Annotated in this window: 212 protein-coding genes, 5 tRNA genes and 1 riboswitch (2 of these 218 running past the window's edge); of the genes, 99 read left to right on the top strand and 118 right to left on the bottom strand. The window is 66.0% G+C overall.

The genetic code is table 11. The features are described from left to right. The 7 genes from ACMAUO_RS11970 to hpnA all read right to left on the bottom strand — a co-directional run. Positions 1–466, bottom strand: partial view of a nucleoside phosphorylase-I family protein gene (locus tag ACMAUO_RS11970; protein ID WP_420357283.1) — the 5' portion only. It extends 161 nt beyond the left edge of the window; 466 of the gene's 627 nt are visible here — the first part of the coding sequence; the start codon lies at positions 464–466; its stop codon lies off the left edge, out of view. A 53-nt stretch (positions 467–519) separates the two neighbouring features. Further along, positions 520–2,505 carry a squalene--hopene cyclase gene (gene shc / locus ACMAUO_RS11965; RefSeq protein ID WP_420357089.1) on the bottom strand — a complete coding sequence of 662 codons (1,986 nt, stop codon included), beginning with the start codon at positions 2,503–2,505 and terminating at the stop codon, positions 520–522. A gap of 69 nt (positions 2,506–2,574) precedes the next feature. Continuing rightward, a complete protein-coding gene (hpnE, locus tag ACMAUO_RS11960) occupies positions 2,575–3,873 on the bottom strand; it encodes a hydroxysqualene dehydroxylase HpnE (protein ID WP_420357088.1) in 1,299 nt (432 codons plus the stop codon). A gap of 4 nt (positions 3,874–3,877) precedes the next feature. Further along, the gene (gene hpnD / locus ACMAUO_RS11955; RefSeq protein WP_420357087.1) at positions 3,878–4,759 is read right to left on the bottom strand and encodes a presqualene diphosphate synthase HpnD; all 882 of its coding nucleotides are present in this window, start codon (positions 4,757–4,759) and stop codon (positions 3,878–3,880) included. An 82-nt stretch (positions 4,760–4,841) separates the two neighbouring features. Next, the gene (hpnC, locus tag ACMAUO_RS11950) at positions 4,842–5,750 is read right to left on the bottom strand and encodes a squalene synthase HpnC (protein ID WP_420357086.1); all 909 of its coding nucleotides are present in this window, start codon (positions 5,748–5,750) and stop codon (positions 4,842–4,844) included. After that, positions 5,747–6,913: a glycosyltransferase gene (locus ACMAUO_RS11945; RefSeq protein ID WP_420357085.1), complete on the bottom strand. Its 1,167-nt coding sequence runs from the start codon at positions 6,911–6,913 to the stop codon at positions 5,747–5,749. Before ACMAUO_RS11945 ends, hpnC begins: the two co-directional genes overlap by 4 nt. Positions 6,914–6,929: 16 nt before the next feature. Beyond that, positions 6,930–7,925 (bottom strand): hopanoid-associated sugar epimerase, encoded by a 996-nt coding sequence (gene hpnA, locus ACMAUO_RS11940; RefSeq protein WP_420357084.1) that lies wholly within the window; start codon positions 7,923–7,925, stop codon positions 6,930–6,932. A gap of 198 nt (positions 7,926–8,123) precedes the next feature. Here hpnA and ACMAUO_RS11935 point away from each other — a divergent pair, with 198 nt between their 5' ends. The 3 genes from ACMAUO_RS11935 (at position 8,124) to ACMAUO_RS11925 (ending at position 10,718) form a co-directional block, all read left to right on the top strand. Then, the gene (locus tag ACMAUO_RS11935) at positions 8,124–9,170 is read left to right on the top strand and encodes a lysylphosphatidylglycerol synthase domain-containing protein (protein WP_420357083.1); all 1,047 of its coding nucleotides are present in this window, start codon (positions 8,124–8,126) and stop codon (positions 9,168–9,170) included. 12 nt (positions 9,171–9,182) lie between these two features. Next, complete coding sequence (locus ACMAUO_RS11930) at positions 9,183–10,100, top strand: prephenate/arogenate dehydrogenase family protein (RefSeq protein ID WP_420357082.1); 918 nt, start codon at positions 9,183–9,185, stop codon at positions 10,098–10,100. An 84-nt stretch (positions 10,101–10,184) separates the two neighbouring features. Continuing rightward, positions 10,185–10,718 (top strand): OsmC family protein, encoded by a 534-nt coding sequence (locus tag ACMAUO_RS11925; RefSeq protein ID WP_420357081.1) that lies wholly within the window; start codon positions 10,185–10,187, stop codon positions 10,716–10,718. On the opposite strand, the gene ACMAUO_RS11920 is transcribed toward ACMAUO_RS11925, so the two are convergent. After that, positions 10,645–11,007, bottom strand: coding sequence for a DUF488 domain-containing protein (locus ACMAUO_RS11920; protein WP_420357080.1), 363 nt, complete (start codon positions 11,005–11,007; stop codon positions 10,645–10,647). The two genes, ACMAUO_RS11925 and ACMAUO_RS11920, sit on opposite strands and share 74 nt — an antisense overlap. A gap of 29 nt (positions 11,008–11,036) precedes the next feature. After that, the gene (hmpA, locus tag ACMAUO_RS11915) at positions 11,037–12,248 is read right to left on the bottom strand and encodes an NO-inducible flavohemoprotein (RefSeq protein WP_420357079.1); all 1,212 of its coding nucleotides are present in this window, start codon (positions 12,246–12,248) and stop codon (positions 11,037–11,039) included. 82 nt (positions 12,249–12,330) lie between these two features. Between hmpA and ACMAUO_RS11910 the strand changes: the two genes are divergently transcribed. Next, positions 12,331–12,819, top strand: coding sequence for an Rrf2 family transcriptional regulator (locus ACMAUO_RS11910; protein ID WP_420357078.1), 489 nt, complete (start codon positions 12,331–12,333; stop codon positions 12,817–12,819). Between the two features lie 19 nt (positions 12,820–12,838). Here ACMAUO_RS11910 and ACMAUO_RS11905 read toward each other — a convergent pair whose 3' ends face one another. Together ACMAUO_RS11905 and ACMAUO_RS11900 are read right to left on the bottom strand one after the other, a co-directional pair. Beyond that, a complete protein-coding gene (locus ACMAUO_RS11905; protein WP_420357077.1) occupies positions 12,839–13,882 on the bottom strand; it encodes a substrate-binding domain-containing protein in 1,044 nt (347 codons plus the stop codon). Between the two features lie 134 nt (positions 13,883–14,016). Beyond that, positions 14,017–14,916, bottom strand: coding sequence for a LysR family transcriptional regulator (locus tag ACMAUO_RS11900; protein ID WP_420357076.1), 900 nt, complete (start codon positions 14,914–14,916; stop codon positions 14,017–14,019). 122 nt (positions 14,917–15,038) lie between these two features. Here ACMAUO_RS11900 and ACMAUO_RS11895 point away from each other — a divergent pair, with 122 nt between their 5' ends. Together ACMAUO_RS11895 and ACMAUO_RS11890 are read left to right on the top strand one after the other, a co-directional pair. Beyond that, complete coding sequence (locus ACMAUO_RS11895) at positions 15,039–16,715, top strand: alpha-keto acid decarboxylase family protein (RefSeq protein ID WP_420357075.1); 1,677 nt, start codon at positions 15,039–15,041, stop codon at positions 16,713–16,715. Between the two features lie 284 nt (positions 16,716–16,999). Continuing rightward, complete coding sequence (locus ACMAUO_RS11890; protein ID WP_420357074.1) at positions 17,000–18,763, top strand: AIPR family protein; 1,764 nt, start codon at positions 17,000–17,002, stop codon at positions 18,761–18,763. Positions 18,764–19,167: 404 nt separating this feature from the next. On the opposite strand, the gene ACMAUO_RS11885 is transcribed toward ACMAUO_RS11890, so the two are convergent. From ACMAUO_RS11885 to ACMAUO_RS11875, 3 genes are all read right to left on the bottom strand, one after another. Continuing rightward, entirely contained in the window at positions 19,168–20,817 is a 1,650-nt protein-coding gene (locus ACMAUO_RS11885) for an NAD-dependent malic enzyme (protein WP_420357073.1), read from the bottom strand. 243 nt (positions 20,818–21,060) lie between these two features. Next, positions 21,061–21,726 (bottom strand): histidine phosphatase family protein, encoded by a 666-nt coding sequence (locus ACMAUO_RS11880; protein WP_420357072.1) that lies wholly within the window; start codon positions 21,724–21,726, stop codon positions 21,061–21,063. Between the two features lie 14 nt (positions 21,727–21,740). Then, the gene (locus tag ACMAUO_RS11875; RefSeq protein ID WP_420357282.1) at positions 21,741–23,858 is read right to left on the bottom strand and encodes a hypothetical protein; all 2,118 of its coding nucleotides are present in this window, start codon (positions 23,856–23,858) and stop codon (positions 21,741–21,743) included. 209 nt (positions 23,859–24,067) lie between these two features. Between ACMAUO_RS11875 and rfbA the strand changes: the two genes are divergently transcribed. Together rfbA and ACMAUO_RS11865 are read left to right on the top strand one after the other, a co-directional pair. Further along, positions 24,068–24,967, top strand: coding sequence for a glucose-1-phosphate thymidylyltransferase RfbA (gene rfbA / locus ACMAUO_RS11870; protein WP_420357281.1), 900 nt, complete (start codon positions 24,068–24,070; stop codon positions 24,965–24,967). A gap of 11 nt (positions 24,968–24,978) precedes the next feature. After that, complete coding sequence (locus ACMAUO_RS11865; RefSeq protein WP_420357071.1) at positions 24,979–25,962, top strand: glycosyltransferase; 984 nt, start codon at positions 24,979–24,981, stop codon at positions 25,960–25,962. Positions 25,963–26,083: 121 nt separating this feature from the next. Here the strand turns inward: ACMAUO_RS11865 and ACMAUO_RS11860 are convergent, their stop codons facing one another. The 4 genes from ACMAUO_RS11860 to ACMAUO_RS11845 all read right to left on the bottom strand — a co-directional run bounded on the left by ACMAUO_RS11860 (position 26,084) and on the right by ACMAUO_RS11845 (position 32,415). Beyond that, positions 26,084–26,752, bottom strand: coding sequence for an IS1595 family transposase (locus ACMAUO_RS11860; protein ID WP_420356546.1), 669 nt, complete (start codon positions 26,750–26,752; stop codon positions 26,084–26,086). Between the two features lie 82 nt (positions 26,753–26,834). After that, on the bottom strand, positions 26,835–30,137 hold the full coding sequence (locus ACMAUO_RS11855; RefSeq protein WP_420357070.1) for an efflux RND transporter permease subunit: 3,303 nt from the start codon (positions 30,135–30,137) through the stop codon (positions 26,835–26,837). A 37-nt stretch (positions 30,138–30,174) separates the two neighbouring features. Then, positions 30,175–31,518, bottom strand: coding sequence for a purine-cytosine permease family protein (locus tag ACMAUO_RS11850; RefSeq protein WP_420357069.1), 1,344 nt, complete (start codon positions 31,516–31,518; stop codon positions 30,175–30,177). Between the two features lie 78 nt (positions 31,519–31,596). Beyond that, positions 31,597–32,415: an SDR family NAD(P)-dependent oxidoreductase gene (locus tag ACMAUO_RS11845; RefSeq protein WP_420357068.1), complete on the bottom strand. Its 819-nt coding sequence runs from the start codon at positions 32,413–32,415 to the stop codon at positions 31,597–31,599. Positions 32,416–32,518: 103 nt separating this feature from the next. Here ACMAUO_RS11845 and gmk point away from each other — a divergent pair, with 103 nt between their 5' ends. The 3 genes from gmk (at position 32,519) to ACMAUO_RS11830 (ending at position 35,510) form a co-directional block, all read left to right on the top strand. Next, entirely contained in the window at positions 32,519–33,181 is a 663-nt protein-coding gene (gmk, locus tag ACMAUO_RS11840; RefSeq protein ID WP_420357067.1) for a guanylate kinase, read from the top strand. Positions 33,182–33,292: 111 nt separating this feature from the next. Then, the gene (locus tag ACMAUO_RS11835) at positions 33,293–34,816 is read left to right on the top strand and encodes a replicative DNA helicase (protein WP_420357280.1); all 1,524 of its coding nucleotides are present in this window, start codon (positions 33,293–33,295) and stop codon (positions 34,814–34,816) included. Positions 34,817–34,874: 58 nt separating this feature from the next. Then, entirely contained in the window at positions 34,875–35,510 is a 636-nt protein-coding gene (locus ACMAUO_RS11830) for a LysE family translocator (RefSeq protein WP_420357066.1), read from the top strand. Positions 35,511–35,590: 80 nt separating this feature from the next. Here ACMAUO_RS11830 and ACMAUO_RS11825 read toward each other — a convergent pair whose 3' ends face one another. The 4 genes from ACMAUO_RS11825 to ACMAUO_RS11810 all read right to left on the bottom strand — a co-directional run bounded on the left by ACMAUO_RS11825 (position 35,591) and on the right by ACMAUO_RS11810 (position 38,929). Further along, positions 35,591–35,731 carry a hypothetical protein gene (locus ACMAUO_RS11825; protein ID WP_420357065.1) on the bottom strand — a complete coding sequence of 47 codons (141 nt, stop codon included), beginning with the start codon at positions 35,729–35,731 and terminating at the stop codon, positions 35,591–35,593. A 117-nt stretch (positions 35,732–35,848) separates the two neighbouring features. Then, positions 35,849–38,338, bottom strand: coding sequence for an HWE histidine kinase domain-containing protein (locus ACMAUO_RS11820; RefSeq protein WP_420357064.1), 2,490 nt, complete (start codon positions 38,336–38,338; stop codon positions 35,849–35,851). A 32-nt stretch (positions 38,339–38,370) separates the two neighbouring features. Beyond that, the gene (locus ACMAUO_RS11815) at positions 38,371–38,658 is read right to left on the bottom strand and encodes a hypothetical protein (protein ID WP_420357063.1); all 288 of its coding nucleotides are present in this window, start codon (positions 38,656–38,658) and stop codon (positions 38,371–38,373) included. Positions 38,659–38,779: 121 nt separating this feature from the next. After that, the gene (locus ACMAUO_RS11810) at positions 38,780–38,929 is read right to left on the bottom strand and encodes a hypothetical protein (protein WP_420357062.1); all 150 of its coding nucleotides are present in this window, start codon (positions 38,927–38,929) and stop codon (positions 38,780–38,782) included. Positions 38,930–39,545: 616 nt separating this feature from the next. On the opposite strand from ACMAUO_RS11810, the gene ACMAUO_RS11805 reads away from it, so the two are divergent. The 4 genes from ACMAUO_RS11805 (at position 39,546) to ACMAUO_RS11790 (ending at position 42,414) form a co-directional block, all read left to right on the top strand. After that, positions 39,546–40,868: a tyrosine-type recombinase/integrase gene (locus ACMAUO_RS11805; protein ID WP_420357061.1), complete on the top strand. Its 1,323-nt coding sequence runs from the start codon at positions 39,546–39,548 to the stop codon at positions 40,866–40,868. A 117-nt stretch (positions 40,869–40,985) separates the two neighbouring features. Continuing rightward, entirely contained in the window at positions 40,986–41,675 is a 690-nt protein-coding gene (locus ACMAUO_RS11800; RefSeq protein ID WP_420357060.1) for a hypothetical protein, read from the top strand. Then, positions 41,672–42,085, top strand: a complete 414-nt coding sequence (locus ACMAUO_RS11795; RefSeq protein WP_420357059.1) for a PIN-like domain-containing protein — start codon at positions 41,672–41,674, stop codon at positions 42,083–42,085. Before ACMAUO_RS11800 ends, ACMAUO_RS11795 begins: the two co-directional genes overlap by 4 nt. Before the next feature lie 74 nt (positions 42,086–42,159). Then, complete coding sequence (locus ACMAUO_RS11790; protein ID WP_420357058.1) at positions 42,160–42,414, top strand: type II toxin-antitoxin system HicB family antitoxin; 255 nt, start codon at positions 42,160–42,162, stop codon at positions 42,412–42,414. Positions 42,415–42,515: 101 nt separating this feature from the next. Here ACMAUO_RS11790 and ACMAUO_RS11785 read toward each other — a convergent pair whose 3' ends face one another. Both ACMAUO_RS11785 and ACMAUO_RS11780 read right to left on the bottom strand, forming a co-directional pair. Then, positions 42,516–43,238, bottom strand: coding sequence for a GIY-YIG nuclease family protein (locus ACMAUO_RS11785; protein ID WP_420357057.1), 723 nt, complete (start codon positions 43,236–43,238; stop codon positions 42,516–42,518). Beyond that, positions 43,231–43,488, bottom strand: a complete 258-nt coding sequence (locus ACMAUO_RS11780) for a helix-turn-helix domain-containing protein (RefSeq protein WP_420357056.1) — start codon at positions 43,486–43,488, stop codon at positions 43,231–43,233. The genes ACMAUO_RS11785 and ACMAUO_RS11780 overlap by 8 nt, the downstream gene beginning before the upstream one ends. A gap of 132 nt (positions 43,489–43,620) precedes the next feature. On the opposite strand from ACMAUO_RS11780, the gene ACMAUO_RS11775 reads away from it, so the two are divergent. Genes ACMAUO_RS11775 through ACMAUO_RS11730 form a run of 10 tightly spaced genes read left to right on the top strand, consistent with a single transcriptional unit; the run spans position 43,621 to position 49,974 of the window. Next, positions 43,621–43,791 (top strand): hypothetical protein, encoded by a 171-nt coding sequence (locus ACMAUO_RS11775; protein ID WP_420357055.1) that lies wholly within the window; start codon positions 43,621–43,623, stop codon positions 43,789–43,791. After that, positions 43,788–44,072, top strand: coding sequence for a hypothetical protein (locus tag ACMAUO_RS11770; RefSeq protein ID WP_420357054.1), 285 nt, complete (start codon positions 43,788–43,790; stop codon positions 44,070–44,072). The genes ACMAUO_RS11775 and ACMAUO_RS11770 overlap by 4 nt, the downstream gene beginning before the upstream one ends. Further along, complete coding sequence (locus ACMAUO_RS11765) at positions 44,069–44,314, top strand: hypothetical protein (protein ID WP_420357053.1); 246 nt, start codon at positions 44,069–44,071, stop codon at positions 44,312–44,314. Before ACMAUO_RS11770 ends, ACMAUO_RS11765 begins: the two co-directional genes overlap by 4 nt. After that, entirely contained in the window at positions 44,311–44,727 is a 417-nt protein-coding gene (locus tag ACMAUO_RS11760; protein ID WP_420357052.1) for a hypothetical protein, read from the top strand. The genes ACMAUO_RS11765 and ACMAUO_RS11760 overlap by 4 nt, the downstream gene beginning before the upstream one ends. A gap of 21 nt (positions 44,728–44,748) precedes the next feature. Next, positions 44,749–45,426, top strand: coding sequence for a hypothetical protein (locus tag ACMAUO_RS11755; RefSeq protein WP_420357051.1), 678 nt, complete (start codon positions 44,749–44,751; stop codon positions 45,424–45,426). A gap of 15 nt (positions 45,427–45,441) precedes the next feature. Further along, positions 45,442–45,726 carry a helix-turn-helix transcriptional regulator gene (locus tag ACMAUO_RS11750; RefSeq protein ID WP_420357050.1) on the top strand — a complete coding sequence of 95 codons (285 nt, stop codon included), beginning with the start codon at positions 45,442–45,444 and terminating at the stop codon, positions 45,724–45,726. Beyond that, entirely contained in the window at positions 45,723–46,466 is a 744-nt protein-coding gene (locus ACMAUO_RS11745) for a phage antirepressor (protein ID WP_420357049.1), read from the top strand. Before ACMAUO_RS11750 ends, ACMAUO_RS11745 begins: the two co-directional genes overlap by 4 nt. Then, on the top strand, positions 46,460–47,035 hold the full coding sequence (locus ACMAUO_RS11740; protein ID WP_420357048.1) for a hypothetical protein: 576 nt from the start codon (positions 46,460–46,462) through the stop codon (positions 47,033–47,035). Before ACMAUO_RS11745 ends, ACMAUO_RS11740 begins: the two co-directional genes overlap by 7 nt. After that, positions 47,022–48,089, top strand: coding sequence for a DUF7146 domain-containing protein (locus ACMAUO_RS11735; protein WP_420357047.1), 1,068 nt, complete (start codon positions 47,022–47,024; stop codon positions 48,087–48,089). The genes ACMAUO_RS11740 and ACMAUO_RS11735 overlap by 14 nt, the downstream gene beginning before the upstream one ends. Beyond that, a complete protein-coding gene (locus ACMAUO_RS11730) occupies positions 48,058–49,974 on the top strand; it encodes a DUF927 domain-containing protein (protein WP_420357046.1) in 1,917 nt (638 codons plus the stop codon). The genes ACMAUO_RS11735 and ACMAUO_RS11730 overlap by 32 nt, the downstream gene beginning before the upstream one ends. 41 nt (positions 49,975–50,015) lie before the next feature. On the opposite strand, the gene ACMAUO_RS11725 is transcribed toward ACMAUO_RS11730, so the two are convergent. After that, positions 50,016–50,336: a BrnA antitoxin family protein gene (locus ACMAUO_RS11725; RefSeq protein WP_420357045.1), complete on the bottom strand. Its 321-nt coding sequence runs from the start codon at positions 50,334–50,336 to the stop codon at positions 50,016–50,018. Between the two features lie 317 nt (positions 50,337–50,653). Here ACMAUO_RS11725 and ACMAUO_RS11720 point away from each other — a divergent pair, with 317 nt between their 5' ends. Continuing rightward, complete coding sequence (locus ACMAUO_RS11720; protein WP_420357044.1) at positions 50,654–51,229, top strand: recombinase family protein; 576 nt, start codon at positions 50,654–50,656, stop codon at positions 51,227–51,229. 747 nt (positions 51,230–51,976) lie between these two features. On the opposite strand, the gene ACMAUO_RS11715 is transcribed toward ACMAUO_RS11720, so the two are convergent. Then, positions 51,977–52,053 (bottom strand) — tRNA-Arg (locus ACMAUO_RS11715). 175 nt (positions 52,054–52,228) lie between these two features. Here ACMAUO_RS11715 and ACMAUO_RS11710 point away from each other — a divergent pair. Beyond that, the gene (locus ACMAUO_RS11710; protein ID WP_420357043.1) at positions 52,229–53,155 is read left to right on the top strand and encodes a S1/P1 nuclease; all 927 of its coding nucleotides are present in this window, start codon (positions 52,229–52,231) and stop codon (positions 53,153–53,155) included. A 19-nt stretch (positions 53,156–53,174) separates the two neighbouring features. On the opposite strand, the gene ACMAUO_RS11705 is transcribed toward ACMAUO_RS11710, so the two are convergent. Both ACMAUO_RS11705 and ACMAUO_RS11700 read right to left on the bottom strand, forming a co-directional pair. Then, positions 53,175–53,669, bottom strand: a complete 495-nt coding sequence (locus ACMAUO_RS11705) for a PaaI family thioesterase (protein ID WP_420357042.1) — start codon at positions 53,667–53,669, stop codon at positions 53,175–53,177. Positions 53,670–53,785: 116 nt separating this feature from the next. After that, positions 53,786–54,940 (bottom strand): serine hydrolase domain-containing protein, encoded by a 1,155-nt coding sequence (locus ACMAUO_RS11700; protein ID WP_420357041.1) that lies wholly within the window; start codon positions 54,938–54,940, stop codon positions 53,786–53,788. A 111-nt stretch (positions 54,941–55,051) separates the two neighbouring features. Here ACMAUO_RS11700 and ACMAUO_RS11695 point away from each other — a divergent pair, with 111 nt between their 5' ends. The 7 genes from ACMAUO_RS11695 (at position 55,052) to ACMAUO_RS11665 (ending at position 62,958) form a co-directional block, all read left to right on the top strand. Then, a complete protein-coding gene (locus ACMAUO_RS11695; protein WP_420357040.1) occupies positions 55,052–55,258 on the top strand; it encodes an entericidin A/B family lipoprotein in 207 nt (68 codons plus the stop codon). 95 nt (positions 55,259–55,353) lie between these two features. Next, positions 55,354–55,524, top strand: a riboswitch (FMN riboswitch). A gap of 152 nt (positions 55,525–55,676) precedes the next feature. Next, positions 55,677–56,705, top strand: coding sequence for a bifunctional diaminohydroxyphosphoribosylaminopyrimidine deaminase/5-amino-6-(5-phosphoribosylamino)uracil reductase RibD (ribD, locus tag ACMAUO_RS11690; protein ID WP_420357039.1), 1,029 nt, complete (start codon positions 55,677–55,679; stop codon positions 56,703–56,705). After that, positions 56,687–57,304 (top strand): riboflavin synthase, encoded by a 618-nt coding sequence (locus ACMAUO_RS11685; protein ID WP_420357038.1) that lies wholly within the window; start codon positions 56,687–56,689, stop codon positions 57,302–57,304. The genes ribD and ACMAUO_RS11685 overlap by 19 nt, the downstream gene beginning before the upstream one ends. After that, the gene (gene ribB, locus ACMAUO_RS11680) at positions 57,304–58,554 is read left to right on the top strand and encodes a 3,4-dihydroxy-2-butanone-4-phosphate synthase (RefSeq protein WP_420357279.1); all 1,251 of its coding nucleotides are present in this window, start codon (positions 57,304–57,306) and stop codon (positions 58,552–58,554) included. The genes ACMAUO_RS11685 and ribB overlap by 1 nt, the downstream gene beginning before the upstream one ends. A 10-nt stretch (positions 58,555–58,564) precedes the next feature. Beyond that, on the top strand, positions 58,565–59,047 hold the full coding sequence (gene ribH, locus ACMAUO_RS11675; protein WP_420357037.1) for a 6,7-dimethyl-8-ribityllumazine synthase: 483 nt from the start codon (positions 58,565–58,567) through the stop codon (positions 59,045–59,047). A gap of 68 nt (positions 59,048–59,115) precedes the next feature. Next, positions 59,116–60,120, top strand: a complete 1,005-nt coding sequence (locus ACMAUO_RS11670) for a lysylphosphatidylglycerol synthase domain-containing protein (RefSeq protein ID WP_420357036.1) — start codon at positions 59,116–59,118, stop codon at positions 60,118–60,120. Positions 60,121–60,366: 246 nt separating this feature from the next. After that, positions 60,367–62,958 carry an MMPL family transporter gene (locus ACMAUO_RS11665; RefSeq protein WP_420357035.1) on the top strand — a complete coding sequence of 864 codons (2,592 nt, stop codon included), beginning with the start codon at positions 60,367–60,369 and terminating at the stop codon, positions 62,956–62,958. Between the two features lie 177 nt (positions 62,959–63,135). On the opposite strand, the gene ACMAUO_RS11660 is transcribed toward ACMAUO_RS11665, so the two are convergent. Next, complete coding sequence (locus ACMAUO_RS11660; RefSeq protein WP_420357034.1) at positions 63,136–64,392, bottom strand: NAD(P)/FAD-dependent oxidoreductase; 1,257 nt, start codon at positions 64,390–64,392, stop codon at positions 63,136–63,138. 97 nt (positions 64,393–64,489) lie between these two features. After that, on the bottom strand, positions 64,490–64,732 hold the full coding sequence (locus tag ACMAUO_RS11655) for a DUF3297 family protein (protein ID WP_114725014.1): 243 nt from the start codon (positions 64,730–64,732) through the stop codon (positions 64,490–64,492). A 190-nt stretch (positions 64,733–64,922) separates the two neighbouring features. Between ACMAUO_RS11655 and ACMAUO_RS11650 the strand changes: the two genes are divergently transcribed. The 5 genes from ACMAUO_RS11650 to ACMAUO_RS11630 all read left to right on the top strand — a co-directional run bounded on the left by ACMAUO_RS11650 (position 64,923) and on the right by ACMAUO_RS11630 (position 70,193). Then, on the top strand, positions 64,923–66,191 hold the full coding sequence (locus tag ACMAUO_RS11650) for a multidrug effflux MFS transporter (protein WP_420357033.1): 1,269 nt from the start codon (positions 64,923–64,925) through the stop codon (positions 66,189–66,191). Between the two features lie 303 nt (positions 66,192–66,494). Beyond that, the gene (locus ACMAUO_RS11645; protein WP_420357032.1) at positions 66,495–67,280 is read left to right on the top strand and encodes an MlaE family ABC transporter permease; all 786 of its coding nucleotides are present in this window, start codon (positions 66,495–66,497) and stop codon (positions 67,278–67,280) included. Beyond that, a complete protein-coding gene (locus ACMAUO_RS11640) occupies positions 67,277–68,068 on the top strand; it encodes an ABC transporter ATP-binding protein (RefSeq protein WP_420357031.1) in 792 nt (263 codons plus the stop codon). Before ACMAUO_RS11645 ends, ACMAUO_RS11640 begins: the two co-directional genes overlap by 4 nt. Before the next feature lie 125 nt (positions 68,069–68,193). Then, positions 68,194–69,597: a DNA repair protein RadA gene (gene radA, locus ACMAUO_RS11635; protein WP_420357030.1), complete on the top strand. Its 1,404-nt coding sequence runs from the start codon at positions 68,194–68,196 to the stop codon at positions 69,595–69,597. Continuing rightward, positions 69,594–70,193, top strand: coding sequence for an IMPACT family protein (locus ACMAUO_RS11630; protein WP_420357029.1), 600 nt, complete (start codon positions 69,594–69,596; stop codon positions 70,191–70,193). The genes radA and ACMAUO_RS11630 overlap by 4 nt, the downstream gene beginning before the upstream one ends. Positions 70,194–70,283: 90 nt before the next feature. On the opposite strand, the gene ACMAUO_RS11625 is transcribed toward ACMAUO_RS11630, so the two are convergent. The 4 genes from ACMAUO_RS11625 to ACMAUO_RS11610 all read right to left on the bottom strand — a co-directional run bounded on the left by ACMAUO_RS11625 (position 70,284) and on the right by ACMAUO_RS11610 (position 74,736). Further along, on the bottom strand, positions 70,284–71,180 hold the full coding sequence (locus ACMAUO_RS11625) for a DMT family transporter (RefSeq protein WP_420357028.1): 897 nt from the start codon (positions 71,178–71,180) through the stop codon (positions 70,284–70,286). A gap of 182 nt (positions 71,181–71,362) precedes the next feature. Continuing rightward, positions 71,363–73,315, bottom strand: coding sequence for a putative bifunctional diguanylate cyclase/phosphodiesterase (locus tag ACMAUO_RS11620; protein WP_420357027.1), 1,953 nt, complete (start codon positions 73,313–73,315; stop codon positions 71,363–71,365). 206 nt (positions 73,316–73,521) lie between these two features. Beyond that, positions 73,522–74,403 (bottom strand): formyltetrahydrofolate deformylase, encoded by an 882-nt coding sequence (gene purU, locus ACMAUO_RS11615; protein WP_420357026.1) that lies wholly within the window; start codon positions 74,401–74,403, stop codon positions 73,522–73,524. Between the two features lie 69 nt (positions 74,404–74,472). Beyond that, the gene (locus tag ACMAUO_RS11610) at positions 74,473–74,736 is read right to left on the bottom strand and encodes a hypothetical protein (protein ID WP_420357025.1); all 264 of its coding nucleotides are present in this window, start codon (positions 74,734–74,736) and stop codon (positions 74,473–74,475) included. Positions 74,737–74,890: 154 nt separating this feature from the next. Between ACMAUO_RS11610 and ACMAUO_RS11605 the strand changes: the two genes are divergently transcribed. Then, positions 74,891–75,379, top strand: coding sequence for a DUF2721 domain-containing protein (locus tag ACMAUO_RS11605; RefSeq protein ID WP_420357024.1), 489 nt, complete (start codon positions 74,891–74,893; stop codon positions 75,377–75,379). Positions 75,380–75,699: 320 nt separating this feature from the next. Continuing rightward, the gene (locus ACMAUO_RS11600; protein ID WP_255318197.1) at positions 75,700–75,831 is read left to right on the top strand and encodes a hypothetical protein; all 132 of its coding nucleotides are present in this window, start codon (positions 75,700–75,702) and stop codon (positions 75,829–75,831) included. Between the two features lie 245 nt (positions 75,832–76,076). On the opposite strand, the gene ACMAUO_RS11595 is transcribed toward ACMAUO_RS11600, so the two are convergent. The 17 genes from ACMAUO_RS11595 to ACMAUO_RS11515 form a co-directional block, all read right to left on the bottom strand. Then, positions 76,077–77,033: an ABC transporter substrate-binding protein gene (locus ACMAUO_RS11595; RefSeq protein WP_420357023.1), complete on the bottom strand. Its 957-nt coding sequence runs from the start codon at positions 77,031–77,033 to the stop codon at positions 76,077–76,079. A gap of 143 nt (positions 77,034–77,176) precedes the next feature. Then, positions 77,177–78,835, bottom strand: a complete 1,659-nt coding sequence (locus ACMAUO_RS11590) for an ArnT family glycosyltransferase (protein WP_420357022.1) — start codon at positions 78,833–78,835, stop codon at positions 77,177–77,179. A 103-nt stretch (positions 78,836–78,938) separates the two neighbouring features. Then, positions 78,939–79,712, bottom strand: coding sequence for a glycosyltransferase family 2 protein (locus ACMAUO_RS11585; protein ID WP_420357278.1), 774 nt, complete (start codon positions 79,710–79,712; stop codon positions 78,939–78,941). Next, positions 79,709–80,203, bottom strand: coding sequence for a F0F1 ATP synthase subunit B (locus tag ACMAUO_RS11580; RefSeq protein WP_420357021.1), 495 nt, complete (start codon positions 80,201–80,203; stop codon positions 79,709–79,711). Before ACMAUO_RS11580 ends, ACMAUO_RS11585 begins: the two co-directional genes overlap by 4 nt. A 31-nt stretch (positions 80,204–80,234) precedes the next feature. Continuing rightward, the gene (locus tag ACMAUO_RS11575; RefSeq protein ID WP_420357020.1) at positions 80,235–80,846 is read right to left on the bottom strand and encodes a F0F1 ATP synthase subunit B; all 612 of its coding nucleotides are present in this window, start codon (positions 80,844–80,846) and stop codon (positions 80,235–80,237) included. Between the two features lie 14 nt (positions 80,847–80,860). Then, positions 80,861–81,085 (bottom strand): ATP synthase subunit C family protein, encoded by a 225-nt coding sequence (locus ACMAUO_RS11570; RefSeq protein WP_012224283.1) that lies wholly within the window; start codon positions 81,083–81,085, stop codon positions 80,861–80,863. A 56-nt stretch (positions 81,086–81,141) separates the two neighbouring features. Next, positions 81,142–81,891 (bottom strand): F0F1 ATP synthase subunit A, encoded by a 750-nt coding sequence (locus ACMAUO_RS11565; RefSeq protein ID WP_420357019.1) that lies wholly within the window; start codon positions 81,889–81,891, stop codon positions 81,142–81,144. Positions 81,892–81,904: 13 nt separating this feature from the next. After that, the gene (locus ACMAUO_RS11560; protein WP_183008054.1) at positions 81,905–82,246 is read right to left on the bottom strand and encodes an AtpZ/AtpI family protein; all 342 of its coding nucleotides are present in this window, start codon (positions 82,244–82,246) and stop codon (positions 81,905–81,907) included. Between the two features lie 266 nt (positions 82,247–82,512). Beyond that, the gene (locus tag ACMAUO_RS11555) at positions 82,513–83,229 is read right to left on the bottom strand and encodes a hypothetical protein (protein WP_420357018.1); all 717 of its coding nucleotides are present in this window, start codon (positions 83,227–83,229) and stop codon (positions 82,513–82,515) included. A 112-nt stretch (positions 83,230–83,341) separates the two neighbouring features. Then, complete coding sequence (gene purH, locus ACMAUO_RS11550; protein WP_420357017.1) at positions 83,342–84,919, bottom strand: bifunctional phosphoribosylaminoimidazolecarboxamide formyltransferase/IMP cyclohydrolase; 1,578 nt, start codon at positions 84,917–84,919, stop codon at positions 83,342–83,344. Between the two features lie 224 nt (positions 84,920–85,143). After that, positions 85,144–85,941 carry an aminotransferase class IV gene (locus ACMAUO_RS11545; protein ID WP_420357016.1) on the bottom strand — a complete coding sequence of 266 codons (798 nt, stop codon included), beginning with the start codon at positions 85,939–85,941 and terminating at the stop codon, positions 85,144–85,146. Next, the gene (locus ACMAUO_RS11540) at positions 85,938–87,332 is read right to left on the bottom strand and encodes an anthranilate synthase component I family protein (RefSeq protein ID WP_420357015.1); all 1,395 of its coding nucleotides are present in this window, start codon (positions 87,330–87,332) and stop codon (positions 85,938–85,940) included. Before ACMAUO_RS11540 ends, ACMAUO_RS11545 begins: the two co-directional genes overlap by 4 nt. A gap of 5 nt (positions 87,333–87,337) precedes the next feature. Continuing rightward, complete coding sequence (ptsP, locus tag ACMAUO_RS11535; RefSeq protein WP_420357014.1) at positions 87,338–89,185, bottom strand: phosphoenolpyruvate--protein phosphotransferase; 1,848 nt, start codon at positions 89,183–89,185, stop codon at positions 87,338–87,340. Continuing rightward, positions 89,172–89,492 (bottom strand): HPr family phosphocarrier protein, encoded by a 321-nt coding sequence (locus tag ACMAUO_RS11530; RefSeq protein ID WP_114725058.1) that lies wholly within the window; start codon positions 89,490–89,492, stop codon positions 89,172–89,174. The genes ptsP and ACMAUO_RS11530 overlap by 14 nt, the downstream gene beginning before the upstream one ends. 6 nt (positions 89,493–89,498) lie before the next feature. Continuing rightward, positions 89,499–89,954, bottom strand: a complete 456-nt coding sequence (locus tag ACMAUO_RS11525; RefSeq protein WP_420357013.1) for a PTS sugar transporter subunit IIA — start codon at positions 89,952–89,954, stop codon at positions 89,499–89,501. Next, positions 89,951–91,006 carry an RNase adapter RapZ gene (gene rapZ / locus ACMAUO_RS11520; RefSeq protein ID WP_420357012.1) on the bottom strand — a complete coding sequence of 352 codons (1,056 nt, stop codon included), beginning with the start codon at positions 91,004–91,006 and terminating at the stop codon, positions 89,951–89,953. Before rapZ ends, ACMAUO_RS11525 begins: the two co-directional genes overlap by 4 nt. Before the next feature lie 130 nt (positions 91,007–91,136). Next, positions 91,137–91,589, bottom strand: a complete 453-nt coding sequence (locus ACMAUO_RS11515) for an HPr kinase/phosphorylase (RefSeq protein ID WP_420357011.1) — start codon at positions 91,587–91,589, stop codon at positions 91,137–91,139. A gap of 94 nt (positions 91,590–91,683) precedes the next feature. Here ACMAUO_RS11515 and ACMAUO_RS11510 point away from each other — a divergent pair, with 94 nt between their 5' ends. Next, positions 91,684–92,007 carry a RidA family protein gene (locus ACMAUO_RS11510; RefSeq protein ID WP_420357010.1) on the top strand — a complete coding sequence of 108 codons (324 nt, stop codon included), beginning with the start codon at positions 91,684–91,686 and terminating at the stop codon, positions 92,005–92,007. Between the two features lie 75 nt (positions 92,008–92,082). Here the strand turns inward: ACMAUO_RS11510 and ACMAUO_RS11505 are convergent, their stop codons facing one another. The 4 genes from ACMAUO_RS11505 to ACMAUO_RS11490 form a co-directional block, all read right to left on the bottom strand. Then, positions 92,083–92,595: a UPF0262 family protein gene (locus ACMAUO_RS11505; protein WP_420357008.1), complete on the bottom strand. Its 513-nt coding sequence runs from the start codon at positions 92,593–92,595 to the stop codon at positions 92,083–92,085. A 154-nt stretch (positions 92,596–92,749) separates the two neighbouring features. Beyond that, complete coding sequence (locus ACMAUO_RS11500; RefSeq protein ID WP_420357007.1) at positions 92,750–93,505, bottom strand: 2-keto-4-pentenoate hydratase; 756 nt, start codon at positions 93,503–93,505, stop codon at positions 92,750–92,752. Between the two features lie 55 nt (positions 93,506–93,560). Continuing rightward, entirely contained in the window at positions 93,561–93,992 is a 432-nt protein-coding gene (locus tag ACMAUO_RS11495) for a YjjA family protein (protein WP_420357006.1), read from the bottom strand. A gap of 101 nt (positions 93,993–94,093) precedes the next feature. Continuing rightward, positions 94,094–94,402 (bottom strand): YggT family protein, encoded by a 309-nt coding sequence (locus tag ACMAUO_RS11490; RefSeq protein WP_420357005.1) that lies wholly within the window; start codon positions 94,400–94,402, stop codon positions 94,094–94,096. A gap of 126 nt (positions 94,403–94,528) precedes the next feature. Here ACMAUO_RS11490 and ACMAUO_RS11485 point away from each other — a divergent pair. Together ACMAUO_RS11485 and ACMAUO_RS11480 are read left to right on the top strand one after the other, a co-directional pair. After that, positions 94,529–94,604 (top strand) — tRNA-Ala (locus ACMAUO_RS11485). Positions 94,605–94,807: 203 nt separating this feature from the next. Beyond that, entirely contained in the window at positions 94,808–95,152 is a 345-nt protein-coding gene (locus ACMAUO_RS11480) for a hypothetical protein (RefSeq protein ID WP_420357004.1), read from the top strand. Between the two features lie 92 nt (positions 95,153–95,244). Here ACMAUO_RS11480 and ACMAUO_RS11475 read toward each other — a convergent pair whose 3' ends face one another. The 5 genes from ACMAUO_RS11475 to hemE are packed head-to-tail and all read right to left on the bottom strand — an operon-like array spanning position 95,245 to position 99,082. Further along, positions 95,245–95,925: an SOS response-associated peptidase gene (locus tag ACMAUO_RS11475; RefSeq protein WP_420357003.1), complete on the bottom strand. Its 681-nt coding sequence runs from the start codon at positions 95,923–95,925 to the stop codon at positions 95,245–95,247. A gap of 3 nt (positions 95,926–95,928) precedes the next feature. Then, entirely contained in the window at positions 95,929–96,813 is an 885-nt protein-coding gene (locus ACMAUO_RS11470) for an aldose 1-epimerase family protein (RefSeq protein WP_420357002.1), read from the bottom strand. A gap of 36 nt (positions 96,814–96,849) precedes the next feature. Beyond that, on the bottom strand, positions 96,850–97,299 hold the full coding sequence (gene hemJ, locus ACMAUO_RS11465) for a protoporphyrinogen oxidase HemJ (protein ID WP_420357001.1): 450 nt from the start codon (positions 97,297–97,299) through the stop codon (positions 96,850–96,852). Then, positions 97,296–98,018, bottom strand: a complete 723-nt coding sequence (locus ACMAUO_RS11460) for an HAD family hydrolase (RefSeq protein WP_420357000.1) — start codon at positions 98,016–98,018, stop codon at positions 97,296–97,298. The genes hemJ and ACMAUO_RS11460 overlap by 4 nt, the downstream gene beginning before the upstream one ends. Next, the gene (gene hemE / locus ACMAUO_RS11455) at positions 98,015–99,082 is read right to left on the bottom strand and encodes a uroporphyrinogen decarboxylase (protein WP_420356999.1); all 1,068 of its coding nucleotides are present in this window, start codon (positions 99,080–99,082) and stop codon (positions 98,015–98,017) included. The genes ACMAUO_RS11460 and hemE overlap by 4 nt, the downstream gene beginning before the upstream one ends. A 431-nt stretch (positions 99,083–99,513) precedes the next feature. Here hemE and ACMAUO_RS11450 point away from each other — a divergent pair, with 431 nt between their 5' ends. Further along, positions 99,514–100,152: a Maf family protein gene (locus ACMAUO_RS11450; protein ID WP_420356998.1), complete on the top strand. Its 639-nt coding sequence runs from the start codon at positions 99,514–99,516 to the stop codon at positions 100,150–100,152. A 237-nt stretch (positions 100,153–100,389) separates the two neighbouring features. Beyond that, positions 100,390–100,465 (top strand) — tRNA-Ala (locus ACMAUO_RS11445). A 46-nt stretch (positions 100,466–100,511) separates the two neighbouring features. Here ACMAUO_RS11445 and ACMAUO_RS11440 read toward each other — a convergent pair. Next, on the bottom strand, positions 100,512–103,067 hold the full coding sequence (locus ACMAUO_RS11440; RefSeq protein WP_420356997.1) for an ABC transporter permease: 2,556 nt from the start codon (positions 103,065–103,067) through the stop codon (positions 100,512–100,514). Further along, positions 103,064–103,825, bottom strand: a complete 762-nt coding sequence (locus ACMAUO_RS11435; protein WP_420356996.1) for an ABC transporter ATP-binding protein — start codon at positions 103,823–103,825, stop codon at positions 103,064–103,066. The genes ACMAUO_RS11440 and ACMAUO_RS11435 overlap by 4 nt, the downstream gene beginning before the upstream one ends. On the opposite strand from ACMAUO_RS11435, the gene ACMAUO_RS11430 reads away from it, so the two are divergent. Then, positions 103,824–104,510, top strand: a complete 687-nt coding sequence (locus ACMAUO_RS11430) for an arylesterase (protein ID WP_420356995.1) — start codon at positions 103,824–103,826, stop codon at positions 104,508–104,510. The two genes, ACMAUO_RS11435 and ACMAUO_RS11430, sit on opposite strands and share 2 nt — an antisense overlap. Before the next feature lie 124 nt (positions 104,511–104,634). Here the strand turns inward: ACMAUO_RS11430 and ACMAUO_RS11425 are convergent, their stop codons facing one another. The 7 genes from ACMAUO_RS11425 to mnmE form a co-directional block, all read right to left on the bottom strand. Then, positions 104,635–105,303 carry an IS1595 family transposase gene (locus ACMAUO_RS11425; RefSeq protein ID WP_420356546.1) on the bottom strand — a complete coding sequence of 223 codons (669 nt, stop codon included), beginning with the start codon at positions 105,301–105,303 and terminating at the stop codon, positions 104,635–104,637. A 116-nt stretch (positions 105,304–105,419) separates the two neighbouring features. Next, positions 105,420–105,495, bottom strand: a tRNA-Lys gene (locus tag ACMAUO_RS11420). Positions 105,496–105,580: 85 nt separating this feature from the next. Continuing rightward, positions 105,581–106,474, bottom strand: a complete 894-nt coding sequence (locus ACMAUO_RS11415) for a ParB/RepB/Spo0J family partition protein (protein WP_420356994.1) — start codon at positions 106,472–106,474, stop codon at positions 105,581–105,583. After that, positions 106,471–107,313: a ParA family protein gene (locus tag ACMAUO_RS11410; protein ID WP_420356993.1), complete on the bottom strand. Its 843-nt coding sequence runs from the start codon at positions 107,311–107,313 to the stop codon at positions 106,471–106,473. The genes ACMAUO_RS11415 and ACMAUO_RS11410 overlap by 4 nt, the downstream gene beginning before the upstream one ends. Then, on the bottom strand, positions 107,279–107,908 hold the full coding sequence (gene rsmG, locus ACMAUO_RS11405) for a 16S rRNA (guanine(527)-N(7))-methyltransferase RsmG (RefSeq protein ID WP_420357277.1): 630 nt from the start codon (positions 107,906–107,908) through the stop codon (positions 107,279–107,281). Before rsmG ends, ACMAUO_RS11410 begins: the two co-directional genes overlap by 35 nt. Next, entirely contained in the window at positions 107,908–109,770 is a 1,863-nt protein-coding gene (mnmG, locus tag ACMAUO_RS11400) for a tRNA uridine-5-carboxymethylaminomethyl(34) synthesis enzyme MnmG (protein WP_420356992.1), read from the bottom strand. The genes rsmG and mnmG overlap by 1 nt, the downstream gene beginning before the upstream one ends. A 14-nt stretch (positions 109,771–109,784) precedes the next feature. Then, positions 109,785–111,119: a tRNA uridine-5-carboxymethylaminomethyl(34) synthesis GTPase MnmE gene (mnmE, locus tag ACMAUO_RS11395; RefSeq protein WP_420357276.1), complete on the bottom strand. Its 1,335-nt coding sequence runs from the start codon at positions 111,117–111,119 to the stop codon at positions 109,785–109,787. A gap of 132 nt (positions 111,120–111,251) precedes the next feature. Here mnmE and ACMAUO_RS11390 point away from each other — a divergent pair, with 132 nt between their 5' ends. The 3 genes from ACMAUO_RS11390 (at position 111,252) to ACMAUO_RS11380 (ending at position 113,486) form a co-directional block, all read left to right on the top strand. Beyond that, positions 111,252–111,725, top strand: coding sequence for a methylated-DNA--[protein]-cysteine S-methyltransferase (locus ACMAUO_RS11390; RefSeq protein ID WP_420356991.1), 474 nt, complete (start codon positions 111,252–111,254; stop codon positions 111,723–111,725). Between the two features lie 34 nt (positions 111,726–111,759). Further along, a complete protein-coding gene (locus tag ACMAUO_RS11385) occupies positions 111,760–112,731 on the top strand; it encodes a quinone oxidoreductase family protein (RefSeq protein WP_420356990.1) in 972 nt (323 codons plus the stop codon). An 86-nt stretch (positions 112,732–112,817) separates the two neighbouring features. Beyond that, positions 112,818–113,486, top strand: a complete 669-nt coding sequence (locus ACMAUO_RS11380; protein ID WP_420356989.1) for an IS1595 family transposase — start codon at positions 112,818–112,820, stop codon at positions 113,484–113,486. A gap of 187 nt (positions 113,487–113,673) precedes the next feature. On the opposite strand, the gene rho is transcribed toward ACMAUO_RS11380, so the two are convergent. Continuing rightward, positions 113,674–114,984 carry a transcription termination factor Rho gene (gene rho / locus ACMAUO_RS11375; protein ID WP_420356988.1) on the bottom strand — a complete coding sequence of 437 codons (1,311 nt, stop codon included), beginning with the start codon at positions 114,982–114,984 and terminating at the stop codon, positions 113,674–113,676. A 227-nt stretch (positions 114,985–115,211) separates the two neighbouring features. Then, positions 115,212–116,186 carry a magnesium/cobalt transporter CorA gene (corA, locus tag ACMAUO_RS11370; RefSeq protein ID WP_420356987.1) on the bottom strand — a complete coding sequence of 325 codons (975 nt, stop codon included), beginning with the start codon at positions 116,184–116,186 and terminating at the stop codon, positions 115,212–115,214. 171 nt (positions 116,187–116,357) lie between these two features. On the opposite strand from corA, the gene trpB reads away from it, so the two are divergent. The 8 genes from trpB (at position 116,358) to ACMAUO_RS11330 (ending at position 124,282) form a co-directional block, all read left to right on the top strand. Continuing rightward, on the top strand, positions 116,358–117,611 hold the full coding sequence (gene trpB / locus ACMAUO_RS11365) for a tryptophan synthase subunit beta (protein WP_420356986.1): 1,254 nt from the start codon (positions 116,358–116,360) through the stop codon (positions 117,609–117,611). Then, positions 117,608–118,429: a tryptophan synthase subunit alpha gene (gene trpA, locus ACMAUO_RS11360; RefSeq protein WP_420356985.1), complete on the top strand. Its 822-nt coding sequence runs from the start codon at positions 117,608–117,610 to the stop codon at positions 118,427–118,429. Before trpB ends, trpA begins: the two co-directional genes overlap by 4 nt. A gap of 85 nt (positions 118,430–118,514) precedes the next feature. Beyond that, positions 118,515–119,270: a class I SAM-dependent methyltransferase gene (locus ACMAUO_RS11355; protein ID WP_420356984.1), complete on the top strand. Its 756-nt coding sequence runs from the start codon at positions 118,515–118,517 to the stop codon at positions 119,268–119,270. Positions 119,271–119,392: 122 nt separating this feature from the next. Further along, positions 119,393–120,268 (top strand): acetyl-CoA carboxylase, carboxyltransferase subunit beta, encoded by an 876-nt coding sequence (gene accD, locus ACMAUO_RS11350; RefSeq protein ID WP_420356983.1) that lies wholly within the window; start codon positions 119,393–119,395, stop codon positions 120,266–120,268. A gap of 9 nt (positions 120,269–120,277) precedes the next feature. After that, a complete protein-coding gene (locus ACMAUO_RS11345; RefSeq protein WP_420356982.1) occupies positions 120,278–121,591 on the top strand; it encodes a bifunctional folylpolyglutamate synthase/dihydrofolate synthase in 1,314 nt (437 codons plus the stop codon). A 147-nt stretch (positions 121,592–121,738) separates the two neighbouring features. Beyond that, positions 121,739–122,704, top strand: coding sequence for a nucleoside hydrolase (locus tag ACMAUO_RS11340; protein WP_420356981.1), 966 nt, complete (start codon positions 121,739–121,741; stop codon positions 122,702–122,704). Positions 122,705–122,949: 245 nt separating this feature from the next. Then, on the top strand, positions 122,950–123,408 hold the full coding sequence (locus ACMAUO_RS11335) for a carboxymuconolactone decarboxylase family protein (protein WP_420356980.1): 459 nt from the start codon (positions 122,950–122,952) through the stop codon (positions 123,406–123,408). Then, positions 123,401–124,282 carry a sigma-70 family RNA polymerase sigma factor gene (locus ACMAUO_RS11330; protein WP_420356979.1) on the top strand — a complete coding sequence of 294 codons (882 nt, stop codon included), beginning with the start codon at positions 123,401–123,403 and terminating at the stop codon, positions 124,280–124,282. The genes ACMAUO_RS11335 and ACMAUO_RS11330 overlap by 8 nt, the downstream gene beginning before the upstream one ends. 173 nt (positions 124,283–124,455) lie before the next feature. On the opposite strand, the gene ACMAUO_RS11325 is transcribed toward ACMAUO_RS11330, so the two are convergent. The 4 genes from ACMAUO_RS11325 to ACMAUO_RS11310 form a co-directional block, all read right to left on the bottom strand. Further along, the gene (locus ACMAUO_RS11325) at positions 124,456–124,962 is read right to left on the bottom strand and encodes a peptide deformylase (RefSeq protein ID WP_420356978.1); all 507 of its coding nucleotides are present in this window, start codon (positions 124,960–124,962) and stop codon (positions 124,456–124,458) included. 17 nt (positions 124,963–124,979) lie between these two features. Next, a complete protein-coding gene (locus ACMAUO_RS11320) occupies positions 124,980–125,978 on the bottom strand; it encodes an asparaginase (protein ID WP_420356977.1) in 999 nt (332 codons plus the stop codon). Between the two features lie 20 nt (positions 125,979–125,998). Beyond that, on the bottom strand, positions 125,999–126,712 hold the full coding sequence (locus ACMAUO_RS11315) for a hypothetical protein (protein ID WP_420356976.1): 714 nt from the start codon (positions 126,710–126,712) through the stop codon (positions 125,999–126,001). 110 nt (positions 126,713–126,822) lie between these two features. Further along, positions 126,823–127,314, bottom strand: a complete 492-nt coding sequence (locus ACMAUO_RS11310) for a transcriptional repressor (RefSeq protein WP_420356975.1) — start codon at positions 127,312–127,314, stop codon at positions 126,823–126,825. 152 nt (positions 127,315–127,466) lie between these two features. On the opposite strand from ACMAUO_RS11310, the gene ACMAUO_RS11305 reads away from it, so the two are divergent. The 3 genes from ACMAUO_RS11305 to ACMAUO_RS11295 are packed head-to-tail and all read left to right on the top strand — an operon-like array spanning position 127,467 to position 130,101. After that, positions 127,467–128,417, top strand: coding sequence for a metal ABC transporter solute-binding protein, Zn/Mn family (locus ACMAUO_RS11305; RefSeq protein ID WP_420356974.1), 951 nt, complete (start codon positions 127,467–127,469; stop codon positions 128,415–128,417). Then, entirely contained in the window at positions 128,414–129,262 is an 849-nt protein-coding gene (locus ACMAUO_RS11300) for a metal ABC transporter ATP-binding protein (protein ID WP_420356973.1), read from the top strand. The genes ACMAUO_RS11305 and ACMAUO_RS11300 overlap by 4 nt, the downstream gene beginning before the upstream one ends. Before the next feature lie 23 nt (positions 129,263–129,285). After that, a complete protein-coding gene (locus ACMAUO_RS11295; RefSeq protein ID WP_420356972.1) occupies positions 129,286–130,101 on the top strand; it encodes a metal ABC transporter permease in 816 nt (271 codons plus the stop codon). A gap of 9 nt (positions 130,102–130,110) precedes the next feature. Here the strand turns inward: ACMAUO_RS11295 and ACMAUO_RS11290 are convergent, their stop codons facing one another. Both ACMAUO_RS11290 and ACMAUO_RS11285 read right to left on the bottom strand, forming a co-directional pair. Further along, the gene (locus ACMAUO_RS11290) at positions 130,111–130,236 is read right to left on the bottom strand and encodes a hypothetical protein (protein ID WP_420356971.1); all 126 of its coding nucleotides are present in this window, start codon (positions 130,234–130,236) and stop codon (positions 130,111–130,113) included. Between the two features lie 140 nt (positions 130,237–130,376). Then, positions 130,377–130,871 carry a flavin reductase gene (locus ACMAUO_RS11285; protein ID WP_420356970.1) on the bottom strand — a complete coding sequence of 165 codons (495 nt, stop codon included), beginning with the start codon at positions 130,869–130,871 and terminating at the stop codon, positions 130,377–130,379. Between the two features lie 105 nt (positions 130,872–130,976). On the opposite strand from ACMAUO_RS11285, the gene ACMAUO_RS11280 reads away from it, so the two are divergent. From ACMAUO_RS11280 to ACMAUO_RS11270, 3 genes are all read left to right on the top strand, one after another. Beyond that, positions 130,977–132,032 carry an enoyl-CoA hydratase/isomerase family protein gene (locus ACMAUO_RS11280; RefSeq protein WP_420356969.1) on the top strand — a complete coding sequence of 352 codons (1,056 nt, stop codon included), beginning with the start codon at positions 130,977–130,979 and terminating at the stop codon, positions 132,030–132,032. A gap of 69 nt (positions 132,033–132,101) precedes the next feature. Further along, entirely contained in the window at positions 132,102–133,520 is a 1,419-nt protein-coding gene (locus tag ACMAUO_RS11275) for a protein adenylyltransferase SelO (protein WP_420356968.1), read from the top strand. Between the two features lie 161 nt (positions 133,521–133,681). Further along, positions 133,682–135,130, top strand: coding sequence for a sugar porter family MFS transporter (locus ACMAUO_RS11270; RefSeq protein WP_420356967.1), 1,449 nt, complete (start codon positions 133,682–133,684; stop codon positions 135,128–135,130). Between the two features lie 109 nt (positions 135,131–135,239). Here ACMAUO_RS11270 and ACMAUO_RS11265 read toward each other — a convergent pair whose 3' ends face one another. Both ACMAUO_RS11265 and ACMAUO_RS11260 read right to left on the bottom strand, forming a co-directional pair. After that, complete coding sequence (locus ACMAUO_RS11265; RefSeq protein WP_420356966.1) at positions 135,240–137,204, bottom strand: prolyl oligopeptidase family serine peptidase; 1,965 nt, start codon at positions 137,202–137,204, stop codon at positions 135,240–135,242. A gap of 34 nt (positions 137,205–137,238) precedes the next feature. After that, positions 137,239–138,333 (bottom strand): hypothetical protein, encoded by a 1,095-nt coding sequence (locus ACMAUO_RS11260; RefSeq protein WP_420356965.1) that lies wholly within the window; start codon positions 138,331–138,333, stop codon positions 137,239–137,241. 246 nt (positions 138,334–138,579) lie between these two features. Here ACMAUO_RS11260 and ACMAUO_RS11255 point away from each other — a divergent pair, with 246 nt between their 5' ends. Further along, a complete protein-coding gene (locus ACMAUO_RS11255) occupies positions 138,580–139,161 on the top strand; it encodes a DedA family protein (protein ID WP_420357275.1) in 582 nt (193 codons plus the stop codon). After that, a complete protein-coding gene (locus ACMAUO_RS11250; RefSeq protein ID WP_420356964.1) occupies positions 139,158–140,105 on the top strand; it encodes an SDR family oxidoreductase in 948 nt (315 codons plus the stop codon). Before ACMAUO_RS11255 ends, ACMAUO_RS11250 begins: the two co-directional genes overlap by 4 nt. 126 nt (positions 140,106–140,231) lie before the next feature. Here ACMAUO_RS11250 and trmB read toward each other — a convergent pair whose 3' ends face one another. The 6 genes from trmB to ACMAUO_RS11220 form a co-directional block, all read right to left on the bottom strand. Continuing rightward, positions 140,232–140,960, bottom strand: a complete 729-nt coding sequence (gene trmB / locus ACMAUO_RS11245; RefSeq protein WP_420357274.1) for a tRNA (guanine(46)-N(7))-methyltransferase TrmB — start codon at positions 140,958–140,960, stop codon at positions 140,232–140,234. Between the two features lie 37 nt (positions 140,961–140,997). Beyond that, on the bottom strand, positions 140,998–142,185 hold the full coding sequence (gene metK, locus ACMAUO_RS11240) for a methionine adenosyltransferase (protein ID WP_420356963.1): 1,188 nt from the start codon (positions 142,183–142,185) through the stop codon (positions 140,998–141,000). Positions 142,186–142,351: 166 nt separating this feature from the next. Next, on the bottom strand, positions 142,352–143,122 hold the full coding sequence (gene dapB / locus ACMAUO_RS11235; protein ID WP_420356962.1) for a 4-hydroxy-tetrahydrodipicolinate reductase: 771 nt from the start codon (positions 143,120–143,122) through the stop codon (positions 142,352–142,354). Positions 143,123–143,277: 155 nt separating this feature from the next. Further along, positions 143,278–144,405, bottom strand: coding sequence for a molecular chaperone DnaJ (gene dnaJ, locus ACMAUO_RS11230; RefSeq protein ID WP_420356961.1), 1,128 nt, complete (start codon positions 144,403–144,405; stop codon positions 143,278–143,280). Positions 144,406–144,596: 191 nt separating this feature from the next. Further along, positions 144,597–146,507, bottom strand: coding sequence for a molecular chaperone DnaK (dnaK, locus tag ACMAUO_RS11225; RefSeq protein WP_420356960.1), 1,911 nt, complete (start codon positions 146,505–146,507; stop codon positions 144,597–144,599). A 195-nt stretch (positions 146,508–146,702) separates the two neighbouring features. Then, positions 146,703–147,332: a nucleotide exchange factor GrpE gene (locus ACMAUO_RS11220; RefSeq protein ID WP_420356959.1), complete on the bottom strand. Its 630-nt coding sequence runs from the start codon at positions 147,330–147,332 to the stop codon at positions 146,703–146,705. Between the two features lie 204 nt (positions 147,333–147,536). Here ACMAUO_RS11220 and ACMAUO_RS11215 point away from each other — a divergent pair, with 204 nt between their 5' ends. The 3 genes from ACMAUO_RS11215 (at position 147,537) to ACMAUO_RS11205 (ending at position 151,636) form a co-directional block, all read left to right on the top strand. Then, the gene (locus tag ACMAUO_RS11215; RefSeq protein WP_420356958.1) at positions 147,537–148,247 is read left to right on the top strand and encodes a response regulator transcription factor; all 711 of its coding nucleotides are present in this window, start codon (positions 147,537–147,539) and stop codon (positions 148,245–148,247) included. 65 nt (positions 148,248–148,312) lie between these two features. Beyond that, positions 148,313–150,031 (top strand): stimulus-sensing domain-containing protein, encoded by a 1,719-nt coding sequence (locus ACMAUO_RS11210; protein ID WP_420357273.1) that lies wholly within the window; start codon positions 148,313–148,315, stop codon positions 150,029–150,031. Positions 150,032–150,202: 171 nt separating this feature from the next. Next, entirely contained in the window at positions 150,203–151,636 is a 1,434-nt protein-coding gene (locus tag ACMAUO_RS11205) for a sugar porter family MFS transporter (protein ID WP_420356957.1), read from the top strand. A 12-nt stretch (positions 151,637–151,648) separates the two neighbouring features. Here ACMAUO_RS11205 and ACMAUO_RS11200 read toward each other — a convergent pair whose 3' ends face one another. From ACMAUO_RS11200 to ACMAUO_RS11165, 8 genes are all read right to left on the bottom strand, one after another. Continuing rightward, positions 151,649–153,721 carry a S9 family peptidase gene (locus tag ACMAUO_RS11200; RefSeq protein ID WP_420356956.1) on the bottom strand — a complete coding sequence of 691 codons (2,073 nt, stop codon included), beginning with the start codon at positions 153,719–153,721 and terminating at the stop codon, positions 151,649–151,651. A 5-nt stretch (positions 153,722–153,726) separates the two neighbouring features. Next, a complete protein-coding gene (locus ACMAUO_RS11195) occupies positions 153,727–155,001 on the bottom strand; it encodes a serine hydrolase domain-containing protein (RefSeq protein ID WP_420356955.1) in 1,275 nt (424 codons plus the stop codon). Continuing rightward, a complete protein-coding gene (locus ACMAUO_RS11190; RefSeq protein ID WP_420356954.1) occupies positions 154,998–157,385 on the bottom strand; it encodes a penicillin acylase family protein in 2,388 nt (795 codons plus the stop codon). The genes ACMAUO_RS11195 and ACMAUO_RS11190 overlap by 4 nt, the downstream gene beginning before the upstream one ends. A gap of 17 nt (positions 157,386–157,402) precedes the next feature. Then, positions 157,403–158,611, bottom strand: a complete 1,209-nt coding sequence (locus ACMAUO_RS11185; protein WP_420356953.1) for an FAD-dependent oxidoreductase — start codon at positions 158,609–158,611, stop codon at positions 157,403–157,405. Between the two features lie 235 nt (positions 158,612–158,846). Further along, on the bottom strand, positions 158,847–160,466 hold the full coding sequence (locus tag ACMAUO_RS11180; RefSeq protein WP_420356952.1) for a serine hydrolase: 1,620 nt from the start codon (positions 160,464–160,466) through the stop codon (positions 158,847–158,849). Between the two features lie 107 nt (positions 160,467–160,573). Next, complete coding sequence (locus ACMAUO_RS11175; RefSeq protein WP_420356951.1) at positions 160,574–161,464, bottom strand: LysR family transcriptional regulator; 891 nt, start codon at positions 161,462–161,464, stop codon at positions 160,574–160,576. A 170-nt stretch (positions 161,465–161,634) separates the two neighbouring features. Continuing rightward, positions 161,635–162,030: a c-type cytochrome gene (locus ACMAUO_RS11170; RefSeq protein WP_420356950.1), complete on the bottom strand. Its 396-nt coding sequence runs from the start codon at positions 162,028–162,030 to the stop codon at positions 161,635–161,637. Position 162,031: 1 nt separating this feature from the next. Continuing rightward, a complete protein-coding gene (locus tag ACMAUO_RS11165) occupies positions 162,032–163,192 on the bottom strand; it encodes an FAD-dependent oxidoreductase (protein WP_420356949.1) in 1,161 nt (386 codons plus the stop codon). Positions 163,193–163,478: 286 nt separating this feature from the next. Here ACMAUO_RS11165 and ACMAUO_RS11160 point away from each other — a divergent pair, with 286 nt between their 5' ends. After that, the gene (locus tag ACMAUO_RS11160; protein WP_420356948.1) at positions 163,479–164,402 is read left to right on the top strand and encodes a serine hydrolase; all 924 of its coding nucleotides are present in this window, start codon (positions 163,479–163,481) and stop codon (positions 164,400–164,402) included. Between the two features lie 363 nt (positions 164,403–164,765). Beyond that, complete coding sequence (locus ACMAUO_RS11155; protein WP_420356947.1) at positions 164,766–165,242, top strand: TM2 domain-containing protein; 477 nt, start codon at positions 164,766–164,768, stop codon at positions 165,240–165,242. A 54-nt stretch (positions 165,243–165,296) separates the two neighbouring features. Here ACMAUO_RS11155 and pqqE read toward each other — a convergent pair whose 3' ends face one another. Genes pqqE through pqqA form a run of 5 tightly spaced genes read right to left on the bottom strand, consistent with a single transcriptional unit; the run spans position 165,297 to position 168,485 of the window. After that, positions 165,297–166,397 (bottom strand): pyrroloquinoline quinone biosynthesis protein PqqE, encoded by a 1,101-nt coding sequence (gene pqqE / locus ACMAUO_RS11150; RefSeq protein WP_420356946.1) that lies wholly within the window; start codon positions 166,395–166,397, stop codon positions 165,297–165,299. Continuing rightward, positions 166,394–166,690 carry a pyrroloquinoline quinone biosynthesis peptide chaperone PqqD gene (pqqD, locus tag ACMAUO_RS11145; protein WP_420356945.1) on the bottom strand — a complete coding sequence of 99 codons (297 nt, stop codon included), beginning with the start codon at positions 166,688–166,690 and terminating at the stop codon, positions 166,394–166,396. Before pqqD ends, pqqE begins: the two co-directional genes overlap by 4 nt. Next, positions 166,687–167,424, bottom strand: a complete 738-nt coding sequence (gene pqqC, locus ACMAUO_RS11140) for a pyrroloquinoline-quinone synthase PqqC (RefSeq protein WP_420356944.1) — start codon at positions 167,422–167,424, stop codon at positions 166,687–166,689. The genes pqqD and pqqC overlap by 4 nt, the downstream gene beginning before the upstream one ends. Continuing rightward, entirely contained in the window at positions 167,421–168,344 is a 924-nt protein-coding gene (gene pqqB, locus ACMAUO_RS11135) for a pyrroloquinoline quinone biosynthesis protein PqqB (protein ID WP_420356943.1), read from the bottom strand. The genes pqqC and pqqB overlap by 4 nt, the downstream gene beginning before the upstream one ends. Positions 168,345–168,404: 60 nt before the next feature. Continuing rightward, on the bottom strand, positions 168,405–168,485 hold the full coding sequence (gene pqqA, locus ACMAUO_RS11130; RefSeq protein WP_012224451.1) for a pyrroloquinoline quinone precursor peptide PqqA: 81 nt from the start codon (positions 168,483–168,485) through the stop codon (positions 168,405–168,407). A 295-nt stretch (positions 168,486–168,780) separates the two neighbouring features. Here pqqA and ACMAUO_RS11125 point away from each other — a divergent pair, with 295 nt between their 5' ends. Next, positions 168,781–170,007, top strand: a complete 1,227-nt coding sequence (locus ACMAUO_RS11125) for an AI-2E family transporter (protein ID WP_420356942.1) — start codon at positions 168,781–168,783, stop codon at positions 170,005–170,007. Positions 170,008–170,170: 163 nt separating this feature from the next. Here the strand turns inward: ACMAUO_RS11125 and ACMAUO_RS11120 are convergent, their stop codons facing one another. Further along, positions 170,171–170,926, bottom strand: coding sequence for a Crp/Fnr family transcriptional regulator (locus ACMAUO_RS11120; protein ID WP_420356941.1), 756 nt, complete (start codon positions 170,924–170,926; stop codon positions 170,171–170,173). A 184-nt stretch (positions 170,927–171,110) separates the two neighbouring features. On the opposite strand from ACMAUO_RS11120, the gene ACMAUO_RS11115 reads away from it, so the two are divergent. The 7 genes from ACMAUO_RS11115 (at position 171,111) to ACMAUO_RS11085 (ending at position 178,033) form a co-directional block, all read left to right on the top strand. Then, complete coding sequence (locus tag ACMAUO_RS11115) at positions 171,111–171,587, top strand: hypothetical protein (protein ID WP_420356940.1); 477 nt, start codon at positions 171,111–171,113, stop codon at positions 171,585–171,587. A gap of 85 nt (positions 171,588–171,672) precedes the next feature. Beyond that, positions 171,673–172,461, top strand: coding sequence for an OmpW/AlkL family protein (locus tag ACMAUO_RS11110; RefSeq protein WP_420356939.1), 789 nt, complete (start codon positions 171,673–171,675; stop codon positions 172,459–172,461). Between the two features lie 5 nt (positions 172,462–172,466). After that, the gene (hemN, locus tag ACMAUO_RS11105) at positions 172,467–173,840 is read left to right on the top strand and encodes an oxygen-independent coproporphyrinogen III oxidase (protein ID WP_420356938.1); all 1,374 of its coding nucleotides are present in this window, start codon (positions 172,467–172,469) and stop codon (positions 173,838–173,840) included. A 43-nt stretch (positions 173,841–173,883) separates the two neighbouring features. Further along, positions 173,884–174,516, top strand: coding sequence for a 2OG-Fe(II) oxygenase (locus tag ACMAUO_RS11100; RefSeq protein WP_420356937.1), 633 nt, complete (start codon positions 173,884–173,886; stop codon positions 174,514–174,516). A gap of 111 nt (positions 174,517–174,627) precedes the next feature. Further along, complete coding sequence (locus ACMAUO_RS11095; protein ID WP_420357272.1) at positions 174,628–176,265, top strand: electron transfer flavoprotein-ubiquinone oxidoreductase; 1,638 nt, start codon at positions 174,628–174,630, stop codon at positions 176,263–176,265. An 83-nt stretch (positions 176,266–176,348) separates the two neighbouring features. Further along, positions 176,349–177,098 (top strand): electron transfer flavoprotein subunit beta/FixA family protein, encoded by a 750-nt coding sequence (locus ACMAUO_RS11090; RefSeq protein ID WP_420356936.1) that lies wholly within the window; start codon positions 176,349–176,351, stop codon positions 177,096–177,098. Between the two features lie 2 nt (positions 177,099–177,100). Then, entirely contained in the window at positions 177,101–178,033 is a 933-nt protein-coding gene (locus ACMAUO_RS11085) for an electron transfer flavoprotein subunit alpha/FixB family protein (protein WP_420356935.1), read from the top strand. 227 nt (positions 178,034–178,260) lie between these two features. Here the strand turns inward: ACMAUO_RS11085 and ACMAUO_RS11080 are convergent, their stop codons facing one another. From ACMAUO_RS11080 to ACMAUO_RS11070, 3 genes are all read right to left on the bottom strand, one after another. Beyond that, positions 178,261–178,464 carry a hypothetical protein gene (locus tag ACMAUO_RS11080; protein WP_420356934.1) on the bottom strand — a complete coding sequence of 68 codons (204 nt, stop codon included), beginning with the start codon at positions 178,462–178,464 and terminating at the stop codon, positions 178,261–178,263. Between the two features lie 161 nt (positions 178,465–178,625). Next, positions 178,626–180,068, bottom strand: a complete 1,443-nt coding sequence (locus ACMAUO_RS11075) for an MATE family efflux transporter (RefSeq protein WP_420356933.1) — start codon at positions 180,066–180,068, stop codon at positions 178,626–178,628. Positions 180,069–180,268: 200 nt separating this feature from the next. Continuing rightward, positions 180,269–180,982: a TetR/AcrR family transcriptional regulator gene (locus ACMAUO_RS11070; protein ID WP_420356932.1), complete on the bottom strand. Its 714-nt coding sequence runs from the start codon at positions 180,980–180,982 to the stop codon at positions 180,269–180,271. A 248-nt stretch (positions 180,983–181,230) separates the two neighbouring features. On the opposite strand from ACMAUO_RS11070, the gene ACMAUO_RS11065 reads away from it, so the two are divergent. The 4 genes from ACMAUO_RS11065 to ACMAUO_RS11050 all read left to right on the top strand — a co-directional run bounded on the left by ACMAUO_RS11065 (position 181,231) and on the right by ACMAUO_RS11050 (position 188,169). After that, on the top strand, positions 181,231–182,394 hold the full coding sequence (locus tag ACMAUO_RS11065) for an efflux RND transporter periplasmic adaptor subunit (protein WP_420356931.1): 1,164 nt from the start codon (positions 181,231–181,233) through the stop codon (positions 182,392–182,394). Positions 182,395–182,400: 6 nt separating this feature from the next. Further along, on the top strand, positions 182,401–185,562 hold the full coding sequence (locus ACMAUO_RS11060) for an efflux RND transporter permease subunit (protein WP_420356930.1): 3,162 nt from the start codon (positions 182,401–182,403) through the stop codon (positions 185,560–185,562). 4 nt (positions 185,563–185,566) lie between these two features. Next, on the top strand, positions 185,567–187,081 hold the full coding sequence (locus ACMAUO_RS11055) for an efflux transporter outer membrane subunit (protein ID WP_420356929.1): 1,515 nt from the start codon (positions 185,567–185,569) through the stop codon (positions 187,079–187,081). Between the two features lie 407 nt (positions 187,082–187,488). Further along, positions 187,489–188,169 (top strand): YoaK family protein, encoded by a 681-nt coding sequence (locus tag ACMAUO_RS11050; RefSeq protein WP_420356928.1) that lies wholly within the window; start codon positions 187,489–187,491, stop codon positions 188,167–188,169. A 122-nt stretch (positions 188,170–188,291) separates the two neighbouring features. Here ACMAUO_RS11050 and pyk read toward each other — a convergent pair whose 3' ends face one another. The 4 genes from pyk to ACMAUO_RS11030 all read right to left on the bottom strand — a co-directional run bounded on the left by pyk (position 188,292) and on the right by ACMAUO_RS11030 (position 192,204). Continuing rightward, a complete protein-coding gene (pyk, locus tag ACMAUO_RS11045) occupies positions 188,292–189,731 on the bottom strand; it encodes a pyruvate kinase (RefSeq protein ID WP_420356927.1) in 1,440 nt (479 codons plus the stop codon). An 86-nt stretch (positions 189,732–189,817) separates the two neighbouring features. Beyond that, complete coding sequence (locus ACMAUO_RS11040; protein ID WP_420357271.1) at positions 189,818–190,837, bottom strand: SH3 domain-containing protein; 1,020 nt, start codon at positions 190,835–190,837, stop codon at positions 189,818–189,820. 151 nt (positions 190,838–190,988) lie between these two features. Beyond that, a complete protein-coding gene (locus ACMAUO_RS11035; RefSeq protein WP_420356926.1) occupies positions 190,989–191,381 on the bottom strand; it encodes a hypothetical protein in 393 nt (130 codons plus the stop codon). After that, on the bottom strand, positions 191,371–192,204 hold the full coding sequence (locus ACMAUO_RS11030) for a HesA/MoeB/ThiF family protein (protein ID WP_420356925.1): 834 nt from the start codon (positions 192,202–192,204) through the stop codon (positions 191,371–191,373). Before ACMAUO_RS11030 ends, ACMAUO_RS11035 begins: the two co-directional genes overlap by 11 nt. A gap of 175 nt (positions 192,205–192,379) precedes the next feature. On the opposite strand from ACMAUO_RS11030, the gene ACMAUO_RS11025 reads away from it, so the two are divergent. Beyond that, a complete protein-coding gene (locus tag ACMAUO_RS11025; protein WP_420356924.1) occupies positions 192,380–192,997 on the top strand; it encodes a DUF2939 domain-containing protein in 618 nt (205 codons plus the stop codon). A gap of 104 nt (positions 192,998–193,101) precedes the next feature. On the opposite strand, the gene ACMAUO_RS11020 is transcribed toward ACMAUO_RS11025, so the two are convergent. After that, positions 193,102–193,350 (bottom strand): DUF3126 family protein, encoded by a 249-nt coding sequence (locus tag ACMAUO_RS11020; protein ID WP_182947879.1) that lies wholly within the window; start codon positions 193,348–193,350, stop codon positions 193,102–193,104. Positions 193,351–193,548: 198 nt separating this feature from the next. Between ACMAUO_RS11020 and ACMAUO_RS11015 the strand changes: the two genes are divergently transcribed. After that, positions 193,549–194,097, top strand: a complete 549-nt coding sequence (locus tag ACMAUO_RS11015; protein WP_420356923.1) for a hypothetical protein — start codon at positions 193,549–193,551, stop codon at positions 194,095–194,097. A gap of 5 nt (positions 194,098–194,102) precedes the next feature. Here ACMAUO_RS11015 and ACMAUO_RS11010 read toward each other — a convergent pair whose 3' ends face one another. The 6 genes from ACMAUO_RS11010 to ACMAUO_RS10985 all read right to left on the bottom strand — a co-directional run bounded on the left by ACMAUO_RS11010 (position 194,103) and on the right by ACMAUO_RS10985 (position 200,169). Further along, on the bottom strand, positions 194,103–194,843 hold the full coding sequence (locus ACMAUO_RS11010) for an RluA family pseudouridine synthase (RefSeq protein WP_420356922.1): 741 nt from the start codon (positions 194,841–194,843) through the stop codon (positions 194,103–194,105). Further along, a complete protein-coding gene (locus ACMAUO_RS11005) occupies positions 194,840–197,458 on the bottom strand; it encodes an FtsK/SpoIIIE family DNA translocase (protein WP_420356921.1) in 2,619 nt (872 codons plus the stop codon). The genes ACMAUO_RS11010 and ACMAUO_RS11005 overlap by 4 nt, the downstream gene beginning before the upstream one ends. A gap of 259 nt (positions 197,459–197,717) precedes the next feature. Beyond that, a complete protein-coding gene (gene rsmD / locus ACMAUO_RS11000; protein WP_420356920.1) occupies positions 197,718–198,299 on the bottom strand; it encodes a 16S rRNA (guanine(966)-N(2))-methyltransferase RsmD in 582 nt (193 codons plus the stop codon). Between the two features lie 7 nt (positions 198,300–198,306). Then, the gene (locus ACMAUO_RS10995) at positions 198,307–199,083 is read right to left on the bottom strand and encodes a pseudouridine synthase (RefSeq protein ID WP_420356919.1); all 777 of its coding nucleotides are present in this window, start codon (positions 199,081–199,083) and stop codon (positions 198,307–198,309) included. Next, positions 199,080–199,811, bottom strand: a complete 732-nt coding sequence (locus tag ACMAUO_RS10990; protein ID WP_420356918.1) for a gamma-glutamyl-gamma-aminobutyrate hydrolase family protein — start codon at positions 199,809–199,811, stop codon at positions 199,080–199,082. Before ACMAUO_RS10990 ends, ACMAUO_RS10995 begins: the two co-directional genes overlap by 4 nt. A gap of 232 nt (positions 199,812–200,043) precedes the next feature. Then, positions 200,044–200,169: a hypothetical protein gene (locus tag ACMAUO_RS10985; RefSeq protein ID WP_255318178.1), complete on the bottom strand. Its 126-nt coding sequence runs from the start codon at positions 200,167–200,169 to the stop codon at positions 200,044–200,046. Positions 200,170–200,485: 316 nt separating this feature from the next. Between ACMAUO_RS10985 and ACMAUO_RS10980 the strand changes: the two genes are divergently transcribed. Together ACMAUO_RS10980 and ACMAUO_RS10975 are read left to right on the top strand one after the other, a co-directional pair. Continuing rightward, positions 200,486–200,950: a nucleoside deaminase gene (locus ACMAUO_RS10980; RefSeq protein ID WP_420356917.1), complete on the top strand. Its 465-nt coding sequence runs from the start codon at positions 200,486–200,488 to the stop codon at positions 200,948–200,950. A gap of 141 nt (positions 200,951–201,091) precedes the next feature. Then, positions 201,092–202,663 carry a Do family serine endopeptidase gene (locus ACMAUO_RS10975; RefSeq protein ID WP_420356916.1) on the top strand — a complete coding sequence of 524 codons (1,572 nt, stop codon included), beginning with the start codon at positions 201,092–201,094 and terminating at the stop codon, positions 202,661–202,663. 108 nt (positions 202,664–202,771) lie between these two features. On the opposite strand, the gene ACMAUO_RS10970 is transcribed toward ACMAUO_RS10975, so the two are convergent. Further along, on the bottom strand, positions 202,772–203,827 hold the full coding sequence (locus ACMAUO_RS10970) for a threonine aldolase family protein (protein WP_420356915.1): 1,056 nt from the start codon (positions 203,825–203,827) through the stop codon (positions 202,772–202,774). A 43-nt stretch (positions 203,828–203,870) separates the two neighbouring features. On the opposite strand from ACMAUO_RS10970, the gene folD reads away from it, so the two are divergent. From folD to ACMAUO_RS10955, 3 genes are all read left to right on the top strand, one after another. Further along, a complete protein-coding gene (gene folD / locus ACMAUO_RS10965; RefSeq protein WP_420356914.1) occupies positions 203,871–204,785 on the top strand; it encodes a bifunctional methylenetetrahydrofolate dehydrogenase/methenyltetrahydrofolate cyclohydrolase FolD in 915 nt (304 codons plus the stop codon). A 13-nt stretch (positions 204,786–204,798) separates the two neighbouring features. Further along, positions 204,799–205,545: a methylenetetrahydrofolate reductase gene (locus tag ACMAUO_RS10960; RefSeq protein ID WP_420356913.1), complete on the top strand. Its 747-nt coding sequence runs from the start codon at positions 204,799–204,801 to the stop codon at positions 205,543–205,545. Between the two features lie 189 nt (positions 205,546–205,734). Then, positions 205,735–207,750 carry a M1 family metallopeptidase gene (locus ACMAUO_RS10955; protein ID WP_420357270.1) on the top strand — a complete coding sequence of 672 codons (2,016 nt, stop codon included), beginning with the start codon at positions 205,735–205,737 and terminating at the stop codon, positions 207,748–207,750. Between the two features lie 68 nt (positions 207,751–207,818). Here ACMAUO_RS10955 and ACMAUO_RS10950 read toward each other — a convergent pair whose 3' ends face one another. Beyond that, positions 207,819–208,394 carry an NUDIX domain-containing protein gene (locus ACMAUO_RS10950; RefSeq protein WP_420356912.1) on the bottom strand — a complete coding sequence of 192 codons (576 nt, stop codon included), beginning with the start codon at positions 208,392–208,394 and terminating at the stop codon, positions 207,819–207,821. A gap of 111 nt (positions 208,395–208,505) precedes the next feature. Here ACMAUO_RS10950 and ACMAUO_RS10945 point away from each other — a divergent pair, with 111 nt between their 5' ends. The 3 genes from ACMAUO_RS10945 to ACMAUO_RS10935 all read left to right on the top strand — a co-directional run bounded on the left by ACMAUO_RS10945 (position 208,506) and on the right by ACMAUO_RS10935 (position 210,559). Then, positions 208,506–209,711 (top strand): MFS transporter, encoded by a 1,206-nt coding sequence (locus tag ACMAUO_RS10945; RefSeq protein ID WP_420356911.1) that lies wholly within the window; start codon positions 208,506–208,508, stop codon positions 209,709–209,711. Positions 209,712–209,782: 71 nt separating this feature from the next. Next, positions 209,783–210,364 carry an LOG family protein gene (locus tag ACMAUO_RS10940; RefSeq protein ID WP_420356910.1) on the top strand — a complete coding sequence of 194 codons (582 nt, stop codon included), beginning with the start codon at positions 209,783–209,785 and terminating at the stop codon, positions 210,362–210,364. Between the two features lie 118 nt (positions 210,365–210,482). Continuing rightward, positions 210,483–210,559: transfer RNA gene (locus ACMAUO_RS10935), tRNA-Pro, on the top strand. A gap of 190 nt (positions 210,560–210,749) precedes the next feature. On the opposite strand, the gene ACMAUO_RS10930 is transcribed toward ACMAUO_RS10935, so the two are convergent. Both ACMAUO_RS10930 and ACMAUO_RS10925 read right to left on the bottom strand, forming a co-directional pair. After that, positions 210,750–211,832 (bottom strand): D-alanine--D-alanine ligase family protein, encoded by a 1,083-nt coding sequence (locus tag ACMAUO_RS10930; protein WP_420356909.1) that lies wholly within the window; start codon positions 211,830–211,832, stop codon positions 210,750–210,752. 91 nt (positions 211,833–211,923) lie between these two features. Then, positions 211,924–215,349: a transglutaminase family protein gene (locus ACMAUO_RS10925; RefSeq protein WP_420356908.1), complete on the bottom strand. Its 3,426-nt coding sequence runs from the start codon at positions 215,347–215,349 to the stop codon at positions 211,924–211,926. A gap of 252 nt (positions 215,350–215,601) precedes the next feature. Between ACMAUO_RS10925 and ACMAUO_RS10920 the strand changes: the two genes are divergently transcribed. The 6 genes from ACMAUO_RS10920 to ACMAUO_RS10895 all read left to right on the top strand — a co-directional run bounded on the left by ACMAUO_RS10920 (position 215,602) and on the right by ACMAUO_RS10895 (position 223,578). Beyond that, positions 215,602–217,086 carry a circularly permuted type 2 ATP-grasp protein gene (locus ACMAUO_RS10920; RefSeq protein WP_420356907.1) on the top strand — a complete coding sequence of 495 codons (1,485 nt, stop codon included), beginning with the start codon at positions 215,602–215,604 and terminating at the stop codon, positions 217,084–217,086. Between the two features lie 8 nt (positions 217,087–217,094). Continuing rightward, positions 217,095–218,138, top strand: a complete 1,044-nt coding sequence (locus tag ACMAUO_RS10915; protein WP_420356906.1) for an alpha-E domain-containing protein — start codon at positions 217,095–217,097, stop codon at positions 218,136–218,138. After that, positions 218,135–219,595 (top strand): aldehyde dehydrogenase family protein, encoded by a 1,461-nt coding sequence (locus ACMAUO_RS10910; protein WP_420356905.1) that lies wholly within the window; start codon positions 218,135–218,137, stop codon positions 219,593–219,595. The genes ACMAUO_RS10915 and ACMAUO_RS10910 overlap by 4 nt, the downstream gene beginning before the upstream one ends. Next, positions 219,592–220,890, top strand: coding sequence for an NAD(P)/FAD-dependent oxidoreductase (locus ACMAUO_RS10905; protein WP_420356904.1), 1,299 nt, complete (start codon positions 219,592–219,594; stop codon positions 220,888–220,890). The genes ACMAUO_RS10910 and ACMAUO_RS10905 overlap by 4 nt, the downstream gene beginning before the upstream one ends. A gap of 88 nt (positions 220,891–220,978) precedes the next feature. Next, positions 220,979–222,328 (top strand): aspartate aminotransferase family protein, encoded by a 1,350-nt coding sequence (locus ACMAUO_RS10900; RefSeq protein ID WP_420356903.1) that lies wholly within the window; start codon positions 220,979–220,981, stop codon positions 222,326–222,328. 113 nt (positions 222,329–222,441) lie between these two features. Next, positions 222,442–223,578, top strand: coding sequence for a glycosyltransferase family 61 protein (locus ACMAUO_RS10895; protein ID WP_420356902.1), 1,137 nt, complete (start codon positions 222,442–222,444; stop codon positions 223,576–223,578). Positions 223,579–223,600: 22 nt separating this feature from the next. Here the strand turns inward: ACMAUO_RS10895 and ACMAUO_RS10890 are convergent, their stop codons facing one another. Beyond that, positions 223,601–224,793: the 3' portion of a sodium:solute symporter family protein gene (locus ACMAUO_RS10890; protein WP_420356901.1), read on the bottom strand. It continues 286 nt past the right edge of the window; 1,193 of the gene's 1,479 nt are visible here — the last part of the coding sequence; its start codon lies off the right edge, out of view; its stop codon occupies positions 223,601–223,603.

Raw genomic sequence — 224,793 nt, 5'->3', positions numbered from 1 at the left:
CCGGCGGCAGCGAACGCCCGGCCGGGTCGCACACCACCCGCAACACCGCGAACGGCAGGCCGGCCCGTTCCGCGCCTTCGGCGACGAAACCGCTTTCCATATCCAGCCCGGCGCAACCAGTACTACGGAACAACGCGCCCTTGCGCCCGGCCGTCGCCACGATGTCGTCGCTATGCAGCAGATCGGTACTCACCCGGTCAGGCCGTCCATCGCCCAGCCATGCAAGCAGAGCGGGCGCCGCCGCCAGAAGCCGCCCGTCGGGCAGTCGCACATGCCGGGGCACCAGCACCGCCCCGGGCCGCAGATCCGGGTCAAGACCAGCCGCCAGCCCGAAGGAGAGAAGCGCCTCCACCCCCTGCCGCACCAGATCATCGACGGCGGCGCGCGCACCCTCGGCCGTGGCGCCACTGATGCCGATCCGCACAGCGGGCAACGCCGCCCGGACCAAAGCAGCCTCAGCCTCCATCCCGACCACGACGCCCAAGTGCGCGGCCGGCAGCACGTCAGGTGCGGACACGCTCAGAAACCGAACGCGACGCGGCGGGTATTGCTGGATTCCAGGTTGCGGTAGCGCGCCAGCGCCATCAGCGGGAAAAACTGCCGATAGCCGTGGTAGCGCAGATAGAAAACCTTGGGGAACCCGACGGCGTTATACGGCTCTTCGTCCCATTCGCCGTCTTCCTTCTGGGTGCGGGCCAGATAGGCCATGCCCCGCGCCACGGCGGGGTCGTCGCGCAGGCCGGCGGCCATCAGGCCCAGCGTCGCCCATGCGGTCTGCGACGGCAGGCTTTCGGTATAGATGCCCGGCGTGGCGCCTTCGTAGCTGGCACAATCCTCGCCCCAGCCGCCATCCTCGCGCTGGACGGAGCGCAGCCAGTCCACCGCGCGCACCACGGCCGGATCGTCATGCGACACACCGGCGACGTTCAGCGCGCACAGCACCGACCATGTGCCGTAGATGTAATTGGTGCCCCAGCGGCCGAACCAGCAGCCCTCTGCCTCCTGATCGTTACGCAGATAGGCGATCGCCCGCTCGATCACCGGCTGATCCTCGGGGTGACCGAGTTGCGCGAGGAACGAAACGCAGCGCGCGGTCACGTCGGCGGTCGGCGGGTCCAGCAGCGCGCCGTGATCGGCGAACGGAATATGGTTCAGGAGGTCCTTGTTATTGTCGATGTCGAACGCGCCCCAACCGCCATTGGTGCTCTGCATGCCAATGATCCACTGGCGCGCGCGCTCGATCGCATCCCGATGAGCCGGGTCACCCTCGCGATGCAGCAACATGCCGACCACCGCCGTATCGTCCACGTCGGGGTAATAATCGTTGTTGTACTGGAAGGCCCAGCCACCGGGGGCCACATCGGGGCAGTTGATCGCCCAGTCACCCTTCACGTTCAGGATCTGGCGGTCCCGCAGCCACTGCGCGGCGTCGGCCAGCTTCTTCTTCGTCTCTTCCGGGCGGATGCCCTCGGGGCCGGACGCGGCCTCGATCATCGCATGGCCTGCCAGGCCGGTATCCCAGATCGGCGAGACGCAAGGCTGGCAATAGGCCTCGTCCCCATGTTCCACCAGCAGGCGCCGCACCGATTCCCACGCCGTCGCGGCGCGCGGGTCGCTGTCGGGCACGCCCAGCGCGCGATACATCATCACGGAATTGGCCATGGCGGGATAGATCGCACCCAGCCCATCCACCCCGTTCAAGCGCGGCTCGATGAAATCGACCGCCGCCTTGATCGCACGGCGGCGCGTCGCCTCGGGGATCAGCCGCTCACCGGGGCGGACGACCATGTCCACATATTTGAACACCCGCCCCAACGGCGAGCGATAAGGGCCACGGATCCAGTCCCGCACCCGGTCGGGCGGGGTCACGAACAGTTCGGGCACATGCACGCCGCGCGGATTGACCGCGCGCGGCCGCAGGGCCGCCAGCACCAGCAGCGGCGCGATCACCGTCCGCGACCAGTAGGACATGTTCCAGACCGAGAAAAAGGCCTTGCGGGGCAGCAACATCAGCTCGACCGGCATCGCCGGCGTGGCATGCCACGGCACCTCGCCGAACAGGGCCAACTGGAAACGGGTGAAGACGTTGCTGCGCTCCGCCCCGCCATGGTCCAGGATCGCCGCCCGCGCCCGCGCCATGTGCGGCGTGTTGATATCGTCGCCGATCGCCTTCAGCGCGAAATAGGCTTTCACCGTGGCCGAAAGATCGAACTTGCCGCCATGATAGAGCGGCCAGCCGCCATGATCGCCCTGGATGCGCCGCAGATAGACGCCGATCCGCGCTTCCAGATCCGGCTCGATCCGGTCCAGGTAATGTTCCAGCAGGACATATTCCGCCGGAATGGTGGCATCGGCCTCAAGCTCGAACACCCAGTGCCCGTCATCGTTCTGCCGGCGGTCCAGCGCCGCATGGGCGGAATCGACCGCCTGATCGATTTCGATCACCACCGGGTCCGCTGCATCGGCGGAAGGACGTTCAAGGGTATCGGTCGCGTTCACCATCATTCCATTGTCTCCCGCCCCATCGGCGGGACCTGTCCAAAATGCCAGCCATTCACAATTCCGGCGGCTGGCTCATCGCCGGAGAGGGGCGCGGGCGGCATGGGCCGCAGTCACCCCGGACCTGATCGCACCTTCGATTGTCGCGGGCAATCCCGTCGCCGTCCAGTCCCCCGCCAGAAACAGGTTGCCCAGATCGGTACGCACCGACGGCCGCAGCCGTTCCTGGGCCGGCGTTGCGGCAAAGGTCGCCCGCCGTTCACGCACCATGCGCATGGGGGGCATGTCCAGCGGGAGGGGGCGCGCCAGGGCCGGCCCCACCGCCGCGCGAACCTCGTTCCAGATCACGGCCGCCAGTTCGTCATTGTCGCGGTCGGCATAGCGGTTGGCGGCACTGACGGTCACCGACAGGATATCGTCCTTGACGAACACCCATTCGCTGATCCCGCCGACGACACCGATAAAGCGGGCACGGCCCAGCGCCCCAAGCGCCACGGGCGCCGGATCGAGGCGGAAATGCACGTTGACGATGCTCTCGAACGCATCGGGCACGCGCAGGCCGGGCAGCACACCACCCAGCAGATCGGCCGCCACCGGCGCCGTGACGGCCATGACGAGAATATCGTCTTCATCCAGCGTCACCTCGCCGTCCGGCAGGCGCAGGCCGGTAACACAGCCATCGGCGGCCATAATGCCCGACACGCGGCACCCGGTACGCACCTCCGCCTTCATCAGCGCCAGATGGTCCAGCGCCGGATCGACGAAGCTCTCCGACAGGCCGACGGCAGGGAAGCGCGGCAGGCAGGCCCGCCCGCCCTTGGCCAGGCTTTCGCGGATCACCGCCCCCAGCAGCGCGGCGCTGCCGGTCTCGCATAGCGTGTTCAGGGCCGAGATCGCAAACGGCTCCAGCAGCCGGGTCGACAACATGCCCGGCAGCAGGCACTCCGCCACCGTCTGCTCCGGCCCCGCCTGCATCAGGCGGGTGAGCGACCGGATCTCGCCCAGGCGCATGCCCGGCACCCGCCGGTGCTTCGACAGCAGCCAGAACGGGATCAGCCCCCGCGACAGATCCAGCGTCCAGCGCGAGCGGTCCCCCAGATCGACGAAGGGAAAGATCGGCCGATCCGGACCAACCAGCGTCTTCTCCGCGCCGATCAGTCCCAGATAGCGGAACACCGCATCATTGGCCGACAGCAGCAGATGGTTGCCATTATCGATCCGGCAGCCCAGATGCCGGTCGTGATAGGACCGCGCCCGCCCGCCACAGGCCGGCCCGGCCTCATAGACCGTCAGCCGCCCACCGCTGCCCGCCAGCTCGACCGAAGCCGACAGGCCGGCCAAGCCGCCGCCGACGATATGGACATGCCCCGCCATCGCCTTATCCGACCAGGGCGCGGGCGGCGATCAGCAGCTTGCGCGGCCGCGAGAGCGACACCCGCCGTTCCGGATGGCGCCAGCCCTGCCGCTCCTGCGCCGTCAGGATGGCGCCGTAGGTCGCCCCCATCAGCCGGGCTGGCCGCATCGCCAGCCGGTTGCATCGCGCCATCGCCCGATGCGCGGCGCGGAAATGGTCGCGCGCACGCCCCGCCAGCACCCGGCACACGCCTTCCAGCCCCTGGGCGCGCGGCGCCCGCGCCGGGTCGAGCGGCACATTGAAGCGGGTGAGCAGCTCGCGCGGCAAATACAGCCGGCCAAGCCGCGAATCCTCGGCCACGTCGCGCAGGATATTGGTGATCTGCAAGGCGCGGCCCAGATGATACGCCACGCGGTCGGCATCCTCCGACGCATCGCCGAACACCCGCACCGACAGCCGCCCCACCGCCGAGGCCACCCGGTCGCAATACAGGTCGAACGTCGCCTCGTCCGGAGCGACGACGGGGCCGCGCGCATCCATCATCATCCCGTCGATCACCGCGTCGAAATCCGCCTGACGCAGTGAAAACCGGGCAATCACCACCGCCAGAACCCGGTCCAGCGCATCATTGGTCCGGCCTTCGTACAGGCCGGCAATCCGCTGCCGCCAGGCTTCCAGCCGCGCTTCCTTGTCATCGACGGCGCCCTCGTCGTCCGCCACGTCATCCACCAGGCGGCAGAAGGCATAGACCGCATACATGCCGTAGCGCCGATCGGGCGGCAGAATGCGCATGCCCTTGCCGAACGACGTGCCCGACGCGCTCACCACCGCCTCGACCTGCGCCAGATCGGCCGGGTCGCATCCCAGCGGAGGCGCCTGAACCGTGCGTGCCCGCGTCAATTCCATTCCCGCCTTCCCGCTTCCATCATCCGTTCACACCGCAGCAGCGGTTTAGGGCGGATTGCCGCCCAAGACAAAATCCCGTTCATCAAGGCAGCACGCGCAGCGCGCCCATCAGCGCGCCGGCGGCATCACCCCGCGTCAGCTTCACCCGGCCGGCCAGCGGGTCCTGGCGCCGCAGCCGCGCGGCAAGGCGGCGTGCCAGACCGACGATCACGGCACATTCCAGCCGCATGCGCCGGTCGCGCACCAGGCCCGGCAAGCGCCCGGCCTCGTCATTCAGTGCATCCACGCGGTCCAGCAACGCATTCATCACCCGCCGCAACCCCGGCGAGGCATGGCCCGCCCGCAGATCGTCCACCGACGCACCCTCGCGCGCCAGCCAGGGCAGCGGCAGGTAGCAGCGATCCAGCGTGCGCAGATCGTCCGCGCAATCCTGCAGATGGTTCAGCACCTGCAAGGACGTACACAGCGCGTCCGACCGGCCGAAGGTGGCCGGGCTCTCGCCATGCAGCCCCAGCAGGAAACGACCGACCGGATTGGCGGAATACCGACAGTAATCGGCCAGCTCCTCCCACGTTTCATACCGGCTCTTCACCGCGTCCTGGCGGAAGGCCACGATCAGGTCGGTCGCGGTTTCCACCGGCACCCCGGTCACGGCCAGCGTCCGGCCGACGCGCACCGCCGTCTGGGCGTCGCGGCGCGGCGGGGCCTCGCGCCGACCCCGCACCACATCTTCCATCGCATCCAGCCGCGCGATCTTGGCCTCGGGCGTCAGCCGGTCATTATCGACGATATCGTCGATCACCCGCGCGAAATCATAATAGGCATGCACATGCGGGCGCAGCCGCCGGCTGATCAGCAGCGAGCCGACGGGAAAATTCTCGTCGGAAGCCCCCTTGCCGGACGACACGTCCTCGGTCCCCCAGACATCCTGGTCGGTTCGCGGGAGGGTATCCTGCTGGCTCTGGGTCGCGTTCACATGCTGTCCTGTCATTTTGGCGGGGCGTTCCCGTTCGGTTCGCGATAGGCGCGGCTTTTCCACACCACGCCGCGCCCCCGATGATGGTCGATGGCCGACCCGATGGTGGCGGCGGTATAGAACAGTGCGACCAGCGGCAACAGCAGGGCCCAGGCCGGCGAAAGGCGGAAGCGCCGCAGCGTCGGCACGAAAGACGCCATCGAGACGATCCAGGCCACCGCCCCCAGCAGGCGCGGCAATCCATGGCCGAACAGCGCCAGCAGCATCGGCGCGATCCAGACCAGCACCATGCCCAGCACGGTGCCCAGCAACAGCAGCGGCGAATAGCGCAACTGCACATAGGCGGTCCGCGCGACCATGCGCCAGACATCGGCCGGGTGCGGATAGGGCCGGATCGAGCGCGCCAGCCGGCTATGCCCCAGATACAGCCGCCCCCCGCTGCGCTTCACATGCGTGGCCAGGGTGCAATCGTCGATCAGGGCACCGCGCAGCGATTCGATGCCGCCGATGCGCGCCAGCGCCTCACGATGGATCAGGATCGACCCGCCCGCCGCCCCCGCGACGCGGCTGCCCGGATCATTGACCCGCGCGAACGGGTAGAGCAGCGCGAAGAAGAAGACGAAGGCCGGCACCAGCATCTGTTCGGCCACGCTGGCGCAGTTCAGCTCGACCATCTCCGACACCATGTCCAGGCTGTCGGTCCGCGCCTTGGCCACCAGGGTCGCGATATGGGCCGGATCATGCGTGATGTCGGCGTCGGTCAGGAACACATATCCCGCATCGGCGGGCAACTGGCGCCGCACCTCCGCCACGCCCTGCGCCACCGCCCACAGCTTGCCGCTCCATCCGGGGGGCCGTTCGCGACCGGTCACCACGGTCAGCCGGCACAACGGGTCGGGCACCGCCAGCGCCAGATGGCCAGTACCGTCAGTACTGTTATCGTCCACCAGAACCAGCGATAGCGGGCCGGGGTAGGACTGCCCCAGCAGCGACCCCACGCAGGCCTGAACCGACCCGGCCTCGTCGCGGGCCGGAACGACGATGCAGACCGGCGGCCAATCGTCCCCGGCAATGGGAACCGGGTCCAGGATCGGCCCCCCCTGCCAGAAACGGCCATGAAAACAGATCAAAACCAGCCAGACCAGGGCGCAGAGCCACGCCGTCAGCAACAGGACCATCGTCTTGGCGTCCGTCTTATTTCAGCATGCCATTCTGGCGGAACCACGCCACCGCATCCGTCACCGCGTCAGCCGCCGGACGCGGCGCATAGCCCAGTTCCCGCTTGGCCTTGTCGGAGGAGAAGAACATCTTCTTTCGCGACATGGCCAGCATTTCGCGCGTCACGCGCGGCGCGATGCCAAACCCGCGCGACAGCCACTCCGACACCACCGCCACCGGCCAGATCACCTCCTGCGGCAGGCTGACGCGCGGCGGCTTCACACCCGCGATCCGCGACGTCATGGCGAACAGGTCGTGCAGGGCCAGGTTCTCGCTGCCCAGGATGTATTTCTCGCCGATCCGGCCGCGTTCCAGCGCCAGGACATGGCCCTCTGCCACGTCATCGACATGGACGATATTCACGCCCGTATCGACATAGGCCGGCATGTTGCCCGCCGCGCAATCCAGGATCATCTGGCCGGTCGGGGTCGGCTTGATGTCGCGAGGCCCCACGGGCGTCGAGGGATTCACGATCACCGCCGGCAGGCCGCGCTCGCGCACCAGACGCAGCACTTCCTGCTCCGCCCGGTATTTCGACCGCTTGTAGATGCCGATCACCGCATGTTCATGCACCGGCGTGGCCTCATCCGACACCGTGCCGTCACCGATCAGCCCCAGCGCCGCCACCGACGAACAATAGACGATCCGCTCCACCCCCGCGTCCTGCGCCGCCAGCATCAGCCGCCGCGTGCCCTCCACGTTCGCCGTCATCATCGGCGCCGGGTCGGGCACCCACAGCCGGTAGTCGGCAGCGACGTGGAACACATAGCGGCAGCCGCGCACCGCTTCAGTGAAGGTCGCGGGGTTGGAGAGATCGCCCTCGACCATTTCGGCCGGCAGGTCGCGGATATTGCTCAGGTCGGCGCCTTTGCGGGCCATCAGCCGCAGGCTGTGTCCCCGCTGCAACAGCGTACGGGCAACGGCCGAACCGACGAATCCGGTCGCGCCGGTAACAAGCGTGGGGGCAGTCATGATCCGATCAAATGCTCCGGAAGGTCCCATCCGCACGGCCCCGAAGGGCCGCCCGGACGGCGGAAGGCGGGGCACCATTTATCCCGACACCACATGGTGGCGCCAGACCCTCCTCTGGTGTAAGTCAGGCGCAACCCATGCGTCGGCACCCTCCCCGGCGGAGTGGCCATGGCGCGGCAGACGAAGTGCGGTCAATCCTTGAAAAAACTCACGATCCTGCTGGCCTTCCTGGGACTGGCCCTGATTACCGGATGCACCGCATGGCTCGGCGCGGGGTCCGTGCTGAAGGCGGTCCTGTCCATCGGCATCGTCGGATTCGGCGCCACCATCCTTGCCCAGCTTGCAGTGGATGCAATCCTGGGTGTTGCCTGGCACGCAGCCTGCCGCGAGATCGGGCTGGCCCATCTGACGATGGCCCGCATGGTCCGCGACGCGGCGGCGACCTGCCTGCCCTTCTCGCAGCTCGGCGGCATCCTGATCGGTATCCGCGCCACCGGCAAGGACGCCTCGCCCGGTTCCAGCGACCGGTCGATCGACTGGCCGGAGGCCGCCAGCGCCAACATCGTCGATCTCACGACCGAAGTCATCGGCCAGATCGTCTTCGTACTGATCGCGGTGGTGTTCCTGGTCGCGCACCAGCAATCCAGCCCGTTCGCCAAGCCGGTCATCATTGGCACCCTGCTGCTGGCGCTGGGGATCGGCGGCTTCATCTGGACCCAGCAGCATGGCGGCACCATCCTCAAGCGCATGGCGCGCGGGCTGAGCCGCAACATCGCCTCGCAATGGCACAGCGCGATGCTCAGCAGCGCCGACACGCTGCAAGAGAAGCTGGATGAGGTCTGGTCCCATCCCGGCCGCATCGCCGAGGCCGCGGCGACCCATCTGGTCGCCTGGATCGGCAGCGCCGCCGCCATCTGGGTCGGCTATTATTTCCTCGGCGCGCATCTGAGCCTCAGCGGCGCCATCGCGATCGAGGGCGTGGCCTGCGGCATCATGTCCGCCTCGTTCCTGGTGCCCGCCGGCCTGGGCGTGCAGGAAGCCGCCTATATCGCGCTGGGCTCGGCCTTCGGGATCGACCCCTCCATCTCGCTGGGCCTGTCGCTGCTGCGCCGGGGCCGCGACCTAGTCATCGGCATTCCCGTCCTGCTGCTGTGGCAGGCCGCCGAGGTGCGCCGCCTGCGCGGCAACCGCGCGAACGCCGCCCGCGAGGACGGCGCCTACCCCGCCTCCGAACGCTCGCGCTGACCGCCCCCCGCCATGACCGACCAACCGACCGATCCCGCCCTGCCCGCCGCCCCTCTGTTCGACACGCTGGTCGTCATCGGCCCGGGCCTGATCGGCTCGTCCATCCTGCGCCGCGCCCGACGCGACGGCACGATCGCCCGCGAACTGGTGGCCTGCGACATCGACCCCGCCGTCCGCCAGCGCGTCGCGGAACTCGGCATCGCCGACCGGGTGGAAGCCGATCCCGTCCATGCCGCCGCCGACGCCGACTGCGTCATTCTCTGCGTGCCCGTGGGCGCGATCGCCACAGTCGGCGCCCAGATCCTGCCGGCCATGAAACCCGGTGCGATCCTCAGCGAGGTCGGATCGACCAAGCAGTCGATCATCAACGCTATCGCTCCCGCGCTGCGGCCCGACATCCCCTTCGTGCCCGCCCACCCGATGGCCGGCACCGAATATTCGGGCCCCGACGCCGGCTTCGCCACCCTGTTCGACGACCGCTGGTGCCTGCTGACACCGCTGGAAGACACCGACCCGGCGGCCACCGCGCTGATCGAGACCATGTGGCACCGCCTGGGTGCCCGCACCCGGATCATGGACCCGGCCCATCACGACCGCGTCTGCGCCATCGTCAGCCACCTGCCGCACCTGCTCGCCTTCACCATCTGCGGCACCGCCGACGACCTGGCGGACGAAACCCGTTCCGAAGTGCTGGATTTCGCGGCCTCCGGCTTCCGCGACTTCACCCGCATCGCGGCGTCCGACCCGGTGATGTGGCGCGATATCTTCCTCAACAACCGCGAGGCGCTGCTGGAAATGCTGGCCCGCTTCATGGAAGACGCCCAGGCCATGGCCCGCGCCATCCGCTGGGGTGACGAGGACTTCATCGTCGACCGTATCGAACGCGGTCGCCACATCCGCCGCAGCCTGCTTGAGAACCGGCAGGCCTGAGGCAACGGCGGGCCATGCCGCGGCTCTGCCCCGGCACCCCGGCAGGAGGCTCGCCTCCTGCACCTCCCTGACCTGGCAATGGACATGGCCGACAGGACGCACCGCTACGCCGTCAAGGTGATCTGGACCGGCAATACCGGCACCGGGACCGAAACCTGTCGCGGTTATGCCCGGTCCCACGATATCGCCGCCTCCGGTAAGCCGACGATCGCAGGCTCGTCCGACCCCGCCTTTCGTGGCGACCCCGCCCGCTGGAATCCCGAGGAACTGCTGGTCGCCTCGCTGTCGGCCTGTCACAAATTATGGTTTCTCGGCCTCTGCGCCCAGGCCAGCATCGTCGTCACCGCCTATGAAGACGCGGCCGAAGGCGAGATGACCGAAGAACCCGACGGCGCGGGACAATTCACCTCGGTCACCCTGCGGCCCCGCGTGACAATTTCCGCGACCTCGGACGAAACAAAAGCCATGGCCCTCCACCATCAGGCGCATGCCATGTGCTTCATCGCGCGATCGGTGAATTTTCCCGTGACCGCCATCCCCACGATCATCCGCGCAGAAAATCCCGCAGGACCAGCGCATGATTGTGCGCCTGATCATGGGCCGCATACAGCAGCGTGAGCGTCCCGTGCCGCGCCAGATCGACCAGCTTCGCGATATCCGCGTTTCCCGCCGCCAGTTCCTGCCGATACCGCTCCTGAAACGCCGCCCACCGGGCCGGATCATGCCCGAACCACCGCCGCAGGGCAGGACTGGGCGCCGCATCCTTCAACCACAGATCCATGGGCAGATCCGCCTTGCGCATTCCGCGCGGCCATAGCCGATCCACCAGCACGCGCACCCCATCCCCGGCCTCCGGCGCCTCATAGACGCGCCGTATCCGGACATCGGGCAAATGACTGCCTGTCACGATGCCCCCTTTCCCACCTCCCGGACGGATCAGATGACCAGTGCGGGATCAGCCGCCGATCCGAAGAATTCATAGCGGATCTGCGCGGCGGGAAGTTTCTCCTCCCGCAGAACACCGACCATGTCCTTCATGAACGAATCCGGACCACAGATATAATAAGTCGCGGCCCGATCGAGCGTTTCCCGCAGCCAGCCGGTGCCGATCCGCCCCGCATGGCGCGTAATGCCGGGCACGCCCTCCACCGCAACGCCGTTCTCGCGCGCATAGAAGAAATCCGCCGTCACCACACCACGCGCGGCCAATTCCACCACATCGGCGACAAACGCCGCGGAGTCCTCGGTCTCCGCCCCATGCACATAGCGGATCGCCCGCCCGCTCCCCGCTTGCGCGAGCTCGCCCAGCATCGCGATCGCAGGCGTCAGCCCCACACCGGCCGTCAGGAACGTGACGGGACCATTCCCCGACTCATCGAGGACGAAATCACCCGCGGGATTGGCCACCTGAAGCTCCGCCCCTTCCCGCACGCTGTCATGCAGCCACAACGACACCACGCCCCCCTCCGCGCGGCGGACGCTGATCCGGTAATGATCCGCACCGGGAACCGACGAGATGCTGTAATTCCGCCGCTGCGCCCCATGTCCCGGCACCTCCAGCCTGAAGCTGAGATACTGCCCGGCCTTGTGCCGCGCGATCGGCCCGCCATCGACCAGCACCAGCTCGAACGAGACGATCGACGGCGTCTCCCGATGCCGTGCCCGCACGCGGAACGCGCGCCACCCCGTCCAGCCGCCGGGCGCGGCCGCATGTTCGCCGTAAATCTGCGCCTCGCGACCGATCAGAATATCCGCCAGGAACGAGTAGGCCTTCCCCCACGCCTCCAGAATCGCGGGCGTCGCCGCATCCCCCAGAACATGGGCAATGGCCCCCAGCAGCGCCTCGGCCACATACGGATAATGCTCCGGCAGGATATTCAGGCCGACATGCTTGCCGGCGATCCGCTCGACCATGCCGCCCAGCGCGCCGAGAGTGTCGATATGCTCGGCATAGGCCAGCACCGCCAGGGCCAGCGCGCGCGGCTGCTCGCCGTCGCGCTGGTGCGAGAGATTGAAGAGATCCCGGATTTCCGGCCGGGCCAGCAGGCGCTGGTACATCTCGGTCGTGATCGCGACCCCATGCGCCTTCAGCGCCGGAACGGTCGCCCGAATGATCGCGCGGGTTGCCTCGTCGAGAGGTGCGGACATGAAGTGATCCTTAAAGATATATTGTTAATGCACCTTTTCGAGCCCGTTGGAAAACCTGTCAAGAGCGCGCATCTTCCGAACCATGAAACTGACGCTGCAAACCGACTATGCGCTCCGCGCATTAATCTATCTGGGGATCAGGACCGAGCGGCTGTCCTCGATCCGCGAGATCGCGGAGGCCTACGGAATTTCCGAAGCGCACATGGTCAAAATCATCCACCGGCTCGGCATAGGCGGTTTCATCGACACCATCCGGGGCCGCAATGGCGGCATCCGCCTCGCCCGCCCCGCTCCCGACATCACCATCGGCGCCGTGGTGCGCTACATGGAAGACGACATGGCGCTCCTGGCCTGCATGGCCGACAATCCGGAGGCCGACCCGCGCGGCCAGTGCACGCTGATGCCAGCCTGCCGCCTACGCGGCGTCTTGGGCGAAGCAACGCTGGCCATGACCAACGTGCTGGACCGCTACACGCTGGCCGACGTCATCACCCCGTTTGAAATCAGCAGGTTCCAGACGCCACATCCCGCCAAAGCCGTACCCGCCCCGACGAAGGCTCTCCCATCTTAGAAGAACCATCCACCGCACATCAGCGCGCGCTATCCGGCATCCACGCCGCCACCGAAACAGGGCTATGGGCAAAGGCGGGAACCGTCCGTTCCAGATCTTCCATGCTCCGGACCCCGGCCCCCTGCACAAACCCGGCGGTCAACAGCACAGGCGCAACAACCAACGGCGTTCCCACCGCCACACCCGTCAGCCGCAACGCCAGCGTACGAACACAGACCGCCCCCAAAACCGACGGATTGGTTCCCGCCGTCGCCACCCAGGGCGTCCCCTTGCGCCCCAGTTCACGAATGACCTGATCGGTTATATCGCTGCCATAAACAGCGCGTCGTTCGCCCGCACCCGGCGCCATATTCCGCAACGCCGCAACCGCCCCATAAGCAAGCTGATCCCACGGCGCATAAACGACATCCACCGCCGGGTCCCGCCGGATCGCCCGCGCAATTCCATCCTCCGCCTGCCGGCGCACGTCGCCCGTGGAAGGCGTCTCCAGCGTCCGCCCCCGCCATCCCGCACCGCCGACGATTTCCTGCCAGGCCGCATAGCGCCGGTCGGTTTCCGGAAAGCCCGTGACATGGGCAACCAGCACCTGCGCGGCCCCCTTGTGATCAACGAGCGCCTGACGCGCCACCAGCCGCGCCATCGCCGCATCATCCTGCCCCACCCGGACCACACGAGGGTCTGTCTCCGTGGAATCGAAGGAGACCACCGGCATCCCCACCCGAAACGCGGGCGCCAGAACGGCATCGACATCCGGCCCGACGACATCATTCAGAATAACGCCCCGCGCCTTCAGCCCAATGGCCCTTTCCACCGCCGCGCGCTGCGACCCTTCGGTCGTGCCTGCCGGAATCACCAGCAGCGTCATGCCCAGCGCCGCCGCCGTTCGCTCCGCCCCCATCCGATAGCTCGAAAAGAAATCGGACCCCGTCACGCGCGAGACCAGCGCCACCACCATCCCGGACGTCGGCAGGCCCCGCCCGCTCCCGGCCCATGCGCCCGTGGGCCAGAGCGACAGCAGCATGATCAGGCAGAACCTATGGCATTTCATGTCGATTGCACCCATGCGGGGCTCCGCCCCACACCCCGCCAAAGGCGGCGCCTTTGGAAACCATTCGTTCAGGAACATCGTATGTCGCCAGCACAACAGTCCTGAACGAACAAAAGTCTTTTTGCTTCTTTTTCTTCAGAAAAAGAAGATCACTTCGTCGCCCGCACCTGCTCACGCAACGTCTCCACAAACCGCCGCAGCAACGGCGTCGGCGGCTCGGGCCGCGTCGCAACGGCCAGCGTGGCGCGCGGCGCGGTGCCGGCAATAGGCCGGAACACCGCCCCACCGGCATGGATCTGGTCCAGACACGCCGGCACGATCGACACCCCAAGCCCCGCCGCCACCAGCGGCACGGCGGCCGTGATCTGCGGCGCCTCCTGCCCCAGTTGCGGCGTAAAGCCCGCATTCTGGCACGCCGCCAGAATCGCATCGAAGAAGCCCGGCCCCAGCACACGCGGAAACAGGATCAGCGGATCGCGCGCCACATCCTGCAACGCCACCGTCGCCTGACCGGCCGCCGGATGGCCCACCGGCACGGCCAGCAGGGTCGGTTCCTCGAACAATGTCTCGATCGTGAACACCCCACCCGGCGCGGGCGGGCGAATAATCGCCACGTCGATCGTCCGCTCCGTCAGCGCCGCACACAGCGCGGGCGTATTGCTTTCCTCCATCGTGATCACCGCATGCGGCAACGCCAGCCGCAACTGCCGGATCGCCGCCGGAATCAGCGGCAGCAGCGACACCGCCCCCGCCAGCCCCACCCGCAGGCTCCCCCGCTCGCCGCGCGCCAGCCCGGTCGCCACATCCACGAATTCCTGCCGCATCTGCAACAGGATCCCGGCGCGCTTCACCAGTTCGGCCCCCGCCTCGGTCGGCACCGCCCCCTGCCGCGAACGCACGAACAGCTTCAGCCCCAACGCCTGTTCCAGCGCGCGGATCTGCTGGCTCAGCGGCGGCTGTTCCATATGCAGCGCCCGTGCCGCATGCGTGAAGCTGCCATGCTCGGCGATCGCGGCAACGTAGCGCAGATGGCGGAATTCAATATTCATATCTCAGACATATGGATAACGATGCTCGCATATATTGGACAGAAGAATTTTCGGCTCCCAGTCTTCCCCCACGCAGCCGGGACGAACGGGTCGCCCCGGAAACCACCGGGGGAGTCATCACCATGACCACCACAGTCGGCCAATATCTTTCCGCCCGCCTCGGCCAGATCGGCCTGAAGCACCATTTCGCCGTCGCCGGCGATTTCAACCTGATCCTGCTCGACGAGCTGCTGACGGAAGGCTCGACCAAACAGATCTATAGCTGCAACGAGCTGAATTGCGGCTACAGCGCCGAGGGCTACGGCCGCGCCAACGGCGCCGCCGCCATGATCGTGACCTTCAGCGTCGGCGCCCTCTCCGCCATGAACGCCATCGGCAGCGCCTACGCCGAGAACGTCCCGGTCATCATCGTCTCCGGTGCCCCCAACACCAACGATCACGGCTCGGGCCACCTGCTGCACCACACGCTGGGCAACACCAATTACGGCTACCAGGCCGAAATGATGCGCCACATCACTTGCGCCACCGAAGTCATCTTCTCCGCCGAGAACGCCCCCCACCAGATCGACCACGCCATCCGCACCGCCCTGCGCGAGCGCAAGCCCGCCTATATCGAAATCCCCTGCAACCTCGCCAACGCCGCCTGCGCCGCCCCCGGCCCCGTCAGCAGCCTGCTGTCCGAACCCGCCGCCGACCCGGCCAGCCTGGAAGCCGCGCTGGAGGAAACCGGCCGCTTCCTCTACGCCCGCGACAAGGTGGTCCTGCTGGTCGGCAGCCGCATGCGCGCCTCCGGCATCATCGACCTGCTGCCCGCCCTCGCCGACCGCATGGGCTGCGCCGTCACCGTCATGGCCGCCGCCAAAGGCTTCTTCCCCGAAGACCATCCCGCCTATCGCGGCGTCTATTGGGGCGAAGTCAGTTCCCCCGGCGCGCAGGAGATCGTCGAAGGCGCCGACGGCATCCTCTGCCTCGGCCCGATCTTCAACGACTACGCCACCGTCGGCTGGCGCGCCACGCTCAACCCCGAAAATACGCTATTGGCCGACCTGCACGGCATCACCGTCAACGGCCGCGTCTTCGAAGGCTTCTCCATCCGCCAATATGTCGAAGCCCTCACCGCCCGCGCCCCCCGCCGCGCCGGCTCCGCCGAAACCCCGCGCCAGCCCCTGCCCACCATCGCCCCGGCGGCCCGCGACGCCCGCCTGACCAACGACGAAATGGCCCGCCAGATCAACGCCCTGGTCGACAGCAACACCACGCTCACCGCCGAAACCGGCGATAGCTGGTTCAACGCCGTCCGCATGAACCTGCCCGGCGGCGCCAAGGTCGAAAGTGAAATGCAGTGGGGCAGCATCGGCTGGTCCGTCCCCGCCGCCCTCGGCGGCGCGCTGGCCGCCCCCGACCGCCGCCACGTCCTGATGGTCGGCGACGGCTCATTCCAGCTCACCGCGCAGGAAGTCGCGCAAATGGTGCGCTACGAACTGCCGATCATCATCTTCCTCGTGAACAACCACGGCTACGTCATCGAAATCAAGATCCATGACGGCCCGTACAACTACATCAAGAACTGGGACTACGCCGGCCTGATCGCCGCCTTCAACGCCGAAGACGGCCACGGACTCGGCCTCCGCGCCACCACCGCCGGCGAACTGGCGGGTGCCATCGAACAGGCCAAAGCCAACACCAACGGCCCCACCCTGATCGAATGCGACCTGGACCGTTCAGACTGCACCGAAACCCTGGTCAAATGGGGCACCAAAGTCGCCGCCGCCAACAGCCGCCCGCCGAAGGTGAGTTGAAGAAAGACCCTTCTTTTTCTGAAGAAAAAGAAGCAAAAAGACTTTTATTCGTTGGCCTCTGGCGGATTGTTCCGTCAGAGACCTTAAGGAGAATTGGAACCCTGAATAGGATCATTTAATCACGAAAAATTTAACAATGATAACCAGTCAAATATCAGAAAATACCCTTTCCGATTTCCATATTATTTCTGACAATCCAATCTTTATCCAAATTAGTAAAAGCGCCTCTTGCATTCTCTATGTTAGTCGCGTCTTATTCTCCAAGCATAGTCTGGCGAGGAAATATGAGCAAAGCGACCATAAGCGGCTGGGAAAATGCCTTTGCCGTGATGCGTGATAATTATGCGCTGACAGATGATAGTATTGGCGTATTCGCTTTAAATTTACGATTCGGTTTAGATGATATTAGAACAATTGCGAGTGAAGCTATAACCGGCGGTGGCGACGATAAGAAATGTGACGTTCTATACGTTGATAAAGAACGCGAAATCGCGGTCATTGCTCAATGCTACGTTGCAAAAACTCAGAAGCAAGCAGCTCCGGCCAACAAAGCATCTGATCTGAACACAGCCCTAACCTGGCTCCTTACTCAACCAATAGATGCGTTGCCAGATAGCCTTAAGGGGCGAGCCGATGAACTTCGATCTGCGATCCGAGCTGGAGAAATCAAGCAGTTCTATATCTGGTATGTGCATAATTTACCGGGATCAAAAAATGTCACTACAGAACTACAAGCCGTTGAACAGACCGCCCGTTCCGCTTTAAGCTCTTATCAAACAGGATCCGAAATTAGCATATTCGCCCAAGAAATTTGTAGAGCAGAAATAGAAAAAATATACAATCAAGCGGAGAGAACCGTAATTGTTACAGATGTAATTGAAACAGACATCCCAGGATTTGTCGAAGTTTTAGGAACAGACTGGTCGTCACTAATGACAACAGTAAGGGGGCAGTGGCTAAACACACTATTCCACAAATATAAAACAGATTTATTTTCAGCAAATCTCCGAGGATACCTAGGATCACGAGAAAGCGACAGTAACATTAACAATGGCATAAAAAACACTGCGCGAGACGAGCCTAAGAATTTTTACGTTTACAATAATGGAATAACCGCTCTTGTACTCGATTACAAAACATACAAAAAAAGAGGAAAACAACATCTTTCGATAACGGGAATTTCCATTGTGAATGGTGCCCAAACGACAGGATCTCTCTCAAGCATATCTGGAAGCATATCAGAAGATCTTCAAGTATCAATACGATTTGTAAAAGCAAGCAGAGAAGAAATAGTCGAAAATGTTGTTCGATTCAACAATTCTCAGAACAAGTTGCAAGCTGCTGATTTCCGAAGTACCGATCTGATTCAGGATAGGCTACGCACAGAATTTGACGCTATCCCGGATGCTGATTACGAAGGCGGGCGGCGAGGTGGGGCCAGCGATGCCATTAAACGAAGCAAGTTCACCCTCCCCTCATATACAGTAGGGCAATCTCTGGCAGCTTTCCATGGAGATCCAGTAACTGCATACGACAAAAAATCAGAACTTTGGACCAACGAGAAAAATTATCGTCAAATATTTACTGACAGAACTACAGCACGCCATATTGTATTTTGCTATTCTCTTTTGGATTGTATAACAAAAAAGAAGATACAACTTTCTCAAAAAATAAAATCTGATGCAAACTCTGTTACTTCTGTAGAGTCGGCGGCTTTTGATTTTCTTTCAAAAAAAGGCTCTACATACCTAGTGTCTTACGTTATTTCACAATGCATGGAAACTATACTCGGACGCCCTATTGCAAACAAATCTGATCTTCACTTTTCAAAGAATTTAAGCCCCGATCAGGCCGAGCAAATTTGGTCCCCGATAGTTGACATAATTCTTTCATTAAGCTCCCATCTTGATAATGCCTTTTCTCGAAATCGAATATCAAACGAGACGGTGCAAAAATCTGTTCCAGGATTCGTCGGAATCATCAATTCGATAGCCAATCTTCAGAAAGAAAATTTTGAAAAATTTGCTAATAATGTAAAAATTGGATGATCTTGAGAAAATACCCCTCTTGAAATGACTACCCAGGAAGCCAATCCTTGGCTTTCTGGGCGTTACCCAACAGGCAGATAACGTACCCCGAATAGCTTCGATTTCATTACTAGATACACAGCTTTTTGTTTTTCACGTCGAATTCCCATTCGACATTACGAACCTAGACCGCCAGCACGGTCGTTGGTTGGAACTCCGTTGGTAAGACAATTAAGACGGATTACCCTTGTTTTTTCATCACTAGATATCAAATAATCAGTCTATCCCTTTCATTGTGAAAGGCCGGATTAAGAGCAATTCTGTAATGCTTCACTAATTACTTTATCATGGTCCCGTACACAAGAATATTCCCAATTTGTATATTTTATAAATACGTGGCCAGAAATACAAAAGAGGCTATATCCTCAGCCTCCCGCCACCTGCTCAATCGCCCCATATTCCGGGCTGTAGCACATCCCCTCGATCCAGGCCCGGATATCCTCCGGACGCGGCACCGTCGCCATCCCGTTCGCGAACAGATACTCCGCCAAGCGGCAAGCCGACGTCACCTCCACTTCCAGAATCTGCGACTGCGGCGGGTAAAGCATCCCCCGCGCCTGCGCCGAAGGCGAAACCTGATCGGCCAACGCATGCGCGGCCTCAATGATCAGCCCACCCGTAATCAAACGCGGCCGCGTCGCATAAACCGCCAGCCCCAGACCAGGGAAGATATAGAAATTATTGGCCTGCCCGGGCCGGAACACCATATCCCCACGCATCACCTGCGGAAACTGGATACCGGCCGCATACAGCGCCCGCCCGTCCGACCACCCATAGGCCTGCTCCGCCGTGCATTCCGGGCGCGGGATCGACAGCGGAAAGATGATCGGCCGCGCATTGATCTCGGCCATCAACTCCACCACCGGCTGAGTAAACGCCCCTCCGGCCGTCGAAACCCCGATCAGCACGCTGGGCCGCACGCGGCGGATCGTCTCCAGCAGATCGCGCGTGGGTGCTGCTGCATGGGCATAACGAAGCTGCGCCTCGCTCAGATCGGTGCGCGAAGGCTCCACCAGCCCCTTCACATCCATCATGACGATGCGCGCCCGCGCTTCCGCCGTCGTCAGCCCCTCGGCCTCCATCGCGGTCACCAGCAGGTCAGACGTCCCCAGCGCCGACGACCCGGCGCCGAGGAACAGGAAAGTCTGGTCCGAAAGCTGCTCGCCTTTGATCCGCAACGCGGTCACCAGTCCCGCCAGCGTCACCGATGCCGTGCCCTGAATATCGTCGTTATAGCACAGCACCTTTTCGCGATACCGCTCCAGGTACCGGATCGCGTCCGTGCCCTTCCAATCCTCGAAATGGATGCAGCAGGCCGGAAACACCGCCTGCACCGCCGTCACGAATTCCTCGACGAACGCATCCAGTTCCGCTTCCGGCGGCGGCTCGCGCCGCAGGCCCAGATACAGCGGATCGGCCCGCAACGCCGCATTGGTGGTGCCGATATCAAGCTGCACCGGCAGCGTGGTATGCGGCGGCACCGCGCCGCAGGCGGTATAAAGCTGCAACTTGCCGATCGGGATGCCCATGCCGTTGGCCCCGATATCCCCCAGCCCCAGAATGCGCCCGCCCGTCGTCACGCACAGGAAGCGCACATCGGGCACCGGCCAGTTGCGCAGCACCTCGGCAATGCGCCCCTTCATGTCCAGGCTGATATACATGCCCCGGGGCCGGCGATAGAGATGGCTGAACGACTTGCAGACCTCGCCCAGCGTCGGCGCGTAGACGATCGGCACGAAGCGCGCCGGGTCCGACATCAGCACCTTGTAAAACAGCGTCTCGTTCCGATCGACGAGCGCGGAGAGATAGATATACCGCTCCAGATCGGTCGGCTTGGCATCCAGATGCGCCAGCACCCGCTCGGCCTGCCGCTCCAGCGTCTCAACCTGCGGCGGCAGCAACCCCTCCAACCCCAGCGCCCGACGCTCGGCGGCGGAAAAGGCGGTCCCACGGTTCAGGAACGGATCGTTCAGCAAAGCCGTGCCGCGCAGGCTCTGGCGATCGGATGACGTCATGTTCGGGGTCCTCCATGCACTGTTCAGCGGCCGAACTAGCCAAAGCCGCCCTACCGGGTCATTTCAGCAATAATCCTCAAAAAACCTGCCCGGACATTCGGGCTGGCGAGCGAGAGCGCCGCAAGGCGGCGCGCCCGTCATGTGTCTCCGAGCATCGGAGCGGAGCGGCCTCAACGGCCATAAGCACCGAAGCACAGGAAACACGCGTCGGATCGCCGCCAGCGCGCATCTCCAGGCAGGTTTTCACACGCCCGGCAATTCGTTGACGGCCACGATGCGCCACGCTTCGGGAAAGCGCTCGATGATCGTCAGGGAAAGATTCTGGATCGAGAAATGCAGCGCCGTATCGGCATGCACGCGCAGCGCATGCGCCAGCGCCGCGCGGATCGCTCCGCCATGGCTCACCACGACCATGTTCCGGCCTTCCTGCGCCTCGGCCATGCGGTCCATCGTCTCGCCCACGCGGGCGCACACATCCAGCATGCTCTCGCCGCCGGGCGGCCGTTCCGAGGCCGAGACCGACCAGAACAGATGCGGCGCCAGCTTCAACTGGTCCAGCAACTCATGGTGGCGCAACCCGTGCCATTCACCCAGCGACTGTTCGAGAAACCCGGGCTCCACCGCCCAGTCCCGCTCGCCATATCCGGCCTCCTGGATGGTCCGCGCGGTATGCTGCGTCCGCCCCAGCGGCGAGGTGAACCACAGCGCATTCTGCGGCAGCCGCGCGGCCAGCGCCTCGTACATGCCCCGCTGGGCGACCAGACTGTCCGGGCACAGCGGCACATCCAGCGTGCCATACACCCGCATGCGGGCATTTTCCTCGACCACCGCATGGCGGATCAGCCAGAAGCGGGTGACACCATCCGTCAGCTTGGGGGTGTCGAGGAAATGACCGTGATTCTGGTTCATGCAAGCCGGTCCAATCAGGGCAGGATAACGGGTGGTCCGGTATCCATAGCCGGAAGCGGCGCGTAGGTCTGTACCGGGTCGGCCGCCGCCAGCATCTCCCAGTAGCGCAGGATCAGCCCGATCTTGGCCAGAACCCGCTGCGCATCGGCGATTTCCCGATCCATGCGCAGATCGGGCACCAGCCCGTCATGCGACGGCTCGCCCGAAACCAGCCGCGCCCCGGCCGACAGCCGCAACGCCCCCGCCACCCCGCCGGGCAGCATCGGGTGCGGCAGCGGCACCGGCTGGCCGACATGGCACAACTGCCCGGCCAGGGCCCGATCCGCCCCCGCCGGCACCACGCGCGACAGATCGGCATTCAGCCATCGATAGAGCGCGCGCGCCGGCTCCAGCCCCAGCGGCACGAAATCGTCCCCACAGGGGGACGAAGCCAGCGGATCACGCACGAAAAAGCTCAGGATGGTGCCGCGATCGTCCCACGCATCGGCCAGGGGCGGCCGCGCCGGATGCGGCACCGCCAGCCGCCGCAAGTCCGGGTCGGTGTCGATCGCCGCTTCCAGCGCGGTCAGAAACCGCGCCAGCCGCGCCCGCACCACCGGCCGGGGCACCTCCCGCAGCGCCGTCATCTCCGCCAGCGCGGCATACCAGCGCAGCATCAGCCCCACATTCTCGCCCGCTGGCAGCCCCCGCGCCGCCGGCATCGCCGGCCACGCGGCCCGATGGCAGTACTCCGCCAGCCCGGCCGGCAGCTCCCCATCCCGCAACCGCGCCGTCACGCCCTCAGGCAGCAGCAACGCCCCGCAGAAAGGCGGCCCGGTAAAGAATTTGGAGCCGGTGATCATCACCATCCAGCCCCGGTCCAGATAGTCCCGCACCCGCGCCGGGTCCAGCCGCGCCTGGCAGGCATCCACCACGATGTCGGGCGCCGGCGCGCCCTCGGCACGGGCGGCCTCGGCCAGCCCGTCCAGCATCTCCAGCCCCGGCGCCAGCAGCCCGGTCTTGGACAGGTCCAGCCGGTGCAGCAGCACATGCCGCCCCGCCTGCCAGGCCCGGCGGGCCAGTTCGATGCAATCCCGGTCGATCTCGGCCGGCGCGCGCGACGCCCCATCCGGCCGGCGCAACGGCACGGCCAGCAGCAGCGTATCCGCCGGAAATCCAGCGATCAGCTCGCCCTTGGCCACCTGCGCGCCCAGGGCGGTGTCATTCGCGAAATGGCAACCTTTTGCCGCTAACGGTACGCCACTCCCGGTTTCCTCGGGGGCGAGAAGGATGTTGCTGACCGGATGTCCATCAGAACCCAGCATCGCCAGGGCCAGGGCATACAATTCGCAATCGGTCCCCGACGGCGCCAGCACCACGCCCTGGGCCCCGGTCATCCCGTAATGCGCCGCGATCCGGCGGCGGACCTCCGCGACCATCTCCGCCCGGACCCGCGCCCCATCCCCCGTCAGCCCGCCCTGCACCAGCCGCACGCGCGCCGCCTCGGCCCCCGCGAAACCCCGTTCGGACACCGAGGACGCGGTCGAGGACGCATAGGTCACGGCCCAGGGGCGCGGCCGGTGCGACGATCCATAATGATTCAACCCGGTCGCCGGGTCGATCGCCAGCCGGGCATCGCCGCCTTCGGCCATCAATTGCTCCGCCGGCCCCAGCAGCGGCCACAGCGCCTCCAACCGGACAGCCAGCTGCGCGAATGCGCCCGCATCGACGCACTCCGGCGCAACCGGCGGCTGCAAGGCCGCCAGTTCGACCCAGATCTGCCGCAGCCGCTCGGCACCGGGCGGCGCGACGGCGGCCATGTCGGCATGCCACCACGGCCCCGGCGGCGCACCCGGCCCATCCAGTTCCGCGAACAGGGCGGCGGTGCGCGCCGCGCACAGCCCGGCCAGCACGCCGTCACCGGGCACGGCCTCGATCAGGCGCGCCAGTTCCAGTGCATGCCGCAGCACGACCGGCGCACAGGCCGGCACCCGCAGGCACGGCGCCCCCAGCACGACCATGCCATCGGCCCGCACCACGAACGGCCGGTCCAGCGCCGTATCCAGCCCGATGCGCCGCCCCCCCGCGATCACGCGCAGGTCGGGGCGTTCGAGGACGCAGGCCAGGTCATGGGTCAATCGTTCGGCGAGCACGCAAAAATCCCTGTTGCCATCATCACTATGCGCGCAGGCCCCCGGCGCGGCAATCGCCCCACCCCCCGACGGACCATCACGAACCATCAGGAAAGGCGCGCCCCATGACCACCCCAGGATCGGAACCGACCCCGATGACCAACCTGTCACACCTGCACCCCTATCGCGCGAACTCCCCGGCGGCAAACGACCCCACGACCGAAACCGCGATGAAAGGCATCCTGCTGGCCGGCGGATCAGGCACGCGGCTGCACCCCATGACGCTGGCCACCAGCAAGCAGTTGCTGCCGGTCTATGACAAACCGATGATCTATTACCCGCTGTCGACGCTGATGCTGGCCGGCATCCGCGACATCATGATCATCTCCACCCCCGACGACCTGCCGCAGTTCCAGCGCCTGCTGGGCGACGGCACACAATACGGCGTACGCTTCAGCTACCGCGCCCAGCCCAGTCCCGACGGCATCGCCCAGGCCTTCCTGATCGCCGAGGACTGGCTGGCCGGCGCCCCCTGCGCCCTGGCGCTGGGCGACAACCTGATCTTCGCCGATCATCTCGGCACCCTGCTGCAAGGGGCGGCCAGGCGCGACAGCGGGGCCACGGTGTTCGCCTACCAGGTGCGCGACCCCGAACGCTACGGCGTGGTGAGTTTCGATGCCGAAGGCCGCGCCAGCGCGCTGGTCGAGAAACCCACACACCCGGCCTCGCAATGGGCGGTCACCGGCCTGTATTTCTACGATGCCCGCGTCAGCAGCTTCGCCCGCCAGATCCACCCCTCCGCCCGGGGCGAGCTGGAAATCACCGATCTGAACCGGATCTATCTCGAGGAAGGCTCGCTCCAGGTCGAAAGACTCGGCCGGGGCTGCGCCTGGCTCGATGCCGGCGTGCCCGATGCCCTGCTCCAGGCCGGGATGTTCGTGCAGACCATCCAGTCCCGCCAGGGCATGCTGGTCGGTTCGCCCGCCGAGGTCGCCTTCCGCATGGGCTTCATCGACGCCGCGCAGCTACGCACGATCGCCGACAGCGTTTTCAAGACCGAACTCGGCCGGCAACTGCATGACATGGCCGAGACCGCCGCGCCATCCGCCCCCCTGCCGATCTCGGCATAAACCGGCGCGCGGTGGACATCCTGCCTTCCACTCCCGATGCCCCTCCGCCCTGGTCCACAAGCGGACCGGAGGCGGCACCCTCCTGGCAGTCCGTGGCACCCCAGCCACCCCGCCGCGCCCCCCGGGTCGCGATCCTGCTCTCGACATTCAATGGTGCCGCCTGGCTTCAGGCCCAGCTTGATTCGATCCTGGCGCAGAGCTGGATGCAATGGATGCTCCTGTGGCGCGACGACGGATCGGCCGACGGGTCGGTGGCCATCATGCAGGCATTCCAGAACGGGCCAGGGGCCGGACGCTGCCGGGAAATCGATCCGGGCGGCCGGCACCTGGGCATCGCCGGCTCCTACCAGACGCTCCTGCGCGCAGCTCCCACTGCCTCAACCATCGCCTTCGCCGACCAGGACGATGTCTGGCTGCCCGAGAAACTCGCACGCGGCCTGGCCAGCCTGGCCGACATGGCGACGGACGGCCCCGCGCTCTATTGCGGCCGGCAGATCCTGGTGGATTCCTCCCTGCGCCCCCTCGGCCTGTCCTCGCCCCACACCGAAAGGCCGGGCCTGCTCGCGGCGCTGGCGCAGAACGCGGCCACCGGATGCACCGTCATGATGAACGACGCAGCGCGCGCCCTGGCCACATCCAGCGCCCTGCCGGATACGCCCGTCGCCCATGATTGGTGGGCCTGCCTGCTGGTACTGGCCGCCGGCGGCACGGTGCGGGTCGATCCGCACCCCACGGTGCTGCACCGCCGGCATCGCGGGGGGCTACGGTACGGCCCCAATCGTTTCATGACGGCCTTCCGCCAGAATGTCCGCCAGTTGCTGACTCACGAAGGACTGCTCTCCGCAACGGCCCGCAGCGATCTGGGCCAGATCGAAGCCGTCCTGAACGGCCGCCGCCGCGACCGCCTGCGGCTGCTCAGGACCATGCCGGGGTTGCACCGGCACCAGCGTCTGGAAAATCTGATCTTCCGACTGCACTTTATCGCCGGGGCGTGAGTCTTCGTTCTTTTTTGCAAAAAAGAACCAAAAAACTCTGATTCGGTCAGGAGCCTTGTGCTGGGAACACGCGATGGTCCTGAACGGATAAAAGTCTTTGGGGCTGGCATAGGTAAGCGATTTATCTGGACCGCGGTGGTGGCAGGTTAACCCATTGGGTGAGGATTTTCACGAGCTTTGCGGGCGAGCGGTAGTTGAAGCGCCATTCGCATTCCGCGAGGAAGAGATGAAAGTCTTTCCGTGGTATTCCGTTGTATCGACGCAAGTGACGCTTGGCCTGGCTCCAGAAATTCTCGATGCCGTTGATATGGTTCGTGCCGTCAGCGAAGCGCGTGCCATGATGGATGCGATAATGATGGAACTCCGAGACATCGAGTTTGTCGTATGCGTGCCATGAATCGCTATAGACAATTGAATCAGCCTGAACTTTCTCCCTGATGATCGGCATGAGCGTCTTATGGCCGGCGTTGGGTATCATCACGGCGTGGACCCGACCGCGACGTTTGAGCAGGCCAAAGACTGCAACCTTTCCCGCAGCGCCTCGACCATGCTTGCCTTTGCGGTGTCCGCCGAAATAGCTTTCATCGACTTCGACCTCACCCTCGATGGGTGCCTCATGGGCGATCTGTTCTGCGATCGTCTCACGCAATTTGCGATAAAATAGTGTTGCCGTATTGCGATTGACGCCCACGAGTTCTGCAGCACTGCGCGCCGGCGTGCCAGCAACGAAGTGCTCCAGGAGCCGTTTTTGGGTGCCGACAGGTAGGCGGCTGCGGCGACGTAGTTTCATGCGACATATCAAGCCTCTGTCGGCTTACCTATGCCAGCCCCAAGTCTTTTTGCTTCTTTTTCGTAAGACAAAAGAAGATCTCCTACCCTGCCGGCCGAATATGCCCCCGCCAGCGGCGCGAAGCCTGCCGCGTCACCCACGCCCGGATGCGCTCCAGCAGCAGATAGACAACCGGCGTCGTGTAAAGCGTCAGCAACTGGCTCATCACCAGCCCGCCGACCACCGCGATGCCCAGCGGGCGACGCAGTTCGATCCCATAGCCGCTGCTGAGGATCAGCGGCACCGCCCCGAAGGCGGCGGCCAGCGTCGTCATCAGGATCGGGCGGAAGCGCTTGGCGCAGGCCTCGCGGATCGCCTCCTCGGGCGACATGCTGCCGTCACGCTCGGCATGCAGCGCGAAATCCACCATCAGGATCGCGTTCTTCTTCACGATGCCGACCAGCAGGATCACGCCGATCATCGCGATCAGCGAGAATTCCTCGCCCGTCATCCACAGCGCCAGCACCGCCCCCACCGCCGCCGACGGCAGGGTGGAGAGAATGGTCAGCGGATGCACATAGCTTTCGTAGAGAATGCCGAGCGTCACATACATCGTCGCCAGCGCGGCCAGGAACACCAGCAATTCGTTGATCAGCGCGGTCTGGAACTGCTCCGCCTGCCCGGTAAAGCCACCCTGGATCGACCCCGGCACATGCAGCCGCACCATCGCACTGCGGATTTCCGCCGTCGCCTCGTCCAGCGACCGCCCCGCAGCCAGGTTGAAGGAAATGGCACCCGAGACGAAGCCATCGCGATGCCCCACCGAAATCGAGGTCGGGCGATCGTTGATCGCGGCCACCACCGGCAGCGGCACCATCGTCTCGATGCTGGACGACACGGCCGACCCGCTCGAAGCCCCCGCCCCGCCCGCCAGCCGGTTGGCGATGGCATTGCGGAAGGATTGCTGGCTCAACGCGGTAGCCTGCGACGTATCGCCGCTGCTGGGCGTGGGCACGCGCACCGTGTTGGAAGCCGTGCCGCCCCCGGCAGTCCCGCCCGAGGTCGAAACCCGGAAAGCCTGCATGATGTCGGGCGACTGGCGATAGGCCGGCGCAACCTCCATCACCACATGATAGGTGGCCAGCGGAGTGGAAATGTTCGAGGCACTGCGCTGGCCATAGGCATCATACAGCGCCTGGCTGACCAGTTGCGGCGTCACCAGATAGCGCGCGGCGGTATCGCGGACGATATCGACATGCGTTGCCACCCCGTGACCGGTCAGGTTGGTGGTGATGTCGGTCATCACCTTGCTGCCCTTCAGGGCCTCGACGATGCGCGGCGTCCATTCATAGATCTGCTCGGCATTGTCGCTGCGCAGCACATAGCGATAGGCACCCTGCTGCTGGCGGCCGCCTCCGCCATTCACATCCCCCGCCGAAAACAGCGACAGCCGCACGCCCGTCAGCCCCTTCAGGCGCTCGTGGATGCGGGCGATCATCTCGTCCGGCCCGTCGCTGCGTTCGTGCTTGCCGACCATCTGCGCGAAGGCCTGGCCCTCCACCCGCGTATCGCCCGAGAACGCCGCCACCGATTCCGTATCCTTGTCTTCCATCATCGCGGCACTGACGGCCCGGATCTTCTCGTCCATTTTCTGGAACGATCCGGATTCGTCCCCCCGGAAATAGCCGACGATCAGCGCGACATCCTCCTTGGGGATGATGCTCTTGGGCATCAGGACGATAATGGCCACCGTCGCCACCAGGCTCAGCGGCAGGGTGGCCAGGACCAGCCACCGATGCCGCAGCGCACGGTCCAGCGAGCGGACATAGGCGTTCAGAATCGCCTCGAACACCGCCTCGATCCCGTCCGACAGGCGGCGCATCCCCCGCCGGAGCGCCGACGCGCCAGCGGGCAGGGGCGCTCCATGGGCCACATCCAGCAGCAGCCCGCACATCATCGGTGTCAGCGTCACCGACAGGAACAGCGAGACCGTGACGGCGGTCGCCAGCGTCATCGCGAATTCGAAGAAGATCTTGCCCGGCGTGCCCGGCATCAGCAGCAGCGGCAGGAACACCGCGACCAGGGCGATGGTGATCGACAGCACGGTAAAGGCGATCTCGCCCGAGCCCAGCAGCGCGGCCTCGCGGCGGGGCATCCCGTCTTCCATGTGGCGGGCGATGTTCTCCACCACCACGATCGCGTCATCGACCACAAACCCTGTGGCGATCGTCAGCGCCATCAGCGACAGCGTATCCAGCGAGAAGCCCAGCAGGTACATCACCGCCAGCGTGCCCGCCAGCGAGATCGGCACCGTCACCGCCGGAATCAGGGTCGAACGCGGCGCGCGCAGGAACACCAGAACCACCCCCACCACCAGCAGCACCGAGATCAGCAGCGTGAGCTGCGTATCGGCCAGCGAGGCCCGGATCGTGATCGAGCGGTCCATGCCCGGCGTCAGCGTGATGCCCTGCGGCAAGGCAGCCTGCATGCTCGGTATCCGGGCCTGGATCGCATCCATCACATGGATGACGTTGGCGCCCGGTTGCGGCCGAACGACCGCCATGACCGCGCGATGCCCGTTGAAATAGCCGGTCTGCCGCTCGTCCTCGACCCCGTCGGCGATCGAGGCGACATCGGCCAGCCGCACCGGCCGTCCGGAACGGTACCCGACCACCAGGTCGCGATATTCCGCCGCCTGCCGCGCCTGGTCGTTGGTCGCGATCGTGTAGCGCTGCGGCCCGACATCGATATAGCCCTTGGGCGTGTTGGCGTTGGCCGACGCCAGGGCCGAACGGATATCCTCGAAGCCGATACCGTATTTGAACAGCGGGTAAGGGTTCATCTCCACCCGCACCGCGGGCGCCGAACTGCCGACGATCTGGATCCAGCCCACACCCTTGATCTGCGACAGCATCGGCTGGAGATGCGTCTTCATGATATCATACAGTTCGGACATCGGCCGGCTGTCCGACGTCAGCGTCATGATCATGATCGGATTGTCGGACGGATTGGCCTTCCAGTATTGCGGCACCATCTGCAAGGTGGTGGGCATGTCCTGCGTCGCCGCCCGCAGCGCCGCCTGCACGTCATTGGCCGCGCCGTCGATGTTCCGGCTGTCGTCGAATGTCAGCAGGATGAAGGCGGTGCTGTCGGTCGAATCCGATTCGAGCGAACTGACACCGGCAATCTGGCCCAGCCGCCGTTCCAGCGGCGTGGTGACCGACGTCGCCATCTGCTGCGGCGAGGCCCCCGGCTGGGTCGCCACCACATAGATGACCGGAACCGAAATGTTCGGCAGGTCCCCCACCGGCAACGCGCGGTAGGCGAACAGGCCCGCAAGCACCAGCGCAACCGCAATGAGCGTTGTCGTGACCGGGCGCAGAATGAAAGGACGGCAGGGGTTCATACGGGAATGCGCATAGCGGATGACAGCAGCCTATGCATCAGCTTTCCATCGTCCGCGGCCGCCCCCCGCCCCGGCCGTACCACAGTGCCGCGACGAAGAAGCCCACATAATAGCCGATATCCGCCCCGCCCAGCCATCGGGCGACAGGACCGGTATAAATCTGGCTGGTCGAGAAAAGCAGAATAGTCACAACCGAAACGATCATGAAGATACTCGCCCCGCGCGTCCAGCCCGAAGGCACCGGATGCACCGTACGGTCGCCCAGATACCAGTCCGCCAGCACGATGCCGATCCAGGGCGCGATCCAGTACATCGTCACCACCAGGTAATCCGTATACAGCGCCGCATATCGCCCGGCACCGGCCACCGCCAGCCCATAGCCCAGCAGGGCGGTCACGATCGCCGCAAGAACGCGCGGAATATGCACGCCGGCCGAAATCAGGCTGTAGCTGGCGGTATTGTCGTTGAAGGCATTGCCCGTGATCGACGACAGGGTGATGACGGCCAGCACCATCGGCCCCAGCGGGCCCGCCGCGTGCTGCAGGCTGGCGATCACCGCCGTCGGCGACGGCTCGGCGATGCTCGCGGCCGTCAGCAGGCCGAGAATCTGGAACGGCACCGCCGACCCCAGCAGCCCGGCCAGCGCCAGCCACACCACCCGCCCGGGCGGGGTCTCCGCCGGCAGGTAACGCGTATAGTCCGAGGAATAGGAGGCCCAGGACAGGTTGAAGCTGGCCAGGATCGCCACCGCCAGCAGCATGGTCGCAACACCGGGCGCATGCGCCGCATGCGGCAGCGCCACCCCATGCCAGGCCGATTGCAGCCCGATGATGGCAAAGGCCGCCAGCAATGCTGCGCCGAGATATTTCTGCAACGCCTGCACCATGTCGTGGCCATAGATGCTGGCCGCCATCTGCACCATGGCCAGCACGCCCAGCGCCAGCCAGAAGGGCGGCGCGGCCCCGGCCACGATCGAGAGAAACGCGATCAGCGCGGTGGCGGCGGGCACGTTGTTCACCGCGTCCCAGCCGACGCAATAGACCCAGTTCAGGAAGGCAGGCGGCCGCACACCCAGCCGCCCCAGCGCGCGGCGCGAGGCTTCCATCTGCGTCAGCCCCGTCGGCGGCCCGATCGCGGCCGCCAGCGCCACCGGCAGCGCCCCCACCACATTGCCGATCACGATCGCCAGCAGCCCGAAGCGGAAATCCAGCCCCAGCGAGACCAGCAGCGCCCCGGTCACCCAGCCGCCGGGGCCGAGATTGGGCGAGAAATGGCTCCAGAACACCCGGTCGATGGGCATGGTCTTGCGCTCGGCCGCGACCGGGCGCGACACGGCGGCGGCGCCAAGCTCCTCCATGGCGGGGGGACGCAGAAAGGACATCGGCAACAGCCCGGACCCCCGATCATGATGACGTCGCGACAATCGTGACGTGAACCCTCACCGCTGGCAAGCCGTCCGTCAGGACGACATGCCACCCGTCTCGGGCATCGACCCGGCCTGACCGGCCGGCTGGCGGTTGTAATAGAGTTCCGCCACGCGCGGCGGCAACAGATCCATCAGCCGCGACCCGGCCACCAGCCACCACGGAAACACGATCCGCCGCCGCCCGGCCGCCACCCCGCGCAGGATCGCGGTGGCGGCGTCATCCACCTCGGTCAGGCCCGGCATCGGAAAATCGTTGGCCGCCACCATCGGCGTGCGGACAAAGCCACAGCAGACGCTGGACAGCAGAATACCGTCCCGCACCGTATTGCCCCCGGTCGCGACCATGAACCGGTCCACCGCCGCTTTCGACGCGCAATAGGACGGTGTGCCGGGAAACGCGACCAGCCCCGCCACCGAGGCAATGGCGCAGATCCGTCCCCGCACGCCGCGCCCATCCGGCGCCTGCCCGCCCATGACGTCCAGCGCCGGCAGCACGGTATTGATCACGCCCCCCACATTCACATCCAGCACGCGCCGCACCTGCCCCGAGGATTCGCGCGGTGCGCCAATGGCACGCGCCGCCGTGGACGCCGTAATGCCGGCACAGGCAAACACCAGGTCCAGCGGCCCGGCACCGCCGATCCATTCCGCCATGCCCTCCGCGTCGCGCACGTCCTGGCGCCGCGTCAGCACCCGCGCGCCGCGCGCGGCACAGTCCCGCGCCACCGCCTCCAGCCGGCCCCGATCGCGCCCGCCCAGATGCAGCAGCACCCCCGGGGCCGCCAGATGAAGCGCGATCGCGCGCCCGATGCCCGACGAAGCGCCGGTAATCAGAATCATGTCCTGTTTCATAATCGCCAGAATAGAGACTGCCTGATAAAAGACCGCAAATCCGTGCCGAGCCGGCGCGGAACGGTAACGGGAACGGACCAGGATCGAGGGGGATATGCCGACGATGACGCCCAGCAGGGAACGACATGGCCCATCCACCCGGCCGCACGTGGCGCGGCGCGGGGTCTGCCTGGTGATCTCGGCGCCCTCGGGTGCCGGAAAATCCACCATCGCCAATGCCCTGCGCGCCGCCGAGCCCCAGTTGCTGCACTCCGTCTCGGTCACCACCCGCCAGCCCCGCCCGGGCGAGAGCGAGGGCGTGCACTACCATTTCCGTACCATGGAACAGTTTGAGCGGATGGCCGCGACCGGCGACCTGCTGGAATGGGCGACCGTGTTCGGCCGGGGCTACGGCACGCCGCGCGGCCCGGTCGAAGCCGCCCTGGCCGAAGGGCGCGACATGGTCTTCGATATCGACTGGCAGGGCCATCGCCAGATCCGCGCGGCATTGCCCGACGACGTGATCAGCCTGTTCGTGCTGCCGCCCTCGCTGGCGGAACTGGAACGCCGCCTGCACGGCCGCGCCTCCGACCACCCGGAGGAAATCGCCAAGCGCATGACGGCGGCACGCGACGAAATCGCCCATTGGCGGGAATTCGACCACGTCATCGTGAACGCCGACCTGGACCAGGCGATCGCCGAAGCCCGCTCGATCCTGGTCGCGGCCCGGCTGCAGACGGCACGTCAAAAAGGTCTCCCCGCGTTCGTCGCCAGCTTCGACGGCTGAAAAGCGACACCTGCGAGGCAGCGCCATGCTGCCATGCATCCGTATCATCCCGCCGGGCGGCGGCCCCTGTGTCGTCGCCCGCCTGTCTGCTAGGAGGGAAGGGTGAACCAGATCGATACCTCCCAGACCGAGTCCCGCGCCGGAGAAGGCTCCCTGCTGGGCCTGACCCAACGCCAGCCCCCCGCCAACATGCAGGCGGAACAGGCCCTGCTGGGCGCGCTGCTGACCAATAACCGTGCCTATGAACGGGTATCGGACTTCCTGACCGGCGCGCATTTCGCCGATGCGGTCAATGGCCGGATCTTTGATGCCATCGCCCGGCGAATCGAGGCCGGGCAACTGGCCGATCCGGTCACCCTGCGCGGCGAGTTCGAACATTCCGGCGTGCTGGAGCCGGTGGGCGGCATGGCCTATCTGGCCCGCCTGCTTACGGCGATGGTCGGCATCATCAATGCCGGCGATTACGGCCGGGTCATCCACGACGCCTGGGTGCGCCGCCAGTTGATCGAAGTCGGCGAAGACGTGGTCAACAACGCTTTCGGCGCCCGCCCGGAGCTGTCTGGCGTCGACCAGATCGCGGCGGGCGAGGAGGCACTGTTCCGCCTGGCCACCGACAAGGGGCAGGATGGCGGCTTCACCAGCTTCGACCGCGCCCTGGCCGACGCGCTGGATGTGGCCGAGAAAGCCTTCCACCGCGTCGGCGACGTGGTGGGCCTGACGACCGGCCTGCGCGATCTCGACAAGAAGACCGGCGGCCTGCATCCCTCCGACCTGCTGATCCTGGCCGGGCGCCCGGCCATGGGCAAGACGGCACTCGCCACTAAGATCGCCTTCAGCGCTGCCCGCGCCCTGATGCGCGAGGCCCAGGAGGCCGCACCGGGCACCCAGCCCAAGGGCTCGGTCGCCATCTTCTCGCTGGAAATGTCGGCCGAGCAGTTGGCCACCCGTATCCTGTCTGAACAGGCCAGCGTGTCGGGCGAACGCATCCGCCGGGGCGAGATCGGGCAGAAGGAATTCGACCGCTTCGTCCACGTCACGCGCGAACTGGCGCAACTGCCGCTGCATATCGACGACACGCCCGCCATCTCGCTCTCGGCCATGCGCACGCGCTGCCGCCGCCTGGCCCGCACCAAGGGCCTCAGCCTGGTGGTGGTCGATTACCTGCAACTGATGCGCCCGTCGGTAGGCACGCGGCCGGAAAGCCGCGTGCTGGAAATCTCCATGATCACCCAGGGTCTGAAGGCGATCGCCAAGGAACTGAGCGTGCCGGTAATCGCGCTGTCCCAGCTTTCGCGTCAGGTCGAAAGCCGCGAGGACAAGCGGCCGATGCTGTCGGACCTGCGTGAATCGGGCTCGATCGAACAGGACGCCGACGCGGTGATGTTCGTCTATCGCGACCAGTATTACCTGCAACAGCGCCAGCCCAAGGAAACGGCCTACGATTCGACCGACAAATTCCAGACGGCGCTGGAAGACTGGCAACGCAAGATGGACCTGGCGCACAACCGCGCCGAACTGATCCTGGAAAAGCAGCGTCACGGCCCCACCGGCACCGTGCATCTGTTCTTCGAGGGCGAATTCACCCGCTTCGGCGATCTCGACCTAGTGCATGAAGGCGGATACCCGCCTTCGTAATCAGGACCCGCGCCTGCCCCGAAACAGCTCTCCCCCCTGCGATGCCGCCGAGACTGCCATGCAAACCATCACCATGTCTCTCGCCGCCTTTACGGCATCGGCGGCCATTTTCACCATGTCGCCCGGCCTGGACACGGCAACCGTCCTGCGCACCTCGACCACATCGGGAACGAGGAGCGGACTGGGCGCGTCGCTGGGCATCACGGGCGGCCTGCTGGTCTGGGGCATTGGCGCCGCGTTCGGGCTGACGGCGCTGCTGGCGGCATCGACGCTCGCCTTCAATATCGTGAAATGGGCCGGCGCTGCCTATCTGTTCTATCTCGGGGCCGGCATGCTGCTGCGCCCGCGCACGGGTTTTTCGGGCGAAACCACGTCGGCAGCCCGGAAACTGTCGCCCGCCGCCGGCTTCCGGCAAGGGTTCATGAGCAATATCCTCAACCCGAAGGTCGGCATTTTCTACATCACGTTCCTGCCGCAGTTCATTCCTCACGGCGTCAACGTCATTCTGTTTTCCCTGTTGCTGGCGGGTCTTCAGGCCGTCATGTCCATGTCCTGGCTGTCCCTGCTCGTCGCCCTGACGGTTCCGTTCAGCCACATTCTGTCACGTCCCGCCGTCGTCAGAAGGCTCGATCGCCTGACCGGCTGCATCTTCATGGGCTTCGGCCTCAAACTGGCCCTGACCGACAGGCACTGAAAAACGGCCAGGTCCGCGCACACGGGTCTGACCCCAGAGAGCCCCAGAGACAGAAAAACCCGGCCGAAGCCGGGTTCTCGTCATGCAGGCGTCTCAGTATCCGCCGCCGGGTCCGCCACGGCCACCATTCCCTCCGGAATTATAACCGCCGCCGCCCTGGTGGTATCCGCCACCGCCCCACCCGCCGCCACGCCCGTCATGATGCCCGTGCCGCCGGTCACCACGCGGCCCTTCGCAAGCCGAGAGCGAGATCGCCATAGTCGCTATGGCCAGAAGTGTAAGGATGCGCATCGAATACCCCTTTCGCACAGAAGGCCAGATGCCTCCCCGCACAAGATTCACGACCGTATCACGCTCCCCAGAGCCGTAACAACGCTCGACATCGTATAGGGTTTCGCAAGAACCGGAACCTCCGAGAACGCCTCCATCGCCGACGAAGCCGATCCGTACCCCGTGGCGAACAGGAACGGAATGCCCCGTTCGGACAGGGCCCGAGCGACGGGAAGTGAGCTTTCACCCGCAATATTGACATCTAGAATGGCCACATCGACCGGATATCTTTCCAGGATATCGAGCGCGGCCCGAGGCGTGGACGCGATATGGACGTGGGCCCCATGTTCCATGCCCAGCACGTCTTCCAGTTCCATCGCGATGATGAACTCGTCTTCCAGGACAAGGATGGTCCGGTCTTTCACGGTCGCAGGCTCCGCTGCCTCATTCTTCTTTTCAGCAGAAGAAAGATCATCGGCGGGCAGATGTTCCACGATGGCGGCGCACGGCAGGCAAATATCCAGACCGAACCCCTCCGGATCGAAATGACGGGTCGCCGTTCCCTGGAGATCATGGGTCACGGCCCGGTCGATCAGCAGGCTGCCGAAACCGGATCGCTCAGGCGGCCTGACAGGGGGCCCGCCCCGCTCCTGCCAGCGGATCGAACAGGTGTCGGAGAGCGGATCATGCCGCCATGTCACGGCCAGACTGCCCGCAGGGGCCGACAGGGCACCATATTTGACGGCATTGGTCGTCAATTCGTGAAACAGGAGCGCGAGAAAGGTCAAGGCACGCCCACTCAACCGGATATCGGGGCCAAGAAGCGAAATCTGATTTGTCGCGGTCCGGTAAGGAGAAAGTTCGATGGTCAGAAGATCATGCAACAGGATTCCGGCTCTCCCGCTGACGGCAAGATCATGTGCATTGGCAAAAGCCTCGATGCGCCTGCCGATTGTCTCGCGATACGTGAAGGCGGTGTCCTGTGCATCCGGCGGGCGGGAGACAAGGGAGCGGATAACGGCAAGAATATTTCTGACGCGATGGTTCAATTCATCGTTCAGTACGCGCTGCATGGCTTCCGCCTGGGTGCGCTCCTGCAATTCCCGCTGACTGACCAGCGCAACGACTTCCATCAGTGCTGCACGATACTGGGCCGCCAGTTCAAGATCGTCCGCGGTCCAACTGGCGGAGCGGCTGCGGACTTCCTCCGTCCAGGTTTCCAAACCGCTGCGCAGTGTCAGGCGCGGCCCGACGGTCTGGACGATCTCGCGACGAAAGAGAACCAGGCAATCATCATGCCCCGGCCAGACGGGAATGATCATGGCACCGCACAGATCGGGCACGGACGGAACGAAGCCCGCGCAATCACGCGTCATACTGTCGGTGTACCAGATCTGGTTGTTCGCAACCGTTCCGGCACACTCCAGCAGCCTGCGGATATCCGATTCCGGCAGCGCCAGTCCCGAGGCATGCCATCGCTGCTCCGTCCAGAGGCCGCCCCCGTCGCAGGGCAGCAGGGTCAGCAGTTCGGGCAGACGGGCGGGAACGTAATGCGCAAGCCCCGCCGTGCCCGAGGCATCGCGGATCAGCCGGGAGCAGAACAGATGGGCGTCATGCATCCGGCTGAGCCTGCGGGAACGATTGAGGCCCATGATCTGCAAGGCGATGAACTCGCCAAGCATTTTCGCCGCGATCCGCTCCGCCATGCACAGGACGCGCGGCGTGTGATGATGGAAGGCAATCAGCCCCCACAGCGTGCCATCGACGATCAGCGAAAGAAACATGGAGGCGCGTACCCCCATATTGGCCAGGTATTCGCAATGGGCGGCCGAAACCGCACGCAGATGCATGAACGCCATGTTCAGCGGCGCCAAACCGGGGGCCTCGATCAGCGGAACAGGGCGGGCGGAGGCATCCCCGATAACGCGGATCAGCAGGCGCCTGTAGAGATCCCGTGCCCGGACGGGCGTGTCGCTGGCAGGAAAATGCTGGCCAAGGAAGCTCTCCACGCCAACCTTCCGATCCTCGGCGACGACCTGACCCGACCAGTCCGGAGCGAAGCGGTAGATCACGACGCGGTCATGATCGAACGCCTGGCGGAGGGCTGCGGCGGTGGTCGCCAGCAGCGTTTCGATATCCGCCGGGTCGCGCACGCATTCCAGGACCATGCGTTGCCGGGCGGCAAGATGCGCATGAAGCCGCGCGGGCGTCGGCGCCTCGAATTCGACGACGATTTCCGCTCCCGTGCGGTGGACGGTCACGTCCCTGCGCAGCCCCCCGATCAGTTCGACATCGAAGCAGATCCCGGGGCGACCCGCCTGTTCACGAACAGGCAGGCCCAGGATCGTGGCCTCCGCCTCACCGACGCACTCCGTCATGGGCATGCCGATCCGGAGCGCGGGCAGACCGAGGCTGGCCGCCGCGTTTGCCGAGAAGCGGGTCAGACAATGTCCGGCTTCCGAGAACGCCAGGAGACACCCGTTGGGTTGAACGTGTGCCGGGGTATGACTGGGTTCGCGACCATCGGTCGACCACCGGGGGCCCCCATTGCCGCTCATGCGGAGCCCCACCTCCCCCCCCACTGGCACCCCTATCGTCCCCATGACGTTTCCCCGATACTGAGGCCAGGCAGCACGTTCGTGATATCGGCCGAGCTCATCGGCACGGCACCGCGCCCATGGCCGGGACTTGCCCCCACGCCCACCGTGACCTGCCCATGCATCTTGCCGTCGTCAGGCCTGTCGGCCTGCCCGTCCAGCGACGGATCGCCGCCGACATGACGAAAGAGCACGGCCCGCGGATCATCGTGCCGGGCAGCAGGATGGGCACAGCCGGACAAGGCGAATCCGACCATGGCAACGACCGCAGCACATTTCATTGGAGCAATGATTCCTCTTCATCACAGCCCATTCTACCACCATTTTCCGGCACACGCCGAGGGCGACGTCAGACGGAATCCCGTTTCAAAAAATCCCGAAATATTTTCGCATGTTTCGTCGCTACAGGACCACGCCCATTCGTCCACCGACCCACATGGTCGGCCCGTGGAGCGGCACGGCAACACCGCATCCGAGTGCCAGTGCGCCATAGAAATGGACACCGTGCCGCATCATCCACGGGATCAGCAGAAACATCGGCAATGACGGCATGGGCTTCCATCCGTGTCGGGTCCTGGGTCTCCTGCCAGAGCATACCCAGGATCGAAATCAGCGGGAGCGACGACATCGGGCCACCGAAGCCGGACAACACCGGCTCCGCCCTTCCCTCAACCTCACGCGCCGTACCCGTTCCCGGACACGAACCTGTCATGAGACCAACGAAGTCCGCAAGTTCCCGTCCCCTGAACAGGGAACGATGCGTCTCAATTTTAAGGAGAATGGCGCACCCGAAAGGACTCGAACCTCTAACCCCCAGATTCGTAGTCACAAGGGCACAAATGGCAGTAAGATGCAAGGAGCCGCAAAGACACGAAATAACAATATGTTAAACAGTGGATTGGATAAGCGGCTCACGCAACGGGGCGCAGCGAATCGCAGGGATTACGATTTCAGATGAGTCCGGAAAGAGTCCGGAGAATCGACCCGATAGCCCGCCAGACAGGGTGCCGGAGGGCTGGCGCATTCATTGGGAAACACTTTTGTAGGTGTAAAGGTGTAAGAGGTGTAACACACATATATTATATACTGTTTTTATTGACTTTTTCTCTTCCCAACCGGTTACACCTTTCGGTTTTCAAGGTGTAACAGGTGTAATCGAGACCGCCGGATGAAGCTCACAAAACGGGAAATAGACGCCCTGGCCTGCCCGCCGGGTAAGCGCGACGCCATGTTCATGGACGATTCGCTGCCGGGTTTCGCGATCCGCGTGACCGAGGCCGGGTCCAAGGTCTTCCTGTTCCAGTATCGCTTCGCCGGCCGCATCCGGCGCCTGGTCATTGGCCCTTATGGCGAGGTGACGCCTGCCCAGGCACGGAAGGAAGCCGAGGAGGCGCGCGGCCGGGTGCGGGCCGGTGGCGATCCGGCCGGGGAAAGAAAGGCCCTCGCCCTGGCCGCTCAGGCCGAAATAGTCCGCCAGAAGGCGGAGGCGGCTGCCGACGCCCTGACGCTGGATGCGTTGATAGACCGCTGGCGTGACGGGGCGCTGAGAGACCGGAGCGCGTCCTATCGCAAGGAAGCTCCGGACCGGCTTCGAACCGGCTTCCCTGCCCTCCTGGACCAGCCCGCACGGTCAATCACACCGGGCGAGGTCCAAGCCCGTCTGGACGAGGTGGCGGCGCAGCACCCGGTCACAGCCCGCCGGATTCATGCCTATGGCCGGGCCATGTTCGGCTGGGCCGAAAAGCGCCAGTTCGTGCCCGCCAACGTGTTTGCCGGCGTGATTGTGGAAGGCCGGGAGACCTCGCGCGACCGCGTGCTGACAGATACCGAGCTGGCCGAGCTGTGGAACGCCGCTGGCCGGCAGCCCTACCCGTTTGGCCCGTTCTTCCGGCTGCTGACCCTGACACTGCAACGGCGGGATGAGGTAGCGCACATGAAATGGACCGAGTTGGCCCCAGACCTGACCGCCTGGCTGATCCCGGCCGACCGGACCAAGAATGGCCGGGCGCACATCGTCCACCTGACCGAGCCTGCCCGCCACATCCTTGCCAGCCTGCCGCGCCAAGCCGACCCGAAGACTGGCGCACTGTCGCCCTACGTCTTCACCAGCAACGGGTGCACCCCGATTTCCGGCTTTTCCGACGCCAAGGAACGGCTTGAAGCCCTGATAGCCGACATGCGGACGGAACAGGCAGGAAAGAAGGTCAGAAAGCCAGCAGCCCCACCGCCAAGGGCAGACTGGCGGCTGCACGATCTACGGCGAACGGGCGTGACGATCATGGCGCGGCTGGGGATCGGCCCGCATGTCGCAGACCGGGTTCTGAACCATGTGCAAGGCACGATCCGGGGCGTGGCTGCGGTCTACCAGCGCCATGAATTCGAGGCCGAGCGGGCGGCGGCGCTCGATACCTGGGCGCGGCATGTCCTGACCGTGGCGAAAGGCTGCCCAGACCGCCAGCGGGCCGGCAATGTGGTGTCGCTTCGGCCGTAAGGGGGATTTGCATTTCGAGGGCACTATGTGCGTGATATAGGCGGCGCATCGCTGGATTGGGACGCGATACGGGCGATCTACCCCTCCTTGGTCCGTAGCCCGCCCACGGGAGAGTTCATGCCGGACGGAAGCAACATCATCGGACGGGGCATCTACCCGGTGCCCGTGGCTGCCAGGCTGCTTCATATGCCGGCGGCACGGGTGCGGGCATGGGTATATGGCAACGGGTCAGAGGCCGTTCTGACGCCCGAACTGGCGACCGAGGACGGACAGGAAGCCCTCAGCTTCATTAACCTGGTCGAAATCCTGTTCCTGGCCGAGCTGCGCGGGCAAGGGGTCAGCCTGCAATCCATTCGGGCCATGCTGGATAGGGCCAAACGGATGCTGGGCACGGAACATCCATTCGCGGCCCGCCGGTTCCATACGGACGGCAAAGCGATCTGGGTGGAGACGGCCGAAGCCACGGGGGATCGGCGGCTTGTGGATCTGACGGACGGCAATGGTGCCATGTTGCAGGTGCTCGAACGGAGCTTCCGCAAATCCGTGTCCTTCGACGATACCACCGCCGGCGTCGCCAACCTGTGGCGCCCCAGCGCCGATCAGCCCCGCGTCGTGCTGGACCCGGCGCGACGCTTCGGCCGGCCGATCGACAGCCAGACCGGCGTGCCCACCGAGATTCTGGCCAATGCCTTGCGCGCGGAAGGCGGCAACGTGGCGCGCGTGGCCGCCTTGTGGGAGGTTCCGCCTGAAGCCGTCGAACAGGCGGCGGAATTCGAGATGCGGATCAGCAAGCGACTGGCGGCTTGAAATTCATCTTCGATGAAAACCACCCGTCAATCTTGGCGCGGGTTCTGGCCCCGCTGGCCGAGATAGACGACCATACGGTAGCATCCGTCCGTCACCTCGGCCTCGCTGGCACGAAGGACGTGGACCTGTTTCATGCCTTGGCCGATCCGAACCACCCTACGGTCCTGATTACGGCCGACATGGCCATGTCACGCCGGCGACACGAAGTCGCAGCGATCCGGAAAACCGGGGCGGTGGTCGTGGTCGGCATGAAAGGCTGGAACCAGCAGAAAGACACGGTGGAGCGTGTCCGCATGATGGTCTGGTGGTGGCCAACCATCGTCCGATGCGCGGCCGTGGCCGATCGTGGGTCATTTCTGGAACTGCCTTGGTCAAGCGCGGTGGCGACACTCAAGCGGTGGCGGGCGTGAAAAGGGGTCTCCGTTACGGAGATACCCCTGCGCCTGTATAACGCAGGTGCAGGGGATGCGATCATGAGGACACGATGACAAGCTATATCGCCTTGATCCGAAAGGACCCCGGCACCGACTTCGGCGCCGATTTCCCCGACTTTCCCGGCTGCATCAGCGCCGGCCTCACGATGGAAAAGGCATGTGCCATGGCAGCGGAGGCACTGGCCGGGCATATCGTAAGCATGAAGGAGGATGGTGACACCATCCCCGATCCGGCGTCCCTGGATATAGTCATGGCCGATCGAGGCAACGCCGATGCCACGCCGGTTCTGATCCGCGCACCGTAGGCCCGTAGCCATCCCTCGTTGCCGGCGCTCAGGCAAGATTCGTGAGAAATCTTAAGGTATTACCATAAGGATTATACCTTGAGGCGCCGGCTATCTCAGATTCATGCGTCCTGAGCGTTTTCTCCGCTTTCAACGTCAATGCGAAGCTCGTCCAACGTTTTATCGCCAAATTTCCAGTAGGTAGGCCCAGAAAGTGAAGTGCTTTTCATACCAAAGCGTGGTCCGACTTTAAGTGCTGCGTCCGTAAGACTAACAATTTGACCTTCGAACTCGACATGTGAATTGTCTTTAACTACGCACGTAATGTTTGGATCTCGTGCCCAATGCAAAACGCTACCGGGTTTGATATCAACAATATCAAACCGGAAGCGACTACGACGCTTACGTTCTTTGTTCAATGCAACCTGATCAGAAACAGTTTCAATGGTTGCTTCATCTGACGGCGTAACATCTTCGCCATCAAGCAAGTCTAGAACTGCGATTACACGCTCGGAACCAACCCGAAAGAACTCGCGATTATCATTGATACGATGGTCGCCAAAAGCAATATGAATTTTGGCTTCAACTTTATGGTAATCTTTTATTCTTTTTGCATGTATACATTCAAATGGAACAGGAACCCCCGTTGAATATAGACTCTTCATACGAATGCTAACATCTGCAGAAGTTTTTCCAATTTTTAATATACCAGGCATTGCGGGATTGCTGAGAACATAAACTATTCCGTGATGCTCACCTGGAACAGGTAATGCCTGAGCGATCTTCTCAGCCTGTTTATTTGTTATTTCATCAACAGAAAGAGCGCTAGATACACAGTCAGACATTCGTATGGGTCCCTTCTCGACTGATTAACCGGACTCCAACCCCTCCGCCGTTTTCGGGGATGAATTCGACACCAGCCGCTTCAAGGGCCGTGCGGATGGCTTCGATAGTGGAGGCACGAGCCGTGACAGTCTCGCTTTCCACACGGACAAGCGTGCTCTTAGGCACGCCGCTTTTTTCCACGAGTTGATCCCGCGTCAACCCCAGCAGACCCCGAGCGGCTCTTATCTGGGCGGGAGTAATGGTATCCACAATATCATTTCCACTTGCAGGACATGGCCGACGATGACATTGTGAGCATCACTTCGCAAGTGCGAAGCGGCCGAACGGGAAGGTGGAAGCTCCCGCGTCCGGCCTGACCACAACCGAAGGATATTTTCGGCAATGGCTGAACACGCCCATAGCACACCCGTGCCAACGCGGGCAGCAGAGTCACGCGCCCACATTCTGGCGGCGCTGATCACCCCTTCTCTGATCGCCCTGGCCGTCTTCGGCCTCGGCACGCCCGATCCCATCACCTGCGGCCACGCCACCGCCATCGAGGCCGTGCGATGACCCAGAATCCCATTTGCGCGATGCAGGATCAGGATATCGACAAAATCGCGGTGGCCAGTGACGATCTGGCCAACCTGGCTACGCTGCTGCGCTGGGCCGGCAGGGCAGCGGAACAAACTGTGGTTCTTCCTGCCGGCGACGGCCTTCTCGAACTCGGCAGCGCCATGGTCTGGGCCGGTGCCGAGATCGAACGCCGCTGCGCCAGCATCTCCGAAAGCATCAGCGATGCCGTGCCCTACAGCCTTGCTACCGCTCCCCGTAAGACGGAGAGCGCAGCATGAGAGCCCCCAGAACGCCCGGCCATGATCGTATCATCGGCGCGACCAAAGGCGCCTTGCATGACGTAAATCTGGCCCTGTCGGGCCTGACGCTCCTACTCGGCCAGATGGTCGACACCGAGGGCGACGTGAGCGGCGATACAGTGATGGACTGGGCCCATGCGCTGCAATGGCTCCGGGATTCCATCAAAACGGCCATAGCCAGCCCTCAAAAGGAAATCGCAACGCGGGAGGCAGGCCAATGAGCGGTACCAGCCCCACCCTCTCTCGCCGCACGGCCCTTACCGGCTGCTTGGCCCTTGGCACCACCGCCACCGCTTCCTGTGCCCTTCATATGGCGGCAGATGACACCATCCTGCTACGCCGGGCAGAGGCCGCCCTGTCCGCCCATGCTGCCTTCGAGGCGCTGGCCAAGCGGTGGGGCAACACAGTCCTCATTCCAGAGGGCGTGGTAGCCGAGGAAACCCGCATGCTGGACCTAGTGAATGACCTGCGGTTAGCGGCTATGGAACTGCCCGCACGTACGGCGGCGGGGCTACGAGCCAAGGCAAGGCTGGTCTTGACCACGTTGGACCTGAACGCCGATGGCACGATCCGACCGGATCAAGACGATTTCGAAGCCTGGTCGCTGTGCCGCGATCTGATCGAACAGATTTGAGGCTCTATCGAAGTGTTCAATATGAATAACAAAATTGGTGGACATACGGCTTTCGCGCATTTATCCGGGAAGGAACGGAAGGAAACCGAAGCGGTGGCATACAAGAAAAGTCAATTCGTTCGGGCAGCGTGGAAAACGCTTAAAAACCGCGCGCAATTTTCCGAGGACCCCGACCCTTCTTTTACGCGCCGTTTCGACAAACTCCAGGCCGTTGGTGTCCCGCTGACACCCGAGGAGCGGGCCGGAGGTCCTGGACACGACCATGAACTGTCAGCCGATCAGGTCTTCCTGATAGCCGTTGCGTTGGTCTTGATGGATTCCGGGCTTGGTCTCGGGACGGTTGGTTTCTTCATACATCATGCCCGCGCCAGCCTGATTGATCAGTATACGCGGATCATGAACGAGATGAAGAAAGAGGACCGCACGGTGTGGCTGATGCTACAAAACCGTGACCTGCAAGAGCTTTATCCGACCAGAAAGCAGACAGGAATTGCCGGATGGGTCGGAAAAGGGCCCGCACCCCTCATTGTCAATCCCAAATATGCCTTTGGAAAAGAAGCGCGAAACAAACTCTTAGACGAGTATACCTCCGACAGCTCTCACAACCACGTTCTGATTATCGAGCTGGCACACCTTGCTTCAACACTCACGGAAAACCTTAAACACGCCCCAATCCTCCGACGCGGCCGCCCCAAATGACGGCCATTTATATAAATGAACACCAATTTTGGAGTTTATATGAGCCACTATCCAGAGCGGAATCTTCCCGCTCATAGCGACGACGTTAGGGTCTATTCGGAGCGGCAAGCCTCCGAATTTTTGGGCCTTTCCGGACGCACTTTGCAGAACTGGCGCCGGACTGGTGATGGCCCGCCTTATGTGCAGCTTTCCGAACGCCGGGTCGGCTACACTCATGCTGCCTTACGTGCGTGGGTCGCTTCCCGTTCGGTGCGCTCTACCTCCGACGCCACCGTGCGCCTGATCGGCGGTGCGGCATGAACGCCCTAGTCCAGCAATTTGCCTTCGAGGGGCAGGAGGTTCCTGTCATCCACCGCGACAATATGCCCTGGTGGCCTCTCACTGCCGTATGTTCGGTGCTCGGCATTACCAATGCCGGCAACGCAGCAGCCCGTCTCGATAGCGACGAAAAGGGTATCCATATTATGGATACCCTTGGCGGTCGGCAGGAAATGACGGTGATCAATGAGTCCGGCCTGTGGTCTCTCGTTCTGAGTAGTCGAAAGAAGGCCGCCAAACGGTTCAAGAAGTGGCTGACTTCCGAAGTCATTCCTTCAATCCGCCGAACCGGTGGCTATGTCATGTCCGCCCCCGGCGACAGTCAGGCCGATCTTGTCGCCCGCGCCTTGTCCGCCGCTGAGGAAGCCATCCGGCGACAGGGGGCGGCGATCGATACACTGGCGCCCAAGGCGGCGGCCTATGACCGTCTGGCACAGTCCACGGATCAGGTCAGCCTGACCGAAGGGGCAAAAGCCCTTGGGCGCCCTCGTGGCCAGTTCCTTGCGATGCTCCACAAACACCGATGGATTTATCGCCAGAAGCCCAGCAGACCGTGGCTAGCCCATGCCGATAAGGAGCGGGTAGGCCTTCTCGCCTACCGCGTCACCGACATTCCCGATCGCGACGGGCACCTTGTTTCGCGTCATCAGGTCCTATTGACCGCCAGGGGCCTGACTCACCTAGCGCAGCTTCTGCCGAAGTGGGAGGCCGCCTCATGCTGACCGCCGCAGAGATGGCCGCAATCGACGCGCGGCACACGGACACCCCCCCGACCTTCCTATGGAGTGACCAAGCTCCGGATGGAACAGGCCCCAATCTTCTGGCCCGATTCATGAATCTTTGCCGCGCATGCAATACTTATCTTCACGACGCACCTTGGCAGCCCGATCTGGGCACCATTCTGCGGCAACATGGCGGCAACGATTTCCACCCGGCACCCTCTCAGGGCGCTGTAATCGGCATTATGACGGCCTGGCCCGAACTGAATATCTTGCTGCGGGCGGAAGAATCCTTTTCCGACCTAACGTCTGACGAACCGCCGGAGCTAGCCGACAGGCTGTTTCTGCCTATGCGGTTCGGGCTGATCTGGTTCCGGCTGAGTTTGCGACGCAACCGGCGCACGGCCGAATTCTGGCGCTGGGCGGACACTATTGGATGGGACAGCCTGATTGACTTGGCTGCCACCCGTGACCGAGCCGTGGATGAATTGATCGCGGGGCGGGCTTTCGTAACGGCAGAAGCAAACATCGCTGCCGTTCCCGGCATCCGGCTGGTCCATGCGTCGGGCTGACGCGGCAACGCTCGCACAGCTCCTGGCCGAGCGGGTCCACCCTCTCGCGCTGGAGCTGCTGCCGCATGGCCACCGCGAGGGTGCGGAATGGCGGTGCGGTAGTTGCGCGGGCGAGAAAGGCCAAAGCCTTGCCGTGCGCCTGACCGGGCCACGGCGGGGCGTATGGGCTGATTTCAGTTCGGGCGAGCGCGGGGATGCACTTGATCTGGTGGCGGCGGTTCTGTTCGGCGGCAACCGGCGGGACGCCATGGCTTGGGCTCGCACCTGGCTGGGGCTGGATGACAGCCCAGTCCCGGCGATTGCCCGGCGGGCGGTGGCGACCAAAGCCACCAGCGCCGATCAGGACCAAGACGAACAGCGCCGGCGGGCCAAAGCCCGGCAGCTTTGGCATGCAGCCCCCGCCGGAATCGCCGGCACACCGGTCGAAGCCTACCTGCGCGGGCGGGGGATCGACCTGCGCGAGATGGGCCGCCAGCCGGGCAGTCTGCGCTTTCACCATGCTACCTGGTGCGGTGAGGTCAGCCGCCCGCTGCCAGCCATGCTGGCCGCGATCTGCGGACCGAATGGCAAGCTGGTGGCCGTGCATCGCACCTGGCTGGCACCGACGCCCGCCGGCGGATGGACCAAGGCAGATCTGCAAACCGGCAAGAAAGTGCTGGGCAGCTTCGCGGGCGGCTCCGTCCGCCTATGGCGCGGCGCCTCGGGCAAGAGCCTGAGCATGGCCGAACCGGGCGAAAGCGTCATCGTCGCGGAGGGGATCGAAACCGGCCTGTCCGTGGCGCTGGCGTGTCCGGAACGTCGCGTCCTGTGCGCGGTCAGCCTGTCGAACATGGGGCGGCTGGAACTGCCAGACGCGATCCGCGACGTGACGATCTGCGGCGACAATGATGGCGACAATCCAGCGGCAGCCAAGGCGCTGCAAGCCGCCTGCGCATGGTTCGGCCAGCGCGGCCATACCGTCCACCTCGCCAAACCTTCAATGCCTAACTCGGACTTTAATGATGTCCTGAGGATGAACGAGTATGAGCAAGAAACCGACCGGCACGGGCCGTAAGGGTGTCCGACAGGCCGTCGAGTCCGCCGAGGTCGTGGCCTTCCCCAGCGGTGGTACCAACGTCGAACAGGGCCGCCCACCGCCAGGCGTATCGCGCCGTTTCAGCCGCGACGACAGCGGCCTATGGCGCCGCCCGACCGATGACGGCGCGTCACCGCTCTTCATTGCCGGCCCCATCGACTTGCTGGCAGAGACGCGCGATGCCGAGGGCAATGGCTGGGGCCTCTTGCTGGGCTGGACCGACCGCGATGGTGTCCGCCACGAAGAAGCCTTTCCACGCGCCATGTTTTCAGGCGAGGCCGGCGAATTGCGCAGTCGTCTGGCCAATGGCGGCCTGACACTGGCCAGCAGCACAGCCGCGAAGAACGCCTTTACCGAATGGCTGGCCCTGATCGCCACTGAGGAACGGGCGCGTAGCGTCATGCGGATCGGCTGGCACGCCTTCCGCAACGGCAGCGTCTATGTGCTGCCCACCGCAACATTCGGCATGGCCGACGAACGGGTGGTCCTACAGCAGGAATCGCCGGAACCCGATCTGTTCGGTGTCAGCGGTACGGCAGAGGAATGGCGGGACCGGATCGGTGCGCTTTGTCGTGGCAATAGCCGCCTGACCTTGGCCGCCTCGGCCGCCTTCGCCGCGCCCCTGCTGACCCTGATGGGCGAGGATGGCGGCGGATTCTCGCTCGTGGGGGCCAGCCGCCTGGGCAAGTCCACCGCTCTGCGGGTGGCGGCATCTGTTTGCGGCGGCACGATGCAGGCCGGTGCCGAGGGCTATGTGCGAAGCTGGCGCGCCACCGGCAATGCCCTTGAAAGCGTGGCGCTGGCGGCCTGCGACGGTCTGCTGTGCCTGGATGAACTGGGCCAGCTTGATCCGCGCGAGGCTGGCGACACCGCCTATATGTTGAGCAACGGGGCCGGCAAGGCACGGGCCAGCCGAACCGGCGGCGCGCGGGCCGTGACCAGATGGAAGGTTCTGTTCCTCTCTACCGGCGAACGGACCCTGGCGGATATGAACGCGGAAGCCGGCCGGGCAACCAAGGCCGGGCAGGAAGTCCGCTTTGTCGATGTGCCGGCCGATGCTGGCGCCGGGCTGGGCCTGTTCGAGAGGCTGCATCATGCGGACGCACCGGGCGAACTGGCCGAGCATCTGCGTGCCGAGACGGGGCAGCTATACGGTGCGCCGTTCCGGGCGTTCCTCACCCGGCTGACACAAAGACTGGCCACGGAAAGCGAACAGGCCATGCGCGATGCCCTACGGGCTCGCGTGGTCGAACTGACGGACCATTACCTGCGGAACTGGCCCAAGGCGTCCGGGCAGGTGCGTTCCGTCGCCCGACGCTTCGCCATCGTCGCCCTGGGCGGTGAATTGGCCACCGGCTTTGGCCTGACAGGCTGGGACGATGACACGGCGCCTGAACTGGTGAGACTGTGCTTCGACACCTGGCTGAAAGCACGCGGAACCGCCGGCCGGCGTGAAGACGAACAGGCCGTCGAACAGCTACGCGATTTCCTGTCCCGCAACGGCGAAGGACGTTTTGAACGGTGGGTTGATCCTCAGATCACCGACGCCCCGCAAAGCGGCGATCCGTCCGAACCGCCGGGCGAACGCTTCCGGACCCAGAACCGCGCGGGCTGGAAGCGGTGGCAGAAACAGGATGACGGTCGGATGGGCTGGACCTTCTATCTCAGCAGCGCCGGCATGAATGAAGCCCTGTCTGGCCTGAACGGGCGCGAGGCGAAGCGGGTGCTGGTGGATCGCGGCTTTCTGGTGTCAGGCGCGGATGGCAAGATGGCCAAGGTTGTCAGCCCGCCGGGTTTCAAGGCCGTGCGCGCCTATGAGGTCCGGGCCGCCATCCTTGGATCTGACGCAGGCGATGCGGGCTGAAGGTCCACCGCACCTAATACGCCTGCCGGCGCCGTGCTGGATTACCCCTCCGCCTCATTCAGCACGGCCCGCCGAAGCATCTCGTTCGCTCTTTCTTGCCATCCGGGGCCACCAGCCTTGAGGCGCTCAACCACGTCGGCATCAAGACGGATGGAAACGGCCTTCTTGGCGGGGGCCTTTTGAGAGCCGTGCACACGCCGCCGATAATCCTCGACGATATCGGGCACCACCTCAGCGGCCTCCCGCATATGTGCGAAGTCCTGATCGGTCAATTCCGGATTGTCCGCGTCCAGCGCAATGCCGCGATTGATCGCGGCGTCTTCCTCGTCGGTCGGGTAAATCGGATCAATCTTACGTTTCATATCAACTGACCTCCTCCTATCGGCCTTGCGCACGCTTCCCCGTCTACCTGGGCCGTGCGGATACCGAAACCAGAACATGCGGGCCGCGTCGGTCGGGCCGATGGCGGCAAGGCATCATTCATTGCCTCCAATGTCCCTCCGACAGACCCATGCGCGCAGTACATGGCTTGGAACTGTTCCATTGGGGCAAGCTCTATTGGAACAATCGACCTCGAACAGTTTTGGAACAGAAAACTGTTCCAAAAGGGTTGTTTTCTGACTTCTGGAACGATAAGGGTTTAGGGCCTAGACCTTTTGGAACAGTTTGGAAGCCGGACATGAAGATCGGATACGCCCGTACCAGCACCGCCGAACAGACTGCCGGCCTTGATGCTCAGGCCCGTGACCTGCGCGCGGTCGGGTGCGAGCGGGTCTATGCCGAACAGGTCAGCGGGTCACTGACCGATCGCCCCCAGCTTTCTGCTGCACTGGATCAGCTTCGACCCGGCGATGTGCTGGTGGTGACGAAGCCGGACCGCCTGGCTCGGTCCACGGCCAACCTTCTGGCTCATGTCGAAACGGTGAAGGCCAGAGGCTGCGGCCTGATCGTGCTTTCCATGAACGGCATGGTGCTGGATACGACCAGCCCCACCAGCAAGCTGATGCTGACCATGCTGGCCGCCGTGGCCGAGTTCGAGCGCGATATCATGAAGGAACGGCAGGCCGAAGGGATCGCCAAGGCAAGGGCCGAGGGCAAGTATCTGGGCCGCAAACCGACAGCACGCGACCAGGCGGCCGAGGTCCGGGCACTGGCGGCGCAAGGAATCGGTGGCACCGAGATTGCCCGACGCCTCGGCATCGGCCGCACCTCAGTCTATCGCTGCCTGGCAGAAGCCGAGTCCGGACCGGCCTGACCTTCGCGAAGCTTGCCCGGTGCGCGCGGGCAGCGCGGTGGTTTTCTTCCCGTTTTTGTGACCGTCTCCGACCGATCATCGCCCAAAGCCATGACCTCAACGCATAACTTAAACGCGACGACATGACGCCGAAATCCTATGGATAACTGACGCTCGGATGAAGCCAAAAAGAGGAAATCGGCAGAAAACTGCCATTCGACCGGTCGCGGAGTTACACCTATCTACACCTTTCAGAATGCCAAAAAGCCAAAGGTGTAATCGAAATAACAATTCTATTTCAGTAACTTATAGACGAATTTACACCTTCTACACCTGTTACACCTTTTTTCTAAGAGGGTGGAAGAAAGGGAGGCAAAAAGATGAGGTGAGCACCCGCGATCATCATGCATAAAACGCATATCTAGCGCAGGCATGGATCTAAGGGGGGAGGTCAAATCTTGATCCGCCCTTCGGGGGGCCAACCGCACCAGGCTCACGCGCAGATTTTTTGGGCCGCGTTTGAAAACAATCAAAGCAATCAAACAGCAGGGCCGAAAGGATGAGCATGGCGGTGGGGGGTGTTCGATCTCTAGCCGCCCCTGGGGGCCGGACCGCGCCAAGGGCAAATTTCTGCACCCGCGAAATTGCAGGAAAAAGCTACGCCTGATCCTGCTGGCATGGTGTTTCGAATGAGTCCGGATTGAGTCCGGAGACGCGAACAGGCCCAGCGGCCAGAACCGTCAATTTCGAAAAATTGTAGATGGAGAATGGCGCACCCGAAAGGACTCGAACCTCTAACCCCCAGATTCGTAGTCTGGTGCTCTATCCAATTGAGCTACGGGTGCGTCGTGGGGCGCTGTTTAACCGAGAGATCGGAAAACGACAACCCCTTTCCAACGATTTTTTTCATCTCCATGACAACGATCCGGGAACGGTTCCAGAGGGCGGGCCGGCGTGGCAAAGTACGACAGACTTCCGGCTCCAGGGGACCGGATAGGTAAAACAACTAAGGGGGGAAGCATGGCCGATCAGGTGCGGAGAAACGGCAGACGCGCAGGCCTGGGCGTGATCGGGGCGGCATCGTTGCTGCTGGGGCTTCTGTCCGGGCCGCAGAAAGCCGGCGCATGGGGCGTTGAAGGTCACCAGGTGGTCGCCGCTCTGGCATGGGATTACCTGACGCCCACCAGCCGGCACACGGTCGACGCGATTCTGGCCAGCGACCACGACACGACCACGCGGCCGGACCTGATGTCGCGGGCGGTCTGGGCGGATGTCTGGCGCCGCACCCATCCCGAGACCGGCGAGTGGCATTTTGTCGATATCGAGATCGACCACCCCGACCTGGCATCCGCCTGCCATGGCTTTCCCGTCTCATCAGCGCCTGCCAGCGCCGGACCGGCACAAGATTGCGTCATCGACCGTCTGGATGCCTTCGATCATGAACTCGCCGATCCGGCAACCAGCCCGGATGAACGCGCGCTGGCGCTGAAATATGTCATCCATTTCGTGGCGGACATGCACCAGCCGCTGCACGCCGCCGACAATCATGACAAAGGCGGCAACTGCGTACGCTTGGCGCTGGGCGGCCCGCGCACCGTGAATCTGCACAGCTACTGGGACACCGTGGCGGTGTCCGAGGTCGACCCAAACGCACAGCATTTGGCCGAACGGCTGTTCCACGAAATCACGACGGGCCAGAAGCAGGAATGGGAACAGGGCGACCCGAAGGCATGGGTCCAGCAGAGCTTCGAACTTGCCCGCACGGATGCTTACAGCATCGGCTCCCCCCCTGGATGCCAGCAGGATGCAGCCCCCATGGCCTTGCCGCCCGGATATGACGCCATGGCGCGCGGCGTGGTCACGGAACAGTTGAAGAAAGCGGGGGTCCGTCTGGCCCTGCTGCTCAATCGAGCGCTCGACCCTGCAATGTTCGCTGCCACCCGCTAGAATGCGGGTCGCTATCCCATTACAGAAGGGCGCGTAGGGCAGCGCCCATGGAATGCGCACTGTCACGGGCAGGCGGGGTGCGATGATAGACGGCACTGGCCCGCGCGGCCGGAATACCGTCCACCACGACCAGCCCCTGCGCGAAGACCAGACTGCGGGTGATGCGCAACGTGTCCGCCTGCAATTCGGCCCAGGCGCCCCGGGCCACCGGCGCCATGAAATCCATCGTCAGCGATACGGTGGGCAGGAAATCGTCGCGCAGATCCTCCCGAAAGACGACCGCCAGCGCAAGGAAGACGTCACACACAGTCGCCAGCTTGCCACCGTGACAGAAGCCTGCCCGATTGCAGCATGCGGCAGTCACGCGAAAGCCGCCGATCAACGCGCCCGCTTCCTGCGCGACCAGAAAGCCGCCGCTGGCCAGGTTGAAACTGCTGGCCAAGGATTCCGGCAGGGGAACGAAGCCGGGCGGGGGCGGCAGGGCATCATCGGTCGCCTCGGGGGTGACAGTCATGCATGACCTGCCAGAACGAGCCGGATGATGAAGGCTGAATCCATCGGAAATTCTCCGTCAAAAACTCTGAATACCGCGACGTGCAGGACCGGAATATGGTGTTGAGCGATCCGCCGTCAGGGCGCTTGCAGGGCGCGGGCGGCCTCGGTCGCGACATCGTGACGGAGGCGCACGACGCTGTGACCGCCCGATGGATGCACCCGATTGGTCAAGATCAGCACGAAGCTGTCGCTGGCGGGATCCATCCATAGCGAAGTGCCGGTAAAGCCGGTGTGACCGAACGAACCCATGGGAAACACCTCGCCCCGGGGCGAGGAATAATGCGTGCGGATATCCCAGCCCAGGCCCCGCCAATCGTCCTTGCCTGCCGGTTGCTGGGGGGTGGTCATCAGGAGCAGGGTTTCGGGTTTCAGGGGGAAGGCGCTGGGGCGGCCTGCTCGGCGGTCGAGCAGGGCCTGCGCGTAGACCGTCATGTCGGCAGCGCCGGAAAACAGCCCGGCATGGCCTGCCACGCCGCCCATGCGCCGGGCCGTGGGGTCATGAACGATGCCGCGCAGCATCACGCCGTGCTCGTCGAACTGGGTGGGGGCAATGGTGGGGTACCAGGAGGGGGGCGGGAGGAAGCGTGAGTGTGTCATGCCCAGCGGAGAGAGGACCCTGGTGTGCGCATACTGGGCGAGGCTCTGATGCGAGAGGTGCTCGACCAGCAGCCCCAGCGTGATGAAATTGATGTCGCTGTAGACGAAACGCTCACCGACCGGATGATCGGGGCGGGTATCCATGACGCGGCGCACCGCTTCCGCCTTGCCCTGCCAGGGCGTGGACAGGTCCAGGTCGGGCGGCAGGCCGGAATAATGGGTCAGAAGGTGGCGGATGGTGATGGGCGCCTTGCCGTTGCGCGCGAAGTCCGGAAGATAGCGGCAGACGGGATCGTCCAGCCGGAAGGCGCCGGCCTCGAAAAACTGCATGACGGCCACGCTGGTCACCACCGGCTTGGTGAGCGACGCCATGTCGAAAACGGTCGTCTCGTCCAGCGGTTCGGCATGCGGTTGCAGCGCGCGGTGCCCGTAGGCCCGATGATGCACGACCATGCCGCCGTGGGCGACCACCACCACGGCGCCGGGGGTTTCGCCCGCCGCGATCGCGCGTGCCACCAGCCGGTCGACCGCGGCGAACCGCCTGGAGGGCGGAGTGGCGCAACCGGCGGCCAGCCCTGCCCCACCGGCTGCCAGCATCGTCCGCAGGATCGTCCGTCGTCCGGAATGTCTCATCGTCTCGGCATGCTCCCATCCGCCAACAGGTTACCGGGCCGGAGAGCGGTCGGGAACTCTGGGCCGTCATCGGGGTTTCTTGAGTAATATCAATCCGTGACGGAGGCTTCCATGGACCATTCACATTTCCCTACATCCGGCATCGCGCGCACGGCCCTGCTGGTTGTCGGGATGCTGGGCCTGTCGGCCGGGCTGTCGGCCTGCAACACGGTGCGCGGCGCCGGACAGGATGTCAGTTCGGTCGGACATAACGTGTCGCGGGGGGCCAGTGCCTCGCAGAATGCGATAACGCGCTCGACCGGCGCGTCGGAGCGATAACCTCTCATCGGGCAAGGGCCTGCGGCATGCCTCTTGCATTCCTGCGGGCGCTTGCCCAATAGTATTGACGTGCCGGTTCCTGTAGCCGGCTGAACTGACGTTCTCGGGGCGGGGTGAAAATCCCCACCGGCGGTAATTGCGCCCGGTCATCGTGCCGGTCGCGCATAAGCCCGCGAGCGCCCATCTGGCCTTATGGTCGGGTGGGGACAGCAGATCCGGTGTGATTCCGGAGCCGACGGTCATAGTCCGGATGAGAGAGAACGATGCTCGCAAGGCGCGCCATTCGTGGCGCGTCGTCGGGTTGATGCGCCCCGGGTCCGTCCGCTGGATGGGACCATTGGTTTTGGCTATGTCTGCGGTCAGTGCGGAATCCGAGGAAACGGGGCATGCCCCGACCGGTGGAACTGCGTCCGTAGCCATGCCTGCCCCCATCGCGCGGGCCTTTCGTGCCGCGATCGACGAGGCCGCACGCTTCGTGGGCGCCACCGCCCCCAATCCCCCCGTGGGCTGCGCCATCCTCGACAGCCATGGCGAAATCCTGACCGTCGCCGCCCATCACCGCGCGGGAACGCCGCATGCCGAGGCGCTGGCGCTGCGCCAATGCGCCGAACTGGGGCTGATGGCGCGGGCCGCCATCGCGGTCGTGACGCTGGAACCCTGCAACCATACCGGCCGCACCGGCCCGTGCTCGGAAGCCATCCTGGCCTCGCCGATCCGCACCGTGTGGGTGGGCGTGGCCGACCCCAATCCGCGCGTCGCCGGCGGCGGCATCGACCGCCTGCGCGCCGGAGGGTGCGCCGTGCATGTGCTGGACCACGACTTGGATCTGGCCGCCGCGTGCCGGGCGCTGATCGCGCCGTTCGCCCACTGGTCGCGGACCGGGCGGGCGTGGCTGACGGTGAAGCAGGCGGTCGATGCCGCCGGCTCCATGATCCCGCCCGCCGGACGGACCACCTTTACCTCTGATGCCGCATTGACGCTGGCGCACCGGCTGCGGCGGGCGACCGATGCGATCGTGACCGGCATCGGCACGGTGCTGGCCGACCGGCCCGGGCTGGATGTGCGCCGGGTGGCCGATCATGCGGGCCGCGCGCCCCGGCTGCTGGTCGTGTGCGACCGGGATGGCCGGGTGCCGGCGGACTGGCGCGCGAACGCGGCCGCACGCGGGTTCGATGTGCGGATCTGCGACGACATCACCCGCCTGCCCGAGATGCTGGGCGCGGCCGGCGTGCTGTGGGCCCTGGTCGAGGCCGGGCCCGGCCTGCTGGCGGCGCTGCGCGCGGCGGGGCTGTGGGATGACTGGCTGACCATCGGGGTCGGCCCGGATGGAACCGAGCGGCTGGATGTGGCCGTTCGCACGGGGACGGATACGCCGCTGCGCCTGTTCCCGGAACTGGCGGCCGTGCTGACGGCGCCTGAAGGGGAAGCATGTTTTCCGGCATCATAGAGCATCTGGGCACCGTCACGCAGGCCCGGCGCGGCGACCGCGCGCTGCATGTCGCGATCGCCACCGGCATCGGCGACCTGTCGATGGGCGAGAGCATTGCCGTCAATGGCGTGTGTCTGACCGTCACCGAATTCGACGCGGCAGGCAATGCGTCCTTCTTTATCAGCATCGAGACGCTGGACCGGACCAGCCTGGGCCGCCTGGCCGAGGGCGGGCGGGTGAACCTGGAGCGGGCCGTGACGCCGGCCACCCGGCTGTCGGGCCATATCGTGCAGGGGCATGTGGACGGCACCGGGCGCCTGCTGGCGGTGGAGCCGGCGGGCGAGGCGCGGCGGGTGGTCTTTGCCATTCCCACCGCGCTGCGCCGATACCTGGTCGAAAAGGGGTCGATCACCCTGGACGGCATCAGCCTGACGCTGAACGAGATCGGCGAGACCGGAACGGCGGGTGCCGGGCCGGACGAATTTCCTGTGGCCCTGATGATCATTCCCCACACCTGGACCCATACCAGCCTGGGCACGCTTGCCCCCGGCGACGCGGTGAATGTCGAGGTGGATGTGATTGCCAAATATGTGGAGACACTATGTCAGTACCGGTAATGGGCCCGCGCCTGCGGACCGCGATCGAGGCGATCCGCGCGGGCGGCATGGTGATCCTGGTCGATGACGAGGATCGGGAAAACGAAGGCGACCTGGTGATGGCCGCCGACCTGGTCACGCCTGCCGCGATCAATTTCATGGTCACGCATGCGCGCGGCTTGGTGTGCCTGCCGCTGGAGGCCGGACTGGTCGAACAGTTGGGCCTGCCGATGATGACGCGGGTGAATACCTGCCCGCGCGAGACCGCCTTCACGGTCTCGATCGAGGCGCGGGAGGGGGTGGATACCGGCATTTCCGCCGCCGACCGGGCCCGGACCATCCAGGTGGCGGTGGCGCCGGGTGCCGGCCCGGCCGACCTGGTTTCGCCCGGCCATATCTTTCCGCTGCGCGCGGTGCCCGGTGGGGTGCTGGCGCGCAACGGCCACACCGAGGCCTCGATCGAGCTGGCACGCCTGGCGGGCCGGGCGCCCGCCGCCGTGATCTGCGAGATCATGAACGAGGACGGGTCGATGGCGCGGATGGACGACCTGCGCCTGTATGCCGACCGCCACAAGCTGCCGATCCTGTCGATCGCGGAGCTGGCGGACTGGCTGCGCGACTGCGAGGCCGCTGCCGCCGCCACGCCCGAACCGCGGATCGAGAAGGTGGCCCAGGCCGCGCTGCCCAGCATTTATGGCGGTGAGGATCTGGTGATCCATGCCTTTCGGGCCGCCGACGGGACGGAGCATGTCGCCCTGGTGAAGGGCGACCCTGCGAAGCAAGGCGCGGTGCCGCTGGTGCGGCTGCATTCGGAATGCGTGACCGGCGATGCGCTGGGGTCGATGCGCTGCGATTGCGGCGCCCAGCTTCAGGGCGCGCTGGCGCGCATCGGCGCGGCGGAGAATGGCGTGCTGCTGTATCTGCGTGGGCATGAAGGGCGGGGCATCGGCCTGGCCAACAAGATCCGCGCCTATGCCTTGCAGGATCGTGGGCTGGATACCGTGGACGCCAACCACCGGCTGGGGTTCGAGACCGACGCGCGCGACTGGACGGCGGCCGGGGCGATCCTGCGCGCGCTGGGGGTGCGGACGCTGGACCTGATGACCAACAACCCGGCCAAGGTCACGGCGATGGAACAGCATGGCTTTGCCGTGCGCGAGCGCGTGCCGCTGGAAATCGCGCCCAATCCCTTCAACCGCGCCTATCTGGATGCCAAGCGCACCCGCATGGGGCACCAGCTTTTTGCCGCGATCGACGCGGCGGCGGAGTGAAAGACCGACGATGAGCACCAACAAGCCCTCGACCTCGCCCGACCTCACCTTCGCCGAGCCGCCGCGCCTGGCGCTCGTGGTCAGCCGCTTTAACGAGACCGTGACCCACGGCCTGCGCGACGGCGCCCTGGAATGGCTGGGCGAGCACGGAATCACCATCGCTGACGAGGATTTGCTTTACGCCCCCGGGGCCTACGAACTGCCGCTGCTGGCCCAGACCCTGGCCCGCACCGGGCGGTACGAAGGGGTGATTTGCCTGGGCTGCGTGATCAAGGGCGATACCGCCCATTTCGAGTTTATCAGCCTGGGGGCCGCGGTGGGGCTGATGCAGGCATCGCTGGCGACCGAGGTGCCGGTGGCCTTTGGCGTGCTGACCACCTACACCGACGAGCAGGCCTTTCTGCGCTCGCGCCATGACGAACATAACAAGGGACGCGAGGCCGCGGCGGCCTGTGTGGAAAGTCTGGCCTTGATACGCAAAATCAAGGGCTGATACGCTGCCCCTGCATGCCGGCGGATGCCGGCGCTGGGTCTGGCTGGGCCGGAACGCGGGGGCACGGAATGAAGCTGGTGACTTTGGCCGCCGGACTGTTCGGCATGGCGCTCACGCTCTGGCTGCTTTCCCGCTTCGGCATACACGCCATTCTGCATCTGGTCATGGTCGGCGGCTGGGGAATCCTGGCCGCGATCGTGTTTCATGCCATCCAGGTCCTGCTCTCCGCCCGGTCCTGGCAGATCATTGCCGGACGGGATGAACCCGAGCTGAAGCTACGGGACTACATGGCGCTGCGCTGCGTGCGCGAGGGCGTGAACAACCTGCTGCCGGTTGCCCAGGTCGGGGGGGAAGTGATCTCGGCCCGGCTGCTGGCGCGGCGCGGGCCCGGCCTGCGCCGGGCGGCGGCGGCGACGATCTGCGACCTGACGATCGAACTGCTGAGCCAGGTGGTCTTTACCCTGATGGGGCTGGCGCTGCTGCTGTACCTGGTCAAGCGGTCATCCGTGACGGACGAACTGGTGGAAAGCGCGGGCGTGGCGCTGGTGCTGGGGGCGGTGTTCCTCGGCAGCCAGTGCCTGGGCGCGGTTTCGGTCGTCGAGCGGCTGCTGGTGCGCATCGCGGCCCATCTGGGCTGGACGGGGGTGGAGAGCATCCGTGGGCTGCATAGCGAGATCATGGGGCTGTACACCGCGCCCGGCCACGCGATCCGGGCGGGTTTCTGCCAGCTTGTCGCGTGGTCGCTCGGGGCGGTCGAGGTGTGCCTGATCCTGCATTTCATGGGCCATGACCGTTCGCTGGCCCACGGCTTCGTGATCGAAAGCGTGGGACAGGCAGCCAAATCGGTCGGGTTCGCCGTGCCCGGCGCCCTGGGCGTGTCGGAAGGCGGGTTTATCCTGGTCGGCAGCCTGTGCGGCCTGCCGCCGGCAGTGTCCATCGGGCTGTCGCTGATCAAGCGGCTGCGGGAGATCGCGTGGGGGCTGCCGGCCCTGGCCGGCTGGCAGTGGATGGAAACCCATTGGCGCGGGCCGAGCCGCAAGCTGGACCACGGTGTTGGCCTGCCCGGCCATTGATGGGCCCCCTGGGATGTGCGGCTGACGAGGCTGCGGGGACACACGCTGGCTTAATATACTGTTTTTTCTCCTGCCCGGCGGCTGTGATACGTGCCGAAACCATTTCCCCCACGTTGACAGGCAAGGCGGCATGCCGAACATGCGCCTTGCATCCGGTTATCATCATGGGTCAAACGATCCCCCATCGCGTGGCATCACCTTCGTTGCAGTCGCGCCGTCCGTACCTCAAGGGCTGAATTACGAATCATGCCGTCCATTCCGATCGGTCGCCTTGTGGCGTTCTGTTCCCGCCATGCCGTGCTCACACTGGTGCTGTTCGCACTGCTGGTCGGGGGAGCGGTTGTGTCCAGCATGCAGCGGCTGGGGGTCACGACCGATACCGGGACGATGTTTTCCTCCACCCTGCCGTGGAAGCAGCGGTCGGACGAACTGGCGCGCCTGTTCCCCCAGAACCAGGACCAGATGGTGGCCGTCATCGATGCCGACCTGCCGGAAGAGGCGCTGGTCACGGCGCGCGAACTGGCCGCGCGGCTACAGCATGACCCCCATTTCATGTCGGTGACCATTCCGCAGGACGACCCGTATCTGGTGCGCAACGGGCTGCTGTTCCTGGACCAGAAGAACCTGTCCTCGGTGCTGGATACGACCGTGACGGCGCAGCCCTTCCTGGGCGGGCTGGCGGCCGACCCGTCGGGGCGCGGGCTGTTTGACGCGCTGTCGCTGATCGCCCTGGGCGTGTCGCAGGGCCAGGCGGACCTGAAGACGTTCCAGCCGGCGCTGAACGGCTTTGCCAACACGCTGGAACAGGCCGCCGACGGCACGCCCCAGCCCCTGTCGTGGGAGCGGCTGCTGGCCGGCAGCCTGGCCGACCTGGCGGGCAAATATGTCTTCGTCGTGACCCGGCCGCGCCTGGATTACGGATCGTTCCAGCCGGGGGGCGAGGCCAGCGACGCGATGCACAAGGCGATCGCCGGGCTGGAATTCGTGCGCTCGGGCCATGCGCGGGTCCATATCACCGGCGATGTGCAGATCAGTGACGAGGAGTTCGCCACCGTTGCCCAAGGCATGGTGGCCGGGCTTGTGGGATCGCTGGTGCTGGTCACGCTGTGGCTGTTCCTGGCGGTGCGGAGCTGGCGGATCATCGTGCCGATCGTGGTGACGCTGGTCTCGGGGCTGGTGCTGACGACCGGGTTCGCAGCCCTGGCGGTAGGGACGCTGAACCTGATCTCGGTGGCGTTCGCCGTGCTGTTCGTGGGTATCGCGGTTGATTTCGCGATCCAGTTTTCGGTGCGCTTCCGTGCCCAGCGCCTGCCCTCGGGCCAGATTCCGCCGATCCGGACGGCGCTGGAACATACGGGTGAGGAAACCGGCCACCAGATCCTGGTGGCGGCCATGGCGACGATGGCCGGCTTCCTGGCCTTTACGCCCACCGCCTTCGTCGGCGTGGCGCAGCTTGGGCTGATCGCCGGCTTCGGCATGCTGATCGCCTTTATCTGCACCGTTACGCTGCTGCCGGCGCTGCTGCTTCTGTTTCATCCGCCACTCGACCAGCAGGTGGCGGGCTTTGCCTTCGCCAAGCCGGCGGATCGCGCGGTGCGCCTCTATCGCACGCAGATCCTCAGCGTCTTTACCTTCCTGGCGGTGCTGGGGGCGGCGCTGATCCCGGTGCTGACTTTCGATGCCGACCCGCTGCATACCAAGGACCCGAAGTCGGAAGGGATGCGCACGCTGAAGCTGCTGATGAAGGACCCGCAATCCTCGCCCTATGGCGCGGAGGTGCTGGTGCCCGACCTGAAGCAGGCCCAAATGCTGGCCGACCGCCTGTCCAGCCTGCCGATGGTGGACGATGCGATGTGGCTGGGCACGCTGGTGCCCGCCGACCAGACACCCAAGCTGGCGATGATCCAGGATGCGGCCTCGATCCTGCTGCCGACGCTGGTGGTGCCCAATCCGCGCCCGGCGCCGGACGCCGCTGCCCTGCGCGCCTCGGCCGCCAAATCGGCGCATGACCTGGGCGCCGTGCTGGACCGGCTGGACCCGCACGACCCGCTGCGCCGCATCCAGGCGGCGCTGGAGCGGCTGGCACACGCGCCGGACGAGCGGCTGATGGCGGCGAATACCGCGCTGGTGCGCTTCCTGCCCGCGCAGCTTGATCAGTTGCGCCAGATGCTGGGCGCCCACGCCGTGACCCAGGACGATGTGCCGGCGTCGATCCGGCGGGACTATCTGCTGCCCGATGGCCGCGCCATGGTCTCGATCCATCCCAAGGCGGGCATGGACAGCAATGCCGAACTGCGCCGCTACGTGAACGAAATTACCAGCGTGGCGCCCGAGGCCGGCGGCCCGGCGGTGGAGGTGGTGGAAAGCGCCGCCACCATGGTCCATGCCTTCGTCTTCGCGGCGCTGTCGGCCATCGGCATGATCGCGGTGATCCTGCTGGTGGCGCTGCGCCGCGTGCTGGACATGGCCCTGGTGCTGGCGCCGCTGCTGCTGTCGGCCCTGATGACGGTGATCCTGATCATCATGGTGCCGGAGCAGCTCAACTTCGCGAACATCATCGCCCTGCCCCTGCTGCTGGGCGTGGGGGTGTCGTTCAACATCTATTTCGTCATGAACTGGCGGGCGGGGGTGCGCGCGCCGCTCTCCAGCCCGACGGCGCGGGCGGTGCTGTTCTCGGCGCTCACGACCAGCACCGCCTTCGGCTCGCTGGCGGCATCGCACCATCCGGGCACCGCCAGCATGGGCCGGCTGCTGCTGCTGTCGCTGGCCTGCACCCTGCTGGCCACGCTGATCTTCGTGCCGGCGCTACTGCCCAAGCGGGCGATCGACGAGCGGTAAAAGAGACCGATCCTTGCCGGGGCGCAGTTGGTCCGCGCCCCGGCGACGGTTTCAAAGCCTGAACGGAAATGGGGGCTGGCGAGCGAGAGGGCCGCGCAGCGGCCTTGATGGCCGTGAGCACCGACGCGCAGGAAACGCGCGCCGGATCGCCACCAGCGCGCATTTCCGATCAGGCTTTCAGAGGTCCTTGATCGGCTTGTGCGGCAGATGCACGTCGCGGCCGGTCAGCATCATGTTCCAGTAAAGCTGCGGGAACACTTTCGTCTTGAGGATCCAGGCGAAGCGGCTGGGCTTGCGCTGGTCGTAATGGAAGCTGGGGGCCGGCACGCCGCCATAGAGGAATTCCGCCAGTACCACGCGACCGTACGACACCGTCAGCGGGCAGGCACCGTACCCATCGTAGGCTCCGGCCAGCGGGCGGCCGTCGAGCGAGGCCAGCAGGTTTTCGACCACAACCGGCGCCTGGGCGCGGGCGGCGGCGGCCGTCTTGGCATTGCTGGTGCCGATGACGTCGCCCAGGCCGAACACGGTGTCGAAGCGGGCATGGCGCAGGGTGGTGGCATCGACATCCAGCCAGCCGGCGGCATTGACCAGCGGGCTGGACTTGATGAAATCGGGCGCGCTCTGCGGCGGGGTGACATGCAGCATGTCGAAGCCGCGCGTGACCATGCTGCTGCTGCCATCGGGCGCGGTGACGGCGAAGGTCGCCTGGCGCCTCGGCCCGTCGACCGCGACCAGGTTATGCTTCAGATGCAGGTCGATGCCGTAATAATCGATGGCATCCTGAAGCGGGGGCACGAAATACTTCACGCCGAATAGGGCATCGCCCGCCACGTCGAATTCGACCTTCATGCGGCTCAGCACGCCCTCGCGCCGCCAGTGGTCGGAGGCCAGATAGGCGATCTTCTGCGGTGCGCCGGCGCATTTGATGGGCATCGGCGGCTGGGTGAACAGCGCCGTTCCGCCCTTGAGAGACTGGATGCAGGCCCAGGTATATTCGACCGTATCGCGCGAATAATTGCTGCATACGCCGTTGCGGCCCAGCGTTTCCGTCAGGCCGTCGATCTTGCCCCAGTCCAGTTGCAGGCCGGGGCAGACCACCAGGCGGCGATAGCCGACCCGCCGGCCGTCGGCCAGGGTGACGGTATTGTCTTCCGGGGTGAAGGACGCGACGGTGGCGCGCAGCCAGCGCACCCCCTTGGGGATCAGCCCGCCTTCCTGCCGCAACGTGTCCTTCAGGGCCATGACGCCGGCCCCCACCAGCGTCCATCCCGGCTGGTAGGCATGGGTGGTGGCCGGGTCGATGACCGCGATCGACAGGTTGGGCCGCGCGCGCCGCAGGCGCGCGGCGACCGTCAGGCCCGCCGCCCCGCCGCCGACGATGACGACGGTGAAGCGGTCGCTGTCGGGAATATCCGTCTGGGTCGGGGCCATGGGTGTCTCCTTACGCTGATATTCGTATGGAGGCCGATCCTAGTGGCCCGCTTCCGAAATTCGTAGGCGAATTTCGGAGGTCAGCCGGGCGGCAGGATTACTCTGCGTCCTTGAACCAGACTTCGACCGGGCCCTGGAGCTTGATCGTCATCGGGTTGCCGCGCCGGTCCGTCGTCCGGCCGACGGCCAGGCGCACCCAGCCCTCGCTGATGCAATATTCCTCGACATTCGTCTTCTCGACGCCCTTGAAGCGCACGCCGATCCCGCGCTCCAGCAGGGCGGCATTGTGGAACGGGCTTTCGGCGTTGGCGCACAGGCGATCGGGGGGCGTGTCACTCATCGGAGGAGACCTTTGCTGGGAACGTTCAGTAATGTGGTGGTGACATAGCGGGTCCGGGCCGCCAATCCAACCACAGGCGCGTATCTGCCATGTGCCCGCGCGGCGTCACGCCTGCCGAATGCAATGGACAGATGGCGCGGAAACCGTGACATACGGTTCCCTTCGTTATTCGGATTCACGGCGCAGTCCCATGTCGTTTTCCAGTTCCCCCTCCACGCCCACATCCCCATCCACGCTTGCCTATCGCCACCGCATTCCCGTCGGTTCGCTGCCCGCCTGGCTGGTGATCCTGCTGGGGCTGGTGACGGCGATCGGGCCGCTGGCGACCGACATGTATCTGCCGGCCTTTCCGGCGGTAGACAGCGAACTGGGCGGCGGACCCGGCTCGGCGCAGATCACGCTGGCCGCCTGGTTCGCGGGGCTGGCGATCGGGCAGTTTTCGCAGGGGCCGCTGTCGGACCGGCTGGGACGGCGGGTGCCGCTGCTGGGCGGGCTGGCGCTGTTCAGCATCGCTTCGGCCGGATGCGCGCTTTCGGCCGGTTATCACATGTTCTGCGTCTGGCGCTTTCTGGCGGCGCTGGGTGGGTCGGCCAGCGTGGTGGTGCCGCGTGCCATCGTGCGCGATATCGCCACCGGCGCCCAAGGCGCGCGGATCATGGCGCAATTGACCCTGGTGTTCGGCCTGATGCCGATCCTCGCACCCAGCCTGGGCAGCCTGGTGCTGTCGGTCGGGCACTGGCGCTGGATCTTCTGGTTCGCGACGCTCTACGGCGTGGCGGGCGTGATCGCGATTGCCTGGACCCTGCCGGACACGCTGCCGCGCGAACGGCGGATTGCGCTGTCGGTCACGACGGTGCTGTGGCGCTATGTCGGCATCGCGCGGGAGCCAATGTTTCTCTCGGCGGCGCTGCTGCTGGGGTTCTCGGCCTTCGTGATGTTCGCCTACCTGGCCAGCGCGCCGATCCTGTTCGAACAGATCCTGTCTTTCACGCCGCAGCAATTCGGCCTGTTCTTCGGCATGAATGCCGCCCTGTTCATTGCCGGCGCCCAGATCAACGGCCGGCTGGTGCACCGGGTGGCGCCGCATGTGCTGATGCAGCGCGGCGTGGTGGCGATTACGCTGTCGGCCGGGCTGTTCCTGATCCTGTCCATCGCCGGGCTTGCCGGGCCGCGCCACCCGTTGCTGGTCTGCGCCATGATCGGGCTGATCACCGGCTCGCTGGGTTTCGTCAACCCGAATGCCACCGTGCTGGCCTTTACCCGGCATGGGCACCATGCCGGCAGCGCCTCGGCCCTGCTGGGAACCCTGCAATTCACCATCGGGTCGCTCAGCGGGGTGCTGCTGGGCTACCTGCCGCTGACCAGCGCCGTGCCGGTGGCGGCCACGATGACGGGCGGCATCGCCGGCATGCTGACCTGCATGCTGTGGCACCGGCGGCATGCCGCCGCCGGGGAATAATCAGCCGGTTCGACGTGGAATAGGCGCGCCGGCAACAGGGCATGTGCGACAATATATTGCATCGCACAATTTTCTTGACTCGGGGCGTCTTCACGATCATGAGATAGAGTCGAAGCAGCACTGATACGCGCTTCATGGACGTTTCCTCCCTAGACTACGGCGGCGCACTTCGGGGCGCCGTTTTTTTTGGGGATCGCCTCATCTTCCCCTTCCTTTGACGCGCCGGCCCGGCCGCGCTACGGCAGGAGATATGATGGATCGCTCCGCCCATGTTGCCCGGCCGGCCAGCCGGTTACGCCTCGCGTGAACGCCGTGCTCGATTTCATCGCAGCACTCGGGCGTGCCGCCTTGAATCTGGTCCGGACCGCCGGTGCCCTGACCCTGTTCGGCCTGACTGCCCTGTCGCATCTGGTGCGACCGCCCTTCTACTGGCGGATCTTCTTCGGCGCGCTGATCGAGATCGGCTTCTTTTCGCTGCCGGTGGTGGCGCTGACCGCCCTGTTCTCGGGCGGGGTGATCGCGCTGCAATCCTATACCGGCTTTGCCCAGTACCATGCGCAGGGCGCGATTGCCGGCATCGTCGTGCTGGCCGTTACCCGTGAACTGGGGCCGGTGCTGGCGGGCTTGATGGTGGCCGGACGGGTGGGAGCTGCGATGGCGGCCGAAATCGGCACCATGCGCGTGACCGACCAGATCGACGCCCTGACGACCCTTTCCACCAACCCGATGAAATATCTGGTCACGCCGCGCCTGCTGGCCGGCACGATCGCCCTGCCCTGCCTGGTACTGGTGGCCGATATCCTGGGTGTGCTGGGCGGTTTCGTGGTGTCGGTCGTGAAACTCGATTTCTCGGCGCCGGCCTATATCGCCGCCACCTTCGCGGCGGTGAAGACGATCGACGTGACCGTGGGGCTGGCCAAGGCGGCGGTGTTCGGCTTCCTGATCACGCTGATGGGCTGCTACCATGGCTATACCAGCCGTGGGGGCGCGCAGGGCGTGGGATCGGCCACCACGGCGGCGGTGGTGGCGGCCTCGATCCTGCTGCTGGCGTCCGATTACCTCCTGACCGACGTGTTCTTCTCGCAATGACCCAGACCACGCCCAAGATCCGTATTCGCGGCCTGCGCAAGGCGTTCGGGCCGAAAGTCGTGCTCGACGGGATCGACCTCGACGTCATGCCCGGCACCTCGATGGTGATTATCGGAGGGTCGGGCAGCGGCAAGTCCGTTCTGCTGCGCTGCATCCTCGGGCTGATTCCGGCCGATGCCGGCACCATCGAAATCGACGGTGTCGACGTGCTGTCGCTGCCCACGCGGCGGCGGGAAGCGGTGATCGAGACGATCGGCATGCTGTTCCAGAACGGGGCGCTGTTCGACAGCCTCAGCGTGTGGGAAAATGTCGCCTTCGGGCTGCTGGCCGCCGGGCGGAAGCACGGCAAGCGCCCCAGCCGGGCCGAGGCCCGCGCCACGGCCGGTCGGGTGCTGGAACAGGTGGGGCTGGACCCCTCGGTGGGGGCGCTGTCGCCTTCGGAACTTTCGGGCGGCATGCAGAAGCGCGTGGGCCTGGCCCGCGCCATTGCCGGGCAGCCCGATATCCTGTTCTTCGACGAACCCACCACCGGGCTGGACCCGATCATGGGCGCGGTGATCGACGGGCTGATCGTGGATTGCGTGCGCAAGCTGGGATCGACCGCGATCGCGATCACGCACGACATGGCCTCCGCCCAGCGCATCGGCGACCAGGCGGCCATGCTCTACAAAGGCAAGCTGATCTGGCAGGGGCCGGCGGCGTCGCTGCTGAACAGCGGCAACCCCATGGTGGACCAGTTTACCCATGGGCGGCGCGAAGGGCCGATCAGCATGGAGTTGCGGCGGTGAAAGCAAAAAGACTTTTATCCGTTCAGGGACATCGTATGTCCCCAGCACAAGGCTGCTGAACGAATCAGGGTTTTTTGGTTCTTTTTTGCAAAAAAGAACGGACTTCCTTTCCTTTCGGAGTCACCGTGGCCCGCCGTCCTTCCGTCCATTATGTCTGCCAGTCCTGCGGCACCGTCTTTCCCAAATGGGCCGGGCGATGCGAAAGCTGCGGCGCGTGGAACAGCATTGTCGAGGAAGCCGCCGAGCCCGCCGCCACCGGGGGCACGGCACCGCGTCGCAGCCGGGGGGCGAAGGTCGCGTTCGTCAGCCTGGCCGGTACGGCCGAGCCGCCGCCGCGCATCGGCACGCGGATGGCCGAGCTGGACCGCGTGCTCGGAGGCGGGCTAGTACCGGCCTCGGTGGTGCTGGTGGGCGGGGACCCGGGCATCGGCAAATCGACCCTGCTGCTTCAGGCGGCCTGCGCGCTGGCCGCCGCCGGCCGGCGGGTGAAATATATCTCGGGCGAAGAGGCGGTGGACCAGATCCGCCTGCGGGCGCGCCGGCTGGGGCTGGACGCGCCGGGACTGGAGATTGCCGCCGCCATCAACGTGACGGACATTGCCGGCACGCTGGAGAGCGAACCCGACGTGGCCCTGGTCGTGATCGATTCGATCCAGACCATGTGGCTGGAATCGGTCGAGAGCGCGCCCGGCACCGTCAGCCAGGTGCGAGCGACCGCGTTCGAACTGATCCGGCTGGCCAAGCAGCGGGGGTTCAGCCTGATCCTGGTGGGGCATGTGACCAAGGAAGGCGCGCTGGCCGGCCCGCGCGTGCTGGAGCACATGGTCGATGCGGTGATGTATTTCGAAGGAGATCGCGGCCACCAGTTCCGCATCCTGCGGGCCGCCAAGAACCGGTTCGGCGCGACCGATGAAATCGGCGTTTTTGCCATGACCGACCAGGGGCTGGTCGAGGTGCCGAACCCCTCCGCGCTGTTCCTGGCCGAACGGCGGGGGAATATCGCGGGCTCGGCGGTGTTTGCCGGGATCGAGGGCACGCGGCCGGTGCTGCTGGAGGTGCAGGCGCTGCTCTCGCCCAAATCGGGCGATTCCGCGCCGCGCCGGGCCGTGGTGGGCTGGGACACGTCACGCCTGAACATGCTGCTGGCGGTGCTGGAGGCGCGGTGCGGGCTGAAGCTGCATGGCATGGACGTGCATCTGAACATCGCGGGCGGCCTGCGCGTGCTGGAGCCGGCGGCCGACCTGGCGGTGGCTGCGGCGCTGGTTTCGGCCGCCACCGGCAAGCCGACCCATGCGGGTGCCGTGTATTTCGGCGAGATTGGTCTTTCCGGCGAGATCCGGCAGGTGGCGCAGGTCGATGCGCGGCTGAAGGAGGCCCAGAAGCTGGGCTTCGATGCCGCCTTCCTGCCCCGGCGCATCGCGCGCGGCAATACGCGGCTGGTGGCGCCCGAGGGGCTGCACCTGAATGAAATCGGCCATCTGGGCGACCTGGTGGCCCTGTTCGGCGGCACGGATAGCGAGGAGGCATGAGCGCCGACGGCCTGGTGATGCTGGCCGAACCCGCCCGACTGGAACGCGACGTGCGCAAGAGCCTGTTTCTGGCGCAGGCGGCGCCCGTGACGACGCCTGCCGAAGCGCTGGCCTTTGTCCGCGCCGTGTCGGACCTGGACGCCACGCATAATTGCTGGGCCTATCGCATCGGCCAGGATTACCGCAGCGATGACGATGGCGAACCCGGCGGCACGGCCGGCCGGCCGATTTTGCAGGTGATCGACGGGCAGGGTTTCGACAATGTCGTCGTGGTGGTCACCCGCTGGTTCGGCGGCATCAAGCTGGGTGCCGGCGGGCTGGTGCGCGCCTATGGCGGCACGGCGGCGGAATGCCTGCGCCTGGCGCCGCGCGTGCCGATCGTGCGGCGGACACGCCTGACCTTTCATTGCGGCTTTGGCGACCTGGCGCTGCTACAGGCGCGCCTGCCCGCGCTGGATGCGGTGGTGGAGGAAGAGGTGTTCGATGCGGAGGGGGCGCGGATGGTGGTTGCGGTGCCTGAAGGCGACGTGGACAATGCCGTTGCCCGGATTGCCGACCTGACGCGGGGGCAGTCGGTGCCGCGGGTGGTTGAGTGAAGGCTCTTCTTTTTCTGAAGAAAAAGAAGCAAAAAGACTTTCATTCGTTTAGGGACATCGCATGTCCCAAGCACAAGGCTCCTGAACGAATCAGAGTTTTTTGGTTCTTTTTTGCAAAAAAGAACGAACACTGCCGATCCGGGCAAAGGTAACGAGATTACCCGCCAGCACCAGCCCGACCCCCAGCGTCATACCCGATGTCCAATGCGTGCCCTCGAACAGGATCGAGATCAGCAAGGCTACGACCGGGGACAGGATAGTGGTATAGGCCGCGCGGTCGGCGCCGATACGATGCACCAGATGCAGATAGGCCAGGAAGGCGACGACCGATCCGGGCAGGGCGAGATAAAGCAGGGCCGCGATCCAGGCCGGATCGGTCGATCCCGCCAGCGATTCCCCGCGTATTACCTGCGAGACCGCCAGCACCGCGCAGCCCCAGAGCATGCCGCGATAGACCGCGTTGGGCAGGTCCACCCCCGCCATCGCCACCCGGCGCGACAGGATGTTGCCGCAGGAGAACAGGAAGGTTCCCGTCAATGCCAGGACCACGCCAGTCTGCGAAATGCCGCCTACGCCGCCCATGCCGGTGAGGCAGGCGACGCCCCCGATCGCGATACAGCCGCCGACAATACTGCGCACGCTGGGGCGCAGGCGGAAGAACAGCCATTGATTCAGCGTGTTGAACAGGGTTGCCACACTGAAGATGACCGAGACGGTGCCGCTGGCCAGATAGATCTCGGAGCCATAGATCGCCAGGAAATTGCCCGAGAACATGCATGCCCCCATCGGGGCCAGCCACAGATGCGTGCGCCATGCGACCCGGCGAAGCCGGCCGGATAGCAACAGCCATGCGCCCATCGCGACCGACGCGATCATGAACCGCCAGAAGATCGCCGTGCCCGGCACGGTAACACCGACCTGCACATGGATGGCGAACCAGGTGGTGCCCCAGATGACCACGACACACAAAAACAGCAGGCCGAGCATGCGGTTCCCTCTTCGAAAGACCGCCATCCTATCGGGTCGCCGGCATTGCCGCGCGGGGTGGCTGTCAGAATCCTGCGCTTTCCTGTATCGCGGCGTGGCGCGCGGCCGCAGATCGCGGTCTGCGGTCTGCGGACTGCGGCCCGAGCCCGCCGGGCAAGGCGCGCTGACGGCAATCCGTATGGTCAGGCGGGCGGGTTGGGTCGGTTGATCTTTTCGAGAAAGGGCCCGATCTCTTCTGCCGGACAAGGGCGGCTGATCAGGAAGCCCTGGATTTCAGAACAATTGATGCCCTTCAGGTAATCGAACTGCTCCTGCGTCTCCACACCCTCGGCGGTGGCGACGACATTCAGGCTTCCGCACAGGCTGGTAATCGCCCGGATGATTGCCGCACCGTCACCGTCACCTCCATGAAGGTCGTTGACGAAGCTGCGGTCGATCTTGATCCGCGTGAATGGCAGGCTGTGCAGGAAGCTGAGCGAGGAATAGCCGGTTCCAAAATCGTCCAGCGCGATCTGTATTCCCTGCTCGCGCAGGCGTTTCAGGACGCAGGCCGCCCTGGGCACGTCGTCGATCATCGCGGTTTCGGTAATTTCCAGTTCCAGGCGCGAGGGCGGGCAGCCCGCGCGTTGCAGCGCCGTCTCCACATTATCGATCAGCCCATCGTGACGGAACTGCGCCGCCGATATGTTGATCGAGACCATGATATCATCCGGCCAGTCCATCGCCTGACGGCATGCCGTCTCCAGCGTCCAGGCGCCGATCTCGTGCATCAGGCCCATCCGCTCGGCCACCGGGATGAAATCGCCCGGGGGAATCAGGCCCTGTTGCGGATGCCGCCAGCGGATCAGGGCTTCGACCCCGACGATCCGGCCGCTGCTGACATTCAGGAATGGCTGGTAGAATAAGATGAATTCTCCCCTGGCCAGCGCATGATGCAGGTCGCGTTCCAGGTCCATGCGCCGCTGGCGCAGGCTGTCGCGTTCCAGATCGTAGAAACAGATCCCGTCATCGCTGCCACCCTTGGCACAATGAAGCGCGACATCGGCTTTGGACATCAGCGTTTCGCGATCGTCGCCGTCGGTCGCGAAACGCACGACCCCGATCGCGATCCCCACCGTCACCTCATGTTTGAGAACCGACATGGGACGGGAGAGGACACTGCGCAGCATCCGGGCAAACCGGCGGATCGCCTGGTCGCCCTGTTCCGAACGCAGGATCAGCGCGAACTTGTTGCCCCTTATATGGGCGGCGATATCTCCGACCCCCACCGTACGCCGCACCCGCAGGGCTGCGATCCGCAGCAATTCGTCACCCGCCGCGTGGCCCATCGAATCATTGATGCGCTTGAAGCCGAACAGGTCGAAATAAAGTACCGCAAACGGCCCGGATGCCCGTTCGCACAACATGCCCAGTTGCAGCCGCAGCCCCTGGAGGTTGGCCAGGCCGGTGAGGTCGTCATGCTGTTCGAGAAAACGTGTGCGATTTTCCAGGCGCCGCAGGTCGGTGACATCGCGGCACAGCAACAGGAAACGCCCATCCTGCAAGCGGATCCAGGAGAGGGCCAGCGTGCGCCCCAGCCGCAGGATCTCGGTCGACCAGCCTTCGGGCACGGCAGGCTGGACAGCCTCGCCCGTGGTCCATTCCGTACGGGTCAGCGCGGCGAGAATCGTTCGGGCGGCGGCGCCCGGCTCCAGGACATCCTCCACCCGACCGATCAGGGCATCGAAGCGCACATTATAATGCAACAGGTCCTGGCCGGTGCCGAACAGGGCAATGCCGTCCGGCAATGCGTCCAACGCTCCGTGCAGTTCCGCATTCCCCCGGCTTGCCGCGTCCGGATCATCCTGCGAGATCGCGACCGTCACCGGCACATCGAAATCCGCCCGCCTGCCGTACAGGGCGTGGCGGCAGACGCGAACACACACATGCACCCCGTCCTGACGGACGAAGACCCCCACATGCCCGCCGGGCGCGTGGCCGCCTGAAGACGAAGCGGGGGGGAAAACGAGGAACAGGCCGGCAAAGGGGCTGCCGACCACATCGTCGGCAGCATGCCCGGTCAGCCGCTCGGCTTCACGGCTCCAGGCCGTGACGCGCTCCGCCGGGTCGAGAAGGCAGACGAAATGATCAGACACGCGCGCATATCCCGTAAGCCGGGACCGCAACATGACGGCCAGCCATCCGATTCAGATCCCTGTCAAAAAACAATGAAAAACCCAAATCGTCTATGCATGCCTCAATGCCTTCCGCACCATGTCGCGGCAATAGAACCCAGGAAACGACACCAAAAAAGTATTAAGAAAACGTACCCTCGGCCTCCTAATCTACGGCGGAAACGCGATCAGTCTCCGAATACGACCGTCTTGTTGCCATTCAGGATCACCCGGTCGTCGAGATGGCAGCGCACGGCACGCGAGAGGACGCGCCGTTCGATATCGCGGCCCTTGCGCACCAGATCGTCGGGCGTGTCGCTGTGGCTGACACGTTCGACATCCTGTTCGATGATCGGCCCTTCATCGAGATCCGCCGTCACATAATGCGCCGTGGCGCCGATCAGTTTCACCCCGCGCGCGTGGGCCTGATGGTAGGGACGCGCGCCCTTGAAGCCCGGCAGGAAGGAATGATGGATATTGATGCACTGGCCCGACAGCCGCGCGGACAGGGAATCCGACAGCACCTGCATGTAGCGGGCCAGCACGACCAGTTCCGAATTGGTCTGCTGCACCAGGCTCCACAATTCTTCTTCCTGTTCCGCCTTGTTGTCGCGCGTGACCGGCAGATAGTGGAAGGGAATGTCCCCCATGTCGATATGGGCGTAGGTCTCGCGCGGGTGATTCGCGACGATCGCGGTCGGGATCATCGGCAGTTCGCCGATGCGCCAGCGATAGAGCAGGTCGACCAGGCAATGGTCGAATTTCGAGACCATCAGCAGGACCCGGCGGCGCACCGCGCGGTCATGCAGCGTCCAGTTCATGCGGAACCGCGAGGCCACGGCATCGAGCCGCGCCCGCAGCCATTCGGTACGCTCGGCATCGGCCCGGCCGGTGAAGACGACGCGCATGAAGAACACGCCGCTTTCGGTATCGTCGAACTGCTGGGCCTCGATGATATTGCCATCGGCTTCGTACAAGGTCGTGGCGATTGCCGCCACGATGCCCGGCCGGTTGGGGCAGGACAGGGTCAGTGTCCAGGTTGCCGGCCCCGGCCCTTCATGATCCGTCATGCCGGACAATCCACGAACAGAAGCTCCGAAAAACGTACGCCCGATACCATAAGCGCCGCCTCCTGGAACTCAAGTCCCCCGGCTGCGCTCCGCCGGGGGGCGCACCGCCCTCCATGCGGCCTCGAGCGCGTCGGCCATCGTATCGAATGGCGCGCTCCATCGCTCCGCCGGGCAATCGGCGCTGCCTGCCTCGCCGATCGCGGCCCGCCAGCGCGCGGCCTCCGTCGTGCCCGGCAGGCGCTCGATACGCACGATGCAGTCTTCGGGGATGCGCGACAGCAGGCGGGCCAGGCGTCGTTCCGGCGTCATGGGCGTTGCGTAATTATGAGACATCGGCCTTTCTCCCGCCATGAAGGCTGGGCCGTCTGGCGGCGCCGGGCAAGCGGTTTCGGTTGCATCGGAAGCCCCGACCGGTTTCAACAGTTACTCCCCCCGATCATTCGCCCTCTCGCCATTCCCCACAGCAGCACCATCACAAGGAGCCCCCGTGTCCCCTTTCCCCGGAATCCTGCCCGACGAACCGATCGACAGTGTCGCCCACCTGATCCAGACCGCGCTGACGCCGATCTTCATGCTGTCGGGGATCGGCACGCTGCTGAACCTGTTCAATACCCGACTGGCACGGGTATCGGACCATATCGAAAAGTCCAACGACGCGCTGGCGACGACGAAGGTCCCGACGGAACGCCGCCATCTGCGCCAGCATATCCGGCACCTGCACCGGCGCACCCTGCTGCTCGATGCCTCGATCCTGCTGGCCGCCGTCGGCGGAGCGGCCACCTGCGGCGCGGCCTTCGTGCTGTTTCTGGGCAGCCTGCGCGATTCCTCGGTGGCATCGTGGCTGGTGGTGATGTTCGGCATGGCGCTGATCTGTACGGTGGGCGCGCTGGCCGCGTTTCTGTGCGACAGCCTGCTCGCCTGGCATGGTCTGCGCATGACCACATCGTGGGCACGATCCACCCACCCGAAAGACTGAGCGATCGGCCGATTGGGGCCCGATTTCCTCATTAAAAATATGACAGGCCATAAAATAGGCAACATGCCTATTTTATGGCCTTATTTGTCGGACGCAGCAATCCGCCTCTCGCGTTCCGCACAAAAATTCACCAGAAATGGTCGGATTCGTTTTTCTGACTCCGTGAAATAAACAGGACGCTGTTTACGAAGTGAACAGACTATTCGTCCTATGGTTACTATGCGTTTTTTTAGCATCTGGTCTCATGTTCTTTTGTATTGCGAGAGACCCGATTTCGGTGTTGGTTCCGCACCCAACACCAACTCGTAGGATTTCGGATAATGTTTATTCAGGAAATTGGTAACCTTGTCGCCAGCTCGATGGACGTCGCGTCGTTCCTGCCGCTCGTCGCATTCCTGCCGATCGTTGCCGCGCTGATGCTGGCCACTGCCGTCGCCGACCGCATCGCCTGATGCGGCGGCCATGGCGGCCGGTCCCTGTGACCTGCACCATGGCCTGCATGCCTGCCTGACGGCGGGCATAAGATCCGGCCTGTGTCGGATCAGGATGGTTTTCCATCCGCCCGGCGTGCTGTTCCGCGCCGAGCCTCGCCCTGCCCTGGATGACCGGCCCGGACTATCCGGCTGGCTCTGTCCCGGGGGCGGGCCCTCCTTTGACCAAGACCCTCGCATGCCCCGGCCTTTGCCGGGCGTCGTTGTTACGGCGCGCTGTCTGTCGGGTCGATCGCGTAGGCGGAGAGGTCGAGCGTGCGATGCACCACGCCCTGGGCGTGCAGGAAATCCATGAAAATGCGATAGCGCCGGCCGTTGAGCAGCGCCGGCTGCTTGCAGACGCGCGGCAATGTCGCCGTCCAGGCCGCGCGGTTCAGGGGCGTGTCGAGTTCCGGGTGGTCATGCACCGCCTGGGCCAGGATCTCGTCCGGGTGGTTCAGCAGGGCGTTGGTGCCTTCCTCCAGCGCCTGCATGAAGCGGACGATCTTCGCGTCGCGGGCATGGTCGCGCGGGGCGAGGAAAATCAGTTCATCGTTCAGCGGAACGCCATGTTCCTCGGGATAGAAGGCAACCGGGTCGAACCCCTTCTGCCGGAGGTCGATCAGCTCGTAGGTCCGTGTGGCGCCGATCACCGCGTCGACCGAATGCGACATCAGGGCCTGTTCGAGCTGGAAATTGACGTTCACCTGCCGCACGTCGGACAGCGACAGGCCGACCGACCCCAGCATCGCCGCCAGCACCGCGTCATCGACACCGGCCATCGAGATGCCGATTGTCTTGCCTTTCAGGTCCTTCAAGGATTTGAGGCCCGGCGCCACGATCAGCGTATCCAGCGGCGTGTCGATCATCGTGCCGACCCGCACCAGCGGAATGCCCTGGTCGGCCAGCATGCCGAGCTGGGTCTCATAGGACACTGCCAGGTCGGCCTGCCCCGCCGCCACCAGCCGCGCCGGCGACCCCGGGTCGGACGGTGCGATCAGGCGCACCTGCAACCCGTGCCGGCGAAAGGCACCGCTGTAATCGGCCGCCAGCAGCGCCGCGTGATCGGCGTTCAGGAACCAGTCGAGGATCACCGTTACCGTTTCGGGCGTGTCGGCCCGTGCCGCCGGAAGGCTGAGGAATAGAAACGACAGGATTATCAGCAGGCGCGGCAGGGTGATCATGGGGGCTCTCTCTTCTTCTTTTTCTGAAGAAAAAGAAGCAAAAAGACTTTTATCCGTTCAGGGACATCGTATGCCCCAGGCACAAGGCTCCTGAACGAATCAAAGTTTTTGGGTTCTTTTTTTCAAAAAAGAACGATCTTCCTTCACGGCGGTGTCGGACCGAACAAGCCGATATCAAGATGCTTGCCGGTCGAATAATTCAACCCCGACACCCGGCCGAATTCGATCACATCCAGCCCATCGGCATGAAGGCGGTCGCGGAAGACCGGCTCGTCCTTCCGGTCCACCAGCGCCAGGCCGCATGCCCGGTTGTCGCGCAGCACGTCTGCCGCGTCCTTCGGGCCGACCAGGACCGTGTTCTGGCCCACGAGGAAGACCAGGCTGGGCTCGGAGAATGACGGCGAGACGACCAGCGTATCGGGGCATGGCCGGTAATCATCGACCAGCGCCGCCAGGCGCGGGCTGAGCCAGATCGTCTTCAGGGCCGGAACCACGGTCAGGAACAGGCCGACATGAATGATGATCGCCGCCGCAATGGCGGACATCGCCGCGTGCAGCACCTGGCGGCGGACCAGAAGCCAGGAGGCGAGCGCCAGCAGCGGCAGCGCACCGATGGGCACCAGCAGGGAAGCCGGCGCGACATCATGCTCCAGCCGCCAGAGCAGCACCGGCCCGGCAACGGACAGGACCAGGCCGACCGCCAGCCACAATGCGCCATACAGTACCAGCCCGGCGCGGGCGGCGCGCGAGGCGGGCCAGCGCCAGCGATCGGGCGTGGTCATGATCGCCGCCGCCGCCAGCAGGGCGATCGCCGGGTAGGTCGGCAGGACGTAATGCGGCAGCTTGGTGGCGATCGCCTCGAACACCAGCCAGTGCGGCACGATCCAGCACAGCAGGAAGCGCACCGGCGGCGCGTGCCGCCGGGCCCAGACGAAAGGCAGCGCCAGCGCCGCGAAGATCGATCCGGGCCAGAAGGCCAGTGCGAAAACCGCCAGGTGATAGCCCGGCGGCAGGCCATGCGCCTGCTGCCCGCTGGCGACCTTGCCGAGGAAATTGGTGCCCACGGCGCGCGAGAAGAAATCGCCATGGCTGACGACGCCGATCGCGATGCACCAAGGCAGGACGATCGCCAGCATCACTAGCCATCCCCATGCCGGCCGCAATCGGCGCCACCAGTCGATGCGCCGCTCCACCAGTGCCAGGGCCAGCGGGGTGCCGAAGCCGGGGATCAGGACCACCGGGCCCTTCAGCATCAGCCCCGCCCCCAGCGCCATCCAATAGAGCAGGACGGCCGAAACGGGGGTGGGCTGCCCCTTTTCACGGTCCAGATAGGCCCGCAGCAGCCCGGTTTCGGCCAGCAGCACCGTCAGCAGCAGGGTGCTGTCGATGGTGGCCATGCGGCCTTCCGCCGTCATCAGCACCGATACCGCCAGCAGGGCCGCCGCCAGCAGTCCGCTGGCGGGACCGAACAATGTGGCGCCGATCCAGGCCGTCAGCACCACCGAAGCCGTGGCCGCCAGCAGCGAGGGAATGCGATAGGGCCAGACCGCGCGACGTTCCAGCGTGCCGGTGGCGGCCACCGATGCGGCTTCCAGCCAGTAGATCCCGGCCGGTTGCAGATAGCGCGGCTTGTCCTGGAAACGGACATCGATGAAATCGCCGCTACGCAGCATCTGCGCGCTGGCTTCCATGTAGCGGGGTTCGTCGCGATCCAGGGGCGGCAGGCTGGCCCGCCCGGGAAGCAGGAGCATGAAGGTGCCCAGCGCGAGCAGAAGATAATGACGCACGGTCAGCCGTGTCATCCGGCACGTCTCCTCGGGAAGGGTCGGGATGGGGCAATGCCCGGTCGAGCGTGCCGATCCGGCCTCTCAGGCCGCCGCCCGCGGCGGCATTTGCAACAGGCTCTTAGCGTTCCGTGACCTGACGGGGCAACCGCGTGCGGTTGATCAGCCAGATCACGCCGAGCAGATCCCGGATACCGACCACCGCACGATTCAGATTGGTGTATTTCGACGATCCGTGCAGCCGGTTGCGGTGCCGGACCGGCTGGCAGAGCAGCGGCGTGCCATAATGGCCGAACAGCGCCGGCAGAAAGCGATGCACGCCCTCGAATTGCGGCAGGCGCAGGAAATCGGCTCGCCGGAACAGTTTCAGCGGCGCCCCGGTATCCGGGCACCCGTCCCGCAGCAGGCGGCGGCGGAGGCCGTTGGCGAATCGGGTTGCCAGGCGTCGCGACAGCGTGTCCTGCCGGCGCAGGCGGACGCCCACGACCAGCGGTGCCGGCCCCTGGGCTTTCTGCGCCAGATCGAACATCCGGACGATTTCCATGGGATCGTCCTGCCCGTCACCATCGAGGGTGGCGATCCACTGGCCGCGCGCGGCCTCGACCCCGGTGCGCACGGCAGCGGACTTGCCGAGCCGCCGGTCGTGGCTGAGGATGCGCAAGTTCGGCAGGATGCCCTCGGCCCTGGCCGCGACCAGAGCCTCGACAGTACCGTCGGTACTGCCGTCATCGACGAAGATGATTTCGCACGGCGGCAGGGCGCGTGCGGCCTCGGCCAGTTCGATACAGACCGGGCGGATATTCTCCACCTCGTTCAGAACCGCCGCCACAATGGACAGGATCGGTTCGGAACGGTCGGAAGGGACGGGCGCGGTCAGTAGACCGGTTCCGCTCAGGCGGCGCGAGACGACAGGGCCGACGGCAGGTCGGCGATCGAACGGTCGACGATCTGCTGCGCGGTTTCGGCCGGCAGGGCAACGCTCAGCGCATCGCGCGTGGCCTGGACCGCCACATCAATCGCCACCTGGCGGACTTCGCGCACCGCGCTGCGCTCGGATGCGGCAATGCGGTCGCGGGCCATCTGCTCGCGGCGGGCGGCCACGGCTTCGGCTTCGCGCTTCGCATCCTCGGCAATCCGGCTGGCTTCGGCCAGCGAATGCTCGACCAGGGCGCGTGCCTCGGCCAGCGCCGTCTCACGCTCGCGCGTGGCATCCTCGAGCATCTGCTCGGCTTCGCGACGCAGGCGCGCGGCTTCGTCGAGGTCGGCGCGAATGCGCTCGGCCCGCGCATCGAGAGCCGTGGCCAGCGGTGCCCAGATCTTCCTGCCGAACAGGATGAAGAAAAGGAAGAAGGCGACGGCCGTCCAGAAACGGGGTTCGTGCAGCATGGTCTTGAACCTGTTCCTTACTGTGGCGCGATCAGAGGCCGCGCGCCGTGGCGGCGTGGTCCACCGTCCGGGCCACCACATCGGCGGGCACCGATGCACCGGTCACCTGACGCACCAGCGCCTGCGCTGTTTCGTCCGCGATCTGGCGCAGGGACCCGAGGGCCGCCGCACGGGCGGCGGCGACGCGGGCTTCCGCCTCGTGAATCTCGACGGCCAGACGGGCGTTCATCTCCTGCGTCTGCCGCAGGGCGCTGAGGCGCGCGTCCTCGATCACCTTGTCGACATTCGCCTGCGCCTCGGCCATCGCGGTGCGACGGGCCTGGTGCAGTTCGTCCACCGCGCTGTCGGCTTCGGCCTTGGCGCGACGGGCGATATCCAGATCGTTGTCGATCGTCTGCCGCCGGCTGGTCAGTACCGCTTCGACCTTCGGCAGCGCCGACCGGCTGAGCAGGACATACAGTACCAGGAAGATCACGGCGCCCCAGATCACCTGGCCGATGACGAGGGGGTTGGCGAAATCCAGCTGTGGCATGCCCGCGGCCCGCGCGCCCGGCGCGGCCATTACCATCACGGGCAAGGCCAGCGCGAGCGGCGTCGCGAGAGACGCCACCCGGCGGATGCTTGAGGCCGCGGAACGTGCCACGTTGGTCTCCGGTCTCAGACGAACAGGATCAGGAAGGCGATCAGCAGGGCATACAGGGCCACGGCTTCCGTCAGGGCGAAGCCGAGCATGCCCAGGCCGAACACGTGCGGACGCGCGGCGGGGTTGCGGGCGATGCTGCTGACCAGCGTGGAGAAGATGTTACCCAGGCCGATGCCGACGCCGGCGAGGGCGATAACGGCGATACCGGCACCAATTTCCCGGGCTGCAGCGATGTCCATAGCGAGGCTTTCCTTGTTTGGTTCAGGCGTTCAAAAGGGCTGGGGCGGCGTCGCGGTCAGTGCGCGACCGCCTCCCGCAGATAGATGCAGGTGAGGATCGCGAAGACATAGGCTTGCAACGCACCCACCAGCAATTCGAGCGCCATCAGCGCGACATTGATGACCACGGGACCGACGGCGAGGGCGTCGCCGATCAGTCCGAGCCCGGCCAGCATGATCGTGAAGGCGGCGAACATTTCCAGCATCACGTGACCGGCCACCATGTTGGCGAACAAACGGATCGACAGGCTCACGGGACGCGACAGGAATGAAAGGATTTCGATCGGCACCAGCAGCGGCGCCAGGGCGATCGGCGCGCCGGCGGGCATGAAATGCGCGAAGAATTTCGCGCCCTGCACCTTCAGCGAGACGATCACCGACAGCACGAACACCATCAACGCCAGCGCGACCGTGACGGCGACATGGCTGGTGAAGGCGAAGGAGAAGGGCAGCAGGCCCAGATAATTGCCGGCCAGGATGAAGAAGAACAGCGTGAAGACGAACGGGAAGAACGCGCGCCCTTCCGGACCGATCGTATCCACGGCCATGTTGTGAATGAAATCGTAGCAGATTTCAGCGGCGGCCTGCAGGCGCCCCGGCACCACGGCCTTGGGACGCATGCCGACATACAGGAACGCCAGCACCGCGACCGAGGCCACGATCATCATGAGGGGCGACTGACTGAAACGCAGCGCCTCGCCCAGGCCACCCAGAACGGGATGGAGCTCGAACTGACCCAATGCGTCGATGGTGGATCCGGCCGCCAACTTCGTCTTCCCTCTACCGTTCCGGCCCCGCATCCGGGCCCGGCTTGTCCTCCAGGGCATCCTGCGGCCTGACCAGACGCCAGACATTCAGTACGCCCGCGGCCCCGCCCAGCAGCGAAAACAGGATCAGGAACACCGGGCGACAGCCCAGCCACCGGTCGAGCCCCCATCCCATCGCGACCCCGACCACCAAGCCCGCCACCATTTCGGTGCCGGCCCGCAGAACGGTGCCCACGGTGGTTATGTCGTTACCTTGCGATCCTGCCTCGGCTGCCCGGTTCGGATTGTTCCGATCCATGGCCTGCTTCAGGCGCTTGTCGAAGGCGTGACGGGAGCTGTCCGTTTCCTTACCCAATTTTTACACCTCCAGGCAGGTGCAGGCGCTAGCTAACGACGCGGCAGAAACCTGTCAAGCAAACGCTTTTGTTTCGGGACACGGAAAAGAGGCGCCCTTGCCCTGTCACGCATGGAATGGGTGACAGTTCCCGGCGTGACCGCCCCAGAGCGAACGGATGATGCTACATTAATGCAATAATTGAATATCTGACATGATTTTATTGCATGAATGATGGAGGCACTTCCTTTGCCTCCATCATCGCAAGCTTCAACCCGGTCAGGCTCTTACGGATGAACGCTGCCGCCGGGAATTTCGTCATAGGCTGCGCTGCCCGGGAAGGGGCCGGCGACCGGGGCGGCGGCCGGAGCGACATGGACGGTCTGGCCCAGCGCCGGACCGATTTCCCGGGCGTCGATCGCGGTCCCGAGCGCGCTGGTGCTGCCGTTACCGACCGCGTACAGGGCTTGCCCCGGCTTCAGCCATGCGGCCAGGCGCGTGGCTTCCGCCGGAGCGAGGTGAATCACGCTGTAATCCTGCATCACAGCGCCCACCAGCCGGCCATGCAGGCTGTAAAGCGGCGCGCGCACGGTGCCATTCACCACGATATCGGGCCCCGACGTGGTGACCGGCAGCCGGGCCGAAATCGTCTCGGCATCCTCGACCGCGCGACCGCGCTGATCCTCGATCTCGTAGGCGCGGACGATGGGCAGTTCGCGCCCGTGCAGGCCGCGCGCCGAAATCTTCTCGCCCGGCTTGACCAGGCTGGCCACCGCCAGACTGAGTTCGTGCGAGCACAGGATTTCGGTGCCGTCGGTTAGGATCAGCCCGTCGATGTCGCCGCCCGGCGTCGGCAGATAATGCGCCACCGTGCCGGTCGTGACCGGCAGCGGCGAAAAATCATAGGCCGAGATCGGCTGACTGGCAGCCATCGCCGGCCCGGCGATCAGGGCTGACAGACCGGCCACCGCCGGAAGAAGGTGGGAACGCCGCAAACTCGCCATGCCTGCTCTCGTCATCTGCCTGATCGTCTTTTTCAATCGTCCCGGAACGGATCTGCCGGGCGGAACAGTGAAGTCGATCCCGCCCGGCGCGACAATCCCCCGAGGAAGAGGATCAGTGCCGGAAGTGACGCATACCTGTGAACACCATGGCGATGCCGGCGCGATCGGCGGCGGCGATCACCTCGTCATCACGGATCGACCCGCCGGGCTGGATCACGGCCGTGGCCCCCGCCGCGATCGCGGCCTCCAGTCCGTCGGCGAACGGGAAGAAGGCGTCGGACGCAACGACGCTGCCGGCCGTCAGAGGCTGGTCGAGGCCCGCGGCGCGCGATGCGTCCGCCCCCTTGATCGCGGCGATGCGCGCGGAATCCACGCGGCTCATCTGCCCCGCGCCGATCCCGACCGTGGCCTGGCCCTTGGCGTAGATGATGGCATTCGACTTTACATGCTTGCACACGCGGAAGGCGAAGATCAGGTCCGCCATTTCGGCCTCGGTCGGCGCCCGCTGCGTCACCACCTTCAGTTCGGCCGGGACGATGCGGCCGTTGTCGCGCGTCTGGGCCAGGAAGCCGCCCGCGACCGAGCGGATGATCACGCCCCCTTCGGCCGGATCGGGCAGCGCGCCTGTCAGCAGCAGGCGCAGGTTCTTCTTGCGGGACAGGATCTCGCGGGCCTCGTCCGTCGCGTCGGGCGCCACGATCACCTCGGTGAAGATGGCGGCGATGCGCGCGGCGGCCTCGGCGTCCAGCGTGCGGTTCAGCGCCACGATGCCGCCGAAGGCCGAGACCGGGTCGCAGCGCAGCGCCAGTTCCCATGCCGCCGACAGGCTGTCGGCGGTCGCGATGCCGCACGGGTTGGCGTGCTTGACGATAACCACCGCCGGCGCGTCGAATTCCGCCACCGCCTCGAACGCCGCGTCGGTGTCGTTGAGATTGTTGTAGGACAGCGCCTTGCCCTGGATCTGCCGCGCGGTGGCGACGCCGGGGCGGTTGCTGCCATCGGCGTAGAAGGCCGCCTGCTGATGCGGGTTTTCGCCATAGCGCAGGCTTTCACGACGCTGGCCCGCCACCGTCAGGCGCTCCGGCAGCGCGTCACCGCGCTGGGAAGCGAACCAGGCGGCGATCGCGGCGTCATAGGCGGCGGTGCGGGCATAGGCCGCGCCCGCCAGCGCGCGCCGCGCCTCCAGCGTCGTCCCGCCTTCCGACAGGGCTGTGATGATGGCGCCGTATTGCGCGGGGTCGGTCAGGACCACGACGTGATCGTGATTCTTGGATGCGGCGCGGATCAGCGCCGGACCGCCGATATCGATATTCTCGATGCAGTCCTCGGCGCCGGCGCCGGAGGCCACCGTGGCCTCGAACGGGTAGAGATTCACCGCCACCAGGTCGATCGGCGCGATGCCGTGCTGCGCCATCTGCGCGACATGGGCCGGCAGGTCGCGGCGGCCCAGGATGCCGCCATGGATCTGCGGCACCAGCGTCTTGACCCGGCCATCGAGGATTTCGGGAAAGCCGGTATGGTCCGACACTTCGGTCACCTTCAATCCGGCCTCGCGCAGGGCACGGGCCGATCCGCCGGTCGAGAGGATCTCGGCCCCATGCGCGATCAGGGCGCGGGCGAGGTCGAGCAACCCCGTCTTGTCGGAAACGGAAATCAGGGCACGGCGGACCGGCACGGGCGTCTGGGTCATCGTGGGGGCGACCTTTCACGATTGGGCGGCAGGAAAGCCCGCGTCCTTAGTCCAACCTGGGCGGACGGGGCAACAGACGTGTGGGCGGGGCTGCCGTATCCGGAGGAGAGGTCTTCTGTTCTTTTTTGCAAAAAAGAACCAAAAAACTCCGATTGGGTCAGGAGCCTTGTGCTGGGAACACGCGATGGTCCTGAACGAGGGAAAGTCTTTTTGCTTCTTTTTCTTCAGAAAAAGAAGAAACCTTTCCGCACCGTTTCGATCATGTCTCGCGCGATCGGCAAAGGTGCGCCATCCAGACTGACGACCGGCCGGACCGACAGGCTATTGACCAGAACAGCCCCCCCCGCGAGGTCATCCGGCATCAGCGATGCTTCCTCGATCAATCCTGCTTCCAGCAGCACGGCCCGCGCGATGCCGGGCAGCGCGCCGTCCGTGACCGGTGGCGTCACCAAACGCCCGTCACGCAAAGCCAGCACGGTGCTGACGGTGCTTTCGGCCACCTGGCCCGCGCCGTTCAGCAGCAGCGCGTCGTCGGCTCCGCGCTGCTCGGCTTCCAGACGGGCCAGGATATTGGGCAGGTAATTCAGGGTTTTGATCCGCGAAAGGGGAGAGTGTGCATCGCGCCTGATCCGGGTGCTGATGATCAGGCGGGCGGCCCCCGGCGGGGGCGTGGCCGGAAAGGGCACGATCAGAAGCGTGGGATGCGGCCGGGGGGGCGGCAGCAGGCCGCGCGGGCCGCAGCCGCGCGTCAGCGTCAGGCGCAAGGCGCCCTCGTCCAGGGTGTTCCGGCGTACGACCTGATGCAGGGCATCCTCGATCGCGTCCAGGTCGGGTTCGGGGAACAGGAGTGCCGCCGCGCCGTCCCGCAGCCGGTCGAGATGGCGCGGGAGATGGGCGATATGGCCGGCCGAGACGCGCATGGTCTCGAACAGGCCGTCGCCCAGGGTCAGGCCGCGATCGGCGGGGTCGATCCGCGCCTGGTCGCGCGCGATCAGGCGGTCGTCGAGCCAGAGGATCGTCATGGCGTCGCCTCGGCCGGACGGTCGCCGAACAGGGCCAGGAGAGGGGCGATTTTCAGGCACATTTCCGCGTATTCCCGCTGGGGGTCCGACAGGATCGTGATCCCCCCGCCCGCCGCCGCCACGATCGTATCGGGGGTCGCGGCCAGGGCGCGAATGATGACTGAACTGTCCATGGCACCGTCGGTTCCGATGCGGAAGACGATCCCGCAATAGGGCCCGCGACCCGTTTCTTCCAGATCGTCGATGATCCGCATTGCCTGATGCTTCGGCGCGCCCGTTACCGATCCGGGCGGCAGGGACGCGCGCAGCAGGTCGATTGCATCCTGCCCCGGTGCCAGCGTCGCCGCGACCTCGGAGACCAGATGATGGACATGGGCGAAGGTTTCGACCGACAGCAGTTCGGGCACGCTGACGCTGCCGATCCGGGCCACGCGGCCCAGATCGTTGCGCATCAGGTCCACGATCATCAGGTTTTCCGCGCGCTCCTTGTCATCGGTGGCCAGTTCGGCGCGGAGACGGTCATCCTGCTCGGGCGTGGCGCCGCGCGGGCGGGTGCCCTTGATCGGCCTTGTACGGGCCACCCGGTCGCGCCCCAGATGCACGAACCGCTCGGGGGAGGCCGACAGCAGGCTGAATGCACCCCCACAGGCCAGCCAGGCGCCGAACGGCGCGGGCGAGGCCCGGCGCAGCGCCCGGTAGATGTCGATATCGGCCAGATCCGCCGGCCGCCTCGCGACATGGCGGCCGGTGATGTTGACCTGAAATATCTCGCCGGCGGCGATCCGCTCGACTGCCGCCGCGACGGCGGCGGCATATTGCGCCGGAGTGCGGTCGGGGACGAAGGCGGTGTGCGGCAGGGCTACGGGCGGCGGGGCCGGTGGCAGCGTGGCCCATTCGGCGTGGAATGCGGCGAACAGTTGATCCGCGTCCGGACGGATCGTCGCCAGATGCACCAGATGATGCATGCGATCGAACAGCAGCGCGTGGTCGTACAGGGCTGCCGACAGGTCCGGCCGGGTAGGATCGGCCTGATGGCGGGTCGGGATTGCCTCGGCCCATTGCCCCACGCCATAGCCGGCGAACCCGATCACCCCGCCGGCGAATGGCCACGGCCCGGTGTTTACGACCGGAGCCAGGGCCAGCAGGGCCCTTAGTGCTTCGAGAGAATCGGTGTCGGCCATGGGCACGCCGTCACGCCGGCAGATGCCGCCGCGCCAGTCGAGCACATGCGTGGGGCGGCGGCACAGGATGATCCAGCGGGCGCGCGGACCGGGTTCGCCGCCGCTGTCCAGGCAGGCCAGCCATGGCTCGCCCCGCCACGCCCACAGCACGTCGTCCGGGTCCCGCCAGGGCAGGACCGTGGTCCGGACGGTGCCGGGTGGCCGGTCCATCGCCCTTACGCCCCGGTGGCGAAATCGTCGATCAGGCCCGTCACCTCGGCGACGTCCGAGGCTTCCATCACCCGGTGGGCCAGGCGGCGGCAATCCTCGAAGGACAGGGCGCGCACCGTCTTCTTGACCCGGGGCACGGCCGAGGCGGTCATGGAGAACGAGCGCAGGCCCAGACCGATCAGCAGCGGCACCACGCGCGGGTCGCCCGCGATCTCGCCGCAGAGCGAAATGGGGCGATACTGGCGTAGCGCGGCCTCGGTCGCGGCCTGGATCAGGCGCAGCACGGCCGGATGGAGCGGGTGGTAGAGCGACGCCACCTCGGCGGAGCCGCGATCCACCGCCAGCGTGTACATCGTCAGGTCGTTGGTGCCGATGGCCAGGAATTCGGCCTCCTGCGCCAGCGCATCGCCCATGATGGCGGCGGCCGGGGTTTCGACCATGATGCCCAGCGGCGGCAGGCTGTCGCCCAGCGGCACGCCCTTGCGGCGCAGCCGGCGGGCCACGCGATGATAGATCTCTCGCGCCTCGCGCAGTTCGGGCACGATCGTGACCATCGGCAGCATCACCCGGACCGGGCCGGCGACGGATGCCTTGAGGATGGCGGCGAACTGGGTTTCCAGCACGGCGGGATGGCGCAGCAGCAGGCGCAGCCCGCGCATGCCCAGCGCGGGATTGATGGTGTCGCCTTCCTGGTTCAGTCCGGCACGCTCCAGGGCTTCGCTATGCTTCTCGCCTCCCCAGTCCACGACGCGGATCGTGGTGGTATCGCCCGCCATCGTGCCGATGATCTCGGCATAGATCGCCGCCTGCCGGTCTTCGTCCGGCATGGTTTCGGCATTCATGAACAGGAATTCGGTGCGCAGCAGGCCAATGCCCGAGGCGCCGGACTGGGCGATCAGCGGCAGTTCGGCCGGCAGTTCCAGATTGGCCTGCAATTGCAGCTTCTCGCCGCTGGACAGGCGGGCGGGCAGACGGCGCAGGCGGCCCAGCGCCTGGCGTTCGCGCGCGTGTTCGGCCACGCCGCGCCGGGCGAGCGCCAGCGTCTCCTCGCCCGGGTCGATCACCACATGGCCGGTCGTGCCGTCCACCACCATGGTCGCGCCGTCGCGCGCGCGGGCGGTGAGCCCGTGGGCGGCCAGCACGGTGGGAATGCCCAGCGCCCGCAGCATGATGGCGGTGTGATCGGTCGACCCGCCCTCCTCGGTCGCGACCGCGACGATGCGCGAGGGATCGATCAGTGCCGCGTCGGCGGGGCGCAACTGCTCGGCCACCAGCACCGTGCCGGCGGGCACCGCGCTGAAGGAACGGAAAGGCGCGCGGCCCAGATTGCGCACCAGGCGCTGGCCGATTTCACGAAATTCACCCGCGCGGCGCTGGGCGGCCGCGGCATCCTCGCCACCGGACCTGGCCCCCTCGTTCAGCAGGGCCTGGGCCAGGCTCTCGGTTTCCTCGCGGACGGCCAGTTCGGCGGTGCGCCCGTCGCGGACGATCCGGTCGTGAATGCCGCGCTGCAGGCGCGAGGGGCCGAGCATCCGGCGATAGACCTCGAGCAGCGACCCGATCTCGATCTGGCCATCCTCGGGCAGGATCGCCAGCCGGTCGCGCAGCCGCTCGATCTGCCGCACCGAGCGTTCGATCGCCTCGGCCAGACGCGCGAGTTCATGATCCGGGTCGTCGGTGCGGGCGGAGGCGTCGATATCCGGCGCGGGGCTTTCCAGCACCAGCATCGCCGGGCCGATGGCCACGCCGCCGACCGTCGCGTCGCCGCTCAGGCGGATTTCGGCCGTTGCCATGGCCGCACTGCGGCGCCGGCGGCGGGGGGATGCCTTGTCGGGGTCGTCAGTCGTCTTCATGGAAGCCAGCCTCGATCAGGGCCGTCAGGGCCTCGATCGCCGCATGGGCATCCCATCCGGTGGCCATCAGCGTCACGGACTCTCCGCGACCGGCCCCCAGCATCATCAGCCCCATGATCGAGCGCGCCGACACCGTCTGGTCGCCACGCCGGACCTCGACATTCGCATCGAACTGTTCGGCCACCGTGACCAGGCGGGCGGCCGCGCGGGCATGCAGGCCCCGGCGATTGACCATCGTCGCCGTCACGGACAGGACATCGGGGTCCTCGGGGTCGAGCCCTCCCGGAGACATTTCGGTGCCGGACATGCGTCCTCAGCCGACCGAGGCGGCCCGCTGCTCGCCCAGCAGGCAGCTCCGGGCGCCGCCCAGGCATTGCGGCGGCAGGTGGGAGGCGGTGGAGATATATTTGCGCCCGGCGCCCTCGGCGAGGTCGGCGCATTCCTCCAGCGTATGGCCGTTGCGGATCTGCGCCAGCTTGACCAGCATCGGCACGTTGACGCCGGCCAGGACCTCGACCCGCGCGCTTTCCATCATGGAGATGGCCAGGTTCGAGGGCGTGCTGCCGAACATATCGGTCAGCAGCAGCACGCCGTCGCCCGTATCGACGCCGGCAATCACCTTTTGCAGATCCACGCGGCGCAGCACCGGGTCGTCCACGGCCTCGACATTCAGCGTTGCGAGTTGTTCCTGCGGCCCGACCACATGCTCCATCGCGCGCCTGAGTGTCTCGCCCAATGCGCCATGGGTAACGAGGACCATACCGATCATGAAGAATATCGCCCTTCCACGACGTCCGTCACAGGCTCTTTCGGCCGGCTGGCCCATCGCCAACGATATCTGCCTTGCCGCGCCAGTTCACGATGCATGACGATAACCGACCATGCACCCTGTCCGTCCGTCCCTGATGACGGGAGATCGGACGGCACCGCGCCAATGTCAATACGAGGCATCTTCTCTGGCCTCTCGCATGTTCCCGCGCATTGCGCAAGGCGCTCCGCCAGGGCCTCGACGATCGTGACCGAACGATGCCGCCCGCCCGAGCAGCCGATGGCGATGGTGGCGTATTTCTTGCCCTCGCGCACGAAGCGGGGCAGCACCAGCCCCAGCATGCCCTCGATCTGGTCCAGGAAGCGCGGATAATCCGGATCGGCCGCGACATACGCCGCGACTTCGGGCTCCAGGCCGGTTTTGGCCGCCAGTTCGGCGACGTAATAGGGATTGCGCAGGAACCGGGCGTCGAACACCATATCGGCCTCGCGCGGCAGGCCGGCTGGAAAGGCGAAGGACATCAACGCCACGGTCAGGCCGCCGCCCCGCCGGTCGGTGCCGGGGGCAAAGCGCGTTTCGATCACCTGCCGCAATTCGGGCGGCGGAAGGTCCGAGGTGTCGATCACCATGTCGGCTGCCGCCCGCAGGCGGGCGGTGAGTTCGATTTCCGCCTCGATCCCGTCCTTGACCGCGCCGCGCATCGCCAGCGGATGGCGGCGGCGGGTGGCGGTGTAGCGGCGGAGCAGCACGCTTTCCTCGGCGGTCGCGTAGATCAGTTCGGCTTGCAGGTCCGGATTGACGCGCAGGCGCCCCAGCGCGGCCAGGACCGCCGCCGCATCGAAACCCCTGGTGCGCGAGTCCACGCCGATCGCCACCGGCTGTTCGGCGCGGGTTACGATTTCGTCCAGCATGCCCAGCGGTGGATTGTCGATCACCTCGTATCCCAGGTCTTCCAGGATGCGCAGGATCGACGATTTTCCCGCACCGGACAGGCCGGTAACCAGCAGGATGCGGCGCGGCGCCGGGGCTCCGTCGAGTGAAGAATCCGTCACGGGAAATCCTGGCTGAACAAGAGGCCGGACACCTTCGGGCACGGGAGTTGCCTGCATATCAGGCGGGCTCACGATACCGTCCCCGATGCATGGGATACTGAAAGGGCCGACATGGGAAGCGGTATGTGGATTACAATTGCTCGAAGGTTAAAATCTTGCAACGACCGGCCAGCCCGTCAAGGGCCAGGTTGATCCGCGCCACGGCCGATGCCAATGCCGGATCCAGCCGGATTTCCGGCAGGCCGGTCACGGGATCGTGCACCGATGCGGGCAGACGGTCGGGCCTTTCCTCCGGCCTGACCAGCCTGACGACCAGGACCGCGCGGGCCTCGGCCACGAACGGCAGGCGGGCGATCCCCATGCCCCGGACCTCGATCAGCCCGGCCAGGGCCGGCGGTGCCGAGACCCGGTCGCCGTCGAGAACCACACGATCGTCGGCGACCAGATCGTAGCCGGCATCGACCAGCCGCAGCAGCAGGTCCGACTTGCCGATGCCCGACGGCCCGAGCAGCAGGACGCCCTGCCGGCCGCGCGCCGCGCAACTCGCATGGACCTGAACCTTTGGTGAGCGTAATTGTTCCATATCCGTTAAAACGACCCCACAGGGTTGAAATTCATCGTGAACTGAATATGACGTTTTCGTTACTTTATGTCCGGGTTGGGAGATCACGCACGGTATGACGGACCAGGAGATCCATGTGCGGCACCTGACCGGGATCGATCCACGCACCGGGGGAAACCCGCCCTGTCTGAAGGAACAGTGCCGCGTGGCGCTGGACCGTGGCGCCCGGGCCCTGGCACGCGATGGCTACCGGCTGCAGGACGTGACACGAATCATCTTCCTGATGCGTGACACGGATGGTTTTCCATCCTGCTTTCCGCTCCTGCGCGATGCGTTCGGCACCGGCCGGCCCGGCACCACCTTGCGGCTGGTAACGGGATTCGACGAGCCCGGTGCCCAGATCGAGATCGAACTTGTGGTCGATCCCGCGCATTTTTGAGGCCCCGCCCGGACATACGCGCCGGTGAGCGAAAGCGGCCTCGATGGAAGCGCACGTTTCAAGCGCTGAAGCGTGTCAGCGTCGCTGCTGGAGGATACTGGCCAGCGTGAACAGGCGGCGGGCGGTTTCGTCATCCATGTCGATCTTGCCACGCAGACGTTCGACCATCAGCGCGGCGCCGTCATTATGCAGGCCTCGCCGCCCCATATCGATCGCCCGGACGCGCATCGTGTTTCCCTCGCGCACCGCTTCGTCGAAGCTGTCGACCAGCAGGACGTAATCCTTGATCAGGCGGCGGAACGGGGTCAGCGAGATCCGGTAGATGCGCAGCGGCCTGTCCTGCGCGTCGCGCACATCGAAGACCAGTCCGTTGGTCTGGACCGACAGATGCAGGATGAACGGCCCGACCAGCCCCTCGGGCAGGAAACGGGCCGTCTGTTGCAGGTCGGCAATCGCCTGGTTGACGTCATTCTGCCGCGCCCGGCTGTTGGTCAGCGCGTTCTCGACATCTTCAAGGACGACGCGCGCCAGTATCGTGGAGCCGGTCGGCCCGCCGCCATGCGATGGGTTGTCGGGTAATGGATGCACTGACCCCCCTTTTCCCTTTCCTGCCCCGGCCCGCTCCCGCAGCGGGAGCTTTGGCCGACGCACCATATTACACGTCATGCGCGGCGCCGACATGAGGGATCGGAAGACGATGCTCCGCCCGTCCTCCCGCTTCCGGTTCGGATTGTTTCAGATTTCAATCACAGGTCAGTGAGAGCGAACCCAGATGGGCGAACGTGACCTCGGCCTGCGTGCCGGGTTCGACAAAGAGCGTTCCGGACGTCGACCCGGTGGTGACGATGGTGCCGGCGGCTAGGCCGCCGGCATAGCGGGCGGCATGCGACGCCAGCCATACCAGCATGCGGATCGGATCGCCGGCCGCATTGCCGCCGACATGATCGACCGCCACGCGGCCGTCGACCGTGAGGCGCACCCGTTCTTCCGTGGGCACCAGGGCATGCCAGTCGGTGATGCCAGGACCGACGAACAGGGCACCGTGGCTCTGCTGATCGGCCAGATGGTCGAATGCAGGCTGGCTGCCCGGCGTGACGAAACGGGTATCGAGGATTTCGATGGCGGGGTGCATGGATTCGATCGCGTCACGCACTTCCTGCACCGTATAAGGTGCATCGCGCGGCGGCAGGGGCCGGCCGAAGCGATAGGCGATCTCGGCCTCCACCCCGATCAGGCGGCACAGGCCGCGCGGCAGGACCGTCGCCGCATCGAACAGGGTCGTATCGAGGATCGGAGCGGTGGCCGGTTCGGAATCCGGCGAACGGGCCCCGACCTTCCAGCCGGCAATCCCGCCGCCCAACGCCCGGAGCGTCGCATGCTGGACACGATAGGCTTCGTCAGCCGATGCAATATGATAGCCGCCGGGAAGGCACGCCAGCGGAGGCGCGCCGGCCCGGACCCGAAGGAAGGCTTCTGCCACCTGTTCGGCGGACATCATGACGCCCGTGCTGCCCGGTGCCTGCAACCGGCCCGACCGTGGCAACCGCGACTGGTCACAGCAAGGATTGCGACCGGCTGAGCACCATGTTGCAGACTTTCTGCGTCATCTGCTGCTTGATGCCCTGCCCCGCCGACGCGAGCGAGAAGGTCTTGCCGTTGCCGGTATCCAGCAGCCCGCGCTGCCCGGCCTGATAGGCACTGTCGCCCTGGCCGCTGATCCCGGCCTTCTGGCCGAGGGCACTCATGACCGGCGAGGCGGTGCTGGCGCCGAGGAAATTGTTCTGCACGCAGTAGCCCAGAAGCCCGACCAGATTGCTGGACCCGGCGGAGGAGACCGACGGCAGGCCCATCGTCCCCATCATGCCCTGTCCCATGTCCGACATGCCGGGCATCGAGGGCATCTGGGCGCGCGCGGGGCGTGCGCCGGAAAGCGACGCAGCCGCCACGACGGCCGCGAATGACAAGGCAACAAAATGACGGCTCATGCACCACATCCTTTTTCTGGCTCCCGCCGAGCATAACCTGTCGATATGGCCAGAATATGAATGACGTTGCCCTGACAGGCGAACAAAATCCGACGCTTCGATCAGAATCCCGAACTGAAAGCCATCGAGTAGTAAAGCTGCCGGACCAGCGGCGTAAGCAGGTACTGAATCAGCAGCAGCAGCACCAGCGGGCTGAAATCCATGTTGCCGGTGGCGGGCAGGATCCTGCGGATCGGCCGCAATGCCGGCTCGGTCAGCCGATCGAGGAACCGGCCGATCGACCAGACCATCTGGCTGCGGGTATCCAGAACACCAAACGCGTACAGAAAGCTGAATACGCAGGAAATGATGACCACCCATGTATAGAGCCTGATGACATTGAGCAGCAGGCTGAAAATAAGCGTGAGCAACGTGATGATCCCTGCGTTGACGGGCGATAACTCTATCGAAGCCCGCCGGAGCATACAACACCGGGCGGTGCCAATCGCGCTTGACAAACATCCAGCACCCGCTATTTATCCACCCCGTCAGGCAGTGGGGCTGTAGCTCAGTTGGGAGAGCGCCTCGTTCGCAATGAGGAGGTCAGGGGTTCGATTCCCCTCAGCTCCACCACTTGCCTTGATAATTTCCTGATTTTTCAGTGTTTTTGTCTGGACATTGGTTGCTTTCCGAAGCCGCCGGTGCTGGCTTGGCTGTCCTCTTCCGATGTTTCCCCTATTGTCGTCGTTCGAGCCCACAGGTTTTCGGGTGCCTCATAATCGACGCGATCGGGTGGCACAGAGAACGGAAGTGAGAACAGACAGGGAGCTATCAGGATGAGGCATGGATTTTTCAGCAAAGCCAGCGCGTTCGTGATCGCGGGACTGCTGATGGCCTCGGCATCGCAGGCGATCGCGGCCGATACGTCCTCCTGCCAATCTGGAACCTGCCAGACTGCTGCAAAGGATTGGCGGACGGTGCGCAATGGAACCGTCAACGCCGCTCATGATACGGCCCAATGGAGCAAGAAAGCCGGCACGAAAAGCTGGAACACGGTGCGTAACGGCACGGTCGATGCCGCCCACACGACCGGACAATGGACCGAAAAGACCGGCCGCAAGGTTGGTAACTGGGGATCGAACACCGCGAAAGACACCAAAGATTTTTTCACGGGCCGGTGAAACACTGACTTCGTTCAGGAGAATCCTGTGTTGCCCACACATTTTTCCTGAACGAATCAAAGTTTTTTGGTTCTTTTTTCAAAAAAGAACAACTACTCTTCTTCGTGAGATAAATTCTCCGCTACCGGCACCAGAAGATCCGGCCCGTTATGGCGCACATTATTGACCTGTGCCCCAACGCGCCACGCCCGCAGCATGTCGGCGGGTGCCGGAACCAGCAACTGTGCCGCGATTGCGGGCGGAGCGCCGAACCATGCATCGCGGTCCTGATCCGCGATGATGACGGGCATCCGGTCGTGAATGGTGCGGGTCGCCGCGTTGGCCTGCGTGGTCACGATGGCGAAGCTGCGCAGGATATCGCCTTCATATTCCCAGGATTCCCAGATTGCGGCCAGCGCCAGCGGTTGGCCGTCGCGCCGCGCGAACGCCCAGGGCTGCCGGGGCGGCGGGCCGGACTGCCATTCGTAATAAGCTGTCGCCGGCACCAGGCAGCGGCGCGAGCGAAAAGCGGCACGGAACATGCCCGACGTGGCGACGGTTTCCGCCCGGGCGTTGATCGGCTGCCGGCCCATGTCGTGCGCCCAGTTGGGAACCAGCCCCCATAACAGCAGATCCAGACGAAGATCGTGACTGACCGGGTGGCGGCGCACCACCGCCACGGGCTGGCGAGGCGCGATATTCCATGAAGGCAGCCAGTCGGGCGCGGGGCCGGCGAGATGGAAAGCCTGCCGCATGCGCTCCAGTGACAGCGTATTGGCGAAGCGCCCGCACATCGTTCAGGCGGGTGCGGATTCTGGATCGACGGCAACCGACCAGGATCCGTGCCATTCCTCGCCCGGCCCGATATGCAGCAGGCCCGGCTTGTTCGTAAATTCGCCTGAAAATCCTTGGGGTGTCGAAAAACCATGCCAGGGTTCGATGCATAGGAAATCGGCCCCCGGCTTGGTCCATACGCCCAGTTCGCGAAAACCTTCCCAGGCCAGCGTCACGCCTGTTCCATCCGGTGCATGAAAGCGCACACTATGGCTGGTCGGCGCGTCCATGATGATGGCATCGTCCTTGAACAGATCATCGGATAAAGCCAGCGTCCGCCCGACGATCGGTGTGGGAAAAGGTTCGGGCTGGAGCAGGCCGCCGGCGATGCGCCGGATCGGCGCGGGTTCGGGCCGTTCGAATGTCAGCACATGGTCCTGCTTGGGCACGCCCTGTCTCTGCGGCCAGGCAAAGGCCGGGTGCGCGCCCAGTGAGGCCGGCAGGATCTTCGTCGGGTCGGGATTATGCAGGCGATAGCGCACATGCAGCGTATCGCCCTCGGCCTGGTAATCCAGCGTCAGCGTAAAGCGAAACGGAAAAATCTTGTCTGTGTCAGCATCATCTGTCAGCACCAGCGTGCAGCCGTCGGCCCGGCGATCCTGCCATGTGAAGGCCCGGTCACGCGCGAAGCCGTGCTGGGTCATGTGAAAAGGGTGGCCATCGATCCAGGCCGTGTCGTCCGGCAGGCGGCCGACGATGGGAAACAGCACCGGCGAGCGCCGGGGCCAGGCCGGCAGGCCCGCCCACAGACGCTCCTGCCCTGCCCCGTCGACCAGCGACTGCAATTCCGCGCCCTGTCCGGCAACGCGGGCCGTGATGCGGCCCGAACTGAAGACATGATCCGTCATTGCATTTCCTCCCTATGCCGGCCCGCATGTTTCCGATCAGAACGGGCGGACAATCACCATGATCACCACGACAGCCATCAGAATGGTCGGAATTTCGTTTGCCGCACGATAGAAATTTTCCGGCCGCGTGTTTCTGTCCTCGGCGAAGTTGCGCCGCCAGCGCGCGCAGGCACCGTGAAAGCCGGCCAGACCCAGCACTGAGACAATCTTGAGATACCACCAGCCGGCATGCCAATCGACCGTGCCGGGTGTGAGCACCAGCAGGGTGCCGAACAGAAAGGTGCTGATCATCGCCGGGTTCATGATCTGGCGCAGCAATTTGCGTTCCATCACCTTGAAGCGCTCGCTTTCGCCCGAACCGGGCTGGGCCTGGCAATGATAGACGAACAGGCGCGGCAGATAGAACATGCCCGACATCCACGCAATCAGCGACATCACGTGCAGCGCCTTGAACCACGCCAGCCAGGGCAGGAATCCCTGAATCAAGACCGGCCCCCATGATGCGCTGCTTGGGCTTCCTGGATCCGCTCCAGGAAGGGCGCGAATTCCGACAGGTGGCCGATCCGGAACAGGCCGGGCCAGTCCGGGGCCGGCAGGTCGAGCGGGCGCAGCAGCACGCAGGCCATGCCGGCGGCCCGCGCGGCATTGGCGCCGGTATCGGTATCTTCCAGCACGACGCATTCGTCCGGCGGCACGCCTTCGGTTTCCGCCGCGTGCAGATAGACGGCCGGATCGGGCTTCGGCTTGCCCATGTCGCGCGCCGAGTGAACCCGGTCGGCCACGAACCGGTCCAGCCCGGTACGGGCGAATTTCACGTCCATCTCGGCGATCGAGGAATTGGAGCCGACCCGAACCGGCAGGTCGAGCCCGATCACCGCCGTCAGCATATCGTGCGCGCCGTCGATGACCCGTGCTTCTTCCCGCATCAGGTCGACCAGCTTGTATTGCACGATCGTCGCCCAATCGTCGGGCAGCTTGCGGCCGGTTTCCGCTTCGGCCTCGACCTTGATTCGGGTCAGGGCCCGTCCGGCCAGGCGCCGCACCGCTTCTTCGTCGTCATAGTCCAGGCCGATCTGGCGCAGTTCCCTTGCGACCAGCCGGCAGGACGGTCCCTCGCTGTCGATCAGCACGCCGTCGCAATCGAAGATCACCAGGCGGAGCCGCCCATCGGGCCGAACGGCCTTCGGCAGCGCGACGGAGTTCATTGCCCGATCTCCCGGACCGCCTTGACCAGCTCGCCCACATGCTCGGGCGGCGTGGCCGGCACCACACCGTGGCCGAGATTGAAGACATGCGGCCGGCCTTTCATCGCATCGCGGATCGCACGGGCTTCCCGCGTCATCGCATCACCGCCCGCCAGCAGCAGCAGCGGGTCGAGATTGCCCTGAAGCGTGATGTTGTCGGGCAGCAGGTGGCTCATCGCCGTCATGTCGGCGCCGGTATCCAGCGCAAGCACCCGCACGCCGGTTTCGCGCGCATATTCGGTCACCATCACCCCGGCCAGGCGCGGGAAGCCGATGACCGGCACGCCCGGCCGGCGGGCATGAATTTCCTGCACGATGGCACGGGTGGGGGCGATGACGTGGCGACGGAACTGGCTCGGCGGCAGCAGGCCCGACCAACTGTCGAACAGCATTACCGCCTCGGCCCCGGCGTCGATCTGCGCCACCAGCATGTCCGCCGTCGCTTCGGTCAGGCGCGCCATCAGGCGGTCGAACAGCAGCGGGTCGGCATAGGCCATGCCGCGTGTCGCATCGAATTCCCGCGATCCATGGCCTTCGACCATGTAGCACGCCACCGTGAACGGCGCGCCGGCAAAGCCCAGCAGCGTCGTGCGGCCACCCTGGGCGGCGCCGATCGTATCCGGACCGTCGAGGATGCCGCGCAGGCGCGTCAGGGTTTCCATCACCGGTGCTGTCGCCTCGGGCACCCGTTTCGGGTCCAGGCGGTCGAGATCGGCCTGGCTGCGGATCGCCCCCAGAACCGGCCCGGTGCCGTGGACGAATTCCAGCGACTGACCCATTGCCCAGGGCAGGATCAGGATGTCGGAAAACAGGATCGCCCCGTCCATGGCGTAGCGCCGGATCGGTTGCAGGGTGATCTCGGTCGCCAGATCGGGTGTCATGCAGCGGGTGATGAAATCCGCCTGGTCGCGCAGGGCACGGAATTCCGGCAGGTATCGGCCGGCCTGGCGCATCAGCCAGAGCGGCGGGGGCCATACGGCCTCGCCCTGTAGGACCCGCAGGAGGGGTTTGCCTGTTTCCGTCATCGCCTGTCCGCCGTCACATCGTTCATTGCGGGACTATCCCGTACTTTTCTCGGGGATGACAGGACCGCATGCCGAGGTCCGGTACGCCATCACCGGATTTCGGGACCAACCTCTAAACATGAAATAAGAAGAAAGAAACGCTGAGGAGGTTAATAGGGCCTGTGGATGACGGGGTACCCGCATTTCCAAAAACGTACCCCGTCTTTCCCACAGGGTGTACAGTTTCATTCACACAGGGATTCATAAGGTTAGATGAGTTATCCCGAATGTGCCGACATGGGGCTGTGTACAACCCACCGTGTCGGCGGCTGTGAGGGTTGTCCACGGTACTCGGTACGATCAAGAAGCGTGTGGAGTACTATCCCCATGTACCCCAGTACTCGTTCGCCCCGATCACAGGGTTTCTTTTTTTCAGTACGGAGAGCCGGCGCATGAGCGACTCGTCATTAGTACTAATCGCGACTCTTCTACAGGCCGAGTCGACCCGGATAGTACTGGCCAGCCAGTCCGCGACCCGGCGCAACCTGCTGGAACAGGCTGGAATCCGCCCCGAAACCCGCCCCGCGCGCATCGACGAAGCCGCCGTGCGGGAGTCGGCTCACGCCGAGGGCCTGTCGGCCGGCAACTGCGCGCTGCTGCTTGCCGAACTCAAGGCACAGCGCATCCGTGAGCCCGATTGCGTGGTGATCGGCGCCGACCAGATCCTGGAATGCGATGGCGTCTGGTTCGAGAAGCCGGCCGACCGTGCGGCGGCCCGGGCCCAGTTGCTGGAATTGCGCGGGCGGGCGCATGTGCTGCACAGCGCGGTGGTGGTGATGCGCGACGGGCAGGTGATCTGGCGGCATGTCGCCCGGCCGGAACTGACCATGCGCCGGTTTTCCGAATCCTTCCTCGATGCCTATCTCGATCTGGAAGGTGATGCCGTGCTGTCCTCGGTCGGGGCTTATCGGCTGGAGGGGCCGGGCATTCATCTGTTCGAACGGGTGACGGGCGAGCATGCGGCCATTCTGGGGCTGCCTCTGCTGCCGCTGCTGGGGTTCCTGCGCCAGCATGGGGTGGTTCTGGCGTAGGGTTCTGTTCTTTTTTGCAAAAAAGAACCAAAAAACTCTGATTCGTTCAGGAGTCTTGTGCAGGGAACGCGCGATGTCCCTGAACGATTCGAAGTCTTTTTGCTTCTTTTTCGGAAGACAAAAGAAGGCTCTTCCTTCCTGCCAAAAAATCGGTGGGCGGGGGCTTGCCAAGGAAACGGGGCACGGCTATACCCCGCCCACCCGCACGTCATCGCTGACGGCGCGGGCCGGTTGGACGGGGCCATAGCTCAGTTGGGAGAGCGCCTGAATGGCATTCAGGAGGTCGTCGGTTCGATTCCGATTGGCTCCACCAATCCTTCCGGCCCCTTTTTTCCAGACAATCTGAACGACGCATTCTGTTATCGCGCTCTGCCTCGCAAGGGGCGCAGCGCGCGGTGCCAGACCAGCATCGCGCACAGCGTCGTGGCTGCCAGCGTGCCGACCATCATGCCCCCCACCGCTGTCCAGTCCGCCGTCCACGGCAGTTGCAGGACCTCGCGCATGACCAGCCAGGCGGCGGATGCGCCCAGCAGGATGGCCGAGATGCCCGCCGTCAGCCCTAGCAACGTAAATTCGATCAGCCAGATGGCGCGGATCTGGCGTGGGCCGGCGCCCACCGCCTGAAGGATGGCGGCGTTGGCGACCCGCTGGCGCCAGCCGGCGGCCAATGTTGCGGCCAGGACCAGCGCGCCCGACGCCATAATGATCGAAGCGGCGACGCTGAGTGCCGTGGCGATCTGGCCGGCCAGCGCGGTCAGGCGGGCCAGCACGTCGGCAACCCTGATGCCGGTGACGCCCGGCAGCGCGTCGGTGATGGCGGCCAGCGTGGCGGCGTCCTGATCGGCGCGGCCATCGGTGGCCAGCGTGGCGACGAAGGTGTGGGGGGCGTGCGACAGCAGGCCCGGCGAGACGACGAACGCGAAATTGAGCTGGAGCGACCGCCAGGCGACGGTGCGCAGGTTGGCCACCCGGACGTCGATCGCGCGGCCCAGCACGTTCAGCCGGATGGTCGAGCCGACATGCACACCCCATCCCCGGGCCAGTCCGGCATCCAGCGACAGCAGGGGCGGCCCGGTATAATCGGCGGCCCACCATGTGCCCTCGACCAGTGTTGTGCCGGGCGGGGGTGTGCCGGCCACTGTCAGCCCGTGGTCACCGCGCAGGGCCCAGCGGGTCTGTGGTGTCGCGTTGACCTGTTCGGCCGGCACGCCGTCGACCGCGACGACGCGCGTGCGCATCGAGGGCAGTTGCTGGACCGCGCGGACCGATGGCTGGGCCTTTGCCAGGTTGTCGAACCGGTCCAGGTCGGTGGGCTGGATATCGATGAAATAGAAGGCGGGGGCGTTGTGCGGCATCTGGTCGCGCAACTGCGCCATCATTGCGCCCTCGGTCAGCAGGATGGCGGCCATGGCAGCCAGCCCGGCACCCAGCGCGGTGACCATCCGGGTGGTGGTCGCATTGCGATGGGCGAACAGCGCCAGGGCCAGCCTCGGCACGCCCCGCGCCGTATCCAGCTGCGCCAGCAGGATGGATACGCCCCGGCGCAGCATCGTGCCGGCCAGGAGCAGGACAGCGGCGGCGAACAGGACGACGCCGAGGAAGCCGGCCGCGAAGCGTGGGCTGTCCGCCAGTCGGACCGTCAGCAGGCCCGCCAGGATCACGCACAGGATCATGGCCGCGCCGACGCGCCAGGACCGCACGCGGGTTGCCCCCTGCTGGCCCTGGTCGCGGAACAGCGTGGCCGGGCTGATCGTGCAGGCCCTTGCCAGCGGCAGGATGACCGACAGCAGGGCGACCAGCACGCCGAACAGGCCGGCCGTCAGCACCGGGAGAAGCGGTGGGATCGTTGTCGTCTCGATGGGGAGCAGTCCGTTCAGCATCCGCGCCGCCAGCGGCGGCAGCAGCAGTGCGGGCACCATGCCGGCCGCGATGCCGATGCCGCACAGCGCGGCGATCTGGAGGCCGAATGTGCGCCGGATCAACGGCCCCGAGGCGCCGAGGCAGCGCAGGATGGCGATGGTGCGCCCGCGTCCTTCCAGCCATGAGGTGACGCCGGTCGAAACCCCTAGCCCGCCCAGCAGCAGGGCGCATAACCCGATCAGGGCCAGGAAGCGGGCCATCTGGTCGACGGTGCGGGTCAGGGCGGGGGCTGCGTCGGCTTCGCCGCGGATCCGCCAGCCCTGATCGGGGAAACGGGCGGTAATCGCGCCCGCCAGCGCACGGGCCCGGGCCGGCCGGTCTGCCGCCGGGCCGTCCAGTGCCAGACGCAACGCATGATTGACCAGGGCACCCGGCTGCATCAGTCCGGCTGCGTCCAGGGCCGACCGGGTGGTCATGACCGTGGGGGCCAATGTCACGCTGCCGGCGCCATCCGGGGCGCGGTCGAGGCTGCTGGCCACTTGGAACTGGGCGGTGCCGATCCGCACGATCGTGCCGACCTTTAGCCCCAGCCGGTCGATTACCAGCGGGTCGGCCAGCAGGCCGGGCTGGCCGTGATCGGGCGCCAGGGCGCGACTGAGAGGGATCTGCGGCGTGAGGGCGAGCGTGCCGACCAGCGGGTAGGCGTTATCGACCGCCGAGAGTTCGACCAGCATCCGGTTATCTGCCAGACCGGGGCCGCGCGGGGCGTAGAGCATCGAGCGCATGCGCAGCACCCGCGATATATGGGCCCCGTGCGCAATCGCGAAATCGGCCAGTTCGGAGGGCAGCGGGTCGCTGCTTTCGATCGACAGGTCGCCGCCCAGCAGGGTGCGCTGCTCGCCGGCGATGCCGTCGCGGATCATGTCGCGCAGGCTGCCTACCCCGCCGATGGTGGCCACCCCCAGCGCCAGGCAGGCCAGCACGACGCGCATTCCGCCGATGCCGCCGCGCAGGTCACGCCAGGCCAGGCGGGCGGCCAGGCGCCACTGGCTCACGAAGCGGGCTCCCGCACCGGGTGGTCGGCCTGGACATGCCCGTCATTCACCCGCAGGCGGCGGTCGCAGCGTGCCGCGAGGGCCGGATCGTGGGTGATCAGGACGAGCGTGGTGCCGTATTGGCGTTGCAGGCTGAACAGCAGGTCCATCACCGCCGCGCCGGTGCGGCTGTCGAGATTGCCGGTCGGTTCGTCGGCCAGCAGCAGGCGCGGCCGGGTGACGAAGGCGCGGGCCAGCGCCACGCGCTGCTGTTCGCCGCCCGAGAGTTCGCCCGGCAGGTGATCCAACCGGTGGCCCAGCCCCACCGCATCCAGCGCGGCGCGCGCAGCGGTGGCGCCGTTTGGCCGGCCGGCCAGTTCCAGCGGTACCAGCACGTTTTCCAGCGCCGTCATGGTGGGGATCAACTGGAAGGACTGGAAGACGATGCCCATCGTCTCGCGCCGGAAACGGGCCAGTGCGTCTTCGCCCAGGTCGCCCAGCGTGGTGGCGGCGATGCGGATTGTGCCGCGTGTCGGACGTTCCAGCCCCGCCAGCAGCATCAGCAGCGATGTCTTGCCCGATCCGGAGGGACCGATGATGCCCAGGGCCTCGCCCTCGGCCACGCGCAGGCTGACATCATGCAGGATCGTCAGCGCCCCCTGCCCGGCGTCGTTGCCCCGGCGTGGATTGACCGCACCGGCACGGGTCGGCACTGTCAGCCACAGATCCTGTGCCTCGACCAGCGTCGTCCGTCCATTTGGGAGCCCGTCGCCGTCCATGCGTTTTCCTTCCCACAGGGTATGGTCCTGCCCGCACGCTACACGGCGCCTGCATGGGGCCCGAACGGTTTTTCTGTTTCTTGTCGCCTGTCTGTGGGCCGTTTGCGCCACATCTGGCTATGCCGCCGACCGGCCGGTGCGGATTCTGGCGCTGGGCGATTCCCTGACGGCGGGATACGGGCTGGCGCATGCGGACAGCTTCGTGCCGCGTCTGCAGGCGGCGCTGGATGCGCGCGGTGATGCGATCACCATCCTGGATGGCGGCGTGTCGGGTGATACCAGCACCGATGCCCTGGCGCGGCTGGACTGGGCGCTGGGCGATAAACCCGACGCGGTGATCGTGGAACTGGGCGGCAATGACGGGCTGCGCGGGCTGGACCCGGCCCGGATGGAACAGAACCTGACGGCGATCCTGGACCGGTTGCAGCAGGCCCATCTGCCGGTGCTGCTGTCGGGCATGTATGCGCCGCCCAATATGGGGGCGGGCTACAGCGAGGCTTTCCGCGCGGTGTTTGAGCGGCTGTCGCGCCGGCCGGGTATTTTATGGGATCCGTTTTTTCTCGACGGTGTGGCGGCGCATCCGGAACTGGAACAGGCGGATCATATTCATCCTAATCCCGCCGGGGTCGCCGTTATCGTGGCGCGGATGGTGCCTTTGGTGGAGCGGTTGGTGCGTCGGGAGTGAGGGGGTTCTGTTCTTTTTTGCAAAAAAGAACCAAAAAACTCTGATTCGGTCAGGAGCCTTGTGCTGGGAACACGCGATGGTCCTGAACGGATAAAAGTCTTTGGGGCTGGCATAGGTAAGCGATTTATCTGGACCGCGGTGGTGGCAGGTTAACCCATTGGGTGAGGATTTTCACGAGCTTTGCGGGCGAGCGGTAGTTGAAGCGCCATTCGCATTCCGCGAGGAAGAGATGAAAGTCTTTCCGTGGTATTCCGTTGTATCGACGCAAGTGACGCTTGGCCTGGCTCCAGAAATTCTCGATGCCGTTGATATGGTTCGTGCCGTCAGCGAAGCGCGTGCCATGATGGATGCGATAATGATGGAACTCCGAGACATCGAGTTTGTCGTATGCGTGCCATGAATCGCTATAGACAATTGAATCAGCCTGAACTTTCTCCCTGATGATCGGCATGAGCGTCTTATGGCCGGCGTTGGGTATCATCACGGCGTGGACCCGACCGCGACGTTTGAGCAGGCCAAAGACTGCAACCTTTCCCGCAGCGCCTCGACCATGCTTGCCTTTGCGGTGTCCGCCGAAATAGCTTTCATCGACTTCGACCTCACCCTCGATGGGTGCCTCATGGGCGATCTGTTCTGCGATCGTCTCACGCAATTTGCGATAAAATAGTGTTGCCGTATTGCGATTGACGCCCACGAGTTCTGCAGCACTGCGCGCCGGCGTGCCAGCAACGAAGTGCTCCAGGAGCCGTTTTTGGGTGCCGACAGGTAGGCGGCTGCGGCGACGTAGTTTCATGCGACATATCAAGCCTCTGTCGGCTTACCTATGCCAGCCCCAAGTCTTTTTGCTTCTTTTTCTTCAGAAAAAGAAGAGAAGACGCTTTGTTTTGCAGGAAATTCCCGAAGGCTCCATGGTGGGCGCACAAGGGCTCGAACCTTGGACCCGCTGATTAAGAGTCAGCTGCTCTACCAACTGAGCTATGCGCCCATGGAGTATCCCTCTCGGGTGACGCGCTTCTAACAGCGTGGAGAATGAAGGGCAAGCGGTTTTATCGAAAAAATGTCCTGCATTCTCAGCCGTTCAGACGTGCAAGCACGGTATCGAACTGATCAAGTGATTGATAGAGGATGCGGATTGCTCCGCCCCGCCCGTCGAACGAGATCTGGACCTTCAGGCCGAGCTTGGCCGTGAGGTCGCGTTCCAGGACCTGGATTTCGGGGTTCTTGGGTTCGGCGGTTTCGACCGGCGCCGGTTTCGTGGCCTGGCGAACGGCTTTCTGTACCAGGGCTTCGGTCTGGCGGACATTCAGCCCCTGCTCCAGCACCGTCTTCAGCGCCGCGACCGGGTCGGGGTGGCCCAGCAGCGCGCGGGCGTGGCCAGCCGTCAGCCGGCCGTCGCGCAGGGCGGCGCGCACGGGCTGTGGCAGGTTGAGCAGCCGCACCATGTTGGCGACGTGCGAGCGCGACTTGCCCAGCGCGCCGGCCAGTTCTTCCTGTGTCAGGCCGTAATCCTGAAGCAGCCGTTGCAGGCCCTCGGCTTCTTCGACCGCGTTCAGGTCGGCGCGTTGCAGGTTTTCGACCAGGGCGGCGGCCATGGCATCGCCGTCATCGAGCGCGCGGATATGGACCGGGACCTCATGCAACGCCGCGATCTGCGCCGCGCGCCAGCGACGTTCGCCGGCGATGATCTGATAATGGCCTTCGCGCTCGGGATGCGGGCGGACCAGGATCGGTTGCAGGATGCCGCGTGTGCGGATCGAATCCGCCAGTTCGGCCAAGGCCTCGGGCTCCATCACCTGGCGCGGCTGGAACGGCCCCGGCTCCAACTGGTCGACCCCTAGCGTGCCGGTGCGGTCCTGCTCCGTCCGGCCCGAGACGCGGGCGATGGCGGCGGGGGCCTGGTCGCCCAGCAGGGCTGCGAGCCCCCGGCCGAGGCGCGGACGTGACTGCTCTTTCCTGGTGCTCATGCCCGCGCCTTCTTCTTTCTGGGTGTCTTCAGACCGCTCCGGGCGATCACTTCATCCGCCAGGGCCTGATAGGCGACGGCACCGCTGGACCGGCCATCATAGGCCATGACCGAGCGCCCGTGGCTCTGGGCCTCGGAAATACGGATATTGCGTGGAATCAGCGTTTCCATCACCTGCTCGCCGAAGAAGCTGCGTGCATCGGCGGCGACCAGCTCCGACAGGTTGTTGCGCCGGTCGTACATCGTCAGCACGATGCCCGCGACGTGCAGGTCGGAATTGAAGGCCCGGCGCACACGGTCGACGGTGCGGACCAGCTGGCTGATGCCTTCCAGCGCGAAGAATTCGCATTGTAGCGGCACGATCACGCCATCCGACGCCACCAGCGCATTCAGCGTCAGCAGCCCCAAGCTGGGGGGGCAGTCGATCAGGACCACGTCGAAACCATTGCCGGCGCGGGTGACGGCGTCGCGCAGGCGGAATTCGCGCCGGTCGATCATGACCAGTTCCAGTTCGGCGCCGGCGAGTTCAGTATCGGCCGCGATGATCTTCAGGCCGGGAATTTCGGTGCCCTGGGCGAGGTCGGCCATCGGGACATCGTCCATCAGCAGGGCATAGGTGCCCTGTCGCCGTGCATCGTAACCGATGCCCAGGCCAGTCGAGGCATTGCCTTGCGGGTCGAGGTCGATCAGCAGAACGGACAGGCCGCGATCGGCCAGTCCGGCGGCCAGATTGATGGCCGTCGTTGTTTTGCCCACGCCGCCTTTCTGGTTGGCGAGGGCGAGAATGCAGGAAGCGCGCGTGGCGTCAGGAGCCCGTTGCGCGTTCTGAGTGTCTGGCACGCGTGATTTCACCCAGTTTGAGAATGGTACCGTCCGCGTTGGTGCGGCTAGGCAATCGGGATACTGCCATGTGCCAGTCGGCGGCGGCCGAGGTCAACTCATCGTCGACATTTCTGCCTTTCAGGAACAGGCAAAATCCATCGGGCGCCAGCAGGCGGCTGCTCCATTCCAGCAATTGCGGCAGGGCGGCCAGCGCGCGGGCGGTGACGACCTGCACCGGCGGGATGTCGACCTCTTCGATCCTGCGTGCCAGCACGGTGACGCGTGCGCCGGCCGCCCGCGCGGCCTCGCGCAGGAAGGCCGCCTTGCGTTGGTCGGATTCGATCAGCGTGACGTCGGCATCGGTTGCGATGGCGATGATCAGGCCGGGGAAGCCGCCGCCCGATCCCAGATCGGCCAGGCGCGCACCGGGCGGGATCAGCGATGCCAGTTGCAGCGAGTCCGCGATATGGCGGTCCCATAGATGCGGCAGGTCGCGGGGGGAGACCAGATTGATGCGGCTGTTCCAGCGGGTCAGGATCTCGGCGAAGCGGTCCAGTCGCGGGCCGAGATCGGCCGGCAGGTCGGCAGCGGTTTCGGGTTTCACGTGAAACATCATGCCACCTGTTTGATATGGGCCAGCAGCGCCATCAGCGCCGAGGGGGTGACGCCGGGGATGCGCTGGGCGGCGCTGAAGCTGGCGGGCCGGGCTGTGGCCAGGCGCTCCTGCATCTCGCTGCTCAGGCCGCCGATGTGGCGGTAGTCCAGATCGGGTGGCAGCGTGATGCGGGTTTCGGCTTCCAGTTGCCGGATTTCGCGCGCCTGTCGGGCCAGGTAGCCGCTATAGCGGGCTTCGGTTTCGACGTGGCGACGGACACGCGGCGCGAGGTCGGCAAACCATGGGGCGATCCGCGCCACCTGGTCCGGCGTGGCGGCGGTTGCCAGCACATCCAGCAACGTGCGTCGGCGCCCGTCGGCGGAGACCGCGATACCGGCCTGCTGCAATGCGTCGGGCAGGAAGCTTTCCTGCTCCGCGCGCTGCATTGCGGTGTCGATGGCGGTGCGGTCGGCTTCGAACAGGCGGGTGCGCTCGGCCCCCACGCAGCCCCAGTCGATACCCAGGCCGGTCAGGCGCAGATCGGCATTGTCCGCCCGCAGGCTGAGACGGTATTCCGAGCGCGAGGTGAACATTCGATACGGTTCCGAGACGCCCTGAGTGGTCAGGTCATCGATCATCACGCCCAGATAGGCGGTGCCGCGATCGAGGGTTACGCCCTGCCCGCCCCCGGCGCGGCGGGCCGCGTTCAGCCCGGCCAGGAGCCCCTGTGCGCCGGCTTCCTCATATCCGGTGGTGCCGTTGATCTGGCCAGCGAGGAACAGGCGCGGGAGTGCCGTGAGTTCCAGTGTCGGGCTCAGGGCACGCGGATCGACGTAATCATATTCCACCGCGTAGCCGGGCCGCACGATGCGGCAATGTTCCAGGCCGGGGATGGAGTGGATCATCCGTTCCTGGATATCGGCCGGCAGGCTGGTCGAGATGCCGTTGGGATAGACCAGGTCCCCGCCCTCATTGCCCGGCAGGGCCTCGGGTTCGAGGAAGATCTGGTGGCTGTCGCGCTCGGCGAAACGCACCACCTTGTCTTCGATCGAGGGGCAATAGCGCGGGCCGCGCCCGGCGATGGCGCCGCCATAGACGGCCGAGAGATGCAGGTGCGCGCGGATCAGTGCGTGGGTCTGCGCCGTGGTGGCGGTGATCCGGCAGGAGAGCTGCGGGTTGTCGATCCTGCTGGTCAGGCGGCTGAAGGGTTCGGGTTCGGCATCGCCCTTGTCTTCGGCCAGGCTGTCCCAGTCGATGGTGGTGCGGTCCAGCCGGGCGGGCGTGCCGGTCTTCAGCCGGCCTATCGGCAGGCCCAGCGCCTGCAACCGTTCGCCTAATGCCTGCGCCGGGGCTTCGCCAACCCGGCCGGCCGGATGGCTGTCGTGGCCGATATGGATCACGCCGCGCAGGAAGGTGCCGGCGGTCAGCACGACGGCGCCGGCCGTGATGCGACGCCCATCCTCGCATACCACACCGGCCACCTGGCCGCTGGCATCGACAATCAGATCCCCTGCCCCGCCTTCGGCGATATCAAGGTTCCTGGTTTCGGCCAGCAGGTCCTGGATGGCGCGTCGATAAAGCGAGCGGTCGGCCTGTGCGCGCGGGCCATGGACGGCGGGGCCCTTGGAGCGGTTCAGCAGCTTGAAATGAATCCCGGCCCGATCGGCGGCGCGGCCCATCAGGCCGTCCAGTGCGTCGATCTCGCGCACCAGATGGCCTTTGCCGATGCCACCGATCGCGGGGTTGCAGGACATGGCGCCGATCGTGTCCCGCCGATGCGTCAGCAGCAGCGTGCGCGCGCCGCATCGGGCCGCAGCCGCCGCGGCCTCGCACCCCGCATGCCCCCCGCCAATGACGATGACATCGTATTCGCCACTCACCTTTGTCCGCTCCCTTACTTGCCGATGCAGAACTGGCCGAAGACGGTATCCAGCAGGTCCTCGACGCCGACCGCGCCGGTCAGTCGCCCTAGGGCGCGCATTGCCAGCCGCATCTCTTCGCCCCGCATCTCTGGCCAGTGCATATCGAGTGCGGCGGCCAGATGGCCAGCGCTTTCTTCAATCGCGGCGCGATGGCGTGCCCGCGTCAGCGGCGGGCCGGCTTTTGCGGCCGTCAGCGTGCGGGCGCGGTCGGCCAGTGTTTCGGTCAATCGCGCCAATCCTGTGCCCTCATGGACGCTGATGGCGATTGCGTCATGGGGGCTTTGCGTCGTGGGAATCAGGTCGATCTTGTTGCGGACGAGGATCGCGTCGGGAGGGAGATCGTCGGATGGCGTGTCGCTGTCGAACATGCCGATTACGCAGTCTGCCTGTTTCACGTGAAACAGCGCGCGGCGCACGCCTTCGGCTTCGATCTCGTCTTCGGTTTCGCGCAGGCCGGCGGTGTCGATCAGGGTGACGGGTACGTCGCCCAGGACGACCCGCACCTCGATCGCATCGCGCGTGGTGCCGGCGCGGGGCGAGACGATGGCCACATCGCGTTCGGCCAGTCTGTTCAGCAGGCTGGATTTGCCGACATTGGGGGCGCCGACAATGGCAAACAGCAGGCCCCGCCGCAGCCGCTCTCCCCGCTGGCCATCGTCCAGGTGAGCGCGCATCTCGCTGGCCAGAGTGCGCAGTTCATCCAGCAGTGCCTGCTCGATTTCGGGTGGCAGGTCTTCGTCGGGGAAATCGATCAGGGCTTCCTGGTGCGCGAGCGTGGTGTGTAGCCGCGCCGCCCATTCGTCATACAGGCGGCTCAATGTACCGTCGGCCTGCTCCAGTGCCTGGCGGCGCTGGGCTTCGGTTTCGGCGTCGATCAGGTCCGCGATGCCTTCGGCCTCGATCAGGTCCAGGCGTCCGTTCATGAATGCGCGGCGGGTGAATTCGCCCGGTTCGGCTGGGCGGGCGCCCAGTGCCACCAGTGCGTCGGCCACGGCGGTGATGATCGCGGGCCCGGCATGCAGGTGCAGTTCCGCGCTGTCTTCGCCGGTATAGTTGTTCGGACCCGGAAACCACAGCACCAGGGCGCGGTCCAGCAGGATGGGTGCCATGTCGCCACTGCCATGTCGCAATCCGCGTAGCGTGGCCCGGCGCGGGGCTGGCAGCGTGCCGCACAGATGGCGCAGGATCTCGCCGCATCCCGTTCCGGTCAGGCGCATGACCGCGATGGCGGCGCGCCCTGCCCCGCTGGCCAGGGCAAAGATCGGCGCATCGGGTTGTGTCCGTTCGGGGGGCCGCTCGGGAGGCATCGTGTCGGTTCCTGTCGTCATCGGGCGTCTGGTCGCCGCTCTTGCATGTCGCAACCTGTGACGGAAGGGTACAGAATACCAGACAGTCCCGATATGGTACGGGATACACGATCAAAAGGGACGACGACCGGTATGCCGCAGCTTTCGATGCACTCGCCCATCGGGGATCTGACCCTGACCGAGGAAGACGGCGCGATCGTCGCCCTGGACTGGGGCTGGGGGCGCGATCAGGAGGAAACCCCGTTGCTGCGGCAGGCCTGCGATCGGCTCGATGCCTATTTCGACGGTGTGGCTGACAATTTTGCCGACCTGCCGCTGGCGCCATACGGCACGCCGTATCGCCAGGCCGTGTGGCAGGCGTTGCGTGCGATCCCGCCGGGAGAGACCCGCACCTATCGCGACCTGGCGGAGCAGGTCGGCGGGTCGCCCCGTTCCGTCGGGCAGGCTAACGGGGCCAATCCGATTCCGATCCTGATCCCGTGCCATCGCGTCGTCTCGACCCAGGGACTGGGTGGGTATTCGGGCGATGGCGGGCTGACGGACAAGATCTATCTGCTGGAACTGGAGGGGGTTCCGATCCCTGCCCTGGCGGGCCAGGACGCCTGAGACGGCCGGACAGAACAGGAAAAGGACACAGGCGATGTATAAGGCAATCCGCATCCACGGCTATGGCGGCACCGAGGTTCTCCAACTGGAAACGCTGCCTACGCCCGTTCCCGGCCGGGGCGAGATCCTGATCCGGCAGGAGGCGATTGGCGTCAATTACATCGACATCTATTTCCGCACCGGCCTGTACAAGGTGCCCGCTTTCCCGGCTATCCTGGGGATGGAGGGTGCCGGCGTCGTCATGGCCGCCGGTGCGGGTGTGACCGATTTCGAGCCCGGCGATCGGGTGGCCTATCCCACGGCGTTGGGCGGTTATGGTGAATGCCGAACCATCGCCGCCGATCGTGTCGTGCCGCTGCCGCCGGATATCCCGTTCGATATCGCGGCTGGCTGCATGTTGCGGGGCCTGACGGCCCACATGCTGTTGCGCGAGGTTCATGCCGTCAGTGCCGGCGAGACGATTCTGGTCCACGCGGCGGCTGGTGGTGTGGGCCTGCTGTTGTGCCAGTGGGCGCGGCATCTCGGGGTGCGGGTGATCGGCGTGGTCTCGACCGAGGAAAAGGGCGAACTGGCGCGGCAGAATGGTGCTGCGGATATTCTGGTCGGGCATGACAATCTGGCCGCGCGCGTGCGCAAGCTGACTGATGGCGCCATGGTGCCGGTGGTTTATGACAGCGTCGGTAAGGATACATTTGTTGCCAGTCTCGATTGCCTGGCACCGCGTGGATTGATGGTCAGCTACGGGAATGCATCGGGTGAGGTTACGGGCGTTTCGGTTGGCATGCTGGCCACACGCGGCAGCCTGTATCTGACGCGGCCCGGGCTGACGACCTATCTTGCGCAGCGTTCGGCGCTGCTGGCCGGGTCCAAGGAATTGTTCGATCTGATCATTCAGGGTGTGCTGACGGTGCGTATTGGGCAGCGTTTTGCCTTGGCCGATGTGGGAGCGGCGCAGACGGCGCTGGAAGCGCGGGCGACGACCGGGAGTACGATCTTGTTGCCTTGATAGGGAAGGTCTTCTTTTTCTGAAGAAAAAGAAGCAAAAAGACTTGGGGCTGGCATAGGTAAGCCGACAGAGGCTTGATATGTCGCATGAAACTACGTCGCCGCAGCCGCCTACCTGTCGGCACCCAAAAACGGCTCCTGGAGCACTTCGTTGCTGGCACGCCGGCGCGCAGTGCTGCAGAACTCGTGGGCGTCAATCGCAATACGGCAACACTATTTTATCGCAAATTGCGTGAGACGATCGCAGAACAGATCGCCCATGAGGCACCCATCGAGGGTGAGGTCGAAGTCGATGAAAGCTATTTCGGCGGACACGGCAAAGGCAAGCATGGTCGAGGCGCTGCGGGAAAGGTTGCAGTCTTTGGCCTGCTCAAACGTCGCGGTCGGGTCCACGCCGTGATGATACCCAACGCCGGCCATAAGACGCTCATGCCGATCATCAGGGAGAAAGTTCAGGCTGATTCAATTGTCTATAGCGATTCATGGCACGCATACGACAAACTCGATGTCTCGGAGTTCCATCATTATCGCATCCATCATGGCACGCGCTTCGCTGACGGCACGAACCATATCAACGGCATCGAGAATTTCTGGAGCCAGGCCAAGCGTCACTTGCGTCGATACAACGGAATACCACGGAAAGACTTTCATCTCTTCCTCGCGGAATGCGAATGGCGCTTCAACTACCGCTCGCCCGCAAAGCTCGTGAAAATCCTCACCCAATGGGTTAACCTGCCACCACCGCGGTCCAGATAAATCGCTTACCTATGCCAGCCCCAAAGACTTTTGTTTGTTTTGGGGTCGTTGTGGTGGATTGGCCTTCGTTTCAGAACGCAATCTAAAAATTCAAAAGTTTTTTGGTTCTTTTTTTCAAAAAAGAACAGAAGAATCCTCATTAATAAAAAACAGGGACCGGATCGCTCCGGCCCCCGCTTCCTTGTCTTCAGGTATTCATCGCGTCGAAGAAATCCCTGTTGGTCTTGCTGTATTTCAGCTTGTCCAGCAGGAAGTCCATCGCGTCCATGGTGCCCATCGGCGCCAGGATGCGGCGCAGGACCCACATCTTCGACAGTTCCGAGCGTTCGACCAGCAATTCTTCCTTGCGGGTGCCGCTCTTGGTGATGTCGATGGCCGGGAAGGTGCGCTTGTCGGCCAGCTTACGGTCGAGGATGAGTTCCGAGTTACCGGTGCCCTTGAATTCCTCGAAGATGACCTCGTCCATGCGGCTGCCGGTATCGATCAGCGCGGTAGCGATGATGGTCAGCGAGCCGCCTTCCTCGATATTGCGCGCCGCGCCGAAGAAGCGCTTGGGGCGCTGCAGGGCGTTGGCGTCCACACCGCCGGTCAGCACCTTGCCCGATGACGGGACCACGGTGTTGTAGGCGCGCGCCAGGCGGGTGATGGAGTCCAGCAGGATGACCACGTCGCGCTTGTGCTCGACCAGTCGCTTCGCCTTCTCCAGCACCATTTCCGTGACCTGGACGTGCCGGGTCGCGGGTTCGTCGAAGGTCGAGGACACGACTTCGCCGCGCACCGAACGCGCCATGTCGGTCACTTCCTCGGGCCGCTCGTCGATCAGCAGCACGATCAGGAAGACTTCCGGATGGTTGGCGGAAATGGACGAGGCGATGCTTTGCAGCATCACGGTCTTGCCGGTGCGCGGCGGGGCGACGATCAGTGCGCGCTGGCCCATGCCGATCGGCGAGACCAGGTCGATCACCCGGGGGGTGAAATCCTTGGTCTGGCCCTTGCCGCCTTTGCCGCCCTTGCCGGGTTTCTCGGGCTCGCCGCCTACCGCGTCGCTCTCGACTTCCATCTTCAGCCGGCGCTCGGGGTAGAGCGGCGTCAGATTGTCGAAATTGATGCGATGACGGACCGCCTCGGGCGGTTCGAAATTGATGGTGTTGACCTTGAGCAGCGCGAAATAGCGCTCACCGTCGCGCGGAGCGCGGATCTGCCCCTCGACCGTGTCGCCCGTCCGCAGCCCGAAGCGTCGTACCTGGCTGGGGGAAATATAGATATCGTCCGGCCCGGGCAGGTAGTTCGCCTCGGGCGAGCGCAGGAAACCGAACCCGTCGGGCAGGATTTCGAGCGTTCCCTCGCCATGGATGGCCTGGTCGTTGTCGGCGAGGGTCTTGAGGATGGCGAACATCATGTCCTGCTTGCGCAGTGACGATGCGTTCTCGATCTGCAGGCTTTCGGCGTACGCCAGAAGGTCCGCGGGGGTTTTGGCCTTGAGTTCGGCGAGATGCATTCAGGTTGCCTTGAATGGGCAGGTCATAGAAGGGGGGGAAACGATCGGCCTGGACATCAGCGCAGCAGTGCGCCTGCCAGAAAAAACCGGATGAACCGGAAAGCGGCCAGTAACGTTCCATGCGGAGGGAGTAGCCAGCGAACGAAAGCTCGCCAGAGACACAAAAACGATAAGGGAATGACCGCCAGAAGTCAAGGCCGCTGCCTGCGGAACTTTGGGAGCCGCCTTTAGCGCCCGCGTGCCAGCCAGCCCCGGTGCCAGAACCACAGTAGCGGAACGACGATCGTCGCAGCCATCAGTGCCAGGGAATACCAGTAGCCGTATTTCCAGTTCAGTTCGGGCATCTCGTGGAAATTCATGCCGTAGATCCCGGCGACCAGCGTCGGCGCGACTCCGATGAAGCTGACCACGGTCAGGATCTTCATGCCGTTATTTTGCTCGATGCTGATGAAGCCGAGCGTGGCGTCCAGCAGGAACTGGACCTTGTTGGAGATCTGCGACACGAAATCGTTCAGTGACACGATGTCGCGCGCCACCGTGCTCATCCGGTCGCGCAGCTTTTCCGACAGGTCGTGCTTCTTGTTCTCACTGACGAAGATCGCGATCCGCTCCATGCCCAGCAGGCTGTCGCGGACCGACGACGCCAGGTCGCCCGATCGCCCGACCCGGCGCAGCAGGGTTCGCAGCATCTGGTCCGCCCGGCCAGCCTGGCGCGGTTGGTCCGCCTGGAACACGTCGCGCGACAGCGTATCCAGCGATTGGCCCAGATGTTCCAGAATGTCCGCCATGCGGTCGACCACCGCTTCCAGCAGCAGGACCGAGACTTCGTCGCCGCTGTAACTCTCCTTGGTGCCGGTGATCTGCTTCGCGATCAGGTCGAATGAGGAAAATTCGGTGAAGCGGATCGTCAGCAGCCGGTCGCGCATCAGCACGAAGCCGACCGGCGAGACGAAGAAATCATCCTGGATGCGTCGGACCAGCGGTGTCGACAGGTAGACGGCGTCGTCTTCCATGAACAGGCGCGAGGAGCTTTCGATTTCCTCCAGGTCGGCACGGGTCGGGATGCGCTGGCCGGTAATCTTGGCCGCCAGGGCCTGTTCATCCGGTGTCGGGTCCAGCAGATCCAGCCAGGCGATGCCGGTGGCGTCGGCATCGGTGGCGATCGGCCGTGGCGGCTGACCGGGACAATGGGCAACAAACATGGATGCTGTCTTTCTCCGCTTCCCCGCCTTACTTCCGTATCGGAGGACCCACGGCGCCTGTCAAATCACCCCAGCCTCCCAGCCGGACAGTGACGAGACGAGGCTGGTAATTTTCCGTCATGCGGTCCAGAACACCCGATATCCTGCATCTAATCGGGTCCGGAGAACGACGTGAGCGCAGCAGACACCAGCGGAGCGGAACGCGGCGTGGCGGAGACGCTGCCCAATAGCCTGCGTGCGGGGCCGGACCCGCGCGGCCGCTTCGGCATTTTCGGCGGCCGATTCGTGGCCGAGACGTTGATGCCCCTGGTCCTGGAACTGGACGCGGCCTATGCGGCGGCCAAGGCCGACCCGGCCTTCCGCAAGGAACTGGACTATTACCTGAAGGACTATGTGGGCCGCCCCAGCCCGCTCTGGTTCGCCCGGCGCCTGACCGAGGAACTGGGTGGCGCGCGTATCTACATGAAGCGCGAGGAACTGAACCATACCGGCTCGCACAAGCTCAACAACGTCATGGGGCAGATCCTGCTGGCCCGGCGCATGGGCCGCAGCCGCATCGTGGCCGAAACGGGGGCGGGCCAGCACGGCGTTGCCACGGCCACCGTCTGCGCGCTGTTCGGGCTGAAATGCACCATCTATATGGGCGCCACAGACGTCGAGCGGCAGAAGCCAAACGTGTTCCGCATGCGCCTGCTGGGGGCGGAGGTCGTGGCCGTGACCTCCGGTGCCGGCACGCTGAAGGACGCGATGAACGAGGCGATGCGTGACTGGGTGACCAATGTCCGCGACACCTATTTCCTCGTCGGCACCGTGGCGGGACCCCATCCCTACCCGCAGATGGTCCGTGATTTCCAGTCGGTGATCGGGGACGAGACCCGTGTTCAGATGCAGGAAGCCGAAGGGCGCCTGCCGGATGTGATCGTGGCGGCCATCGGTGGCGGGTCGAATGCGATGGGCATCTTCCATCCTTTCCTCGATGACCCTTCGGTGCGCCTGATCGGCGTCGAGGCTGCTGGTCGGGGGCTGGACAGCGGCGAGACCGCGGCATCGATCCTGCGTGGGCGGCCGGGCGTGCTGCACGGCAATCGCACTTATCTTCTACAGAACGAAGACGGGCAGATCGACGAGGCGCATTCGATCAGTGCCGGGCTGGATTATCCTGGCATCGGGCCGGAACATTCCTGGCTGGCCGATATCGGGCGCGTGGAATATGTCGGCGCGACCGACGACCAGGCGCTGGCCGCCTTCCAGCTCTGCACGCGGACCGAGGGTATTATCCCGGCTCTGGAAGCCGCCCATGCCCTGGCGCATGTGGCCGTCATTGCCCCCACGCTGAGCCCCGAGACGCTGCTGGTGGTGAATATCTCCGGCCGGGGAGACAAGGATATCTTCACCGTCGCCGCACATCTGGGAGTGACATTGTGAGCCGCATCGCCCGCCGCTTCGCGGCTCTGAAGGAGCAGGGACGCGGTGCTCTGATCCCGTACCTGCAGGCCTGCGATCCGGATTACGATACCTCGCTGGCCCTGTTGCGCGCCATGCCGGGGGCGGGCGCCGACCTGATCGAGATTGGCGTGCCGTTCAGCGACCCCAGTGCCGATGGCCCGACCATCCAGTTGGCGGCGCGCCGGGGGCTGAAGGCGGGCTCCAGCATGGTGCGCGTTCTGGAGATGGTGGCCCGTTTCCGCGAGGGTGATGCCGATACGCCGATCATCCTGATGGGCTATCTGAATCCGATCGAAGCTTATGGCCATGCCCGCTTCTGTGCCGATGCCGCTCGTGCGGGCGTGGACGGGCTGATCATCGTCGATATGCCGCCCGAGGAAGCCGACCTGCTGGACGGGCCGGCGGTGGAGGCCGGGCTGGATATCGTCCGCCTGGTGGCGCCCACCACCGATGATGCACGCCTGCCCATGGTGTGCGGTAGTGCGTCGGGTTTCATCTATTATGTCAGCATCACCGGCGTGACGGGCACGCGCACCGCCAGCAGCGACGAACTGGCGGCTGCCCTGCCGCGCCTGCGCGCCGCGACCGATCTGCCGGTGGCAATCGGCTTCGGCATCCGCTCGCCCGAACAGGCCGCCGTCGCCGTTCGTGCCGCCGATGCCGCCGTGGTGGCCTCGGCGCTGATCGCCACGCTGGAAGACTCGCTGGACGAAGAAGGCCGCGCGACACCGGACACCCTGCCGCGTGTGCTGATGCAACTTTCGGAACTGGCAAAGGCCGTGCGTTCGGCGCGCTAATCAGGAATCGGTTTCCAAAGGCCGTCGGCCTTTGGCGGGGTTCGGGGCAGCGCCCCGACCTTCCCCGATCGACCAGGATCGAAACATGACCCAACCCTACGCCGCCCAGCATTACGGCACCCGCGCGCCCGATTATGTGACTAGCGCCGTGCATGCCGAGGGTGCCGACCTGGATGCAATCGAAAGGCAGGTCGCGGGCAAGGGATTGCGTCGCGTGCTGGATCTGGGTTGTGGCGGCGGCCATGTCAGCTACCGGCTGGCGCCCCATGTGGCGGAAGTTGTCGCCTGCGACGTGACCCGGCAGATGCTCGATGCCGTGAGGCAGGAGGCCGGCCGGCGGGGCCTGACGAACATTACGACGGTGCGTGCCCCTGCCGAAGATCTGCCGTTCGAGGATGGCTGGTTCGACGCGGTGTTCTGCCGGTTCACGACCCATCACTGGACCGACGCGGCCGCCGGATTGCGCGAGGCGCGGCGTGTGTTGGCCCCCTCGGGCTCCGCGCTGTTCATCGACGTGACGGCGCCTGCGTCCGCGTTGGCCGATAGCTGGTTGCAGGCGCTGGAACTGCTGCGGGACGTGTCGCATGTGCGCGATTACGCGGTGGCGGAGTGGGTGTCCTTGCTGGGTGGGGCGGGCTTTGCCGTCACGGAACTGGGGACGCATCGCCTGCGTATGGAATTCGCAAGCTGGGTGGCGCGGACGCAGACACCGGCGGAGCGGGTTGCGGCGATCCGTTCCCTGCAACAGGCGGCGCCGGAGGAGGTCATCCGGCTGCTCGGGGTGGAAGAAGACGGCAGCTTCATGCTGGATGTCGCGCGCTTCCTGGCGGTGCCGGCCTGAATTTTCCCGCCTTCGCGCTTGCCCGGCAGCATTCCCAGAACCATCTGGCCTTTCTGGCACCCTGCTTGTAAGAAGGCGGGTTTCCGGGGGCCCCTGTGCGCCTTGTGTGATGGAGTGATGTGATGAGCTGGCTGACCGATTACGTCCGCCCCAAGATCCGCGGTCTGCTCAAGCGCGAGGTGCCGGACAATCTGTGGACCAACTGTGAATCCTGCAGCCAGATGATTCTGGTGAAGGATCTGCGGAAGAACCTGAATGTCTGCCCGCATTGCGGTCATCACATGCGCGCGACGGTGGCCGAGCGTTTTGCCTGGACGTTTGACGAGGGTGCGTGCACGCGCATCGACCTGCCCAAGGTTGTGGTCGATCCGCTCTCGTTCCGCGACCGCAAGCGCTATACCGACCGGCTGAAGGACGAGCGTGCGAAATCGCAGCTCGATGAATCCATGGCGGTGGCCCACGGCAAGATCGGCGGGCACGACGCGGTGGTGGCCGTGATGGCATTCGAATTCATCGCCGGTACGATGGGCGCGGCGCTGGGCGAGGCCTTCGTGGCGGCGGCGCGGTTGGCGATCCTGCAGAAGGCGCCGCTGGTCGTCTTTACCGCTTCGGGTGGCGCGCGCATGCAGGAAGGCATGATCAGCCTGATGCAGATGCCCCGCACCACGGTGGCGGTGCAGATGCTGCGCGATGCCGGCCTGCCCTATATCGTCGTGCTGACCAACCCGACCACCGGCGGCGTCACGGCCTCGTTCGCCATGCTGGGCGATGTGCAGATCAGCGAGCCGAACGCCCTGATCGGGTTCGCCGGCCCGCGTGTGATCGAGGATACGGTGCGCGAGAAACTGCCCGAGGGCTTCCAGCGCGCGGAATATCTGCTGGATCACGGCATGATCGACATGGTGACCAAGCGTGCCGACCTGCCGGCGATGCTGGGCCGCCTGATCGGCCTGCTGAACCATCGGCAGGTCGCCGCCCCGCTCCGCCCGGCGGCCTGATCCGCGCCGATGAACACCTCGCCGACGGCGCTGGGGCCGGAATTCGTCGGCCGCGCCGGCGCGGTGCTGGAGCGGCTGAACCAGCTCTATCCGGCCCTGATCGACCTGTCGCTGGGTCGGCTGGAGGCCCTGCTGGAGCGGCTGGGGCATCCGGAAAACCATCTGCCGCCGGTGATCCATGTCGCGGGTACCAACGGCAAGGGCAGCACCTGCGCCAATCTGCGTGCCATCGGCGAGGCCGCCGGCTGGCCGGTGCATGTCATGACCTCGCCGCATCTGGTGGACGTGACGGAGCGCTTCCGCGTTGCCGGCCGCATCGTCTCGACCGATGAACTGGTAGCGGTGCTGGAGGAAGTCGAGCGCGCCAATGACGGGGCGCCGATTACGGTGTTCGAGGTGCTGACCGCCGCCGGCTTTGTCCTGTTCGCGCGTCATCCTGCCCGTCTGGCGGTGATCGAGGTCGGGCTGGGCGGTCGCTTCGACGCCACCAATGTTCTTGCGCGGCCTGCCGCCTGCGCGATTGCGTCGATTTCCATGGATCACGAGGCTTTCCTCGGCAATAGCCTGGCCGCCATCGCCGCCGAGAAGGCCGGGATCATGAAGCCCGGCGTGCCGGTGGTGACCGGCTATCAGGCGCCCGAAGCCATGGCTGTGCTGCGCGATCGGGTGGCGGAATGCGGTGCGCGCCTGCTTGTGCGCGATGCGGACTGGGAGATTGCGCCGGTGTCTGGCGGCGTGCGCTATATGGACGCGCAGGGTATGCTGGACCTGCCGGCGCCCGGTCTGCCTGGGCGGCATCAGGTGGATAACGCCGGGTTGGCGGTGGCGGCGCTGCGGGCCAGTGGGCTAGCGGTGCCGGAGACCGCGTGGGCGGGCATTGCCCGCACCGAGTGGCCGGCCCGCCTGCAACGGCTGGACGGTGCGCTGGCTGCCCTGCTGCCGCCGGGCTGGGAAGTGTGGCTGGATGGCGGGCATAATCCCGGTGCCGGCTACGCGCTGGCCGATATGCTGGCCGGCTGGTCGGACCGGCCGGTTCATCTGGTGGTCGGCATGAAGCAGACCAAGGATGCCACGGGCTTTCTTGCCCCTCTGCTGGAGCGCGCCGCCAGCGTTCAGGCGGTGGCCGAGCCTGGCCAGCATCTGGCCTTGCCGGTCGAGGCGATCGTGGCAGCGTCTTCAGGCCGTGCCATTCCCGGCCCCACCGTGCGCGCCGCGCTGGCGCGTCTGGCGGAAGGGGCGGATGGTCCGGGGCGGGTGGTGATTTGCGGCAGCCTGTATCTGGCAGGGGTTGTCCTGGCGCAGGACGGCTGGGTTGCGAAGTGAGTTAAGTTCTTCTTTTTCTGAAGAAAAAGAAGCAAAAAGACTTTTGTTCGTTCAGGAGCCTTGTGCTGGGGACATACGATGTCCCTGACTGAATAAAAGTTTTTTGGTTCTTTTTTTCAAAAAAGAACATTCTTGAGGGCTTCCACCATGACACACCGCCACAAAGTCATCTTCGACACCGACCCCGGCGTGGACGACGCGATGGCGTTGTGTTTCCTGACCCGGCGGCCGGAATTCGACCTGCTGGCCGTGACCACGGTGCATGGCAATCTGGATATCGACACCGTCACGCGCAACGCGCTGTGGCTGGCCGAACGGCTGGGGCTGGATGTGCCGGTGGCGATGGGCGCGGCCACGCCGCTGGTGCGGCCGGCGGGAGCCGGGGTGCCGCATGTGCATGGGGCGGGTGGGCTGGGCGACCTGACGCCGCCGGCGCAACTGGCCCGCACGGTTGATCTGCGCCCTGCCTGGCAGGTGATCGTGGATGTGGTACGCGCCCATCCGCACGAGGTCACGCTGATCGCCATCGGGCCGCTGACCAATCTGGCACTGGCCCTGCGGCATGACCCCGGCATCGCGGAACTGGTGGCGGGCGTCAGCCTGATGGGCGGCGCATTCGGCACGCATGGGCATAGCGGCAATGTGTCGCCGGTGGCCGAGGCCAATATCCTGTCGGACCCCGAGGCGGCGGACCTGGTGATGACCGCGTCGTGGAAGGTCACGATGCTGGGGCTGGATGTGACGCAACAGGTGGTGATGGATGCCGCCTATCTGGATCGCCTGGAAGAGCGGGGTGGGCCGGACGGTGCTTTCCTTCGGGCGGTGTCGCGTTTTTATCAGGGTTTCCACGAACGCTCGCGCGGGCTGGCCGGCATTTTCGCGCATGACAGTCTGGCGGTGATCCAGGTTCTGGCACCGCATCTGTTCACCTTGCGGCATGGGCCGGTCCGGGTGGTGTGCGGCGGGCTGGCCGATGGGCAGACGATCCAGAAGCCGGCCGGTCTGCCCGGGCCGCCCGCGCCGGCCTGGGATGGCGGGCCGTCACGCGCGGTTGCGGTGGATGTCGATGTGGGCGGCGTGCTGGCGCTGTATGCGGATACATTCATCGTGTGACGGCTCGGGCCCATCCGGCCTGTCACAAACCCGTCTCCTGTTTCGTCTTAGAGAGGATGTTTCAAAAGTTCTGATAGTGAGCGGAAGCGTGGCGCCAGCCACGCGTCTGACGGTGGTTTTTGAGCATCGGAGCGGAGCGGCCTTGATGGCCGTGAGCACCGAAGCGCAGGAAACCGCCGTCAGGCCGCCGCTAGCGGGGCTTTTGAGACATCCTCTTATGGCAAACAGCTTACAGGATGATGATCATGACCCCACGACTGGATTATCTGGCGACCGCTCCCGCTCTTCTGGGGAAGATGCTGGAGCTTGAAGAGGCTCTCAAATCCTCTGGTTTTGACCTTGCATTGGCCGAACTGGTCAAGATGCGGGTCTCGCAGATCAATGGCTGTGCGTTCTGCCTTGATATGCATGCCGCGATCATGAAAAAAGCGGGCGAAGACACGCGCCGGATCGTCCTGCTGCCGGCGTGGCGTGAAACGGCCTTCTATACGCCCCGGGAATGCGCGGCCTTGGCATGGGCGGAGGCGCTGACCCTCGTGGCGGAGACCCATGCTCCGGATGCGGATTTCGAGGCCCTGCGCGCCCATTTCACGGACCAGGAGATCGTTCAGCTTACGCTCGTCATCGGCATGATCAATCACTGGAACCGGATCGCCATCGGGTTCCGTGCCCAGCCGCGCCCGCCATCCGGCCAGCATGCCTGACGCCACTGAAACGACAGTCTGTTTTCTGGCGATCCGGCCGGATCTGATCGGCATTGCCTATCGGATGACCGGGTCGCTGTCGGTCGCGGAGGATCTGGCGCAGGACGCCTTCCTGCGCTGGCATGCCGCCGGGCCCGACACGATCGCGCATCCCCGAGCCTGGCTCGTTCGGGTGATGACGCGGCTTTGCCTGGACTGGCTGCGGTCTTCCGCGCACCGATATGAACATTATGTCGGGCCATGGCTGCCGGAGCCCGTTCTGGATACGCAGGATGCGCCCCAGATCCGGCAGCATGCCCATGAACAGGACCTGTCCATGGCGTTCCTGTCCGCGCTTCAGGCCCTGTCGCCGGCCGAGCGTGCAGCCTTTATCCTGCACGATCTTTTCGAAATGCCGTTTGATGAACTGGCGGACTTGTTGCAGCGGAGCGAAGCCGCTTGCCGCCAGATGGCGTCTCGCGCCCGCAAACACCTCAAGCAGCCCGAAACCCGGCACCCCATGGATCGGGAGGCCGGCCGGAAGCTGACCGAGGCGTTTCTACAGGCGTCCCGTCTGGGGGACGAAACGGGTTTGCGCACCCTCCTGAGCCATGATGTCCGCTTCGTGTCCGATGGTGGCGGCGTTCGGCCTGCTGCCCGGAAAATCATTGAAGGGATCGGGAAAGTCAGTCGCCTGTTCGTCGGTCTGGCCCGTAAGCGGCAGTATCGGGTTCCACCGGTTCTGTATCAGGGATTGATCAACGGAGAGCCGGGATTTGTCACCCTGGAAGATGATGGTCTGCCGCAGGTAACGACCTTGACCTGTTGTGAGGGGCGTGTTCTCGCCATTCAGGTTGTACGCAATCCTGAAAAGCTGATGGGGATCGGGCGATGATCTTTGTTCTTTTTTGAAAAAAAGAACCAAAAAACTTCTGATCTGCTCTGGAACCTTGTGCTTGCCCGTTCCGAGGCTTTGAAACGAATAAAAGTCTTTTTGCTTCTTTTTCTTCAGAAAAAGAAGATATCTTCCATTCTCGCCGCTATGTGGCGACGCCGCTGCCAGCGATCTTATCTTGAATTGGCGCGTCTGATCTTTTCATAACGGGCTACGAGCCGGTTGCGGCGCAGGGCGGAGAGGCGCTGGATCCAGAATATTCCGTCCAACTGGTCGATTTCGTGCTGGTGGCAGATTGCGCGCAGGCCCTCGGATTCTTCGATCTGCTCCTGGCCGTTGAGATCCTGGTAGCGCACGCGCACCTTGGCCGGGCGCTCGATCTGTTCGGTGACGCCCGGCATGGAAACGCTGCCTTCCTCGTGTCGGATCGTCTCGTCGGAGGCCCAGATGATCTCCGGATTGATGTAGGTTCGTGCGCCCGCTGTGTCGCGCAGGTCCAGCACCACGACACGTAGCGCCACGCCGATATGCGGCGCCGTGATGCCGATGCCGGGCGCGGCCTGCATCGTGTCGAACAGGTCGGTGGCCAGTGTGCGAAGCGCGGCGTCGAAATGTGTGACGGGCTCGGCTGCCTTGCGCAGGCGCTGGTCCGGAAACATGACGATCGGGCGCACGGTCATTCTGACGCCTTCCGGGGTCAGATGAAATTGGCGGCGCGGACGCGGCCGACCGTCATCCCGTTCCAGTTGCGGATATCGTGGGTTGCCAGATCGCGCAGCACGGTGTGGTCGCGGGTTTCGGGACCCAGGAAGCGCATCAGCAGGGTGGCCATTGCGACTTCGGCGGCGCGGGGGGCGCCGTCATGACATTTTACCGCGATGCCCAGCCCCTGTTCGGGCAGGCTGGCGGCCATGATGCCTTCCGCGCCCATCTTGCTGAAGACGGCCGATCCCAACGCCTGCATCAGCACGGTGTCGAAGCGCCCGCTGCCGCCGACCATGAAAGGCGCATTGGCGACGGCAGCGCGTAGCCGTGCCGCCGCGCGGGCGCGTTCGCGGCCCAGGCCATGGCCGGTGCCGAAGCGTGCGAAGCCATGGGCCAGGGCGCGCATCGGGATGGCGTAGGTCGGGATCGAACAGCCGTCGATGCCGCGATTGTCTTCGCCGTGTGCCGCATCCGTGACGTCGGCCAGTGCCGCCGTGACCTCGCGCATGATCGGGTGGGTGGGCTGGATATAGCCGGCCAGATCTTCGTCGCGGTCGCAGGCCAGGCAGACGAAGCCGGCATGCTTGCCGGAGCAGTTGTTGTGCAGGGCATTGGGTGCCCCGCCCGAGCGGGCCAGTGCGTGGGCGGCGTCGGCGTTCGTTGGCCAGTGGGTGCCGCATTCGAGGCAGGCGACATCACGCCCTGCCCGACCCAGCATCCGTGCGGCGACCGCGACATGGGCGGGCTCGCCGTTATGCGAGGCGCAGGCGAGCGCCAATTCCTCGTCATCCAGGCCCAGCCGCTCGGCGGCGCCGCTTTCGACCAGCGGCAGGGCGAGGAAGGCCTTGACCGCCGAACGCGGGTAGGTCGGCAGCGCGATGTCGCCCAGCGCGAACACGACGTCGCCATCGGCGTCCACCACCACGGCGGTGCCGGCATGGCGGGATTCGACGCGGCCGCCGCGCTCGATCTCGGCGATTGCTGTGTCCATTGGGGCGTCGTCCTTAGGGATCAGATGTTGCCGGTCAGGAAGTAGCTCGGGCTGCCCGAACTGCGGGTCGAATCCGGGTCGTCCTCGATCAGGTCGTCGATCATGAAGCGTTTCATGCGCAGCACGGCGATATCGGTTTCGCTGGCGTCGTCATCGTCGGCCACCAGGGACAGCCAGTAGGGCACGCCCCCGCGCTCGGTCAGCAGCAGGGGGTGGCGGCGGCTCATGACCAGGCCGTCGCGCAGCATGGCTTCGGCATTCCCGTTCGTCGTGATGTGGTACAGGTAGCTGTCGGCGGGGTCCGAGGCTTGCAGGCCGCGATAATGGACGCGGGCCAGTTGCAGGGTCTCGGCGTCCAGATGCGTGATCTGTCGCCGGGGGGGCGGGGGCTCGGCCTTCGGCGGGGCGGCGGGGAGCGGCGATGCGAACAGGTCGTTCTGGCCGGTTTCGGCCCCATCGCGCACCGGGCGGGGGGCGCGGGGCCGGCGGGGCGTGGGGTGGGCAGCCGCGCGGGCGGGCACCGGTTCGGGCAGCGGGAGTTCGGCGGTATCCGGGAGGATGCGTGCCATGGCAAAATTCCGTCGCAGGGTGGCTACGGGGTCGGGGTCGGGCAGGCTTTCGGCCATGATCTGCCGGCCGCGCCGCCGCCAGAACAGTGTCAGGGCCTGGGCGCCGTCTTTTGCCGCGATCCGGGCGCGCGGCCGCCCCTGCATGTCGTCGATCCGGAAGATCATGCGTTCCGAATTCCGGGTCGTCAGGCCGGTCGGCCTGACCCTGTAACCGTTTCTCACCATAATCCTCAGTCGTGCCGTTCGCCGTGAAGTCTGAAACTCGCCCGTCGTGCCTATGCCGTTGCGACGTTGCGGCAGGCGGCGCAGAGCCCTTCCGCCTCGACGGTCGAATGGCGCACCGTGAAGCCGATATGCCGCGTGGCGTCGATCAGCGCATGCAGGATGCCGTGATCGTCCAGCTCGGTCACCTGGCCGCAGCCGGTACAGATCAGAAATTGCGCCGCGTGAGGATGGCCGGCTTCGGCATGACTGCCATCCAGCGTATGGGTGCAGCCGACGAAGGCCGACAGGCGCTCGATCTTGTGGATCAGCCCCTCTTCCAGCAGAAAATCCAGGGCGCGGTAGACCGTGGGCGGGGCGGCGCCCTTCTTTTCTGCGCGCAAGCCGTCCAGCAGGTCATAGGCGCCGACCGGGCGCGCGGCTTCCAGCACCAGGCCCAGCACCTGACGCCGCAGATCGGTCAGCCGCGAACCATGCGCGGCGCACAAGCGCTCGGCATTATCCAGCCGAGTCTCGGTCTTTTCGGCGAAAATCGTTGCCGCCATGCCTGCCGCGCCATGCCCCCGATCTGTCCAGAGAGACCGCCCGTGCGGCTCCCTGGTTTCCATACGCCGGAAAGCGCGTTATATGAAGGCTCCAAATATGTTACATTATAACGTGCTCTGACCTGCCAACCCTCCTGCTGACGGCCGCCCGCGTGTCTGCTGACTGTATGTACTTCCCCTTTCGCGTCGCCCGGTCGGGTATGATGCGCCTGATCTGCGCATGGCTGACGGCTGTCATGCTGGTGGTATCGGGCGCGCGCTCGGCCCGCGCCGATGGTCCGATTGCCGTTGTCGCCGCCGAAGCGGTCTGGGGCGATATCGCGCGCCAGGTCGGGGGGCCGGATGTGGCGGTGACCAGCATTCTGACCAATCCCGCCGCCGATCCGCATGCGTTCGAGGCCAGCCCGATGGATGGGCGGCGGCTGGGTTCCGCACGGATCGTGATCGCGAACGGCGGGGGATATGACGGGTGGCTCGACCGGCTGATGGAGGGGGGCGGAAGCATTGACCGGCCGGTGGTGCTGAACGTGGCGGCGCTGGTTGGTTGGCGGGACGGCGACAACGCCCATTTCTGGTATGATCTGACGATGGTCCGTGCCGTCGCGACGGCGTTCGCCGCCGATTGCGGCGCGATCCTTCCCGATCGGCGGGCGGCGTTGCAGGATCGCCTGCGACAGTTCCTGGATGCGCTGGGGCCGCTTCAGCAGCGGATCGACCGGCTGCGGGAGCGCTATCATGGGGTGCCGGTTGCCGCGTCCGAACCGATTTTCGGCCTGATGACACATCAGATCGGGCTGACGATGCATGATGCGGATTTCCAGCATGCGGTCATGAACGGCACCGACCCTGGTCCGTCGGAGGTTGCCGGGTTCGAGCGGGACCTGACGGACCGGAGGGTGCGGCTCCTGATCCTGAACGAACAGACGACGGGTCCGGCCACCGACCGGCTGGAGCAGTTGGCGCGGGGAGCCGGGATTCCGGTGCTGCATGTCGGCGAGAGCCTGCCGCCGGGCATGCGCTATCAGGATTGGATTGCCGGGGTGCTGGATCGTCTGGCTCAGGCGCTGGGCCAGGGGCAGGGTTCGGTCGGGGGGCCGACATGAACGGTCGTGATGGGCATGCATGCTGTGGCGGCCCGGCGCCCGCGCCGGCATCTGCCGCCATGCCGCCGGTCGATATGGCGCAGGTCACGCTGCGCATCGGCGAGCGTACGATCCTTTCGGATGTCGGCCTGACTGTGCCGGCCGGGGCGTTCGTGGGCATGCTGGGGCCGAACGGGGCGGGCAAGAGCAGCCTGATCCGGGCCATTCTGGGTGTGGTGCCGGTATCGGCCGGGCGGATTTCGGTCTTTGGCCGGCCGGTGGGGCGCGGCAACCACGATATCGGCTATCTGCCGCAATTTCCGGCGCGTTCCGCGCCGCGTCTGGATGGGCGCAGTTTCATTGCCGCCGCCCTGCATGGCGAGCGTTGGGGCCTGCCCTGCGACTGGCGGCCCGGCCGGCATCGCCGCCATGACGCGATGGAGATCGACCGGGTGCTGGATCTGGTGGGGGCGATGCATCTGGCCCGCCGGCCGATCGACCATCTTTCGGGCGGCGAGCGCCAGCGGCTGCTGCTGGCGCAGGCGCTGCTGGGGCGGCCCCGGCTGCTGCTGCTGGACGAGCCTTTGGCCAGCCTCGACCCCCATCGCGCACGCGAAGTGGTGGCGCTGGTGGATCGCATCCGTCGGCAACTCGGCATCGCGGTGCTGTTTTCCACCCATGATCTCAACCCGCTGCTGGGGGTGATGGACCGGGTGCTGTATGTGGGGCGCGGGGCGGCGCGGCTGGGTACGGTGGACGAGGTCGTGACCGGCCCGGTGCTGAGCGCGCTGTACGGCATGCCGGTTGAAGTGATCCGGGCGAACGGGCGTATCTTCGTCGTTGCCGATGGGGTGGTTCAGTCGTGAGCGGGCGGGGGTAGTATCCGGGCATGTTCGCCTTCGAATTCATGCGCCATGCCTTCGCCGCGACGGGGATCGTTGCGATCCTGTCCGGGCTGGTCGGTTATTTCATGGTGCTGCGGGGCGAGAGCTTTGCCGGCCATGCGCTGTCGCATGTCGGCTTCGCGGGGGCGACCGGTGCGCTGCTGGTGGGGATGCCGCCTTTCTGGGGGCTGATGGGTGCCACGGTTCTGGCCGGGGTGGCCATGGGGCTGGGCGGGCGCGGCACCACCCAGGGGCGGGATGTCACGATCGGGCTCGTCCTGTCCTGCATGCTGGGCTGCGGGCTGCTGTTCCTGCATTTTCTGACGACATCCGCCACCCGTGCCACGGCCCTGCTGTTCGGCAACGTGCTGGGGGTGGACCGGTCGATGCTGGGGTGGCTGCTGGTGCTGGGCGCGGGATGCGTGCTGGCCATGGCGGCGCTGTCGCGGCCGCTGCTGTTTGCCAGCCTCCAGCCCGAAACGGCCGAGGCTCGGGGGGTGAACCTGCGCCTGGTCTCCACCATCTTCCTGGCCATCGTCGCGGTGGTGACGGCGGAATGCGTGCAGATTACCGGTGTGCTGCTGGTGTTCGCGCTGATGGTCGGGCCGGCGGCGACGGCGCAGCGGCTGACGGCCACGCCGGGATGGGGGATCGTGCTGTCCGTGCTGCTGGCGATCGGCGCGGGCTGGGGCGGGCTGGCCCTGTCGTGGTGGACCGACTGCCCGGCGTCGTTCTGGATCAGCGCGCTGAGTACCGCCGCCTATCTGGCCGCCGGGGCATGGCGGTTTACCGAACGGGGTGCAGGCGCCGACGCGACCTGACCGTCGGGTTCAGGACGGCAGGGCCCAGCACCACCATGCCATCAGGGCCAGGGTCGCCCCCAGCCCGGCATGCAGGGCGAGCAGCACCGGCCCGGTGATGATCGGCGGTTGGTCCTGGCGGCGGCGTGCGGGCATCGTGTGGGTCCTCCGGGCGGGCGGTCAAAGCCTGACCTGAAATGTGGGCTGGCAAGCGAGAGCGGCCTTGATGGCCGTGAGCACCGACGCACAGGAAACGCGCACCGGATCGCCGCCAGCGCGCATTTCAGGTCAGGCTTTCAGTGGTCGTGGCTGTGGGGCAGGACGTGGTAGGCGCGGTTGAAATAGACCAGCCCGCCCACCGGTTCGCCGATGCGGATGGCTTCGACCACGCCGAACATGACGCTGTGGGTGCCGACTTCGACGATCCGGTCGATCCGGCAGTCGAAGGAGGCCACGGCCTCTTCCAGCGCCGGGGCGCCGGTGGCCAGGGTCGTCCAGTGGCCGACGGTGAACCGTTCGTACATGTCCAGCGGGCCGGCGAAGGTGCCGGAAATGTCGCGCTGGCCGGCGGAGAGCACGTTGATGCAGATTGCCCCGCCGGTGTGGAAGGCCGCGCGGGCGCGCGAGGCGCGATTCATGCACACCAGCAGCGTGGGCGGGGCGTCGCTGACGGAACAGACCGCCGAGGCGGTGAAGCCCACCGGGTCGTCCAGCGTGCCGGTCGTGACCACGTTGACCGCCGCGCCCAGCCGCGCCATCGCGTCCCGATAGGTCTGGGAGTCCACACTCATGCCCGCGCCCTTCCTGCCGTCGTCCATTCCTGTAGGGCCGACATCTTCATCATTGATCGTTCTGGCATAGTATCACGACAGGGAAAACGGAAGGAACGTACCATCATGCAGGCCGACGCGACAGACGATACGCTGCTGATCTCCCGACAGGGCCGCCTCGGGCGGCTGACGGTCAATCGCCCCAAGGCGCTGAATGCGCTGGATATCACGCTCTATCGCGGGATTGCGGCCGCGCTGGCGGCGTGGCGGGATGATCCGGGCGTCGAGACGGTGCTGATCGACAGCACCAGCCCCCGGGCCTTTTCGGCCGGCGGCGACCTGCGGGCGCTCTATACCCTGGCGCTGGAAGCGGGGCCGGACGCGGCGGCGCGGGTGTTCCGGGCGGGCTATCGGCTGGTTTCGGTGCTGGCGGGATACCCCAAGCCGATCGTGTCGTTCATGGACGGGATCACGATGGGTGGCGGGATCGGGCTGGGGGCGCATGTCCGTCACCGGATCGTGACCGAGCGCAGCGTGCTGGCCATGCCCGAGGTGGCGATCGGGCTGACGCCCGACGCGGGCGGGTCTTACCTGCTTTCCCGCGCGCCGGGGCTGTATGGGCTGCGCCTGGCGCTGACCGGCGGGCGGATGAAGGGTGGGCAGGCGGTGGTGGCGGGCTTTGCCGACCGCATGCTGGCGGCGTCGGACCTGGCGGATCTGGCGACCGCCCTCGCCCGGCGTCCGGCTGGCGAAGTGGTGGATCTGGCGCCCGCCGCCCCACGCGCGGGGCAGGTGGAACTGGATGCGATCAATGCGCTGTATGACGCACCGGACCTAGCGACCATTCGCGAGCGGCTGACGCGCAGCGATGCGCCCTGGGCGGCCGAAGACCGGGAGGCGATGGAGCAGGCCTCGCCGCTCTCGCTGCTGGTCACGTTCCGTGCCTGGCATGCCGCGCGGCGGCTGCCCGACCTGAACACGGTGCTGGAGCAGGAATATCGGCTGATCGGCAACCTGATCCGCCAGCCCGATTTTACCGAGGGCGTGCGGGCCAAGATCGTCGACAAGGACAATGCGCCGCGCTGGCTGGACGGCGCGGCGCTGGGCGAGGTGGCGATCGAAGCCTGCTTCGCCCCGCGCCCCGATACGCTGGATCTGCCCGTCTTTGCCGAACCGGTGTGAGCGCGGGCCGTTTCATCTGAATGTGTTGTGGGCCGTGTGCCCCGTGTCCTCGATCCCAGGTTTTGATTCATGCCGTTTTCTGCCGCCTATCATCCCGCCCGCGCGCATCTGACGCTTGGGGATGCGTTCTATGACCCCGTGGAAGCGGCGCGCTTTCCCGAGCATATCCTGCGCTTTCGCAACCAGGACGCGGCGGCGCGGATCGGGCTGGATACGCTGACCGATGCGGAATGGATCGATCATCTGGGGCGCTTCGTCCCGCTGCCCGACGGGCTGCCCGTGCCGCTGGCGCTGCGCTATCACGGGCACCAGTTCCGCCAGTACAACCCGGACCTTGGAGACGGGCGGGGCTTCCTGTTCGCGCAGATGCGCGATGCGCGCGACGGCAGGTTGCTGGATATCGGCACCAAGGGCAGCGGCCGCACGCCGTGGTCGCGCGGCGGGGACGGGCGGCTGACCCTGAAGGGCGGGGTGCGCGAGATCCTGGCCAGCGAGATGCTGGATGCGCTGGGGGTGAACACCTCGCGGACGCTGAGCGTGATCGAGACCGGCGAGCGGCTGCATCGGGGAGACGAGCCCTCGCCCACCCGGTCGTGCGTGCTGGCGCGCCTGAGCCACTCGCATATCCGTGTGGGAACTTTTCAGCGCCTGGCCGCGCTGGAAGACCGGGCCAGCCTGGCGCGCCTGGTGGATTATGTGATGGCCACCTATTTCCCCGACCGTCATGGCGAGGGGAATGCGGCGACGGCGCTGTTCGATATCGTCTGCACCCGCGTTGCGCGTCTGGCGGCCCAGTGGATGGGGGCGGGATTTGTGCATGGCGTGTTGAATACAGACAATATCAACATCACGGGCGAGAGTTTCGATTATGGCCCCTGGCGTTTCCTGCCCCGATACGATCCTGCCTTCGTGGCTGCCTATTTCGATCAGTCGGGGCTGTATGCGTTCGCGCGCCAGCCCGAGGCCGTGCTGTGGACGCTGGCGCGGCTGGCGGAATGCCTGATCGGGCTGACGGAAATCGATGATCTGCAGAAGATTTTCGACGACTTTCCTGATCGTTATGAAAAAGAGATGAATGGTGTGATCGTGAAACGGCTTGGCCTGTCTTCCATTTCCAGAAATGATGATCGGGATCTGTCGTCGGCGACATGGACGTTTCTGGAACGATCGGGAATAGGATTTGAAAATCTGTTCTTTGACTGGTATGGAGGGGCACAGAGCAGGCATCGGGCGCTGAACGGGCCCAATGCCCGTTTCTATGCGGGTGCGGAATTCGAGCCGTTGCGTCAACGGATTGATGGCTATTCCGCCCGACCGGACCTGGATCTTTCCAGTCCGTATTTTTCCCGATCCGTTCCCTGCACCATGCTGATCGATGCGGTGGAGCGGATATGGCAGCCGATCGCGGACCAGGATGACTGGAGCATGCTCAACGACACGCTCGCGTCGATCCGGGATATGAAGGCCGCGCTCTCGCCCGTCGCCTGACGGCGGGCCTGATTCGGGATACCGGCATGGCAATCGGGCCATTCGGAGCGTCTATGGAGCAAGGAGTTCCAGGGCAGTTATTTCCGGAGCCTGTCGGGAAATGCGCGTCGGATTGTCATCAGGGCGCATTTTCCAACAGGCTCCGAAACAGGGAGAATGGAATGCAGAATTTCTCGCCGCAATCGACCAGTCTGGCCCATGTATCCGAATATGAGATTTCGGATAACGCGCGGCTGACCCTCTGGCTCGCAGCCGCCGTGGCCGCCATCTGTGGCGGCCTCTACGGCTACGACACCGGCATCATTTCGGGTGCCCTGCTGCTGATTACGCGGGATTTCCATCTGGGCAGCACCGATCAGGAATTCGTGGCCTCCGCGATCCTGGCCGGCGCTGTGATCGGTGCCGTGGGCACCGGCTGGCTGTCGGAACGGTTCGGCCGCCGCACCACCGTCATGATCGTGACCGCCCTCTTCGTGACCGGGGCCCTGGCGTGCTCGATGGCGCCGGATGTCGGCACGCTGATTGCCGCCCGTGTCTATCTGGGCCTGGGCGTCGGCGGATCGACGCAGGTCGTGCCGATGTATATCTCCGAACTGGCGCCTGCCGCGCAGCGCGGACGGCTGGTCACGCTGTTCAACGTCGCGATCGGGATCGGCATCTTTCTTGCCAATATCGTCGGGTTTGCGATGCGCGATGCGTGGGGCTGGCGGCCGATGATCGCGATCGCGGCCGGGCCGGCGCTGTTCGTGTTCGTCGCCATGTTCTTCCTGCCGCGCAGCCCGCGCTGGACGGCTGAAAACAAGGGATTGAAGGCCGCGATCCGCGAACTGATCAAGGTGCGCACGAGTCATCGTGAAATCCATAAGGAAATCAAGAAGATTCACGCGGCTGCCGAGAACGTTTCCGACGAGCAGCGGGGATGGCGCGGCCTGTCGCAGCCATGGGTGCGCCCGGCGCTGGTGGCGGCGTTCGGCGTGGCGTTCTTCACCCAGTGCGGCGGGCTGGAGATGATGATCTATTATGCCCCCACGTTCCTGTCGGATGCCGGGTTCGGCCATTCGACGGCGCTGCTGGCCAGCGTGGGGGTGGCGGTCGTCTATCTGGCGATGACGCTGACCGGTTCGCTGGTCGTCGATCGGGTCGGCCGGCGGCGGCTGATGCTGATCATGGGGCCGGGTTCGGTACTCAGCCTGATCGGGCTGGGGCTGATGTTCATGCTCCATCCCGACAAGGGCAGTGTCGGAAGCTGGATGATCATCGCCTTCCTGTTGCTGTTCATGATGTTCAATTCGGGCGGTATCCAGGTGGTCGGCTGGCTGCTGGGGGCCGAGATGTTCCCGCTGCCGATGCGCGGCACCGCCACCAGCCTGCATGCGGCCACGCTGTGGGGCAGCAACCTGCTGGTGACCAGCACGGCGCTGACGCTGGTGCAGACGATCTCGCTGGGCGGGACGATGTGGTTCTATGCCGGGGTGAATCTGGCTTCGGTGCTGTTCGTGTATTTCCTGGTTCCGGAAACACGCGGTGCTTCACTGGAAGATATCGAAAAGGCGCTCAAGGAAGGGCGCTTTCGGCCGCGTCGGGGCCAGACGGCCATCGTGGAGCAGTGACGTTCCGCTCGGGGGCTTTGCCCCCGAACCCCCACCAAAGGCCGGCGGCCTTTGGAAACCATCTTATATAAACGACTTGGTTTCCAAAGGGCGACTGCCCTTTGGTGGGTCAAGGGCAAAGCCCTTGTGTACCGGACAACACCACCCGTTCCATCACATCGGGAACGGTAAACCCGAAGATCCGGCCGTAGAAATCCAGTTCCAGTTCCAGCGCGCGGCGCACCGTCTCTTCGCGCCGGAACCCGTGGGCTTCGCCCTCGAAGGTATAATGCGCATAGGGGATGTTGCTGCTCGCCAGTGCGTCGGCCATGGCCTGTGCCTGCGCGGGCGGGACCACGGCGTCGGCGAGGCCGTGCAGGAACAGGACCGGGGTGCGGATGGCGTCGGCCTGGGTCAGGGGGGAGCGGGCCAGATAGGTGGCTTCGGCCTCGGGCCAGGGGCCGACCAGACTGTCGAGATAGCGGGATTCGAACTTGTGGGTTTCCTGCGCCAGGGCGCGCAGGTCGGTGACGCCGTACAGGCTGGCGCCGGCGGCGAACAGGTCGGAGCCGGCGAGGGCCAGCAATACGGTCAGGCCGCCGGCGCTGCTGCCGCGAATGGCGATGCGGCCCGGGTCGACGCGGCCGGTGGCGATCAGGTGGCGGCAGGCGGCGATGCAGTCTTCCACGTCCGCGACGCCCCACTGCCCTTCCAGTTGGCGGCGATAGGCGCGGCCGAAACCGGTGGAGCCGCGATAATTGACATCGACCACCGCGAAGCCCCGGCTGGTCCACCATTGGACCTTGAAGGCGAAGGCGCTGCCGGCGCGGCCGGTCGGGCCGCCATGGGCCATGACGATCAGCGGCGGCTTTTCGTCCGCCGGGCCACGGAAGCGGCTGTTGGCGGGCGGGTAGAAGAAGGCGTGGCCGGTATGCTGGCCGTCGGGCAAGGGAAAGCGGATCGTTTCGGCATGGGCGATGTCGCCGGGTGCGAGGTTCAGCGTGGTGGCGGCGCGCAGGACGTATGATGGCGCGTCGATGCGGCCCACGCGCACGGTGGGGGCGCCGTCTGGCGGGGTGTCGAGCCAGGCGAACGATCCGTCCGCCAGCAAGGCAGGGCATTGGGCGGGGTGGCCCAGCGCCACGGGGCGGGCGACCGGGCCGGTGAGATGCAGGGTGCGGGCTTCACCGTTCTCGATGGCGATGGCCAGGATCGTGCCGTCGGGGAGTGGCTGGTAGCTGCGCAGGCCGAACACCCAGTGCGGCAGGCCGATTTCGGCTTCCATCGGCGCGATGGAGACCGCCGGCCCGTCGGGCACGGCCCAGCTTGTGAGGTTCCACCAGCCGTCATGGTCGGAACTGGCCAGCAGGGTTTCGGGGCCGGCCCAGGCCGGCTCGATGACCGAGGCGCCGTTGTCCGCCAGCGTGCGGATGTCGGCCAGTGTGGTGTCGTCGCCGTGTGATGCCAGCCGGCCGAGCCGCAGCCTGGTGGCGTCCCACGGCATGGCGGGGTGGTTCCATTCGATCCACGCCAGCCATGTGCCGTCCGGTGACGGACGGGGGGAACTGACGAAATCGGGGCCGGAGACCAGGATCTGGCCGGTTTCCGTTGCCGGGTCGGTACTGCTGTCGGTGGGGAAGGCGACGAGGGTGGAGATTGGCTCGCCCGGTGCGCGGTGGTCCTCGCGCACGCAGAACAGGGTGCCGCCATCGGGGGAGAAGGCGAAATCGGCGAAGCGCAGGCCGGCCACGCTGCTGAGGGCGCGCGGGGCCGTGCCGGGCGCGACGAGCCAGAGGCTGCCGTCCGGCCGGTGGCTGAAGGCGATTTGGCCGCCCGCCGCGACATAGGCGCCGCCGCCATATTCGTGGACACGGGTGCCGATATCGAAGGGCGGCGGCGTGACGTCCTGGATGCCGTCGGTGGCGGTCCAGCGGACCAGCACGGTGCGGCCGGCTTCGGCGGGACGGGTTTCCAGCCAGTAGACCGCCTCGCCGTCGGCCTGCACACTGCCTAGGCCGAGGGTCTTGCCGGCGACCAGCGCCGTCGTCACGGGGGATGGCCAGGTGCCGTAGGGGCGGATGGCGGGGTCGGTCATGCGGGGCTCCTGTCCTGGGGTGGCGGATAGTGCCTCAATGGAACGCGGGGGGCGATGGGGGGCCGGGCGGGAGCAGGGTTTTCGTGTCCGGGTTCCATCGCCAGAGCGTGTCGTTGGTCAGGCGTGTGCCGCCCCACCAGTGCAGGATCGGATTATGGCGCGACCAGTCGTCCTCGCCGGCGACGAGCCGGCGGCCGAAATCGGTCCAGCTGAGTACGGCCCGTCGGAATTGCATGTAGCGGGCGCTGTCCATCATCAGGGCAATGCCGGCGTGGGGCTCGGTGGTGCCGCTCACCGCGGGATGGGGCGCGCTCGCCAGGTCGCACAGGAGCTGGTGGCTTTCCTGCTGTAACGGACGGCGCGGCGCCGAATGCACGAACCGATACATCAGTTTCATGGTTTTGCGATCGCTTCGCGGGAGGGGCGGGTAGGTGATCGTTCCGCCCTGTTTCCCGGTCCTGTCCGTCCAGTTGGGACGTTCGACGAGGCGCAGCAGTTGCCGGGCGCTGGCGCCCAGTCCCGTGCCGTCCGGCAGTTCCTCCAGCATGCGTTCGACGGCGGTGGGCAGGCCGGGCAGGAGGGCGAGGTCGGGATCGTGGCGGAGCCGTGCCCAGCGTTCGGGTGTCGGGGCGCGGAAGGCATCCCATGCGCGTTGGGCGAGCGCCACGTCGGCCGGCAGGATCGGCCGGGGTGGCAGCCACCAATCGCCTTCGCGGTGTTCTCCGGTCGGGCTTTCCGATTGTTTCAGCCAGAGTTTCGGCAGGATGTCCGGCAGGTGGCCGAGCCAGTCCAGCAACTGGATCAGGATAAGCTGCGCGTTCGCGTCCGGGTCGATCCACAGGATGACCCGCTCGGCGTCGCGGCAGGCTTCGGGGAGCGTGCTCCATCTTCTTTGCGAACGGGGAAAATTCTCGTCCGGCTCGACATCCGTGAACTGCCCGTCCTCATAGAACAGCCCGTCGGCGTCGTAGAGGGCGCGGCGATAGCGGAAAAAATCTTCGGGCGGCCCGCCGGCCGGGATCGGCCCGTCCACCAGGCGATGGTCGAAGATCAGGGTCTGTGCTTCGGGCAGGGCACGGCGCAGATACCCTGCTCCGGAAATGCATGTGATCAGGATCAGATCGGCCACGGAACGCTCCGTTTTTTTCGGCGGTCCCCATGTGGCGGGGTGGCTGCGAGCGTAGCCTGGGCGGGTACGTGCCAGAAGGGGCGATGTGGTGGCGTGGCGGCCATTCCGCCTATTGACTTGACAGCGCGCTGACCAGACGGTTCCTCACCCCCTTGGCTTTTCCTATTGGACGGGTTCGCTCCGCTGCTTCATTCCTTCGAATCTCTTTTCGTGCATTACGGCTATGGCGTGATCGCGGTCGTCGTCATGCTCGAAAGCATGGGGCTGCCCCTGCCGGCCGAAACGCTCATCATCTCCTCGGCGTTGTATTGCGCCGCGACGCACCGCCTGGACATTACCTGGGTGGCGGTGGCGGCGATCGCCGGTGCCATCATGGGCGATAATTTCGGCTATCTGATCGGCCGGACCTACGGCCATCGGCTGCTGGAGCGCCATGGCGGCAAGGTGGGGCTGAATGACCGCCGGCTGATGCTGGGGCGCTACCTGTTCCGGCGGCATGGCGGCAAGGTGGTGTTCTTCGGCCGCTTCATCGCCGTGCTGCGCGTCTTCGTCGCGCTGCTGGCGGGGGCGAACCATATGCCGTGGCATACGTTCCTGTTTTTCAATGCGTTGGGTGGTATCGGCTGGGCCGGCGGCTATGCGCTGGGGGCGTATTATCTGGGGCACAAGGTGCTGAGTCTGTCCGGCCCGGTTGGAATCACGATGGGCGTCATTGCCGCCCTTGTCCTGGGCGGCAGCTTCATTTTCCTGAAGAAGAACGAAGTGCGTCTGACTGACGAAGCGATCCGCGCCGCCGAGCGGGAACAGCAAGGAGAGACCGTGCCATGAGCATCGCCGCGAAATGGACCATCGACCGGGCGCCGGACCTGACGGGCCGTACCGCCGTCGTGACCGGTGCGACCGGCGGACTGGGCTATGAAGTCGCGTACGGCCTGGCCTCGCGGGGGGCGAGCGTGCTGCTGACGGGGCGCGATGCGGCACGGGGCGCCCGGGCCGTGGAGGCGCTGCGCGAACGGCTGCCGGCGGCGCGGGCGGAATTTCTGCCGCTCGATCTGGCCAGCCTGCGATCGGTTGCCGATTTCGCGCGCGACCTGAAGGAACGCACCGATACGCTCGACATCCTGGTGAACAATGCGGGCGTGATGGCCTCGCCCCGCCGGCAGGAAACGGCCGATGGCTTCGAATTGCAGTTCGGCACCAATTATCTGGGTCATTTCGCCCTGACCGGCCAGTTGCGTTCCCTGCTGGTGCGCGCGGCGGGTGGCGGCCGGGTGGTGAGCGTGGCCAGCCTGGCGGCGTGGCAGGGGCATATCGTCTTCGACGACCTGCAGAGCCGGCATCGCTACACGCCGTTCGGCGCCTACCAGCAGAGCAAGCTGGCCAATCTGATCTTCGCGCTGGAACTCAACCGCGTGGCGCAATCCGCCGGGTGGGGCCTGCATTCCATTGCCGCCCATCCCGGCTGGGCGCGAACCGATATCGCCGTCAGCCGGTCTTCCGCCCGGCAGGGCATCGCCGAACGGCTGATGCGCCGTATCGTTCGCGTCGTCTTCCGCTATCTGGGCCAGTCGGCCGAGGCCGGGGCACGGCCGATCCTGTTTGCCGCCGCCGCACCCGAGGCGCGGGATGGCGGCTATTACGGGCCGGGCGGACGGGGTGAGCGGCGCGGCCGGGTGACGGAGGCGCGCATTCCGCCACAGGCGCTCAGCCTCTCGGTGGCGCGGCGGCTGTGGGCGGTTTCGGAGCGGCTGACTGGCGTGGCACTTTCCTGAATCCCCCCTCGGGGGCTTTGCCCCCGAACCCCCACCAAAGGCGGCGCCTTTGGAAACCAATCAGGAAAAGCGACTGGGTTTCCAAAGGGCATTGCCCTTTGGCGGGTCCAGGGCGGAGCCCTGGCCTTAGCGCCGGACGAAGGTCCAGTAGAGCGGCTGGCGCCCGGTTTGCAGGGCCTTGGCTTCGTAGCGTGTAGGCGGCCAGCCCTCGGGGCGGGTGGTGGCTGGCGGTGCGGTGTCGAAGAGGTCCTGCGCGGCCATGACCTCTTCGACCCAGGCCTGGTAGGTCGGGTCGTCGCTGGCGACGCGCCAGATCGCGCCGGGCTTCAGGGCGCGGGCGACCAGGGCGATGTTGGCCGGATGGACGAAGCGCCGCTTGGCGTGGCGGGCCTTGGGCCAGGGATCGGGGAACATCAGGAACATGCGGTCGAGCGACCGTTCGGGGAGCGCACGCAGCAGGACGCGCGCGTCTTCGTCCCAGATCCGCAGCAGGTCGGGAACCGGGGCGATGGCTTCCTGATCGTCGGGCACCAGGCGCGAGAGCAGGGAACACAGGCCGTTTTCGAAAACTTCGCTGGCGATGTAGCCGACATCGGGATGGGCCGCGTGCTGCGCCAGCGAATGTTCGCCGCCGCCGAAGCCGACTTCCAGCCAGATTTCGGCCGGGACGCGGCCGAAGGCCCGCGCGGGGTCGCCCAGGAGGGTCTGGTCGAGGCGCAGGCGGGGCAGGGTTTCGTCCAGCAGGCGCTGCTGGCGGGGCCGCAGCGGATGGCCGCGCTGGCGGCCGTAGAGCCGGTCGGGGGACGCCTTGACGGCAACCTTGGGGGCCCCTGCCTCGTCAACCGAGGCAGGGATGTTCGTTTCGGATGCCGTCACGGGGTCCCCGGTGTGATCAGCGGTTGAACGCACCACGCAGCGCGTCCACCAGATCGGTCTGTTCCCATGTGAAATTGTCGCGGGCGGCGTCGGGCGTGCGGCCGAAATGACCGTAGGCCGAGGTTTCGGTGTAGATGGGGCGGTTCAGGCGCAGATGCTTGCGGATGCCGCGCGGCGTCAGGTTCATGACTTCGCGCAGCACGCGGCCCAGCTTTTCCTCGTCCACGTCGCGGCCGGTGCCGTCGAGATCGACATAGACCGAGAGCGGGTGCGAGACGCCGATGGCGTAGGAAATCTGCAGCGTGCAGCGATCGGCCAGGCCGGCCGCGACCACGTTCTTGGCCAGGTAGCGGCAGGCATAGGCCGCCGAACGGTCGACCTTCGTCGGGTCCTTGCCGGAGAACGCGCCGCCGCCATGCGGGGCCGCGCCGCCGTAGGTGTCGACGATGATCTTGCGCCCGGTCAGGCCGCAATCGCCATCGGGACCGCCGACGACGAACACGCCGGTCGGGTTGGCGTAGAATTCGTCATCCGGGCACATCCAGCCTTCCGGCAGCACGTCGACCACGATCTCGCGCAGGGCGTCGCGGATGCCGGCCTGGCTGGCGCCTTCGTCATGCTGGGTCGAAATGACGACCGAGGTGGCGCCGACCGGGCGGCCGTCGACATAGCGCAGCGTGACCTGGCTCTTGGCGTCGGGCTGCAGGTTGGCCACGCGGGCATCGCCGGCCTTACGCAGGTCGCGGATGCGGTGCAGGATGGCGTGGGAATAGAACAGCGGCGCCGGCATCAGCGTCTCGGTCTCGCGGGTGGCGAAGCCGAACATGATGCCCTGGTCGCCCGCGCCTTCATCCTTGTCGCCGGCGCTGTCGACGCCGACGGCGATGTCGGCGGACTGCGCGTGCAGGTAGGATTCGATCGTCGCGTTCTTCCACGAGAAGCCGGACTGGTCGTAGCCGATGTCGCGGATCGCGGCGCGGGCGCCTTCGATCAGGGCCTCGGTGGTGACGGAGGCCGGGCCACGGACTTCGCCGGCCAGGACTACGCGATTGGTGGTGACCAGGGTCTCGCACGCAACGCGGGATTCACCATCGGCCGCCAGATAGGCGTCCAGCACCGTATCGCTGATCCGGTCGGCAACCTTGTCGGGATGGCCTTCGGATACCGATTCCGATGTGAACAGAAAATCACCTTTGTTACGCATGATGGTCCTGTCTGTCTCGTACGGGGATAGGGAACGACACCGCCACGCATGCGGGGTCCAAGCGGGTCCGTTTGGCCGAGAACCTACAAATCGTCAAGTATTTTTGCGGGATACCACGATCCCGCATGGGCATTGCCGTGACGATCGTTTCGGCCGGGGAGAATATTCAGTGAAGCCCCAGAACGTCTTCCATGCTGTACAGCCCCGGTGTGCGGCCGCGCAGCCATAGCGCGGCGCGGACGGCGCCGGTGGCGAAAACCCGGCGGTCGAACGCGCGGTGGGTCAGGGCGATCTGTTCGCTGGCCGAGGTGAACAGCAGCGTATGCTCCCCCACGATCTGGCCGCCGCGAAGGGAGGCGAAGCCGATCGCGTCGGCCTGGCGGGGGCCGGTATGGCCGGTGCGGCCGGATTCCATGTGCGTGGACAATTCGATGTTGCGCCCATCGGCGACGGCCTGGCCGATGGCGAGCGCGGTGCCGGAGGGGGCATCGACCTTCTGCCGGTGGTGCATTTCCAGAATTTCGGCGTCGTAAACCGAAGAAGGCAGCACTTCGGCCATCTGGCGGGCCAGCCGGGTGACCAGGGTGACGCCCGGCGAGTAATTCGCGGCCTGGACCACGGGGATTGTGCGGGCGGCCGCGATGATGGCGTCCTGGTCCGCGTCCGACAGGCCGGTGGTGCCCAGCACCCAGCTTACGCCCGCTTTGGCCAGGGTGGCGGCATGTGCCTGGACGGTGACGGCATGGGTGAAGTCGATCACCACGTCGCAGAGCGGGGCCAGGTCATCGAGCGTGGCGAAAAGCGTGGCGTCGGCCTGCTGGTCGCGGCTGGTGCCGCCGGCGAGGAGGGCGCCGGCGGCCGTGACTTCCTCGCGCAGCAGGCGGCCCATGCGCCCGTTGATACCGGCGATGCCGATCCGCATCCTGTCTGTCGTCATGTCACGGTCCCGAAAAGGGGTGGCGGCGCGACCGGGGGATCGCGCCGCCTGATTATCCATGGTGCGAGTTGGGGGGATCACCATGGATAGCGGGTTTTCTAGCCGCAACCCGGAGGGGGTTCAACCGCGCGTATTGTCGGCCCTGCCGCCGAGGATCAGAGCTTGCCTTCGAAGAAATCACGGACTTTGCTGAAGAAGCCGGTGCTTTCCGGGTTGGCGCGCGCGTGGTCGTCGGCCTCGGATTCGAACTCTTCGAGCAATTCGCGCTGGCGCTTGGTCAGATGCTGCGGGGTCTCGACCGACACCTGGATATACATGTCGCCGCGCGCCGACGACCGCAGGACCGAGAAGCCCTTGCCGCGCAGGCGGAAATTCTCGCCGGTCTGGGTGCCGGCGGGAACCTTTACCTTGGCGCGAGAGCCGTCGACGACCGGGACCTCGATCTCGGTGCCCAGGGCTGCCTGGGTCATGCGCAGCGGGACGCGGCAATAGATGTTCGCGCCGTCGCGCTGGAAGATCGGGTGCGGCTCGACGGCGATATGCACATAGAGGTCGCCGGGTTGCGCGCCCTTGCCGCCGGCCTCGCCCTCGCCCGAGAGGCGGATGCGCGTGCCGTCCTCGACCCCGGCCGGGATCGCGACTTCCAGCGTCCGCTCGCGTTCGACCGTGCCGGTGCCGCGACAGACGGTGCAGGGATTGCGCACCACCTTGCCCGCGCCGTGGCAGGTGGGGCAGGCGCGCTCGACCAGGAAGAAACCCTGCTGGGCGCGCACCTTGCCGGCGCCATGGCAGGTCGGGCAGGTCTCGGCCCCCTGGTCGCGATCGGCCGAGCCGGTGCCTTCGCAGGATTCGCAGGTGACCCGTGTGGGCACCGTGATCGATTTCTTGATGCCCGAGAACGCCTCGGTGAAGGAAATCGAGACCTGCACCTGGATGTCGCTGCCCGAGCGGCGGCCCCCGCGACGGCCGCCCATCATGTCGCCGAACATCTGCTCGAAGATGTCGCCCAGGCCGCCGCCGCCGAAATCGAAGCCGCCGGCACCGGGGCCGCCGCCCTCGAACGCCGCGTGGCCGAAGCGGTCGTAGGCGGCGCGCTTCTGCTCGTCCTTCAGGACGTCGTAGGCTTCGCTGATTTCCTTGAACCGCGCCTCGGCCGATGCATCGCCGGGGTTGCGGTCGGGGTGGTACTGCATGGCCAGCCTGCGATACGCCTTCTTTACCTCGTCGCCATTTGCATCGCGGGAGATTTCGAGCGTGGCGTAATAATCAAGCTTGGTGGCCATAATGGTCCTCATTGGCGGGGCCGCTTCGCAGCCGGACGGGGAACGGTGCCCCTGGCCGGCATGCGGCCCTGTCAGTCATGTAATGGAAAAGCGCCCGCCTTCAGGGAAGGGGGCGCCTCGCTTGGGGCAGGGCGCCGGCCCGAAGGCCGGCGCATGCCGCGCGGTAAACGCCGGCCTGTGTGGCCGACAGCTTACTTCTTGTCTTCGACGTCTTCGAAGTCGGCGTCGACGACCTTTTCGCCGTTCGGGCCGGTGGCACCGGCACCCGCGCCGGCGGCACCCGGAGCGCCTTCGGCCTGGCCGGCCTTGTAGACGGCCTCGCCGATCTTCATCGCCGCCTTGGACAGCGTTTCGGAGGCGCTATTCAGCGCCGCCACGTCGCTGCCTTCAAGGGCCGTGCGCACCGAAGCGATGGCGGCTTCGGCTTCGGCCTTGTCGGCGGCCGGAACCTTGTCACCGGCTTCGGCCAGCGACTTCTCGACCTGATGGGCCAGGCTTTCGGCCTGGTTGCGGGCCTCGACCAGTTCCTTCTTGGCCTTGTCGGCCGTGGCGTTGGCCTCGGCGTCCTTGACCATCTTCTCGATGTCGGCGTCGGACAGGCCACCGGACGCCTGGATCTTGATCTGCTGTTCCTTGTTCGTCGCCTTGTCCTTGGCGGAGACCGACACGATGCCGTTGGCGTCGATGTCGAACGTCACCTCGATCTGCGGCATGCCGCGCGGCGCGGGGGCGATTCCGGTCAGGTCGAAATTGCCCAGCAGCTTGTTGTCGGCCGCCATCTCGCGTTCGCCCTGATAGACCTTGATGGTCACGGCGCCCTGGTTGTCCTCGGCGGTCGAGAAGGTCTGGCTCTTCTTGGTCGGGATCGTGGTGTTGCGGTCGATCAGGCGGGTGAACACGCCACCCAGCGTCTCGATGCCCAGCGACAGCGGGGTCACGTCCAGCAGCAGCACGTCCTTGACGTCGCCCTTCAGCACCGCGCCCTGCACCGCCGCGCCGATGGCCACGACTTCGTCAGGGTTCACGTTGCGGGCCGGCTCCTTGCCGAAGAACTGCTTCACCGCCTCGATGACCTTGGGCATGCGGGTCATGCCGCCGACCAGGATCACTTCCTCGATTTCCGCCGCCGAGACCGACGCATCCTTCAGGGCGGCGCGGCAGGGCTCCAGCGTGCGCTGGATCAGGTCGTCGACCAGGCTTTCCAGCTTGGCGCGGGTCAGCTTCAGCACCAGATGCTTCGGACCCGAGGCGTCGGCGGTGATGAAGGGCAGGTTGATCTCGGTCTCCTTGGAGGAGGACAGCTCGATCTTCGCCTTCTCGGCGGCTTCCTTCAGGCGCTGCAGGGCCAGCTTGTCGGCGCGCAGGTCGATGCCCTGCTCGCGCTTGAACTCGTCGGCCAGGTAGCTGATGACCCGCGCGTCGAAATCCTCGCCGCCCAGGAAAGTGTCGCCGTTGGTCGACTTCACCTCGATCACGCCGTCCGAGATTTCCAGCACCGAGACGTCGAACGTGCCGCCGCCGAGGTCATAGACCGCGATGGTGCCGCCGTTGCGCTTCTGCAGGCCGTAGGCCAGCGCCGCCGCCGTCGGCTCGTTGATGATGCGCAGGACTTCAAGGCCCGCGATGCGGCCGGCATCCTTGGTCGCCTGGCGCTGCGCGTCGTTGAAGTAGGCCGGAACCGTGATCACGGCCTGGGTCACCGTCTCGCCCAGATAGGACTCGGCGGTTTCCTTCATCTTGCCCAGCACGAAGGCGGCGATCTGCGAGGGGGCGTATTTCTTGCCCTGCGCCTCGACCCACGCATCGCCATTGTCGCCCGGGACGATATTGTAGGGCACCAGGCCCTTGTCCTTGGTGACGGTCGGGTCGTCATAGCGGCGGCCGATCAGGCGCTTGACCGCGTACAGCGTGTTGGACGGGTTGGTGACCGCCTGGCGCTTCGCGGCCTGGCCGACCAGCATTTCGCCGCTGTCGGTGAAGGCGACCATTGACGGGGTGGTACGCGCGCCTTCGCTGTTCTCGATGACGCGGTTCTCGTCCCCTTCGCGGATCGCGACGCACGAATTGGTCGTGCCGAGGTCGATGCCGATAACCTTGCTCATATGTCTTCTCTCCTGTCAGCGGCCCGGACCGGCCCGAAGCACCGGAATGGGCCCTAGAAAATCTGCCGTGTGGCGGGATGAGTGGACTGTTTTACCACATCCGCCCGTACCGCCATGGCCGTATTCAGCATGTATTCAGCCATGGCGCCTGTTTCAAGGGGTACTGTCGCCGGGTGGCGGCACCCCCTGGGCGATTCAGCCCGCCGGCTTCTCCGCCGCCGGGGGCGCGCCCTTGGAGACGACGACCATCGCCGGCTTCAGCAGGCGGCCATGCAGCGTCCAGGCCGGTGTCCAGGCCTGGATCACGGTGCCATGGGCGTGCTCGTCGCTATGCTGTTCGGCCATCGCCTGGTGGTGGTTGGCGTCGAACGGATGGCCGGCCGGATCGGTGGCCGAGATGCCGTTGCGCTCCAGAATGCCCAGGAACGAGCGCTCGGTGCTCTCGATGCCTTCGCGCATGCGGGTGATCAGGGCGTCTTCCCCTTCGGCGGCCGCGGGCAGGCTGCCCAGGGCGCGCTTGAGGTTCTCGGCGGCCTCGACGACGTCGCGGGCGAATTTCTGCGTGGCGTATTGCCGCGCATCGTCGACCTCGCGCTTGGTGCGGGTGCGCAGGTTCTGCATCTCCGCTTCGGAGCGCAGCCATTTCTCGCGCATGTCTTCCAGGGCTGCTTCCAGCTCCTGGATGCGGGGGTGGGCGGCCTCGGTCTGGCCGCTTTCCGGCCGGATCGGGTCCTGATCGTTACCGGGGTGTTGGCCCGGCGCGGACGCCCCGGTCTCTCCGCTCGGAGAGTCGGCGACGTGGGTGGGGTCGGTATCGTGGCTCATGTCTTGAGAAGTAGGTGAGCCCAGGCGCTTGGACAAGGCGTAACGACCACCTTCAACATGATGTTCATGCGGTATTCCCGCTCCACGCAGGGCAGGAATGCCGCCGGTGAAGATGGATGGATCGTCATGAGCCGGCAGTCATGACATCGGCACATGGCCGGGGCTAAGATGGCGCCTGGACTGTGATGGAGCGAGAACGCCGCGATGGAGCCGACGAAACACACGATCGCCCTGGTCGATGACGACCGGAATATCCTGACGTCGGTCCAGATGACGCTGGAGGCCGAGGGCTTCAACGTCCGAACCTATACCGACGGCGAAAGCGCGCTGCACGGGCTGATGAGCCGCCCGGTCGACCTGGCGGTGCTGGACATCAAGATGCCCCGCATGGACGGCATGGAACTGTTGCAGCGCCTGCGGGCGCGCTCGCAGCTTCCCGTCATCTTCCTGTCCTCGAAGGACGAGGAGGTGGACCAGCTGATGGGGCTGCGGCTGGGGGCTGACGATTACATCACCAAGCCGTTCTCGCAGCGGCTGCTGCTGGAGCGCATCCGCGCCCTGCTCCGCCGCAACGAGGCCAACCGGGCCGAGGCCGGCGGGCCGGCCATCAGCGGCAGCCTGGTGCGCGGCGAGCTGTCGCTGGACGAGACGCGGCACCAGTGTCTCTGGCGCGGCAAGGACATCCAGCTGACGGTGACGGAATTCCTGCTGGTCAAGGCGCTGGCGGCGCGGCCGGGGCTGGTGAAGTCGCGCGACCAGCTCATCGACGCCGCCTATGGCGAGAACATCTATGTCGATGACCGGACCATTGACAGCCACATCAAGCGCGTGCGCAAGAAATTCCGCCAGGTGGACGAGGATTTCAACCAGATCGAGACGCTGTACGGCATCGGCTACCGGTACAAGGAAGAATAGTGCCGGTGCGCGACGGGGACGGAAGGGCGTCGCCAGCGGGCCTGCTGGGGCAGGTGCGGCGGGCCATGGCATCGTGGGCCGAGATCCAGACCCACGATGCCGCCTCGGCCTTCCATGAATATCGGACGCGCCTCGTCTCGCCGCTGATGCGGCGTATTCTATTGGTCAACGCCCTGCCGCTGATGCTGCTGGCGCTGACGCTGGTCTATCTCAACCAGTTCCAGAACAGCCTGCTGGAAGCCGAGGTGATGGCGCTGCGCGAGCAGGCGCGCATCTATGCCGGCGCGCTGGGGCAGAACGCGGTGACCGCCGGCCGTGGGGCCGACCCGGCGCTGGATGCCGCCCAGGCGCGGCCCCTGCTGCTGCGGCTGACCGAGCCCAGCCCCAGTGCCCATGCGCGGCTGTTCGCCCCGGACGGACAATTGGTGGCGGACAGCCGGGTCGAGGCGGCGGCGGTGCGGCATCGCCGGGTGCGCGGGCAGATCGATGCCCAGCCCCTGCCCTCGCCCGTCGCCGGCGATGACGGCGACGACCGGGTGGTGGATACCGCCGCCAATGTGGGGTTCGCCGAGCGGTTCTATGACCGGCTGCTGTCGATGCTGCCGACCCTGTCGGGCACGCGGATCATCACGCTGGATACGCCCGATACCGATCCTTCCGTCCAGCCCATGGCGGGCGGCGGCAAGGCCGCGCCGGAAATGCCGCCCTACATCCGCCGCACCGCCAACCGCCATCTGATCGTGACCGTGGCCGAGCCGGTGATGCATGAGGGGCAGACGGTCGGCATCATCCAGCTGACGCGGCAGGCGCGCGATGTGGACCGGTCGCTGTTCGCGGTGCGGTCGTCGATCCTGTCGCTGGTGCTGGTGGCGCTGGCCCTGACCGTGCTGCTGTCGTGGTACCTGTCGCTGACCATCGCACGGCCGCTGCTGCGGCTGGCGGCCTCGGCCCATGTGATCCGTGAATCCTCCGGCCGGTCGGACAGCGTGCCGCCGCGCCTGCTGGCCCGCCGGGACGAGATCGGCGAGGTGGCGCGGGCCTTGCAGGACAGTGCCCGCGCGCTGTGGGCGCGCATGGATGCGATCGAGCGCTTCGCCGCCGATGTCAGCCACGAGATCAAGAACCCGCTTTCCTCGATCCGCTCGGCGATCGAGACCCTGTTGCGGATCGAGGACCTGAACCGCCAGCGCCGGCTGCTGTCGATCATCAATGACGATGTGCGCCGGCTGGACCGGCTGATTACCGATATCTCGGACGCCAGCCGGGTGGATGCCGAACTGTCGCGCGCGCGGGCCGAGCCGGTGGCGGTGGTGCCGATGCTGTCGGTGCTGGCCGAAATCCATCAGGCGACCCGCAGCGCGGGCCAGCCGATCCTGAGCGTAAGCAGCGCCGGGCCGTCGGACAAGCCGCTGACGGTGATGGCGGTCGAGGACCGGCTGGTGCAGGTGCTGCGCAACCTGATCGGCAATGCGATCTCGTTTTCGCCGCCGGACGGGCAGATCGTGCTCAGTGCCGCCGCCGTCTCCGGCGGGATGGTGGAGATTGCGGTGACCGACCAGGGGCCGGGCATTCCGGCCGCCAAGCTGGGCAGCATTTTCGACCGGTTCTATTCCGAACGGCCGACCAGCGAGAATTTCGGGCAGCATTCCGGGCTGGGCCTGTCCATCAGCCGCCAGATCGTCGAGGCCCTGCGCGGGACGATCCGCGCCGAGAACCGGGTGGGGGCGGACGGGCAGGTCATGGGAGCGCGCTTCGTCGTGACCCTGCCGCGCGGTGGGGCATAGGGTCGCGTAAGGCCCTTTTCTGCCCCGTGCTTCTGCGGGGCATTGGTGCGTGTGACGGCATAAAATCGTACCCTTGATGTAAAGAGGGAACATTCAGCACTTGTTCCGCGTTAATTCCGCTCTTGATCAGTCATATAGATATCAAAGGAGCGGCGGTTTTCGATCCGCCTATTGGGAATGGCAAAAGTTACCGCGGAACAGAAATTTGTTACCAAGATCGTTATAGTGGTGACGATGGGGGCGCTGGCCTTCGGATATGATACCGGTGTCATATCGGGTGCGCTTCCCTTCATGATTCGGCCCCCATCACAGGGCGGGCTTGGCCTGACACCGTTGACGGAAGGCCTGGTCACCTCCTCGCTCGTGCTGGCGGCGGCGGTGGGCTCGCTGGTCTGCGGCCATTTTACCGACCGGTATGGCCGGCGGGACAGTCTGATCGTACTGTCGTTGGTCTTTCTTGCCGGTGCGGTCGGGACGGCCATGGCCCCTTCGGTTCCGGCCATGGTGGCCATGCGCGCGGTGCTGGGTTTTGCCGTGGGCGGGGCGTCGGCGCTGGTGCCGATGTTCATTTCCGAGATGGCGCCTGCCGGGCGCCGGGCGACGCTTGTCAGCCAGAACGAGATGATGATCGTGACCGGCCAGTTGATCGCTTATGTGCTCAATGCCGTGCTGGCGGCGGTGTCGGATTCTCCGGCGATCTGGCGGGTCATGTTGCTGATCGCGGGCGTGCCCGCGCTTCTGCTGGGGAGCGGGCTGTTTTTCGTTCCGCGTTCTCCGCGCTGGCTGGCCAGCAAGGGGCGGCATGAAGAAGCTCGGCAGGTTCTGGATCTTATCCGATCGAGCGACAAGCAGGCCCGGAAGGAGATGGCGCAGATCATCGAGAACAGTGACGAGGAGGAAAACCAGAAGGGGTGGGGTGATGTGTTCCGGGAACGATGGATGCGCCGCCTTCTGGTTATCGGAATCGGGCTGGGATTTGCCGCGCAGTTTACGGGCGTGAACGCCTTTATGTATTTCACGCCCATCATCCTGCGCCAGACGGGCATGCAGACCGAGGCGGCACTGACGGCGATGATCGGGAACGGGCTTGTGGCGGTGGCGGCGACGTTTGTCGGCATATGGATGATGAATCGCTATGCGCGGCGGACGATGTTCATGGGGGGACTGGGGGCGGTTGTCCTGGCGCATATGGCCCTGGGCACCGTGCTTCTGCTTTTCCCGGCTGCGTCGATGACCAAGAGCCTGCTTGCCCTGGCGTGCATCCTGCTGGCCCTGCTGTTCATCCAGATGATGGTTTCGCCGCTCTACTGGCTTCTGATGTCCGAACTGTTTCCGATGCGGGTGCGGGGGGCGCTGACGGGATTGTCGGTTGCCGCGCAGTGGATATTCAATGCGACGGCGTCCTTCATTTTTCCGATCATGCTGCACGCGATGGGGGCGGTTACATTCTTCGGGTTTGCGGCCATCAATGTCTGTTCGCTGCTGTTTGTCATGAAGTGCCTTCCGGAGACGAAAGGCATGACGCTTGAGACGCTGGAACGATATCTCGAAAAGACACTCGGTGCGGAGGTCGGGGGTAGGGAAAGTCTGCACCGAGTGTCTTGAGAGCTGTTCTCGCTATTTTTCGTTTCCGGCCGACAGGTGGGCATCGAGAAAATGCAGGGTCCACAGATAGGCGGTCAGCCAGTCCTGCGTGCGGAGGAAGGCGTGGCGTTCGCCGGGGAAGATGTGATCCTCGAACGGTACGTTGCGCGCTGTGAGCATGCGGGCCAGCAGGGTGGATTGTTCGAATTCGACGTTGTGGTCGTCATCTCCGTGGATCAGCAGGACGGGCGCGCGCCAGTGCGCGATGTCGGCGGCGGGGGAGGATCGCCATTCGGTGTCGCGCGCCTGCTGTTTTTCCTCGGGGGAGAGGCCCGGGTGGTCGGGCTCGGTCATGTCGTGCACGCCGTGGAAATCGGCGCCGGCGGCGAACAGGGCGCTGTCGCGGGCGAGGGCCAGGGCCGTCAGGTAGCCGCCCCAGCTTCCGCCCCAGATGCCGATCCGGGCCGGGACGACATCGGGGCGGGCGCGCAGATAGAGGCCGGCTGCGTGGACATCGCCATATTCGCTGGCGCCGGCGCGGCCGATGCCGGGCGCGTCGCGGAAGGCCAGGCCGTAGCCGGTACCGCTGCGATAATTCACCGACAGGACGACATAGCCCCGCGCCGCCAGAAGCTGGTTCATGATGTAGGCGTTGGAATAATAGCCCATGGCGTTGAAGGCGGGCAGCATCTGCCGTTCCGGGCCGCCATGGACGAAGATCAGCGCCGGATGCGGGCCTTGTGTCGCGGCCGGCGGCAGGAACAGTTGCCCGTGGATGTCGTATCCGTCCGCGCCGTGGATATGAACAATCTGGGGAGCCGCGAAGGTAAAGCCGTCCGGCACCGTGGGGGGGACGGGAAGCCGGCGGGCGCCGTTTTGCAGCACGACCGGATGGGCGGGCTGGGCGACGCCCGTGGCCATGACGGCGATTGCCGGGCCGGCCGTCGTCAGGTCCGTGACCTGCTCGTCCGCTGCGGTCAGCGGGGTGGCCGGCGTGCCGTCGAGCGGTTGCGACCAGGCGCGCCAATGGTCGAGGTCGCCGGCATTCGTCGTATAGAGCAGGTGCGTGCCGTCCGCCGACAGGCGATAGGCGGCGATTTCGGCGCCGTCCGGCGTCAGGCAGTGCGGGGTTGCCGGGCTGGCCGCGACCGGTAGCGCGCAGAGGCGGAGCCAGCCGCTGCCCTCCCACGGGAAGAGCAGCCGTCCGTCGCCGGTCCATGTCAGGCCCAGGCCTTCCGGTGCCCAGAAGCGGCTGCCCGCGCCTTCCGGTGCCGTCCAGAGCGTGCGTTCCGTGCCGGTGGCGATGTCATAGGTCTGGATCGACCAGAAACGGCCCTTCCCGCGTTCGGCCGTCAGCAGGGGTTCGCGCATGCGCACGAAGGCGATGGATCGTCCGTCCGGTGAGAAGGCCGGCAGTTGGTCGTGGGCCAGGGCGGCGGGGAGGAAGACGGGCGCGCCATCGCCGGGCCTGTCCTGCCATAATGCGATGAGGGCGTGCGATTCGCGGTCGATCTCGATGGCCAGGCGGGTGCCGTCGTGCGACCAGTGGAGGGCGGTGATCGCGCCCGGCGTGGTCAGGACCGCGCGGGCGATGCCGCCGGCCCGGCCGACCAGCAATGTGCCGCCATGGGCGAAGGCCAGTTGCCGGCCATCGGGCGAGAAGGTGGGCGCATGCCCCTCCCCTGCCGTGACGATCCGCCCGTCGGGGAGGACGGTGCGCACCATCTGCTTGCCCGGCACCGGTGCGTTGCCGGCATTTGGCGGCGCGTCATCGGGATATTCGGGATCGCCTCCCTCGACGAAGGCCAGCATCCGGCCGTCGGGGCTGAGGGTGAGGCCCCAGAGGTCGGTTCCGTCGTCTTTCGTGTAGGCCGTGACGCGGTGCGGCGGGGCGCCGCCATCCGAGACCAGGATATTGCGGATGCCGTTCCGGCGTTCGACCCACGCCAGGCGGGGCGCCTTGGCGGCGCCGGCCAGGCCGTTGGCGTAAGGCATGGCCAGCAGGGCGGCCAGAGGGGTGGCGTCTTCGGTCGGGGCGGCGTGCGCGGGGAGAATGGTGGCGGCGAGCAGGGCCGACGCGGCGAGGAGGGAGGATCGGATGGTCATGTTGCTTACTTCCCGGCGTCGGCGAGGGCGGTGAACACTTCTTCCTCGACATGGGTGAAGGAGGAGTAGGCGCCTGGACGCTCCTGCCCGTCATCGGGGAAGCCGTCTGCCGCGAACAGGAAGCCGTCGCCGGTTGCCGGGTCGTACCAGAATCCCGATTTCAGTCCGTATGCGTCGCCCAGATGGCCTGCCAGGTCGCCGGAATATCCCTTGTAGGGGCGGGTTTCGCGTCCGGAAGAATCCCGCTGGCCGGTCAGCCTGGCCATGCTGAGCCCGTAGCTGGCGATCGGGTACGGGCAGGCGCCGTTATGGCCGTCATAATGCCAGGTGGGGGCCAGCATCAGGTCGATGCTGTGGGGGGAGAGCAGGCGCGTGCCATCCAGCGTGCCGTGGCCGAGCATGAAGCGCGCGAGGCGGGTCAGCCCGCGCATGGAGATGCGCAGGCCCCCCTGGGGTGAAAACAGGGTGCCGTTGGTTCCGGGTGTGTAGGCGGCCAATGCCGCCGGGTCCCGGCTTTTGACCGGTAGCGTGTCTGTCTCCGCCTCCCAGCCCGTGGGCAGGTGATGGTAGAGCGTGGCCAGGCGTTCCGGGTGGGCCAGGGTGGCCGGGTTGTAGCCGCCGTCGATTCCCAGCGGGGCCAGCACATGCGCCTGCTGGAAACGGTCGAACCGTTCGCCGCTGGCGCGCTCCATCATCGTGCCGATCAGGCCGTAGCAGAGATTGCAGTAATCGAACCATGTGCCCGGTGGGTGGCCGTCGCCATGTGCGAAATGATAGGTGGGATCGCCGGGTTTGCGGGCCGGGTCGAAGAATTCCGCGATCCGGTGGCCTGCGGGGAGCGTGTAGCCGTCGGCGTCGCGGATGCTGGATGTATGGTTGAGCAGCATCCGCACCGTGATCGGCACGTTCGGGAAATCGGGATTGCGCAGCCGGAAGCCGAGATAGTCTGATGCATCGTGATCGAGATCGATCCTGCCCTGTTCGACCAGTTCCATGAGTCCGATGGTGGTGACGATCTTGGAGATCGAGGCGATGCGGAAGAGTGTGTCCGGACCGACGGGTTCCGTGCCGCTCTGCGTGCGGCGGGCGAAGCCGCCATAATAGCTGTAGGCGACCTGACCGTGGCGCAGGCGGACGGCGGCGATCGCGGCCAGCGGCCGGGCTTCGCCTTCTGCCAGCACGCGGTTCAGTGCCTGGTCGGTGGTCGTCTGTGCCTGTGCCGTTGAAGGCAGGATGGCCAGTGCCGCGAGGGCGAGGCCGTGGGCGCGCCAGTTTCTCATGGACGGGTTCCCGGTTGGAGGGTCTGTCGCCGGACGGCGGCGGCGTTGACGCCGTGTGTGCTGAAGGGCAGCTTCTGCATTGCGCCCCGCAGCCAGACGGGCAGGAAGTCGGCGTAATGCGGTGAATGCGGGTCGGCCGACTGGCCGGGGAAATTGAGGAACAGCGATTTGTCCCAGTCCCCGACATCGCAGACCATCAGATAGCTCGCGCCGCCCGTTGCAGCGTAGGCGTGGTCGCCGCCCGTCTGCGGGCTGTACCAGCGGGCCATGACCGTGTAGGGGTCGCCGCCGCTTTCCGCCTCCGTGCCGCCGATGGTGGGGAAGGCCACCGCGATCGCCGGGACGGTGGCCAGCGGGTGGCGCAGCGTGATGGTGTGCAACGCGCCCCATCGCCAGGCGGCCGGCAGGGGGCCGAGCCGTTCGCGCAGTTCGGTGACCGCCGCGCTGAAACAGTCGGCCAGCATCTTGTCCCGTGCCTGTGCCGGGTTCGGTCCGAAGCGGGAATCGGGTGACTGGAACAGGGAGAGTTGCACCGTGGCGCCGACCGGGCCGGGCAGCAGGTCGTGCAGGGATGGCGGGATGATCAGGGCGTGCAGTGCGCGTTCCAGCCGGGTCCACCAGATTTCATACAGGGCCGCCGCCGCGCTGTCGGCCTCGACGTGGCCGTTCCATGCCCGCAATAGTGCGGCTTCGGCGGCCAGTGTGGGCGGGAGTTCGGGCAGCAGGCGCACCATCTGCAAGGCCAGTATGGACAGCGTGTCGTGTTGCAGTGCCACGCTGTCCGCCAGGGTTGCGCGGGGCGTGGCGTCCAGCATCTGGGCGACGCGCTCGTGGCGGAAGCGGTCGCGCCATTCAAAGCTGACGCGCCGGTCTTCCGCCGGGTAGTCCGGCGGCAGGTTCATCTCGTTCGAGGTGCCGAACCAGCCGCGCGCGGGATTGAAGCTGCTGGGCAGGGCTTCCAGCGGTTGCAGGCCCTGCCAGTCATAGCGCCCGTCGCCCGGTGCGGGCATCAGCCCGTCATGGCCGTTTGCGCGACGGGGGAGGCCGCCGGCGGCCTGCCAGCCGATATTGCCGCTGGTATCGGCATAGGTGAAGTTGGTCGGGCTGGTATGGACCCGCAGGGCCTCGCGGAAACTCGGCCAGTCATGGGCGAGGTTGATGCCGATATTGGCCAGCAGGCCGTTCGCGCCGGGGGCCAGCCAGGTGGCCGAGACCGCCGTCGCGCGGTGATGTGCCGCATCCTGTGCCACCACCGGCCCCTGCACGGAATAGAGCAGGCTCACCACCCGATCGGGCTCGCCGCGCACCGCGATCCGCGTTTCGACCTGTTCCATCCGCTTCCAGCCGCCCTGGTGGGCATAGCGCAGCGGGTCGTGCGGGTCGGTGTTCAGGATGAACAGATCTTCCTGGTCGATATGGAAGTTGGTGCGTCCGAATGCGATTTTTGCGTTATGGCCCTGCATGATGCCGGGCATGCCCGCCGAGCCGCCGCCGATTACGTCCAGCCCCGGCGCCGTCAGATGCACGACATGGCGTGGGCCGGGGGCGCCGAAATTGAGATGCGGATCGTTGGCCAGGATCGGCCGGCCGGTCGCGGTGCGGGTGGGGGCGATGATCCAGGCATTGCTGCCTTCGTTCCGCCGCCTTGTGTCGTCGCTGGCCGCCGCGTGCAGGTCATGCAGTGGCAAGGGCGCCTGTAGCACCTCGAACAGTCCGAGATCGGCCTCGGTGATCGTGCCGACATCCAGCCCGTCCGGCACGCGCAGCGCGTGGGCGGGTTCCAGCGGAGTCATGATCGTGTCGTAGGCCAGGGCGCCCCGTGCCGCCAGCCGGGCCCGGCGGATTTCGACGCGCGTGTTGCCTGTGATCTCGGCGCGTATGCGGATCAGGTCCAGCACATCCCATTCCAGCGGCGCGCAGGCGAAGATTGCGAATTCCGCCGGAAGTTGCGCCGCGTCTGCCGTCACTTCGGCGATCCGCGCGTTGATCCCGGCGACATAGGCGCGTGCGCATGCCTGTACCATCGGTGGGAAGGCGGCGAGTTCCCGTTCCGCGTCGCCCCGGAACAGGACCAGCCGGTTGGCGGTGTCGGAGGGGACGAAGGCCGCGCCGAAGAGTTCGGCCAGTCGGCCCAGCGACCGGCGGTGGCCGAAATCCAGTTCCCACAGCCGGTCTCGTGCCACCAGATAGCCGTCGGCGAAGAAGGCGTCGGGGATGCTGCGTGCCCGTACATGGGGAATGCCCCAGCGATCTTCCAGAATCTCGACCGGTTGGCTGAGCCCGGCAAGGCCGTGGAGGGATGGGGCGGCCCTGGTGGCGCGCATCGGAATGGACAGAGTTGCGGCGACGCCGCCAAGAAGAACCGCGCGACGGGTCGTCTGCATCGAAACCTGTTCCTTTCTTAACCGATGGTTCCGGCCACGATCTCTTTCAGCCGGAGTGCCGAGCCGACCGACAGCGTGAAGCCAAGGGCACCATGCCCGACATTAAGCAGAAGATTGTCATAGCGGGTCCGGCCGATGATCGGAACGCCGGTCGGTGTGGCGGGGCGCAGGCCGGCCCAGGGCGCGTCCTCGCCCTGCCCCAGTGTCCCCGGCAATGTTGCGGCGACCAGCGTGCGCAGGTCCGCCAGCCGCCTGGGGTCGGGCGTGGTATCTTCGGAGCCGATATCGACCATTGCCGCCACCCGCAGCCGGTCGCCCAGCCCGGCATAGACCACGCGGTTGTCGTAATCCGTCACGCTGACCGAGGGCACGATGCCGGGCTGGGGCCGCGTGGTCAGGCTGTAGCCTTTGAGGCCGTAGAGTGGCAGGTCGAGCCCCAGTGGCCGCGCCAGCGCACGGGAGGCGATGCCTGCCGCGAGGATGACGAGATCGGTCTCGAACGGTTGGCCATCGACGCTGACGGTGCATCGTCTGCCCCTGCCTGGGGCGAGCGCGGCCGTACCCCGCACGAGACGAAAGCCCGGCGCCGCCGTCAGTGCCTTGTGCAGTGCCGCGCAGAACAGGAAACAATCCCCGACTTCGTCCTCGGGTGAGAAGATTCCGCCTGCGAGCCGGGGCTGCAATCCCGCGAACGCGGGTTCGACCGCCGCGCATTCGGAAGGGGACAGCGCGCGCTGCCGGTCCGGATCGGAGATGGAGCGTGCCGCCTTGCGGAATGTCGAAGCATTCCGATACAGCACGAGTTTTCCTGGACGGCGCCACAGAAAATCGTCCAGGCCGGCATTGCGCCATATCTGGAGTTCCGTCTGCCCGCTCACGGCAAGATCGAGCAGCGTCGCGGCATTTTCGCGATTTGTCCGCCGGTTGCAGGCCAGCAGAAAGGCGAGCAGCCAGCGCCACTGGCGCGGATCGGCCCGCAGCCGTAATGCGATCGGCGAATGCGGGCGGAACAGCCAGCCCAGAGCGTCGCGCGCCACGCCGGCATCGGCCAGCGGGCTGACATAGCGGTAGCTGAGCTGGCCGCCATTCGCGAAGCTGGCTTCCTGCCCGACAGCCTCGTCTCGCTCGATCAGCGTGACGTCGTGGCCCGCCCGAACAAGGGTATAGGCGGCGGTGAGGCCGATGACGCCGCCGCCGATGATGGTGATGGTCCGTCTGCCGGCCATAAAATTTCCGAATATCCATAGGCTGGCCGCATTTCTGCGCCGTCATGATGGGCAAAGCCTAGAAGTCCGGGGGCGTTTCAGCCAATGCAAAGAGACCGTCCTCTCATAACCTGCGGTTAACTGGGAACGAACGGACGGGGGCGATTGTCTCTGTTCTTTTTTGCAAAAAAAGAACCAAAAAACTCTGATTCGGTCGGGAGCCTTGTGCTGGAGGCATGCGATGGCCCTGAGCGGATTAAAGTCTTTTTGCTTCTTTTTCTTCAGAAAAAGAAGAACTGACTTTCCTGGGATGCAGATCCTGCGCATCGAAGCTGAAATCGGACCCGATCACGCGCAGGCTCATTCCGACCACCTGGCCGGAGACATCGCGTTCGAACTGCACATAGGAATCGTCGCTGCTGTCCTGCCCGCGATCGTCCCACCGGACGACGAACAGGTCGTGCGGCAGGGCGGACAGTGTTCCGGTCAGGCCGTCGGCATGGCTGAATGCCATCCGCAGGTCCTTTCCCCGCCTGCTGACGGTGATCGGGCCGCGCCAATCGTCGCGATAGGTGCCGACATAATCCTGCTGGGTGCTTTCGGAGAGCGTGATGAAGGGCCGCGCTGGCGAGCCCGGGCCGGTGGTGGTGGCGGCTTTCGCCTCCGCCGCGTGCGCGGCGTTCTCCGCATCCTGCCAGTGCGCGACCCAGTCGGCGCTGGTGCCGGTGGCGACGTAGGCGCTCAGCGTCGTCGCGATGGCGTAGGTCGCGTTGTGGTCGTCATGGTTGGTCAGGATGACGATGCCGGTCCGGCTTTCCGGCAGGAAGGTCATGTAGCTGACCATGCCGTCGATGGTGCCGGTGTGCCAGACGCGCTTCTGGCCGAAGAAATCCTCCATGAACCAGCCATAGCCATAGGCACGGAAATGGGTTTTCGTTGCGTCCGCCGTGTCGGGCAGCGGCAGCAGCGCATGCGGTGCCCACAGCGTGTCGCGGCTGGCCTGGCTGAAGATCTGCCGGCCGTCGGGCGTGCGGCCGCCGTTGAGATAGGTCTGGGCCCAGCGGGCCATGCCGTCGGCGCTGCACCAGATGCCGCCGGCGGGGGCCACGCCGGGCAACTGGAGCGCGGCCTTGTCGGGCAGGATGCCGGTTTCGCCTTCACCGGTCGCCACGTTCGTCTGGCCCTTGACCGGTGGCGTGCTCTGGCAGGCGGGCAGGCCCGCCGCGTCGATCAGCCGCTTCTGGACAATTTCTTCCCAGCTTTGCCCCGTCAGCCGCTCGACCAGTGCGCCGGCCACGACATAGAGAAGATTGTTGTAGGCGAACTGGGTGCGGAATGGCGCGGTGAAGGGCATGAACGGCAGGCCGGCGAGGATTTCCGGCCGCGTGAGCGTGCTGTGCGAGAACAGCATCAGGTCTCCGGCGCCCAGCCCCATCCCGCTATGGTGGGTCAGCAGGTCCGACACGCGGAAATCCCGCGTGATCGACGGATCGGCAACGCGAAATTCCGGCATGTGGTCGATGACGCGGTCGTTCCAGTCCAGCTTGCCCTGGTCGACCAGTTGCGCCAGCGCCGTGGTGGTGAATTCCTTGGTGTTCGACCCGATGGCGAACAGCGTGCGCGCGTCGACCGGCGCGCTTGTCTTGTCTTCCGCGCGTCGTCCGTAGCCGTGGCGGAATACGATTTCTCCGTCATGCACCACGGCCACAGCGATGCCCGGCACGTTGAACGCCTGCCGGGCGCGTTCCACCGTCGTGCCGATTTTCTGCTCCGTCAGCCCCGGCGGCAGGGATGCGGCGTGGGTGGCGCTCGGCGCGGACAGAAGAGCGACGGCCGAGACGGCCATCATGCAGGAATGTCGGATACGCTGGAGCATGGACGGTCCTGAGTGGAAAGGGATCTATTAAGAGCACGAAACGTTCCGCCTGTCCCGTTGTGCAGATGCACGTCTCCCTTAACCTGATGTTAAAGCCCTGCTGGGTGTCATTCGGCCAGCGCGGCCAGGTCGATTGCCAGCTCGCTTCGCAACAGGGCAAGGATGCTCTGTGAAATATGCGACAGCGCATGGTCGGCGCGGAACAGGACGGTGCAGGTCACGCTCAGGGGTGGGGAAAGGGGGCGCGGCCGGGGCAGGCCCGGATGATGCAGGGCGGTTAGGGCATCCACGATGGCGCAGCCCCCGCCGAGGCGCACGAGCTCGGCCGCCATGAAATGGGTGCGCACCCGCACCGGTGCCGTGGCCGGAAGCCCGGCTTCGTCCAGCGCCATGTCGAGCAGGCGGGCCGTGGGGTCGTTCTCGCTCAGCCCGATATAGCGGGCCGGATTGATTTCGGCGACATTGACGGGGCCTTCCCCGCGCTCGGTGTCGATCATCAGCAGGGGAATATCGGCGATATGCAGGGCGGTCAGCCCGTCGCGCGTGTAATCGCCGAACACGATCCCGAGGTCGAGATCATGATTCAGGATGCGCGACACGATTTCGGTGCCGTGCAGCGCGTCGATCGTCAGTTCCATGCCGGGATGGGCGGTGCGATAACGCTGGACCACGCGCGGTACCAGGCTCAGCCCCAGGCTCGGCACGCAGCCGATGCTGATCGAATGCCCGTCACGCGCGTAGCGCAGATTGTCGGTCAGGCGTTTGAGGTCAGACAGTTTTTCGAAAATGACGTTGACGTGCGGCAGCATGATGCGCGCCTCGCGCGTCGGTACCAGCCGGCCGCCCGCGCGCTCGAACAGCGCGAAGCCTAATGATTGCTCGGCGTAGCGCAGCACCTTGCTCGCCGCCGGCTGCGAGACATGCAGCAGCTCGGCGGCGCGCCGTAGCGAGCCCGTCGTCATGATCGCGTAGAAGACTTCGATCTGGCGCAGGCGCATCGGGGGTCCTTGGCTTGGCGGGATGGTTTCTGTTCTTTTTTGAAAAAAAGAACCAAAAAACTTTTGATTCGTTCAGGAGTTTTGTGCTTGGGGCATGCGATGTCCCTGAACGGATAAAAGTCTTTTTGCTTCTTTTTCTTCAGAAAAAGAAGAGAACAGTGCCGCATGTTTCATGACGGGCAGGCCGAATTCTTCCGCGCCCCTACGCGCACGGTCTTGCCCTGCGGGAGATCGTTCGCCTCCAGCAGGAACGCGACGACGGCCCGTGTATCGTCCGGCGACAGCGTGCCGGGTGCCATCAGCGGCATGGCCCGATGGACATAGGCTTCCAGTTCCGAAACCGGCGCGCCCGCCCAGTTGGCGACAAAGCGGCCCGTCAGCGCGGGCGTTTCGAAATTGCCTTCCAGCCGTGTGCCGTGGCACATCGCGCAGGCCGTGCGGTAGAGATCGGCGCCATGAGTGAGTTCGGCGCACGCTGCTGCGGCGGCAGGGGGGCGCGCCGTGGCCATGCCGAGCGCGAGGGCGGCCACGCAGGTTGCCATTGTGCTTTTTGTTCGCATCGTCATGTCACCCGCCCACCATCGGCATTCGCGCGAACAGGTCGGCGAAGACGCCGATGGCGCGCGCGGCCTCCGCCGGGTCGGGGTGCTCGAAGGAATTGCCCACGCCCGTCATCTCGCCCAGCCCGTCCAGGTCCACGGCCTGGATCATCACGCCGTCGGTCTTCGACAGCAGCGCGGCGCCCCGGTAGTCGAGGCCGTAGGGGGATTCGGGGCGGGGTGGCAGCCAGGCCGTCTGGCCCCGGACGGGGACCAGGCTGTCATCACGCCACCAGTCGCGCGCGGCATAGCCGGGGCAGTTGATGATCACCTTCTCCGGCAGGGAGGTCAGGTCCTGGGGGGTGTGGAACGCGCGGATGACGATGCGGCCGCCCGCCTGGTGGAATTCCGACAGCAGCAGGTGGCCGTAGGCGCCGAAATTATAGATCATGAGCGAATGCCGCCGTGCATGCGGCGCGGCGAAGGGATTTTCCGCTGCTGGAATATCCTCGACCGCCGGGATGATGTCGCGAATCCGGCTTTCGTAGGTTGCGAAATCCTCGGTGGCGCGGGGCATCCGTCCCGGTGTGCCGGCGGGTGCTGGTTTCGGCGGCCCGTCGTCGAAGGGCTTGTCGGACAGGATGTAGTTGTCTTCGAACAGGATCGGCGCGCCGGGCAGGCCGAGATAGGTGCGGTAGGTCGCCCATGAGAACCGCGCCATCTGCTCCCACTGCTCGGCGAAGGCGGGGCCGGCGGTCTGGGTCAGGGCGATGCGGGAATCCGGCGTCCAGCTTCCGTTCGCGCGGACCGAGCGGGTGTGTGGCAGCAGGTCGCGGGTATAGATCGTGACGTCGAAGCCCGCGCGCTGTGCCGTGAGCGCGGCCGTTAGCCCGACGATGCCGCAGCCGATGACCGCGACCTTGCGGTTCAGCGTCGCCGCCACCTTGCCGACCACCAGGTTGGCCGACCCCCAGGACAGGGACCAGCCGCTGCCGCCATGGCCGTAATTATGGAAGATCGTCTTGTCGCCGATCCGCTCGACATCCAGCCGGGGGCCGGCGGCGCGAAAGGGCCGGATACAGACCTTGATGTCGGTGATCTGGTCCACGCGCGGGTGCATCGGCACAAGGCGGGGCCGGTGCGGCGGCGCGATTGCATCCCCCGCCGAGGCGGCATGGGGCAGGAGCATGCGCTCCCCCGCCATCATTGCGGCCGCACCCAGTGCGGCGCCGCCTGCGAACACGCCTCGGCGCGAGAGAGTCCTGCCTGTATCCATAACCGCGCCGCGCCACCCCCGCTGCATGATCGACTGCTTCTTCCTTCGCCGATCGCGGCCCGCTTAGGAAGGCCAAACTTTTCCACAGGTGATAACCCAGGGCTAACGCATAGTAATCCCGGTGAATTGGTCTGATTAAGAAACGAAGAGTATAATGGTTTGAGAATGAGAGCCTGACATGCCACCGGGGAGATCGACCGTGCCGCCATCCGGAATGCGCCTTCTGACACGCGGCGCCGTTGCCTTGTGCGCGCTGGTTCTTCTCGCCGGGGCGGCCCGGATGGCTCGCGCGAACGACATGACGGATGCGGTCGCGCGGCTCACGGCCGGGCAACTGGGGGAATTCGCCGTCTATGCCGCGCCGTCGGGGCAGGCGCCGGATGTCTGCCTGCATTGTGACGAACCGATCAATGCCGCCAGTACCATCAAGCTGCTTGTCCTCGATGCCGCCTATGCCGCCTTCCGCGACGGCACGCTGAAGCCGAACGAGACGGTCGTGGTTCATAACCGCTTCCACTCGCTGGTCGGCACGGGCAGTTTCTCGCTGGAGCAGAAAGAGGATTCCTACGATCCGCTCTATGCCCAGGCCGGCAGGCCGGTCACGGTGATCGAATTGCTGCGCGTCATGATCCAGTACAGCAGCAACCTCGCCACCAACCTGATGGTCGAGCGGCTGGGTGTGATGCCGATCCGTGCCGTGGTGGCGCAGCAGGGGCTGGAGGGTATTACCTTCGGCCGCATGATCGAGGATTTCGATGCCGACGCCAAAGGCATCCGCAATCGGGTGACGGCGCGGGGGCTGGGCGGGTTCTTGCAGAAGCTCGACCACGGCGCGATCGTCGGCCCGGCCGAGAGCCGCGCGATGATCGGCATCATGCTGGGCCAGACCTTCAATGATCTTATCCCGCCCGGATTGCCTAGTGGCACGCTGGTGGCGCACAAGACCGGGTGGGTCAACGGCGTGCGCAACGATGCCGCGATCGTGTTTCTGCCGAACGGGGCGCATTACATCCTGGTGGAACTCAGCCGCGACCTGCCGGACGAAGCGGCGGGCATCAAGGTGCTGAATGCCATTTCCAAAACGGTCTTCACGGCCTATCGGCACCGTCTGGGTGGTCCGTGACCGGGCGCGGGGCCGGTGTCAGCCTGGCTGATTCACGGATGCGGCCTGTCCCCCGACCGAGTTGGTTGGCTGGTGATGCCGATGGAACTGGGCATGATGTGCACCTATCCGCTGATGGGCGGCTTACGGACCGGTTCGGTATCCGCAAACTGACGAACTGCGGCGCGCTGGCGGCATTTGCGGGGGCTCTGCTGCTTGTGTTTCCTGCCCAGCATGGGCCCGCTTTTTCACTTCTGGCCGGTGCGGCTGGCCGGGAGGTGGGCGGGATAGGTGTCGGATTGACGCGGCCCGCTTGGAATTGACGAAAATTATCCCGAATCTCTATGCTGGTACAATCGGCTTGAGATGTGCGGGTGGGACAAAATGCGCGGAACCGTTCTCGATTATGACCCCAGGAATGGAGAAGGATTGATCAGCGGGGACGATAATAATCGATATAAATTCAAGGGAACGAGCGTAAAATCAGATTTTTCTTCTCTGAGGAATGGCGCAAGAGTCGATTTCGATCAGAGCAATGGCGAGGCGCTCTCGATATTTGTTCTGCGTGACCAGCCAATGGGTGGTATCAATATAGATATCAATACGTCAGGAGAGAAGTCGAAGGTCGTTGCGGGCCTTCTGGCGATTTTCCTGGGCGGGTTTGGGATTCATAAATTTTATCTGGGATACAACAAGGCCGGTATCGTAATGCTGCTCATTACGATGTTCGGATTTCTGTTTTTTGGTATCCCTGGTGCGGTTATCTGGCTGATCGCCTTTATTGAGGGTATTATTTACATCTCGAAATCCGATCAGGATTTCTATGAGACTTATGTTGCCCATCAGAAAGAATGGTTCTGAACGAATGTGCTCGGGGCTTCGAAGCTGGAAAGAGAGATCGGATCGGGGTCTTTCTCAGCCCGGCGCGTTGCCGTAGCGGCGATAGACCAGCGGCGGCGGCGTCTCCGGCAGGTCGGCGAGGATCTTGCTGATCCGGGTGTGGTCGGGCGAGCGGGTGCAGACCGGGTCGGTGGCCGCCGCGTCGCCCAGCAGGGCCAGGGCCTGGCAGCGGCAGCCGCCCCAGTCCTGCTCGCGCAGGTCGCAGCCGCGGCAGGGTTCGGGCATCCAGTCCGTGCCGCGAAACAGGCGGAATAGCGGGGCGTCGGCCCAGATGGCCGCCAGGCTGGCGGTGCGGATGTCGGGGATGGGCACGCTCTTGATCGTCTCGGCGGCGTGGCAGGGCAGGACGTGGCCGGTGGGTGAGATATTGACGAAGCGCCGCCCCCAGCCGCCCATGCAGGGCTTGGGCTGGTCGGCGTAGTAATCGGGGGTGACGTAGTCGATCGCCAGCTTTCCGGCGAGCCGGGCGCGGGCGTCTTCCACCGCGCGGGTCGCTTCTTCGAGCTGGGCGCGGCTGGGCATGAGGGCGGCGCGGTTGACCAGCCCCCAGCCGTAATATTGGGTGTGCGCGATCTCGGCGCGGCGGGCGCCCAGTTCCACCGCCAGATCGAGCATGCGGCCGATGCGGCCGACATTGCCGCGATGGATGACGAAATTCGTCGTCAGCGGCATGCCTTCGGCCACGATCAGGCGTGCGGCCGCCAGCTTCTTTTCCTGCGCGCCGGGCATGCCGCCCATGGTCTCGGCCGGTACGGTGTCGACGTCCTGGAACGAGAGCTGCACATGGTCCAGCCCGGCCTCGGCCAGTTGGGCCAGGGTGGCTTCGGTGAGCAGCACGCCGGAGGTGATCAGGTTGCTGTACAGTCCTAGCGATGCCGCCCTGCGCACCAGTTCGGGCAGGTCGCGCCGGGCCATGGGCTCGCCGCCGGAGAAATGGACCTGCAACACGCCCAGTTCCGCCGCCTGTTCCAGCACGCGGAGCCAGTCGTCGGTCGTAAGCTCGCCCTCCCGCCCGTCCAGCGCCAGCGGGTTGGAACAGTACGGGCATTGCAGCGGGCAGCGATGCGTCAGCTCGGCCAGCAGGCTCATCGGTGGCGGGACGGGCGGGTTGCTCATGCCGTCAGCACCTGCCGCTGGGCGAGGCTGGCGATCATCTCCAGCACGTCATGGGCGATGACGGGGCGGGGGGCGGCGAAGCGTTCGGCCAGGATGTCGATGATGGCGGAGACGGGGCGCGTGCCGTCCACCAGTTGCAGGATCTCGGCGGCGATCGGGTCGGCGATGAAGGCGCGTTCGGGCGCCTGGATCACCCACTGGTCGCGCACCCGGTCATGTTGCAGGCGGGTGCCGCGCAGGAAGCGGACGATTGTTTCTTCGGCGACCGGTGGCGGGGTGGGGGCGGTGGTCATGCGGGGTCGGGCGTGAAGGCGCCGGGCGGGATGCGGCCGGGGACGACATAGGCGTAATCGAGCGCATCGAGCATCGACCACAGCACGGCGCATTTGAAGGTCAGTGCGTCCAGCACCGATTTCTGCTCGGCGGCGGTGCGGGCGTGTTCGCGCACATAGGCCAGGGCGAAGTCGGAATCGCGCGGGGCCTGGGTCAGCCGGGGCTGGAAATAGGCCAGCGTTTCGGGCGTGACGAAATCATAATGGCGCAGCATGCCGGCCACGCGCTCGCTGATGATGGTGGGCGAGAACAGTTCGGTCAGCGATGAGGCGATGGCCTCCAGGATGGAGCGGTCGCGCACGAATTCCACATACGCATCGACGGCGAAGCGGGTGGCGGGGAGCAGGCCGTCCAGCGACTCGACATAGGCGCGGTCCAGCCCGACGCCGTCGGTGAGCTTCAGCCAGCGGGCCACGCCGCCGGTGCCCGGCGCGTCGCCGTCATGATCGACCAGCCGCCGCCGCCATTCGCGGCGCAGGTCGGCCGTCGGCAGGCGGGCGAGCAGGGTCGCGTCCTTGGCGGGGATGCGGCACTGGTAATAATAGCGGTTCAGCGCCCACGCCTGCACCTGGCCCTTCGTCAGCCGCCCGTCATGCAGGGCCCGGTGGAACGGATGCAGATTGTGGTAGCGCTCGGCGCCGATGGCGCGCAGCGCGGCCTCCAGATCGTCAGGAGAGAGCGGGAGGTCCGTCATGCCGTTATCCTCATGCCGTCGAAGGCTACGTCCCATCCCGCCGCCCGCGCCGCCGCGCGCTCGGGGCTGTCGGCCAGCAGGACGGGGTTGGAATTATTGATGTGGATCAGGATCCTGTGCCCGATCTCCAGATCGGACAGCGCGCTGATCGTGCCGGCCGGGCCGCTGACCGACATATGGCCCATGCGCTGGCCGGTCTTCTGCCCGACCCCGGCGTGGAGCATCTCGTCGTCGGTCCAGAGCGTGCCGTCGAAGAACACGATGTCCGCCCCCCGCAGGCGGGCCCGCAGCGCGTCGGTCATGCGCGCGCAGCCGGGAATGAAGAAGACATGGCGTGTGCCGTCGGTGATCGCCAGCCCCACCGTCTCGCCATTTTCGACGATGGCGGCCGGGTCGGGGCCGGTTTCGGCATAGAGCGGCACCTTGCCCGGCACCGCGAAGGGCGTGATGGTCAGCCCGGCCGGCGTGCCGTCGGGCAGCGCCAGCGCGTAGGGCTCGTCCAGCGTCAGCGCCAGGCGTGGCACGATGGCGCGGTCCAGGGCCTCGAAGATGGGGTTGGCATCCAGCAGGTCCAGCACCGGGCGGGTGCCCAGCAGGGTGAAGGGCTGGCGTTCGCGCAGGGTCAGCAGGCCGGTCACGGTATCGACCTCGCCGCCGGTCAGGATCACTCCCGCGATGGGGGTGGAGCGCAGGCCTTCCTGCGGATGCAGTGAAGGTGTCTGCCCGATCTGCGTACGCAGGTCCGGAGAGGCATTGACGACGAACCAGTGCGCGCCGTCGCCGCTGATGGCGATCGAGGCCTGGGTTCGGGGCAGGGCGTCGGGGTCGCCCGATCGGGCGCGCCGGCATCCGGCGGCGTTGGAATTCCATTGCGGAAAGCCGCCGCCAGCGGCCGCGCCGAGAACGATGATGTCGATCATGGCGCAGATATCTAGAACAGAAACGCCGCCCGCACGAGGCTGGGCGGCGTCTCGTGCGGCTTATTTCTTCTGGCCGCAGACGTAGCTGTTGATTTCCGCGCCCAGCGGAACTTCGGTGATCTTCGGAGCAGTCCAGGCCATGTGATCCTCCATCATTCTGGTCATGAAGGCGGGGCTCCCGCTTTCAGGTTGGATGTGACCTCCGATGATCGCGGCTTTCAACCCTTGATCGTCGCCTTTTGCGGCCATCGCCGTTCAGAATTCTCACGTTTCTGTGACGAGGGGGCGATCGAGGACCTTATGCCCGCGCCGGGCGCGTGGCACCAATGCTGATGCGGGTTATGCCTTGCGTCGGCGCGGGTGGGGGACTACGCCCCATTCAACAGCGGTCGGGCGGGTCCTTGCCGCCGGTTGCCGTTGGCGAGGCTGGGGCGTGATGCTGGCTCCCGAGAGTGAAGAAGCGGATTCGTTCGAGACGCGCCAGCAGCAGCGGGCCATAGAGGTCGTGCGCCGCAGCCGCTTCAGCGCGCAGACCATCTGCCTGCTGATCCTGACGGTGCTGGCCGTTTTCTACACATTGTATTTCGCGGCGGCGATCATCCTGCCGATCGTGCTGGCGCTGGTGGCCAACCTGCTGCTGTCGGCGCCGATGCGCCTGCTGCATGCGCGCCTGCGGCTGCCCAAGACGCTGGCGGCGCTGTTGCTGATCCTGTGCCTGTTCGGCGTGGTGGGGGCGATCGGCACCGCGATTTCGGTGCCTGCCGCCGGCTGGATCAGCCGGGCGCCGCAGACCATGGCGGCCATCCAGGCCCATATGGCCGTGCTGCATGGGCCGCTGCGGATGATCCAGGCGGCCAACGAACGGATCGAGAGCCTGATGGCCGTGGTCAGCGGCCGGAGCGCGCAGGGGGGCGGACAGGTTACCCTGCTGGCGCCGTCCGCGCCGGCGGGCGATGGGGGGCTGGGCCTGTTCGGCTCCAGCGTGCTGCTGGGAACGCGGGCGTTCGTGGGCCAGCTCTTTACGATGATGCTGATGCTGTTCTTCCTGCTGGCGCAGGGAGACAGCCTGCTGCGGCGCTTCGTCGAGATCATGCCGACCTTTGCCGACAAGCGCCGCGCGGTGCAGATTGCCTATCAGATCGAACGCAACGTCTCGCTGTACCTGACGACGATCACGATCATCAACGTGCTGGTCGGGCTGGCGAACATGCTGCAATGCTGGGTGTTCGGCCTGCCCAACCCGCTCTTGTGGGGGGTGCTGGCCTTCCTGCTGAATTACATCCCCATTATCGGCCCGCTGACCGGGATCGTGATCTATTTTGTCATCAGCCTGTTCGTCTTCCCGTCGATGCTCCAGGCGCTGCTGCCGCCGATGGTCTATCTGTGCATCCATCTGATGGAAGGCGAGACGATTACCCCGATGGTGCTGGCCCGGCGCTTCACGCTCAATCCCGTGCTGGTGATGGGGTCGCTGATGTTCTGGGACTGGCTGTGGGGGGTCTGGGGGGCGTTTCTCTCGGTGCCGATGCTCGCGGTGTTCAAGATCATCTGCGACCATGTGGAGGTGCTGACGCCGATCGGCCACATCGTCGGCGGCCCGACGCGCGGCCCGAAGCTCCATGCGCCCGACGTTATTCCGGAGCCGGGCCATGAAGTGGAATAAAAGTTTCAAGAACCAGGCTGGCTGACCAGGGCTGATGCTGAGCGAGAGTGTCGCGCAGCGGCACGGCCGGCGTGTGTTTCCGAGCATCGGAGCGGAGCGGCCATATGGGCCGTGAGCACCGAAGCGCCGGAAACGCGCGTCGGATCGCCGGCAGCAGCCCTGGTCAGCCAGCCTCGCCGGCGGCCAGGGCTTCGAGGCGTTCCATCGCGGTGATGCGCACGGTGTGGCCCTTGCCGATGGCGACCAGCCGTTCGGTGCGCATCCAGCTGAGTGTGCGGCTGACCGTCTCGATCGTCAGGCCCAGATAATCGGCCATGTCCGACCGGGTCATGGGCAGCGGCACGTCCTCGGAGGGGTTCGGGGCCTCGCGCACGCGCCCCAGCAGGAAGCTGGCCACCCGTTCGCGCGCGGTCTTGCGGCCTAGCAGCAGCATCTGGTTCTGCGCCGCCACCAGTTCGTTCGACGCTTCCGCCAGCAGCCTGCGCTCCAGGCGGGGGAAATCGTCCATCAACTGCCGCATCCGCGCCCGCGAAAACCGGCACAGCCGCACCGTGTCCATCGCCTCGGCGCCGAAGGCATACTGGTCGGACACCGCCAGGCCGAGGAAATGGCCGGTGGTGGCGAAGCCCGTGATCTGCCGGCGCCCGTCGGGCAGGGCCTTGAACAGCTTCACGTTGCCCGAGGTGATATTGTAGAAATCGGTCGCCGGAGCACCTTCCTCGATGAAGCTGCGGCCCGGCAGGACCAGCGTCTCGACCGCCGTTTCGGCCAGCCGGGCGATGTCGTCATCGTCGATGACGCTGCACACGCTCTGGGCCCGGATGCCGCAGCTCAGGCAATAGCCGGGCTGGCGGTGGGCGCCGGCCAGGATCAGGCGGCGCGGACGGGCATCGCGCTGGCAGGTGGTCTGGTCAGACATATCGTCCGGGTTCCTCCCGGTTCAGGCCCGCGGGACAGCGGGCCGGTCGTTTCGGCACGGACGGCCATCCGTCCGCTGGGGCCGGAACGCATAGCAGAATGCGGGCTGAATTGATCTGAATCAATGTCTTTTACTGCATCGGACCCAAGCGTGCGGGCATGGAAGGTTCCAGCCGCGCCCAACGATGAATTCCGACCCCTCTCTTGTCGTCGGCCTGCTGGGCCCCGAGGATGTCGCACTGGTCTATCCGCTGGTGCGCCTGGCCTACCCGGGAATGGCGCGCGGCGCGTGGATGCGGCTGGCGCGCCGTGCCCTGCGCACCGGCCCGCGCGGCCGGCAGGGCATTCTCGTCGCGCGCCACGCCCCCTCCTCCCCGCCGTGCGGATTGATATCCTTTCGGTGCGCGCCTGATATGCGCCACGGGCGGGTCCTGACGGCGGAGCATTTCGTTGCGCTGACATTCGGCGAGGTCTGGTCGGTGCTGGATGCCTTCCTGCCCGCTTTGGAAAATATGGCGTGCGAGGCCGGGTGCGGGAGTGCGCGCGTCATCCTGCCGGGGGACCAGCAGGCCCTGGTGGCGCGCATGGCCACCCGTGGGCGCAATGCGACACACCCGATGCCGATTCGTACACTGATCGAGATATCGCAGAATATGGCTTGATTTAAGTCAAGGCGATGACAGTCGGTGCGTGATCAATGCACATCACACGATGTTGTTCATCGCTTAAAGTTGAAAGGCGCACACGATGAAACTCACCCGTAGCCTCGTCGTCCCGGCTCTGGCCGGCCTGTTGGCGCTGGCGCCGGGCGCGGGACGCGCCCAGACGGCCACGCCGTCGGCTTATGTCAATGCGCCCGTCACGTCGGATTCCGTTCCGCCGCCGCCCTCGCGTCGCGGCCATTGCGGCCTGTTCGAGACCTGCGCCAGCACCAAGATCGGTCTGGGCAAGGGCGATTTCCTGATCCGCCTGTCCGCGCTGGGCGTGCTGCCCGAAGACCGGGACAGCAAGCTGTGGATCAACAACGCGGCGGTGCCGGGCCGGATCAAGACCACACGCCAGGTCATGCCCGAGCTGACGTTCGAATATTTCTTCACCGACAACCTGTCGGTGGACCTGATCGCCGCCAGCACGCGGCATGAGGTTGCCGCCGAGGGCGTCGGCGGGTCGGCCCATGTCGATGTCGGCAGCGCCTGGGTGCTGCCGCCCACCGTGACCTTCGCGTGGCATTTCCGGCCGCACAAGCGCTTCAACCCCTATGTGGGTGTCGGCGGCACGATGGCGTGGTTCCACAACGTCTCGCCGGCCGGTGGCCTGGTGCAGAAGCTCAATGTCGGCTTTACCGGCGGTCCGTCGGTCAATGCGGGCTTCGACTACCAGCTCGTGGGCAACTGGTTCTTCAACTTCGACGTCAAGCAGATGTTCATGCGGATGCATGCCTGGGCCAACGACCGTGGCACCAGCAGCCCCTTCATCAAGGCGCATGACTCGCTCGACCCGACCGTGGTTGGCGCTGGTATCGAATACCGGTTCTGATCCTGATGGACGCGCTGCCCCCTTCCGACATTCTGGTTCGGTATGGGGGCAACCTGCCGCGCTATACGAGTTATCCGACTGCGGCGCAGTTTGACGCCTCGGTCGGTGCCGCCGAAGCCGACGCGTGGCTTCGCGCGGTTCCGGCTGGCACGCCCGTCTCGCTTTACCTGCATGTTCCGTTCTGCGACGTGCTGTGCCTGTTCTGCGGGTGCAATAGCTCGGTCGTGCGCGATGCCGACCTGCGGGCGGCCTATGCCCGGCTCCTGATCGATGAACTGCACCGGGTGGCGGCGCGACTCGGCGCCGATCGGCCTGTCCGGCATGTGCAGTGGGGTGGCGGCACGCCGACGACCCTGCCGCCCGACAGCATGCGCGCGGTGATGGAGACGGTCCATCGCCTGTTCGCCGTGGAGGCGGACGCCGAAATCGCCATCGAACTCGACCCCCGTTTTCTGCCCGACGATTATCCGCCGCTGCTGGGCGCGCTGGGGTTCAACCGCGCCAGCCTGGGCGTGCAGGATCTCGACCCGGAGGTGCAGGCGGCCAGTGGCCGGGTGCAGAGCCTGCAACAGACCGAGGATTGCGTGCGCCGGGTGCGCGCGGCGGGAATCCGCTCGATCAATGTCGATCTGATCTATGGCCTGCCCTACCAGACCGTCGATGGCGCGGGCGATACGGCATTGACCGTCGCCGAAGTGCTGCGGCCGGAGCGGCTGGCGGTGTTCGGCTACGCGCATGTGCCGTGGAAGCAGAAGCGCCAGGCCCTGCTGCCCGAAGCCGCCCTGCCGCCACCCGCCGAGCGGCTGGCCCAGCGGGCGCGCATCGACGAGGCCTTGCGCCTTTCCGGCTATCGCGCCGTGGGGCTGGATCATTATGCCCAGCCCGACGATGCGCTCTGCCACGCGGCCGAGACCGGCACCCTGCGCCGCAATTTCCAGGGTTATACCGTCGATCCCGCGTCGGTGCTGGTTGGCATCGGGGCCTCGGCGATCTCGAATTTTCCCCAGGGCATGACGCAGAACGTGCCGGCAAATGCAGTCTACGCGCGCGCCATGGAGACGATGCCCGACAGTCTGCCCGCCGTGCGCGGCGTGTGCCGGACCGGGAACGACCGGCTGCGCGGCGAGGTGATCGAACGGCTGATGTGCGACCTGCGGGTCGACCCGGTTGCCGTTGGGGCCCGCCATGGGGTCCCGGCCTTCTGGTATGACGACGCATGGCCGGCCCTGCGACAGGCGGAAATGGACGGGCTGGTGGTGCTGGATGGGCCCGTGGTTCGCGTGACCGAGAAGGGCCGCCCGTTCCTGCGCAATATCGCTTCCGTGTTCGATGCGCATCATGCGCCGGCCGGCGTGAAGCGCCATGCCGGCGCGCTGTAATCCTGCCGTAGTGGATCCTGCCGTGGTGGATATGGAGAGGCTGATGCCCAATCAGGCGGCCGCGTCGGTGCGGGCGGCGGAAGAGCGGGCGTGGCCGTTCGCGCACTGGGTGCTGGATGACGTTCTGCCGCCGCCGGCCCGTGCCGCGCTGCTGGCGTGGGACCCCGGGGCGGACGCCCATGGCGGCGATACCGGCGGCCGGCGCGATGCCCGCAACGGCCGGCGCGTCTTCGTCACACCCGAGACGCGCCGCGCGCCGGGGCTGGATCTGCTGGCCCGCATGTTCGATGCGCCGGAGGCCCGCGATGCCATTTCCGCGCGGTGCGGGGCCCGGCTGGCCGGCTGCGCCCTGCGGCTGGAACTGTGCCTCGACACCGATGGATTCTGGCTGGAGCCGCATACCGATATCGGGGCGAAGACGCTGACGCTGCTGGTCTCGCTTTCCACCGATGCGGGGACGGCGGACTGGGGCACCGACCTGATGACGGCGGATGGCCGGCCGGTGGCGCGGGCCAGCGGCGCGTTCAATTCCGGCCTGATGTTCGTGCCCGGCGAGGAGAGCTGGCATGGGTTCGTGCGCCGGCCGATCGAGGGCCTGCGCCGGTCGCTGATCGTCAATTTCGTCTCGCCTGAATGGCGCGCGCTCGGGGAGCTGGCATTCGGCCCCGCGCGCTGATTTGCCGCCGCTTTTGCGTTCCGGCCCCGTTCGGTTCTAGGAAGGCATAAATCTTCCACCCGGGCCGTGGCGTTCATGGCGCAGCAACTGCATGACGAGGCGAGAAAGGCGATGACCGAAAACGCGCGCGAGACAATGGAATTCGATATTGTCGTTGTCGGTGGCGGGCCGTCCGGTCTGGCGGCGGCGATCCGGCTGCGGCAGCTCGTGCCGCAGGCGACGGTTTGCCTGATCGAGAAGGGCAGCGAGATCGGCGCCCATATCCTCTCCGGCGCGGTGATCGAACCGCGCGCGCTGGACGAACTGTTGCCCGACTGGCGCGAAACCGGCGCGCCGCTGAATACGCCGGTGACGGAAGAGGCGATGCTCTTCCTGACCGAAAGCCGTGGCTACACCGTGCCGATGCTGGACCGGGTGATGCCGCACATGCGCAACCACGGCAATTACATCGTCAGCCTCGGCGATGTCTGCCGCTGGCTGGCCGGGCGGGCCGAGGAACTGGGGGTGGAGATCTATCCCGGTTTCGCCGGCGCGGACGTGCTGGTCGAGGACGGGCGCGTGGTGGGCGTGGTGACCGGCGACATGGGCATCGGCCGCGATGGCGAGCCCGGCCCCAACTACGCGCCGGGGATGGAACTGCGCGCGAAATATACCCTGTTCGCCGAAGGGTGCCGGGGGTCGCTGACCAAGCGGCTGATGGCGATGTACAATCTGCGCAAGGGCGTGGACCCGCAGACCTACGGCCTGGGCATCAAGGAATTGTGGGAGGTTCCGGCCGAGCAGCATCGCCCCGGCCTGGTGCAGCACAGTTTCGGCTGGCCGCTGGACGACCGGACCTATGGCGGCGCCTGGATGTATCATTTCGGCGAGAACCTGGTCTCGTACGGCTTCGTGGTCGGGCTGGATTATCCCAATACCTGGCTCTCGCCGTTCGACGAGATGCAGCGCCTGAAGCTGCATCCGTCCTTCCGGGCCACGTTCGAGGGCGGGCGCCGCATCGCCTATGGCGCGCGGGCGCTGTCGGAGGGGGGCATCCAGTCGATTCCGCGCCTGACCTTCCCCGGTGGCGCGCTGATCGGCGATACGGCGGGCTTCCTGAACGTGCCCAAGATCAAGGGCACGCATACCGCGATGAAATCGGGGATGCTGGCGGCCGAGGCGGTGGCCGAGGCGATGGAGGGCGGCCGGGCCGAGCCGACATCCTACACCGCCCGGGTCCGCCAGTCCTGGCTGTGGGAGGAACTGCGCGGCGTCCGCAACATCCGCCCCGCCTTCGCGCGGTTCGGCATGAAGGGCGGCGCGCTCTATTCGGGCATCGACGCCATGCTGCTGCGTGGTCGCGCGCCGTGGACGCTGCATCATCGCCATGCGGACAACGAGGTTCTGGAATCCGCCAGCGCGTCGCCGCAGATCGCCTATCCGAAGCCGGACGGCAAGATCACGTTCGACAAGCTGTCTTCGGTCTTTCTCTCCGCCACCAATCATGAGGAAGACCAGCCGGTCCATCTGAAGCTGCGCAACGAGGCACTGTGGAAGACGGTAAACTGGGATGTGTTCCGCGCGCCCGAAAGCCGGTATTGCCCGGCCGGGGTCTATGAGGCCGTGGATGTCGAGACCGCGCCGCGCCTGCAGATCAACGCCCAGAACTGCGTGCATTGCAAGACGTGCGACATCAAGGACCCGGCGCAGAACATCGACTGGTGCACGCCCGAGGGCGCCGGCGGGCCGAACTATCCCGGCGGGATGTGATTTTTTGGTGAAATGCGCTATTGGGGGCGCCCTCCCTGGGGTGAGTGCTCCCTATTCCGGCTGACAGACAGGCGAAGAGGTCCATGAAGGTTCTTGTTCCCGTAAAGCGCGTGATCGATTTCAACATCAAGCCGCGCGTGAAGGCGGACGGCACGGGTGTCGAGACCGCTGGCGTGAAGATGTCGATGAACCCCTTCGACGAGATCGCGGTCGAGGAAGCCGTGCGCCTGAAGGAAAAGGGCATCGCGACCGAAGTGGTGGCGGTGTCGGTCGGCGTGCAGCAGGCGCAGGACACGCTGCGCACCGCAATGGCAATGGGGGCGGATCGGGCGATCCTGGTCCTGACCGACGTGGCGGTGGAACCGCTGGGCGTCGCCAAGATCCTCAAGGCGCTGGTGGCCAAGGAGAGCCCCGACCTGGTGCTGCTGGGCAAGCAGGCGATCGACGACGACATGAACGCCACCGGCCAGATGCTGGCCGGTCTGCTGGGCTGGGCCCAGGGCACGTTCGCCAGCAAGATCGAGATCGCGGGTGGCAAGGCCACCGTCACGCGCGAGATCGATGGCGGGCTGGAGACGCTGACGCTGGCGCTGCCGGCCATCGTGACCGCTGACCTGCGGCTGAACGAGCCGCGTTATGCCTCGCTGCCCAACATCATGAAGGCGCGCAAGAAGCCGCTGGAGACGATCGCGCCCGCCGATCTGGGTGTGGATGTGACGCCGCGCCTGACCATCGTCTCGGTGGCCGAGCCGCCGGCGCGCCAGCAAGGCATCAAGGTCGAATCCGCCGCCGATCTGGTGGCCCGTCTGCGCAACGAAGCGAAGGTGATCTGATCATGGCCGTACTCGTTTTCCTGGATCATGAGTCCGGTGTCATCCGCCAGGCGTCGCGGTCTGCCGTGACGGCGGCGCGGGCGCTGGGCGAGGTGCATGCGCTGGTGACGGGCGACGCGGCCGTGGCCGACGCCGCCGCGCGGATCGACGGCGTGGCCAAGGTGCTGCGCGCGGCCGGTGCCGCCGCCGCCCATGAGCTCGCCGAGCCGCTGGCGGCGGTGATCGCCGATCTCGCCCCCGGCTACAGCCATATCGTCGCGGCCTCCGGTGCCAGCGGCAAGAACGTGCTGCCGCGTGCCGCCGCCCTGCTGGACGTGCAGCCGATCCCCGACGTGGTGTCGATCGTCGATGCCGACACCTTCGTGCGCCCGATCTATGCCGGCAGCGCGCTGGCGATGGTGAAGTCGTCGGATGCGAAGAAGGTGCTGACGGTGCGTGCGTCCTCTTTCGATCCCGCGCCGGCCGAGGGTGGCGCCGCCCCGATCGAGCAGGTGACGGTGCCGGAAGGGCCGGCGCTTTCGGAATTCGTCTCGATCGCGCTGTCGAAGTCCGAGCGCCCCGAGCTGGAATCGGCGCGGGTGATCGTCTCGGGTGGCCGGGGCATGCAGAACGAAGAGAACTTCAAGCTGCTGAACCCGCTGGCCGACCGGCTGGGGGCGGCCATCGGCGCCTCGCGCGCCGCCGTCGATGCCGGGTTCGTGCCCAACGACTACCAGGTGGGGCAGACCGGCAAGATCGTGGCGCCGGAGCTGTATATCGCCGTCGGTATTTCCGGCGCGATCCAGCATCTGGCCGGGATGAAGGACAGCAAGGTCATCGTCGCGATCAACAAGGACCCCGAGGCCCCGATCTTCCAGGTGGCGGATTACGGGCTGGTCGGGGATCTGTTCGAAATCCTGCCGCAGGTCGAGGCGGCGCTGGACAAGGCGGGCTGAGGGGAAGGTCGGGCTCTGCCCGAACCCGCAAGGGGCCAGTCGGCCCCTTGACCCCGATTCGTCAAGAGGTGGTTTGCAAAGTCGGCCTGCCGAGCGAGAGTGTCGTGCAGCGGCACGCCCGGCGTGTATTTTTGAGCATCGGAGCGGAGCGGCCTTGATGGCCGTGAGCACCGAAGCGCAGGAAATGCGCGTCGGATCGCCGGCAGGGTGACTTTGCAAGCCGCCTCTTAGTCTTCGCCCAGGACCGTGCGGGCACGGCGAACGACCGTTTCATACTCGTCCTGGGTCAGGTAGCCCTCATGCAGCATCGCGCTGGCACGCGCCAGCGCGTCGCGGGCATGGGCGGCGTCGGGGATCGGGTAGCGGCGGCCGGGGAGCGCGAAGGCGTCGTCCGGCAGGGCGTTGCGTTCTTCTTCGGTCAGTCGGGACATGGGGTGGTCCTTTCTTTAAGGGCCTTCTTTTTCTGAAGAAAAAGAAGCAAAAAGACTTTTATTCGTTTTAGGACGTTCGTGTAGGGGAGAGTTTTCTTCCCTGTGTGAAGAACAAATATTCAAAAGTTTTTTGGTTCTTTTTTTCAAAAAAGAACAGAAGATCAAACCCGCGCGGCGTCTTCGGCGATCTGTTCCTCCTCGTCCAGTTCATTCAGTTCGGCCATTGCGCTCTTGGCGGTCCGGCCCGGCAGTTCGGTGGCCAGGCCGGGGATGATCCGTCCGGGCTTGAGGTTGCGCACCACCGAGAAGGCGGTCAGCACGGCCCAGGTGCCGAAGACGACGCTGCCCAGCACCTGCCCGACCTGCACGCCGCACGGGCCGAACCGCATGCCGATCCAGACGAACGGAATGGTGCCCAGCGTCGCCCGCCCCCAGTTGAACAGCGTCGAATAGAGCGGGAAGCCCAGATTGTTGAAGGCCGTGTTGGCGACGAACAGCATGCCGATGAACAGGTAGCCGCCGACGGTCCAGGTGCAGAACAGGCGGATCAGGTCCGCCGTGGTGCCCTGGGCGGCGAAGGCCTGCACCACCAGGTTCTGCGCCGGCAGCAGGATCGCCCAGGTCAGCGCGACGCAGATGGCCACCAGCTTCAGCGCGGCCACCAGCGTCTGGCGTACCCGGTCCAGTTGGCCCGCGCCCTGGTTCTGCGACATGATCGGACCCACCGAGCCGGTCAGCGCGAAGACGAAGGCGAAGGCGACGGGAACGATCCGGTCGATGGTCGCCTGCCCGGCCACCGCCGCCAGGCCGAACGTGGCCATGGCGTGGGTGACGAACAGGCCGCCGATCGGGGTGGCAAGATTGGTCAGGATCGCCGGCATCGCCACCCCGCCGACCAGCTTGGCGTCATGCAGGATGTAGCGGCTGGAGGGCATGGCCAGCAGGTCGTGCCGCCGCACCGCCAGATAGCCCAGGATGGCCACCAGTCCGCGCGACAGGATGGTGCTGATGGCGGCCCCCGCCAGGCCCAGATGCAGCCAGAAGATCAGCAGCGGGTCGAGCATGGCCGAGGCCAGTGCCCCGATCAGGGTGACGTTCATGGATTGTCTGGCGTCGCCGACCGCGCGCAGCAGGCTGGAGCAGCCCATGCCCGCCGCGACAAGCCACAAGGCGGGAGAGACGATGCGGATATACTGGCCGGCCTGTTCCGCCACCCGCCCCGTCGCGCCGAACAGATGCAGGATCGGCGTGGAGAAGAGGGCCGTCGCCAGCCCCAGGGCGACCATGACCGCCGTCATGACCAGCAGGAAGGACGAGGCGATGCGGCGCGCCCGGTCGTGCCGGCCGGCGCCGATCTGGCGGGCAGTGACGGCGCCCAGGCCGATCGACATGCCGATCGAGACCGCGATCTGGACATAGCCGACCGCGCCGGTAAAGCCGATCGCGGCCGTCAGCGCCGGGTCGTTGAGGCGCGAGATATAGAACAGGTTCAGCAGATCGACGGCGAACACGGCCATCAGCCCGATCGCCCCGGTCCCGGCCATGACGACGACGTGGCGCATGATGTCGCCGGAGCAGAAACGGGCGGGACGGCAGGCCTTCATCGGGCTGCGTCCTTGCTCGCCCCGGCTGCGCGTCTGGCCGCGCCCCTGGTGCCGCGTGCGGCCCCGGCTGAGGGTCCTGGGATCATTGCCCCGATGATAGCCTCTTTCCCGCCACGGGAAAGCCCGATCGTGCATGTATCCCCGGTGTCGTGGCCGTCAGCGGCACATGGCTGGGGCCGGCGGCAACGGCGATGCGGCGGTCAGGGCCGGGCCGGTTCGATGGCCGACAGTCCGGCCAGGAAGATGCGCACCCAGCGGCGGATATTGGCCTCGATCTCCTCCCGCGTCACCAGATCGCGCGAATGGAACAGCTCGCCCAGGATCAGCTTGCCCACCGTCATGTTGAACAGGCCGATGCCCAGGTCCTCGGCGTCGTCGATGGGCAGGGTGCCGGCCGCCTGCTGGCGCAGCAGCCATTCCTCGACCTGGTTGCAGTTGCCGCAGAGTTCGATGCTCTGCATGATGCGGCGGATCTCGGCGGAATCGCGGATCTCGCCGACGATGGCGCGGACCAGGCACATCCGCTCGGGCGCCAGAACCCGCATCGCGATCGCCATCAGGATATGGACCAGCTCGGCCTCGGGCGTCAGGTTGGCCGGGCAGTGGACCGGCTGGTATTTGATGTCGAACAGCCGCTCGCTGATCAGGGTACGGAACAGATCCTCCTTGGAGGAAAACATCTGGTAGATGGTCTTCTTGGACATGCCCGATAGCTGCGCCAGCTTGTCCATCGAGGCGTTGTGATAGCCGTGATCGTCCAGGACCTGGCAGGCGGCGTTCAGGATCAGTTCCCGCCGTTCGCCACCCTCCAGCACGGGCGGCCGGCCCGGGCATCGCTTCTCCGGGCACAGCGCCTCGGCCTCGCGGGAGTGGGACAGCACAAGATCCGACGTCGTCGCCCCGGTAGCGGGCATTTCGGCAATTCCTTTCTTTCAGGATGGCTCTGTCTGGGTGGCCCCTGTCGGGGAGGCCCCTGTCTGGGTGACCTCCTGTTTTGGTGACCATTGACCGGAGTTTAGAAACGAAATAGTTTCCGATCAAGAAAACCACTCGGTTTCCATATGCCGGCGTTGCATGGGACGGTTTCGCGGGGCCTTGGCCGTCGCGATTCCGCTTCCCGGCCAGGCCGGCGACCCATGTTTCCGCAGGGCTCCATCACACAATGACGTACCCCCGTCCCCATCGCGCCGTCCTTCTTGCCGCCTGTGCGTCCCTGGCGCTGGCCGGATGCAAGCGCCAGGCGGCGCCTCCCGCCCCTCCCCCGCAGCAGGTCGGCGTGCTGACCCTGCGCGCGGCGCCGTTCAGCGTCACCACCGACCTGCCGGGCCGGACCGAGGCGATCGAGATCGCCCAGGTTCGCCCGCAGGTGAACGGCGTGATCCAGAAGCGCCTGTTCGTGGAGGGCTCCGACGTTACGGCTGGCCAGCAGCTCTACCAGATCGATCCGTCGGCCTATCAGGCGACCTATGACGGGGCCAAGGCGCAACTTCTGCACGCGCAGGCGGCGAAGGTGACCGCCCAGGCGAAGCTGGACCGCTACGGACCGCTGGTGCGTGCCCATGCCGTCAGCCGGCAGGATTACGACGATGCCGTGGCCGCCGCGCGCGAGGCCGATGCCGACATCGCGCAGGCGCGTGCCAATGTGGAAAGTGCCTCGGTCAACCTGAACTACACCCGCGTGCTCTCGCCGATTTCCGGCCGGATCGGCCGGTCGCTGATGACGGTCGGCGCGCTGGCCACGGTGGGGCAGAGCTCCAACCTGTCCATCGTCACCCGGCTGGACCCGATCTATGTGGACGTCAATCTGCCGGCGACAAGGCTGCTGGAACTGCGGCGCGAGCTGGAGCAGGGGCGGTTGCAGCGCGCGGGCCAGGATGCCGCCACCGTCACCCTGACGCTGGAGGATGGCAGCACCTACGAGCAGCCGGGCCGGCTGGAATTCTCGGAAGTGAACGTGGACGAGACGACGGCGACCGTGGTGGTCCGCGCGGTGATGCCGAACGCGGCGCACATGCTGCTGCCCGGCATGTATGTCCATGCCAAGCTTGAAGAGGGTGTCGATCCGTCCGCGCTGCGCGTGCCGCAGGAAGCGGTCACCCGCAATTCGCACGGCGATCCGACGGTGATGGTGGTGAGCGCGGACAACAAGGTTGCCATTCGCGGCATCACGACTGGCCCCGCCGTCGGAAGCGACTGGATCGTGACGGCCGGGCTGAAGGCGGGGGAGCGGATCGTGGTCAGCGGCCTGCAGAAAATCCACCCTGGCGATACCGTTTCTCCCACCGAGGCGGCCGCCCAGCCCGCCCAGCAGGGCAAGGCGGGATAAGAACCCATGTCACGCTTCTTCATTGACCGGCCCATCTTCGCATGGGTCATCGGGCTGGTGATCATGCTGGTGGGAGCGGTTTCGATCTTCCGCCTGCCGATCGCCCAGTATCCCTCCATCGCGCCGCCGCAGATCGCGATTACCGTGACCTATCCGGGTGCCTCGGCCGAGACGGTGAACAACACCGTGGTCCGGCCGATCCTGCAGCAGATGTACGGCCTGGATCATCTGGAATATGTCTCGGCGCAGTCCTACGCCAGCGGACAGATGGAAATCGACCTGACGTTCGAGCAGGGGACCAACCCCGACATCGCGCAGGTTCAGGTGCAGAACAAGCTCCAGCTTGCCCAGCCGCGCCTGCCGACCGAAGTGACGGCCCAGGGCCTGACCGTGACCAAGGCCGTGAAGAACTTCATGCTCGTGGTGGGCTTTATTTCCACCGATGGCAGCATGACCGGGCCTGATATCGCGGACTATGTGGCATCGAACGTTTCCGATCCGCTCAGCCGGGTTTCGGGGGTGGGCGACCACACGCTGTTCGGCGCCGAATACGCCATGCGGATCTGGCTGGACCCCGGCAAGCTGTTCAAATACGGGATGACGATCAGCGACGTGCAGACGGCGCTGCAGGACCAGAACATCCAGATTTCCTCGGGTGAGATCGGCGGTCTGCCGGCCAAGCCGGGGGCGCGGCTGGATGCCACCATCATCGGGCCGACCCGGCTGACGTCGCCCGAGGAGTTCGGCAATATCCTGCTGCGTGTGGCGCAGGGCGGTTCGCAGGTGCGGATCCGCGACGTCGCGCGGGTGGAGCTTGGGCCGCAGAGCTACAACATCACGTCGTTCTATAACAACCAGCCGAATGTCGGCATGGCGCTGAAGCTGGCGCCGGGTGCCAACCAGCTGACGACCGAAGCGGCGGTGCGGGCCGAGATCTCGCAGCTTGAGAAGTTCTTCCCGCCTGGGCTGAAGGTCGTCTATCCGCTCGATACCGAGCCTTTCATCGTGCTGTCGATCAAGGAAGTCGTCATCACGCTGGCAGAGGCAATCGTTCTCGTCTTCGTGGTCATGCTGATCTTCCTGCAGAATTTCCGGGCCACGCTGATCCCGACCATCGCGGTGCCGGTGGTGCTGCTGGGTACGTTCGGTATCCTTGCCGCGCTGGGATTCTCGATCAACACGCTGACCATGCTGGCCATGGTGCTGGCGGTGGGCCTGCTGGTCGATGACGCCATCGTCGTGGTCGAGAACGTCGAGCGCGTGATGTCGGAAAAGAAGCTCTCGCCGAAGGAAGCCGCGCGCGTCTCCATGGACGAGATCTCGGGCGCGCTGGTCGGCATCGTGCTGGTGCTGACGGCGGTGTTCCTGCCGATGGCGGCCTTCGGCGGCTCGACCGGCGTGATCTATCGCCAGTTCTCCATCACCATTGTTGCCGCGATGTGGCTGTCGGTGCTGGTGGCGATGATCATGACGCCCGCCTTGTGCGCCACGATGCTCAAGCCCGGCACGCATGAGAAGACCACGGGTCTGGCCGGGTGGTTCAACCGCAGCTTCGCCCGTGTCAACAAGGGTTATCAGTCCGGTGTGCGCTGGATGCTGGGACGCAGCGTGGTGTCGCTGATCCTGTATGCGCTGCTGACCGGACTGGTGGTGTTCCTGTTTGCCCGCCTGCCCCAGGGCTTCCTGCCCGACGAGGACCAGGGGCTGATCTTCGGCCAGGTGACGATGCCGCCGGGTGCGACCAAGGAGCAGACGGCAGCCGTCAACCGCAAGATCACCGATTACATTCTGAAGACCGAAGGCGACAATGTGGTGTCGGTCTTCGCGATGAACGGCTTTAACTTCGCCGGTCAGGGCCAGAATGCCGGAGCGTTCTTCATCCGGTTGAAGGATTGGGATGTGCGGCCGAATGCGTCGCAGAGTTCGTCGGCGATTGCCATGCGGGTCATGATGCATTTCTGGGGCGACCCTGAAGCGCAGATCTTCGCCATCAATCCGCCGGCGGTGCTGGAACTGGGCAATGCGACGGGCTTCGACTTGGAACTGGAGGATCGCGGGCATCTGGGGCATGAAAAGCTGCTGGCCGCGCGCAATCAGATCCTGATGGCTGCGGCCCGGGACCCGCGCCTGATGGCCGTGCGTCCCAACGGCCTGGAAGACGCCCCGCAATACAAGCTGGATATCGATCGCGAGAAGGCGAATGCGCTGGGTGTGACCAATGCCGAGATCAATACGACGATCGAAGGCGCGCTGGGGTCGATCTACGTCAACCAGTTCATGCGCAGCGACCGCGTGAAGCAGGTCTATATTCAGGGCGAGCCTGACGGGCGCATGCTGCCCGAGGATCTGGGCAAGTGGTACCTGCGGAATGTGGGGAACACGCTGGTGCCGTTCAACGCGATCGCATCGGGGCACTGGATTGTCGGCCCGCAGAAGGTGGAAGATTACAACGGCCTGAACTCCTACGAGATTCTCGGCCAGCCTTCGGCGGGTTACAGCACCGGCACGGCCATGGTGGCGATCCAGGAGGCGCTGGCCAAGCTGCCGCCCGGCATCGGTTATGAATGGACCGGCCTGTCGTACGAACAGATGGCGTCGGGGGGCTCGACCGGTCCGCTCTATGCGCTGGCCGGGACGGTGATCCTGCTCTGCCTGGCGGCGCTGTACGAAAGCTGGGCGGTGCCCTTTGCGGTGATGCTGGTCATTCCGCTGGGGGTGCTGGGGGCGTTGACGTTCACGCTGTGGCGGGGCCTGGCCAATGACGTCTATTTCCAGGTGGGGCTGCTGACCACGGTGGGGCTGGCGGTGAAGAACGCGATCCTGATCGTGGAATTCGCCAAGGCCTTCTTCGAAGCCGGCGACAGCCTGCTGGATTCGGTCGTCAAGGCCGGCCGCGAGCGGCTGCGGCCGATCCTGATGACGTCGATCGCCTTCGTCTGCGGCGTGTTTCCGCTGGCGATCGCGACCGGTGCCGGGTCGGGCGCGCGCGTTGCGATCGGCACCGCCGTGGTGGGCGGCATGCTGTCGGCCACCCTGCTGGCCATCTATTTCGTGCCGTTGTTCTTCGTGCTGGTGCTGCGGCTGTTCCGGGTTCGCCGGGTGAAGGACCGTGTGGACCCGCATGCCGATCTATCCCGTCCCGCCGGGCCGTCCGGTCAGGAGAGCTGAGTTCATGAACGGGTTTCTTTCACCGCGCCGCGCCGGGCTGATGGTCCTGGCGGCGCTGTCGGGATGCACGATGATTCCCGACTACAAGCGGCCGGCCCTGCCGGTCGCCTCTACCTGGCCGCAGGGGCCGGCCTACCATGCCGGTGCCTCCGGGCAGATCGGCACGGCGGCGTCGGATCTGGGCTGGCGCGAATTCTTCGTCGACCAGCGGCTCCAGGCGCTGATCGCGCTGGCGGTGCGGGACAATCGCGATCTGCGATCGGCGGCCTATGCCGTGGTACAGGCGCAGGGCCAGTACCGGGTGCAGCATGCCTCGCTCTTTCCGCAGATCGGATCGACCGGGCAGGCGATCTACCAGGCGCCTTCGGGCAATGCGGGTCTGAGCTTCGCGCCAGGGTTGCAGCAGGGGCGGAGTGGCCAGCCTTATGCCGATGGCCATGTCTTCAAATTCTATCAGGCGGGTATCGGCTTCTCGTCCTACGAGATCGACTTGTTCGGCCGTATCCGCAGCCTGTCGCGCGAGGCGGCGGATCAGGTTCTCAGCCAGGCCGCCAGCGAGCGCAGCCTGCTGATCAGTGTGATCTCGCAGGTGGCGACGACCTATGTGGCCTGGCTGGCCGACACCGAGCAACTGAAGGTGACCGAGCAGACGCTGGCATCGCAGAAGGAGACGCTGCGCCTGACCCAGGCCGGCTTCGATAACGGCGAGGCCAACCAGTTGACCCTGCGCCAGGTCGAGACGCAGGTGGAGCAGGCGGCGGCCAATTACGCCCAGTACCAGCGCCAGGTGGCGCAGGACGAAAACGAACTGGTGCTGCTGGTCGGGGCGCCGCTGCCCGCGAACCTGCCGGCCCCGGCGCCGTTCGGACAGCAGACGATCCTGGCCGACTTGCCGGCCGGTCTGCCGTCCGACCTGCTGGACCGGCGGCCGGATATCCAGTCCGCCGAATTCTCGCTGCTGTCGGCCAATGACGATATCGGCGCGGCGCGGGCCGCCTTCTTCCCGCGCCTGACCCTGACGGCGTCGGACGGGGTATCCAGCCTGCAGTTCCGCAACCTGTTCACCCAGGGGGCCACGACGTTCGGGGTCAATCCGCAGATCCAGATCCCGCTGCTGACCTGGGGCCAGAACGAGGGCACGCTCCAGGCTTCCAAGGCCCTGCGCAACCAGCGCATGGCGGCGTATGAAAAGGCGATCCAGACGGCGTTCCATGAGGTTTCGGACGCGCTGACCGCGCGGGCGACCTATCTGGACCAGTCGCGCCAGCTCGATGCACTGGTGGCGTCCTCGGCCGATGCCTACCGGCTGGCGCGGATGCGCTTCGACGCCGGGGTGGATTCCTACCTGAACACGCTGGATGCGCAGCGCACGCTCTATGGCGCGCAGCAGAGCCGGATCTCGGTGCATGAGGCGCGCTACCAGAACCTGATCACCGTCTATCGCGCCCTGGGCGGCGGGTGGACGGAACGGAGCGTGCCGCCAGGCCGGGTTGCCGTGGCGGCGACGCAGAAAGGCTGAAGGTCTGGTATCGGCCGGATGTGTGGGGCGGGTTCTTCGGAACCCGCCTTTTTTTGTTCTGCACGAAAATTTAGCACCTCCATGAAATAACATTGAATGGAACGTGATCGTTTATTGTGCGTTGCGATGTATTGTGCAGTGCAACAAAATCATAAAACAGCATTTATTTGCATATTTCGTTTGACCAGTAGAAAAAAACACGTCATTAAAGCTTCATCAGAGTGAGAAGACCGGAACGGCCCACTCTTATGAATAAGAAACCCGTGGCGATACGATCGCGGGACTTACAAACGGGGGATCGAACCCTCGGACTGACCTTAAAAAAGGTGCATCTTTCACGATGCACCTTTTTTTATTGGCCTGGCTGCGATATGCGCGGTTCCTTCGTTTGTGAGGACAGGCCCGGATTGAAACAGATCTCCCACGACCCAAGGCTGGTTATTGTCGTCATCATGGTCACGGTCGCCATGGGGGCGCTGGATGCTGTTTCGCTGACCCATCTGAAGGTCTTTACCGGTTACATGACGGCGACCGTCATCCTGATCGCGGTGCATCTGACGTCGGGGGAATCCGTGGCCGGGCCGGGCGTGATGGCGATTTCCGCCTATCTGGCCGGGGCGGCGCTGGGCGGCCGGCTGGTCCGGCGATCTCATTCGCGGCGGCGGACGGTGGCGGATCTGCTGATGGGGGTGGGGGCGCTCGTACTGGTGGCGGCCCTGATCTGGTGGCTGGACGCGGCTTGGCGGTACTATGCCACGCTGGTCGTCCTGGCGGTTGCCATGGGGTTGCAGACATCCGCGACCCGTCACGCCCAGGTTACGGACCTGACCTTGCCGGCTGCCACCATGCTGCTGCACGGGCTGATGCATGACAGCCGGCTGGCCGGCGGGCCGGCGAAAGGGGCCTGGCGGCGGGTGGCCGCGATCCTGGCCCTGTTCGGCGGGGCGGTGCTGGGAGCGCTGATGTCCAGCGTGTCGGTGCCGGTCGCGATCGGGCTGGTGGGGTTGCTGATCGGCACCGCCGGGGGGCTGCTGTATGTGGGCGACCATCCGCTGCTGGAACGGCTGGAAATGCTCGGTCCGTCATGAAGGTCAGGGCGCTGCCCTGAAACCCGGCAGGGGCCGGCGGCCCCCGCACCCCGATTTGTTAATGGAATTGTTTCCAAAGGCGACGCCTTTGGCGGGGTCAAGGGGCAGAGCCCCTTGGATATTTACGGCACCTTGGCAACCCGCAACGTATTGGTGCTGCCCGCCACGCCGAAGGGCAGGCCCGCCGCGATCACGATCCGGTCCCCCGAGCGGGCCAGGCCGCTGGCGACGGCGGCGTCGATCGCCTGGTCGACCACGTTCTCTACCGTATGCACCGGCGTTTCCTGCCCGACCGACTGGGCCGTGACGCCCCATACGACGCACAGGCGGCGTGCGATCTCGTCGGTGGGCGTGAGGCCGATGATCGGGCAGGAGGGCCGCTCGCGCGAGATGCGCAGGGCGGTTGCGCCCGCCAGGGTGAAGGCGACGATGGCGCGCGCGTCGACGGTGGTGGCGATCTGGCCCGATGCGGCGGCGATGGCGTCGGCGACGAAGCCTTCGGGCGCCGGGCAACTGGCCTGCATCATCGACTGCCAGACCGCGTCTTCCTCGACCCGGCTGACGATGCGGCTCATGATGCCGACCGCCTCCAGCGGGAACTGCCCGGCCGCCGTTTCGGCCGAGAGCATGACGGCATCCGCGCCGTCGAACACGGCGGTGGCCACGTCCGACGCCTCGGCGCGGGTGGGGGTGGGGGCGCTGATCATGCTTTCCAGCATCTGGGTCGCCACCACCACCGGCTTGCCGAGCTGGCGGCACAGGCGGATGATGTGTTTCTGCGCCAGCGGCACGGCCTCGGGTGGCAGTTCGACGCCCAGATCGCCGCGCGCGACCATCACCGCGTCGGACAGGCGGACGATCTCGTCCAGATTGTCCATCGCCTGCGGTTTTTCGATCTTGGTCATGATCCAGGCGCGGCCGCCGGCGATGGCGCGGGCTTCCTTGACGTCTTCAGGGCGCTGGACGAAGGAGAGGCCGATATAATCCACCCCGAGATCGAGGGCGAAATCGAGGTCGCTGCGATCCTTTTCGGTCAGGGCGGGGATCGGCAGCACGATGTCGGGGACGTTCACGCCCTTGCGGTCGGACAGCACGCCGCCGACGGCGACGACGGTATCCAGGTGATCCACGCCCACTTCGCGCACCACCAGGCGCAGCTTGCCGTCATCGAGCAGCAGGTTGCTGCCGACGGTGGCGGCGTGGATGATCTCGGGATGGGGCAGGCGCACCCGCCGCTCGGTGCCGGGGGTGTCGTCGAGATCGAGGCGGAAGAAGGCGCCCGTCTGCAACGTGACCTTGCCCTGCTCGAACGTGCCGACGCGCAGCTTGGGGCCCTGGACATCGGCCAGGATGCCGATCGGCCGCCCCAGCTCGGCCTCGACCGCGCGGATGATCTCGTAGCGGGCGGCGTGGTCGGCATGCGTGCCGTGCGAGAAATTCAGGCGGAACACGTCGGCCCCGGCCTCGGCCAGCGCGCGGATGATTTCGCGCGTGGAGGAGGCCGGCCCCAGGGTGGACACGATCTTGGTGCGCCGGGGGCGTAAGGCTGTAGCGGAAGACATGGGCGTTTTCTCCTTCTGGATTCTGTCCGCAACCCGTTCGCTGTCCTGCTCCCGGCGGGCGCCGTCGTCCTTGCCCGCCGGGTTGTTCAGGACGGTTGAATGGTCTCCTGCGGCAGCAGGCCCCAGACCGCCTTGCGGTCCAGCCAGCCTGAATAATGTTGCACGCTGACGCGACACCATGTCGTGCCGGCGGCGCAGGTACGCAGAACGCCGACCGTTCCGGGTTTCAGCACCGCGACCAGGGCTGAGCCGGCATCCGGGGTCGAGCGCAGCATGACCGCTCCGGGAATGGAGGCGGCTGCGGCGGGATCGGCCAGTCGTGCGACTTCACGACTATCGAAATGGCCGGCCGGCGGATTGGTTGCCTGCCCCGCACCTGGCGGGGTGGCGACGGGCGCCCCGGCTGTCGCGGGCGTGGACGGTGCCGGAGGGGCTGCCGGAGCCGGATCGACCGGTGGCAGGCCGGGGATGACGAAGCTGCGCGTGCCCACCAGCGTTGCCTGGTGCACCCAGCCTTTCTGGCCGTCGGAATCCTCGACCAGGCGCCAGACGTCGAATTCGCGCTCGATTTTCACCGGCAGGTCGCGGCGGTGATAGACCCACTCGATCGGATAACGCTGGCCGGGCCCCGAGCGCATGTTCACCTCGTCGGCGCGCAGGGCCGCGAAGCGCGGCAGCGGCAGGCCGGTGACCGAGCCCTTGTCGGTCGGGGCCGGCGGTTCGGCTGGCATTGCCGCCGGCGGAATGGCGACGGCTGTTCCGCCCGCCGGTGCGGGTGTCGTCGCTGCTGCCATCCCCGCCGCGGCGGCCGCTGCGGCGACGGCCGCCGCGTGGCGGGAGTGCGCTGCATGGGACGCGGTCGCGGCATGGTGATGGAACGTGGCGTCGGCGTGCGCCGTGGCCGGATGGCCGTGATGGGGCGTTGTGGCCGCGCCGGAGGCCGTTGCCGGATGATGCCGCTTATGATGTGCCGTGGCGGCCGCCTTGGTGCCGGTCGTGGCCTTGGCGGCGTGATGATGATGATGGTGGCCGGTCCTGGATGGCTCCGGCGTGGCCGCTGTCGCATCGTTAGATATGAGCGGGGCCAGTAGCGTCGCGCAGAGCATCCAGCCGGCGCATCCGCGCGGGGTGACGCGACGCGGGATGGGGGGGAGGGCAAGTAAGGAAGTGGGCATCATGGCTGCATCCCTGCCAAGGCCCGCGTCGCACGGCAAGGGGATTTGCGGCCCTGGATGCATTGCGCGATCCGCCGCCCCGTCACAGGCTGATGACCTGCCGCCCGCGCGCGGCATCGAGAAAGGCGGGAACGCCGGCCACCGTTACGCCCGGCAGCAGGGCGTCGGCGTCCAGGCCGGTGAGGCGCAGGCCGGATTCACAGGCCATCAGCGTGCCGTCCAGTGCCTGGACGGCTTCGCGCAGGACGTCGAAGCCGGCGACCCCGCTGGCCTGGGCCGCGCTGTCCGCGCCGGCATCGCGCAGCCCCTGCCAGTCCCGCGCCAGGGCATGGACCCCGTGGCCGGCGGCGAAGATCAGCACCGGCCGGTCCACGGCCAGCGCCCCGGCGGCCAGGACCAGGGCGTAATGCGCGCGCTCGAAACCGCCATCGAGCAGCAGGATCGCCAGCCCTTCGCGCGGGGGGTCAGTCGGCATGGATGGCGCAGGCTCCGGCTGGTACCTGTCCGGCCGCATGGGCCGACAGGTCGTGGATGGTGGGGTGGGTGCCGCAGAGCGGGCAGTCGGGATCGGGGGAGAGGCGGATGGTGTGGAAGCGCGCCGCCAGGGCGTCCCATACCAGCAGCCGGCCGGCGAGGCTCTCGCCGATATCCAGGATCTCCTTCAGGGCCTCGGTGGCCTGCAAGGTGCCCATGACCCCGGTGACCGCGCCGAAAACCCCGGCCTCGGCGCAGGACGGCACCGCGCCGTCACCCGGCGGCGCGGGATAGAGGCAGCGATAGCATGGGCCGCCGCGATGTGGCCGGAAGGTCGAGAGCTGCCCCTCGAAGCGCAGCACGGCGGCCGAGACCAGGGTACGCCGTTCCAGCGCGCAGGCATCGGCGACCAGGTAGCGGGTGCGGAAATTGTCGCTGCCGTCGCACACCAGGTCGTAGCCGCCGACCAGCGCGCGGGCATTGCCGGTGTCCAGCCGCGTCGCGTGGGTGTCGATGTGGACCAGCGGATTAACCGCGCGCATCGCCTCGGCCGCCGACTCGACCTTGCGGCGACCGATCCGGTCGGTGGTGTGGGCGATCTGGCGCTGGAGGTTCGATAGGTCCACCATGTCGTCATCGACCAGTCCGATCCGGCCGACGCCGGCCGCCGCCAGATACAGGCCGAGCGGCGAGCCCAGGCCCCCGGCGCCGACGATCAGCACGCTGGCGGCGCGCAGCGCGGCCTGCCCCGTGCCGCCGATCTCCGGCAGCAGGATATGCCGGGCATAGCGCTGGATTTCGGTCTCGGAAAAATCAGGAATCATGCGTCCTGCCTTGTCTCGGGCCTTTATGCGCCCCGCATGCAGGCTGCGGAATATGGCGTTTGGCCTGACTTTTTATAACAATTTGTATCAAACGGCATGAAACGCATGCATGGCGGATATGTTTATCGTATGTTGTGGGAGCAAGACAGGGGCGATTTTTTTGATGAACCGTTTCATGCGTCTGATGCCTGCCGGTCACATGGTCGCCGTTCGGCGCCAGCAGGCACGTCGCATCTGCGCGGTGACGCTGGTCATGTCGCTGTCCCTGTTCGTGGCCTCGCCGTTCGTGACGCTCTGGTCGGTTTCGGCGGCCATTCAGGCGCATGATACGCGCACGCTCGGCACATTCCTGAACTGGCGGGCCGTGCAGGCCAGCCTGAAATCGCAGATCATCAGCGGGATCGTGGGCAATCAGCCGGCCAATGACGACGAACTGCCGGAATTCGGCTCGTCCTTTGCCACCACGGCGGTATCCCATGCGATTGACGTACATGTGAATGCCGCCAACCTCGATACGCTGATGGGGCAGGTCATGCCAGCGGCGCAGCCGGTATCCGTGATCTCCCCGGTTGCCATGCTGCATCATGTCCGCATCCGTTTCCTGCGCCCGGACACGTTCGAGGCCCGTGCCGTCATGCCGGGGCACGAGAATGAGACGCCGCTGCGCTTGCAGATGCGGATTCAGGGGTGGCGGTGGAAGATCACCGAAGTCGATCTGCCGGCCAGCCGGAGCGATCACCCCGTGATCGAGGCTTCCGCCGCGCCGGATCGGCTCGCCCTGCTCTCGCGCTAACGGCGATCATTTTTTCCGCGCGTGCGGTGATTGTAGCAGGTTTGCGTGGATTGTTCCCCGCTGCCGCCCGTGCCCGTCGGGGCCGGGCGGCGCGGGTGTATGGTTCAGCGGCGGGCGCGGGTTGCGGCGGTTTCGGCGGGCAGGTCTTCTTCCAGGATCGTGATGTGCAGGGCGTAGGACACCTCGCCCTCATCCTCGTCCCGGTGGACGGTGCCGATGATCTCGCCTTTTACGGCGACCTCGACCGACAGGCCGGCGCGCGGCGGCGGATTGACCGTCAGTTCGGGGGAACCCAGCAGGCGGCGCAGGCATACCTGCAGGCGGGCGATTTCGGAGGCGGACATGCTGCTCATGGAATGCTCTCTGTCGGAAAGGGTGGGCCGGCGGCGCGGCCTGATCGCAGGGCGGACGCCGTCCGGGCCCGATCTGATGCTGCCCGCTATAGGCATTCGAAGCCCCGCCCGCAACCGCATCGCGGCGCGGAAAAGCCCCCTTCCCGCCTCAATCGTCTGATTTCCTTGTTCCATCAGCACCCTGTTTCGGAGGCCCTTTTGTTCATCCGCCCTGCCCTGTTCGCCCGCCTGTTCGCACCGCTGCGTCTTGCCCTGCTGGCGGCCGGCCTGATGCTGGCATTCCCCGCGATCGGCGCCGAAGCCGTCACGACGGCATTCGGTCCGCTGGAAGCGGCGCAGCCGCTGACCGCGCGTGGCCTGGCCGACCGGATCCGGCAGGATGGCGCGCAGGATGTGGCGCGGATGCTGACCCGCGAGCGTGAATGGCCGCGCGTGCGGCGCGCTGTGGCGGCGGGATGGGAGAACTGGATCGCCCTGCTGCCCGACCTGATGCCGGTGGCCGATCCGGCGACCGGCCACTCGCTTCAGGTTGCGCTGCGCCGCGCCCTGCTCCGCAATCCGCGTGCGGTGCTGGCGGTCCTGGACCGGAAAAACAGCGCCCCGCTTGCGGGGCGGACGATCTGCGCGCCGGCGGCCGAGCCCGCGTCCTGGCGCCCACGGGCCCTGACGGCGATCCGGACGGTGCATGACATCCATCTGATCGACCAGGGCAGCGATTGCCTGCGTGCGCTCGAAGAGAAGTCCTGATTCCGTCAGTTCTCGTCTGTCCAGCCCAGGCGTGCCAGGGCGGCGCGGATATGGGCGGGTGGCGGGGCGACGGCGGAAACCGGGGGTTCCAGCGGCAGGGCGAGCGCGCGGCTCATCAGGTACAGCATGGGTGCCTGCTGCCCGGCCGCGTCGCCATAGACCGGGTCGCCCAGCACCGGGCAGCCCAGGCTGGCGCAATGCAGCCGGGCCTGATGGGTGCGCCCGGTCAGCAGGTGCAGTTCCAGCCAGCTTGTTTCCCCGTCGCTGGCCAGAAGCCGCCACGCGGTGCGTGATTCCTGCCCCGTCGGGGCCTCGACCATGCGCCAGCCCTGCCTGTCCGACTGCTTGGCGATCGTCATCACCACCGTGCCGCTGTCGGCGGCGGGGCGGCCGCGCACCACGGCCCAGTAGGTCTTGCGCGCCAGGCCATTGGCGAAGGCGGCCTGCGCGGCCAGCAGCGGCTGCTTGCGCAGGGCGATCAGCAGGCAGCCCGACGTATCGCGATCCAGCCGGTGGGCCAGCCATGGTCCGTCCGCCCGCCGCGACAGTAGCGGGAAGGAATCCTCGACCGACGGACCGCCGGCGGGGCCGGCATGCACCGGCAGGCCGGGCGGCTTGTCGATGACCAGGAACCGGTTATCGCGGAACAGGACCGGAAATGGATCGGCCCCGCCCGTGGGGGGATCGCCCGCAGGAAGACGGCGTGCCGGGCCGGCCGGCCGGGGCCGGCGCTCTCGCCGGGTCATTCGTCGTCGGGGGTGCGGCGCAGCAGGACTTCGCGCCGGCCGACATGGTTGGCCGGGCTGACGATGCCCTCCTTTTCCATCTGCTCGATGATCTTGGCGGCCCGGTTGTAGCCGATCGACAAATGGCGCTGGATGAACGAGGTCGAGGCCTTGCCCTCGCGCGCCACGACGGCCACCGCCTGGTCGAACAGGCTGGTTTCGTCGTCATAGCCGCCGCTCAGCCCGTTGCCGGACGATTTGCCGCCGCTGCCGCCACCGTCCTCGTCCTGGGCCGAGATCACGTCGTCATCATAGATCGGCTCGCCCTGGCTGCGGAGGAAGCGCACCACGTCCTCGACCTCGCTGTCGGCGACGAAGGGGCCGTGGACGCGGGTGATCCGGCCGCCGCCCTGCATGTACAGCATGTCGCCCTGGCCCAGGAGCTGCTCCGCCCCCTGCTCGCCCAGGATGGTGCGGCTGTCGAACTTGCTGATGACCTGGAAGGAGATTCGGGTCGGGAAATTGGCCTTGATCGTGCCGGTGATCACGTCGACCGAGGGGCGCTGCGTCGCCATGATCACGTGGATGCCGGCCGCGCGGGCTTTCTGCGCCAGGCGCTGCACCGCCGTTTCGATCTCCTTGCCCGCGACCATCATCAGGTCCGCCATTTCGTCGATCACCACGACGATATAGGGCAGGGAATCCAGGGCGAGCTGCTGTTCTTCGAAGGTCGGGCGGCCGGTCTCGGGGTCGTAGCCGGTCTGCACGCGGCGCGAGACGACTTCGCCGCGCTGGCGGGCGTCGGTTACCCGCTCGTTGTAGCCGCCGATATTGCGCACCTGCAGGTGCGACATTGCGCGGTATCGGCGATCCATTTCCCGCACCGTCCATTTCAGGGCGGCGACCGCCTTGGCCGGTTCCGTGACCACGGGCGTCATCAGATGCGGGATGCCCTCATAGATCGACAGTTCCAGGATCTTGGGGTCGATCAGGATCAGGCGGCATTCCTCGGGCGACATGCGGAACAGCAGCGACAGGATCATCGCGTTGACGCCGACCGACTTGCCCGACCCGGTGGTGCCGGCGATCAGCAGGTGCGGCATGCGCGCCAGGTCGCCATAGACCGGCATGCCGGAAATATCCTTGCCCAGCGCCAGGCAGAGCTTCGACGACGCATGATGCCAGGCGTCGTCGGTGAAGAGTTCGGACAGATAGACCGTCTCGCGCCTTGCGTTGGGCACTTCGATGCCGATCACGTTGCGGCCGGGCACGGTGGCGATGCGCACGCTCAGCACCGACAGCGACCGCGCCACATCGTCCGCCAGGCCGATCACCCGGGCTGAACGGATGCCCGGCGCGGGCTCCAGCTCATAGAGCGTGACTACGGGCCCGGCATGGATCTGCCCGATCTGCCCCTGCACGCCGTAATCGGACAGCACGGTTTCCAGCAGCCGCGCATTGGCCTGCAATGCGTCCTGCGAGGGGCCGGTCTGGCCGTGCGCCGGGGCGGGCTTCAGCAGGTCCAGCGGCGGCAGGCGCCATGGATCGCGGCCGTCGGAACGCGGTGGAGGGGGGTAGTCGTCCGGGTCGGGCATCGCGCGGGCGGCGGCGGATGGCGGCTCCGCCGGCTCGGGACGACTGCCGAACAGCCGGCCCATGAGCGAAGGGCGCGGAGGCTCGGCTGCGGGAACCGCCGACGGGACGGGGGGATGGACGGCCTCCGGCACCGGGCGCGGCGCGACAGGCTGGGTCGCCGGTCCGCCCAGAAGCAGGGGGGGCGCTTCGTCGGCGGTGTCGCTTTCCATGCCGGGGGGCTGGACCCAGCCCGTGCCCAGTGACGGCCGGGCAGGTGGCCGGGGCGAGGGGCGCGTGGCCGGTTGGGCGGAGGAATGTGCGGCGGGCCGGGCTTCCGGCGCGGGGCGCTCGGTACGCGTGGGGCGGGGCGGTTCGGGCGCGCGGGCCTGGGCGGAGAGGTCGGGCCGGGGGGGGGGCACCGTACCGTCGAGCGAGCCGTTCCAGCGGCCGGTGGCGTCGGCGGTGGGGTGGTCGGCGGAAGCGGCGGGCGCCGGCATCCGGCGGGCGAGCCGCATCGGCTGCCGGGCGACGGCGCGCAGGGCCCGGCCGATCGCCTTCCATTCGGTCCGGGACAGGCCGATCCCCAGCGGCACCAGCAGGAGGGTCAGCAGCAGCCCGAGCACCCATACGGCCAGCCGGCCGGCCGGCCCCAGCAGCGACATGCCCGCCTGGAGGGCGGTATGGGCGATCGACAGGCCGAATGCGCCGCCCAGGCCGGATTCCGTGGGCCAGTGCGGGGTGGGCAGGACCGGGGCCAGCATCGGCACGGCCGCCAGCAACGCCCCCATGACCGGCATGGCGCACAGGATCGCCACCGCCCGCAGCAGGATCGACCCCATGGCGGCATGGCGGATCACCCGCCAGCCCCAGGCCATCATCGCCAGGATCGGCAGGGCGCAGGTGATGCCGACATTCTGCAGCAGCACGTCCGCCAGGTAGGAACCGGCCATGCCCAGCAGGTTGGTGGGGGGCTGGGTGCTGGCGGTGTTCATCGACGGGTCGAGCGGGTTGTAGCTCCACAGCGACGCGGCCAGCGCCAGGGCCAGAAGCCACAGCACCATGCCTCCCATCTCGGCCAGTCTCTGCCTTGCGGCGGACCGGATGCGCGGGGCGTTCAGAGAGGCAGGAATGTAGCGGCCAAAGCTCGGCAAATGTTCGGGTCCTGTACGCTGGGGCCGTCGTCGCGTGGACCGGGCGGTTCCGCCACGACGGCAGGCACGATGAAGCGGACGGCCCGGCCGGGAGGGCGGCCGGCCCTGGGTCCGGAAACGGGAGAAGTATAGCCCGCCCTTTCCGGAATACAGAAGGGCGGTTCAGCCGTTATTCCGGCATTGTGCCGAAGGCCCGCCAGATCGAAAGCCGCGCCGCGCCGTGGTGGCGCTCGGCCAGCGGGGCATCGGGCAGGATCGGGTTGCCGGCGGGCAGGGGTTCGTCGGCGCCGGTCTCGATCACGATCAGTGCGTTGGGGGCGATCCAGCCCGTCCGGGCCAGGGCCGCCAGGGCCCGTTCCGGGAGGCCCTGCCCGTAGGGCGGGTCCAGCAGCAGCAGGCTGCACGGCTGGCCGGCGGCGGGTGGCCGGGTGACATCGGCGGCGCGCTGCGTCGTGCGGTCACGCGCGCCGCAGGCCGTAATGTTGGCGGCCAGCGCGGCCAGGGCGGCGCGGTCGGTCTCGAAGAACGTGCAGTGGGCCGCGCCGCGCGACAGGGCTTCCAGCCCCAGGGCGCCCGTGCCGGCGAAGCCGTCCAGCACTTGCGCATCCTGCATCAGGTCGTAGCCGCCCCAGGGCGCATGCAGCAGCATGTCGAACAGGGCCTGGCGCACCCGGTCGGCGGTGGGGCGGGTGGTGCGCCCCGGTGGTGCCGCCAGCGCACGGCCGCGCCATTGGCCGGCGACGATCCGCATCGGCCGGTCAGGACCTGCGCGACGGGCGCGGGGACGGCCCCAGCCCCGGGATCTGCTCGCGCAGTACCTTTCCCGGCACTTCCTCGAGTTCAGACCGTTGCAGGGTCCCGAGCTGGAACGGGCCGTAGGCGGTGCGGATCAGCCGGCTGACATGCAGGTTCAGGCCGCGCATGACCTTGCGCACCTCGCGGTTCTTGCCTTCGCGGAGTGCCACGGTCAGCCAGGCATTGTCGCCCTTGCGGGAATCCAGCCCCGCCTCGATGGGGCCGTAGCGCACGCCTTCGAAGACGCTGCCTTCGGCCAGCGCTTTCAACTGGGCCTCGTCCACCATGCCGAAGACGCGGACGCGATAGCGGCGCAGCCAGCCGTTGGACGGCAGTTCCAGCCGCCGGGCCAGCTCGCCGTCATTGGTCAGCAGCAGCAGGCCCTCGCTGTTCAGGTCCAGCCGGCCGATGCTGATGACGCGCGGCATGCCTTCGGGCAGCGAGGCGAAGACGGTCGGCCGGCCCTCGGGGTCGCGGTGGGTCGTCACCAGCCCGTCGGGCTTGTGGTAGCGCCAGAGCCGGGTGCGTTCGGGGGTTTCCACCACCGAGCCGTCGACCTGCACGACGTCGCTCGCCACCACGAAGGTTGCCGGATGCGTCACCGCCTCGCCGTTCAGGCGCACGCGCCCTTCCTCGACCATGCGTTCGGCGTCGCGGCGGCTGGCGATGCCGGAGCGGGCCAGCCATTTGGCGATCCGTTCGCCGCGCTCGGGCCGGCTGGTGTCGTGGCACTTTGTCATCTTGATGCCGAAGCCTCTATCAGGGCGGAAAAAATATGTCTGTCCGCCATGGATATGGCGAATTCCGGATGCCATTGCACGCCCAGGCAGAATGGATGGCCAGGATATTCGATGGCCTCGGCCACGCCATCGGGCGCCACGGCGCTGATGGTGGCCCGGCCCGGGTCGCGCACGGCCTGATGATGGGCGGAATTGACGGCGATCCGCGTGGCGCCCGTGACGCGCGCCAGCAATGTGCCGGGCAGGATGTCCACCTCGTGGCCGGGTTCGTCGCGCGGATTGGGCTGTTCGTGCGCCAGCGCATCGGCCACGGCGTCGGGGATATGCTGGATCAGGGTGCCGCCCAGGGCGACGGCCAGCAATTGCTGCCCGCCGCAGATGCCCAGCACCGGCAGCCCGGATGCGATGGCGCCCTGCGCCAGCGCCAGTTCGGCGCGGGTGCGGCCGGTCTTGAGGGTGACGCTGTCGTGGCGCTGGTCCACGCCATACAGGGCCGGATCGACGTCGAAGGCGCCGCCGGTGATCACCAGCCCGTCGAGCCGCGCCAGCATGGCCGGGGCGAGATCGGCCCGATGGGGCAGCGCGACCGGCAGGCCGCCCGCATCGGCGATGGCGTCCATGTAATTGCAGCGCAGCGCGTACCACGGAAAGCGGGAATAGGCGCTCCCGTCCGGGGTGCCGGCCTCGCTGTCCAGGGTCACGCCGATCACGGGACGGGATGGAGTCATTCCGCCTGACCTAGAGGAATATCGCCGTCAGGGAAATCCGCTATGCGCGGAATGGCCTGGCCGGGGCGGAAATGGCGGCGGGAGGCTGGGGGGCCTCGGGCCGTCATGTCGTCACGAGGGATGGCACCAGCCGGTTCCTGCATCCCGCAGGACGCATGATCATGGAACCAGGGTGCCGATCAGCCCGTCATCCGGCGCCCGTTATCCGGCGAATGCCGGGTCGCTCGATCCGTCAGCCGTCGGAGACCATCGAATGCAGGCTCGCGGTAAGGGTATGGCGGCCCATCAGTTCCGGTTCACAGGCGGAAAAACCGATGACGATTGCCGCGGCGGCCAGGATCAACGTGAGCGTATTCATCGTCTGCCTCCTGTTTCATATCGGTCCCGATTGTTTCAGGACCCGTTACCGGCGATGTCGTTACACTGTCAGTCGCAACCCGGTCTGTCCATTAAAATCAATATTTTTTTCCCGGTTTGCACTGTTCGGGTCACCCCGGATGCCGCGCCGTCCTGTAATATGTTGTGAACGCCGCGTCCGCGCCCATTGCCGGCATATGGGGCGACGGGATGCATGTGACGCGAACGCGGCCGACGAGGATGGAGTTTCATGACCGGGCGACGACAGGACCTGACTTTCTGCGGTTTTGCGCCATATCCGGGCCGGGTGGCGCGCGATGCCGCCTGAATGCCGCCCTGCCGACCCGATGGCCATCGCGCTGGAGGAGGCGCGTGCCGCCGCCGCGCGGGGCGAGGTTCCGGTGGGTGCCGTGCTGCTGGGGCCGGATGGCAGCGTGCTGGCCCGGGATGGCAACCGGGTGGAGGCCGCGCATGATGCGGGTGCCCATGCCGAGATGCTGGTCATGCGCGCGGCTGCCCGGCGGCTGGGCAGCCCGCGCCTGACGGGATGCACGCTGGTGGTGACGCTGGAGCCCTGCCCGATGTGCGCGGCGGCGGCGGTGCATTTCCGGGTCGGGCGTATTCTGTTTGGTGCCTATGACCCCAAGGGGGGCGGCGTCGAGCATGGGCCGCGCCTGCTGGCACGGCCGGACTGCCTGCACCGGCCCGAGTGGGTAGGTGGGGTGCGCGAGCGCGAGGCGGCACAGTTATTGCGCGATTTTTTTCAGGCATTGCGCGCGTGAGAATTTGCGGGAAACGCAGAGATAACGCATCCTTCATCGGCAGGTACGGTACAGGTTGGGTTCGTCCGCATACTATTCTGGACTGTACCTCAGGAAGGGGCGGCGTCTTGCCCGGCCGCTCCAGCAACAATCAGGAATGCTATGACTGACGAGTTTCAGCCCATGACGTCTTTCCGCCCTCGCCGGATGCGGGGCAGGGTTTTGGCCGCGCTGGTCGCCACCACGATGCTGGGCGGCGCGGCGCAGGCCGTGATGATGGACACGGCACGGGCTGACGAGACAGGCGTCATCCGTCCGAATACGCAGACCCAGACGCTGCCCAATTTCGTCAATCTGGTGAAGCAGGTGCGCCCTGCCGTGGTTTCCATCACCGCCAATATCCGCGCGGACGACGTGGATGAAGAGGGCGGGATGCAGGGCCAGCAGCAGATGCCCTTTCCCTTCCCGTTCCCGTTCCAGATGATGCCGCAGCAGCAGCGCCGGACGGTCGAGGCCAGGGGATCGGGCTTCATCATCTCGGCGGATGGGTTCGTCGTGACCAACAACCATGTGGTCAAGGGCGCGACCAAGGTGACGGTGACGCTCGATGACGGCACCATCCTGCCCGCCAAGATCATCGGGCGCGATTCCAAGACCGACCTGGCGCTGCTGAAGGTTACGACCCAGAGCAAGCTGCGCTTCATTGAACTGGGCGATTCCGACAAGGTCGAGCCCGGCGAATGGGTGGTCGCGGTCGGCAACCCCTTCGGGCTGGGCGGCACCGTGACGGCGGGCATCGTCTCGGCGCGCGGCCGCGATATCGGCGATGGGCCTTATGATTCGTTCATCCAGGTGGACGCGCCGATCAATCGCGGCAATTCGGGCGGGCCGCTCTTTACCCAGGACGGCAAGGTCGTGGGCGTGAATACCGCCATTCTCTCGCCCACGGGCGGGTCGATCGGCATCGGGTTCGCCATTCCTTCCGACGTGGTCAAGAACGTCGTCGACCAGTTGCAGAAGACCGGCCATGTGACGCGCGGCTATCTGGGCGTGGTGGCGCAGGTGATCACGCCGGCCATGGCCAAGGCGCTGGGCCTGAAGCCGGCCAGCGATGGCGCCCCGCCCAGCGGTGCGCTGGTGGCCAGCATCAGCAACAGCAGCCCGGCCGAAAAGGCGGGCCTGAAGGCCGGTGACGTGATCACCACGCTGAACGGCCAGAAGATCGACAGCCCGCATGACCTGGCGGTGAAGGTTGCCTCGCTGCCGCCGGGCACATCGGCGACGATTGCCTATCTGCGCAACAACGCGGCGCAGACGGCCACGGTGAAGATCGCGAACCTGTCCAGCGCGTCGTCGCCCGATGGTTCCGTCGGTGACAGGAGCGAGGCCGGCGGTCCGCGCCTGGGGGTTTCGCTTTCGCCGCTGACCCGCGATCTGCGCCAGCAACTGGGGCTGGACGGCTCGGTGCGTGGCGTTGTCGTCAGTGATGTCCAGACGGGGTCGGTGGCCGAGCAGGCGGGTATCCGCGCTGGCGACGTGATCCAGGCCGTCGGCAACAGCCCGGTCGACAACCCCAGCGCCACGGTGACCGCCGTTCGCGCGGCCCTGAAATCCAACCAGTCGGTGCTGTTGCGCGTTCTGCGTGGCGGCCAGAACCTGTTCATCGCCGTGACACCGGGGGCGCCTGACGACAGTGGCGCGGCCGGTAGCGACAACGATAACGATAACGACTGATCGGCGGTGGCGCCGCTCCCCCAGGGGGCGGCGCCTTTCCAGACACAAGGCTCTGGAACGAATAAAAGTTTTTTGGTTCTTTTTTTCAAAAAAGAACAGAAGTGCTGACTAGATTTCCGAAAGCGTCTCCAGCAGCGCGTCCACATCCGCGATGCGGGTGTAATAGCTGGTGACCAATCGAATAACGGTGCCGTCCACGCCTGGCGGCGTATCCCAGTCATGGAAGGCGAAGCCTGCGGCGCGCAGATGGGCGATCGCGCGGTCGGGCAGCAGGACGAAGATTTCGTTGGCCTGGGTTTCGTAGAGCATCCGCGCGCCGGGGTGGCGGAACAGGCCGCCGGCCAGGCGTTGCGCCATGGCATTGGCGTGGCGGGCGTTGTTGAGCCACAGATCGTCTTCCAGGCATGCCAGAACCTGCGCGCTCAGGAACCGCTGCTTGGACCAGTCATGGCCGGAGCGCTTGCGGCGGCGGGCGAATTGTTCGGCATGTGCCCGGTTGAAGAAGACGACCGCCTCTGCCGCCATGGCCCCGTTCTTGGTCATGCCCAGCGACAGCACGTCGATGCCGGCCTTCCATGTCGCCTCGGCCGGGCTGCAGCCCAGATGGGCGATGGCGTTGGCCAGACGGGCGCCGTCCATATGCACCGCGAGGTTCCGGCTCCGGGCCCGTGCCGTCAGTTCGGCGATGCGGGCGGGCGGGTAGACGGTGCCCCATTCGGTGGCCTGGGTCAGGCTCAGTGCCGTCGGCAGCGGGTTGTGCACGTCGTCGGCGGGCAGGCGGTCGAGCATGTAGGACAGGGCGTCCGGCGCCATGCGTCCGTCCTCGGACGGGATGGTGACCAGCCGGGCGCCGCCGGTGAAGAAATCCGGCGCCGCGCATTCGGACTGGGCGATGTGGGCGCTTTCGTCGCACAGGATCGCGGCATAGGGCGGCGCGATGGCGGCCAGTGCCAGCGCGTTCGCCGCCGTGCCGGTGGCGACGGGAAAGACCTTGACCGGGTGCTCGAAGATATCCGTCACCACGTCGCCCAGGCGTGCCGTCCAGGCGTCGCCGCCATAGGCGGGTGCGGCGTGCGCGTTGGCCGTAGCCAGGGCGGACATCACGGCGGGACAGGCCGGAACGACATTGTCGCTGCTGAAGTTCTTGCGTATCTGCTCTACCACGCTATTCCCCTGCTCTTTCCGTTCCCGTTGTCCGGAGTGCCGCATGACCGAGCCAGCTTCCGCCGAAACCGCGTCCGTTCGCAACCCGTCCGCGCGCCTGATCGACGGCAAGGCGTTCGCGGCGAACCTGACCCAGACGATCGCACAGGAGGTCCGCGCGTTCCATGATCGCCATCAGGTGACGCCCGGGCTGGCGGTGGTGCTGGTGGGCAACGACCCGGCCAGTGAGGTCTATGTGCGCAACAAGGCGCTCCAGACCCATCGCGCGGGCATGCGCTCGTTCATGCACATGCTGCCCGAGACCACGTCGCAGGGCGAATTGCTGGCGCTGATCGGGCGGCTGAATCATGATCCGGAAATTCACGGCATCCTGGTGCAGTTGCCGCTGCCTGCCGGGCTGGACCCGGTGGCGATTACCAATGCCATCCATCCGGACAAGGATGTGGATGGTCTGGGCGAGGTGAATGCCGGCCGGCTGGCGCTGGGCCAGCCGGGCATCGTGCCCTGCACGCCGCTGGGCTGCCTGATGCTGCTGAAGGCGGAGCTGGGCGAATTGCGGGGCCTGCATGCCGTGATCATCGGGGCGTCCAATCTGGTCGGCCGGCCGATGGCGCGCCTGCTGCTGGCCGAGGGCTGCACCGTGACGGTCGCGCATATCGACACGCGCGACCCCGCCGCCCTGGCGCGGCAGGGCGACATTCTGGTGGTGGCGACCGGCTGCAACGGGCTGGTCCGTGGCGACTGGATCAAGCCCGGCGCGGCGGTGATCGATGTGGGCATCACCCGCATCTCGCTGCCCAACGGCAAGACGCGGCTGGTGGGGGATGTGGCGTTCGAGGAGGCGGTGACCCGCGCGGGGCGGATTACCCCGGTGCCCGGCGGTGTCGGGCCGATGACGATCGCCTGCCTGCTGAACAATACCCTGGCGGCCGCCCGGCGTATTGTCGGCGCGGCCTGAGGGTGGCTGCGCGATGACGACGCGCCTGTCGGTCGAACTGATCCCGCGCGATGCGGAGGCCCTGCTGCGCGATGCGGCGCAGGTTCGCGCGCATTTTCCGTTGGCCGACACGCTGAACGTGCCCAGCCTGATGCGTTTTCCGATGCAGGGCTGGGACGCGGTGCCGCTGTTGCAGCCGGTCCTGCCGCGTGTCGTGCCGCATATCCGGGCCATCGATATCGACCCTGACGGCCCGCTGCCGGGGGTGGATATTCCGGGGCTGACGGAAGTGCTGGTGGTGCGGGGCGATCCGCCGGCCGATCTGAGCCGCCGGACCTTTCCCAATTCGTCGGAAAGCGTGATCCGCCGCTATCGGCGCGAGGCGCCGCACCTGACGGTCTATGCCGCCTTCGATCCGTGGCGGCATGCGCCCTGGCGGGAGATGGAAGCCGTGGCGCGCAAGAAGGAGGCCGGGGCCGCCGGTTTCTTTACCCAGCCGGTATTTGACATGCGGATGCTCGATCTGTGCATGGGCTGGCTGGAGGGTGAAACGGTGTTCTGGGGGATTTCGCCGGTCATCGGGCCCAAATCGCGCTCGTATTGGGAGACCACGAACCATGTCGTCTTCCCCCACGGGTTCGACCTGACGCTGGAGGCCAACATCGCGTTCGCCATCCGGGCGATCCGTGCCGTCCGGGCGGCCGGGGGGCATGTCTATCTGATGCCGCTGCGGGTGAATCTGGGCGCCTATCTGGGGCCGATCCAGCAGGCGCTCGGCTGATACGGCGCGGGTGGGGACGGGTTACGTCCGCCCCGCAATTCCGTTAGCCTCGGGGAAAGAGTCTGTTTTCCCCGAGAGGTCCTGATCGTGCCGTACCACCGTCCATGTCCACGCCTGTCCACCGGGCCAGGGTTTCAGCCGGGGATCGCCGGCGCCATGACCGCGATCGGGCTTGTTCTGGGGGCTGCCATGCTGATCGTGGGCGGCACGGCGCCCGCCCGCGCCCAGGAGGCCACGCCTGCCGCCGCATCCGCCATGCCGGCGCCCGATCCGGCCCGCATCTTCGCCCCGTTGGCCTATCCGATGCCGGCGGGCGGCACGCGGTCGGCCGGCGGCGTGCCAGGTGGTGCGTATTGGCAGAACAATGTCGATTACGAGATCAAGGCGGCGATCGACCCCACCAACCGCCTGCTTTCGGGCAGCGAAATCATCACCTACGCCAACAACAGTCCCGATGCGCTGGATGTGCTGTGGGTGCAGCTCGACCAGAATATCTATCGTGACGGCTCGCGCGGCAATTTCGTCAATCCGCAGCGCCATGGCGATCATACCGATGGCGATGTGATCGAAAGCGTGTCGATCGAACAGGATGGCAAGAGCATCCCGGTCACGCCGATTATTTCCGACACGCGGATGCAGGTGCCGCTGCCGACGGCGCTGGAGGGCAAGGGCGGCAAGATCCGGCTGAAGATCGTCTGGCACTACACCATTCCCGGCCCCTCGGGCGGGCGCACCGCCGTGAGTTCCTCCCGCAACGGCGATATCTACGAGGTCGCGCAATGGTACCCGCGCATGGCCGTCTATGACGACGTTCGCGGCTGGGATACCGCGCCCTATCTGGGGCAGGAATTCTTCCTGGATTACGGCGATATCGATTACAGCGTGACCGTGCCGTGGAACTTCACCGTGGTCGGCTCCGGCGCGCTGCTCAACCAGGCCGATGTGCTGACCCAGACCGAGCGAGACCGGCTGGCCCAGGCGGCGAAGAGCGACGAGCGGGTGATGATCCGCACCGAAGCCGATATCCACGACCCCAAGAGCCATCCGGCCCAGACCGGCACCAAGACCTGGCATTTCCGTATGAACAACACACGCGACGTGGCGTTCTCGGCCTCGCCGGCCTTCCTGTGGGATGCGGCGCGGCTGGACCTGCCGCCGATGGTGGTCGAGCCGGGCCGTGCGCCGGTGCCGCGCCTGGCGATGTCGGCCTACCCGGTGGAAGGCGCGGGGCCGCATCAGTGGGACCGGTCCACGTCGTATGTGAAATACGCGATCGAGTATTTCTCGCGCCGCTGGTACCCCTATCCGTGGCCGAACGCGATCAATCTGGGCGGACATGGCGCGGGGATGGAGTATCCGGGCATCGTCTTCGACGGCATGCACGACAAGGACCCGGAGCTGTTCTGGATCACGGTGCATGAACTGGGTCATGACTGGTTCCCGATGGTCGTGGGCTCCAACGAGCGTCGCCATGCCTTCATGGATGAAGGCTTCAACACCTTTATCGACACCTATGCGTCGGACGATTTCAATTCCGGCGAGTTCGCGCCCAAGCGCGACAGCGAATTCGCGCCCGCCACCGGCAAGCCGGCCGAGGATATCCTCTCGGTGCTGCGCGATCCGGCCGCGCCGCGCCTGATGACGCCTTCGGACCTGATCCCCGAGCACTATCGGCATCCGGTCACCTACTTCAAGGCAGCCTATGGGCTGAAGCTGCTGCGCGAGCAGATCCTCGGCCCGGAGCGGTTCGACCGTGCCTTCCGCCGCTACATTGCGGTGTGGGCCTATCGCCACCCTACGCCTTCGGACTTCTTCCGGCTGATGGACAGCGAGACGGGCGAGGACCTGTCGTGGTTCTGGCGGGGCTGGTATTTCAATAACTGGGGACCGGACTATGCGGTGAAGTCCGCCACGCCCACCGGCGAGGGCGCGGCGCATGGCCTGCTGGTGACGGTGGACAACAAGGGCTGGCTGCCGCTGCCGGTGACGTTGCAGGTGAGCTATACCGACGGCACCAATTCGCGCCTGACCATCCCGACCGAGGCATGGTACCTGCGCAACGAGATCGAACTGACGATCCCGGGTTCGCGCACGCCCCAGGCGGTTACCCTCGATCCCGGGCATGACATTCCGGACCTGAACCGTGCCGACAACACGCTGACCCTGGCCCAGCCAGCCCCGCCGGCGCCGCCGCCCGCGCGTTAAGGCAGGGGAATTGTCGGGAATGGGGGCTGGTGCGCGTATGTCGCCAGTCCCTGTTGCCGGACGGGTTCCTACAGCCAGTCGCGCGCGCGGATCAGGGCCAGCGCGGCCAGCGTGACCATGCAGGTGATCTCGCCGTCGCGGATCATCCGCTCCATCTCGGTCAGCGTCATCGTGTGGCTGGTCAGGTCTGCCTCGGTTGCCTCGAGTCGGGGCGTGCCCTGCGTCAGGCCGGTCGCCAGATAGACATGGCCGCGCTGGGTGGAATAGCCGGCCCCCTGATACAGGATGCCGGCATGGCGCAGCCGTTCGGCGCGCAGGCCGGTTTCCTCTTCCAGTTCGCCCCTTGCCACCGTTTCCGGATTGGCGTCGGGCCGATATTCCCACATGCCCATCGGCAGTTCCCATAGCCGCGCCCGGATCGGGTAGCGATATTGGCGCACCAGCGTCACGGTGAGGCCGTCCGGCCCGTCGCCCAGCGGCAGGATGACGACGAAATCCCCCCGCTCGACCACGCCGTAGAGCCCTTCGCCGCCATCCGGGCGGCGAATGATGTCCTCGCGCACGCGGGTCCATGGGTTTTCGTAGGCGATCCGCGAGGACAGGGTGAGGAAGCCGCCTGAATCCTCGGAGGTGTCGGCTGTCATGCGAGCGGTTCCTTTCGTGATGGCGTTTCCATCAGGGCACGGGGTCCTCATGCTTGGCGAACCGCATTGTGGGCCCTTATGGTGTCCGGGTAACGGAGTGTGCGTCTCGTCATGACTGTCTTACGGAGCGGGCCGGCCAACCCGACGCTGCGGATCCTCGCCGTCGTTCTGTTCAACCTGATCTGCTACGTCGATATCGGCCTGCCGCTGGCGGTCATCCCGCTCTTTGTACACGGCACGCTGGGCTACAATACCGTCATTGCCGGGTTGGCCGTGTCGCTGCAATATCTGGCCACCTTCGCTTCGCGGGCGCAGGCGGGCCGCTTCGTGGACGAGCGGGGCGCGAAGCCGGCGGTGGTGATCGGGCTTGCGATCTGCGTGCTGGCGGGGCTGGCGCTGATGCTGTCCGGCCTGTTCATGCATCGGGCCGGTCTGGCCGTGCTGCTGCTGGTCGCCAGCCGCATCCTGATGGGGGTGGGCGAAAGCTGGACCGCGACCGGGGCCATCCTGTGGAATATCGGGCGTGTCGGGCCGGAACGGACGGCGCAGGTGATTTCCTGGAACGGCATCACCTCCTATGGCGGTATCGCCTTCGGGGCGCCGGTGGGCGCGGTGCTGGCACAGGCCCACGGGGTGTTGGGCGGGCTGGCCGGGGTGGGGTTGCTTTCGGCGCTGCTGCCCGCACTGGGACTGAGCTTGGCCACGCGCTATGCCGGCGTGCCGCCGATCGCCAAGGGCGGCGAGGTCATGCCGTTCTCGCAGGTCTTCTGGCGCGTTCTGCCCTACGGCATCGTGCTGGCCTGCGGGTCGGTCGGGTTCGGGGCCATTTCGGCCTGTCTGTCGCTGTATTTCGCCGACCGCCACTGGGATGGCGCGGCGGTGGGGCTGATGGTGTTCGGCCTGGTCTTTGTTCTGGTGCGGCTGTTCTTCTCGCGGCAGATCGGCCTGCGCGGCGGAATGAAGGTGGCGGTGGTGTCGCTGCTGGTCGAGGTCGGCGGGCTGCTGTTGCTCTGGCGGAGCGCGGATGTGCCCTCGGCCGATCTGGGTGCCGCGTTGACCGGGGCCGGGTTCTCGCTGGTCTTTCCGGCCCTTGGGGTGGAGGCGGTGACGCGCGCGGGCCCGCAGAACCGGGGTGCGGCACTGGGGGCCTTCAGCGTCTTTCTCGATATCGGCATCGGCCTTTCCGGCCCGATGCTGGGGCTGGTGATCCATAGCCTGGGTTATGGTCCGATGTTTCTGGTCTCGGCCCTGTTTACCGGCGCCGGGGTCGGTGCCACCCTGCTGCTGCGGGAGCGGTCCCGCCCCGATGCTGCCTGAGGCTGGCCGCCTTTGCGGGATCGGGCGGGCCGGATCGCGCATATGACCCATCTTCAGGAGGATAACGATCCATGTCCGTTGCTGCCGTTGCCGTATTCTGCGGGTCGCGTTTCGGGGCCCGGCCCGCGTTCCAGGAGGCCGCGCGGGAGATGGGGCAGCGGCTGGGCGAGGCCGGCATGCGGCTGGTCTATGGCGGCGGCGATGTCGGGCTGATGGGCACGGTGGCGGATGCGACGCTGGCGGCCGGGGGTAAGGTATCCGGTGTGATCCCGACCTTTCTCGAAGCGCGCGAGGTGATGCATCAGGGAGTGACCGACCTGACGGTGACGGACTCGATGCATAGTCGCAAACAGTTGATGTTTGCCCGGGCCGATGCCTTCGTCGTGCTGCCCGGTGGTCTGGGCACATTCGACGAGACGATGGAGATCCTGACCTGGCGGCAGTTGAAGCTGCATGACAAGCCGATCTTCATCGTCAATGTAGCAGGCTGGGCGGACCCGATGCTGGGCATGCTGCGGGCTGCGGTGGAAAACGGCTTCGCGGAATCCGCGGCGCTGGATCTGTTTGAGGTCGTGCCCGACGTGGCCACGACAATGGCGCGTCTGGGGGCCGTGGTGCGCAGCCCGGTCGTGGATGATGCCAGCCGGTTGTAGGGTTCGGTCGGGGCCGGATATGACGGCGGCATGACAAAAAACCGCCGCCCGGGGGAATAGTTGGTGCCCGGGCTCTTGCGGAGAGTCGAGAGGGCATGTATAGCCCCCCACACGAGTTCGGAGTGTAGCTCAGCCTGGTAGAGCACTGTGTTCGGGACGCAGGGGCCGGAGGTTCGAATCCTCTCACTCCGACCAGATTTTCCCTGATTGCAGGCGGCATGATGCCGTTCTGGTCCGGTAATACGGGCCGCGCCGGGACTCCCGCTGCGCCGCGATCGTCAGACCCCGTTATCGTGATATTTCATGATGCGTGAGCGTTCGGCGCGCACGTTCGATATCGTGGTTTCATAATCGCAGGTCAAACCGGATCCGGGCTGCTCTTCCGTCAGAAAGATTTTCCCGCCCTTGCCAGACCATGGGCGATCAGGCGGTCGAGGATTGCGGGGTAGTCGATCCCGCTGGCGGCCATCACCTTGGAATACATGCTGATATCGGTGAAGCCGGGGATCGTGTTCAGTTCGTTGACCAGGATTTTCCCATCGGGCGTCAGGAAGAAATCCGCGCGGGCCATGCCGTCGCAGCCAAGGGCGCGGAAGGCTCTGGATGCGAGGGCCCTGATGGCGTCCTCGACCTCGCCGGGCAGGTCGGCTGGGATGTGCAGCCCCGCACCGTCCTTGTCGATATACTTGGCATCATAGGTATAGAAGCCGTGGCGGTCGGCGGGGATGATTTCACCGGTTCGGGAGACGAAAAGGGTACCGTCGGTGGCTTCGAGAACCGCACATTCGATCTCGCGCCCCTGGATGAACTGTTCGGCGAGCAACTTCGTGTCGTGGCGGAAGCCTTCGGACAAGGCGTTTTCGTAATCCGCGCTGGTCGAGACCTTGCTGACTCCCACCGAGGAGCCTTGCCGGGCGGGCTTGATGAAGATGGGCAGGCCGAGGGTGTGTTCCAGTTCTTCGAATGTTGGCACGGCGTGCGGGTGGATCGTGCGTGATCGGGCGGCGGGGATACCGGCCTCGTTGAAGAGTCTTTTGGCGATATCCTTGTCCAGGGCGTTTGCCGATCCGGGAATGCCGCAGCCGGCGAGCGGTACGCGCGCGACTTCGGCCAGGCCCTGCACGGCGCCGTCTTCGCCGTGAAGGCCGTGCAGGACGGGGAAGAGGATGTCGATTCCGGGCAATGCGTAGGGTGTGCCATCCGGGGGGAGTGCGATCACGCGCCCATGGCCGCCCGGCACGAAGCAGAGTTCCGTTCCATGGGATGGCTGCGCGAGGGTGCCATCCTCAAGATGGCTCAGAATCCACAGTCCTTCGCGGGTGACGAAAATCGGGACGGCGTCGTATTTGTCGGGGGAGAGTGCTCGCATGACATTGGATGCGGAAAGAACCGAGACCGCATGCTCTTCCGACCGGCCGCCAAAGAGAACGCCGACACGTAGCCTGTTCCCGTCACCGGCCGCAATCATCCCTCACTCCCCATGATGAATTAAGTCCAAGGGGTGAAGGGGACGACTGTCCCCTTCCGGGTGCAGGGCAGCGCCCTGCATCACGTGTCCCTCAAGAAAACCGCCGCAGATCCAGAGTCCGGGGCTGTTCCAGCGACCGCTGCACAACGGGCGCCGGCATGGCCCCCACGGTATGGCCGAACGGGAAGAAGCGGATGCGGCGCCGGGCTTCGGCTTCGTTGGCGTTGACCGGCCGGGTTTCGTAGTTGCGGCCGCCGGGGTGGGCGACGTGATAGGTCAGGCCGCCGATGCTGCGGCCGGTCCAGGTGTCGTACACATCGAACACCAGGGGCGTCTGCACGCCGATGGTGGGGTGCAGGGCGCTGGGCGGGTTCCATGCCTTGAAGCGTACGCCGCCGACATATTCGCCCTGGCGTTCGGTGCGGGTCAGCGGCACGCCGACGCCGTTGCAGGCGAGGATATAGCGTTCGTCCACCCAGCCGGTGACACGGGCCTGGACCCGTTCGGCGGAACTGTCGACATAGCGCACGGTGCCGCCTGCTGCGGGTTCCTCGGCCAGAGTGTGCCAGGGTTCCAGCGCGTGGCGGAGGTCGAGCGTCATGCCCAGAAGGGGGACGGCGCCGATTTCGGGGAAGCGGAAGGCCATGTGCGGTGCGAACCAGTCGGCCTCCAGCGGGGCGCCGAGCGCGCGAAGTTCGGCGATGGCGTCGGTGAAATCGCGGCTGACATAGTGCGGCAGCATGAAATCGTCATGCAGGCGGGTGCCCCAGCGTACCAGGCGCCGCTCGTAGGGCTTGTTCCAGAAGGCGGCGACGGCGGCGCGCATCAGCAGCATCTGGGCCGCCGCCATCTGGTGATGGGGGGGCATTTCGAAGGCGCGATATTCCACCAGCCCCAGCCGACCGGACGAGGTTTCGGGCGCGTAGAGCTTGTCGATGCAGAATTCGGTGCGGTGTGTGTTGCCGGTGATGTCGGCGAGCAGGTTGCGGAACAGCCGGTCGGTCAGCCAGGGCGGGGTCGGCTGGTCTGGGCGGACCTGGGAGAAGGCGATTTCCAGCTCGGCCACGCTGTCGTCGCGGGCTTCGTCCACGCGGGGATGCTGCGAGGACGGGCCGATGAACAGGCCGCTGAACAGATAAGAGAGCGACGGATGGTTGTGCCAGAAGCCGACCAGCGATTTCAGCAGGTCCGGCCGGCGCAGGAACGGGCTGTCGGCGGCGCGGGCGGCGCCCATCACCACATGGTTGCCGCCGCCGGTGCCGACATGGCGGCCGTCGACCATGAATTTCTCGGCGATCAGCCCGACGGCGCGGGCTTCGTCGTAAAGCTGCTGGCTGCGGCCGATATGTTCGTCCCAGCTTGCGGCGGGGTGGATGTTGACCTCGATCACGCCCGGGTCGGGGGTGATCGAGAAATTGAGCAGGCGTGGGTCGCGCGGTGGCTGGTAGCCTTCCAGAATCACCTTGCGGCCGAAGGCGCGGGCGGTGTCCTCGACCGCCGCGCAGAGGTCCAGCCAGTCTTCCGCCGCGTAGAGCGGGGGGAAGAAGACATGCAGGATGCCGCCGCGGGCCTCGACGGCCAGCGCGGTACGGACCAGTTCGGGTTCCTCGCGCCCGACTTCCACCAGGTGGTCGGCGATGGCGCGGTCCAGCGGGATGCGCCCGGTGCCGCCGCCGGGATAGGGCGGCAGGGCCGGGAGGTCCGACAGGGCGGGCTGTTCGCCGGCCTCGCCCCGATCGGGCCGTCCGGGCACGCTCTGTTCCGTCCAGCCGGGGGCGGTGCCGCCGGCCGAGGGGCCGGTGCGGCGGGCCAGGGCAGGATGGGGCGGCAACGGCGGCACGGGGGCGAACGGATCGCGCTCCATGTCGTGGTCGATGTTGTCTTCGCTGGCCCAGAGCAGGCTTTGCAGCGGCAGGCGGAAGCCGACCGGTGCGTCGCCCGGGACCAGGAACATCAGGTCGCCCTTGAAGAACCAGCGCCCGGACTGCCAGCGGCGCACGCCGTCGCGCACCACGACGCGCAGCGGCAGCACGCTGCCGACCGGCACGTTCAGCCCGTGGCCGTAGACGCGGGCCAGACGCTCGCGCTCCAGCGGGTCGCGCAGCTTGGAATCCTCGACGATCACGTTGGCCGGCAGCCGGTGCTCGCGCCAGAGATAGTAATGGATGTCCTCATAAGCCGGATTGACGAGGCCAGGATCGACCTGCAACCGCTCGGCCAGCGCGCGGCAGAAGGCGGCGGCATCCTGTTCGGTCGCGTTGTCGGTGTCGTCGTCGGAAGCCAGGAGCGCGGGATCGGTCCAGACCGGTTCGCCGTCGCGGCGCCAGTGGCACAGCAGCGCCCAGCGCGGCAATTGCTCGCCGGGGTAATGCTTGCCCAGCACATGCTGGATCGCCGCCCCTTTCGACCAGAGCGGCAGCAGGCGCCGTAGCAGGCGCCCGGCATAGGCGCGCTTGGTCGGGCCCAGCGCGTCGATGTTCCATTCCGGGGCGTCCATGTCGTCGGCGGCGATGAAGGTGGGCTCGCCGCCCATGGTCAGGCCGACGGCGCCTTCTTCCAGCGTGGCATCGACCGCGCGCCCGGCCTCCAGGATCGCCTGCCATTGCGCATCGGCGTAGGGGCGGGTGGTACGGGGTGTTTCCAGTACCCGCGTGACCGCCATGGCGAAGTCGAATTCGGTCTCGCACTTGCCGACCAGGCCGGAGATCGGGGCGGCGGACGCGGGCTCGGGCGTTGCGGCGAGAGGGATATGGCCCTCGCCCGTCAGCAGGCCGGAGGTGGCGTCCAGCCCGACCCAGCCGGCGCCGGGCAGGTAGACCTCGGCCCAGGCGTGCAGGTCGGTGAAGTCCTCGGTGGGGCCTTCGGGGCCGGTCAGCGGCTTCTGGTCGGCCACGAGCTGGATCAGGTAGCCGGAGACGAAGCGCGCGGCGAAACCCAGGTTGCGCAGCATCTGCACCAGCAGCCAGGCGCTGTCGCGGCACGAGCCCTTGCCCTGTTCCAGCGTTTCCTCGGGCGTCCAGACGCCGGGCTCCATCCGTACCACATAGGCGATGCGGTGCTGGACCTGCTGGTTGAGCGCCACCAGCATGTCCACCGTGCGCTGGCGGCTCGGGTCGATTCCTGCCAGCAATTCGGCCAGCAGCGGACCCGGTTCCTCGCAGACGCGGTAGGGGGCCAGTTCGCCGGCCAGCACGGGGTCGTAGGCGAACGGCCAGTGTTCGGCCTCGGGCTCGAGGAAAAAGTCGAACGGGTTGATCGTGGCCATGTCGGCCACCAGATCCACCGTGACCTCGAAATGGGTCACACGTTCGGGGAATACGACCCGGGCCTGATAATTGCCCGACGGGTCCTGCATCCAGTTGATGAAATGGGGTTTTGGCTCGATCCGCAGCGCGTAGGACACGATCGGCGTGCGGGCGTGCGGAGCCGGACGAAGCCGGATGGTCTGTGGACCGAGCGAGACCGGACGGTCGTATTGATAGCGGGTACGATGCGTCAGTGCGACATGCAGGGTCATGCGTCGACCTTGAACCAGAGTGATATTCCGCACCGGGAACGGTAGCCCAGCATGGTCCGCCGCGAACAGGGGGGAAAGCGGAAATTCACACCGGCCCGCCCCCGAATAATAGCAATACGGCGATGATGCCGATTGGGCCTTGGCGGCGGCGCAAATTCTTGCTTGGCTGTAACGGAAACGCGGACCAGCAGGTGGGGTGGACATGAATCCTTCGCGCCTGATCTCCTGCCATGCACGGGAGAAAACGGGACAATGAGCGACCACAGAGGCGATCTGGGGCAGCAAGACGCGCAGCAGGGACCGGGCCTGTTCGTGTCCTATGATACACCGGATTTCTATTGCGAATTGATGAACCGGCGGGACCCGCCGCCGGCGAGCCTGACCCTGATCCGGGACAGGCTGGCGCATTTCGGGCTGACGGAACTGCGCCAGAGGGCCCGCGTCGCTGAGGCGGACCTGTATAACCTGGGCATTACCTTCACCGTCTATACCGATCGCGACGCGATCGACCGCATTTTGCCCGTGGACCTGATCCCGCGCGTGCTGACGGCCGGCGAGTGGGACCATGTCGAACGCGGGGTGCAGCAGCGGGTCGCCGCGATCAATCATTTCCTGTGGGATATCTATCACGAGCGGCGCATCCTGAAGGACGGCGTCGTGCCCGCCGGGCTGGTGCTGGGCAATGCCAACTACCGGCCGGAGATGGAAGGGCTGGACGTTCCCGGACGGGTTTATGTGCATATCAACGGCACCGATCTGGTCCGTGACGGTGCGGGGAACTTCCTGGTTCTGGAGGATAACGCGCGCACGCCTTCCGGTGTGTCCTATGTCATCGAAAACCGGCACATGATGCTGCGCAGCATGCCGGATCTGGCCGTCGGACTGGACCTGATGCCGGTGGATGAATACGGGCCGCGCCTGCGTCGCGCGCTGACCGAAACGGCGCCCGCCGGCATCGTGGATGCGCAAGTGGTGCTGCTCTCGCCCGGTATCTATAATTCGGCCTATTTCGAGCATGTCTTCCTGGCGCGCGAAATGGGTGTGCCGTTGGTCGAGGGCCGCGACCTGATGGTGGAGAACGGGCGCGTCTTCATGCGTACCGTGGCCGGGCCGCGCCCGGTCCATTCGATCTATCGCCGCCTGAATGACGATTTTCTCGACCCGCATGTGTTCAATCCCGACAGCATGCTGGGCGTGCCGGGACTGGTGGACGCCTATCGCCGAGGCAATGTGACGATCGCGAATGCGATCGGCACCGGGGTTGCGGACGACAAGGCCGTCTATGCCTACATGCCGCGCATCATCCGCTATTATCTGGGCGAGGAGCCGATCCTCTCGAACGTCGAGACCCATATCTGCGCCGAGCCCGAGGGGTTGGCCTATACGCTGGCCAATCTGGACAAGCTGGTGGTCAAGCCGGTCGGCGAATCCGGCGGCTACGGGCTGATTATCGGGCCCCATGCGACCAAGGCCGAACTGGAGGCGTTCCGTGCCAGCCTGCTGGCCGATCCTGCCAACTATATCAGCCAGCCGGTGATCGACCTGTCGGTCTGTCCGACCCTGTGCGAGGCCGGGGTCGAGGCGCGGCATGTCGATCTGCGGCCCTTCGCGGTCACCGGGGAATCGACTTGGGTGCTGCCGGGCGGGCTGTCGCGCGTGGCGTTGCGCAAGGGGTCGCTGGTGGTCAATTCCTCGCAGGGCGGCGGATCGAAGGATACGTGGGTGCTGGCGTCATGAATCCTGTCATGATCGATATTCCTCCGGGCGGCATCGGCATGCCCAACCTGTTGTCGCGCTATGCCGAATGTACCATCTGGCTGGCGCGCTACATGGAGCGGATCGAGAACCTGGCCCGCCTGATCGACGTGACCGAAACATTCGTGCGCGCCCGCAGCACCAGCACTGGCTGGCTCTCGATCGTGCAGATCAATGCCGACGACGAGCGGTTCTTCGAGCGGCATGAGGTGGCGTCGGAGGAAAATGTCGTCGGCTTCTATGTCCTCGACCGTGAGAATCCGAATTCCATCGTCTCGATCGCGCATGCGGCGCGCGAGAATGCGCGTTCGCTGCGGCCACTGATCTCGACCGAGATGTGGATGCATCTGAACATGTTCACCAATGCGGTCAGCACGCTGGGGCCGACCGATATTCGTGCCTCCAACCTCTCCGCGCTGTGCGCGCGGCTGAAACAGGATTGCCAGACGCATCACGGCATCACCGAAGGCACTTTCTATCGCGACCAAGCGTGGCTGTTCTATCTGATCGGTCGCAATCTGGAACGGGCCGACCAGATCACCCGGCTGATCGACATCAAATATCACACACTGCTGCCCAGCGTCGCCGGGGTGGGGTCAGAGGTCGATATCGGCCAGTGGGCCGCCGTGCTGCGTTCGGCCGCTGCCTATCATGCCTTCCGCCGTACGGTGCGGGGCGACATGACGCCGGCTCATGTCGTCGGCTTTTTGTTGAAGAATGACGGCTTTCCCCGGTCGCTTTCGACCAGTCTGCGGCAGCTTTATTGGGCGGTGGGCCATCTGCGCACCGATTACGGGCTGAAGAACGGCTATGCCGCCGCCGAGCGGATCGAGGAACTGCGGGCCACCCTGGCGGAACAGACGGTGGAAGACATTATCCTGCGCGGGCTGCATGAGTTTCTCGACTGGGCGCAGCGCGAACTGCATCTGGTCCAGGGGGAAATCGCCCGGGCCTTCTGGCCGCCCGCCATGCCGGCCCTCATTGCGAGTCCGGAGCCCGATGCGGGCTTCAGTCAGGAACAGTCCCAGTCATGAGTTTGCCGTTCGACCCCAGCCGCCTTCCTCACGCGACGGAATTCTATATCGACGGGGCGTGGGTCGCGCCCTTGGCTCCGCGCCTGCTCGATGTTATCGATCCGGCCACCGAGGCCCCCTGCACCGCCATCGCACTGGGCAGTGCGGGCGATGTCGACCGGGCCGTGGTGGCGGCGCGGCGTGCCTTTGCCACATGGTCGGTCTCGACCCGTGCCGAACGGCTGGCACTGTTCGAGCGGATCCTGACGGTCTATCGCCGGCGTATGGATGACATGGCTGCCGCGATCTCGCTGGAAATGGGTGCGCCGCTGGCCATGGCGCGCGACGCGCAGGCCTGGGCCGGCATGGCGCATCTGGAGGAGACGGCGCGCGCGCTGCGCGACTTCACATTCGACCAGCCGGTGGGCGACATGCTGGTGACGCGCGAGCCGGTGGGCGTGGTCGGGCTGATCACGCCGTGGAACTGGCCGATGAACCAGATCGCCTGCAAGGTGGGGCCGGCGCTGGCCGCCGGTTGCACCATGGTGCTGAAACCCAGCGAGATCGCACCGCTGAGCGGCCTGCTGTTTGCCGAGATCCTTGACGAGGCCGGCGTGCCGCCGGGCGTATTCAACCTGGTGAATGGGGACGGGCCGGCAGTTGGCGAGGCGATTGCCCGGCATCCGGATATCGAGATGGTGTCCTTCACCGGTTCGACCCGTGCCGGCACCATCGTGGCCCGGCTGGCGGCCGACACGGTGAAGCGCGTGCATCAGGAACTGGGTGGCAAATCGCCCAACATCATCCTGCCCGATGCCGATTTCGCGGATGCCGTGCGGCGTGGGGTGGGGGGATGCTTCGGCAATTCGGGCCAGTCCTGCGACGCGCCGACCCGTATGCTGGTGCCGGCCGACCGGATGGATGAGGTCATGGCGATCGCGGCGCAGGCGGTGGGGGCGTTCGTCGTCGGGCCGCCCGACGGTGCGGACACGCGACTGGGCCCGGTGGTCAGCCAGGTGCAGTTCGACAAGATCCAGCGCCTGATCCGGATCGGCATCGACGAGGGCGCGGTGCTGGTGGCCGGCGGACCGGGCCGGCCGGACGGGTTGCCGGTCGGGTATTATGTGCGCCCCACCGTGTTCGGCCGCGTCACCCCGGACATGACGATCGCGCGCGAGGAAATCTTCGGCCCTGTGCTCTCGATCATCGCTTATGACGATGTGGAGCAGGCTATCGCGATCGCCAATGACACGCCCTATGGCCTGGCGGCTTATGTGCAGGGTGGCGATCTGGCCCAGGCCCGTGCAGTGGCACGGCGTCTGCGGGCGGGCAACGTGAATATCAACGGCGCGCCCTGGACCGTGGCGGCCCCATTCGGCGGTTATAAGCAGTCGGGCAACGGGCGCGAATGCGGCGAATACGGGCTGACCGATTTCCTGGAAATCAAGGCTATCCTGGGATACGGATCCGGCGCGTGAACCCGCCCGCCGCGTTGCCGGCCAGCCTGTATGCCGACACCGCCCGGCCGGCGGTGGCCACGCCGCCGCTGGCGGGCGAGATTCGGGTTGAGACCGTTCTGATCGGTGGTGGCTTTACCGCCCTCTCGGCGGCGTTGCATCTGGCCGAAGCCGGCCATGCGGTGGCGGTTCTGGAGACCAACGAACCGGGATGGGGTGCCTCGGGGCGTAATGGCGGGCAGGTCAATCCGGGCCTGAAGACCCTGCCGTCCGAGGTTGAGCGCCATTTCGGCCCCGAACGGGGCGCGCGGCTGGCGCATGCCGCTTGGACGGCGCCCGATCTGGTATTCGACCTTATCGCGCGCCACCGCATCGACTGTGCGCCCATGCGCGGGGGCACCCTGCGGGCTGCCATCGCCGAATCCCAGATCCCGGCCCTGCGGCAACTGGCCGACGAATGCGCCGCGCGCGGGGGCGATGTTGCCTGGCTGGACGCGGCGGCAATCGCCGCGCGCACCGGCACAGGCCATTATCGCGCGGCCCTGCTCGACCGGCGGGGCGGACAGGTAAACCCGCTGGCTCTGGCGCGCGGCATGGCGGAGGCTGCCATTGCCCATGGCGCCGCGATTTATGGCGGCAGTCGCGCCCTGTCGGTGCGCCGCGACGGCGCATGCTGGCGGGTGGGCACGCGGGATGGTGCCGTACTGGCCGAGCGGGTGGTTTTCGCCACCAACGGCTATGCCGACCGGCTGTGGAACCGGTTGCGCCGGACCGTGGTGCCGGTCACCAGTGCCATCATTGCCAGTGCCCCCCTGCCGCCCGAACTCCGCACCCGTATTCTGGCCGCGCGCGAGGTTCTCTATGAACTGGGCGAGATCACGACCTATTACCGGATCGACGACGCAGGGCGGCTGCTGATCGGCGGTCGGTCGACGCTGGGCGAGCGCGACGGGCCGGATGCCTTTCCGTTCCTGCGTCGGCAGGCACTTGCCTTGTGGCCCTTTCTGCGTGACGTGGCCTGGACCCATGGCTGGAACGGGCATGTGGCTGTCACGATGGATCATTACCCGCATTGGCACGAGCCGATGCCGGGCATTATCGCCTGCCTCGGCTATAACGGCCGGGGTGTTGCGATGGCGACAGTATTGGGGCGCGAGGTGGCGCGGCGTGCCCTGGGCGCGGGCATCGACGATATCCTGCTGCCGCCCGGACCGATCCGCCCGATCCCATTTCATGATGCGTGGCCGCTGGGGGTGACGGCGAAAGTCCTGCAAGGGCGGATTGCCGACGCGCTGGCGCGCAGATTCATGCGCTGAGGACGACGCGAGCCTTTATAGGGCAAGGCTACTCTTCCATGATGTCGATGTCCTCCGCCGTTCCTGCGCAACACCGAGGCCCATGCCCATGACTTCCGTGAAAAAGCAGGCGATGGTCAATGCCTTCGATCCCGACCGTCTGGCGCAACTCGACAGCGAGACGCGCGGCATGATCGAGCGGCGCATACGCCTGCTCGGTCCGGCCTATCGCCTGTTTTATGAAACGCCGCTGCGCCTCGAACGGGGGTGTGGCGCGTTTCTCTACGACCAGAACGGCGAGGAATATCTCGACGCCTACAACAATGTTGCCAGCGTGGGGCATGCGAATCCGCGCGTCGTGGAGGCGATCGCGGCACAGGCCGCGCGGCTGAGCACGCACACGCGGTATGTGCAGGAGCCTATCCTGCGCTATGCCGAGGCGATTCTGCCGAGCTTTGGCGGCAATCTGGCCGATGACGGCCACATCATGTTCACCTGCACCGGTTCCGAAGCCAACGATCTGGCGTTGCGCATCGCGCAGCATCATACCGGCAGGAATGGCGTCATCATCACGTCAGAGGCGTATCACGGGAATTCCTATCTCACGGCCGGGCTCTCGCCTTCGCTGGGGCGTCGGTCGCCGCTGGGCCAGTGGGTCCGGCAGGTGCCTACGCCCGATTCCTATCGCATTCCACGGGACACGATGGTGCCCTGGTTTCTCGAACAGGTGGAGCGCCAGATCGACGATCTGGAACGGCACGGCAACGGGCTCGCCGCATTCATCTGCGATTCCATCTTCTCATCGGATGGGATCTACGACGAGCCGGTCGCGTTGCTCGCGCCCGTGGCCGATCTCGTTCGCAGTCGGGGTGGGGTCTTCATTGCTGACGAGGTGCAGGCTGGCTTCGGGCGCACCGGCCATATGTTCTGGGGATATCGCCGCCATGGCGTGGACCCCGACATGGTGACGATGGGCAAGCCGATGGGCAATGGCTTCCCCGTCGCGGCCCTGGTCGTCCGCTCCGACATCGTGGCCGGCTTTGGACGTGATATACGCTATTTCAATACGTTCGGTGGCAACTCGATGGCGATCGCGGCAGCGCAGGCGACGCTCGACGTTCTGCGGGAGGAGGCGCTGCCGGAGCATGCGGACCGCGTGGGCGACTATATTCGCACCGGCTTCTCCAGATTGCGGAAACGATTTCCGGTCATCGGCGATATTCGCGGGGCGGGCCTGTATGTCGGCGTGGAGATGGTGCGGGACCCGTCCAGCAAGGAACCGGACGGCGTACTTGCGGCACGTATCGTCAACGGTCTGCGGGACCGGCATGTCCTGATTTCGGCGACGGGATTTCACGCCAACATCCTCAAGATCCGCCCGCCGCTGGTGTTTACGACGGACGATGCGGACCGGTTGCTGCATCATGCCGAAGCGCTGCTTGAGGAACTGGCCGGATAGACATTCCGGTGTTCGTCCGCCCGGCGTTTAAGGAGTGATCAATCTCTTGCCATCATGCTGGTGGCCGGCGTGGCGGGACCGCGCCTGTCCTGCATGTGGTTTTTGGCACGATCATGGTCCTTTCGCTGCTGCGGCGCCTGCGCCGTTCCTCCCGTCCGCCTGGCCGCGTCCGGCTGGAGGATATCGCCGAATCCTCGGTACTGCTTGAATCCTGCCCGGCGTGGGCCGCGCGTTTTGCGGCCGCCGATGCGCGGGGCAATGGCGCTGCCAACCCGTTTCTGGACTGGGTCAGCACACCGGTCGGGCTGACGGCCCATGTCCTGCGCGATGTCGTGTATGACGTGGATAGCCGGGTACTGATCAAGGACGGGAATCTGGTGGAGGAGACCTGCTATCTCCAGTCGTCGGAAGTGCTGGCGGCGCTGCGGGTCGATCGGGCGCGGCTGCTCCGCCATGCGGGGCCGGGTGTCGCGGTGCCGTGCAGCGACCATTGGCCGGGCAATTACTATCACTGGATGACGCATGCGCTGCCGGTGATGGCGGCGCTGTCGGACCGGCCCGAAATCCGCCGCCGGGGGCGGCTGTGCTGGCTGCTGCCCGACCTGCTGCCGTGGCAGCGCCAGACGCTGGACCTGCTCTGTGTTGATGGCGGTGGGCGGCAGGCCCTCACGGCCGGGCGCCAGTATCGGCTGGATCGCGTCGTCTATTGCAATATCGTGGCCGGCGCGGCCGATTTCGCGCTGTCGCGCCTGTGCCAGTCGGTCTTTCCGCGCATGGCGGCGCGGGTGCCGGTCACGCGCCGGCGCGGGCTGCGGCTGTATGTCGACCGGGGTGGGGCGGGCAATCGCGCGATCCCGAACGAGGCGGCGCTGGCGGCGGCGCTGGCGGCGGAAGGGTTCTGCGTGGTGCGGCCAGAGCGGATGACGATCGGCGAGCAGATCGACCTGTTCCGCGCGGCGGCGATGGTGGTGGGGCCGCTGGGGGCGGGCATGACCAATATCGGGTTCTGCCGCCCCGGAACCCTGGTCTATGAACTGGTGCCCGATCACCATGCCAATCCGTGCTTCCTGGCGATGGCGATGCGCGGACATCTGAATTACTGGGCCGATCAGTATCCGACAGGGGCGACGCGACTGGATCATGTCGCCCGTTGGGAGGCTGGAATCGACGTGGCGCGGGTGCTGCGCCAGGTGTCGGGCCTGTGGTCGCGCGGTACGCGGCCGGTTCTGGTGTCGGACGGTGCCGCGTAGGCCGCGCCGTCCGACGGGTGGTTCAGGCGGCGGTGGCGCCCTTGCGGCTGCGGCCGGGAACCAGCAGGCTGATGACCACCACGGTGCCGATATTCACCAGCAGCGCCAGCAGGCCGGTCGAGACCAACTGGTGCATGCCGCCGATCGACAGCATGTGGGTGGGCTTCAGCCCATCATGGAAGCAGACATAGGTGCCGTACAGCGTGCCCACCGCCCAGCCCGTCAGCATGGCGGGGGCGGAGAAGCGCAGCTTCGTGATGCCCAGCACCAGGGCCGGGAAGGTCTGCAGGATCCACAGGCCGCCCAGCAGCTGAAGGTCGATGGCGAAATGGGCGTTCAGGAACAGCACGCAGGCCAGCGCGCCCAGCTTGATCCCGAGCGCGACGAAGCGCGAGGCGCTGACATTGTTGCGCAGGCCGGGCGAGATGTTGCTGGTGACCAGGTTCGCGGCACCGATCGCCATGACGGCGGCGGGGACCAGCGCGCCCACGGCGATGGCCGCGAAGCAGAAGCCGGTGAACCAGTCGGGGAAGATCGCGGTGAACAGGTTCGGGACGATCGATGACGTGTTGGTGGTCACGACCCCGGCCGCGTGGGCCATCAGCCCCAGCATGGCGATCAGGCCCAGCAGGAGCGTGTAGGCCGGGAGCATGACCGCGTTCTTGCGGATCGTGTCGGCCGAGCGCGCGGCCAGCACGCCAGTCAGCGTATGCGGGTAGAGGAAGGCCGCCAGGGCCGATGACAGGGCCAGCGTGGCATAGGGCACGCTCTGGCCCGGCATCAGCGCATGGCCTTCCGGCGGGTGGGGCAGGTGCGCCGCCGCCGTGGCGAACATGGCGCCGTAGCCGCCCAGATGCAGCGGAATGACCGTGACCGCGGCCAGGACCGCGATATAGATCATGATATCCTTGATGAAGGCGGTCAGCGCCGGCGCATGCAGGCCGCCCAGCCATGTATAGGCGGCCAGCGACAGGAAGGCGACGATCAGCGGGATCTCGCCCGGCAGGCCCAGGGCCTCGATGACCGTGCGGATGCCGATCAACTGGAGCGCGATATAGGGCATGACCGCGATCAGGCCGCTGGCGGCGATGGCCAGCTCCAGCGCCCGGCTGCCGAAGCGTGCGCGGACGATGTCCGCCGCCGTGGCGTGCTTTCCGTCATGGGCGATCTGCCACAGGATGGGCATGACCAGGAACACGAACGGATAGACGATGA

The organism is Gluconacetobacter brunescens (genome assembly GCF_048695475.1).
Taxonomy (GTDB): Bacteria; Pseudomonadota; Alphaproteobacteria; order Acetobacterales; family Acetobacteraceae; genus Gluconacetobacter.
This window is presented reverse-complemented; position numbering and strand designations above follow the sequence as displayed.

Bases quoted from the DNA above. Each gene is read 5' to 3' on its own strand.
- ACMAUO_RS11810 (WP_420357062.1), bottom strand. From the start codon at position 38,929: ATGCCGTCATTGCCGATGTTTCTGCTGATCCCGTGGATGATGCGGCAC.
- pqqD (WP_420356945.1), bottom strand. From the start codon at position 166,690: ATGACCACCGCCCCCACCCCGCCACCGGTCGCCGAAGAAACAATCGTC.
- ACMAUO_RS11265 (WP_420356966.1), bottom strand. From the start codon at position 137,204: ATGACCGACCCCGCCATCCGCCCCTACGGCACCTGGCCATCCCCCGTG.
- ACMAUO_RS10995 (WP_420356919.1), bottom strand. From the start codon at position 199,083: ATGACAAAGTGCCACGACACCAGCCGGCCCGAGCGCGGCGAACGGATC.
- ACMAUO_RS11500 (WP_420357007.1), bottom strand. From the start codon at position 93,505: ATGATGTCCGCCGAACAGGTGGCAGAAGCCTTCCTTCGGGTCCGGGCC.
- ACMAUO_RS11430 (WP_420356995.1), top strand. From the start codon at position 103,824: ATGCGTTTTCCTTCCCACAGGGTATGGTCCTGCCCGCACGCTACACGG.
- ACMAUO_RS11035 (WP_420356926.1), bottom strand. From the start codon at position 191,381: ATGCCGACTGACCCCCCGCGCGAAGGGCTGGCGATCCTGCTGCTCGAT.
- ACMAUO_RS11195 (WP_420356955.1), bottom strand. From the start codon at position 155,001: ATGAGAAACTGGCGCGCCCACGGCCTCGCCCTCGCGGCACTGGCCATC.
- ACMAUO_RS11055 (WP_420356929.1), top strand. From the start codon at position 185,567: ATGAACGGGTTTCTTTCACCGCGCCGCGCCGGGCTGATGGTCCTGGCG.
- ACMAUO_RS11740 (WP_420357048.1), top strand. From the start codon at position 46,460: ATGCTGACCGCCGCAGAGATGGCCGCAATCGACGCGCGGCACACGGAC.
- ACMAUO_RS11555 (WP_420357018.1), bottom strand. From the start codon at position 83,229: ATGGCGAGTTTGCGGCGTTCCCACCTTCTTCCGGCGGTGGCCGGTCTG.
- ACMAUO_RS11255 (WP_420357275.1), top strand. From the start codon at position 138,580: ATGCTCGAAAGCATGGGGCTGCCCCTGCCGGCCGAAACGCTCATCATC.
- ACMAUO_RS11415 (WP_420356994.1), bottom strand. From the start codon at position 106,474: ATGAGCACCAGGAAAGAGCAGTCACGTCCGCGCCTCGGCCGGGGGCTC.
- ACMAUO_RS11125 (WP_420356942.1), top strand. From the start codon at position 168,781: ATGCTGGCTCCCGAGAGTGAAGAAGCGGATTCGTTCGAGACGCGCCAG.
- ACMAUO_RS11250 (WP_420356964.1), top strand. From the start codon at position 139,158: ATGAGCATCGCCGCGAAATGGACCATCGACCGGGCGCCGGACCTGACG.
- ACMAUO_RS11345 (WP_420356982.1), top strand. From the start codon at position 120,278: ATGAACACCTCGCCGACGGCGCTGGGGCCGGAATTCGTCGGCCGCGCC.
- ACMAUO_RS11175 (WP_420356951.1), bottom strand. From the start codon at position 161,464: ATGCGCCTGCGCCAGATCGAAGTCTTCTACGCGATCATGACGACGGGC.
- ACMAUO_RS11590 (WP_420357022.1), bottom strand. From the start codon at position 78,835: ATGACACGGCTGACCGTGCGTCATTATCTTCTGCTCGCGCTGGGCACC.
- ACMAUO_RS11300 (WP_420356973.1), top strand. From the start codon at position 128,414: ATGAACGGTCGTGATGGGCATGCATGCTGTGGCGGCCCGGCGCCCGCG.
- pqqE (WP_420356946.1), bottom strand. From the start codon at position 166,397: ATGAGCAACCCGCCCGTCCCGCCACCGATGAGCCTGCTGGCCGAGCTG.
- ribH (WP_420357037.1), top strand. From the start codon at position 58,565: ATGAGCACCAACAAGCCCTCGACCTCGCCCGACCTCACCTTCGCCGAG.
- ACMAUO_RS11460 (WP_420357000.1), bottom strand. From the start codon at position 98,018: ATGAACTCCGTCGCGCTGCCGAAGGCCGTTCGGCCCGATGGGCGGCTC.
- ACMAUO_RS11475 (WP_420357003.1), bottom strand. From the start codon at position 95,925: ATGTGCGGGCGCTTCGCCAATACGCTGTCACTGGAGCGCATGCGGCAG.
- ACMAUO_RS10980 (WP_420356917.1), top strand. From the start codon at position 200,486: ATGCCGCCTGAATGCCGCCCTGCCGACCCGATGGCCATCGCGCTGGAG.
- ACMAUO_RS11685 (WP_420357038.1), top strand. From the start codon at position 56,687: ATGTTTTCCGGCATCATAGAGCATCTGGGCACCGTCACGCAGGCCCGG.
- ACMAUO_RS11710 (WP_420357043.1), top strand. From the start codon at position 52,229: ATGGCCGATCAGGTGCGGAGAAACGGCAGACGCGCAGGCCTGGGCGTG.
- ACMAUO_RS10950 (WP_420356912.1), bottom strand. From the start codon at position 208,394: ATGACAGCCGACACCTCCGAGGATTCAGGCGGCTTCCTCACCCTGTCC.
- ACMAUO_RS10975 (WP_420356916.1), top strand. From the start codon at position 201,092: ATGACTGACGAGTTTCAGCCCATGACGTCTTTCCGCCCTCGCCGGATG.
- ACMAUO_RS10990 (WP_420356918.1), bottom strand. From the start codon at position 199,811: ATGACTCCATCCCGTCCCGTGATCGGCGTGACCCTGGACAGCGAGGCC.
- ACMAUO_RS11530 (WP_114725058.1), bottom strand. From the start codon at position 89,492: ATGTCCGGCACCGAAATGTCTCCGGGAGGGCTCGACCCCGAGGACCCC.
- ACMAUO_RS11385 (WP_420356990.1), top strand. From the start codon at position 111,760: ATGTATAAGGCAATCCGCATCCACGGCTATGGCGGCACCGAGGTTCTC.
- ACMAUO_RS11650 (WP_420357033.1), top strand. From the start codon at position 64,923: ATGTCGTTTTCCAGTTCCCCCTCCACGCCCACATCCCCATCCACGCTT.
- ACMAUO_RS11155 (WP_420356947.1), top strand. From the start codon at position 164,766: ATGCGCGGAACCGTTCTCGATTATGACCCCAGGAATGGAGAAGGATTG.
- ACMAUO_RS11210 (WP_420357273.1), top strand. From the start codon at position 148,313: ATGGCATCGTGGGCCGAGATCCAGACCCACGATGCCGCCTCGGCCTTC.
- ACMAUO_RS11665 (WP_420357035.1), top strand. From the start codon at position 60,367: ATGCCGTCCATTCCGATCGGTCGCCTTGTGGCGTTCTGTTCCCGCCAT.
- ACMAUO_RS11855 (WP_420357070.1), bottom strand. From the start codon at position 30,137: ATGAACCCCTGCCGTCCTTTCATTCTGCGCCCGGTCACGACAACGCTC.
- ACMAUO_RS10925 (WP_420356908.1), bottom strand. From the start codon at position 215,349: ATGACCCTGCATGTCGCACTGACGCATCGTACCCGCTATCAATACGAC.
- ACMAUO_RS11070 (WP_420356932.1), bottom strand. From the start codon at position 180,982: ATGCCCGCTACCGGGGCGACGACGTCGGATCTTGTGCTGTCCCACTCC.
- ACMAUO_RS11670 (WP_420357036.1), top strand. From the start codon at position 59,116: ATGAAGCTGGTGACTTTGGCCGCCGGACTGTTCGGCATGGCGCTCACG.
- ACMAUO_RS11270 (WP_420356967.1), top strand. From the start codon at position 133,682: ATGCAGAATTTCTCGCCGCAATCGACCAGTCTGGCCCATGTATCCGAA.
- ACMAUO_RS11755 (WP_420357051.1), top strand. From the start codon at position 44,749: ATGAATAACAAAATTGGTGGACATACGGCTTTCGCGCATTTATCCGGG.
- ACMAUO_RS11655 (WP_114725014.1), bottom strand. From the start codon at position 64,732: ATGAGTGACACGCCCCCCGATCGCCTGTGCGCCAACGCCGAAAGCCCG.
- ACMAUO_RS11885 (WP_420357073.1), bottom strand. From the start codon at position 20,817: ATGACGTCATCCGATCGCCAGAGCCTGCGCGGCACGGCTTTGCTGAAC.
- ACMAUO_RS11025 (WP_420356924.1), top strand. From the start codon at position 192,380: ATGCGTCTGATGCCTGCCGGTCACATGGTCGCCGTTCGGCGCCAGCAG.
- ACMAUO_RS11820 (WP_420357064.1), bottom strand. From the start codon at position 38,338: ATGAGCGGCAATGGGGGCCCCCGGTGGTCGACCGATGGTCGCGAACCC.
- ACMAUO_RS11695 (WP_420357040.1), top strand. From the start codon at position 55,052: ATGGACCATTCACATTTCCCTACATCCGGCATCGCGCGCACGGCCCTG.
- ACMAUO_RS11295 (WP_420356972.1), top strand. From the start codon at position 129,286: ATGTTCGCCTTCGAATTCATGCGCCATGCCTTCGCCGCGACGGGGATC.
- ACMAUO_RS11060 (WP_420356930.1), top strand. From the start codon at position 182,401: ATGTCACGCTTCTTCATTGACCGGCCCATCTTCGCATGGGTCATCGGG.
- ACMAUO_RS11095 (WP_420357272.1), top strand. From the start codon at position 174,628: ATGACCGAAAACGCGCGCGAGACAATGGAATTCGATATTGTCGTTGTC.
- ACMAUO_RS11850 (WP_420357069.1), bottom strand. From the start codon at position 31,518: ATGTCCTTTCTGCGTCCCCCCGCCATGGAGGAGCTTGGCGCCGCCGCC.
- rsmD (WP_420356920.1), bottom strand. From the start codon at position 198,299: ATGCGGATCGTCGCCGGCCAATGGCGCGGCCGTGCGCTGGCGGCACCA.
- ACMAUO_RS11165 (WP_420356949.1), bottom strand. From the start codon at position 163,192: ATGCTCCTGCCCCATGCCGCCTCGGCGGGGGATGCAATCGCGCCGCCG.
- ACMAUO_RS10930 (WP_420356909.1), bottom strand. From the start codon at position 211,832: ATGATTGCGGCCGGTGACGGGAACAGGCTACGTGTCGGCGTTCTCTTT.
- dapB (WP_420356962.1), bottom strand. From the start codon at position 143,122: ATGACGACAGACAGGATGCGGATCGGCATCGCCGGTATCAACGGGCGC.
- ACMAUO_RS10985 (WP_255318178.1), bottom strand. From the start codon at position 200,169: ATGAATACGCTCACGTTGATCCTGGCCGCCGCGGCAATCGTCATCGGT.
- ACMAUO_RS11800 (WP_420357060.1), top strand. From the start codon at position 40,986: ATGCCGGACGGAAGCAACATCATCGGACGGGGCATCTACCCGGTGCCC.
- ACMAUO_RS11860 (WP_420356546.1), bottom strand. From the start codon at position 26,752: ATGAAACTACGTCGCCGCAGCCGCCTACCTGTCGGCACCCAAAAACGG.
- shc (WP_420357089.1), bottom strand. From the start codon at position 2,505: ATGATGGTGAACGCGACCGATACCCTTGAACGTCCTTCCGCCGATGCA.
- rfbA (WP_420357281.1), top strand. From the start codon at position 24,068: ATGAAAGGCATCCTGCTGGCCGGCGGATCAGGCACGCGGCTGCACCCC.
- ACMAUO_RS11725 (WP_420357045.1), bottom strand. From the start codon at position 50,336: ATGAAACGTAAGATTGATCCGATTTACCCGACCGACGAGGAAGACGCC.
- ACMAUO_RS11770 (WP_420357054.1), top strand. From the start codon at position 43,788: ATGACCCAGAATCCCATTTGCGCGATGCAGGATCAGGATATCGACAAA.
- ribD (WP_420357039.1), top strand. From the start codon at position 55,677: ATGCCTGCCCCCATCGCGCGGGCCTTTCGTGCCGCGATCGACGAGGCC.
- folD (WP_420356914.1), top strand. From the start codon at position 203,871: ATGACCGAGCCAGCTTCCGCCGAAACCGCGTCCGTTCGCAACCCGTCC.
- ACMAUO_RS11435 (WP_420356996.1), bottom strand. From the start codon at position 103,825: ATGGACGGCGACGGGCTCCCAAATGGACGGACGACGCTGGTCGAGGCA.
- ACMAUO_RS10955 (WP_420357270.1), top strand. From the start codon at position 205,735: ATGCTGATCGTGGGCGGCACGGCGCCCGCCCGCGCCCAGGAGGCCACG.
- ACMAUO_RS11805 (WP_420357061.1), top strand. From the start codon at position 39,546: ATGAAGCTCACAAAACGGGAAATAGACGCCCTGGCCTGCCCGCCGGGT.
- ACMAUO_RS11380 (WP_420356989.1), top strand. From the start codon at position 112,818: ATGAAACTACGTCGCCGCAGCCGCCTACCTGTCGGCACCCAAAAACGG.
- ribB (WP_420357279.1), top strand. From the start codon at position 57,304: ATGGGCCCGCGCCTGCGGACCGCGATCGAGGCGATCCGCGCGGGCGGC.
- hpnE (WP_420357088.1), bottom strand. From the start codon at position 3,873: ATGGCGGGGCATGTCCATATCGTCGGCGGCGGCTTGGCCGGCCTGTCG.
- ACMAUO_RS11120 (WP_420356941.1), bottom strand. From the start codon at position 170,926: ATGTCTGACCAGACCACCTGCCAGCGCGATGCCCGTCCGCGCCGCCTG.
- ACMAUO_RS10910 (WP_420356905.1), top strand. From the start codon at position 218,135: ATGAGTTTGCCGTTCGACCCCAGCCGCCTTCCTCACGCGACGGAATTC.
- ACMAUO_RS11280 (WP_420356969.1), top strand. From the start codon at position 130,977: ATGCAGGCCGACGCGACAGACGATACGCTGCTGATCTCCCGACAGGGC.
- ACMAUO_RS11830 (WP_420357066.1), top strand. From the start codon at position 34,875: ATGCAAACCATCACCATGTCTCTCGCCGCCTTTACGGCATCGGCGGCC.
- dnaJ (WP_420356961.1), bottom strand. From the start codon at position 144,405: ATGGCCACCAAGCTTGATTATTACGCCACGCTCGAAATCTCCCGCGAT.
- pqqA (WP_012224451.1), bottom strand. From the start codon at position 168,485: ATGGCCTGGACTGCTCCGAAGATCACCGAAGTTCCGCTGGGCGCGGAA.
- ACMAUO_RS11110 (WP_420356939.1), top strand. From the start codon at position 171,673: ATGAAACTCACCCGTAGCCTCGTCGTCCCGGCTCTGGCCGGCCTGTTG.
- ACMAUO_RS11880 (WP_420357072.1), bottom strand. From the start codon at position 21,726: ATGAACCAGAATCACGGTCATTTCCTCGACACCCCCAAGCTGACGGAT.
- hemE (WP_420356999.1), bottom strand. From the start codon at position 99,082: ATGACGGAAACAGGCAAACCCCTCCTGCGGGTCCTACAGGGCGAGGCC.
- ACMAUO_RS11065 (WP_420356931.1), top strand. From the start codon at position 181,231: ATGACGTACCCCCGTCCCCATCGCGCCGTCCTTCTTGCCGCCTGTGCG.
- ACMAUO_RS11190 (WP_420356954.1), bottom strand. From the start codon at position 157,385: ATGCAGACGACCCGTCGCGCGGTTCTTCTTGGCGGCGTCGCCGCAACT.
- ACMAUO_RS11600 (WP_255318197.1), top strand. From the start codon at position 75,700: ATGTTTATTCAGGAAATTGGTAACCTTGTCGCCAGCTCGATGGACGTC.
- purU (WP_420357026.1), bottom strand. From the start codon at position 74,403: ATGACGGATCATGAAGGGCCGGGGCCGGCAACCTGGACACTGACCCTG.
- ACMAUO_RS10945 (WP_420356911.1), top strand. From the start codon at position 208,506: ATGACTGTCTTACGGAGCGGGCCGGCCAACCCGACGCTGCGGATCCTC.
- ACMAUO_RS11180 (WP_420356952.1), bottom strand. From the start codon at position 160,466: ATGCTCCAGCGTATCCGACATTCCTGCATGATGGCCGTCTCGGCCGTC.
- ACMAUO_RS10895 (WP_420356902.1), top strand. From the start codon at position 222,442: ATGGTCCTTTCGCTGCTGCGGCGCCTGCGCCGTTCCTCCCGTCCGCCT.
- ACMAUO_RS11275 (WP_420356968.1), top strand. From the start codon at position 132,102: ATGCCGTTTTCTGCCGCCTATCATCCCGCCCGCGCGCATCTGACGCTT.
- ptsP (WP_420357014.1), bottom strand. From the start codon at position 89,185: ATGAAGACGACTGACGACCCCGACAAGGCATCCCCCCGCCGCCGGCGC.
- ACMAUO_RS11745 (WP_420357049.1), top strand. From the start codon at position 45,723: ATGAACGCCCTAGTCCAGCAATTTGCCTTCGAGGGGCAGGAGGTTCCT.
- pqqC (WP_420356944.1), bottom strand. From the start codon at position 167,424: ATGACGGACCTCCCGCTCTCTCCTGACGATCTGGAGGCCGCGCTGCGC.
- ACMAUO_RS11595 (WP_420357023.1), bottom strand. From the start codon at position 77,033: ATGATCACCCTGCCGCGCCTGCTGATAATCCTGTCGTTTCTATTCCTC.
- ACMAUO_RS11895 (WP_420357075.1), top strand. From the start codon at position 15,039: ATGACCACCACAGTCGGCCAATATCTTTCCGCCCGCCTCGGCCAGATC.
- ACMAUO_RS11640 (WP_420357031.1), top strand. From the start codon at position 67,277: ATGACCCAGACCACGCCCAAGATCCGTATTCGCGGCCTGCGCAAGGCG.
- ACMAUO_RS11510 (WP_420357010.1), top strand. From the start codon at position 91,684: ATGACGGACCAGGAGATCCATGTGCGGCACCTGACCGGGATCGATCCA.
- ACMAUO_RS11750 (WP_420357050.1), top strand. From the start codon at position 45,442: ATGAACACCAATTTTGGAGTTTATATGAGCCACTATCCAGAGCGGAAT.
- dnaK (WP_420356960.1), bottom strand. From the start codon at position 146,507: ATGAGCAAGGTTATCGGCATCGACCTCGGCACGACCAATTCGTGCGTC.
- ACMAUO_RS11925 (WP_420357081.1), top strand. From the start codon at position 10,185: ATGGCCGACAGGACGCACCGCTACGCCGTCAAGGTGATCTGGACCGGC.
- ACMAUO_RS11330 (WP_420356979.1), top strand. From the start codon at position 123,401: ATGCCTGACGCCACTGAAACGACAGTCTGTTTTCTGGCGATCCGGCCG.
- ACMAUO_RS10960 (WP_420356913.1), top strand. From the start codon at position 204,799: ATGACGACGCGCCTGTCGGTCGAACTGATCCCGCGCGATGCGGAGGCC.
- ACMAUO_RS11660 (WP_420357034.1), bottom strand. From the start codon at position 64,392: ATGGCCCCGACCCAGACGGATATTCCCGACAGCGACCGCTTCACCGTC.
- ACMAUO_RS11040 (WP_420357271.1), bottom strand. From the start codon at position 190,837: ATGCTCTGCGCGACGCTACTGGCCCCGCTCATATCTAACGATGCGACA.
- ACMAUO_RS11545 (WP_420357016.1), bottom strand. From the start codon at position 85,941: ATGACGATCCTCTGGCTCGACGACCGCCTGATCGCGCGCGACCAGGCG.
- ACMAUO_RS11785 (WP_420357057.1), bottom strand. From the start codon at position 43,238: ATGTCTGACTGTGTATCTAGCGCTCTTTCTGTTGATGAAATAACAAAT.
- ACMAUO_RS11390 (WP_420356991.1), top strand. From the start codon at position 111,252: ATGCCGCAGCTTTCGATGCACTCGCCCATCGGGGATCTGACCCTGACC.
- ACMAUO_RS11630 (WP_420357029.1), top strand. From the start codon at position 69,594: ATGAGCGCCGACGGCCTGGTGATGCTGGCCGAACCCGCCCGACTGGAA.
- ACMAUO_RS11320 (WP_420356977.1), bottom strand. From the start codon at position 125,978: ATGGACACAGCAATCGCCGAGATCGAGCGCGGCGGCCGCGTCGAATCC.
- ACMAUO_RS11080 (WP_420356934.1), bottom strand. From the start codon at position 178,464: ATGTCCCGACTGACCGAAGAAGAACGCAACGCCCTGCCGGACGACGCC.
- ACMAUO_RS11325 (WP_420356978.1), bottom strand. From the start codon at position 124,962: ATGACCGTGCGCCCGATCGTCATGTTTCCGGACCAGCGCCTGCGCAAG.
- ACMAUO_RS10900 (WP_420356903.1), top strand. From the start codon at position 220,979: ATGACTTCCGTGAAAAAGCAGGCGATGGTCAATGCCTTCGATCCCGAC.
- ACMAUO_RS11570 (WP_012224283.1), bottom strand. From the start codon at position 81,085: ATGGACATCGCTGCAGCCCGGGAAATTGGTGCCGGTATCGCCGTTATC.
- ACMAUO_RS11005 (WP_420356921.1), bottom strand. From the start codon at position 197,458: ATGGTGCTGTGGCTTCTGGCCCTGGCGCTGGCCGCGTCGCTGTGGAGC.
- hemN (WP_420356938.1), top strand. From the start codon at position 172,467: ATGGACGCGCTGCCCCCTTCCGACATTCTGGTTCGGTATGGGGGCAAC.
- ACMAUO_RS11285 (WP_420356970.1), bottom strand. From the start codon at position 130,871: ATGAGTGTGGACTCCCAGACCTATCGGGACGCGATGGCGCGGCTGGGC.
- ACMAUO_RS11450 (WP_420356998.1), top strand. From the start codon at position 99,514: ATGAGCGACTCGTCATTAGTACTAATCGCGACTCTTCTACAGGCCGAG.
- ACMAUO_RS11075 (WP_420356933.1), bottom strand. From the start codon at position 180,068: ATGAAGGCCTGCCGTCCCGCCCGTTTCTGCTCCGGCGACATCATGCGC.
- ACMAUO_RS11760 (WP_420357052.1), top strand. From the start codon at position 44,311: ATGAGCGGTACCAGCCCCACCCTCTCTCGCCGCACGGCCCTTACCGGC.
- ACMAUO_RS11020 (WP_182947879.1), bottom strand. From the start codon at position 193,350: ATGAGCAGCATGTCCGCCTCCGAAATCGCCCGCCTGCAGGTATGCCTG.
- ACMAUO_RS11730 (WP_420357046.1), top strand. From the start codon at position 48,058: ATGAGCAAGAAACCGACCGGCACGGGCCGTAAGGGTGTCCGACAGGCC.
- hpnD (WP_420357087.1), bottom strand. From the start codon at position 4,759: ATGGAATTGACGCGGGCACGCACGGTTCAGGCGCCTCCGCTGGGATGC.
- ACMAUO_RS11625 (WP_420357028.1), bottom strand. From the start codon at position 71,180: ATGCTCGGCCTGCTGTTTTTGTGTGTCGTGGTCATCTGGGGCACCACC.
- ACMAUO_RS10920 (WP_420356907.1), top strand. From the start codon at position 215,602: ATGAGCGACCACAGAGGCGATCTGGGGCAGCAAGACGCGCAGCAGGGA.
- ACMAUO_RS11220 (WP_420356959.1), bottom strand. From the start codon at position 147,332: ATGAGCCACGATACCGACCCCACCCACGTCGCCGACTCTCCGAGCGGA.
- ACMAUO_RS11765 (WP_420357053.1), top strand. From the start codon at position 44,069: ATGAGAGCCCCCAGAACGCCCGGCCATGATCGTATCATCGGCGCGACC.
- ACMAUO_RS11100 (WP_420356937.1), top strand. From the start codon at position 173,884: ATGCCCAATCAGGCGGCCGCGTCGGTGCGGGCGGCGGAAGAGCGGGCG.
- ACMAUO_RS11525 (WP_420357013.1), bottom strand. From the start codon at position 89,954: ATGATCGGTATGGTCCTCGTTACCCATGGCGCATTGGGCGAGACACTC.
- ACMAUO_RS11310 (WP_420356975.1), bottom strand. From the start codon at position 127,314: ATGGCGGCAACGATTTTCGCCGAAAAGACCGAGACTCGGCTGGATAAT.
- pqqB (WP_420356943.1), bottom strand. From the start codon at position 168,344: ATGATCGACATCATCGTTCTCGGCGCGGCCGCTGGCGGCGGCTTTCCG.
- ACMAUO_RS11735 (WP_420357047.1), top strand. From the start codon at position 47,022: ATGCGTCGGGCTGACGCGGCAACGCTCGCACAGCTCCTGGCCGAGCGG.
- ACMAUO_RS11200 (WP_420356956.1), bottom strand. From the start codon at position 153,721: ATGACCATCCGATCCTCCCTCCTCGCCGCGTCGGCCCTGCTCGCCGCC.
- hpnA (WP_420357084.1), bottom strand. From the start codon at position 7,925: ATGACTGCCCCCACGCTTGTTACCGGCGCGACCGGATTCGTCGGTTCG.
- ACMAUO_RS11010 (WP_420356922.1), bottom strand. From the start codon at position 194,843: ATGACCCGGCGAGAGCGCCGGCCCCGGCCGGCCGGCCCGGCACGCCGT.
- ACMAUO_RS11355 (WP_420356984.1), top strand. From the start codon at position 118,515: ATGACCCAACCCTACGCCGCCCAGCATTACGGCACCCGCGCGCCCGAT.
- ACMAUO_RS11090 (WP_420356936.1), top strand. From the start codon at position 176,349: ATGAAGGTTCTTGTTCCCGTAAAGCGCGTGATCGATTTCAACATCAAG.
- ACMAUO_RS11900 (WP_420357076.1), bottom strand. From the start codon at position 14,916: ATGAATATTGAATTCCGCCATCTGCGCTACGTTGCCGCGATCGCCGAG.
- ACMAUO_RS11910 (WP_420357078.1), top strand. From the start codon at position 12,331: ATGAAACTGACGCTGCAAACCGACTATGCGCTCCGCGCATTAATCTAT.
- ACMAUO_RS11470 (WP_420357002.1), bottom strand. From the start codon at position 96,813: ATGACGGATCATGTCTTCAGTTCGGGCCGCATCACGGCCCGCGTTGCC.
- ACMAUO_RS11705 (WP_420357042.1), bottom strand. From the start codon at position 53,669: ATGACTGTCACCCCCGAGGCGACCGATGATGCCCTGCCGCCCCCGCCC.
- ACMAUO_RS11185 (WP_420356953.1), bottom strand. From the start codon at position 158,611: ATGGCCGGCAGACGGACCATCACCATCATCGGCGGCGGCGTCATCGGC.
- ACMAUO_RS11340 (WP_420356981.1), top strand. From the start codon at position 121,739: ATGACACACCGCCACAAAGTCATCTTCGACACCGACCCCGGCGTGGAC.
- rsmG (WP_420357277.1), bottom strand. From the start codon at position 107,908: ATGTTTCACGTGAAACCCGAAACCGCTGCCGACCTGCCGGCCGATCTC.
- ACMAUO_RS11775 (WP_420357055.1), top strand. From the start codon at position 43,621: ATGGCTGAACACGCCCATAGCACACCCGTGCCAACGCGGGCAGCAGAG.
- ACMAUO_RS11815 (WP_420357063.1), bottom strand. From the start codon at position 38,658: ATGAAATGTGCTGCGGTCGTTGCCATGGTCGGATTCGCCTTGTCCGGC.
- ACMAUO_RS11610 (WP_420357025.1), bottom strand. From the start codon at position 74,736: ATGTCTCATAATTACGCAACGCCCATGACGCCGGAACGACGCCTGGCC.
- mnmE (WP_420357276.1), bottom strand. From the start codon at position 111,119: ATGCCTCCCGAGCGGCCCCCCGAACGGACACAACCCGATGCGCCGATC.
- ACMAUO_RS10915 (WP_420356906.1), top strand. From the start codon at position 217,095: ATGATCGATATTCCTCCGGGCGGCATCGGCATGCCCAACCTGTTGTCG.
- ACMAUO_RS11515 (WP_420357011.1), bottom strand. From the start codon at position 91,589: ATGGAACAATTACGCTCACCAAAGGTTCAGGTCCATGCGAGTTGCGCG.
- ACMAUO_RS11720 (WP_420357044.1), top strand. From the start codon at position 50,654: ATGAAGATCGGATACGCCCGTACCAGCACCGCCGAACAGACTGCCGGC.
- ACMAUO_RS11845 (WP_420357068.1), bottom strand. From the start codon at position 32,415: ATGAAACAGGACATGATTCTGATTACCGGCGCTTCGTCGGGCATCGGG.
- gmk (WP_420357067.1), top strand. From the start codon at position 32,519: ATGACGCCCAGCAGGGAACGACATGGCCCATCCACCCGGCCGCACGTG.
- ACMAUO_RS10940 (WP_420356910.1), top strand. From the start codon at position 209,783: ATGTCCGTTGCTGCCGTTGCCGTATTCTGCGGGTCGCGTTTCGGGGCC.
- ACMAUO_RS11215 (WP_420356958.1), top strand. From the start codon at position 147,537: ATGGAGCCGACGAAACACACGATCGCCCTGGTCGATGACGACCGGAAT.
- ACMAUO_RS11890 (WP_420357074.1), top strand. From the start codon at position 17,000: ATGAGCAAAGCGACCATAAGCGGCTGGGAAAATGCCTTTGCCGTGATG.
- ACMAUO_RS11700 (WP_420357041.1), bottom strand. From the start codon at position 54,940: ATGAGACATTCCGGACGACGGACGATCCTGCGGACGATGCTGGCAGCC.
- ACMAUO_RS11790 (WP_420357058.1), top strand. From the start codon at position 42,160: ATGACAAGCTATATCGCCTTGATCCGAAAGGACCCCGGCACCGACTTC.
- ACMAUO_RS11905 (WP_420357077.1), bottom strand. From the start codon at position 13,882: ATGGGTGCAATCGACATGAAATGCCATAGGTTCTGCCTGATCATGCTG.
- ACMAUO_RS11290 (WP_420356971.1), bottom strand. From the start codon at position 130,236: ATGCCCGCACGCCGCCGCCAGGACCAACCGCCGATCATCACCGGGCCG.
- ACMAUO_RS11315 (WP_420356976.1), bottom strand. From the start codon at position 126,712: ATGATCTTCCGGATCGACGACATGCAGGGGCGGCCGCGCGCCCGGATC.
- accD (WP_420356983.1), top strand. From the start codon at position 119,393: ATGAGCTGGCTGACCGATTACGTCCGCCCCAAGATCCGCGGTCTGCTC.
- ACMAUO_RS11540 (WP_420357015.1), bottom strand. From the start codon at position 87,332: ATGGACCGGCCACCCGGCACCGTCCGGACCACGGTCCTGCCCTGGCGG.
- hmpA (WP_420357079.1), bottom strand. From the start codon at position 12,248: ATGTCCGCACCTCTCGACGAGGCAACCCGCGCGATCATTCGGGCGACC.
- rho (WP_420356988.1), bottom strand. From the start codon at position 114,984: ATGCATCTCGCCGAACTCAAGGCCAAAACCCCCGCGGACCTTCTGGCG.
- ACMAUO_RS11425 (WP_420356546.1), bottom strand. From the start codon at position 105,303: ATGAAACTACGTCGCCGCAGCCGCCTACCTGTCGGCACCCAAAAACGG.
- ACMAUO_RS11580 (WP_420357021.1), bottom strand. From the start codon at position 80,203: ATGCTGCACGAACCCCGTTTCTGGACGGCCGTCGCCTTCTTCCTTTTC.
- ACMAUO_RS11115 (WP_420356940.1), top strand. From the start codon at position 171,111: ATGAATTCCGACCCCTCTCTTGTCGTCGGCCTGCTGGGCCCCGAGGAT.
- pyk (WP_420356927.1), bottom strand. From the start codon at position 189,731: ATGTCTTCCGCTACAGCCTTACGCCCCCGGCGCACCAAGATCGTGTCC.
- metK (WP_420356963.1), bottom strand. From the start codon at position 142,185: ATGCGTAACAAAGGTGATTTTCTGTTCACATCGGAATCGGTATCCGAA.
- hpnC (WP_420357086.1), bottom strand. From the start codon at position 5,750: ATGACAGGACAGCATGTGAACGCGACCCAGAGCCAGCAGGATACCCTC.
- ACMAUO_RS11930 (WP_420357082.1), top strand. From the start codon at position 9,183: ATGACCGACCAACCGACCGATCCCGCCCTGCCCGCCGCCCCTCTGTTC.
- ACMAUO_RS11495 (WP_420357006.1), bottom strand. From the start codon at position 93,992: ATGAGCCGTCATTTTGTTGCCTTGTCATTCGCGGCCGTCGTGGCGGCT.
- ACMAUO_RS11085 (WP_420356935.1), top strand. From the start codon at position 177,101: ATGGCCGTACTCGTTTTCCTGGATCATGAGTCCGGTGTCATCCGCCAG.
- corA (WP_420356987.1), bottom strand. From the start codon at position 116,186: ATGTTTGTTGCCCATTGTCCCGGTCAGCCGCCACGGCCGATCGCCACC.
- ACMAUO_RS11945 (WP_420357085.1), bottom strand. From the start codon at position 6,913: ATGGTCCTGTTGCTGACGGCGTGGCTCTGCGCCCTGGTCTGGCTGGTT.
- ACMAUO_RS11480 (WP_420357004.1), top strand. From the start codon at position 94,808: ATGAGGCATGGATTTTTCAGCAAAGCCAGCGCGTTCGTGATCGCGGGA.
- ACMAUO_RS11170 (WP_420356950.1), bottom strand. From the start codon at position 162,030: ATGACGATGCGAACAAAAAGCACAATGGCAACCTGCGTGGCCGCCCTC.
- ACMAUO_RS11030 (WP_420356925.1), bottom strand. From the start codon at position 192,204: ATGATTCCTGATTTTTCCGAGACCGAAATCCAGCGCTATGCCCGGCAT.
- purH (WP_420357017.1), bottom strand. From the start codon at position 84,919: ATGACCCAGACGCCCGTGCCGGTCCGCCGTGCCCTGATTTCCGTTTCC.
- ACMAUO_RS11335 (WP_420356980.1), top strand. From the start codon at position 122,950: ATGACCCCACGACTGGATTATCTGGCGACCGCTCCCGCTCTTCTGGGG.